Annotated in this window: 216 protein-coding genes, 10 tRNA genes, 1 other RNA gene and 2 pseudogenes (2 of these 229 only partly in view); 116 read left to right on the top strand and 113 right to left on the bottom strand. The window is 61.8% G+C overall.

Annotated elements, in window-relative coordinates; translation table 11 throughout:
- A protein-coding gene (gene ettA / locus ACZ5ZH_RS04600; protein ID WP_449472309.1) for an energy-dependent translational throttle protein EttA crosses the window boundary here: on the bottom strand, positions 1-1,511 show its 5' portion. It extends 175 nt beyond the left edge of the window; the window shows 1,511 of its 1,686 coding nt (coding positions 1-1,511); the start codon lies at positions 1,509-1,511; its stop codon lies off the left edge, out of view.
- 102 nt (positions 1,512-1,613) lie between these two features.
- On the opposite strand from ettA, the gene ACZ5ZH_RS04595 reads away from it, so the two are divergent.
- Positions 1,614-2,987: a M28 family peptidase gene (locus ACZ5ZH_RS04595; protein ID WP_460988063.1), complete on the top strand. Its 1,374-nt coding sequence runs from the start codon at positions 1,614-1,616 to the stop codon at positions 2,985-2,987.
- A 155-nt stretch (positions 2,988-3,142) separates the two neighbouring features.
- Entirely contained in the window at positions 3,143-3,355 is a 213-nt protein-coding gene (locus ACZ5ZH_RS04590; RefSeq protein ID WP_066523849.1) for a hypothetical protein, read from the top strand.
- 234 nt (positions 3,356-3,589) lie between these two features.
- Here the strand turns inward: ACZ5ZH_RS04590 and ACZ5ZH_RS04585 are convergent, their stop codons facing one another.
- The 6 genes from ACZ5ZH_RS04585 to ACZ5ZH_RS04560 all read right to left on the bottom strand — a co-directional run bounded on the left by ACZ5ZH_RS04585 (position 3,590) and on the right by ACZ5ZH_RS04560 (position 7,932).
- Positions 3,590-4,375, bottom strand: a complete 786-nt coding sequence (locus tag ACZ5ZH_RS04585; RefSeq protein WP_460988062.1) for a hypothetical protein — start codon at positions 4,373-4,375, stop codon at positions 3,590-3,592.
- Positions 4,376-4,688: 313 nt separating this feature from the next.
- Positions 4,689-4,765 (bottom strand) — tRNA-Pro (locus ACZ5ZH_RS04580).
- A 46-nt stretch (positions 4,766-4,811) separates the two neighbouring features.
- Positions 4,812-4,970, bottom strand: a complete 159-nt coding sequence (locus ACZ5ZH_RS04575; RefSeq protein ID WP_464772309.1) for a hypothetical protein — start codon at positions 4,968-4,970, stop codon at positions 4,812-4,814.
- 17 nt (positions 4,971-4,987) lie between these two features.
- Positions 4,988-5,063: transfer RNA gene (locus tag ACZ5ZH_RS04570), tRNA-Ile, on the bottom strand.
- 25 nt (positions 5,064-5,088) lie between these two features.
- Entirely contained in the window at positions 5,089-6,126 is a 1,038-nt protein-coding gene (locus ACZ5ZH_RS04565) for a polysaccharide deacetylase family protein (RefSeq protein WP_464772308.1), read from the bottom strand.
- 48 nt (positions 6,127-6,174) lie between these two features.
- Entirely contained in the window at positions 6,175-7,932 is a 1,758-nt protein-coding gene (locus ACZ5ZH_RS04560; protein ID WP_464772307.1) for a sensor histidine kinase, read from the bottom strand.
- Between the two features lie 200 nt (positions 7,933-8,132).
- Here ACZ5ZH_RS04560 and ACZ5ZH_RS04555 point away from each other — a divergent pair, with 200 nt between their 5' ends.
- Positions 8,133-8,606 carry an Lrp/AsnC family transcriptional regulator gene (locus ACZ5ZH_RS04555; protein ID WP_449472300.1) on the top strand — a complete coding sequence of 158 codons (474 nt, stop codon included), beginning with the start codon at positions 8,133-8,135 and terminating at the stop codon, positions 8,604-8,606.
- 80 nt (positions 8,607-8,686) lie between these two features.
- Here the strand turns inward: ACZ5ZH_RS04555 and ACZ5ZH_RS04550 are convergent, their stop codons facing one another.
- Both ACZ5ZH_RS04550 and ACZ5ZH_RS04545 read right to left on the bottom strand, forming a co-directional pair.
- Entirely contained in the window at positions 8,687-9,940 is a 1,254-nt protein-coding gene (locus tag ACZ5ZH_RS04550) for a hypothetical protein (RefSeq protein ID WP_464772595.1), read from the bottom strand.
- 127 nt (positions 9,941-10,067) lie between these two features.
- Complete coding sequence (locus tag ACZ5ZH_RS04545; protein WP_464772306.1) at positions 10,068-11,348, bottom strand: hypothetical protein; 1,281 nt, start codon at positions 11,346-11,348, stop codon at positions 10,068-10,070.
- 223 nt (positions 11,349-11,571) lie between these two features.
- Here ACZ5ZH_RS04545 and gyrA point away from each other — a divergent pair, with 223 nt between their 5' ends.
- Entirely contained in the window at positions 11,572-14,304 is a 2,733-nt protein-coding gene (gyrA, locus tag ACZ5ZH_RS04540; protein WP_449472295.1) for a DNA gyrase subunit A, read from the top strand.
- Positions 14,301-14,648, top strand: coding sequence for a DUF952 domain-containing protein (locus tag ACZ5ZH_RS04535; protein ID WP_460988056.1), 348 nt, complete (start codon positions 14,301-14,303; stop codon positions 14,646-14,648). Before gyrA ends, ACZ5ZH_RS04535 begins: the two co-directional genes overlap by 4 nt.
- A gap of 222 nt (positions 14,649-14,870) precedes the next feature.
- On the opposite strand, the gene ACZ5ZH_RS04530 is transcribed toward ACZ5ZH_RS04535, so the two are convergent.
- Together ACZ5ZH_RS04530 and ACZ5ZH_RS04525 are read right to left on the bottom strand one after the other, a co-directional pair.
- Entirely contained in the window at positions 14,871-15,272 is a 402-nt protein-coding gene (locus ACZ5ZH_RS04530) for a hypothetical protein (RefSeq protein ID WP_460988055.1), read from the bottom strand.
- Positions 15,273-15,427: 155 nt separating this feature from the next.
- The gene (locus ACZ5ZH_RS04525; protein ID WP_460988054.1) at positions 15,428-16,552 is read right to left on the bottom strand and encodes a glycosyltransferase; all 1,125 of its coding nucleotides are present in this window, start codon (positions 16,550-16,552) and stop codon (positions 15,428-15,430) included.
- Positions 16,553-16,605: 53 nt separating this feature from the next.
- Here ACZ5ZH_RS04525 and ACZ5ZH_RS04520 point away from each other — a divergent pair, with 53 nt between their 5' ends.
- From ACZ5ZH_RS04520 to ACZ5ZH_RS04490, 7 genes are all read left to right on the top strand, one after another.
- Positions 16,606-17,454, top strand: coding sequence for a lysophospholipid acyltransferase family protein (locus ACZ5ZH_RS04520; RefSeq protein ID WP_464772594.1), 849 nt, complete (start codon positions 16,606-16,608; stop codon positions 17,452-17,454).
- A gap of 50 nt (positions 17,455-17,504) precedes the next feature.
- Positions 17,505-18,149 (top strand): phosphoribosylanthranilate isomerase, encoded by a 645-nt coding sequence (locus ACZ5ZH_RS04515; RefSeq protein ID WP_464772305.1) that lies wholly within the window; start codon positions 17,505-17,507, stop codon positions 18,147-18,149.
- Positions 18,146-19,375 (top strand): tryptophan synthase subunit beta, encoded by a 1,230-nt coding sequence (trpB, locus tag ACZ5ZH_RS04510; RefSeq protein WP_460988052.1) that lies wholly within the window; start codon positions 18,146-18,148, stop codon positions 19,373-19,375. Before ACZ5ZH_RS04515 ends, trpB begins: the two co-directional genes overlap by 4 nt.
- 183 nt (positions 19,376-19,558) lie before the next feature.
- Entirely contained in the window at positions 19,559-20,386 is an 828-nt protein-coding gene (gene trpA, locus ACZ5ZH_RS04505; protein WP_464772304.1) for a tryptophan synthase subunit alpha, read from the top strand.
- Positions 20,383-21,234: an acetyl-CoA carboxylase, carboxyltransferase subunit beta gene (gene accD / locus ACZ5ZH_RS04500; RefSeq protein WP_449472282.1), complete on the top strand. Its 852-nt coding sequence runs from the start codon at positions 20,383-20,385 to the stop codon at positions 21,232-21,234. Before trpA ends, accD begins: the two co-directional genes overlap by 4 nt.
- A gap of 26 nt (positions 21,235-21,260) precedes the next feature.
- Positions 21,261-22,586 (top strand): bifunctional folylpolyglutamate synthase/dihydrofolate synthase, encoded by a 1,326-nt coding sequence (locus ACZ5ZH_RS04495; RefSeq protein ID WP_464772303.1) that lies wholly within the window; start codon positions 21,261-21,263, stop codon positions 22,584-22,586.
- Between the two features lie 71 nt (positions 22,587-22,657).
- Positions 22,658-23,098: a DUF6628 family protein gene (locus ACZ5ZH_RS04490; protein WP_460988049.1), complete on the top strand. Its 441-nt coding sequence runs from the start codon at positions 22,658-22,660 to the stop codon at positions 23,096-23,098.
- On the opposite strand, the gene ACZ5ZH_RS04485 is transcribed toward ACZ5ZH_RS04490, so the two are convergent.
- Together ACZ5ZH_RS04485 and ACZ5ZH_RS04480 are read right to left on the bottom strand one after the other, a co-directional pair.
- Positions 23,083-24,408, bottom strand: coding sequence for an AmpG family muropeptide MFS transporter (locus ACZ5ZH_RS04485; RefSeq protein WP_464772302.1), 1,326 nt, complete (start codon positions 24,406-24,408; stop codon positions 23,083-23,085). The two genes, ACZ5ZH_RS04490 and ACZ5ZH_RS04485, sit on opposite strands and share 16 nt — an antisense overlap.
- A gap of 113 nt (positions 24,409-24,521) precedes the next feature.
- Positions 24,522-25,256 carry an aspartate/glutamate racemase family protein gene (locus ACZ5ZH_RS04480; RefSeq protein ID WP_464772301.1) on the bottom strand — a complete coding sequence of 245 codons (735 nt, stop codon included), beginning with the start codon at positions 25,254-25,256 and terminating at the stop codon, positions 24,522-24,524.
- A gap of 50 nt (positions 25,257-25,306) precedes the next feature.
- Here ACZ5ZH_RS04480 and ACZ5ZH_RS04475 point away from each other — a divergent pair, with 50 nt between their 5' ends.
- The gene (locus ACZ5ZH_RS04475) at positions 25,307-26,104 is read left to right on the top strand and encodes an SDR family NAD(P)-dependent oxidoreductase (RefSeq protein WP_464772300.1); all 798 of its coding nucleotides are present in this window, start codon (positions 25,307-25,309) and stop codon (positions 26,102-26,104) included.
- A 201-nt stretch (positions 26,105-26,305) separates the two neighbouring features.
- Here ACZ5ZH_RS04475 and ACZ5ZH_RS04470 read toward each other — a convergent pair whose 3' ends face one another.
- A complete protein-coding gene (locus ACZ5ZH_RS04470) occupies positions 26,306-26,764 on the bottom strand; it encodes a response regulator (RefSeq protein ID WP_464772299.1) in 459 nt (152 codons plus the stop codon).
- Positions 26,765-26,925: 161 nt separating this feature from the next.
- On the opposite strand from ACZ5ZH_RS04470, the gene ACZ5ZH_RS04465 reads away from it, so the two are divergent.
- Positions 26,926-27,843: a pseudouridine synthase gene (locus ACZ5ZH_RS04465; RefSeq protein WP_464772298.1), complete on the top strand. Its 918-nt coding sequence runs from the start codon at positions 26,926-26,928 to the stop codon at positions 27,841-27,843.
- 59 nt (positions 27,844-27,902) lie between these two features.
- Positions 27,903-28,451 (top strand): 16S rRNA (guanine(966)-N(2))-methyltransferase RsmD, encoded by a 549-nt coding sequence (gene rsmD, locus ACZ5ZH_RS04460; RefSeq protein WP_464772297.1) that lies wholly within the window; start codon positions 27,903-27,905, stop codon positions 28,449-28,451.
- A 47-nt stretch (positions 28,452-28,498) separates the two neighbouring features.
- Here rsmD and ACZ5ZH_RS04455 read toward each other — a convergent pair whose 3' ends face one another.
- Positions 28,499-28,948, bottom strand: a complete 450-nt coding sequence (locus ACZ5ZH_RS04455) for a globin domain-containing protein (RefSeq protein ID WP_464772296.1) — start codon at positions 28,946-28,948, stop codon at positions 28,499-28,501.
- A 115-nt stretch (positions 28,949-29,063) separates the two neighbouring features.
- Between ACZ5ZH_RS04455 and ACZ5ZH_RS04450 the strand changes: the two genes are divergently transcribed.
- Positions 29,064-29,552: an Rrf2 family transcriptional regulator gene (locus tag ACZ5ZH_RS04450; RefSeq protein WP_464772295.1), complete on the top strand. Its 489-nt coding sequence runs from the start codon at positions 29,064-29,066 to the stop codon at positions 29,550-29,552.
- On the opposite strand, the gene ACZ5ZH_RS04445 is transcribed toward ACZ5ZH_RS04450, so the two are convergent.
- Positions 29,500-29,913 (bottom strand): Fe-S oxidoreductase, encoded by a 414-nt coding sequence (locus ACZ5ZH_RS04445; RefSeq protein ID WP_464772294.1) that lies wholly within the window; start codon positions 29,911-29,913, stop codon positions 29,500-29,502. The genes ACZ5ZH_RS04450 and ACZ5ZH_RS04445 overlap by 53 nt on opposite strands.
- A 346-nt stretch (positions 29,914-30,259) precedes the next feature.
- On the opposite strand from ACZ5ZH_RS04445, the gene ACZ5ZH_RS04440 reads away from it, so the two are divergent.
- Positions 30,260-32,536 carry an ATP-dependent helicase gene (locus ACZ5ZH_RS04440; RefSeq protein ID WP_464772293.1) on the top strand — a complete coding sequence of 759 codons (2,277 nt, stop codon included), beginning with the start codon at positions 30,260-30,262 and terminating at the stop codon, positions 32,534-32,536.
- A 387-nt stretch (positions 32,537-32,923) separates the two neighbouring features.
- On the opposite strand, the gene ACZ5ZH_RS04435 is transcribed toward ACZ5ZH_RS04440, so the two are convergent.
- From ACZ5ZH_RS04435 to ACZ5ZH_RS04425, 3 genes are all read right to left on the bottom strand, one after another.
- Positions 32,924-32,999, bottom strand: a tRNA-Ala gene (locus tag ACZ5ZH_RS04435).
- Positions 33,000-33,135: 136 nt separating this feature from the next.
- Positions 33,136-33,211 (bottom strand) — tRNA-Ala (locus ACZ5ZH_RS04430).
- Positions 33,212-33,299: 88 nt separating this feature from the next.
- On the bottom strand, positions 33,300-33,635 hold the full coding sequence (locus ACZ5ZH_RS04425) for a TIGR02300 family protein (protein WP_449472261.1): 336 nt from the start codon (positions 33,633-33,635) through the stop codon (positions 33,300-33,302).
- A gap of 149 nt (positions 33,636-33,784) precedes the next feature.
- On the opposite strand from ACZ5ZH_RS04425, the gene aroA reads away from it, so the two are divergent.
- The 7 genes from aroA (at position 33,785) to ACZ5ZH_RS04390 (ending at position 40,341) form a co-directional block, all read left to right on the top strand.
- A complete protein-coding gene (aroA, locus tag ACZ5ZH_RS04420) occupies positions 33,785-35,125 on the top strand; it encodes a 3-phosphoshikimate 1-carboxyvinyltransferase (protein WP_464775209.1) in 1,341 nt (446 codons plus the stop codon).
- Positions 35,122-35,373, top strand: a complete 252-nt coding sequence (locus ACZ5ZH_RS04415) for a CBU_0592 family membrane protein (protein ID WP_460988037.1) — start codon at positions 35,122-35,124, stop codon at positions 35,371-35,373. Before aroA ends, ACZ5ZH_RS04415 begins: the two co-directional genes overlap by 4 nt.
- On the top strand, positions 35,370-36,005 hold the full coding sequence (gene cmk, locus ACZ5ZH_RS04410) for a (d)CMP kinase (protein ID WP_464772291.1): 636 nt from the start codon (positions 35,370-35,372) through the stop codon (positions 36,003-36,005). The genes ACZ5ZH_RS04415 and cmk overlap by 4 nt, the downstream gene beginning before the upstream one ends.
- 171 nt (positions 36,006-36,176) lie before the next feature.
- Positions 36,177-37,889 (top strand): 30S ribosomal protein S1, encoded by a 1,713-nt coding sequence (rpsA, locus tag ACZ5ZH_RS04405; protein ID WP_460988199.1) that lies wholly within the window; start codon positions 36,177-36,179, stop codon positions 37,887-37,889.
- 161 nt (positions 37,890-38,050) lie between these two features.
- Positions 38,051-38,338 (top strand): integration host factor subunit beta, encoded by a 288-nt coding sequence (locus ACZ5ZH_RS04400; protein WP_449472252.1) that lies wholly within the window; start codon positions 38,051-38,053, stop codon positions 38,336-38,338.
- Positions 38,339-38,389: 51 nt separating this feature from the next.
- A tRNA-Leu gene (locus ACZ5ZH_RS04395) sits at positions 38,390-38,475 on the top strand.
- Between the two features lie 72 nt (positions 38,476-38,547).
- On the top strand, positions 38,548-40,341 hold the full coding sequence (locus ACZ5ZH_RS04390) for a cation:proton antiporter domain-containing protein (RefSeq protein WP_449472251.1): 1,794 nt from the start codon (positions 38,548-38,550) through the stop codon (positions 40,339-40,341).
- On the opposite strand, the gene ACZ5ZH_RS04385 is transcribed toward ACZ5ZH_RS04390, so the two are convergent.
- Entirely contained in the window at positions 40,328-41,323 is a 996-nt protein-coding gene (locus ACZ5ZH_RS04385; RefSeq protein WP_464772290.1) for a tetratricopeptide repeat protein, read from the bottom strand. The two genes, ACZ5ZH_RS04390 and ACZ5ZH_RS04385, sit on opposite strands and share 14 nt — an antisense overlap.
- A gap of 649 nt (positions 41,324-41,972) precedes the next feature.
- Positions 41,973-44,627 carry an alanine--tRNA ligase gene (gene alaS / locus ACZ5ZH_RS04380; RefSeq protein ID WP_464772289.1) on the bottom strand — a complete coding sequence of 885 codons (2,655 nt, stop codon included), beginning with the start codon at positions 44,625-44,627 and terminating at the stop codon, positions 41,973-41,975.
- Between the two features lie 152 nt (positions 44,628-44,779).
- Between alaS and ACZ5ZH_RS04375 the strand changes: the two genes are divergently transcribed.
- Positions 44,780-47,047: an NADP-dependent malic enzyme gene (locus ACZ5ZH_RS04375; RefSeq protein ID WP_464772288.1), complete on the top strand. Its 2,268-nt coding sequence runs from the start codon at positions 44,780-44,782 to the stop codon at positions 47,045-47,047.
- Between the two features lie 30 nt (positions 47,048-47,077).
- On the top strand, positions 47,078-47,755 hold the full coding sequence (locus ACZ5ZH_RS04370) for a L,D-transpeptidase family protein (RefSeq protein WP_460988031.1): 678 nt from the start codon (positions 47,078-47,080) through the stop codon (positions 47,753-47,755).
- Between the two features lie 6 nt (positions 47,756-47,761).
- On the opposite strand, the gene ACZ5ZH_RS04365 is transcribed toward ACZ5ZH_RS04370, so the two are convergent.
- The 12 genes and pseudogenes from ACZ5ZH_RS04365 to ACZ5ZH_RS04310 form a co-directional block, all read right to left on the bottom strand.
- Positions 47,762-48,292 (bottom strand): hypothetical protein, encoded by a 531-nt coding sequence (locus ACZ5ZH_RS04365; RefSeq protein WP_460988198.1) that lies wholly within the window; start codon positions 48,290-48,292, stop codon positions 47,762-47,764.
- On the bottom strand, positions 48,279-48,650 hold the full coding sequence (gene hisI, locus ACZ5ZH_RS04360) for a phosphoribosyl-AMP cyclohydrolase (RefSeq protein ID WP_464772593.1): 372 nt from the start codon (positions 48,648-48,650) through the stop codon (positions 48,279-48,281). Before hisI ends, ACZ5ZH_RS04365 begins: the two co-directional genes overlap by 14 nt.
- Before the next feature lie 63 nt (positions 48,651-48,713).
- Positions 48,714-48,790 (bottom strand) — tRNA-His (locus ACZ5ZH_RS04355).
- 258 nt (positions 48,791-49,048) lie between these two features.
- Entirely contained in the window at positions 49,049-49,321 is a 273-nt protein-coding gene (locus ACZ5ZH_RS04350; RefSeq protein WP_196226204.1) for an HU family DNA-binding protein, read from the bottom strand.
- 182 nt (positions 49,322-49,503) lie between these two features.
- Positions 49,504-51,900: an endopeptidase La gene (lon, locus tag ACZ5ZH_RS04345; protein WP_460988030.1), complete on the bottom strand. Its 2,397-nt coding sequence runs from the start codon at positions 51,898-51,900 to the stop codon at positions 49,504-49,506.
- Between the two features lie 121 nt (positions 51,901-52,021).
- A complete protein-coding gene (locus ACZ5ZH_RS04340; protein WP_196226206.1) occupies positions 52,022-52,345 on the bottom strand; it encodes a YbaB/EbfC family nucleoid-associated protein in 324 nt (107 codons plus the stop codon).
- Entirely contained in the window at positions 52,342-53,949 is a 1,608-nt protein-coding gene (locus tag ACZ5ZH_RS04335; protein WP_464772287.1) for a DNA polymerase III subunit gamma/tau, read from the bottom strand. The genes ACZ5ZH_RS04340 and ACZ5ZH_RS04335 overlap by 4 nt, the downstream gene beginning before the upstream one ends.
- A gap of 51 nt (positions 53,950-54,000) precedes the next feature.
- Positions 54,001-54,098, bottom strand: an RNA gene (ffs, locus tag ACZ5ZH_RS04330) — signal recognition particle sRNA small type.
- Between the two features lie 41 nt (positions 54,099-54,139).
- Positions 54,140-55,006, bottom strand: a pseudogene (blaSGM, locus tag ACZ5ZH_RS04325) (SGM family class A beta-lactamase); the annotation flags it as partial.
- A gap of 75 nt (positions 55,007-55,081) precedes the next feature.
- Positions 55,082-55,417, bottom strand: a complete 336-nt coding sequence (locus tag ACZ5ZH_RS04320; protein ID WP_460988028.1) for a 2Fe-2S iron-sulfur cluster-binding protein — start codon at positions 55,415-55,417, stop codon at positions 55,082-55,084.
- 17 nt (positions 55,418-55,434) lie between these two features.
- Complete coding sequence (locus tag ACZ5ZH_RS04315) at positions 55,435-56,526, bottom strand: cysteine desulfurase family protein (protein WP_464772592.1); 1,092 nt, start codon at positions 56,524-56,526, stop codon at positions 55,435-55,437.
- Positions 56,523-57,560 carry a cysteine desulfurase family protein gene (locus ACZ5ZH_RS04310; protein WP_464772286.1) on the bottom strand — a complete coding sequence of 346 codons (1,038 nt, stop codon included), beginning with the start codon at positions 57,558-57,560 and terminating at the stop codon, positions 56,523-56,525. The genes ACZ5ZH_RS04315 and ACZ5ZH_RS04310 overlap by 4 nt, the downstream gene beginning before the upstream one ends.
- A gap of 146 nt (positions 57,561-57,706) precedes the next feature.
- On the opposite strand from ACZ5ZH_RS04310, the gene ACZ5ZH_RS04305 reads away from it, so the two are divergent.
- Together ACZ5ZH_RS04305 and ACZ5ZH_RS04300 are read left to right on the top strand one after the other, a co-directional pair.
- Positions 57,707-58,363 carry an alpha/beta hydrolase gene (locus ACZ5ZH_RS04305; RefSeq protein ID WP_196226211.1) on the top strand — a complete coding sequence of 219 codons (657 nt, stop codon included), beginning with the start codon at positions 57,707-57,709 and terminating at the stop codon, positions 58,361-58,363.
- Between the two features lie 112 nt (positions 58,364-58,475).
- Entirely contained in the window at positions 58,476-59,567 is a 1,092-nt protein-coding gene (locus tag ACZ5ZH_RS04300) for an HPP family protein (RefSeq protein ID WP_460988025.1), read from the top strand.
- Between the two features lie 2 nt (positions 59,568-59,569).
- Here ACZ5ZH_RS04300 and ACZ5ZH_RS04295 read toward each other — a convergent pair whose 3' ends face one another.
- The gene (locus ACZ5ZH_RS04295; protein ID WP_460988024.1) at positions 59,570-59,767 is read right to left on the bottom strand and encodes a hypothetical protein; all 198 of its coding nucleotides are present in this window, start codon (positions 59,765-59,767) and stop codon (positions 59,570-59,572) included.
- A 103-nt stretch (positions 59,768-59,870) separates the two neighbouring features.
- Between ACZ5ZH_RS04295 and rpiB the strand changes: the two genes are divergently transcribed.
- From rpiB to ACZ5ZH_RS04275, 4 genes and pseudogenes are all read left to right on the top strand, one after another.
- Positions 59,871-60,308 (top strand): ribose 5-phosphate isomerase B, encoded by a 438-nt coding sequence (gene rpiB / locus ACZ5ZH_RS04290; RefSeq protein ID WP_449472229.1) that lies wholly within the window; start codon positions 59,871-59,873, stop codon positions 60,306-60,308.
- A gap of 12 nt (positions 60,309-60,320) precedes the next feature.
- Positions 60,321-61,640, top strand: coding sequence for a serine hydroxymethyltransferase (gene glyA / locus ACZ5ZH_RS04285; protein ID WP_460988023.1), 1,320 nt, complete (start codon positions 60,321-60,323; stop codon positions 61,638-61,640).
- A gap of 88 nt (positions 61,641-61,728) precedes the next feature.
- Positions 61,729-62,190 (top strand): transcriptional regulator NrdR, encoded by a 462-nt coding sequence (gene nrdR, locus ACZ5ZH_RS04280; protein ID WP_196226215.1) that lies wholly within the window; start codon positions 61,729-61,731, stop codon positions 62,188-62,190.
- A 31-nt stretch (positions 62,191-62,221) separates the two neighbouring features.
- A pseudogene (locus ACZ5ZH_RS04275) lies at positions 62,222-63,013 on the top strand (RNA methyltransferase); the annotation flags it as partial.
- Here ACZ5ZH_RS04275 and ACZ5ZH_RS04270 read toward each other — a convergent pair.
- On the bottom strand, positions 63,010-63,306 hold the full coding sequence (locus tag ACZ5ZH_RS04270; protein WP_464772591.1) for a chorismate mutase: 297 nt from the start codon (positions 63,304-63,306) through the stop codon (positions 63,010-63,012). The pseudogene ACZ5ZH_RS04275 and the gene ACZ5ZH_RS04270 overlap by 4 nt on opposite strands.
- Positions 63,307-63,538: 232 nt before the next feature.
- Here ACZ5ZH_RS04270 and rpsD point away from each other — a divergent pair, with 232 nt between their 5' ends.
- The 7 genes from rpsD (at position 63,539) to ACZ5ZH_RS04235 (ending at position 69,255) form a co-directional block, all read left to right on the top strand.
- Positions 63,539-64,153 carry a 30S ribosomal protein S4 gene (rpsD, locus tag ACZ5ZH_RS04265; protein WP_449472226.1) on the top strand — a complete coding sequence of 205 codons (615 nt, stop codon included), beginning with the start codon at positions 63,539-63,541 and terminating at the stop codon, positions 64,151-64,153.
- A 129-nt stretch (positions 64,154-64,282) separates the two neighbouring features.
- Complete coding sequence (locus ACZ5ZH_RS04260; protein ID WP_464775208.1) at positions 64,283-65,938, top strand: M28 family peptidase; 1,656 nt, start codon at positions 64,283-64,285, stop codon at positions 65,936-65,938.
- A 172-nt stretch (positions 65,939-66,110) separates the two neighbouring features.
- Positions 66,111-66,668 carry a PilZ domain-containing protein gene (locus tag ACZ5ZH_RS04255; protein ID WP_464772284.1) on the top strand — a complete coding sequence of 186 codons (558 nt, stop codon included), beginning with the start codon at positions 66,111-66,113 and terminating at the stop codon, positions 66,666-66,668.
- Between the two features lie 81 nt (positions 66,669-66,749).
- On the top strand, positions 66,750-67,733 hold the full coding sequence (locus ACZ5ZH_RS04250; RefSeq protein ID WP_464772283.1) for an agmatine deiminase family protein: 984 nt from the start codon (positions 66,750-66,752) through the stop codon (positions 67,731-67,733).
- Positions 67,730-68,086 carry a DUF3147 family protein gene (locus ACZ5ZH_RS04245; protein WP_464772282.1) on the top strand — a complete coding sequence of 119 codons (357 nt, stop codon included), beginning with the start codon at positions 67,730-67,732 and terminating at the stop codon, positions 68,084-68,086. Before ACZ5ZH_RS04250 ends, ACZ5ZH_RS04245 begins: the two co-directional genes overlap by 4 nt.
- 13 nt (positions 68,087-68,099) lie before the next feature.
- Positions 68,100-68,948 carry an N-carbamoylputrescine amidase gene (aguB, locus tag ACZ5ZH_RS04240; protein ID WP_464772281.1) on the top strand — a complete coding sequence of 283 codons (849 nt, stop codon included), beginning with the start codon at positions 68,100-68,102 and terminating at the stop codon, positions 68,946-68,948.
- A 16-nt stretch (positions 68,949-68,964) separates the two neighbouring features.
- A complete protein-coding gene (locus ACZ5ZH_RS04235) occupies positions 68,965-69,255 on the top strand; it encodes a putative quinol monooxygenase (protein WP_464772280.1) in 291 nt (96 codons plus the stop codon).
- A 10-nt stretch (positions 69,256-69,265) separates the two neighbouring features.
- Here ACZ5ZH_RS04235 and ACZ5ZH_RS04230 read toward each other — a convergent pair whose 3' ends face one another.
- Complete coding sequence (locus ACZ5ZH_RS04230) at positions 69,266-69,916, bottom strand: uracil-DNA glycosylase (protein ID WP_464772279.1); 651 nt, start codon at positions 69,914-69,916, stop codon at positions 69,266-69,268.
- A gap of 23 nt (positions 69,917-69,939) precedes the next feature.
- On the opposite strand from ACZ5ZH_RS04230, the gene folK reads away from it, so the two are divergent.
- Positions 69,940-70,452 carry a 2-amino-4-hydroxy-6-hydroxymethyldihydropteridine diphosphokinase gene (gene folK / locus ACZ5ZH_RS04225; RefSeq protein WP_464772278.1) on the top strand — a complete coding sequence of 171 codons (513 nt, stop codon included), beginning with the start codon at positions 69,940-69,942 and terminating at the stop codon, positions 70,450-70,452.
- Between the two features lie 44 nt (positions 70,453-70,496).
- A tRNA-Lys gene (locus ACZ5ZH_RS04220) sits at positions 70,497-70,572 on the top strand.
- Positions 70,573-70,616: 44 nt separating this feature from the next.
- Here the strand turns inward: ACZ5ZH_RS04220 and npdG are convergent.
- The 3 genes from npdG to ACZ5ZH_RS04205 form a co-directional block, all read right to left on the bottom strand.
- Positions 70,617-71,282, bottom strand: coding sequence for an NADPH-dependent F420 reductase (npdG, locus tag ACZ5ZH_RS04215; RefSeq protein ID WP_464772277.1), 666 nt, complete (start codon positions 71,280-71,282; stop codon positions 70,617-70,619).
- A gap of 158 nt (positions 71,283-71,440) precedes the next feature.
- Complete coding sequence (locus ACZ5ZH_RS04210) at positions 71,441-72,175, bottom strand: TetR/AcrR family transcriptional regulator (protein WP_464772276.1); 735 nt, start codon at positions 72,173-72,175, stop codon at positions 71,441-71,443.
- Positions 72,176-72,285: 110 nt separating this feature from the next.
- The gene (locus ACZ5ZH_RS04205; protein WP_464772275.1) at positions 72,286-73,485 is read right to left on the bottom strand and encodes a serine hydrolase domain-containing protein; all 1,200 of its coding nucleotides are present in this window, start codon (positions 73,483-73,485) and stop codon (positions 72,286-72,288) included.
- Positions 73,486-73,630: 145 nt separating this feature from the next.
- Between ACZ5ZH_RS04205 and ACZ5ZH_RS04200 the strand changes: the two genes are divergently transcribed.
- The 3 genes from ACZ5ZH_RS04200 to ACZ5ZH_RS04190 are packed head-to-tail and all read left to right on the top strand — an operon-like array spanning position 73,631 to position 77,538.
- Positions 73,631-74,143 (top strand): RNA polymerase sigma factor, encoded by a 513-nt coding sequence (locus ACZ5ZH_RS04200; protein ID WP_460988194.1) that lies wholly within the window; start codon positions 73,631-73,633, stop codon positions 74,141-74,143.
- Between the two features lie 55 nt (positions 74,144-74,198).
- Positions 74,199-75,125 (top strand): FecR family protein, encoded by a 927-nt coding sequence (locus ACZ5ZH_RS04195; RefSeq protein WP_464772590.1) that lies wholly within the window; start codon positions 74,199-74,201, stop codon positions 75,123-75,125.
- A complete protein-coding gene (locus ACZ5ZH_RS04190) occupies positions 75,109-77,538 on the top strand; it encodes a TonB-dependent receptor (RefSeq protein ID WP_460987995.1) in 2,430 nt (809 codons plus the stop codon). Before ACZ5ZH_RS04195 ends, ACZ5ZH_RS04190 begins: the two co-directional genes overlap by 17 nt.
- Before the next feature lie 161 nt (positions 77,539-77,699).
- Here the strand turns inward: ACZ5ZH_RS04190 and ACZ5ZH_RS04185 are convergent, their stop codons facing one another.
- From ACZ5ZH_RS04185 to gatC, 4 genes are all read right to left on the bottom strand, one after another.
- Positions 77,700-78,572, bottom strand: coding sequence for a hypothetical protein (locus ACZ5ZH_RS04185; RefSeq protein ID WP_464772274.1), 873 nt, complete (start codon positions 78,570-78,572; stop codon positions 77,700-77,702).
- 72 nt (positions 78,573-78,644) lie between these two features.
- Positions 78,645-80,147, bottom strand: a complete 1,503-nt coding sequence (gene gatB / locus ACZ5ZH_RS04180; RefSeq protein WP_460987993.1) for an Asp-tRNA(Asn)/Glu-tRNA(Gln) amidotransferase subunit GatB — start codon at positions 80,145-80,147, stop codon at positions 78,645-78,647.
- A 95-nt stretch (positions 80,148-80,242) separates the two neighbouring features.
- Positions 80,243-81,727 carry an Asp-tRNA(Asn)/Glu-tRNA(Gln) amidotransferase subunit GatA gene (gene gatA / locus ACZ5ZH_RS04175; RefSeq protein WP_464772273.1) on the bottom strand — a complete coding sequence of 495 codons (1,485 nt, stop codon included), beginning with the start codon at positions 81,725-81,727 and terminating at the stop codon, positions 80,243-80,245.
- Between the two features lie 98 nt (positions 81,728-81,825).
- Positions 81,826-82,113 (bottom strand): Asp-tRNA(Asn)/Glu-tRNA(Gln) amidotransferase subunit GatC, encoded by a 288-nt coding sequence (gene gatC / locus ACZ5ZH_RS04170; RefSeq protein WP_464772272.1) that lies wholly within the window; start codon positions 82,111-82,113, stop codon positions 81,826-81,828.
- A gap of 126 nt (positions 82,114-82,239) precedes the next feature.
- Between gatC and ACZ5ZH_RS04165 the strand changes: the two genes are divergently transcribed.
- Both ACZ5ZH_RS04165 and ruvX read left to right on the top strand, forming a co-directional pair.
- Positions 82,240-83,358: a DUF3089 domain-containing protein gene (locus ACZ5ZH_RS04165; protein ID WP_464772271.1), complete on the top strand. Its 1,119-nt coding sequence runs from the start codon at positions 82,240-82,242 to the stop codon at positions 83,356-83,358.
- The gene (gene ruvX, locus ACZ5ZH_RS04160; RefSeq protein ID WP_460987990.1) at positions 83,355-83,828 is read left to right on the top strand and encodes a Holliday junction resolvase RuvX; all 474 of its coding nucleotides are present in this window, start codon (positions 83,355-83,357) and stop codon (positions 83,826-83,828) included. Before ACZ5ZH_RS04165 ends, ruvX begins: the two co-directional genes overlap by 4 nt.
- A 19-nt stretch (positions 83,829-83,847) precedes the next feature.
- Here ruvX and ACZ5ZH_RS04155 read toward each other — a convergent pair whose 3' ends face one another.
- Positions 83,848-84,246, bottom strand: a complete 399-nt coding sequence (locus tag ACZ5ZH_RS04155) for a MerR family transcriptional regulator (RefSeq protein ID WP_449472196.1) — start codon at positions 84,244-84,246, stop codon at positions 83,848-83,850.
- Between the two features lie 66 nt (positions 84,247-84,312).
- Here ACZ5ZH_RS04155 and ACZ5ZH_RS04150 point away from each other — a divergent pair, with 66 nt between their 5' ends.
- Positions 84,313-85,077: a MauE/DoxX family redox-associated membrane protein gene (locus ACZ5ZH_RS04150; RefSeq protein ID WP_464772270.1), complete on the top strand. Its 765-nt coding sequence runs from the start codon at positions 84,313-84,315 to the stop codon at positions 85,075-85,077.
- 35 nt (positions 85,078-85,112) lie between these two features.
- Here the strand turns inward: ACZ5ZH_RS04150 and serB are convergent, their stop codons facing one another.
- Positions 85,113-85,991: a phosphoserine phosphatase SerB gene (gene serB, locus ACZ5ZH_RS04145; protein WP_464772269.1), complete on the bottom strand. Its 879-nt coding sequence runs from the start codon at positions 85,989-85,991 to the stop codon at positions 85,113-85,115.
- Here serB and miaA point away from each other — a divergent pair.
- The 6 genes from miaA (at position 85,990) to ACZ5ZH_RS04115 (ending at position 91,717) form a co-directional block, all read left to right on the top strand.
- Entirely contained in the window at positions 85,990-86,934 is a 945-nt protein-coding gene (gene miaA / locus ACZ5ZH_RS04140) for a tRNA (adenosine(37)-N6)-dimethylallyltransferase MiaA (protein WP_464772268.1), read from the top strand. The genes serB and miaA overlap by 2 nt on opposite strands.
- 99 nt (positions 86,935-87,033) lie before the next feature.
- Complete coding sequence (locus ACZ5ZH_RS04135) at positions 87,034-88,782, top strand: acetolactate synthase 3 large subunit (protein ID WP_460987986.1); 1,749 nt, start codon at positions 87,034-87,036, stop codon at positions 88,780-88,782.
- A 10-nt stretch (positions 88,783-88,792) separates the two neighbouring features.
- On the top strand, positions 88,793-89,143 hold the full coding sequence (locus ACZ5ZH_RS04130; protein ID WP_460987985.1) for an LSm family protein: 351 nt from the start codon (positions 88,793-88,795) through the stop codon (positions 89,141-89,143).
- Positions 89,143-89,658: an acetolactate synthase small subunit gene (gene ilvN / locus ACZ5ZH_RS04125; RefSeq protein ID WP_449472186.1), complete on the top strand. Its 516-nt coding sequence runs from the start codon at positions 89,143-89,145 to the stop codon at positions 89,656-89,658. Before ACZ5ZH_RS04130 ends, ilvN begins: the two co-directional genes overlap by 1 nt.
- Positions 89,659-89,863: 205 nt before the next feature.
- The gene (gene ilvC / locus ACZ5ZH_RS04120) at positions 89,864-90,883 is read left to right on the top strand and encodes a ketol-acid reductoisomerase (RefSeq protein WP_460987984.1); all 1,020 of its coding nucleotides are present in this window, start codon (positions 89,864-89,866) and stop codon (positions 90,881-90,883) included.
- Between the two features lie 210 nt (positions 90,884-91,093).
- A complete protein-coding gene (locus ACZ5ZH_RS04115; protein WP_460987983.1) occupies positions 91,094-91,717 on the top strand; it encodes a YceI family protein in 624 nt (207 codons plus the stop codon).
- 101 nt (positions 91,718-91,818) lie between these two features.
- Here ACZ5ZH_RS04115 and ACZ5ZH_RS04110 read toward each other — a convergent pair whose 3' ends face one another.
- A complete protein-coding gene (locus ACZ5ZH_RS04110; protein WP_460987982.1) occupies positions 91,819-92,385 on the bottom strand; it encodes a DUF1993 domain-containing protein in 567 nt (188 codons plus the stop codon).
- Between the two features lie 301 nt (positions 92,386-92,686).
- Between ACZ5ZH_RS04110 and leuA the strand changes: the two genes are divergently transcribed.
- Positions 92,687-94,357 (top strand): 2-isopropylmalate synthase, encoded by a 1,671-nt coding sequence (gene leuA / locus ACZ5ZH_RS04105; RefSeq protein ID WP_464772267.1) that lies wholly within the window; start codon positions 92,687-92,689, stop codon positions 94,355-94,357.
- A 52-nt stretch (positions 94,358-94,409) separates the two neighbouring features.
- Here leuA and ACZ5ZH_RS04100 read toward each other — a convergent pair whose 3' ends face one another.
- Positions 94,410-94,826, bottom strand: a complete 417-nt coding sequence (locus ACZ5ZH_RS04100; RefSeq protein ID WP_464772266.1) for a VOC family protein — start codon at positions 94,824-94,826, stop codon at positions 94,410-94,412.
- 62 nt (positions 94,827-94,888) lie between these two features.
- Here ACZ5ZH_RS04100 and trmFO point away from each other — a divergent pair, with 62 nt between their 5' ends.
- Positions 94,889-96,241 carry a methylenetetrahydrofolate--tRNA-(uracil(54)-C(5))-methyltransferase (FADH(2)-oxidizing) TrmFO gene (gene trmFO, locus ACZ5ZH_RS04095; RefSeq protein ID WP_464772265.1) on the top strand — a complete coding sequence of 451 codons (1,353 nt, stop codon included), beginning with the start codon at positions 94,889-94,891 and terminating at the stop codon, positions 96,239-96,241.
- A gap of 12 nt (positions 96,242-96,253) precedes the next feature.
- Here the strand turns inward: trmFO and ACZ5ZH_RS04090 are convergent, their stop codons facing one another.
- Positions 96,254-96,718 (bottom strand): EF-hand domain-containing protein, encoded by a 465-nt coding sequence (locus tag ACZ5ZH_RS04090; RefSeq protein WP_449472174.1) that lies wholly within the window; start codon positions 96,716-96,718, stop codon positions 96,254-96,256.
- An 11-nt stretch (positions 96,719-96,729) separates the two neighbouring features.
- Positions 96,730-97,254 carry a hypothetical protein gene (locus tag ACZ5ZH_RS04085; protein ID WP_464772264.1) on the bottom strand — a complete coding sequence of 175 codons (525 nt, stop codon included), beginning with the start codon at positions 97,252-97,254 and terminating at the stop codon, positions 96,730-96,732.
- Positions 97,255-97,496: 242 nt separating this feature from the next.
- Between ACZ5ZH_RS04085 and ACZ5ZH_RS04080 the strand changes: the two genes are divergently transcribed.
- The gene (locus ACZ5ZH_RS04080) at positions 97,497-97,643 is read left to right on the top strand and encodes a hypothetical protein (RefSeq protein WP_464772263.1); all 147 of its coding nucleotides are present in this window, start codon (positions 97,497-97,499) and stop codon (positions 97,641-97,643) included.
- Between the two features lie 99 nt (positions 97,644-97,742).
- Here ACZ5ZH_RS04080 and ACZ5ZH_RS04075 read toward each other — a convergent pair whose 3' ends face one another.
- From ACZ5ZH_RS04075 to eno, 4 genes are all read right to left on the bottom strand, one after another.
- Positions 97,743-99,122, bottom strand: coding sequence for a pyruvate dehydrogenase complex E1 component subunit beta (locus tag ACZ5ZH_RS04075; protein ID WP_464772262.1), 1,380 nt, complete (start codon positions 99,120-99,122; stop codon positions 97,743-97,745).
- The gene (gene pdhA / locus ACZ5ZH_RS04070; protein ID WP_460987975.1) at positions 99,122-100,195 is read right to left on the bottom strand and encodes a pyruvate dehydrogenase (acetyl-transferring) E1 component subunit alpha; all 1,074 of its coding nucleotides are present in this window, start codon (positions 100,193-100,195) and stop codon (positions 99,122-99,124) included. Before pdhA ends, ACZ5ZH_RS04075 begins: the two co-directional genes overlap by 1 nt.
- Positions 100,196-100,305: 110 nt before the next feature.
- Entirely contained in the window at positions 100,306-100,617 is a 312-nt protein-coding gene (locus ACZ5ZH_RS04065) for an FtsB family cell division protein (protein ID WP_449472169.1), read from the bottom strand.
- A 75-nt stretch (positions 100,618-100,692) separates the two neighbouring features.
- Positions 100,693-101,967 (bottom strand): phosphopyruvate hydratase, encoded by a 1,275-nt coding sequence (eno, locus tag ACZ5ZH_RS04060; protein ID WP_464772261.1) that lies wholly within the window; start codon positions 101,965-101,967, stop codon positions 100,693-100,695.
- Positions 101,968-102,177: 210 nt separating this feature from the next.
- Here eno and ACZ5ZH_RS04055 point away from each other — a divergent pair, with 210 nt between their 5' ends.
- From ACZ5ZH_RS04055 to ACZ5ZH_RS04035, 5 genes are all read left to right on the top strand, one after another.
- Positions 102,178-102,792, top strand: coding sequence for a hypothetical protein (locus ACZ5ZH_RS04055; protein WP_464772260.1), 615 nt, complete (start codon positions 102,178-102,180; stop codon positions 102,790-102,792).
- 53 nt (positions 102,793-102,845) lie between these two features.
- Positions 102,846-103,223, top strand: coding sequence for a phage holin family protein (locus tag ACZ5ZH_RS04050; protein WP_464772259.1), 378 nt, complete (start codon positions 102,846-102,848; stop codon positions 103,221-103,223).
- Positions 103,220-103,543 (top strand): hypothetical protein, encoded by a 324-nt coding sequence (locus tag ACZ5ZH_RS04045; RefSeq protein ID WP_464772258.1) that lies wholly within the window; start codon positions 103,220-103,222, stop codon positions 103,541-103,543. The genes ACZ5ZH_RS04050 and ACZ5ZH_RS04045 overlap by 4 nt, the downstream gene beginning before the upstream one ends.
- Positions 103,536-104,123, top strand: coding sequence for a hypothetical protein (locus ACZ5ZH_RS04040; protein ID WP_464772257.1), 588 nt, complete (start codon positions 103,536-103,538; stop codon positions 104,121-104,123). The genes ACZ5ZH_RS04045 and ACZ5ZH_RS04040 overlap by 8 nt, the downstream gene beginning before the upstream one ends.
- 102 nt (positions 104,124-104,225) lie before the next feature.
- Positions 104,226-104,447: a DUF4170 domain-containing protein gene (locus ACZ5ZH_RS04035; RefSeq protein ID WP_449472159.1), complete on the top strand. Its 222-nt coding sequence runs from the start codon at positions 104,226-104,228 to the stop codon at positions 104,445-104,447.
- 4 nt (positions 104,448-104,451) lie between these two features.
- Here ACZ5ZH_RS04035 and ACZ5ZH_RS04030 read toward each other — a convergent pair whose 3' ends face one another.
- From ACZ5ZH_RS04030 to carA, 6 genes are all read right to left on the bottom strand, one after another.
- Entirely contained in the window at positions 104,452-105,093 is a 642-nt protein-coding gene (locus tag ACZ5ZH_RS04030; RefSeq protein WP_464772256.1) for a rhomboid family intramembrane serine protease, read from the bottom strand.
- Positions 105,094-105,118: 25 nt separating this feature from the next.
- On the bottom strand, positions 105,119-105,595 hold the full coding sequence (gene greA / locus ACZ5ZH_RS04025) for a transcription elongation factor GreA (protein WP_449472156.1): 477 nt from the start codon (positions 105,593-105,595) through the stop codon (positions 105,119-105,121).
- Positions 105,596-105,675: 80 nt separating this feature from the next.
- On the bottom strand, positions 105,676-109,011 hold the full coding sequence (gene carB, locus ACZ5ZH_RS04020; RefSeq protein WP_464772255.1) for a carbamoyl-phosphate synthase large subunit: 3,336 nt from the start codon (positions 109,009-109,011) through the stop codon (positions 105,676-105,678).
- Positions 109,012-109,016: 5 nt separating this feature from the next.
- A complete protein-coding gene (locus ACZ5ZH_RS04015) occupies positions 109,017-109,604 on the bottom strand; it encodes a hypothetical protein (protein WP_464772254.1) in 588 nt (195 codons plus the stop codon).
- Positions 109,604-109,972, bottom strand: a complete 369-nt coding sequence (locus tag ACZ5ZH_RS04010; protein WP_449472150.1) for a ribonuclease E inhibitor RraB — start codon at positions 109,970-109,972, stop codon at positions 109,604-109,606. Before ACZ5ZH_RS04010 ends, ACZ5ZH_RS04015 begins: the two co-directional genes overlap by 1 nt.
- A complete protein-coding gene (gene carA / locus ACZ5ZH_RS04005) occupies positions 109,969-111,132 on the bottom strand; it encodes a glutamine-hydrolyzing carbamoyl-phosphate synthase small subunit (RefSeq protein WP_464772253.1) in 1,164 nt (387 codons plus the stop codon). The genes ACZ5ZH_RS04010 and carA overlap by 4 nt, the downstream gene beginning before the upstream one ends.
- Before the next feature lie 155 nt (positions 111,133-111,287).
- Between carA and ACZ5ZH_RS04000 the strand changes: the two genes are divergently transcribed.
- The 7 genes from ACZ5ZH_RS04000 to ACZ5ZH_RS03970 all read left to right on the top strand — a co-directional run bounded on the left by ACZ5ZH_RS04000 (position 111,288) and on the right by ACZ5ZH_RS03970 (position 119,047).
- Positions 111,288-111,740, top strand: coding sequence for a GatB/YqeY domain-containing protein (locus tag ACZ5ZH_RS04000; RefSeq protein ID WP_464772252.1), 453 nt, complete (start codon positions 111,288-111,290; stop codon positions 111,738-111,740).
- Between the two features lie 12 nt (positions 111,741-111,752).
- Positions 111,753-113,657: a DNA primase gene (gene dnaG, locus ACZ5ZH_RS03995; protein ID WP_464772251.1), complete on the top strand. Its 1,905-nt coding sequence runs from the start codon at positions 111,753-111,755 to the stop codon at positions 113,655-113,657.
- 41 nt (positions 113,658-113,698) lie between these two features.
- On the top strand, positions 113,699-115,747 hold the full coding sequence (gene rpoD / locus ACZ5ZH_RS03990; RefSeq protein WP_449472144.1) for an RNA polymerase sigma factor RpoD: 2,049 nt from the start codon (positions 113,699-113,701) through the stop codon (positions 115,745-115,747).
- 137 nt (positions 115,748-115,884) lie between these two features.
- The gene (locus tag ACZ5ZH_RS03985) at positions 115,885-116,565 is read left to right on the top strand and encodes a DUF6975 family protein (RefSeq protein WP_464772250.1); all 681 of its coding nucleotides are present in this window, start codon (positions 115,885-115,887) and stop codon (positions 116,563-116,565) included.
- A gap of 66 nt (positions 116,566-116,631) precedes the next feature.
- The gene (locus tag ACZ5ZH_RS03980) at positions 116,632-117,477 is read left to right on the top strand and encodes an AAA family ATPase (protein WP_464772249.1); all 846 of its coding nucleotides are present in this window, start codon (positions 116,632-116,634) and stop codon (positions 117,475-117,477) included.
- A gap of 41 nt (positions 117,478-117,518) precedes the next feature.
- Entirely contained in the window at positions 117,519-117,932 is a 414-nt protein-coding gene (locus tag ACZ5ZH_RS03975; protein WP_464772589.1) for a GFA family protein, read from the top strand.
- Positions 117,933-118,024: 92 nt separating this feature from the next.
- Positions 118,025-119,047: a hypothetical protein gene (locus ACZ5ZH_RS03970; protein ID WP_464772248.1), complete on the top strand. Its 1,023-nt coding sequence runs from the start codon at positions 118,025-118,027 to the stop codon at positions 119,045-119,047.
- A gap of 5 nt (positions 119,048-119,052) precedes the next feature.
- Here ACZ5ZH_RS03970 and ACZ5ZH_RS03965 read toward each other — a convergent pair whose 3' ends face one another.
- On the bottom strand, positions 119,053-120,432 hold the full coding sequence (locus ACZ5ZH_RS03965; RefSeq protein ID WP_464772247.1) for a methyl-accepting chemotaxis protein: 1,380 nt from the start codon (positions 120,430-120,432) through the stop codon (positions 119,053-119,055).
- Positions 120,433-120,560: 128 nt separating this feature from the next.
- Between ACZ5ZH_RS03965 and ACZ5ZH_RS03960 the strand changes: the two genes are divergently transcribed.
- On the top strand, positions 120,561-121,736 hold the full coding sequence (locus tag ACZ5ZH_RS03960) for a vWA domain-containing protein (protein WP_449472135.1): 1,176 nt from the start codon (positions 120,561-120,563) through the stop codon (positions 121,734-121,736).
- A gap of 6 nt (positions 121,737-121,742) precedes the next feature.
- Here the strand turns inward: ACZ5ZH_RS03960 and ACZ5ZH_RS03955 are convergent, their stop codons facing one another.
- Positions 121,743-122,831, bottom strand: coding sequence for an anhydro-N-acetylmuramic acid kinase (locus tag ACZ5ZH_RS03955; RefSeq protein ID WP_464772588.1), 1,089 nt, complete (start codon positions 122,829-122,831; stop codon positions 121,743-121,745).
- Positions 122,832-122,961: 130 nt separating this feature from the next.
- Here ACZ5ZH_RS03955 and tyrS point away from each other — a divergent pair, with 130 nt between their 5' ends.
- Both tyrS and ACZ5ZH_RS03945 read left to right on the top strand, forming a co-directional pair.
- Positions 122,962-124,179, top strand: a complete 1,218-nt coding sequence (tyrS, locus tag ACZ5ZH_RS03950; protein WP_464772246.1) for a tyrosine--tRNA ligase — start codon at positions 122,962-122,964, stop codon at positions 124,177-124,179.
- Between the two features lie 75 nt (positions 124,180-124,254).
- A complete protein-coding gene (locus tag ACZ5ZH_RS03945; protein WP_449472133.1) occupies positions 124,255-124,608 on the top strand; it encodes a PilZ domain-containing protein in 354 nt (117 codons plus the stop codon).
- Positions 124,609-124,698: 90 nt separating this feature from the next.
- Here ACZ5ZH_RS03945 and recG read toward each other — a convergent pair whose 3' ends face one another.
- The gene (recG, locus tag ACZ5ZH_RS03940; protein ID WP_464772245.1) at positions 124,699-126,762 is read right to left on the bottom strand and encodes an ATP-dependent DNA helicase RecG; all 2,064 of its coding nucleotides are present in this window, start codon (positions 126,760-126,762) and stop codon (positions 124,699-124,701) included.
- A gap of 85 nt (positions 126,763-126,847) precedes the next feature.
- On the opposite strand from recG, the gene ACZ5ZH_RS03935 reads away from it, so the two are divergent.
- From ACZ5ZH_RS03935 to ACZ5ZH_RS03920, 4 genes are all read left to right on the top strand, one after another.
- On the top strand, positions 126,848-127,117 hold the full coding sequence (locus tag ACZ5ZH_RS03935; protein ID WP_460987952.1) for an FAD assembly factor SdhE: 270 nt from the start codon (positions 126,848-126,850) through the stop codon (positions 127,115-127,117).
- Between the two features lie 147 nt (positions 127,118-127,264).
- Positions 127,265-130,726: a transcription-repair coupling factor gene (mfd, locus tag ACZ5ZH_RS03930; protein ID WP_464772244.1), complete on the top strand. Its 3,462-nt coding sequence runs from the start codon at positions 127,265-127,267 to the stop codon at positions 130,724-130,726.
- A gap of 126 nt (positions 130,727-130,852) precedes the next feature.
- A complete protein-coding gene (locus ACZ5ZH_RS03925) occupies positions 130,853-131,263 on the top strand; it encodes a hypothetical protein (RefSeq protein ID WP_464772243.1) in 411 nt (136 codons plus the stop codon).
- On the top strand, positions 131,250-131,978 hold the full coding sequence (locus ACZ5ZH_RS03920) for a TorF family putative porin (protein ID WP_464772242.1): 729 nt from the start codon (positions 131,250-131,252) through the stop codon (positions 131,976-131,978). Before ACZ5ZH_RS03925 ends, ACZ5ZH_RS03920 begins: the two co-directional genes overlap by 14 nt.
- 6 nt (positions 131,979-131,984) lie before the next feature.
- Here the strand turns inward: ACZ5ZH_RS03920 and ACZ5ZH_RS03915 are convergent, their stop codons facing one another.
- Positions 131,985-134,003: a putative bifunctional diguanylate cyclase/phosphodiesterase gene (locus tag ACZ5ZH_RS03915; RefSeq protein WP_464772241.1), complete on the bottom strand. Its 2,019-nt coding sequence runs from the start codon at positions 134,001-134,003 to the stop codon at positions 131,985-131,987.
- Positions 134,004-134,124: 121 nt separating this feature from the next.
- Here ACZ5ZH_RS03915 and moaA point away from each other — a divergent pair, with 121 nt between their 5' ends.
- From moaA to ACZ5ZH_RS03900, 3 genes are all read left to right on the top strand, one after another.
- On the top strand, positions 134,125-135,138 hold the full coding sequence (gene moaA / locus ACZ5ZH_RS03910) for a GTP 3',8-cyclase MoaA (protein WP_464772240.1): 1,014 nt from the start codon (positions 134,125-134,127) through the stop codon (positions 135,136-135,138).
- A complete protein-coding gene (locus ACZ5ZH_RS03905; protein ID WP_196226276.1) occupies positions 135,135-135,911 on the top strand; it encodes an NAD kinase in 777 nt (258 codons plus the stop codon). Before moaA ends, ACZ5ZH_RS03905 begins: the two co-directional genes overlap by 4 nt.
- A 79-nt stretch (positions 135,912-135,990) precedes the next feature.
- Positions 135,991-136,065 (top strand) — tRNA-Asn (locus tag ACZ5ZH_RS03900).
- Positions 136,066-136,303: 238 nt separating this feature from the next.
- On the opposite strand, the gene ACZ5ZH_RS03895 is transcribed toward ACZ5ZH_RS03900, so the two are convergent.
- From ACZ5ZH_RS03895 to ACZ5ZH_RS03885, 3 genes are read right to left on the bottom strand one after another with little or no spacing between them, the layout of a single operon-like run.
- Entirely contained in the window at positions 136,304-137,602 is a 1,299-nt protein-coding gene (locus ACZ5ZH_RS03895) for an SPOR domain-containing protein (protein ID WP_464772239.1), read from the bottom strand.
- A gap of 13 nt (positions 137,603-137,615) precedes the next feature.
- Positions 137,616-138,134, bottom strand: a complete 519-nt coding sequence (locus tag ACZ5ZH_RS03890) for a hypothetical protein (RefSeq protein WP_196226278.1) — start codon at positions 138,132-138,134, stop codon at positions 137,616-137,618.
- Positions 138,135-138,150: 16 nt separating this feature from the next.
- Positions 138,151-138,873, bottom strand: a complete 723-nt coding sequence (locus ACZ5ZH_RS03885; protein ID WP_449472118.1) for an AAA family ATPase — start codon at positions 138,871-138,873, stop codon at positions 138,151-138,153.
- Positions 138,874-139,053: 180 nt separating this feature from the next.
- Between ACZ5ZH_RS03885 and ACZ5ZH_RS03880 the strand changes: the two genes are divergently transcribed.
- From ACZ5ZH_RS03880 to purU, 3 genes are all read left to right on the top strand, one after another.
- Positions 139,054-140,100 (top strand): SPOR domain-containing protein, encoded by a 1,047-nt coding sequence (locus ACZ5ZH_RS03880; RefSeq protein WP_464772238.1) that lies wholly within the window; start codon positions 139,054-139,056, stop codon positions 140,098-140,100.
- Positions 140,101-140,173: 73 nt separating this feature from the next.
- Positions 140,174-141,193, top strand: coding sequence for a 2-oxoadipate dioxygenase/decarboxylase family protein (locus ACZ5ZH_RS03875; protein WP_464772237.1), 1,020 nt, complete (start codon positions 140,174-140,176; stop codon positions 141,191-141,193).
- A 71-nt stretch (positions 141,194-141,264) separates the two neighbouring features.
- On the top strand, positions 141,265-142,131 hold the full coding sequence (gene purU, locus ACZ5ZH_RS03870; RefSeq protein ID WP_464772236.1) for a formyltetrahydrofolate deformylase: 867 nt from the start codon (positions 141,265-141,267) through the stop codon (positions 142,129-142,131).
- Between the two features lie 544 nt (positions 142,132-142,675).
- On the opposite strand, the gene ACZ5ZH_RS03865 is transcribed toward purU, so the two are convergent.
- The 4 genes from ACZ5ZH_RS03865 to ACZ5ZH_RS03850 form a co-directional block, all read right to left on the bottom strand.
- Positions 142,676-142,888, bottom strand: a complete 213-nt coding sequence (locus ACZ5ZH_RS03865; protein WP_196226283.1) for a DUF2093 domain-containing protein — start codon at positions 142,886-142,888, stop codon at positions 142,676-142,678.
- Positions 142,888-144,291, bottom strand: coding sequence for an NAD(P)H-dependent flavin oxidoreductase (locus ACZ5ZH_RS03860; protein WP_460987942.1), 1,404 nt, complete (start codon positions 144,289-144,291; stop codon positions 142,888-142,890). The genes ACZ5ZH_RS03865 and ACZ5ZH_RS03860 overlap by 1 nt, the downstream gene beginning before the upstream one ends.
- A gap of 94 nt (positions 144,292-144,385) precedes the next feature.
- On the bottom strand, positions 144,386-145,525 hold the full coding sequence (locus tag ACZ5ZH_RS03855) for a glycosyltransferase family 4 protein (protein WP_464772235.1): 1,140 nt from the start codon (positions 145,523-145,525) through the stop codon (positions 144,386-144,388).
- Positions 145,518-146,387: an alpha/beta fold hydrolase gene (locus tag ACZ5ZH_RS03850; RefSeq protein ID WP_464772587.1), complete on the bottom strand. Its 870-nt coding sequence runs from the start codon at positions 146,385-146,387 to the stop codon at positions 145,518-145,520. The genes ACZ5ZH_RS03855 and ACZ5ZH_RS03850 overlap by 8 nt, the downstream gene beginning before the upstream one ends.
- A 67-nt stretch (positions 146,388-146,454) precedes the next feature.
- Between ACZ5ZH_RS03850 and ACZ5ZH_RS03845 the strand changes: the two genes are divergently transcribed.
- The gene (locus ACZ5ZH_RS03845; protein WP_464772234.1) at positions 146,455-147,849 is read left to right on the top strand and encodes a protein adenylyltransferase SelO; all 1,395 of its coding nucleotides are present in this window, start codon (positions 146,455-146,457) and stop codon (positions 147,847-147,849) included.
- Positions 147,850-147,994: 145 nt separating this feature from the next.
- A complete protein-coding gene (gene astD, locus ACZ5ZH_RS03840) occupies positions 147,995-149,428 on the top strand; it encodes a succinylglutamate-semialdehyde dehydrogenase (RefSeq protein ID WP_449472108.1) in 1,434 nt (477 codons plus the stop codon).
- A gap of 147 nt (positions 149,429-149,575) precedes the next feature.
- Here the strand turns inward: astD and ACZ5ZH_RS03835 are convergent, their stop codons facing one another.
- From ACZ5ZH_RS03835 to ACZ5ZH_RS03810, 6 genes are all read right to left on the bottom strand, one after another.
- Positions 149,576-150,367 carry a phosphoadenylyl-sulfate reductase gene (locus tag ACZ5ZH_RS03835; protein ID WP_464772233.1) on the bottom strand — a complete coding sequence of 264 codons (792 nt, stop codon included), beginning with the start codon at positions 150,365-150,367 and terminating at the stop codon, positions 149,576-149,578.
- Positions 150,360-150,800 (bottom strand): DUF934 domain-containing protein, encoded by a 441-nt coding sequence (locus ACZ5ZH_RS03830; RefSeq protein ID WP_464772232.1) that lies wholly within the window; start codon positions 150,798-150,800, stop codon positions 150,360-150,362. The genes ACZ5ZH_RS03835 and ACZ5ZH_RS03830 overlap by 8 nt, the downstream gene beginning before the upstream one ends.
- Positions 150,793-152,424 (bottom strand): nitrite/sulfite reductase, encoded by a 1,632-nt coding sequence (locus ACZ5ZH_RS03825; protein WP_464772231.1) that lies wholly within the window; start codon positions 152,422-152,424, stop codon positions 150,793-150,795. The genes ACZ5ZH_RS03830 and ACZ5ZH_RS03825 overlap by 8 nt, the downstream gene beginning before the upstream one ends.
- A gap of 2 nt (positions 152,425-152,426) precedes the next feature.
- Positions 152,427-152,723, bottom strand: coding sequence for a DUF2849 domain-containing protein (locus ACZ5ZH_RS03820; RefSeq protein WP_449472101.1), 297 nt, complete (start codon positions 152,721-152,723; stop codon positions 152,427-152,429).
- Positions 152,720-153,508 (bottom strand): uroporphyrinogen-III C-methyltransferase, encoded by a 789-nt coding sequence (gene cobA / locus ACZ5ZH_RS03815; RefSeq protein WP_464772230.1) that lies wholly within the window; start codon positions 153,506-153,508, stop codon positions 152,720-152,722. Before cobA ends, ACZ5ZH_RS03820 begins: the two co-directional genes overlap by 4 nt.
- Before the next feature lie 163 nt (positions 153,509-153,671).
- Complete coding sequence (locus ACZ5ZH_RS03810; protein WP_464772229.1) at positions 153,672-154,718, bottom strand: family 43 glycosylhydrolase; 1,047 nt, start codon at positions 154,716-154,718, stop codon at positions 153,672-153,674.
- 138 nt (positions 154,719-154,856) lie between these two features.
- Here ACZ5ZH_RS03810 and ACZ5ZH_RS03805 point away from each other — a divergent pair, with 138 nt between their 5' ends.
- Positions 154,857-155,252, top strand: coding sequence for an MAPEG family protein (locus ACZ5ZH_RS03805; protein ID WP_464772228.1), 396 nt, complete (start codon positions 154,857-154,859; stop codon positions 155,250-155,252).
- Positions 155,253-155,294: 42 nt separating this feature from the next.
- Here ACZ5ZH_RS03805 and ACZ5ZH_RS03800 read toward each other — a convergent pair whose 3' ends face one another.
- Complete coding sequence (locus ACZ5ZH_RS03800) at positions 155,295-156,779, bottom strand: replicative DNA helicase (protein WP_196226296.1); 1,485 nt, start codon at positions 156,777-156,779, stop codon at positions 155,295-155,297.
- A gap of 119 nt (positions 156,780-156,898) precedes the next feature.
- Here ACZ5ZH_RS03800 and ACZ5ZH_RS03795 point away from each other — a divergent pair, with 119 nt between their 5' ends.
- The 5 genes from ACZ5ZH_RS03795 to ACZ5ZH_RS03775 all read left to right on the top strand — a co-directional run bounded on the left by ACZ5ZH_RS03795 (position 156,899) and on the right by ACZ5ZH_RS03775 (position 159,887).
- Positions 156,899-157,381, top strand: coding sequence for a UPF0262 family protein (locus ACZ5ZH_RS03795; protein ID WP_196226297.1), 483 nt, complete (start codon positions 156,899-156,901; stop codon positions 157,379-157,381).
- Between the two features lie 72 nt (positions 157,382-157,453).
- The gene (locus ACZ5ZH_RS03790; RefSeq protein WP_464772227.1) at positions 157,454-158,080 is read left to right on the top strand and encodes a GH25 family lysozyme; all 627 of its coding nucleotides are present in this window, start codon (positions 157,454-157,456) and stop codon (positions 158,078-158,080) included.
- Positions 158,077-158,520, top strand: a complete 444-nt coding sequence (gene cdd, locus ACZ5ZH_RS03785) for a cytidine deaminase (protein WP_464772226.1) — start codon at positions 158,077-158,079, stop codon at positions 158,518-158,520. The genes ACZ5ZH_RS03790 and cdd overlap by 4 nt, the downstream gene beginning before the upstream one ends.
- A gap of 8 nt (positions 158,521-158,528) precedes the next feature.
- On the top strand, positions 158,529-159,083 hold the full coding sequence (dcd, locus tag ACZ5ZH_RS03780) for a dCTP deaminase (RefSeq protein WP_449472091.1): 555 nt from the start codon (positions 158,529-158,531) through the stop codon (positions 159,081-159,083).
- A gap of 45 nt (positions 159,084-159,128) precedes the next feature.
- The gene (locus tag ACZ5ZH_RS03775; RefSeq protein WP_464772225.1) at positions 159,129-159,887 is read left to right on the top strand and encodes a metallophosphoesterase family protein; all 759 of its coding nucleotides are present in this window, start codon (positions 159,129-159,131) and stop codon (positions 159,885-159,887) included.
- A gap of 24 nt (positions 159,888-159,911) precedes the next feature.
- On the opposite strand, the gene ACZ5ZH_RS03770 is transcribed toward ACZ5ZH_RS03775, so the two are convergent.
- On the bottom strand, positions 159,912-160,607 hold the full coding sequence (locus ACZ5ZH_RS03770; RefSeq protein ID WP_464772224.1) for an anti-sigma factor family protein: 696 nt from the start codon (positions 160,605-160,607) through the stop codon (positions 159,912-159,914).
- The gene (locus tag ACZ5ZH_RS03765; RefSeq protein ID WP_196226303.1) at positions 160,604-161,092 is read right to left on the bottom strand and encodes an RNA polymerase sigma factor; all 489 of its coding nucleotides are present in this window, start codon (positions 161,090-161,092) and stop codon (positions 160,604-160,606) included. The genes ACZ5ZH_RS03770 and ACZ5ZH_RS03765 overlap by 4 nt, the downstream gene beginning before the upstream one ends.
- 88 nt (positions 161,093-161,180) lie before the next feature.
- Between ACZ5ZH_RS03765 and ACZ5ZH_RS03760 the strand changes: the two genes are divergently transcribed.
- Both ACZ5ZH_RS03760 and ACZ5ZH_RS03755 read left to right on the top strand, forming a co-directional pair.
- The gene (locus ACZ5ZH_RS03760; protein ID WP_464772223.1) at positions 161,181-162,485 is read left to right on the top strand and encodes a S8 family serine peptidase; all 1,305 of its coding nucleotides are present in this window, start codon (positions 161,181-161,183) and stop codon (positions 162,483-162,485) included.
- A 100-nt stretch (positions 162,486-162,585) separates the two neighbouring features.
- On the top strand, positions 162,586-163,269 hold the full coding sequence (locus ACZ5ZH_RS03755; protein ID WP_464772222.1) for a hypothetical protein: 684 nt from the start codon (positions 162,586-162,588) through the stop codon (positions 163,267-163,269).
- Between the two features lie 200 nt (positions 163,270-163,469).
- Here the strand turns inward: ACZ5ZH_RS03755 and ctrA are convergent, their stop codons facing one another.
- Complete coding sequence (ctrA, locus tag ACZ5ZH_RS03750; protein ID WP_196226306.1) at positions 163,470-164,177, bottom strand: response regulator transcription factor CtrA; 708 nt, start codon at positions 164,175-164,177, stop codon at positions 163,470-163,472.
- A 209-nt stretch (positions 164,178-164,386) separates the two neighbouring features.
- Positions 164,387-165,280, bottom strand: a complete 894-nt coding sequence (locus tag ACZ5ZH_RS03745) for a LysR family transcriptional regulator (RefSeq protein WP_464772221.1) — start codon at positions 165,278-165,280, stop codon at positions 164,387-164,389.
- Positions 165,281-165,388: 108 nt separating this feature from the next.
- Between ACZ5ZH_RS03745 and ACZ5ZH_RS03740 the strand changes: the two genes are divergently transcribed.
- Both ACZ5ZH_RS03740 and wrbA read left to right on the top strand, forming a co-directional pair.
- Positions 165,389-166,108, top strand: coding sequence for a pirin family protein (locus ACZ5ZH_RS03740; protein ID WP_464772220.1), 720 nt, complete (start codon positions 165,389-165,391; stop codon positions 166,106-166,108).
- A gap of 113 nt (positions 166,109-166,221) precedes the next feature.
- Positions 166,222-166,821 carry an NAD(P)H:quinone oxidoreductase gene (gene wrbA, locus ACZ5ZH_RS03735; protein ID WP_464772219.1) on the top strand — a complete coding sequence of 200 codons (600 nt, stop codon included), beginning with the start codon at positions 166,222-166,224 and terminating at the stop codon, positions 166,819-166,821.
- 104 nt (positions 166,822-166,925) lie between these two features.
- On the opposite strand, the gene ACZ5ZH_RS03730 is transcribed toward wrbA, so the two are convergent.
- Positions 166,926-167,912: an acyltransferase family protein gene (locus ACZ5ZH_RS03730; RefSeq protein ID WP_460987923.1), complete on the bottom strand. Its 987-nt coding sequence runs from the start codon at positions 167,910-167,912 to the stop codon at positions 166,926-166,928.
- A gap of 64 nt (positions 167,913-167,976) precedes the next feature.
- Here ACZ5ZH_RS03730 and ACZ5ZH_RS03725 point away from each other — a divergent pair, with 64 nt between their 5' ends.
- The 5 genes from ACZ5ZH_RS03725 (at position 167,977) to ACZ5ZH_RS03705 (ending at position 170,951) form a co-directional block, all read left to right on the top strand.
- The gene (locus ACZ5ZH_RS03725) at positions 167,977-168,654 is read left to right on the top strand and encodes an RluA family pseudouridine synthase (RefSeq protein WP_460987922.1); all 678 of its coding nucleotides are present in this window, start codon (positions 167,977-167,979) and stop codon (positions 168,652-168,654) included.
- A complete protein-coding gene (gene arfB / locus ACZ5ZH_RS03720; protein ID WP_449472081.1) occupies positions 168,641-169,045 on the top strand; it encodes an alternative ribosome rescue aminoacyl-tRNA hydrolase ArfB in 405 nt (134 codons plus the stop codon). Before ACZ5ZH_RS03725 ends, arfB begins: the two co-directional genes overlap by 14 nt.
- 9 nt (positions 169,046-169,054) lie before the next feature.
- The gene (locus ACZ5ZH_RS03715; protein WP_460987921.1) at positions 169,055-169,543 is read left to right on the top strand and encodes a GAF domain-containing protein; all 489 of its coding nucleotides are present in this window, start codon (positions 169,055-169,057) and stop codon (positions 169,541-169,543) included.
- A gap of 124 nt (positions 169,544-169,667) precedes the next feature.
- A complete protein-coding gene (locus ACZ5ZH_RS03710) occupies positions 169,668-170,519 on the top strand; it encodes an RcnB family protein (protein ID WP_464772218.1) in 852 nt (283 codons plus the stop codon).
- Between the two features lie 54 nt (positions 170,520-170,573).
- Positions 170,574-170,951 carry a VOC family protein gene (locus tag ACZ5ZH_RS03705; protein ID WP_460987919.1) on the top strand — a complete coding sequence of 126 codons (378 nt, stop codon included), beginning with the start codon at positions 170,574-170,576 and terminating at the stop codon, positions 170,949-170,951.
- Between the two features lie 36 nt (positions 170,952-170,987).
- Here the strand turns inward: ACZ5ZH_RS03705 and ACZ5ZH_RS03700 are convergent, their stop codons facing one another.
- Entirely contained in the window at positions 170,988-171,806 is an 819-nt protein-coding gene (locus ACZ5ZH_RS03700; RefSeq protein WP_460987918.1) for an arginyltransferase, read from the bottom strand.
- A gap of 123 nt (positions 171,807-171,929) precedes the next feature.
- Complete coding sequence (locus ACZ5ZH_RS03695; protein WP_196226315.1) at positions 171,930-173,177, bottom strand: threonine ammonia-lyase; 1,248 nt, start codon at positions 173,175-173,177, stop codon at positions 171,930-171,932.
- A gap of 97 nt (positions 173,178-173,274) precedes the next feature.
- On the opposite strand from ACZ5ZH_RS03695, the gene ACZ5ZH_RS03690 reads away from it, so the two are divergent.
- Together ACZ5ZH_RS03690 and ACZ5ZH_RS03685 are read left to right on the top strand one after the other, a co-directional pair.
- The gene (locus tag ACZ5ZH_RS03690) at positions 173,275-174,144 is read left to right on the top strand and encodes an NAD(P)-dependent oxidoreductase (RefSeq protein ID WP_464772217.1); all 870 of its coding nucleotides are present in this window, start codon (positions 173,275-173,277) and stop codon (positions 174,142-174,144) included.
- On the top strand, positions 174,141-175,835 hold the full coding sequence (locus tag ACZ5ZH_RS03685; RefSeq protein ID WP_464772216.1) for an amidohydrolase: 1,695 nt from the start codon (positions 174,141-174,143) through the stop codon (positions 175,833-175,835). The genes ACZ5ZH_RS03690 and ACZ5ZH_RS03685 overlap by 4 nt, the downstream gene beginning before the upstream one ends.
- 1 nt (position 175,836) lies before the next feature.
- Here the strand turns inward: ACZ5ZH_RS03685 and ACZ5ZH_RS03680 are convergent, their stop codons facing one another.
- The 19 genes from ACZ5ZH_RS03680 to ACZ5ZH_RS03590 form a co-directional block, all read right to left on the bottom strand.
- Positions 175,837-177,579, bottom strand: a complete 1,743-nt coding sequence (locus ACZ5ZH_RS03680) for an MFS transporter (protein WP_464772215.1) — start codon at positions 177,577-177,579, stop codon at positions 175,837-175,839.
- Complete coding sequence (locus ACZ5ZH_RS03675; protein ID WP_464772214.1) at positions 177,580-178,332, bottom strand: FkbM family methyltransferase; 753 nt, start codon at positions 178,330-178,332, stop codon at positions 177,580-177,582.
- Entirely contained in the window at positions 178,329-179,474 is a 1,146-nt protein-coding gene (locus tag ACZ5ZH_RS03670; protein ID WP_464772213.1) for a glycosyltransferase family 4 protein, read from the bottom strand. The genes ACZ5ZH_RS03675 and ACZ5ZH_RS03670 overlap by 4 nt, the downstream gene beginning before the upstream one ends.
- The gene (locus tag ACZ5ZH_RS03665; protein ID WP_464772586.1) at positions 179,471-180,760 is read right to left on the bottom strand and encodes a hypothetical protein; all 1,290 of its coding nucleotides are present in this window, start codon (positions 180,758-180,760) and stop codon (positions 179,471-179,473) included. Before ACZ5ZH_RS03665 ends, ACZ5ZH_RS03670 begins: the two co-directional genes overlap by 4 nt.
- Before the next feature lie 29 nt (positions 180,761-180,789).
- Positions 180,790-181,542 carry a class I SAM-dependent methyltransferase gene (locus tag ACZ5ZH_RS03660; RefSeq protein WP_464772212.1) on the bottom strand — a complete coding sequence of 251 codons (753 nt, stop codon included), beginning with the start codon at positions 181,540-181,542 and terminating at the stop codon, positions 180,790-180,792.
- Between the two features lie 63 nt (positions 181,543-181,605).
- Positions 181,606-182,739 carry a glycosyltransferase gene (locus ACZ5ZH_RS03655; RefSeq protein WP_464772211.1) on the bottom strand — a complete coding sequence of 378 codons (1,134 nt, stop codon included), beginning with the start codon at positions 182,737-182,739 and terminating at the stop codon, positions 181,606-181,608.
- Entirely contained in the window at positions 182,739-184,088 is a 1,350-nt protein-coding gene (locus ACZ5ZH_RS03650; protein ID WP_464772210.1) for a sugar transferase, read from the bottom strand. The genes ACZ5ZH_RS03655 and ACZ5ZH_RS03650 overlap by 1 nt, the downstream gene beginning before the upstream one ends.
- Before the next feature lie 94 nt (positions 184,089-184,182).
- Positions 184,183-186,078 (bottom strand): XrtA/PEP-CTERM system amidotransferase, encoded by a 1,896-nt coding sequence (locus ACZ5ZH_RS03645; RefSeq protein ID WP_464772209.1) that lies wholly within the window; start codon positions 186,076-186,078, stop codon positions 184,183-184,185.
- Between the two features lie 11 nt (positions 186,079-186,089).
- Positions 186,090-187,625: an exosortase A gene (gene xrtA, locus ACZ5ZH_RS03640; RefSeq protein WP_464772208.1), complete on the bottom strand. Its 1,536-nt coding sequence runs from the start codon at positions 187,623-187,625 to the stop codon at positions 186,090-186,092.
- Positions 187,622-188,863 (bottom strand): TIGR03087 family PEP-CTERM/XrtA system glycosyltransferase, encoded by a 1,242-nt coding sequence (locus ACZ5ZH_RS03635; protein ID WP_464772207.1) that lies wholly within the window; start codon positions 188,861-188,863, stop codon positions 187,622-187,624. The genes xrtA and ACZ5ZH_RS03635 overlap by 4 nt, the downstream gene beginning before the upstream one ends.
- A complete protein-coding gene (locus tag ACZ5ZH_RS03630; protein ID WP_464772206.1) occupies positions 188,860-189,930 on the bottom strand; it encodes a FemAB family XrtA/PEP-CTERM system-associated protein in 1,071 nt (356 codons plus the stop codon). The genes ACZ5ZH_RS03635 and ACZ5ZH_RS03630 overlap by 4 nt, the downstream gene beginning before the upstream one ends.
- Positions 189,927-190,775, bottom strand: a complete 849-nt coding sequence (locus ACZ5ZH_RS03625; protein WP_464772205.1) for an XrtA system polysaccharide deacetylase — start codon at positions 190,773-190,775, stop codon at positions 189,927-189,929. The genes ACZ5ZH_RS03630 and ACZ5ZH_RS03625 overlap by 4 nt, the downstream gene beginning before the upstream one ends.
- A gap of 9 nt (positions 190,776-190,784) precedes the next feature.
- Positions 190,785-191,996, bottom strand: a complete 1,212-nt coding sequence (locus tag ACZ5ZH_RS03620) for an XrtA/PEP-CTERM system-associated ATPase (RefSeq protein WP_449472057.1) — start codon at positions 191,994-191,996, stop codon at positions 190,785-190,787.
- A 19-nt stretch (positions 191,997-192,015) separates the two neighbouring features.
- On the bottom strand, positions 192,016-193,599 hold the full coding sequence (locus ACZ5ZH_RS03615; protein ID WP_464772204.1) for a hypothetical protein: 1,584 nt from the start codon (positions 193,597-193,599) through the stop codon (positions 192,016-192,018).
- On the bottom strand, positions 193,596-194,513 hold the full coding sequence (locus ACZ5ZH_RS03610) for a P-loop NTPase (protein WP_464772203.1): 918 nt from the start codon (positions 194,511-194,513) through the stop codon (positions 193,596-193,598). Before ACZ5ZH_RS03610 ends, ACZ5ZH_RS03615 begins: the two co-directional genes overlap by 4 nt.
- 11 nt (positions 194,514-194,524) lie before the next feature.
- On the bottom strand, positions 194,525-196,045 hold the full coding sequence (locus ACZ5ZH_RS03605; RefSeq protein ID WP_464772202.1) for an XrtA system polysaccharide chain length determinant: 1,521 nt from the start codon (positions 196,043-196,045) through the stop codon (positions 194,525-194,527).
- 1 nt (position 196,046) lies between these two features.
- Complete coding sequence (locus ACZ5ZH_RS03600) at positions 196,047-196,691, bottom strand: XrtA/PEP-CTERM system exopolysaccharide export protein (RefSeq protein ID WP_464772201.1); 645 nt, start codon at positions 196,689-196,691, stop codon at positions 196,047-196,049.
- Between the two features lie 133 nt (positions 196,692-196,824).
- Entirely contained in the window at positions 196,825-198,057 is a 1,233-nt protein-coding gene (locus tag ACZ5ZH_RS03595; protein WP_464772200.1) for a pyridoxal-dependent decarboxylase, exosortase A system-associated, read from the bottom strand.
- On the bottom strand, positions 198,054-199,586 hold the full coding sequence (locus ACZ5ZH_RS03590; RefSeq protein ID WP_464772585.1) for an acyl-CoA ligase (AMP-forming), exosortase A system-associated: 1,533 nt from the start codon (positions 199,584-199,586) through the stop codon (positions 198,054-198,056). Before ACZ5ZH_RS03590 ends, ACZ5ZH_RS03595 begins: the two co-directional genes overlap by 4 nt.
- Before the next feature lie 50 nt (positions 199,587-199,636).
- Between ACZ5ZH_RS03590 and ACZ5ZH_RS03585 the strand changes: the two genes are divergently transcribed.
- Both ACZ5ZH_RS03585 and ACZ5ZH_RS03580 read left to right on the top strand, forming a co-directional pair.
- Positions 199,637-200,644, top strand: a complete 1,008-nt coding sequence (locus ACZ5ZH_RS03585) for a GNAT family N-acetyltransferase (RefSeq protein WP_464772199.1) — start codon at positions 199,637-199,639, stop codon at positions 200,642-200,644.
- A 29-nt stretch (positions 200,645-200,673) separates the two neighbouring features.
- Positions 200,674-200,964 carry a phosphopantetheine-binding protein gene (locus ACZ5ZH_RS03580; RefSeq protein WP_464772198.1) on the top strand — a complete coding sequence of 97 codons (291 nt, stop codon included), beginning with the start codon at positions 200,674-200,676 and terminating at the stop codon, positions 200,962-200,964.
- Between the two features lie 197 nt (positions 200,965-201,161).
- On the opposite strand, the gene trxB is transcribed toward ACZ5ZH_RS03580, so the two are convergent.
- From trxB to ACZ5ZH_RS03555, 5 genes are all read right to left on the bottom strand, one after another.
- A complete protein-coding gene (gene trxB / locus ACZ5ZH_RS03575) occupies positions 201,162-202,124 on the bottom strand; it encodes a thioredoxin-disulfide reductase (RefSeq protein WP_464772197.1) in 963 nt (320 codons plus the stop codon).
- Positions 202,125-202,253: 129 nt separating this feature from the next.
- Positions 202,254-202,991 (bottom strand): proteasome-type protease, encoded by a 738-nt coding sequence (locus tag ACZ5ZH_RS03570; RefSeq protein ID WP_464772196.1) that lies wholly within the window; start codon positions 202,989-202,991, stop codon positions 202,254-202,256.
- A 24-nt stretch (positions 202,992-203,015) separates the two neighbouring features.
- Positions 203,016-203,888: a transglutaminase family protein gene (locus ACZ5ZH_RS03565; RefSeq protein WP_464772195.1), complete on the bottom strand. Its 873-nt coding sequence runs from the start codon at positions 203,886-203,888 to the stop codon at positions 203,016-203,018.
- 16 nt (positions 203,889-203,904) lie between these two features.
- Positions 203,905-204,837, bottom strand: coding sequence for an alpha-E domain-containing protein (locus ACZ5ZH_RS03560; RefSeq protein WP_449472041.1), 933 nt, complete (start codon positions 204,835-204,837; stop codon positions 203,905-203,907).
- Positions 204,838-205,003: 166 nt separating this feature from the next.
- Positions 205,004-206,413 carry a circularly permuted type 2 ATP-grasp protein gene (locus ACZ5ZH_RS03555; protein ID WP_464772194.1) on the bottom strand — a complete coding sequence of 470 codons (1,410 nt, stop codon included), beginning with the start codon at positions 206,411-206,413 and terminating at the stop codon, positions 205,004-205,006.
- Positions 206,414-206,643: 230 nt separating this feature from the next.
- Here ACZ5ZH_RS03555 and ACZ5ZH_RS03550 point away from each other — a divergent pair.
- Positions 206,644-206,720: transfer RNA gene (locus ACZ5ZH_RS03550), tRNA-Met, on the top strand.
- A 160-nt stretch (positions 206,721-206,880) separates the two neighbouring features.
- Here ACZ5ZH_RS03550 and ACZ5ZH_RS03545 read toward each other — a convergent pair.
- Together ACZ5ZH_RS03545 and ACZ5ZH_RS03540 are read right to left on the bottom strand one after the other, a co-directional pair.
- Positions 206,881-207,180, bottom strand: a complete 300-nt coding sequence (locus tag ACZ5ZH_RS03545) for a HigA family addiction module antitoxin (protein ID WP_460987889.1) — start codon at positions 207,178-207,180, stop codon at positions 206,881-206,883.
- A complete protein-coding gene (locus tag ACZ5ZH_RS03540; RefSeq protein WP_449471955.1) occupies positions 207,180-207,467 on the bottom strand; it encodes a type II toxin-antitoxin system RelE/ParE family toxin in 288 nt (95 codons plus the stop codon). The genes ACZ5ZH_RS03545 and ACZ5ZH_RS03540 overlap by 1 nt, the downstream gene beginning before the upstream one ends.
- 242 nt (positions 207,468-207,709) lie before the next feature.
- On the opposite strand from ACZ5ZH_RS03540, the gene ACZ5ZH_RS03535 reads away from it, so the two are divergent.
- Positions 207,710-208,141, top strand: a complete 432-nt coding sequence (locus ACZ5ZH_RS03535) for a universal stress protein (RefSeq protein WP_449471953.1) — start codon at positions 207,710-207,712, stop codon at positions 208,139-208,141.
- A gap of 57 nt (positions 208,142-208,198) precedes the next feature.
- Here the strand turns inward: ACZ5ZH_RS03535 and ACZ5ZH_RS03530 are convergent, their stop codons facing one another.
- Complete coding sequence (locus tag ACZ5ZH_RS03530) at positions 208,199-210,097, bottom strand: potassium transporter Kup (protein WP_464772193.1); 1,899 nt, start codon at positions 210,095-210,097, stop codon at positions 208,199-208,201.
- 188 nt (positions 210,098-210,285) lie between these two features.
- Here ACZ5ZH_RS03530 and ACZ5ZH_RS03525 point away from each other — a divergent pair, with 188 nt between their 5' ends.
- From ACZ5ZH_RS03525 to ACZ5ZH_RS03510, 4 genes are all read left to right on the top strand, one after another.
- On the top strand, positions 210,286-211,512 hold the full coding sequence (locus ACZ5ZH_RS03525) for an NAD(P)/FAD-dependent oxidoreductase (RefSeq protein WP_464772192.1): 1,227 nt from the start codon (positions 210,286-210,288) through the stop codon (positions 211,510-211,512).
- A gap of 141 nt (positions 211,513-211,653) precedes the next feature.
- Positions 211,654-212,331, top strand: coding sequence for a head GIN domain-containing protein (locus tag ACZ5ZH_RS03520; protein WP_464772191.1), 678 nt, complete (start codon positions 211,654-211,656; stop codon positions 212,329-212,331).
- A gap of 324 nt (positions 212,332-212,655) precedes the next feature.
- Positions 212,656-213,930: an ammonium transporter gene (locus tag ACZ5ZH_RS03515; RefSeq protein ID WP_464772190.1), complete on the top strand. Its 1,275-nt coding sequence runs from the start codon at positions 212,656-212,658 to the stop codon at positions 213,928-213,930.
- Between the two features lie 4 nt (positions 213,931-213,934).
- Entirely contained in the window at positions 213,935-214,780 is an 846-nt protein-coding gene (locus tag ACZ5ZH_RS03510; RefSeq protein ID WP_464772584.1) for a glycosyltransferase family 2 protein, read from the top strand.
- Here the strand turns inward: ACZ5ZH_RS03510 and ACZ5ZH_RS03505 are convergent.
- Entirely contained in the window at positions 214,777-216,108 is a 1,332-nt protein-coding gene (locus ACZ5ZH_RS03505; protein ID WP_464772189.1) for an MFS transporter, read from the bottom strand. The two genes, ACZ5ZH_RS03510 and ACZ5ZH_RS03505, sit on opposite strands and share 4 nt — an antisense overlap.
- Positions 216,109-216,274: 166 nt before the next feature.
- Here ACZ5ZH_RS03505 and cyoA point away from each other — a divergent pair, with 166 nt between their 5' ends.
- The 7 genes from cyoA (at position 216,275) to ACZ5ZH_RS03470 (ending at position 223,243) form a co-directional block, all read left to right on the top strand.
- Complete coding sequence (gene cyoA / locus ACZ5ZH_RS03500) at positions 216,275-217,417, top strand: ubiquinol oxidase subunit II (protein ID WP_464772188.1); 1,143 nt, start codon at positions 216,275-216,277, stop codon at positions 217,415-217,417.
- 209 nt (positions 217,418-217,626) lie between these two features.
- On the top strand, positions 217,627-219,645 hold the full coding sequence (gene cyoB / locus ACZ5ZH_RS03495; RefSeq protein WP_464772187.1) for a cytochrome o ubiquinol oxidase subunit I: 2,019 nt from the start codon (positions 217,627-217,629) through the stop codon (positions 219,643-219,645).
- Positions 219,646-219,651: 6 nt separating this feature from the next.
- Positions 219,652-220,296 (top strand): cytochrome o ubiquinol oxidase subunit III, encoded by a 645-nt coding sequence (gene cyoC, locus ACZ5ZH_RS03490; RefSeq protein ID WP_460987880.1) that lies wholly within the window; start codon positions 219,652-219,654, stop codon positions 220,294-220,296.
- Positions 220,293-220,682 (top strand): cytochrome o ubiquinol oxidase subunit IV, encoded by a 390-nt coding sequence (gene cyoD, locus ACZ5ZH_RS03485; protein ID WP_460987879.1) that lies wholly within the window; start codon positions 220,293-220,295, stop codon positions 220,680-220,682. Before cyoC ends, cyoD begins: the two co-directional genes overlap by 4 nt.
- Before the next feature lie 50 nt (positions 220,683-220,732).
- Positions 220,733-221,395, top strand: coding sequence for an SURF1 family protein (locus tag ACZ5ZH_RS03480; protein WP_460988186.1), 663 nt, complete (start codon positions 220,733-220,735; stop codon positions 221,393-221,395).
- Entirely contained in the window at positions 221,392-222,720 is a 1,329-nt protein-coding gene (locus tag ACZ5ZH_RS03475) for an ATP-binding protein (protein WP_460987878.1), read from the top strand. Before ACZ5ZH_RS03480 ends, ACZ5ZH_RS03475 begins: the two co-directional genes overlap by 4 nt.
- Positions 222,710-223,243 (top strand): response regulator transcription factor, encoded by a 534-nt coding sequence (locus ACZ5ZH_RS03470; RefSeq protein ID WP_460987877.1) that lies wholly within the window; start codon positions 222,710-222,712, stop codon positions 223,241-223,243. The genes ACZ5ZH_RS03475 and ACZ5ZH_RS03470 overlap by 11 nt, the downstream gene beginning before the upstream one ends.
- An 8-nt stretch (positions 223,244-223,251) precedes the next feature.
- Here ACZ5ZH_RS03470 and ACZ5ZH_RS03465 read toward each other — a convergent pair.
- Positions 223,252-223,325, bottom strand: a tRNA-Gly gene (locus ACZ5ZH_RS03465).
- Positions 223,326-223,549: 224 nt separating this feature from the next.
- Between ACZ5ZH_RS03465 and ACZ5ZH_RS03460 the strand changes: the two genes are divergently transcribed.
- On the top strand, positions 223,550-224,826 hold the 5' portion of the coding sequence (locus ACZ5ZH_RS03460) for a hybrid sensor histidine kinase/response regulator (RefSeq protein WP_464772186.1). The gene runs 688 nt beyond the window's last position; only the first 1,277 of its 1,965 coding nucleotides appear in the window; the start codon lies at positions 223,550-223,552; its stop codon lies beyond the right edge, outside the window.

Genomic DNA, 224,826 nt, shown 5'->3' with positions numbered 1-224,826 from the left:
CTGATCACCACGGCGCAGCCCGCGAAGTTTTCAATCGCCTCTTCCAGCGCAGCCAGCGTTTCGACGTCAAGGTCGTTGGTCGGTTCGTCGAGCAGCAGCACGTTGCCGCCCTTCTTCAGCATCTTGGCCATATGCACGCGATTGCGTTCACCGCCAGACAGCTTGCCGACATTTTTCTGTTGGTCCTGCCCCTTGAAGTTGAAGGCGCCGACATAGGCCCGCGTCGACATGTCGTGGCCATTGACCTTCACATAATCGAGGCCGTCAGACACTTCTTCCCAGACGTTCTTTGACGGGTCCAGATGATCACGGCTTTGGTCGACATAGCCCAGACGGACGGTCGAACCGATGTCGACCTCACCCAAATCCGGCGTCTCCTGGCCAGTGAGGATGCGGAACAGCGTGGACTTACCCGCACCGTTCGGCCCGATCACGCCAACGATGCCGCCGGGCGGCAGAGTGAAGGACAGGTCCTCGAACAGCAGCTTGTCGCCATAGGCTTTCGAGATATTCTTCGCCTCGATGACCTTGCCACCCAGTCGTTCGGGCACCTGGATAACGATCTGCGCCTTGCCGGGGGTACGGCTTTCCTGGCTTGCGACCAGCTGTTCGAACTTGGCGATACGCGCTTTGGACTTGGTCTGGCGCCCCTTGGGACCCTGCCGGATCCACTCCAGCTCGTCCTTGATCGCCTTCTGGCGGCCCGATTCCTCGCGCGATTCCTGCTCCAGACGCTTCGACTTCTTTTCGAGATAGGTCGAATAATTGCCTTCGTACGGGAAGTATTTCCCGCGATCGAGCTCCAGAATCCAACCCACGACATTGTCGAGGAAGTAGCGATCGTGGGTGATCATCAGCACCGCACCCGCATATTCCTTGAGGTGGTTTTCCAGCCACTCCACGCTCTCCGCGTCGAGGTGGTTGGTCGGTTCGTCCAGCAGCAGGATATCCGGCTTCTGGATCAGCAGGCGGGTCAGCGCGATACGGCGCTTTTCACCGCCCGACAGGCTTTCCACCGACCAGTCCGACGGCGGGCAGCGCAGGGCCTCCATCGCAATCTCAAGCTGATTGTCGAGCGTCCAGCCATCGACTGCGTCGATCTGCTCCTGCAACTCGCCCATCTCGGCCATCAGAGCGTCGAAATCGGCGTCTTCCGGCGGATCGGCCATGATCATGCTGATCTCGTTGAACCGGTCGAGCTTGTCCGCGACTTCCCGCGCGCCGTCCTTCACATTCTCAAGCACATTCTTGGCGGGGTCGAGCTGCGGCTCCTGCGCCAGATACCCCACGGTGATGTTCTCACCCGGCCATGCCTCACCGCTATAATCCGTGTCGATGCCCGCCATGATCTTGATCAACGTCGATTTACCGACGCCGTTGGGACCGACGATGCCGATCTTGGCACCGCGATAAAATTGCAGGTTGATACCGTTCAGCACCGGCTTTGGCGCGCCGGGGAAGGTCTTGGTCATGTTCTTCATGACGAAGGCGTATTGTGAGGAGGCGGACATGGCTTGAAGACGCTCCGAAGGACGAATGAGGTAAAATCGCGCCGGAGTTAGCGAAGCCCGGCGCCATTGGCAAATGCGGGATGGCTGGCTAAGCCTTCACTCATGCAGAAAATCCGATCGGGCACCTTCGCCGCGCTCCTTCTCGGCAGCATCGCCTCCCCCCTTCTCCTCGCCGCCGCGCCTGCGGATACGACGGCGATTCGAGAGGCGGCGTTGCAGGACAACATAGCCTGGGACTTCATCGAAGGGCTGACGACGGAAGTCGGCCCCCGCCCAGCCGGAACGCCTCAGGAAGCACGCGCCCGCGAGTGGGCCGTGACGAAGCTAAAGGCGCTCGGCTTCTCCAATGTGCGATCCGAACCCTATAAAATGCCAGTCTGGGTCCGCGGCCATGACGATGCGCGCATCCTCTCCCCCTTCCCGCAGAATCTGGCGCTGGCGGCGCTGGGAAATAGCGCGTCCACGTCTGCCAATGGCATCGAAGGCGAAGTCATATATTTCCCCACCCTTTCAGCCCTGCAAGCAGCACCCGACGGCAGTCTGAAAGGCAAGATCGCCTTCGTCAGCCACGCCATGGCGGCAACGCAGGATGGCAGTTCCTACAGCCATTTCGGCACCACACGTCGGCAGGGGCCAAGCATTGCATCGAAAAAGGGTGCAGCTGCCATCCTGATACGGTCGATCGGCACGGACAGCCACCGCCTGCCCCACAGCGGCATTCAGATGTGGGCCGATGGCGTGAAGCCGATCCCCGCAGCCGCGCTCAGCACCGTGGACGCAGACCAACTGACGCGCATCCTCTCCAGAGGGCAGCCGGTTCGCCTGCGCCTCACCCTCACATCAAAAATGTTGAAGGACCAGCCGTCGGGCAATGTCATTGCCGAACTGCCGGGCACGGACCCGACGGCCGGGATCATCCTTGCCGCCTGTCATATCGACAGCTGGGATCAGGGCACCGGAGCGATAGACGACGCTTCTGGGTGCGGGATCATCACCGCCGCTGCGCTTCATGCCGCAAAGGCTGGCCCGCTCCGTCGAACCATCCGCATATTGATGGCGGGGGCAGAGGAAGTGGGCGGCGACGGCGGCCGCGCCTATTTCACGGCACATGGCGGAGAATGGCACGCCGTGGTCATGGAGTCGGACTTCGGCGCCGACCGGGTCTGGCGCGTCGATTTCAAACTACCCGCAGGACATGAAGCACTTTCGGATCGAATTGCCAGCGCCCTCTCCCCGCTCGGGGTCGCGCCCAGTCGTCTGGCGGCAGGCGGCGGATCGGACATCGAACCGCTGGTCAAGGCAGGTGTCCCCGTCATTGATTTGCAGCAGGACGGCACCCGCTATTTCGACATTCACCACACCGCCGACGACACGTTAGACAAGGTCAACCGCGCCCAATTGCAACAAAATGTCAGCGCTTGGGCCGTTACGCTTTTTGCAATCGCCGACGCGGCAGAATCACTAGCGGTTAAGTGAACTTCTGTAGTAGACAACACTCCGTCGCGTGATTCCGTCGCTTCACCGACGCAGAAAAGCATTGATTTGTGCAGCGCACACGTTAATGCGGGTCGCTCGCGTCGGGCGTGTTACGAATATGCCGACGCGGCAATATGCTATGGGAGCCGTACACAATGAAGAAGATCGCTGTTGTTTTCGCTTCGGCCGGCCTGATGGCCCTCGCCGCTTGCGGTGAGAAGCCGGCCAACGAGACCGCGAACGCTTCGAACGCTGTCGTCGAAAACGTTGTTGAGAACGCTGCTAACGCAGCCGACAACGCTGCGAATGCCGCTAACGCTGCTGACAACGCCGCGAACGCTGCTTCGAACGCTGCAAACGCCGAATAATCTTCGCGTCAGCAAGATTTTTAAGAGGGCGGGCCGTCTAACGGTCCGCCCTTTTTCTATGTGCGCTATTTGAGCGACGTATACTCGTCGCTGTCCCCTGGGTCCCAAATGGTGCCACTCGTGCGCGCAGGCGAAGCTTCGTAAGATGTTCGGGGTGAAACGCAAGAACGCCGATGAGCGGGCCGTTGTTCCTCGCGGTGTGACAAAGAGAAGTTGAGGGAACACCAAGGGAGGCTAGGGGAGTTTTCTAGGATTGCCAGAGGCTCCCGTATGCAGTTCGGCCAACCAACGCACATAGGTTGATCCCAAGCTCACGCTCAGGACGGCTGTGCTGAGTCCGGGGTTGTCTGGCTCTTCGACCGCCTGCCCATGGCGATATGGGTGCGCCCCGATAATCCATTGAATGAAATTCTCAGCTAGCCGAAGCGCCACCTCGCGCTCGGTCCCTCCCAGCCCTTCTTGAAGAAGCGGCTTTAGCTTTTTGGTGACCTCAGTGACGCCTAACTGGGCGACCGGAAACATCAGCTTGAAAACCGTTTCCACGCATTCAAATGTCTGGCGGATCGCTTCGCGAGTTTGAGGAGGTGTCTGATCTAGCGCTCGCTGCCCCGCCTCAAAATGTGCTCGCGCTGCTCCGTATTTCGGCCCCTGTAGCGCCGCAATTGCACACGCCTGATTATGGACGAACTCACCATCGATTGCGAAATGAACCCCACCCAGATCATCAACTCGGTATCGGACGTTCTCTTCCTGAAAGATCATACCAACTGCACCAACCCAGCTCTGTAATTTGGACTGAGAACGGCCCTTAGCCCCCCGCGCCACCACGGTTATGACATCCAGAAAATCTTTCAGCGCACATGATTGGAAAAATACTTCCCATTTCGCGCTCCCACTCGGCCATCGCGGCACAGCAACTCCCACCCCCAGCTCTATGAGGTCCGCTGTAACGACGTCGTCAAATTCTCCGACCGTGAACAAGCGGTTGATGCGCCTCCGCATCCGCTCACTGTCTTCCACAGGCTCGCCTCTGGAGCCGTAGTTGAGACTGAACCTAACTCCCTGTGGAATTGTCATTAGAAAGCCCCCTGCTAAGTACCATCTGTTGTGCGCTCGGGCTGGCCAGCGAACCCCTGCGAAATCGTGCGCCTCATAGATCGGTCTTGAAGTTCCCGTCCGGAGACTGAGTAGAGCTTGAAGAAGGGCAGAGTCGAGCGCTCCGCCCGAGGTGCAGTAAAATGCAAGCGCACCGCCATGCAAAACCGCCCGATAAACTTGGTCCTCAAGTGGCCAAGATACAGGCAATCCGTTGAAAATGTTCATTTCATGAAAATGGTCGGGGAGACAGGATTCGAACCTGCGACCCTCTGCTCCCAAAGCAGATGCGCTACCAGGCTGCGCTACTCCCCGACGTAAGGCGCCTTAGCGGCGAATAACGCGTCCCGTCAATCGGCCATCACCGGAACAGCAGCCACAATATGATGATTACCGGTATCGGAATGCCGATCAGCCACAGCAATATGCCCTTGCCCATGATCATTCGCCTCCATCCGTCTGCCCCAAGGCTGAAATGGATGAGTGGGTGCCGATGTTCCGGCCCCGTTCGGATCTGCATAGCGGGAAAGGAGATATTGGTGGGCCCGGCAGGACTCGAACCCGCAACCTAGCCGTTATGAGCGGCCAGCTCTAACCGTTGAGCTACAGGCCCCACCTGCCCGACCGGATAAGCAGCATCACGCCGCTTGGCAAGCCTGTCTCGGCACCGGCACTGCTGCCAATAATTGATCCAGCGACGCGGTCCCGATATTACGCCGCGCAAGGTGATCCAGAACCGTGTCCCACCACCTGTAAAAGGCCGCCTGATCTGCCGTATCGCGAACATAGGGCGTGTGGCCCGGCTCCAGTGTCGGCGAATGAAAACTGAAGCTCAGCACTGCCGCGCCTTCTTCGATCAGGGCGTCGATCGCCCTTATCGCGTCACGCACCGGCACGCCTTCCGGCGTCAAGGGAATGCGGCTGAACATCCCCGTTCTCGCCAATCCCGATGCCAGGGGGCTGACATTCCGCAAATTCTCATAAAGCCGCTCGCCCCCACGCCGCAGCAGCCCGGTGAAGGCGGTCGAAAGCGGCAGTTCCACAAGCGATCGTTCCGGCCCGGCCCAATAGGGATTGATCGGCAAGCCGCGAAAATCGGGACCATGCTGGCCGCTATAGTCAAACCGGCTTCGCACAGAGCTATCCAGACGAAATCCTGCCTGCTCCAACAATCGCGCGCTATTATGACCCACGCCATAACGCCCCGCGCGATAGGCGACAGGGCGTTTTCCGAAACGCTCGGCAATGCGCTGACACAGCGTTTCCAACTTGGCCCGTTCCAACGCTTCGGGAAGGAAACCGGCATAGCTGTTCGCTTCCGTCACCTCCTCCACATGCGGCGGATTGACCCAGGGATGCAGGTGAGCGCCCACATCGGCCGCCCCGTCCGCGACCCATTGCGCCATCATGCCCGCGGCAGCATCGCTATCGATCACCGGATAATCGGCGACGTAAATCGGCTTCACCCCGGCCGCCTGAAAATAGGCTTGGCCACGCGCCATCCCGGCCAGCGCGGTCACCGCATGACCGTCACGGCTGAATGGCGCGTTCCAGTCAAACTCCTCCTCGGTATCGACGAACAGCATGAACCGCGTTCCGAAATCGGGGGATAGCGTGATCATGTCGTCCGGCATCGGAGCGCGCAGCAGACAGCCGTCATGGGGCGAAGCGTTCATGCCCTTTCCCCTACCCCTCAATGGTTGCGATAGGGTTTCGCGCAGGGATCAGAGGCTCCCTGCCGCGTCCTCCGCCGATGTTATGGCGGGCATCGAAAGCAGGAATCGGTCAGCTTCTATCTGCAACGCGCCGCCGCATCCTGCCGCCAGGCTCCGGATCAGCCGCAGTGAAAAGCCAAGGCCCAGCAGCGGCCCGTCGGCCCAGTCGCCATCGGCGGTATAGCCCGGATCAAGCAGGCGCTCATCCTCCATCCCGTCCAGGCTCGCGGGTCTGTCGACCGCCAGCATCACGCAGCCATGCCCGCCATCCGGCTGGAACCAGCAGGCCCCGCTCAGTGCTTCGCCCGGCGCTGCGACGGAAACGACCGTCCGCATCAGATGCTGCACCATGCGTTCACCCTGCACCGGATCGATCCGCACCATCGGCAGTGCCCGTGCCAGATTGATGTCGATCTGCGCGCCATTGCCTTCGCCCTGCTCGCGGAACCGGGCGGAAACCTGCGCGATCAACAGCGCCGGATCGACGGCGCTCGGCGCCTCCGCCCCTTCGCCCCGCGATACGCGGGCGGCAAGATCAAGGTCATCGAACGCCGCCAGCAAATGCCGAGCATCCAGCGCGATCTTTCCCGCCATCTCGCGATATTCCGGCCCACTCGGCCCGAACAGTTCCTGCTCGATGATGTCGGCAAAGCCCAATATGGCGTTCAGTGGCGTGCGCAGTTCATGCACCAACTGGCGCAGCGAGTCCGCCGAAAGCCCTGCAACAGACACAGGCTCGGCCTGTGGCGGGGCGGCGACTTCATGCAGATAGGGGCGACGCGCCTGACCGCGATAGCCCTGAAATCGGCCTGATCTTGGATCAAAGAATGGCGTCGCGGACAGGCGCCATTCCCCCGCCATCGCGCCGCCCACGACGGTATAGCGCCCATTCTGAAACCCGCTGCGCCGGATGAAAGCGCCCGCGACGCTGCCGTCCGGCCCGCTCGCGCCAACAACAGCCACCTCACCCAGCGACAGCCCGATCAGCGCGGCGCGGGGCCCCTGATCGACCCAGATGATCATGCCCGTGGCGTCAGTCTCGAACGCAAAGGCGTTGACGACCTCCGCCTGCTCAGTGTCAGCCCGCGGAACGACCACGTCGGGCACCCGCCGCGCACTGGTAAAGCGTTCGATCCGGTCCACAAGGTTCCGGATCTGATCATCGCCCACCGGGACGTCATCCGCCGCTTCATCGGCAGGCTCCTCGACCGGCGCTTCCTCTACGTCCGCCGATGGAGGGAACTGCTCGGCAGGCGCCATCATCGCGGGCGTCAACAGCATGTCGTCCGGCTGCTCGCCGGGTTCCACCGTCAAGTCGCTCGTCAGTACAAGGTCGGCCGCGCCGAACGCTTCCAGCGCCTGCTGCGTCCCGGCGCCCAGATCGCGCCGCCCGCGCAGCACACCGCGCGCGGTCGGGGTAAGGCGAGGCAGCAGGGCGATCCACGCGTCATCCGGCAGCCGCGCGCGCGACATCGCCGCCGCCGCGATCGCCGGACGATCATTGGCGAAAAACTCCACCAGCGCGGGCGAACGAAGGCGGCCGCCCAGTTCGACCACCGTGGCGATCCGCTGCGTTTCCGACAATTGGGATTGTAGCGCCGCGAGCCGATCAAGCAGCGCGGCACGTTCCCCATCCGGCAAAGTGTCGCGATCCGCGCGATCATTCTGCGCGAGCAGGTCGACGCACTGACGCCACAGCGTCACCGCGCCCAGGCCGCTCCTATTCTCTGCGGCCAGAACCGTCTGCATCAGATCGTTGAAGCGCACTCTATTCCCCTTGAGGACTTCCGGCGATGTGCAGAACTTCATCGTGGAAGGAAATCATGCCGCAGGAATAAGCCTTCCCGCCGGTTAGGGAAAGGGGGCGGACGTGGCGATTTCGGATCGTCGCATAGTGGGACAATTGCATTGCCCTGAAATATTATTATGATGTTGGGCACGAAATGAGAAAGGAAATAATCAGGCGAATGGCTGGCCCGAATATCGACGACATCGATCTGCACATCCTGGGCGAGCTGCAACAGGACGGCCGGATGACCAATGTGGAACTGGCTCGAAAGGTCGGATTGACCGCGCCGCCCTGCCTGCGCCGCGTCCGCGCGCTTGAGGAAAGTGGCGCGATCAATTCCTATCACGCCGTCGTCAACCCGGCCATGCTGGGCTACACCATCACCGTCTTCGCGATGGTCAGCCTGAAGAGTCAGGCGGAAGCCGACCTGAAAGCCTTTGAGGATCATGTCGCGACCCTACCCGAGGTGCGCGAATGCTACATGCTCAATGGTGAGATCGATTTCATCCTGAAGGTCGTGGCGAAGGACCTCCAGAGCTTCCAGCAGTTTCTCACCTCAAAACTCACGCCCGCGCCAAATGTGGTGAGCGTCAAGACCTCGCTCACCATCCGCATGGCAAAGAACCTGCCGGGCGTCCCCCTGCCCCTTTGACCAGCAAAATGGCGGCGATCGCTCGCCGCCACTAGGCCAGCAGCGCTTCTGCGTCGCGCGCTGGCCCTTGGATCAATCATTTAGCTCGCAGGCGGAGCCGCCACCGGCTGAAACGCTGTCTTGCGGCTCTGCTGATCAACCCAAACGCTCCAGAATCCAGCGACGTTGGCCCAATTACCCGTCACCTGAGCAAGCGCCGCCTTGGCCCCCGCAAGATCGCCCGAACGCGCGAGAGCTATGCCGAGCCGCGCATTGGCCTTCCCCTGATCAACCCCACCCTTCGACAGGGCCAACCGGTACATCTCGACCGCTTGCGGGAACTGGCTGAGCGAGAAATAGCTGTCGGCCACCGCCAACGCCGCCGACCCATCCTTCGCGCCTGCGGCCTTCTTCGCCGCAGCGGGCAGCGCCGCGATTTCTTTGGCGGCCTTTGGCGTCACGCTCTTCATCAGGCTGGCGGTCGCGGCCTGTGCTTGCGTCAGCTTGCCCGCCGAACGCCCCGCTTCGATGATGGCTTTCGTTTCAGCATAATTGCCCGCCTTTTCAGCAAGCTGCGCATAGGCCTGATAGTCCCGTTCACTCGCCATCGCGCCGTTCGCCGCCTGCAAGCGATACAGGTCCAACTGCGGCTGCGCGTCGGTGCCCGGCGCCGTCAGATAGTTGGCAAGCGCCGACCGCCATTCCCCGGCCGAACCATAATGGGTCAGCCGCTCGCGATAGAGCGAACCAACCTCCGCCCAATCCCCGGCCGCATAGGCAAGCGAGATCGCCCGGTCATACCAGGCCGCAGGAATCGCCTGTCCTGACGCCCGCTGCCGGGCCAGTGCATCTTGCACGAAGGGGCGCGCTTCTTTGGCCTTGTTCTTGCGGAGGTAGATGTCGGCGCGCAGCATCGTCGCGTCGATCCCGTCATAACCCAGCGTCTTGGCATAATCGAGCTGCGCGAACGCATCGTCATAATTGCCAACCACATAGGACAGATAGCCCGCGACGTAGCGCAATCGCGGCGCATCCTTCTTGGGCACGGAATTAGTCTTGAACATGTCCGTCAACGCGATCCGTTGCGCCTGGAAATTCTGCTTGAGCACGGCCAGCTCGAACCGCAGCCCAGCCGCTGCATAGGCCTCATAATCGCTCGTCGGCATCAAGCCGCTGATCTGCGCCTGCGCCGTATTGACGTCGCCTGCCTTGATCGCGCTGTCGGCTGCTTGAGCCGCTGCACGAAACCCTTCGCTCATGACGATGACCGGCCCGCTGGCCGAAGCCTTTTTCGCAGCCGCAGGCATTGCAAAAGCCGCGACGGCGGTGATCGCAAGAAGCCCTGATTTCAGCATGGATTGTCGCAGCGCGATCATGTCGGCCGTCCCCTTTATATCATGCGCCATCTGGCGCAGGTCCCTGTTATGTCGATGATAGGAAAGAAGGTGCGCCCGTCACGTGACCGGCGCACCCTGTTTCAAATCAGGCCTTGGTGGCGAGATAGGCAAGCCAGAGATCAGCGATCTTCTTGCGCGTCCCGGCTTGAACCGACTGGAACGCCGCCTTGGCCGAAGCGACATCGCCGCCCAGTGCCTTGGCGATGCCCATGCGCGTATTCACTTCGTCCGCATCGACGCCGCCCTTCTGCTTAGCGAGGTCGAACATCGCAGCCGCCTTGGCATAATCGCCATAGCCGAGGTAGGCGTCCGCCGTGGCCGCCGCGATCTTGCCGGTGGCAGCCTTGCGGGCATCAGCTTCCGCGGAAGCCAGCGATGCCTTGTCGCCCGCAATCTTCGGCGTTGTGGTCTGGTACAGGTCCGCACCTGCAGTGCCCTTCAGCACGCCCTTGGCGCGGCCCTGATCGATCGCCGACTTTACCTCGCCATAGATGCCGGTCTTTGACGCCATTTCACCATATTCAAGGAAGTCGCCCGCGACCACCAGGCCGCCCGATGCAGCCATCAAGCGGAGAACATCCAGATTCTCGCGTGCCGTGATGTTGGGGTTGGATTGCTGGAACAGGCGGATGAGCGTGCGAAGATTCTCGCCGTTGGGGGCCGCCTGATAAGCCAATGTCGCCCATTCGGTCACTTCGGGCAGGCGCGATGCCGCCGCGCGGCTCACGCCGATCTGATACCATTGGGCTGGCACCTGACCGCCCGCCGCCTTGGTGGCGTCGGCGGCGGCCTTCAAGGCGGAAAGGCCCTTCTGATTGAGCCCGCGAGCAGGTTCAGCGGAAGGATTGGCCGTCCCTGCCTTCCCGAAATAGGCCTGCGCCAGCGTCGCGTTGACCGCTTCAGGCTTGTAGCCCGCCTGAGCCGCCGCCTGCGCCCGCTGGATCGCCAGATCATAATTCTTCGCCTGCATCGCCTGATCGGCGGCAACCGCGTTGAATTGTCCAACCTGGTCCGCCGGGGTGAGGCCGCTGTCCAGCATCTGCGTTAGCGCTTCGCTCTGCATCGCGCTGTCCTTGGCGGCGATGGACGCATTCAGCTTGACGGCACCAATCTGATATTTGTCATCGTTCGACTTGGCCTTGCTGTCCGCATCGGCCAGCGCCGCCTTGGCTGCGGCAAAGTCATTCTTCGCCGCCGCCGTCTGCGCCGCCTGCAGTGCCTTTATCACATCGGGAGAGACGTTGAGCTTGGGCGCGCCGCCCTTCTTCTCGTCCTTCTTCGCCGCCATCGCGGGCGCGGAAATGGCGCCTCCAGCCAGCGCGAGCGTCAGCGCGAGCGCCACGGGGGATACAAAACGCATGATCATCTTCTCCTCTGCGCCTTGGGGGAAGGCGCCCTTGATTAAGCGCCGATTAGGGGGCGGCGCGTGAATGACGTTTGAACATCGTATATGCAGCAGTTTTCCGCCTGTCAGCCCTTTCTTGCAGCTTGTTCTAACGCGAGCGCGTGCGCGCGCGAGGGGTGACAGAATTGTTTCGCTCCGCTAGTGCATGAGCAACGAAACAGTTCCATCCAAAAAGAGAATCGCATTGACCGACGAGACTGCCCTCGCCGACCCCTCGGACATCAGCCCCATCTCCATCGTCGATGAGATGAAGGCCAGCTATCTCGACTATGCCATGTCGGTCATCGTCGCTCGCGCCCTGCCGGATGTCCGCGACGGGTTGAAGCCGGTGCACCGTCGCATTCTCTTCTCGGCCCATGAATCGGGCTTTCAGCACAACAAGCCCTACCGCAAGTCGGCCCGCATCGTCGGTGACGTGATCGGTAAATATCACCCGCATGGCGACAGCGCGATCTATGACGCCTTGGCGCGCATGACGCAGGACTGGTCCATGCGCGTGCCGCTGATCGATGGTCAGGGAAACTTCGGTTCCATGGACCCCGATCCGCCAGCGGCCATGCGGTACACCGAAGCGCGCCTAGCCAAGGTCACGACCGCCCTGCTGGAGGATCTCGACAAGGACACCGTCGATTTTCAGCCCAACTACGACGCTTCGGAAAGCGAACCGCAGGTCCTGCCCGCCCGCTTCCCCAACCTGCTCGTCAACGGCGCGGGCGGCATCGCGGTCGGCATGGCGACCAACATTCCGCCGCATAATCTGGGCGAAGTGATCCGCGCCTGCCTCGCCTATATCGATAATCCGGCGATCACGATCGATGAACTGATCCAGATCGTTCCCGCTCCTGACTTCCCGACCGCCCCGCTGATCCTTGGCCAATCCGGCGCCCGCAACGCCTATCATACCGGCCGTGGCTCCATCATGATGCGCTCGCGCCATGTGATCGAGGAAGGGCGCGGCGACCGTCGCTCCATCGTTCTGACCGCCATTCCCTATCAGGTCGGCAAGAATGGCCTGGTCGAGAAGATCGCCGAAGCCGCCAAGGACAAGCGGATCGAAGGCATCAGCGATATTCGCGACGAATCGAACCGCCTGGGCGTTCGCATCGTCATGGACCTGAAGCGCGATGCCACGCCCGAAGTCGTGCTCAACCAGCTGTGGCGTAACACCCCCGCCCAGTCGAGCTTCCCGGCCAACATGCTCGCCATTCGCGGCGGCCGTCCGGAACTGCTCAACATCCGCGACATTATCGAGGCGTTCGTCCGCTTCCGCGAAGAGGTCATTACCCGCCGTACGAAGTATGAACTCAACAAGGCTCGCGATCGCGCGCATATCTTGCTGGGCCTCGTCATCGCGGTCACCAACCTCGACGAGGTCGTCCGCATCATCCGTGGATCGGCCAGCCCCGCAGAGGCGCGCGAAACCTTGCTTGCCCGCGACTGGCCGGTGGCGGAAATCGCGCCTTACCTAAAGCTGGTCGAAGCGATCGAAACTGAAGCGAGCGGCGAAACATACCGCCTGTCGGACATTCAGGTCCGCGCCATCCTCGACCTCCGCCTCCATCGCCTGACCGCGCTTGGCCGTGACGAGATCGGCAATGAACTGGCCGAACTGGCCGCAGCCATTGCCGAATATCTCGCAATTCTCGGCGATCGTCAGAAGCTTTACGCCGTCATGCGCGAAGAGTTTGAGGCGATCGAACGCGATTTCGCCACCCCGCGCATCTCGGAAATCACCGCTGCCGCCGACGGTATCGAGGACGAAGACCTGATCGAGCGCGAGGAGATGGTCGTCACCGTCACCGTGCAGGGCTATATCAAGCGCACCCCGCTTGAAAGCTTCCGCGCCCAGGCACGCGGGGGCAAGGGTCGCTCCGGCATGGCGACCAAGGATGAGGACGCCATCACCGAACTGTTCGTGACCTCCACGCATACGCCGGTTCTCTTCTTCTCGACGGCGGGCAAGGTCTATCGCATGAAGGTCTGGCGCCTGCCCGAAGGCGGCCCGGCAACACGCGGCCGCCCGATGGTGAACCTGCTGCCGCTTGGCCCCGGCGAAACGATCCAGACCGTCCTGCCGCTGCCCGAGGATGAGGACAGCTGGAAGGACCTGCACGTCATGTTCGCGACCGCGAACGGCACCGTCCGGCGCAATAGCATGGACGCCTTCGCCAACGTGCCGAGCAACGGCAAGATCGCAATGCGCTTCGATGAGGGCAGCGAAGACTGCCTGATCGGCGTGGCGCTGCTCAGCGAAGAGGATGACGTCCTGCTCGCCACCCGTCAGGGCAAGGCAATCCGCTTCAAGGCAACGGACGTGCGCGAATTCCAGAGCCGTACGTCAACCGGCGTGCGCGGCATGACCCTCAAGAAGGATGACGAGGTCATCTCGCTCTCCATCCTCCACCGCTCCGGCGCCAATCAGGAAGAGCGCGACGACTATCTCCGCTTCGCGCCCTGGAAGCCCGAAAAGGAAGGCTCGCCGCAGATGAGCGAGGAGCGTTTCGCCGATCTACAGGCGAAGGAACAGTTCATCCTCACCGTCTGCTCCAATGGCTACGGCAAGCTGTCCTCGGCCTACGACTATCGCCGCACCGGCCGTGGTGGTCAGGGCATCACCAACATCGACAATATCGGCCGCAACGGTCCGGTTGTCGCCAGCTTCCCCGCGCGCCACGGCGATCATCTGATGCTCGTCACCGATCAGGCAAAGCTGATCCGCATGGGCCTCGACACCCTGCGCGTCATCGGCCGCAACTCGGCCGGCGTGCGCCTCTTCAACGTGTCGGATGACGAACATGTCGTCAGCGCCGCGAAGATCGAGGAAAGCGACGAGGAAACCGAAGTCAGCACCCCCGCAGGCCTCGAAACCTCACCCGAAGTCAGCCCCGAATCCGACCCGGACCTCACCGAAGAGTGACCGACCTCTTCGCCTACAAGATCCTGACCAAGGATCAGTATGACCAGCTAAAGACCGACGGCGTGTTCAAAGGCGCGCCCGTCGATCTCGCCGACGGCTACATCCACATGTCCACCCGCGAACAGGCCGCCGAAACAGCGGCAAAGCACTTCGCGGGCCAGGACAATCTGGTAATGCTAATGATCGACCTCGCCCCCTTCGGCGACGCGCTCAAATGGGATGAGTCACGCGGCGGCGCGCTGTTCCCGCATCTTTATGGCAACCTGCCGCTCAGCGCAGTCGCCGGGAAGGTGGTGCTGCGGTTGGATGAGCACGGGAAGCACCTTTTCCCGGCGGGGTTCTAACCTCCGTTCGTTTCGAGCAAAGTCGAGAAACGATCAGCGAAGCGCATCACCTCTCCCCTCCCGTCATTCCAGCGAAGGCGGGAAGCCATCTCCCGACATGTCGCCGAGACCCTGCTTGTGGGAGATAGATTCCCGCCTTCGCGGGAATGACGAAGTGTGGGTGGATAACGGAATAGCGGCTTTGAACCGCAACACATAGCTAAGCAGACACCGACTTATAAATCAGGGCTGAACTTCTTGAACGAGTTTGGCCTCAAAAAGAGCCTCCAAAAACTCCTGCACAGCGAAGGCCCCATCGCCGGGAGTAAAGCGGATACTCAGTATGTCTTGCGTTGATTCGGAAAGGAACTCCCCGACCCAGCCGTTTGATTTGGCCACCTCAAGGGCCAATGGAGCTTGCGCTGGCGCGCAGCGAAACATGACTGGCCGCGCATCTATGTTGTCGATTGCAGCGAGCGCCCTATTTAATCGCCTTTTCCTAGCGGATCCAAATATCGTTCCCACAGTGAGAGTACCAAGGATCGCAACGATCGATATAAACAAAAACTGATCTGCTCCAAAAAAATGTGAGCTAGCGAGCGCAAGAGTGACCCAAAACAATGCTCCGCCGAAGGATACCATCATTCGGCTAATCATTCCCGTCACCCCCTCGCGTCAACCGGCATCGTAATCTTCCCCGACATCATCAACAGTTTGCTGTGATGCACAACAGTAAGGTGCTCCTGCTAGCGTCCGATTTTAGGTTTAACCCTATGCTGATTAATAGCGTCAGGTGGTCGCTAGCGGCACTTGCTCCTCTCCATCTTCACCACCCTCCCACTCTTCACCCAATAATCAAACCTGCCCCACCTGATCCGCCGCGAGCAAGCCGCCGCCAACTGCATGCCCCAATGCACCCAGCACACCGCAAACGGCGCCAGCACATCCCACCAAAGCGACCGCCGTGCCGTCCGAGCCTGCTCCGGGTCCACCACCCCCGCGATGATCCGTCGCCGCACCAGTGCTCGTCCCACCGCCGCTGCATAACCCACCGCCAGAGCGCTCCATCCGCCCCAACCCAACACCCACAACCAGCCCAAAGCCTGTACGCCCACGACGGCGGCAGCAATCCCCCACATCCCCGAACTATTCGTCCAGATATGCCGATACTGCCGCACCCCAAACGCAATCGCACCCCGCACCTCCATCGGCGAAGCCACCAGCAAATCCCGCACCGGCCGCAACCGCAGCTTCGCGCGCCACCCGGCCAGCCCGATCGCCATGTCATCCGACAACCGCCCCGCCAGCGCCGCATCCAGATCGAGCCGCTCCGCCACCTCCCGCGTCAGGGCCATAGCTCCACCCCAGGGCATGGTCGCGCCAGCAGCCCGAGGCAAAGTCGCCAACTGCATCTCCACCGCCCCCACCAGTGCCGCCACCGCACTCCGCCCGGGCAACAGCAGCCGATAGCCAGTCACAATATCCGCCTTCCCCCGCACCAGAGGAAAGAGCAACCGCCCCACCAACCGCACAGGCGGCTCAATATCCGCGTCCACGAACACCAGATAGCGATCATCCGGCCGCAAAGCCCGCAAAGCCGCCCGCAATTTATGAACCTTCTGCCCCTCGTCCACCGCGACACCCGCGCGGACGATCTGCACCCAATCCCCCTCGCGCGCCGCCAAAGCCTCCGCCGCCGCGCACCCGCCACTCGAAGCAATCAGCAACCGAAACCGCGCCGCCTGCGCCTTCAACCGGGCGATCAGTTCCGCCCCGCCATCCCAATCATCCCGCACCGACAACAGCACGACCACGCCATCAGGCGCCTCCTCCTGACGATCGACCGGCAGATGCCGCCAATAGTTCAGCACCCCCAGCAGCGTCAGCCCCTGCAACAGCACCCACGCCCAAAAGGCCCAACCCATCGTAAATCCAAGCCCTTTACCCTCTCGACTGCTGCTGTATGACGCTTGGCAAGATGCTCTCCAACCCTTTTCTCTTCACCCTTCTGCGCCTGCTCCCCGCATCCGCCGCCTCATGGCTGGGCGGCTGGTTGTCGGCGAACGTTGCACGCAGAACCATGAAGCTGCGGGACCAGCGCGCCCGCGCCAACCTCGCTATCCTACGTCCTGATCTGGACGAAACCACGCGCGAGGCCATGCTCACCCGCCGCTGGTTCAATCTCGGCCGCACCATGGCGGAACTCGCCAATATCGACCGGCTCGTGAACAACCGCCATGTCAGCATCACAAACGAACCGGCCTATCGGGAAGCGCTGGCCTTGCCCCGCCCCATGATCTTTCTGACCACCCATATCGGCAACTGGGATTTGCTCGCCGCCCATTTGAAAGCGTCAACGGATCGTCCCGGCCTCGGCGTCTACGACCCTCCCTCCGACCCTGCTCAGGCCAAGATGCTGAAGCGGGCACGGGAAAGCTATATGGGGGAAGCCATCACCGGCAGCGGTGCCGCCCGATCGATCCTGCGTCACCTTGCGGAAAAGGACAGGGCGATGCTCTACATCTTGGTGGACGAACGGAGGGATCGACAGGTCTGGTTCCCGCGCTTCGGCAGAAATGTGGAACCGTCGGGAAATCTTTCCATCGCGCTACGCCTCGCCCGGCGCAGCAACGCCCGCTTCCTGCCTTTCACCCTGGCAAGGACCCAGGGCGCTCATTTCCGCCTCGATTGGCACCCGCCGCTTGATCCGCTGGTCATGGACGAAACCGATCTGCTGGATCAGGTCGACGCCTTCCTGGGCAAAGCCTGCATCGACCATGCGGACCAATGGCTCGCCCTGCATGACATGGATTTGACGAGGCCTTGAGTAGCACGGAGCATATGGTTCTCGGTGACCTCACCCGCTAAAGCCCCCAAATGTCCCGACTCGCCATCAAGATCTGCGGCCTTTCCACACCCGACACAGTCGGCACAGCTATCCGCGCAGGCGCGACCCACCTCGGCTTCGTCCATTTCGCAAAAAGTCCCCGCCATGTCGAAGCGGACCAGCTGCGCGCCCTCGCCGCAACAGTCCCCGCCCATATCGAGCGCGTCGCCGTCCTGGTCGATCCCACCGACGAAACCCTCGCCGAACTCACCGCAACAAACGCCCTCACCGCCCTGCAACTCCACGGCAAGGAAAGCCCCGAGCGCACCGCCGCCATTGCTAAGCGCTTCAACCTCCCCGTCTGGAAAGCCATTTCCGTAAAAACCCGCGCCGACATCGAGGCTGCAAAATCCTATAGCGGCGCGGCCGATCTCCTCCTCTTCGACGCAAAGACACCGGATGGCGCCGCACTCCCGGGCGGCATGGGTCTGCGCTTCGACTGGACGCTCCTGCGCGGCGTCCCCATATCCATGCCCTGGGGTCTCTCCGGAGGTCTCGGCATCGACAATGTCGCCGAAGCGATCCGCATCACCGGCGCACCGATGATTGACGTTTCTTCCGGCGTGGAAAGCGCGCCGGGCATCAAGAGTGTGGACAAGATCATGGCCTTCTGCAAAGCGGCACAGCAATCATGACCATCAATAACTCCCTCCGCTCGCAACCCGATGCTTCGGGCCATTTCGGCTCCTTCGGCGGCCGCTATGTCGCGGAAACGCTGATGCCGCTCATCCTTGAGTTGGAGAAGGTCTATAAGGAAGCGAGGCAGGACCCCGCTTTCGAGGAAGAGTTTGAGGAACTGCTGCGCAACTATGTCGGCCGTCCCAACCCGCTTTACTATGCCAGCCGTCTGACCGAAGCGCTCCGCGCCGATGCGCCCGAGGGTAAAGGCGCGAAAATCTATCTGAAGCGCGAAGAACTCAACCACACCGGCGCGCACAAGATCAACAATTGCATCGGCCAGGCGCTGCTCGCCCGCCGCATGGGCAAGAAAAAGGTCATCGCCGAAACCGGCGCGGGCCAGCATGGCGTCGCCACCGCTACCGTCGCCGCCCTGTTCGGCATGGAATGCAAGATCTTCATGGGCGCCAAGGACGTGGAGCGGCAGAAGCCCAACGTCTTCCGCATGAAGCTATTGGGCGCGGAAGTCATCCCCGTCGTTTCCGGCTCGCAGACGCTCAAGGACGCGATGAACGATGCCCTGCGCCACTGGGTCTCGAACGTCCACGACACCTTCTATATCATCGGCACGGCGGCAGGCCCGCATCCCTATCCGGAACTGGTCCGCGACTTCCAGTCGGTGATCGGCCGCGAAGCGCGCGAGCAGATTCTCGAGATCGAAGGCCGCCTGCCTGACATGCTGATCGCTCCGGTCGGTGGCGGCTCGAACGCGATCGGCCTTTTCCATCCCTTCCTTGACGATGTTGAGGTCAAGATGATCGGCGTGGAAGCCGCAGGCGAGGGCCTCACCGGCAAACATGCCGCCTCCCTCGCAGGCGGCGCGTCCGGAATCCTGCACGGCAACCGCACCTATCTGCTTCAGGACGAAGACGGCCAGATCACCGAAGCGCACAGCATTTCGGCCGGCCTCGACTATCCCGGCATCGGCCCTGAACATAGCTGGCTGCACGAGATCGGCCGCGTCCAGTACATGCCGATCACCGATGACGAAGCGCTCGCCAGCTTCCAGAAGCTCGCTGCTCTCGAAGGCATCATTCCGGCCCTGGAGTCCGCCCACGCCATCGCCAGCGCGGAAAAGATCGCGCCGACCATGGACGCGGACCAGATCATCATCGTCAACCTCTCGGGCCGAGGCGACAAGGACATCTTCACCGTCGCCGACGCGCTGGGAGTGGAGATGTGAGCAGCCTCTCCCAACGAGCCATCTCCTCCTCCGTTCGCCCTGAGCTTGTCGAAGCCTGTCCTGAGCGCCTGCTGCAAGCAGGCAGTCGAAGGGGGCTCCACTTTTCTTCAAAGAAGGATTGGGCTTCGACATTCGAACGAGACAAGTGGCTCGTTCGGACAACCCGAACGGGTATTTTTGGAAATGACTGACCGCCTCGCCACCCGCTTCGCCACCTGCAAGGAAGCAGGCCGCGCCGCCCTCATCACCTTCGTGACCGCAGGCGACCCGACCGTTGCCGCCACCCCGGCAATCCTTGACGCGCTCGTCGCGGGCGGCGCGGACATCATCGAACTCGGCATGCCCTTCACCGATCCTATGGCAGACGGCCCCGCGATCGAACTCGCAAACCTGCGCAGCCTCGGGTCAGGCACGAAGACGAAGGATATCTTTCACCTCGCCACCACCTTCCGCGCCCGCCACCCGCATATACCGCTGATCCTCATGGGCTATGCCAATCCCATGCTGATCCGCGGCTCCGAATGGTTCGCAGATCAGTGCCGCGAAGCAGGCGTGGATGGCGTGATCTGTGTCGATGTCCCGCCTGAAGAGGACGCGGAGATCGGCCCAGCCCTACGCGCGGCAGGCGTTCACCTGATCCGCCTTGCAACGCCGACCACCGACGCTGCTCGCCTGCCCGCCGTGCTCGATGGCGCTAGCGGCTTCCTCTACCATATCGCCGTCGCAGGCGTGACCGGCAAGCAGCAGGCGGCCCAAACAGCCGTAGAGCAGGCCGTTGAGAAGCTGAAGGCCGCAACTGATCTGCCCATCGCAGTCGGTTTCGGCGTGCGCTCCGCCGAACAGGCCGCCGCCATCGGTCGCGTCGCTGACGGCGTCGTGGTCGGGTCAGCCATTGTCGATATAGTCGGATCGCATGGCGATGCCGCCGCCCCCTTCGTTCAGGAGTTCGTCGCCACATTGAGCGGCGCTCTCAAAGCCAACAGCCCCCATTTCCGGGAGACCGCCGCATGAGCTGGATCAACCGCGTCCGCAAGGCCGTTCCCTTCCTCGCAAAGAAGGAAACCACCGCCGAGACGCTGTGGCACAAATGCCCGTCCTGCACCGAGATGATCTTCATCAAGGAGTGGGAGGATAATCTGTCCGTCTGCCCGCGCTGCGACCATCACGGCCGCATCGGCCCGTCCGAGCGGTTCGAGCAAATCCTCGACGCAGGCTTCATCCTGCTGCCCACCCCGCCGGTGCAGGAAGACCCGCTCAAGTTCCGCGATTCCAAGCGCTATCCCGATCGCATAAAGGCTGCCCGCGCGCAGACCGGCGACCAGGACGCGCTCATCAACGCGCGCGGCGCGATCGACGACGTTCCGCTGGTCATGGGCGTCCAGAATTTCGCCTTCATGGGCGGCTCCATGGGCATGGGCGTCGGCGCGGCGTTCATCCAAGGGGTCAATGAAGCCATCGGCCACAAATGCCCCTATGTCATCTTCACGGCGGCAGGTGGCGCACGCATGCAGGAGGGCATCTTGTCCCTCATGCAGATGCCGCGCTCGACTGTCGCGATCCAGAAGCTGCACGCGGCGGGCCTGCCCTATATCGTCGTTCTGACCGACCCAACGACCGGCGGCGTCACCGCAAGCTACGCCATGCTGGGCGACGTCCAGATCGCCGAGCCCAATGCACTGATCGGCTTCGCGGGCCAGCGCGTCATCGAAAGCACGATCCGCGAAAAGCTGCCGGACGGCTTCCAGCGCGCCGAATATCTTCTGGAACATGGCATGCTCGACATGGTCGTGCATCGCAGCGAATTACGCGACACGCTGGCCCGAGTGATCGGCTATCTAGCCCCTCGCGCAGCCGCCTGACGCGATCGCGCGAGGAACATAGGGCCATGCCCGACCACGCCATTTCGGACGACCCGGCGGTCCAATCGCAGCTGGACCGCCTTGCCACGCTGTCGCCGGGCGCGGACATATTGGGTCTCGAACGCATCACCAGCCTGCTTGATAGGCTCGACAATCCGCACCGCGCGCTGCCGCCCATCTTCCATGTCGCAGGCACCAATGGCAAAGGATCGACCTGCGCCTTCTTACGCGCCGCCCTCGAAGCCGACGGCCGCAGCGTCCACGTCTTCACCTCCCCCCATCTCGTCCGTTTCAACGAACGCATCCGCATCAACGGCCAGCTGATCAGCGACGAAGCGCTCGCCCACTATCTCTCCCGCGTCCTTGACGTCGCCGAAGGCATCGGCGCCAGCTTCTTCGAAGTCACCACCGCCGCCGCCTTCCTCGCCTTCGCCGAGCATCCTGCAGACGCCTGCATCCTTGAAGTAGGACTAGGCGGCCGTCTCGACGCTACCAATATCATCGAAAACCCCGCCGTCTGCGGCATCGCCCAACTCGGGATCGACCATCAAGCCTTCCTCGGCAACACGCTGCGCGCCATAGCGGCGGAGAAGGCGGGCATCGCCAAACCCGGCGCCGCCCTGGTAACCCAGCGCTATCCCGAGTCACTCGCTCCCGCGATGCGCGAAGCCGCAGCCCGCGCCCGCACCGACTGGCTCCCCATGGGCCAAAGCTGGGACGCGGCCAGCTACCGCGACCGCCTCCATTATCGCGACGAACAAGGCCGCATCGAAACCCCGCTCCCCCGCCTTCCCGGCGCGCATCAGGTGCAGAATGCCGCCCTTGCCTTCGCCATGCTGCGCCATCAAACCGCCCTGCCCGTCAGCGAAGCCGCGCTCAAAGCCGCGCCCCTCTGGGCGCACTGGCCCGCCCGGCTCCAACACCTGGACCACGGCCCCCTGCTCGCCCCGCTCCCTCCCGAAAGCGAGGCCTGGCTCGACGGCGGCCACAATGCCGGAGCCGGAGAAGCCATCAGCGCCTTCTTCACCGCCGACAAGCTCGCCGGACGCAAGCTGCACCTCGTCATCGGCATGCTCGCCAACAAGGAAGTGGACGCCTATCTCGCCCCCTTCGCCGGGCGCATAGCCCACATCCACGCGCTGCCCGTCCCCGGCCACGAGCATCATCCCGCCAGCCGCTTCGCCACCATCGCGGAGCGCTGGGGCATCGACTGCACAGCACATGCAAATCCCACGGACGCCATCAACGCGGTCGCGGCGTCATGCAAAACCGAAGCCCCGCTCCTGCTCATCGCGGGGTCGCTCTACCTCGCAGGCGAAATTTTGCGCCTGAACGAGCAATATCCTGACTGAATCTACTTGCGATTGACTCGCAATAGCGTACCTTGCTCTCCGTAACGCAACGGATAAAAAGGTGCTCGCATATGCCCCATGGAGAGATCACCCCCCTCGACCTGCCCGGCGCAATGCCTCCCGGCTACGGCAACCGCCTGTTCCTCTATGCGATGCGCCGCATGGCCAGCGCCGGGGTCGATGACGCCCACGCAGCCAACGCCATGCTCGGCGCGTTCGGCCGCAGCTACCGCCGCCCCCTCGTCCTGATGCGCGCGATGATGCTGGAACTTGCCCGCTGCGCCACCCGCCGGATACTCGTCGCGCCTTGCTGCTGCGCCCGCATGACCGCCGACGAAGCGTCCCTCATGCACTCAATCAGCACAGCGCTACAGGACCCACCTGCATCCTATGAGCAACTCGCCTCGCTGCTCGGCACGGACGATGTCCTCGGCGCCCTGACCTGCCTGCAAGCCGTCTCTCAGGCCCATAGCGACCTAGGCCGCCCGCTGGACCTTTACGCCGGAGCCTGACCACCTTCATCCGTAGCGGCGCTGCCAACACTCGCATCCACGAGTCCGCTGCGCATCATCAGCCAGAACAGGATGATGCCCGGCAGCGCCAACACGGTCGTGAGCAGATAGAAATCGACATAGCCGAACCGCTCGATCAGCGCCCCCGCCGACGTCCCGGTCAGGAACCGCCCGACAATGCTCGCCGCCGCCGAAATCATCGCATATTGCGCAGCGGTGAAACGCAGGTCGCACAGCGCGGAGAAATAGGCGACCACGGCGACGCCACCGATCCCGCTAGCAAAATTCTCGAACCCGATGGCCCCCGCCATGCCCACATTGCTCTTGCCGGTCGCCGCCAGCAGGGCAAAGCTGAAGTTCGATACCGCCATCAGCACCAGGCTGATCAGCACCGACTTCTTCAACCCCAACCGCGCATACAGCACCCCGCCCACGAAAATCCCGGCCAGCAATGCCCAGAAACCCACGCCCACATCGTAGATCGCGATCTCCTCATTGCTGTACCCCAGATCGTTGAACAGCAGCCGGAATGTCAGGTTGGCCAGCGTATCGCCAATCTTGTGGACGATGATGAACAGCAGGACGAGCAACGCGCCCTTGCGCTTGAAGAAATCAACGAACGGCCCAATGATCGCCTGCACCAATTCCCCGCCCGTCTTCCGGGAAGCAATCTCCCGATGCCGTTCAGGCTCGCCAACGATCAGCGCCGCCAGCATGGCAGGCAGCGCGAACAGCGCGCAAACCAGATAGGCCAGCGTCCAGTCCCAATATTGCGCCACCACCAGTGCCAGGGCACCCGCCGCCGCCGCGCCGATGCGCCAGCCATATTGCGACATGCCCGCGCCAATGCCCAATTGCTCGGGCCGCAATATCTCGATGCGATACCCATCGATGATGATGTCGAACGTCGCCCCCGCAATCCCCAGCAGGATCGCCGCCCGCACCGTCCCCATCAGGTCATTCGCCGGATCGACAACGGCCAGATTGACGACCGCCGCCATCACCAGCAGCCCCGCCACCAGCATCCACGACACGCGCTGCCCCAACCGATGCAGCAGGGGCAACTTCACCCCCTCGATCACCCAGGCCCACAGCCATTTGAGATTATAGGCGAGCAACACCAGGCTGAACGCCGTAACGCTCTTCTTGTCGATCCCATCCTGCGCCAGCCGCGACGCCAGGTTCGCGCCGATCATCGCAAAGGGAAAGCCCGATGAAATCCCCAGGAACAGCGCAGCCAGCGGCGCCTTCTCCACATAGGGCTTCACCGCATCCAGCCAGCCTCGGGTGCCCACGGCAATGTCAGTCATGAAAAAGGCGCGCCCCCAAAATGCTTATCGCGCCACCATATGGCCAATCATCGGAGAAACAAGCAGAACTCGCCCCGGACATATGACCGCGCAGACTTCAAACTTTTCCCGACCTAGCGGGCCGATCCCTCAACCAGACGACGCATCTTGCGTGCCGCCATCTGCGGAGTGGTTAGGATCAGCTCCTTTCGCCGAGCCCTCACCATCGGCGCTGAGCGAGCCATCGAAAACTGACCGATGATGATCACATCGACTGCCGGAAGTGTCTCCGCTGCCGCCGCGCTCAATGCGTCATGAAGATCGCCGTTGCCGGCTTGCAATGCCTCGAGCGCGCCGATGGCCACGGCGGGCAAGATGGTCGGGCGCTCCTGCCCAATTGCGTCGGCCATGGCATGAATTTCGCCCTCCAGCGGAGCGACGGAACCCTGGAATGTAAGAAGCAGCCCGATGCGCCCACCTGCGTCCTTGCCTCGGCAGAGGGCCAGAGCCTCATCAAATGCGCCCTCGTTGGGCGTGATCACCGGGATAGCCAAGTCAGCCTTGACCCGTTCGATCGCCGGGCGAAAAGCGGAGCACGTGAACAGGATGCCTTGCGTAGACGTCGCGCCATCGCTGCTCGCGGCCGCGTAGCGACCCAGTGTCAGAAAACGCTCGTAGATCGCGGGCGTGATCTCGCCCAAGGCGGCATAGTCTCCCGCAAGCGAGTCATCGATTAGATTGTGCGAAACGGCTTGCGGCCACTCCTCCTGCATCGCAGCCATTGCAGGGCCGGGTGACTGGGCGAGCGCGCTGATCAGCATGATGCGCGGCGACGAGGGCATGGCGTTCTCCGCAATTGCGATTGTCATTCGGCCATGACACTGCCATCGCCCATTCGCAAGCTACACGGAGAGACGCGATGCTGAAGCTGGACGGTAAGGTCGCTATTGTCACCGGCTGCGGCTCGTTCGCGCCGGGCTGGGGCAACGGCAAGGCCATAGCCGTGCTGCTCGCCCGCCAGGGTGCCACGGTCCTGGGCGTTGACGTCGACATGGATGCGGCCGAAGCGACGCGTGAGATCGCCAAAAGCGAAGGTCATCCGATCGATGTGGCGGCATGCGATGTCACCAGCGGTGAGCAGGTGCAGGCGTTGATCGGGGACTGTGTCGCGCGTTATGGTCGGCTCGACATCCTCATCAACAATGTCGGCCGTTCCGAGCCCGGCAATCCGGAGACGATGGACGAGGACATGTGGCGCCGTCAGCTCGATCTAAATCTGACCAGTGTGTTCCTCACCTGCAAAGCAGCGTTGCCAATCATGGTTGATCAGGGCGCAGGCGCGATCGTCAACATCTCATCCATCGCGGGGCAGCGCTGGGTTGGCAAGGACCAGGTCGCCTATGCTACGGCAAAGGCGGGACTTGTTCAGTTCACCAAGGTGACGGCAGTGTCCTATGCGGCGAAGGGTGTGCGGCTCAATTGCGTCGTTCCGGGCCTGATGATGACGCCCCTCGTTCACAGGCTGGCGGAAAAATACAACGCCGGCGACTTCGAAGGCATGGTCGCCCGCCGTAACGCGCAAGTACCGATGGCGCGCATGGGCGACGCTTGGGATGTGGCCCATGCCACCCTGTTCCTCGCTTCGGAGGAGGCTCGCTACATCACTGGCACCGAGTTGGTGGTCGATGGAGGAATCACCGCCTTCACCGGTTCGTGAACCTGCTGCGCTCGTGCGCGGCACCCCCTGCCTTTCAGATCTTGCTTCCGGCCATGGGGCGCGCAGCAAAATAGCCAAACGAGAGGTTGGACTGAGCTGCGGCAATAGCGCTTCTGCCACTCCGTAAGCAAAAATCAGCGGGAAAAGTAGCGGCGCTCTACGCTATTCGGCGTGAGTTTACAGCGCCCCAACCACACCACCTCACCCAACCCGATCAAACAAATGCAACCCACGCGGCACCCGCGGCAGATCCGCACCACGCAGCACCGCCTCAATCACCCCGATCGAAGCCAGCAGATCACGCGGCAAATAAGGTTTCGCCAGACACCCTACCGCCATCTCATGCGCATCAATCGGACAGGCGCCGCTGACGAACAGCACCGCCAGCCCCTTCGCATAGGCATGACGCGCCACATCAATGCCCGTCTTGTCACCATGCAAGGTGATATCGGCGATCACCAGATCGACCTCATCCTGCTCAATGACGCTGATCGCATGGTCATAATCCTCGACCGTTGCGGCCACGCGGTAGCCAGCCTGTTCCAGCACATGCTCATTGTCAAAGGCGACCAAAGGCTCATCTTCCACCACCAGCACGCTGATGATGGCCTGTGCCTGCTGCCGTGGCTTCGAGTCCCCTTTGACTAGCCCGAAAAACATTTGCCGATCCGCCCCATATGCGCCATGCACCCGATCAAACGCGCGACCCCTTAAGGGAGTTGCGGCCGATCCTGCGCACTCGGCGACAGGACGGCACTATTCGTCATTTTCCCGGCATCTCCGATATGGGAATGCCGCCGCTTCGTTAAAAGGAACCGAGCGTGGAGCCGCCGAAAAAATCAGCACCGCCGCGCAGGGCAGGACCGGGCGGCCCCCGGCGCCCCACGGACGGCAAGCCCGCCGGTTCGTCGCGCCCTGCCCGCCCGCCCTTCAAGAAAAGAAACGCTGCTCCAGCCAAGCCCGCAAATCCCCATCCGGCGCGCATGGCCGCGGCCGCCAGCGGCACGAACGAACCGCAACGCATCGCCAAACTGCTTGCCCGCGCCGGAGTAGCCTCGCGCCGGGAAGTGGAACGGATGATCGAGGAAGGCCGGGTCACTCTCGATGGTCAACTGATCTCGACCCCGGCAACGCTGCTGACCTCGCTCAATGGCGTGTCGGTGGATGGCAACCCGGTGGCGCAACCCGCTCCCGCTCGCCTCTTCCTGTTTCACAAGCCTTCCGGCTATTTGACGACCGAGCGCGACCCGCGCGGCCGTCCGACCATCTACGACCGTTTGCCCGCCGATCTGCCCCGCCTCATGCCGATCGGTCGTCTGGACATGACCACGGAGGGGCTGCTGCTCCTTACCACCGATGGCGAATTCAAACGGCAGATGGAATTGCCCGCGACCGGCGTACCGCGCACCTATCGCGCCCGCGCCTTTGGCGAAATCAGCCAGGCCCAGCTTGAAGACCTGTTTATGGGCATAGAGATTGACGGCATTCGCTATGGCCAGATCGAGGCCAATTTGGAACGCCGCACCGGTCGTAACCAGTGGATCGAAATGACCCTGACGGAGGGCAAGAACCGCGAAGTGCGGCGCGTTCTGGAGCATCTGGGCCTACAGGTGAGCCGCCTCATCCGCACCAGCTATGGCCCCTTCCACCTCGGCGAACTCGCGTCGGGCGCGGTGGAGGAAGTGCGCCAGCACGACCTCATCGTCTTCCGCAAGAGCTTGAAGACGCCCAAAGCCTGAAGCTAAACTCGTTCGCCCTATGCTTGTCTTAGGGCTTTCCTTCTGCACGGACGCCAATCATGAGAATCATCGCAGGCCAATGGCGCGGCCGCCCGCTGGCAGCTCCCAAGGGCGACGCCACTCGTCCTACGGCCGACCGTACGCGCGAAACGCTCTTTTCCATGCTGGTAAGCCGCATCGGATCATTTGAAGGGCTGGCCGTCGGCGATTTCTTCGCAGGATCGGGCGCCTTGGGCTTTGAAGCCCTGTCCCGTGGCGCAGCTAGCTGCCTCTTCGTCGAACAGGATCAGGCGGCTCTGAATGTGATCCGCGCCAATGGCGACAAGCTCGGCATCCGGCCCGACATTCGGCAGAGTAGCGTGCTCTCACTGGGGCCAGCGCCGAAACCGTTGGACCTCATTTTCATGGACCCGCCTTATAATAGCGGCGCAGGCGTCGTCGCTCTCGACAAGTTAAGCCGTCTGGGCTGGACCGGCCCCGCGACCTGGATCAGCATCGAAACCGATCGCCGCGAAGATGTGGAGGTCAAGGGTTTTGTCGTGGACACAACCCGAGACGTGGGCAAGGCGCGCATTACTCTGTTAAGAGCGATTCCCTCTCCCCTTTAGGGGAGAGAGCTAGGGAGAGGGGAACGCCCCAAGCTGCCCCCCATCAATCAAGCCGCTTCAGCATCCTCATAAGCCTGCGCTTCCTTGCCAATCAGTATCTCGGCGAGGAACCAATAGGCCTTGCCCCAGGCTTCCAACACCGCGTCCGTGGCAACATCCGCGCCCAGAACATCGCGGATCGCGGGCAGCAACGCTTCGGCAACCTTGGGATAATGTTCAGCCTTCACTCCGGTTTCGATGTGCCGCTGCACCATGCGCTCGACCGCGCCAGTCAAAGCCTGCAACTTGTCGATATTCTCGGCATAACCCAGGATGGCCGCAGCCAGACGCTTGGGCTGTTCGCCGCTGTCCTGTGCCGCCTGATCGAACATGTCCTTGATCGAAGCATCCTGGAACAGGCGCGCATACATGGCGGTCGTGATCTCCACCCCATGGCTCCGCAGCGCGGGAGCGGTTGCCTTGACGATCGCGATGGTTTCAGCGCTGAGCTGGCTCATATATGCACCCCTTTTGAACTAAGACTCGGTAAAGACGCCTTTACGGTACATCTTTAAACATGTAAACCATCTACATGTTTGATCTGCAAACCCCGTTCAATTAACGCATTCCCTCATGCAATTGACCCGCCACACCGACTACGCCCTGCGCGTCCTCATCCATCTGGCCGTCACGCCAACAGGTCGCGCAACCATCCCTGAGGTCGCCGACGCCTACGCTCTTTCGCGCAATCATTTGATGAAAGTCGTCCACCACCTCGGCCAAGGCGGGTTCATCCTCACCCAGCGCGGCAGAGGCGGCGGCTTCACCCTTGCCCGCGCGCCTGAAGCAATCAGGCTGGGCGATGTCGTCCGTCACACCGAAACGGACATGAACCTGGCAGACTGCGCAAGCTGCGGCCTCCGCGCCGCTTGTGGCCTATCGGGCATTTTGAAGGCCGCAACTACGGCTTTTCTGGCCGTGCTCGACCAGCACAGCTTGGCGGACGCCGCCAAAGACAGAACCGGGCTGGCGGCGCTTATTGCCGCCCTGCCCGGCGCCGTCTCTCCGGTCAGCGATGCCTGCGCGCCATCTTCTTCGAACGCGGTGCCTCGCCGGGATTGATGCAGCTATCCTGTACCGTGCGACTGCATAGCGGATAGTCTTTACCGCCCGCAGGCGGAGGGGTCATGTTGCCGCCAACGGTCACCGGATTAGCCGAACTGCCCACAGGCGCGGCAGGGTCCTTGGGCATCCCCGGCGTTGCGGGCATCATGCCGGTGTCAGCTGGGACCTCTCCAGTCGGCTGACCAGCATTAGGATCTGCCGCTGTCGCAGGACTCGCAGGCGTAGCAGGATCCGTCGGCATGCTATCAGTGGCTGGGGGTTGGGCCGTATTGTCCGGCACACCCTGAGCGATCGCAATGCCAGTAGCGCCGGTGGAAAAAGCCAGCATGGCGGCACCCGCAAGCATGATCGATTTCATGGGTAATCCTTTCCTGTTCATCACCCCGTTCTGCCTCTTGGCGGGTAGAGAACCAGATCGGTGACGCACGCGTTCCGATATCGGCGACGAACTGTGGCTCTGCTGCTATCAGGCGAAGGACGGCTATCTATCAGCAGAACGTTCAAGCTTTGAATTGCATGCTTTCCATCGTTAGAGCCGCTTGGCCTCCTTGATCTAATGACACCACGAGAGGCCCCAGGGATATCGAAGGTAGAACACAGTGGCCTTCGCCCTTGCATGATTCCTCTTTTGTTCTCATAGATTGCCATCAATCGCACGCGACCAAGCCCTTGCTCCCTCTATCCCTGCGCCCTAGTTGTTGACCATGACCCTCCCTGCTCCCTCGCCTGATGATCCGCCCTATCTTCAGGGCCTCAATGAGCCCCAACGGGAAGCCGTCCTCACTGTCGAGGGTCCGGTTCTTGTTCTGGCGGGTGCCGGAACTGGCAAGACGGCTGCACTGACCGCACGACTGGCGCATCTCATAGCTACGCGTCGCGCTTATCCGTCGGAAATCCTGGCGGTCACCTTTACTAACAAGGCTGCGCGTGAAATGCGCGAGCGTGTCGGACGTATGATCGGTCCGGCAGTGGAAGGCATGCCATGGCTCGGCACATTTCACGCCATTGCAGCTAAAATACTTCGCAGACATGCCGAATTGGTCGGGCTGCAATCCAACTTCACCATTCTTGATACCGATGATCAGCTTCGGCTGATGAAGCAGCTGATCCAGGCTGAGGGGATTGATGAAAAGCGCTGGCCAGCGCGGCAGCTGGGTGGCTTGATTGATCAGTGGAAGAATAAGGGGCTGACGCCTGACGAAATCAGCGCGGGAGATAGGGAATCTTACGCAAACGGACGCGGGCAGAAATTATATTCTGCCTATCAGGCCCGCCTTCGCGATGTGAATGCCTGCGACTTCGGCGACTTGCTGCTCCATGTGCTCACCATATTGAAGCGCCACCGGGATGTGCTCGAAAGCTATCAACAGCGGTTCCGCTATATCATGGTGGACGAGTATCAGGACACCAACAGCAGCCAGTATCTCTGGCTCCGTCTGCTCGCTCAGCAGCGAAAGAATATTTGCTGCGTGGGTGATGACGACCAATCCATCTATTCGTGGCGGGGCGCGGAAGTCGCCAACATCCTCCGATTTGAAAAGGACTTCCCGGGCGCCAAGATTGTCCGCCTGGAGCAGAATTACCGATCCACGCCTCACATCCTGGGCGCCGCCTCCGGTGTGATCGCCGAAAACGGCAACAGGCTAGGCAAGACGCTGTGGACCGACATCGACATCGGTGAAAAAGTCCGCGTCATCGGCGTTTGGGACGGGCCAGAAGAGGCTCGCCGCGTCGGCGACGAAATCGAGGCGATCGAGCGCTCGGGTCGATCGTTGGAAGAGGTGGCCATCCTTGTCCGCGCGCAGCACCAGACCCGCGAATTTGAAGATCGATTCATTCAGATCGGCCTTGCATATAGGATCGTAGGCGGCTTCCGCTTCTATGAGCGGGCCGAAATACGCGACGCGCTTGCCTATCTTCGCCTCGTCAACCAACCGGCCGACGACCTGGCATTTGAGCGGATCGTTAATGTTCCCAAGCGCGGTTTAGGTGACAAGGCCGTGGAGAAGCTCCACCGCCTCGCTCGGGCCGAGGCCATACCCTTGGCGCTCGCGGCTGCACGAATTCTCGATACCGACGAAATGACTCCGCAAGCGCGCCGCAGCCTTGGCGCCTTCATCGGGGATTTGGCTCGCTGGCGCGACCGCGCGACCCAGCTTCCCCATGCCGAACTCGCGCGCCAAATACTGGATGAAAGCGGCTACACGGCCATGCTTCAGGCAGAACGCACAGCCGAAAGCGCAGGCCGCCTCGAAAACCTGAATGAACTTACTCGCGCGATGGAGGAATATGAAACGCTGGGCGCGTTCCTCGAACATGTGTCGCTAGTCATGGACAATGATGCGCAGGCCGAGGAACGGAAGGTCACGATCATGACCATCCATGCGGCAAAAGGGCTCGAATTCGACACCGTCTTCCTGGCGGGCTGGGAAGAAGGTATTTTTCCTTCGCAACGGGCGTTGGACGAAGGCGGTCTCAACAGTCTGGAGGAGGAACGTCGGCTCGCCTATGTGGCGATTACCCGCGCCAGGAAGCTTTGCGTCATCCTTCATGCGGCGAACCGGAGAATATATGGCCAGTGGACCAGTTCCATCCCGTCGAGGTTCGTAGGAGAGCTACCTGCTGAACATGTCGAGGAGGAAAGCAGCATGGCGGGCGGTGCGTCCCTATGGCGTGCCAACTGGTCCGAGCGCGCTGATCCCTTCTCCAACGTGCAACGAGGTAGCGGGCGTGGCCCAGGCTGGCAGCGGGCGCAACAAAGTGGCCAGTTCTCCCGCGAACCCGTACGGATCGTGGAAGCTCGCGCCTCGGCAGTATCCCTCGGCAACAAGGGTCGAGATGATATGCACCTGGGGTTGCGCGTATTTCACCAGAAATTTGGTTACGGCACGATTGCGGAGATCGAGGGCAACAAACTCGAGATCGATTTTGAAACGGCTGGCCGTAAGCGCGTGATGGATAGCTTCGTGCAGCCAGCTTGAACTTGACCAAGTCAGTTTCCGTGCGGGTCATGCGCGTCAACCATCCGCTTGGGCAGAGTTTTTAAAATATCTCGTCGTTTTGCAGGAGTAGCGCCACTACCCCTGCGCCCTCCGCCTCCACCACTGGTCGAAGCACGATGGTCGAGGGCTATATAGCATGATCATGAGAGCGGAGGAAACGCTCGCAGGCTTGGAGCAAACGTCGCCGATCTTCTGTCGCTCGCAATGATATGGGTCTCCTCCCCCATCACTTCCTCGCTGCCTAACGGAGATTGGCATATTGGAATGTGGTGTACGTCGATGCCGGAGAGCTATGCCAACTGGCGGGTCGTCGCGCGGAGAAGCATTTGCTGACGACTAACGGCAGTCTATCGCGACAAGGAAGATTGGTGGAGCCTAGCGGGATCGAACCGCTGACCTCCTGCATGCCATGCAGGCGCTCTCCCAGCTGAGCTAAGGCCCCATCGTTGCGCGGCATCATACCGCATCCCAATGGATTGGGCCATGTCCGGCATGGAGCCGTCGGCCGATATAGGATGCCAAGCACCCGCTTGATAGCTTCCGGGCTATACAGGTGAGGCTTGGACCGTCCAGAAAACTGGTGGAGCCTAGCGGGATCGAACCGCTGACCTCCTGCATGCCATGCAGGCGCTCTCCCAGCTGAGCTAAGGCCCCGTTACCAGTGTCAGCGCCGCTTGGGACCGGCGCTTCGGAGGTCGCTGCCATTAGGAGGCAGCAACTTCCTTGGCAAGCACAAAATTACTTAATTGTCGTCGTCGCCGTCGTCGGCGGCGGCATCCACGCCGAGGTCGTCGTCACCGCCGAGGTCAACGTCATTGTCCGGCGAATCACCATCATCATCGACGTCCAGATCAAGATCCAGATCGTCATCTGCCGTCTCCAGCTCCCCGTCGGCGGTTTCTATAACCTTCTTCGGCGCTTCCTCGTACGGCAGCGGCTGCTTCGACTTCAGGACCGGTTCGGGTTCCCAAGCGGTGTTGCAGTTGATGCAGGAGACCGGGTCGTCCTTGCCCAGGTCATAGAAGCGCGTGGCGCATTTCGGGCAGGTACGCTTCGTGCCCCATTCAGCCTTGACCATGTCCGGCCTTGTCCTTCTTACGAGTGCTTCAACGAATATCACGCGGCACGACCATGTCGCCCGCGAAGCGACGGGCGCCTTGCCATAGCGGAACCGCGCTGTCAAAAGCCGGGCGCAATTTTTCAGTTTCCTGACAAACGGATTGACCCGTGACCGCTTCTTCCGATCAGCCTGTTCCCATGACCTTCTCCAGTGCTCCTCCCCTTGCGGGCAGTGTAAGAGTGCCGGGTGACAAAAGCATTTCGCACCGTTCACTCATGCTCTCTGCACTGGCCGTTGGGGAAAGCCGCGTCGAAGGTCTGTTGGAGGGAGAGGATGTGCTGGCCACTGCCGCAGCAATGCGTGCGATGGGCACGCAGATCCAACGAGACGATGACGGCATCTGGCACATTCGGGGCGTGGGCGTGGGCGGATTGCTGCAACCCCAAACAGCTTTGGACATGGGCAATAGTGGCACGTCGACCCGCCTCCTCATGGGCCTGGTCGCAAGTCATGGCATCACTGCGACTTTCATTGGAGATGCATCGCTGAGCAAGCGCCCGATGCAGCGCGTCACCGAGCCGCTGTCCCATATGGGCGCCAGCTTCACCACCAGCCCCGGACACCGGCTGCCGCTCACCATGCGGGGCGCCTGCCCGGCTGTGGCGCTTGATTATCGCCTTCCGGTCGCATCAGCGCAGGTAAAGTCCGCGATCTTGCTGGCGGGTCTGAATACCCCCGGGGTCACGCGCGTCGTCGAGCCGGTTCCGACTCGCGATCACAGCGAGCGGATGCTCAAGGGTTTTGGTGCTGACCTGCACGTAGAAATCGCTGCTGATGGAACACGGATCATCACATTAAAAGGCGAGGCCGAACTTCATCCCCAAGCCATCACCGTTCCCGGCGACCCCTCGTCGGCAGCCTTCCCCATGGTCGCCGCGCTGCTTGTGCCCGGCTCGAAGATTACCATTGAAAATGTCGGCCTGAATACCACTCGGGCAGGACTGATCGATCTGCTGCGCGAGATGGGGGGCGACATCGTCATCGAGAACCCGCGCGAAGTCGGCGGGGAGCCAGTAGGAGACATCGTCGTCACTGCATCCCACCTGACGGGCGTCGAACCAGACCCCGCCCGCGCGCCCTCCATGATCGATGAATATCCGGTCGCCTTCATCGCGGCCGCCTTCGCCGAAGGGCGCAGCACCTTCCGAGGTCTTGAAGAATTGCGGGTCAAGGAATCTGATCGCATCACGACCATGGCGGCGGGCCTTCGCGCCATCGGCGTGAGGGTGGAGGAACTGGAAGACGGCATCGTCATTGAGGGAAGCGGAGGTACGCTCCTGCCCGGCGGCGGCCCCATCGCGACCAAGCTGGATCATCGTATCGCCATGAGTTTTGCGGTGGCCGGTCTGGTGTCCAAAAGCGGCGTCACCGTCGATGACATGCGCCCGGTCGCGACCAGCTTCCCCGGCTTTACCGCCCTCTTGCAAACGCTCGGCGCGATAGCGTGAATTTCGATTTCCCCAACGTGGTAGGCCTTGTTGGCAGCGGCCTCATGGTTATTGCTTACGCCTACAGCAATATGGCGAAGGTGCTGAACTTCACGCTATTCAACTTTCTCAACCTGATCGGTTCGTTGCTGCTAATCTACTCACTGACGGTTCATTTCAATGTCGCATCGATGGCGCTGGAGGTCGTCTGGGCCTTTATAGCGGTCATTGGCCTCGCCAAGACGTTGCGGAAAGGCAAAGCAGAATGATCATCGCCGTCGACGGTCCCGCGGCATCGGGCAAAGGTACGATTGCGAAGGCGCTCGGACGCCATTACGGGCTGCCTGTCCTGGACACCGGCCTGCTCTATCGTGCGGTTGGGCTTGCTGTGTTGAAAGCCGGGGGCGATCCGGACCACGAAGCCGATGCGGTTTCCGCTTGCGATTTTGATGATGCAGTCCTGTGCGACCCTGCGCTGCGGAGCGAGGCCGTCGGCTCACTCGCTTCCCGCGTTTCCATCCACCCGAGCGTTCGCCAGGCGCTCGTCCAGCGACAGCGCAATTTTGCGACCCGACCGAGTGGCGCAATACTTGACGGCCGCGATATCGGGACAGTGATCGCACCAGATGCGGATGCGAAGATCTTCGTCACCGCGAGCGTTCACGTGCGCGCCGAGCGACGCTATGATGACGCGCTTTCCCATGGTGGACACCCGGACATGGATAGCTTGATCGCGGATATTCAGGCACGCGACACTCGCGACATGAGCCGGGATCATGCGCCGCTGCGAATGGCTGATGGCGCAGACTTGCTCGACACCAGCAATTTGACTATAGACGCCGCCGTCCAGCAGGCGATTGCTCTGGTGGACGCCCAGTTGGAACGTCGGCAACAGGCCTGACGCGATGACGGCGCTTGGGATTCCCCGGCGCCCTTTTCGCTTATCCAAAGAGCGTCTCACCCGACATGGCCGAACGGATGTTCGCGCGGCAATCCGGCCGTGCGGACGGTTTGGCCTGAAAGACCACCGGATACAACCGGTAGGCCAGCAATGACGAGTGAAGGAACTACCATGGCCTCTACGGCATTCCCCTCGCGCGACGATTTCGCCGCGCTTCTCAATGATTCTCTCGGTGGCGAGGACGGCGGCTTCGAAGGCCGCGTCGTAAAGGGCACCGTTACCGGCATCGAAAACGACATGGCGCTGATCGACGTCGGCCTGAAGTCGGAAGGCCGCGTGCCGCTGCGCGAATTCGCTGCGCCGGGCCAGAAGGCTGATCTTAAGGTCGGTGACGAAGTCGAAGTCTATGTCGACCGCGTCGAAAACGCCCATGGCGAAGCCATGCTGTCACGCGACCGCGCTCGCCGCGAAGCCGCCTGGGACAAGCTGGAATCCGAATTCACCGAAAATGCCCGCGTCGAAGGCGTCATCTTCGGCCGCGTCAAGGGCGGCTTTACCGTCGACCTCGACGGCGCCGTGGCGTTCCTCCCCGGTTCGCAGGTCGACATTCGCCCCGTGCGCGATGTAACCCCGCTGATGGACATTCCGCAGCCTTTCCAGATCCTGAAGATGGATCGCCGCCGCGGCAACATCGTCGTGTCACGCCGTGCCATCCTGGAAGAAACCCGCGCCGAACAGCGCAGTGGCCTTATCCAGACGCTGGCCGAAGGTCAGATCATCGAAGGCGTCGTCAAGAACATCACCGATTATGGTGCGTTCGTTGACCTGGGCGGCATCGATGGCCTGCTGCACGTCACCGACCTCAGCTACAAGCGCATCAACCACCCCAACGAGATGATCAACATCGGCGATACCGTCCGCGTTCAGATCATCCGCATCAATCGCGACACCCAGCGCATCAGCCTTGGCATGAAGCAGTTGGAAAGCGATCCGTGGGAAGGCGCCGCTGCCAAGTATCCGATCGGCGCCAAGCTTTCGGGCCGCGTCACGAACATCACCGAATATGGTGCATTTGTCGAGCTGGAGCCGGGCATCGAAGGTCTGGTTCACGTTTCGGAAATGTCGTGGACCAAGAAGAACGTTCACCCCGGCAAGATCGTTTCGACCAGCCAGGAAGTCGAAGTTCTGGTTCTGGAAGTCGATCCCGAAAAGCGTCGTATCTCGCTCGGCCTCAAGCAGGCCCAGAACAACCCCTGGGACAGCTTTGCCGAACGTCACCCGATCGGTTCGACCGTCGAGGGCGAAGTCAAGAATGCGACCGAATTCGGCCTGTTCATCGGCCTGGACGGCGACGTGGACGGCATGGTTCACATGTCGGACATCGCATGGGGCATTTCGGGCGAAGACGCGCTGGCTCTGCACCGCAAGGGTGAGTCGGTTCAGGCCGTCGTTCTCGACATCGACGTCGAGAAGGAGCGCATCAGCCTTGGCATGAAGCAGCTTGAGCGTGGCGGCCCGGCCGCTGGCGGCACCACCGCCGCTGCAGCGGGCCTGAACAAGAACCAGACGATCACCGTCACGGTTCTGGAAGTTCGCGACGGCGGTCTGGAAGTCCAGGCTGGCGACGACGGCGCAACCGGCTTCATCAAGCGCAGCGACCTCGGCCGCGACCGCGACGAACAGCGTTCGGAGCGCTTCCAGATCGGTCAGAAGTTCGACGCACTGGTTACCGGCTTCGATCGGGCCAAGAAGCCGACCTTCTCGATCAAGGCTCTGCAGATTGCAGAAGAGAAGCAGGCAGTCGCTCAATATGGTTCGTCCGACAGCGGTGCATCGCTCGGCGACATCTTGGGCGAAGCGCTGAAGGCCAAGAACGAAGGCTAATCCCTTCGGATATAACTAAAGTAATAGGCCCGTCGGAACTTCTTCCGGCGGGCTTTTTATATCCCAAAATGAGAAAACAACTACCGACATTGGATAATTGTCATGTGGGTAGGGACTCACTATGACCAAACTGGGAACCAGAAGGGGGAGCTGGAGGACCAATGATACGCTCGGAATTAATTCAGACTCTGGCAGAGGAAAATCCAGACCTTGGCCTTCAAGAGGTCGAGAGGATTGTAGACCTCTTCTTCAAGGAGATTGTTGACCGCCTGTCGGGTGGTGGCCGGGTAGAATTGCGCGGTTTCGGCGCCTTTACCACTCGTGCGCGAGACGCGCGGACGGGGCGCAATCCGCGTACGGGGGAACAGGTCCCTGTCTCGGCCAAGCGGGTGCCCTACTTCAAGCCGGGCAAGGAAATGCGCGAACGGCTGAACAGCAAGACTCAGTGAACTCCAGCACATCTTGACCTACGCGTTCGGAAAGGTCAGTGGGAGCGCCACGCGGACGTGGCGAAATCGGTAGACGCAGCGGACTTAAAATCCGCCTCCCCCTGGGAATGCGGGTTCAAGTCCCGCCGTCCGCACCAGGGGTGTCACGCATCGGACGTGAATTTGCCGCAAGGCTGGATATTCTGCCGCGCTTACCGCAATGATGGCGTATGGCCGGTGCAATCAATCCACAAAGTTTCAGCGATTCCCTCGTCATCTTGGGGGCCGCCGGGCTGGTTATCCCCGCCTTTGCACGCTTGAGGATCAGTCCCGTCATTGGCTTCATCCTGGTCGGGCTAGCTGTCGGCCCATCGGGCCTTGGCGCGCTGGTCGCCGAATATCCGTGGCTTTATCATGTCACCATCTCAAACAGAGGAGCGATTGAACCATTCGCTGAGCTTGGTGTCATATTACTTCTCTTCTCGATCGGGCTTGAGCTCAGCTTTCGCCGCCTCTGGACAATGCGCGCCCAAGTGTTCGGGGTCGGTGCCGCCGAACTAATCGGGGGAGCGTCGCTGATTGCTTTGGGCCTCTACTTTCTGGGACAGCCAACCGCAGGGGCTGTCGGATTGGGTCTTGCCCTGGCCCTTTCCTCGACGGCCGTGGTGCTCCCTATGGTGGGCACCCAAAGCGCCGTGGGCCGGGCCGCCTTCGCGATGCTATTGTTCGAGGATCTGGCGCTGGTCCCAATAATATTCATGCTCGGCGCGCTCGCGCCGTCAGTAGCCTCCAGTCCTGACGGTGCCTGGAGCGAACTGGCCGATACGTTGCTAAAAGGCGGCATCACGATCGCGGTGATGCTCGTTCTTGGCCGCATTTTCCTGTCACATATCTTCAGCCAGGCCGCGCGGACCAAAAGCCCTGAAGTGTTTCTTGCAGCCAGTCTGCTAGTGGTCATCGTTTCGAGCATCGCGACTTCGCTCGCAGGCCTTTCGCCAATCGTCGGCGCACTGCTGGCAGGCCTACTTATCGCAGAGACCGAATATCATGGTGAGGTCGAAGTGATGACGGCGCCCTTCAAGGGGCTGGCGCTTGGTGTGTTCCTTATCACTGTGGGTATGAGCCTGGATGTCCGGGTGATCCTGGCGAACTGGCCTAGCCTTGTTCTTGCGGTTGTCGGGGTTGTCCTGGTCAAAACACTGGTCACCGCCGCGCTCCTCTATTTTTCGGGCGCGCGAAAGGGTGTGGCTCTGGAAGTTGGCGTGCTGATGGCCAGTCCTTCTGAAACGACCCTGATCGTGCTTTCGACAGCAGCAGCGGCCAAGCTCATCCTCCCGTCGACCGCCGCCTTTTGGCAGATCGTCACGGCCATCGGCCTGACGATCACGCCACTTCTCGCACGTATCGGTCATGACATCGCGCGCAGGCTGGAAATGGCGCTGGGCGAAGAAGCGCCAGACCTACAGCAAGAAAGCACCGAGGCGGCGGCTGTCGTAATCGGGTTCGGGCGCGTCGGGCGAATGGTGTGCGATCTGCTTCGCCTCCACAACCAGCGTTTCACCGTTGTCGAATCCGACCCCGACGTGGTGGCGGAGGGGCGTCGTGGCGGCTACCCGATCCTCTTCGGTGATGTGGCGCGCGTCGAAATGCTCGACAAGCTCCGTTTGGGCCATGCGCGAGCGTTGATCCTTACCATGGACGATCCCGTGCTTTCGGTGCGTGTCACGAAACGGGTGCGTGGATGGGTGCCGGATTTGCCGATCATCGCCCGTGCGCGCGATACTGATCATGCGGCACAGCTCTACCGGGCGGGCGCAAGCGATGCGGTTCCCGAGACACTCGAAAGCTCGCTGCAACTCGCAGAAACCGCGCTTATCGATCTGGGCGTGGCGATGGGGCCGGTTATTGCCTCGATCCATCAAACGCGTGAGGACTTGCGCATGGGCATTAAAGATGCGGCGCAGATGGATACCGCTCCAAAACTGAGGCGACTCCGCCCTGACGAGGTGCCTAAGGTCCAATAGCTACAGCATTGTCAGGCCCCGTGCCGGACATGCCGCTCCCATCCCAGTTCGGTTCCTTGTCCATCCGTTCCAATACTGTGCTTGCGGTCTCAGCAAGGTTGCCGCCATGGGGGTTATAGGCCACGGGCAGTAAATTGCGTCGCGCCTCCTTGCGATCACCGATACGCAATTGCTGCATCGCCAGAGTCATACGCAGGCCGAGATCAAAGGGCGCCAGTTCCGACGCGCGCTCCAGTCCTTGAAGCGCGAGCGAAGATGGCGTTTTCCCCTGCCGGGCGAAGCTGTCATAATAATAGAAGAGCGGCAGTGGATGGTCATTTTCTATGCGATTGAGCGCAATGAAAGTGGCGCGCGCTTGCTTATAGCCCTCGTCCTGATCCGGGGCATCTGGCGCCATGCGATAAAGGGACAGCCCCTTCTGGACATAGGCGTTGACCTGCTTCGGGTCGTTAGCCAGGACAGCATCTGCTGCGGCGATCGCTTCCTTATCGTTTCCAGCGTCGTGTTCGGCCTCCGCCAACGCGGATAGGACCGCTGGATCTTTCGGGAAGCGCGAAGCTATGGCGCGCGCGTCCGCCAGAACGGCCTTGGCCCCTTCATCGTCGACGCCGCGCCTGGAACGAATGATGACCGGCATCATTGCGTTTGCTCCCGCACTTAACCCTTGCACGACAACGGGGCCGGTTTGGATCATGCTGGCTGGCAGCTTGAGCATGGTCATGCGGGATTTGAGGAGGTAGCGGTCTAACTTGTGTTCGAGCTGGCCGAAATCTCCAAACGCTTCGATCGCAGCAGACCGTGGGTCCTTACCCTGGGACATAAGGGCGAGGTAGCGTGAAAGCTGGCCTTTCCTGTCAGGGCTGAAAGTCAGATAATGATAAAGCAGCCAGCTCTTGCCGTAGAACGCATCATACCCCTTGCCTCGGCGCTTTTCATAGGCGGCGGGATCAAGCAGATCGTTCGCGGTCACGTCGATCGCCATATAAAGCTCATAGGCGCGATGCTGCGCGGGCCGCCCGAGTTCGACCCCGCCATCATTGGGAAAAGCGGCTGACGAAAAGAACTCCGCCGCACCTTCCGACATCCAGCGCGGCATCGGGAAGTTGCTCGATCCGATCAGAAAATAATGTGCATATTCATGGAGCAGCGTGATCATCGACGTGTCGATTTGACCGTGCGTCGCTCTGACCCGCGGAACGATCGCGACCGATCCTCCAGCACGAGGTATGTAAAATCCGCCTATATATTGCGAATTGGCCCCATATAGCCTTCGGACCTGGGCTTCACTGCTCACCACATAGATAGTGAGGCGATTGGAGGGGCTAGGACGGAGGTTCGGCGTTCCCGTGACCGCCGCCATGGCCGCATGGTAGCTTTCAAGCTGCTGTGAGAAGAGACGAGCGTCCGTTGCCCGAGCTTCGGCATAAACAACGAAATGGTCGCTCGAAGCTTCCAGCCATTCAGCACGCGCCGTTGCCGGTGCCAGCAGTAAACAGATAGCAACAAGAAACCGCATGATCCCCCCGATCATTGTCTCTCATCAGATTAGCGGTGATGACCGCAGAAACAAGGTGGCGAAAGCGCAGCTTAAGCATCGCCTCCTTGTCGGCGGTCTCCGAAACCTGGAATTTTTATGCCGGGACGCTGGCCAGGGCCGCCTTGACCGCGTCAATCGCGGCCCCCGCCTTTTCTGCTTCCGGTCCACCGCCCTGAGCCATGTCCGGACGGCCGCCGCCGCCCTTCCCGCCTAGCGCTTCCACGCCCGCACGGACAAGATCGACGGCGCTGATCGTGCCGGTAAGATCATCCGTCACGCCAACCGCGATGCTGACGCGGCCGTCCACCACGGCGAGCACGGCGGACACCCCACTGCCCAGCGCGGCCTTGTTCTGGTCAACGATCCCGCGCAGTTCCTTGGGATCAAGCCCTTCGATCACCTGGCCGATGAAGTCGATCTGGCCGACCTTTTCAGGCCCCGCCACCTGAGCGCTGCTGCCCCCGCCGAGGGCCAGAGCCTTCTTCGCTTCGGCCAATTCACGTTCGAGCTTACGGCTCTGTTCCACCAGAGCGGCGATGCGCGCGGGCACTTCCTCTGGAGTCGTCTTGAGCGCAGCGGCAGACTGACGCAACCGATCTTCGCGGTCGGTCAACCACAGGCGGGCCGCTTCTCCAGTCAGTGCCTCAATGCGGCGGACTCCCGAAGATACCGCGCTTTCCGAAATGATCTTGAAAATCGCAATGTCACCCGTCGCGCGGACGTGGGTGCCACCACACAACTCAACCGAATAGCTGTTCGCGTCACCCTTACCCATGGAAAGAACGCGGACCTCGTCGCCATATTTTTCGCCGAACAGAGCCATAGCGCCCGCCGCGATAGCGTCATCGGGCGTCATGAGGCGCGTCGTGACGCTCTCATTGTGGCGGACCTGTTCGTTCACCAGGCTTTCAATCGAGGCGATCTGACCGTGGGTCAGCGCTTCGGGATGCGAGAAGTCGAAGCGGAGACGATCGGGCGCCACGAGGCTCCCCTTCTGCGTCACATGAGCGCCCAGAGTGTTCCGGAGCGCGGCATGGAGCAGGTGGGTAGCGCTATGATTCGCCCGGATGCGATCGCGGCGGTCGGTGTCGACGGTGAGATGCACCGTATCGCCAACCTTGATGCTGCCCGTCCCAATTTTCGCCCGATGCGCGTGCAGTCGACCAAGTGGCTTTGCGGTATCTTCTACATCAGCCACCAGACCGGACAGCGACGTAATCGTGCCAGCGTCGCCCATCTGGCCGCCGCTTTCGCCGTAGAATGGCGTCTGATTTGTGACGATCGTAACCGTATCACCGGCCGATGCGCTGTCGAAGTTCACACCGTCCTTGACGATCGCCAGCACCTCGCCCTCGCCCTCGGTCGAGCTGTAGCCGATGAACTCGGTATTGCCCGTTTTCTCGGCAATATCGAACCAGATTTCGTCAGACGCCTTTTCACCCGAGCCCTTCCACGCAGCGCGGGCGGCGGCCTTCTGCTCGGCCATCGCGGCGTCGAAGCCTTCACGATCAACGCCCAGGCCGCGTGAACGCAGCGCGTCTTCGGTCAGGTCATAGGGAAAGCCAAAGGTGTCGTAGAGCTTGAACGCGGTTTCGCCCGGCAACGTGCCGCCTTCGGAAAGATCGACCGTCGCTTCGTCGAGCAGCTTGAGACCCTTTTCCAACGTCTGGCGGAAGCGGGTTTCCTCACGCAGCAGCGTTTCCTCGATCAGCGGTTGGGCGCGGACCAGTTCCTGATACGCACCTCCCATTTCGGAGACAAGGCTAGGCACCAGACGGTGCATCAACGGTTCCTTCGCGCCGATGATGTGGGCATGGCGCATGGCGCGGCGCATGATGCGACGAAGGACATAGCCGCGGCCTTCGTTCGCGGGCAGCACGCCGTCCGCGATCAGGAAACTGGTGGAGCGAAGATGGTCCGCGATGACGCGGTGGCTGGCCTGATGCTCGCCATCGATGGCGGTCTTGGTCAGCGCGCCCGATTCCTCGATCAGCGCCTTGAACGTGTCGGTATCGTAATTGTTATGGACGCCTTGCAGCACAGCGGCGATGCGCTCCAGACCCATGCCGGTGTCTATGCTGGGCTTGGGCAATTCGCCGACGATCTCGTTCGCTTCCTGCTCATATTGCATGAAGACGAGGTTCCAAATCTCGACGAAGCGGTCGCCATCCTCTTCCGGCGATCCCGGAGGGCCGCCCCATATATGATCGCCATGGTCGTAGAAGATTTCCGAACAGGGACCGCAGGGACCACTGTCGCCCATGGCCCAGAAATTATCCTTGGTCGGAATGCGGATGATCTTATGCTCAGGAAGCCCGGCGATCTTCTTCCACAGGTCGAAGGCTTCGTCGTCGGTATGATAGACAGTCGCGGTCAGCTTTTCCGCCGGGATGCCCCATTCTTTGGTCAACAGGGTCCAGGCGTGAGTGATCGCCTGTTCCTTGAAATAATCGCCGAAGCTGAAATTGCCCAGCATTTCAAAGAAGGTATGGTGGCGCGCGGTATAGCCGACATTGTCGAGATCGTTGTGCTTACCGCCTGCACGAACTGACTTCTGGCTGCTGGTCGCGGTTTTGTAGGGCCGTGATTCCAGGCCCGTAAAGACATTCTTGAACGGCACCATGCCCGCGTTGACGAACATCAGCGTCGGGTCGTTATGCGGCACCAGAGGCGCTGAAGGAACGATGGTGTGGCCGTTCGCCCCGAAATAGTCGAGGAAAGAGCGGCGAATGTCGTTGGTCGATGTCATGCGCGCGATTTAGTGGGAAGCGCCCCGGCGCACAAGCGGGGCTTTTCATCGCAGCGGTCAAGTGGGGTCTCTTATCCGACAAGACACGCAAATCGGCCATTTACGGGCCTGTCGGCATTGCCCCTATCCCAAATCAATAATAAGGCCGCGTCATGGACGACAACACCCGCCGCGCAGCCCTGGATTATCATCGCTTTCCCCAGCCGGGGAAGCTACGGATAGAACCTACCAAGCGCATGGTGAACCAGCGCGACTTGGCGCTGGCCTATTCGCCCGGCGTGGCCGCCCCCTGCCTGGAAATCGCCGAAGATCCCGACAAAGCGATGGACTATACGGCGCGCGGCAATCTGGTCGCGGTGATCTCCAACGGCACGGCCGTGCTGGGGCTGGGCGCCATCGGTGCGCTTGCCTCCAAGCCGGTGATGGAGGGCAAGGCTGTCCTCTTCAAGAAATTCGCCGACATCGATGTGTTCGATATCGAGGTGGACACGACCGACCCCGAAAAGTTCATCGAGGCCGTGGCGCTGCTGGAGCCGACATTCGGCGGCATTAATCTGGAAGATATCAAGGCGCCGGAATGTTTCGCCATCGAGGCGGAGCTCAAGAAGCGGATGAAGATTCCGGTCTTCCACGACGACCAGCATGGGACGGCGATCGTCGTGGCGGCCGCCGTGCGAAACGCGCTGGTCTTGCAGGGCAAGACATTGTCAGAAGCGCGACTGGTTACATCCGGGGCGGGAGCCGCGGCGTTGGCCTGCGTCGATCTGCTGGTGTCGATGGGCCTTCGGCAAGAGCATGTGACGCTGACCGACAAGGATGGCGTCATCCATTCTGGTCGCGAGGGCATGTTGCCCAACATGGCCCGTTACGCGCGCGAGACCAATGCGCGGACTTTGCCTGAAGTGCTGCCGGGGGCCAATATTTTCCTGGGCCTGTCGGCGCCGGGGGTATTGAAGCCTGAATGGCTTCCCCTGCTCGCGCCCAATCCTCTAATCTTCGCGCTGGCGAATCCGGAGCCGGAGATCCGGCCCGAGGTTGCACGCGAGGCACGGCCCGACGCCATCGTTGCAACCGGGCGCTCCGACTATCCCAATCAGGTCAATAACGTCCTGTGCTTCCCCTATATGTTCCGAGGGGCGCTGGACGCGCGAGCGACCGAGATTAACGAGGCCATGAAGGCCGCAGCGGCGGAAGCGATCGCCGCGCTCGCCCGGTTGCCTGCGCATGACAGCGTTGCGCAGGCCTATGGGGGGCGGCGGCTGGCATTCGGGCCGGACTATATCATTCCGACGCCCTTCGACCCTCGCCTGATAGCTGAGATTGCGCCTGCGGTGGCCAAGGCAGCGATGGACAGCGGCGTGGCGAAACGCTCGCTCGACATCGAAGCCTATCGGCGGTCGCTGGCGCAACAGAACACGCGATCGGCTCAACTGATGCTGCCGGTGTTCGAGGCCGCGAGGGGCACTTGCCGCCGCATCGCCTATGGCGAAGGCGAGGATGAGCGCGTGCTGCGCGCGATACAGGACGGGCTGGACGAGGGGATCGTTCGTCCCGTCATCGTGGCCCGCCGACGGATATTGAAGGATAAGCTGCCCAGCCTTGGCCTGCGGTTCGAGCTGGATCGCGATGTGGAAGTGGTCGATCCGGAAACCGATCACGAACTGCTCGGGCAACTGGTGGATGCCTATCGCGCCATCGCCGCGCGCAAAGGCGTCCCAACCGCAGAACTGTTGCGCCACGTATATCGGCGGCCGACAGTAACGGCAGCGATGCTGCTGCGCACCGGGCGCGTCGATGCGGCACTGGTCGGCGGGAACAGCGAATATTGGGGTCAGGTGGAACATGTCCTGCGGATCATTGAGCGTCGGTCGGGACATAGTCGCGTCTATGCGCTGTCGGGGCTGATCCTGGACGCCGGTGCGCTGTTCATCACCGATACGCATATGGTCCCCGATCCGACACCCGAGCAGGTGGCTGAGATGGCTATAGCGGGCGCTACCGAGCTTCGGCACTTCGGCCTTGCGCCGCGCGTGGCGCTTCTTTCGCATTCGAACTTTGGAGCTTCGCACAGCCCCAGCGCGCGGAAGATGCGGACGGCGTTGCAACTGGTGCAGGCACAGGCGCCGGATCTGCTCGTCGATGGTGAAATGCATGCGGATGTGGCACTGAGCCAATCGCTGCGGGAACGGTTGGTGCCAGATACTCGCTTTGAGGGACCTGCCAATCTGCTGGTGATGCCGAACCTCGATTCGGCGAATATCACCCTCACCGCGCTATCCGCCTCGTCCAGCTCGCCGACCGTGGGGCCGATGCTGATGGGGTTGGCGCAACCCATTCATGTGTTGACGCCAGGTGTCACCGCTCGTGGCGTCCTGAACCTGACCGCAATCGCGGCGGCCGAGGTGGATCGGGAAGGCTGAGCTTAACCTTTTGCATGCAATAGAACGGGCATGGCGCGACTGATCCGGAATGTAGCGAAAGCAGCGGGACCGAAGCTGATCATAGGCGGCGTGCTTGGCGCTGCCGGTTTGCTGGTGAACATTTATATGGATCACGGGCGCGACCTTGAGGCATCGCCGCATAAGGCCGCCTCACCTGAAAGCGCCCCTGCCAAGGCACCGATCGAGCGAAGCCGGTCACAGCCGCTGCCCGTCGGTCCCCATGCGCTGGTGGTCAAAAGCGTGTTGCCGATCAAGGGGCCGTTCCGCCATGGCGACTATGTCTGGGATGACAGCCGGGCGCCTGCGACGGGACCGGTCATCATCACGGTGGACCTGAAAGCTCAGACGCTGTCAGCTTTTCGCGCTGGCCATGAAATCGGCGCGGCGGTGATCCTTTATGGCGCCGATGATAAGCCCAGCCCCCTGGGCGCCTTCCCCATTACGCAGAAGGACGCGGACCATGTGTCCAGCCTTTATGATGCGCCGATGCCCTACATGCTGCGACTGACGAATGATGGCGTGGCGATCCATGGCAGCGACGTCAAATGGGGCAGCGCCACCCACGGTTGCATCGGCGTACCGACCGCCTTCGCGCGCAAACTGTTTTACGCAGTGAAGGTGGGGGACCTCGTGATCATCACGCAGGGTAAGATGCTGGACACCAGTCAGGTTCGAGACGCGGGCTGAACCGCATCAATCCTGTTCACAAAGCGGATTGCCATTGCGCCCGGTGGCGCGCAGCGCAGCGCTGGCGTCGCTCGATGCGCGGGGGAAGCTGACGCCTTCGAGTGAGCCCCGTCCTTCGCAAAGATCAGCGCACTTCAGGTCGAGAACACCGGGGAAGGCGATCTGATCGCCATCATATTGGGCGACGATGATGCAGCCCTTGGCCCGATCGAAGCTAAGTATCAGCTTGTCTCCGGCTCGCTTTGCGGAACCCCGCCCTCGACAGCGTTGATCCTCGCCGAAAATGGCTTCGGCTCCGAAGCGAAAATCGCCGGATCGACCGGGGATGATGCACAGGCTGTCACTGCCCGCCTCATGACGCCGCTGGAAAAGTCCGACGGGAGACGATCTAGAGGTGTCCGCGATGACGCCGCTTTCGATGGCTGCGCGTTCGAGCCCGGACGTCGAGGCGGTATTGCCTGCCGAACTCGCGGAGCCCCCGCCGTCCCCCTGGCACCCGACCAGTAGCGGCAGAATGACGAGGCTATTCCACCGTATCGACAGCAGTCAGTCCTTCCGGGCCTAGGTGGCGAAAGAAGCAGGATCGCGCGCCTGTGTGGCATGTTGGACCTGCCGGAACCACCTTCACCCAAACCGCGTCCTGATCGCAATCGATCCGGATGTCGCGTACTTCCAGCATGTGGCCCGACGTCTCGCCCTTTTTCCAGAGCGACTGGCGGCTGCGCGACCAGAAATGCGCCAATCCGGTTTCCAAGGTCAGGGCAAGCGCTTCCGCATTCATATGGGCGACCATCAGCACATCGCCGTTCCCAGCGTCGGTCACGACTGCTGTGATCAGTCCGTCACGATCATATTTTGGATTGAGGGTCAGGCCCTTGTCACGCGCATCGTCCATAGTCGGGCTATAGTCCGGTGGAGGGCTCATGCGAAGCCCATCGCGTCAGAAAAAGGAGGAAAATGGGGCGATCGAGGGGATCCGAACCCCCGACCTCTGGTACCACAAACCAGCGCTCTAACCAACTGAGCTACGATCGCCACAGGGCCGTTCGGCCCAAGAGAGATGCGGCACATATGCGGCGATTGGATAGTCGTCAAGCTGGCAAATGCGTACGCACGATGGAAAAAGAAACGGGGCGCCGACCGATTGGTCCGCGCCCCTCTTCCCTCTGTTCAGTACATGATCGCAACGAGGCTTTCTCACCTTCGGCGACGCTACTCTCCTAAACCAATCAGGCCGCGATGCCCAACATCTTGGTTCTGGATCAGGCGCCCTGCAAGGCGCCATCCTGCTTGTTAGTTGACCGAGTCCTTCAGACCCTTGCCCGCCTTGAACTTGGGCTGGGCCGACGCCTTGATGGTCATCGTTTCGCCAGTACGCGGATTGCGGCCGGTGGACGCCTTGCGCTGCGAAACGGAAAAGGTGCCGAAGCCCACGAGCCGGACTTCGTCGCCCTTCTTAAGTGCAGACGAAATGGAATCGAATACGCCTTCAACCGCCTTGCTGGCGTCGCTTTTGCTAAGACCGCTGCTTTCGGCAACAGCACTGATCAAATCCTGCTTGTTCATACCTTGGGAACCCCCTTCTAACTGTGTGAATAGCTAAGGAATCGCGGCGTCGGCGGCGCAATAAGGCCCAGCTTTGATCGGCTGTCAAAGGGAAAGCGACAAAGCCACCACCTCCAATGAGATTTTCAACCATAGGCCTAAATCTCACTGAAAGTGGCGGCTAATTACCGTTGTGCTTGCAATCAGTGGCGAAGCGTCGCGTCGCCATCCCGCCCCGCAGCCGGACTCGGCTGTGCGGCTAGATCATCTTCTTCTGTCCAGGCTATCGCTTCAGGCACCGAAATCAACGCGCGGGCAAGCACCTCATCCACATGGGAAACGGGAACGATTTCCAGCCCTTCCCTAATATTTGCCGGAATTTCCGCCAGATCCTTTTCATTCTCCGCCGGGATCAGCACCGTCTTGATACCGCCCCGCAACGCTGCGAGGAGCTTTTCCTTGAGGCCGCCGATCGGAAGTACACGGCCACGCAGCGTCACCTCGCCCGTCATAGCCACATCCTTGTGAACAGGGATGCCGGTGAGCGTCGAAACGATGCTGGTCACCATGCCGATGCCTGCGGATGGTCCATCCTTTGGCACCGCACCTTCGGGAAGGTGGATGTGGATGTCCTTGCGGGTGAAGAGGCTGGGCTTGATACCATAACCCGGTGAGCGCGCCTTCACATAGGAAAAGGCCGCCTGCACGGATTCGGTCATCACTTCGCCAAGCTTGCCGGTCGTCCGGATCGCGCCTTTGCCCGGTACGGTGACAGCTTCGATGGTCAGCAGCTCGCCACCCACTTCGGTCCAGGCGAGACCAGTCACGGCACCGATCTGGTTCTCTTCCTCACCGACGCCGTGGCGGAATTTCCGCACCCCGGCATATTCGGCAAGATTTTCCGGCGTGATCGTAACCTTCTCGAAAACGCCTTCCAAAATCTTGCGGAGCGCCTTGCGGGCAATCCGTGCCACTTCACGTTCAAGCGTGCGGACGCCCGCCTCTCGCGTATAGTAGCGGATAAGATCGCGGATCGCGGCTTCGGTGACTTCCACCTCGCCTTCCTTGAGGCCGTGAGCGTCGATCTGCTTCTGCAGCAAGTGGCGCTGCGCAATCTCGACCTTCTCATCCTCGGTATAGCCTTCGAGCCGGATGATCTCCATGCGGTCCAGCAGCGGCTGCGGCAGGTTCAGCGAGTTGGCGGTCGTGACGAACATCACGTCCGACAGATCGACATCGATCTCCAGATAATGGTCCTGGAACTTGCTGTTCTGCTCCGGATCCAGAACCTCCAGCAGCGCCGAAGCCGGATCGCCCCGGAAATCCTGGCCCAGCTTGTCGATCTCATCCAGCAGGAAGAGCGGGTTCATCGTGCCCGCCTTCTTGAGGTTGGTCACGATCTTGCCCGGCAGAGACCCGATATAGGTGCGGCGATGGCCACGGATTTCGGCTTCGTCGCGCACGCCACCAAGCGACTGGCGCACGAACTCGCGGCCCGTCGCCTTGGCGATCGATCGGCCGAGCGAGGTCTTGCCGACGCCCGGAGGGCCGACGAGGCAAAGGATCGGCCCCTTGAGCTTGTTGGTCCGGGCCTGCACCGCGAGATATTCGATGATCCGGTCCTTGACCTTCTCCAGCGCGAAATGATCCTCGTCCAGGATCGCTTGCGCACGCTTCAGGTCGGTCTTGACCTTGCCCTTCTTGCCCCATGGCAGGCCCAGGAGCACGTCGAGATAATTACGCACGACCGTGGCTTCGGCGGACATGGGCTGCATGCCCTTGAGCTTCTTGAACTCCGCCGTCGCCTTTGCTCGCGCTTCCTTGCTGAGCTTTGTCTTGGCGATCTTCTCGGCCAGTTCGGCGAGTTCATCGCCCTCTTCGCCTTCGCCATTACCCAGCTCGCGCTGGATCGCCTTGAGCTGCTCGTTCAGATAATATTCGCGCTGGGTCTTTTCCATCTGTCGCTTCACGCGGCCGCGAATCTTCTTTTCGACCTGAAGAACGCCAAGCTCGCCTTCCATGAAGGCGAAGACCATTTCCAGACGCTTTACAGGATCAGCCTCGACCAGCAGCGATTGCTTGTCGGCGACCTTCACGTTGATGTTGGCGGCAACGGCGTCGGCCAGACGGCCTGCATCCTCGATCTCACGCAGCTGAACCGGCGTTTCGGCAGGCAGCTTCTTGTTGAGCTTCGCGTAGTTTTCGAATTGCTCAGCAACGGAGCGCATCAGCGCCTCGGCTTCAGGCCCTTCGGCTGCGACCTCGTCGACCGGATCGACTTCGGCGATCAGATGGTTGTCGGCCGAGCTGATCGACTGCAATTGCGCGCGATGCTTTCCTTCGACCAACACGCGGACGGTGCCGTCCGGCAGCTTCAGGAGCTGCAACACAATCGCGACGACCCCGGTGTCGTACAGCGAGTCACGGTTCGGATCATCCTCCGCAGGGTCAAGCTGCGACACGAGGAAGATTTCCTTATTTCCTTCCATCGCCGACTCAAGGGCAGAGACGCTCTTGTCGCGACCGACGAAGAGCGGGACGATCATCTGCGGGAAAACCACGATGTCGCGCAACGGAAGGAGGGGATATTGCGTAGTCATTCAATCTCCGGCGGGCCGCACGATTATTTGCTCTGCCATGCGGTTCATGGCTTTATGGGGACAATCAGGGCCTCATTCAATTGGTGCCGTCCTTTTGAACGGACTGTTATCCGAGTGCCGATCAGAAAGGCAGCTTGAACCCCGGCGGAAGCGGGAGGCCGCTCGTCATCTTCGACATTTCCGCAGAACTTACCTCGTCCGCTTTTTTGCGAGCGTCGTTGAAAGCTGCAGCCACAAGGTCTTCCAGCATCTGCTTTTCGCTAGGCGCGAGCAGGCTGTCGTCGATCGACACGCCCACGATCCGGCCCTTTGCCGAAGCGCGGACCTTTACCAGACCGCCGCCTGCGGCTCCCTCAACCTCGATCTTGTCGAGATTGTCCTGAGCGCGTTGCAGCTCTTCCTGCACGCGGCTGGCCATGCCCAATATTTCGTTCAAATCCTTCATCGCTCTGCGCTCCATGCTTCGGTCCGATCAAGATCGGCTTCGGGGAAAGCCGCAAGCACGGCCTTCACCACGGGGGTATCGAATATTTCGGCGCGCTCTTGCGCCTGACTTGCCTGTTGCTGCTCCAGCAATGACGGAGCGGCACCGCCTTCACTTCGCTTGATCTGCCACGGGGAACCCGTCGCCCTCTGCAATTCCATCGAGAGCGTACGGCAGAAATCACCGTCGGCCCACTCCTGCATTAGTTGTAATTCCAATTCAGGTGGATCGAACCGGACGATGCGCACGCAATCATGAAGGAAGTCAGCGAGCCGACCCTTCTTTTGTTCCCAAAGCAGATCGACGAGGGCCTTAGCATCCTGGGGCAGCGATGCGGTAGGAGCCGAGGCGGATGAGGCCGAAACCGAAGCCGTTTGCGCAGCCGGAACAGAGCCTTCGCGCAGGAGGCGCGCGATTTCGCCGGGGTCGGGCATGGTCGCGGCGTGCATGACGCGCAGCAGCGCCATCTCGCAGGATTCGATCGGGAATGCGGCGCCTGCAACCTCGTCATGGCCCTTTAGGAGCAACTGCCAGAGCCGATGAAGCGGCGCGAAGCCGATTTGCGAGGCCCAGGTTGAGAGCGCCTCCCGTTCCTCCGCGGACTGGCCGGGATTGGCGATGTCCCTCCCTGCCTTCGCCAGCGTCACGGCATGCACCAGTTCGAGCAGGCCCCGAACCAGCGACAGGGGCTCGACACCGAGCGCATATTGCTCGCGCACCGCAGCCAGTAGCGCGGCGGTATCGCCCTCCAGCAGCAGGCCGAGCAGGCGGCGAACAGCGCCACGATCCGACAGGCCAAGCATATCGCGGACCTGAGTGGCGGTGACGAGCGGGGCGCCCTCCCCCATTTCCGCATGGGCGATTGCCTGGTCGAGAATGGAAAGGCCGTCGCGGGCAGAACCTTCGGCCGCCTGAGCGATCAGCGCGAGAGCATCGTCTTCGGCGGCAACCTGTTCCGTCTCGACCACATGGGCAAAGTGGGCCGCGAGCAGTTCAGCGGGAATGCGGCGCAGGTCGAAGCGCTGGCAACGGGAAAGGACGGTGACGGGGACCTTGTTCACTTCGGTCGTGGCGAACAGGAATTTCACATGCGCGGGCGGCTCTTCGAGCGTCTTGAGAAGCGCGTTGAACGCGTTCTTCGAAAGCATATGGACTTCGTCGATGATGTAGATCTTGTAGCGCGCGGAGACTGCGGCATAGCGCACCGCCTCAATAATCTCGCGCACATCGTCGACACCGGTGTGGCTGGCAGCGTCCATTTCCACCACATCGATATGGCGGCCCTCGGCGATTGCCTGGCAAGGTTCGCACACGCCGCAGGGATCGATGGTGGGGCCACCCTGCCCGTCCGGTCCCACGCAGTTCAACGCCTTGGCGATCAGGCGCGCGGTCGATGTTTTCCCGACGCCTCGCACCCCGGTCATCAGGAATGCGTGGGCCAACCTGCCCCGACGGATGGCGTTACCCAGCGTCTGGACCATGGCATCCTGCCCGATCAGTTCGCGAAAGCTACGCGGCCGGTATTTGCGCGCAAGCACGCGATAGGGCTGAGATGAATCGGACATGGTAACAATCTAGCGGCTTGAGGAGCGGCTGTCGAAGCCGGAAAGCCGAATAAAGGTGGGAGCCGGAACGACCCGCGGCGAAATCGTTGTGGCTGCTTCCGTCAGGACCTGACCAGGTTGGCGACGACCACGTCCGCCCGACTCCCGGCGCGGCATATGGCGAAAGGCTGTGGCGATGGCAAGGGCCGGGTTATTCAAGCCCGGTTCGCTGCGCCTTCGCGACGAAATCAAGTGCGGCGCGGGCAGCTTCGGCGATGGCCGCTTCGGCCGCCTTGGCATCGGTGGTCGGTCGGTCGAGATAGATGGTCAGCACATATTCCTCACCCGACGGCGCCTTCACCAATGCTACGTCATTATAGGCGGTGCCGCAGCTTCCCGTCTTGCTGCCCGACGTCCAGCCTTTGGGAAGGCCCGCCTTGATCCGCTTATCGCCCGTTGTGCTGGCGTTGAGCCATGTTCTCAGGCGATCGGCGCTCTCGCTCTTCATGTCGCGGAAGATCAGGCGAGCCATGAGATTTGCCATGGCGGCCGGACTGGTGGTGTCACGGGGATCACCTTCTACATTTTCGTTGAGCGCCGGTTCGGTCCTGTCCATCCTCGTCACCGTATCGCCATGCGCGCGGGCGAAGGCCGTCAATCCTTCCGTGCCGCCGATCATCGGCAACAGCAGGTTTGCGGCACTGTTGTCGCTGACCTCCACTGCCGCCTCGGCCAGTTCCGCCATGGACAGGCGACCGCGTTTCCGGTTAGCCTTCACCACCGGCGCATAGTCGAGAATGTCCTCGTCAGTGAACGCCACCTGTCCTTCCAACCCGAACCGCCCTGCGTCGGCGCCCATCAACACCGCCGCTGCGAGAGGCGCCTTGAAGGTCGAGCACATGGCGAAGCGTTCGTCCCGGTTGAAGCCGAGGAGCAGTCCGCCCTTGTTGTCGACCAGTGCGACCCCGAGGCGGCCACCGGTCTCCTTTTCGATCTCGCGCGGGTTGCGAACGGACTTCATCGCCGATTCGCTAACCATGTAACGCGGCGCAGGCGGCAAGAGGGATTGGCGTGCGCCATCCTCTTGCGCCATGAGTGGGCCAGAGAGCGACAACATCATCCCCGCCGCGACACCGATGCAAAGGCGCATGAACTACATGCCCTGCATATTGTAGGATTCGCCGGGGATGCGGACGGTGAGACCGTCGAGCTTCTCTTCCAATATGATCTGGCAGGACAGGCGGCTGGTCCGGGTGGCTGCTGCGGCGAGGTCCAGCATGTCCTCCTCCGTCTCGCTGGCGGGCGGCAGTTTGGAAAAATCTTCTGCTTCAACAATCACATGGCAGGTGGAACAGGCCATCTGTCCCTCGCACGTTCCCTCCAGCGGCTGGCCTGCCGCCTGAGCTACCTCCAGAAGCACCGAGCCTGCGGCGGCATCGACCTCCTGACGATTTTCGCCATCCGCGCTGACGAACGTGACCCTGATCATGATTGCGACTCCCTTGGCTACGGCGCCGCTTGTACCGCTGCCGCGTCGTTCATTATCTTTGCGGCGCTCTCCAATTCGGCCAGTGTCGTGTAGCGGCCAAAGCCGATCCGCACCGATCCGCGCGCCTCTCGCTCCGACAATCCGATGGCGCGCAACACATGGCTTGGTCGCCCAGAGCCGCTCGCGCAAGCACTTCCCAGCGAAAATGCGACTTCACGGCATTCCGACAACAGCCGGGCGCCATCGATCCCGTCGCGGCGAAGATTGAGATTGCCGTGGTAGCGCGCGTCCACGCCGCCGTTGAGGGTCCATGTGTCAAACAGTTCGCGCGCCTGTTGCCATAGCGCCTCTACATGGGCGTGGTCCTGCTCCGCCCTCTCCCGCATCAGCCGGGCTGCGACGCCGAAACCGGCGCACAAGGCAGGCGATAGCGTGCCTGATCGCAGGCCCGCCTCTTGCCCGCCGCCGTACATGACGGGCTCCAACTTCACCTCGTCCCGTATCCAGAGGGCGCCCACGCCCTTGGGTCCGTGGATCTTGTGGGCGCTTATGGCGATCATGTCACAGCTGTCGGGGATCGGGACGCGGCCATAGCCTTGCACCGCATCACAGAGGAACAGCGCCCCTGCGCGGTGAGCAAAATCTGCGAGTTTGTCGATCGGCTGAATGACGCCGATTTCATTGTTCACCAGCATGGCAGCGACGAGCCCCACGCCGGGTTTGATCGCGGCTTCCGCTGCGTCCAGATCGACAAGGCCGTCGGTGCCGACTGGCAGGATCGTGACACGTCGCCCCCTGGTTCCGAGCGCGGACACCGTATCAAGAACGGCCGCATGTTCGGTCGCCAGCGTCACGATGTCACCATCGGGAGCGCCGAGAATCGCTAGATTCAGCGCTTCGGTCGCGCCCGAAGTGAAGATCAGCCGCCCTCCTTGTGGCAAGAGCCTGATGACTTCTTCGCGCGCCAGCTCGACTTGCGCCGCAGCGGCTCTCCCCAAACGATGAGCGCTGTGGGGGTTGGCGAACTGGTCACGCAGAAGTGGGACCATGACGTCAAAGGCCTCGGGCGCGAGCGGCGTCGTGGCCTGATAGTCCAGATAGATGGTCATGGCCGCCTGCTCGCCATCCTTGTCCATTGGTCCAGGAAGCGGTCGATGTCCGCATCGCTGGTCGATGGACAGAAGCTGACCCGTATGACTTCACTAGCCGCAGCCTCGTCCCAACCCATGGCGTGGAGGACGTGGCTGGTCTTGAGCGAGCCGGATGAGCAAGCGCTGCCCGCCGAAACGGAAATTCCGGCTAGATCAAACTGAATCAGCTGGGCGCGGGCTGAAACGCCTGGCATGCGGTAGCTGGCAATCGCGGGGCTGCGCGGCGCAGCGCGTGCAACGATTTCGCCGCCCGTTTTCTCGATGGCTTGGTCCAGTCGCTCCCGGAGCCGCGCAGCCACTGGCAGCCAGTTCGGGCGATCTTCCAGAGCAGCCGCCATGGCAAGAACGCCGGGGAGGTTTTCAGTCCCGGGCCGGTAGCCCTGCTCCTGACCACCGCTGGGTTGCAGGAGCGCCAAATCCTTTACGAGAAGAGCCCCCACTCCAGGCGGCCCTCCGAATTTATGGGCGCTGATTGCGATCATGTCCGCGTCAGGCAGGAGGAGCTTGCCCGCGCTTTGGGCGCAGTCGGCAAAGAGGATCGATCCTTGACGATCCAATGTTTCGAGCGGCTGGATGACGCCGGTTTCATTATTCACATGCTGGATGGCGACGAGCGTACCGAGGCCGAGCGCCGTTGAAGCGAGCGAAACAGTGCCTTCTTCCGTGACTTTCAGCCGTTCGGCCTCGGGCGTCACGCGTAGAACCGAATCATGTTCTACCGGAGATGTGAAAATATGGGCGGCCTTTGCTCGCGTCAGGCCGATGACGATCGCCTCGCTCGCGCCTGATGTGAACAGGACATGCCCCTTCCATCCCAAGGCAGTGGCGATACGCGATCGGGCATCCTCCAGCGCAGCACGGGCCGCCCGTCCCTCAGCATGCGGGCTGGATGGGTTTGCCCACAGGTCCATTGCCTCCCGCATGGCAGCTTTCGCCTGCGGCAGCATGGGGGTTGTCGCGGCGTGGTCCAGATAAAGGCGATCAAGGGCCACGAGGCGATGTTACTCATTGATTGCGAAAATGGCGGTGGCTTCTATATAGGCGGTCTGCCGCGCAACGCCAGCATTGGCTTTCGCGCGCCCGCATCCAACCGCCGGCCTCCTTTATCCGGGTGGCGGCCAGAACCATAACAGGTGCCATGCCCGACGTTATTTTCCCCGGACCCGAAGGCCGTCTCGAAGGCCGTTTCAGCCCTCCGCCTCGCCCCCGCGCGCCAGTCGCGATGATCCTGCATCCCCATCCGCAAGGCGGCGGCACGATGAACGACCGCATCACGCAGGCGCTCTACAAGACCTTTGTGAAGCGCGGCTTTGCCGTGTTGCGTTTCAACTTCCGGGGCGTGGGCCGCAGCCAGGGCACTTTCGACAATGGCATCGGCGAGCTAAGCGATGCCGCCGCGGCGTTGGACTGGGTACAGAGCTTCCACCCCGAGGCGCAGACCACCTGGATCGCAGGCTTCTCGTTCGGCGCATGGATCGGCATGCAGCTGCTGATGCGCCGTCCGGAAATACGCGGCTTCATCTCGGTCGCGCCGCCCGCAAACATGTATGACTTCTCCTTCCTCGCTCCCTGCCCTGCTTCCGGCATCATTGTGCAGGGAACAGCGGATGAGGTCGTGACGGCCAACGCGGTGCAGAAGCTGGTCGACAAGCTGCGCACCCAGAAGGGCATCACCATCCATCATGACGAAATCCGTGGCGCGAACCACTTTTTCGAACATGAGCTGGATCAGCTGATGAAGTCGGTCGACAATTATCTCGACATGCGCCTGTCGCCTGACTCGCCGATCCGCTGAGTTGCTGAAGAGGGGCCGCTCGCAACGCGGCCCTTCTTTGTTTCCGGCCAAATCAACCATCAAGAAAATATATCTTGGCCTGCGCGGTCGCCGCGACTAGCGGCAGCGGGCCATGAGTGACGAGAAGAACAACGACGTTCGCCTGATATGGAGCCGCTATTACAGCGCCTTCATACCTGCGCCGCCCGGGCCAGGTTTCTTCGACCGGCTGAAAGCGGCGAGCGGCGCCATCGGCGGCATCGCGATCACGGGATTGCTTTGCGGCCTGATGCTGGGGAACGGCATAGCACATCCGTTGCTGGTCGCCCCGATGGGCGCTTCGGCGGTACTGTTGTTCGCTGTGCCTGCAAGCCCGCTTGCGCAGCCATGGTCCGTCTTTGGCGGCAATGTCGTATCGGCGCTGGTCGGGATTACCGTCGCGCGACTAATCCCTGATCCTACGATAGCTGCTGCTCTGGCGGTAGGTTGCGCCATTGGGGGCATGTCCCTGCTGCGCTGCCTCCATCCACCGGGCGGCGCGGTTGCACTTTCGGCCGTGCTGGGCGCTGCCAACGGTGCGCCGAGCTATATGTTCGCTTTTATCCCGGTGGGGCTGAACACTGCGCTGCTGGTGGCGGTGGCAATCATCTTTCACCGGATCGCGGGGCACAGCTATCCTCATGTCGCGCCCAAATCTCCGAGCGCACATGGGACGAACGATCCGGCGCCCTTGCTGCGAACGCCGCCGTCCGAACAGGATGTCGAGGAAGCGTTGCAGGCCTATGGCGATGTCCTGGACGTTAACGCCGCCGATTTGCAGGTCGTGCTGCATGATGCGGAGGTACGCGCGGCCGAACGCAGCCATGCCACGCTGACGTGCGGCGAGATCATGTCGCGCGACATCCTGTCCATTCGTGAAAGCCAGTCCGTGGCCGAAGCGGCCGAACTGCTGCATGCCCGGCGTCTATTGTCGCTGCCGGTGCTGGATGACGCTGGGCGCGTTCAAGGTCTGGTCGGTCCGCTCGACCTTTCGCGGGCAGGTGAGACGGCCCGCGACATTGCGTCGGAACCGCTGCTCGTGTCGGAACATACGCCAGTCTCGCAGTTGCTAAGGCCGCTGACGAGCGGACTGACGCACGAAGCCATCGTCGTGGATGGCGCGGGACAGCTGCGTGGAATGGTGACGCAAACCGATCTTCTGGCGGCGATGGCGCTGCGCGCCTAGGATCAGTCGCGGTGGCGTTCCAGCATCGGTACATCGGGGCCGGGGATAGCGGAAATCGCTACATTGGCGAACATGACCAGTCCGGCTATGATCATCAGGACGCCACGCTTGCGATCGCCCTTTTTCACGATCGCGTAGATGCCGCCGCCCGTGAGAAACAGTCCCGCGAGCATGAGAATGGATAATATTGTCGATGCCATGAAGCAGGCCATAAGCGGCCAGCTGGACTGTGGCAATTGGCTGCCTCTGCCCCTAAGAGGCGCGGGATACGAATCACCCTTTGTGTGACAGGACAATTTCGCCGTGAAAATCGCCCTAGCTTCCGATCATGCCGCCGTTGATCTGAAAGCCGAGCTCGCCGATTGGCTGCGTGATGAAGGTCATGAGGTTAATGACCTCGGCCCAGCGACAGCCGACCGCGTCGATTACCCCGATTTTGGCTATAAGCTCGCCAGCGCCGTCGCATCCGGCGCGGCAGAGCGCGGTATAGCGCTGTGTGGCTCTGGCATCGGTATTTCCATCGCGGTCAACCGCAATCCGGCGTGCCGCTGTGCGCTGGTGTCGGAACCATTGTCGGCGGCGCTATCCCGCGAACATAATGACGCGAACGTCCTTGCCTTGGGTGCCCGCTTGACCGGCGTGGACATGGCCAAAGCCTGCGTCACCGCTTTCCTTTCCACCGAATTCGGCGGTGGCCGCCATTATGGCCGTGTCGAAAAACTCTCTCAGCCCGCGCTTTAAGGAGCCAGCCCTATGAGCACCGCCACCCTCGCCCAGCCCGACCTTTCCGATATCCGCGCGGAAGGCTATTTCACGCGCAGCCTGGCCGATGCCGATCCGGCAGTCTTCGCCGGCGTCACCAAGGAACTGAAGCGCGAGCAGAACCAGATCGAGCTGATCGCATCGGAGAATATCGTCTCGAAGGCGGTGCTGGAGGCGCAAGGGTCGGTCTTCACCAACAAATATGCCGAGGGCTATCCGGGCAAGCGTTATTATCAGGGCTGCGCCCCTTCGGATGAGGTCGAGCAGCTGGCTATCGACCGTGCCAAGCAGATCTTCAACTGCGGCTTCGTCAATGTGCAGCCCCATTCGGGCGCGCAGGCGAATGGCGCGGTGATGCTGGCGCTGACCAAGCCGGGCGATACGATCATGGGCCTGTCGCTCGACGCTGGCGGCCATCTGACGCATGGCGCAAAGCCTGCGCTTTCGGGCAAATGGTATAACGCCGTGCAGTACGGCGTGCGCGAGGATACGCACGTCATCGACTATGACGCCCTCGAAGCCCAGGCGATCGAAGCCAAGCCAACGCTCATCATCGCGGGAGGATCGGCTTATCCGCGTCACCTCGACTTCGCCCGGTTCCGTGCGATCGCGGATAAGGTGGGCGCGTTGCTGATGGTCGATATGGCGCACTTTGCAGGCCTCGTCGCCGGTGGCGCGCACCCGACGCCTTTCGGTTTCGCCGACGTCGTGACGACGACCACGCACAAGACCCTTCGCGGGCCACGGGGCGGCATGATCCTGACCAATGACGAAGCCATTGCGAAGAAGATCAATTCGGCAGTGTTTCCCGGCCTTCAGGGTGGCCCGCTGATGCATGTCATCGCCGCCAAGGCGGTCGCTTTCGGCGAAGCACTGCGGCCTGAGTTCAAGACCTATGCTCAAGCGATCGTGACCAATGCCAAGGCGCTCGCGGGCAAGCTGGAGCAGCGCGGCCTTGCCGTCGTTTCGGGCGGCACGGACACGCATCTGGCGCTGATCGACCTGCGTCCCTACGGCATTTCGGGCAAGGATGCTGACGAGGCGTTGGAGCGCAGCTTCATCACCTGCAACAAGAATGGCGTGCCGGGCGACCCGCTGCCCCCGACCAAGACCAGCGGCATTCGCGTGGGTTCGCCCGCCGGTACGACGCGCGGCTTTGGTGTGGCTGAGTTCGAGGCGATTGGCGACATGATCGCTGATGTTCTGGAAGGTTTGCGCGATCATGGCGAGCATGGCGACGCTGCGGTTGAAGCCAATGTTCGGGAACGCGTTTCGGCACTCTGCGCCCGCTTCCCGATCTACGAAGGCTGATCGCTTCGTTCTGTCAGGGGTGGTCGAGGCGCGGCGGCTGTGCCATCTCGTGTCTCGACTCATCCGAACGAACGGAGCTTATTACTGAATGCGTTGCCCCTTCTGTGCTCACGACGACAGTCAGGTAAAAGATAGCCGCCCCACCGAAGATGGCGCCGCCATTCGCCGCAGACGACAGTGCGAAGCCTGTGGCGCGCGCTTCACCACGTTCGAGCGCATCCAGTTGCGCGACATATGGGTGGTGAAGAGCGAGGGGCGCAAGGAAGCGTTCGACCGCGACAAGCTGGCGCGCTCCATCGACATCGCCTGTCGCAAGCGACAAATCGATCCGAGCAGGCTGGAAAAACTGATCTCCGGCATCCAACGGCAACTGGAAACCAGCGGTGACGGCGAAGTGCCTGCGCGCGCGATCGGCGAGATGGTGATGGAAGGCCTCAAACGGCTCGACAGCGTCGCCTATATTCGCTTCGCCAGCGTGTATAAGGACTTCACCGATGCTCAGGACTTCGAGGATTTCGCGGGCTCGGTGAAAGAGGTTGGGAGTGAGTGAGGGCGGCTACCCCAGCTGCCCATTCGTCACTTCGCAAAAAACCTTCGATAACGAGCTGCGATAAGCTCGGCCACTTTTCAGAGCAAACGGGATAATGTCAGAGCCTTCAGCCCCCCGCCCCGTCATCGTCCTCGTGCGCCCGCAACTCGGCGAGAATATTGGTAAGGCCGCGCGGGCCATGCTGAACTTCGGGCTTACCGAGATGCGACTGGTCAGCCCGCGTGATGGGTGGCCCAATCCTGATGCTGGCCCGTCGGCGGCGGGAGCCGATGTCGTGCTCGACAAGGCGGAGGTTTTTGAAAGCCTTGCCGACGCCGTCGCGGATTGCTCGCACGTTTATGCGACCACGGTGCGCAAGCGGGGCGTGACCAAGCCGGTGGTGACGCCGGAAGAAGCGGCACGCGAAATTCACGAGGCCATAGGAAGGGCGGCCTATGTTTTCGGGCCGGAGCGGTCAGGGCTTGAAACGGAGGATGTGGCGCTCGCGCGCAAGATCCTGACGGTGCCGATCAATCCTGAATTCGGATCATTGAACCTGGCGCAGGCGGTCATACTGTGCGCCTATGAATGGTCGAAACAGGCCCAGTTGGAACAGCCGACGGTCGTCGACCTTGGCGAACCGGCGCCACAGGTGGAACTGGAAGGGATGATAAACCAGTTCGAGACTTTGCTGGAAGGTGCGGGCTATTTCTTCCCGCCCGATCGGGCACCTGCGACCAAGCGGACGTTGCGGAACCTGCTGACGAAGCCCGGCTGGAACCATCTGGAGGTGCGGACGCTGCGCGGCGTACTTTCCGCCTTGAGCAATCCGCGATCACGCTAAGCCTTGAGGCGATCGAATTCCTTCATTTCATAGGCGATCGAAGCTTCCACCAACTGATCCCACAAAGCAGCGAGAATGTCGGCGGGGACGCCTAAACGAGCAGCTTCAGCGCGAACATTGTCGATGACCTCCGCCTTACGCGCTTCGTCGCGGACGGCGCTTCTTTCCGGCTTGATACGGGCGGCCGCGCGCATGTGGGCGAAGCGTCGAGCGAGCAGCGCAACGAGCTGACGGTCGATTTCATCCACGCCGGTCCGGACTTGCGCCATGCTGGTGTAGTTTTCGGGGTCCATGGCGATGCTGACTAGGCGCGCCGAGGGCAGCTGTCGAGGGTTGACATGCCACTTTGCCTTCTTCATAGGCGCGCCTTCGTGATTGGCCCCGCACCCCGGTGAAGCGGCGGCCCTGCCCCTTTATGGTAAGCAGGCGAGGACCGGGAATAACTTTCACCCTCCCCGAAAAGTGGGAACCGGTTTTCGGATCAGGAGGGTGAACAAACGTTGTTAGCGATTGTAAGGAATTATCATGTCGAAGCGTTCCAGCGCGAAGTACAAACTCGACCGCCGCATGGGCGAGAACATCTGGGGTCGCCCGAAGAGCCCGGTCAACAAGCGTGAATATGGTCCCGGCCAGCACGGTCAGCGCCGCAAGGGCAAGATGTCCGATTATGGCATCCAGCTGAAGGCGAAGCAGAAGCTGAAGGGCTATTACGGCGACATCACCGAAAAGCAGTTCAAGAAGAACTACACCGAAGCCGCCCGCATGAAGGGCGACACCGGCCAGAACCTGATCGGTCTGCTGGAGCGCCGCCTGGACGCAGTAGTTTATCGCGCCAAGTTCACGCCCACCATCTGGTCGGCGCGTCAGCTGGTTTCGCACGGTCACGTCTATGTGAACGGCGTGAAGTGCAACATCGCAAGCCGTCTGGTTAAGCCGGGCGACGAAATCACCCTGGGCAAGAAGGCGCAGGAAATGGCGCTGGTTCTGGAAGCACAGAGCCTGCCCGAGCGCGACATCCCTGACTATGTGTCGCCCGATGGCGCGGCCAAGGTCACCTATGTCCGCGTCCCGTCGCTGGACGAAGTGCCCTACCCGGTGAAGATGGAACCCAATCTGGTCGTCGAATTCTATTCGCGCTGATCAGCTAGGGTCATAATGTACGGAAAGGCGGTCCTTCGGGGCCGCCTTTTTTGTTTGTTCAACAAGCCTTGTACCGTGTGAGGGCTGCTGGCAGAAATGCTGCGTCCTTCCCTTTTCAAGGCTGTTGCGATGCGTTCGTTTATTTCAATTTCGCTGATGGCCCTAGTTGCTGGCAGTGCCGCGGCGGCTGCGCCGTCGGACATCAGTCCGTCGATCGAAACCATGAAAGAGGTGGTGAAAGAAATTTCGTCGGACGCCTATGAAGGGCGGGCGCCGGGGACTGCGGGTGAGGAGAAGACGCTTTCCTATTTGGTGCGGCGGTTCGAGGCGATCGGGCTGAAGCCGGGCAACAAGGGCAGCTGGTTCCAGGATGTCCCGCTGGTGGAGATCGCGGCGAAGAATGTTTCGCCGCTGCATTTCATTGGCGGCAAGGGGCCGGTTTCGGCCGATTATGGATCGCAGATGGTGATCGCCACCTACCGCACGGCTGCGCCGCACATCGAGGTCAAGGATAGCCCGGTCGTATTCGTCGGCTATGGCATCAAAGCGCCTGAAAAGAAGTGGAACGACTATGCCGGGGTGAACGTCCGGGGCAAGACGGTCATCATTCTGGTCAACGATCCGGATTATCAGAGCCCGAGCCTGAGCGGGCCGTTCAATGGCCGCGCCATGACCTATTATGGCCGTTGGACCTACAAATTCGAAGAGGCCGCGCGGCAGGGCGCAGCGGCTGCGATCATCGTCCATGACACTATGCCCGCCGCCTATGGCTGGAACGTCGTTCAATCGAGCTGGACAGGGGCGCAGCATGTCGCGGACAGCGCGGACGGCAATGCAAAACAATCGGCGGCTATCGGCTGGATGCAGAAGGACAAGGCTGCGGCGCTGATGGCGAGCGCAGGCCTTAATCTGAATAAATTGAGCGCGGCGGCGAAGAAGCGCGGGTTCAAGGCGGTGCCGTTGAAGGGCATCAAGGCGAGCGTGTCCTTTGACAATGCCATCCGCAAGCACATGTCCAAGAATCTCGTGGCTCTGCTGCCGGGCAAGACGCGACCTGATGAATATGTGCTCTATGCGGCGCATTGGGACCATCTGGGTCGCTGCGAGGCCGCGCCCGATGGCGACGACATCTGCAACGGCGCCATCGACAATGCGACCGGGACGGCAGCGCTGGTCGCGCTGGCGGAGGCGAATGTGAAAGCTGGGCCGAGCGCGCGTAGTCAGGTGTTCCTGGCGGTGACAGCCGAGGAGTCCGGGCTTCTGGGATCAGCCTATTACGGGAACCACCCCATCTTTCCGCTGAAGCAGACAGTGGGCGGCGTCAACATGGACGCACTCAGCATGGCAGGGCTGGCGAAAAACGTCGTGGTGATCGGCAAGGGCAAATCGCAGTTGGACGCCTATCTGGATCGTGCCCTGGCCGCCCAGAAGCGTGTAGCCAGCCTGGAGCCCACACCGGAAAAAGGATTCTACTATCGATCCGACCATTTCAGCTTTGCCAAACATGGCGTGCCCATGCTCTATTTCGAAGGGGGGCAAGACCTGGCGAAGGGCGGGATTGAAGCGGGCGCGGCAGCGGCGAAGGATTATGAAGAGCATCGTTACCACAGCCCAAAGGACGAATATGATCCAAAATGGGACTGGAGCGGCGTGAAGGCTGACCTCAAACTTTACTACGAGGTCGGCAGGGCACTGGCGAACACCACCGAGTGGCCGAACTGGATGGCAGGGGACGAATTCCGCGCGATCCGGGACAAAAGTCGAGTCAGCAATCAGCATCATTAAGCGCGACCGACACGCTATTTTTCACCCGATCCGATGCAGAACATCCAGCTGCGCGCTGCCCAATTATCCAACAAGGCCAGCCGGTTAATTATTTCCCTTACGGAAACTTGATCCCTATGACCACAATGTCCGAAGAATCGGACACGTAACGATAAAAAAATGGGGATGGGTCGTGGAAGTCAACAAGTCAGTCACAATCTTGCATGTCGGCAAGTTGGTGACGGCGCACAAGGAATGCCTGTGCGTCGTCCATTCGCTGTCACCGCGTGAAGCACTCGTGCGCACGAGCCTGCCGATGACGGCGGGCGAAAGCGTCACGCTGGGGCTGCGAAACGGTTTTTCCGTTTCGGCTGTCGTCGGCATGAACATGGGCGATCATGTGTCTTTGCTGTTCGAAGAGCATATCGCCATTTCGACCATCATCGCGGAACAGAGGCAGGGTCGCAGCGAACGGGAAGCCGTTCGGCTGAACATCGTCATGCCTATTACCGTATCCGCTATCACCGGCACGCATTCCTGTATGATGCAGGACATTTCGTTGTTCGGGATCAAGGTCCTCGACGAGGCGAATGAGCTTCGGGAAAACATGAAGGTGCAGGTCATCGTGGAAGGGCTGGGCAAGCGGGATGCCATGGTCCGTTGGCGTCAGGATATATATGCGGGATTGAGTTTCGAGGTAGCCCTTGGATTCAAGTTGCTCGACCAGTGGGCGGCGCAGATAATGGGCTGACGCCGTTGAATTTGGCGCTGTCACACTGACCGCAATCCTGTAGAGCGCAGGGGACAACGCCATCTCAGCAGGAGAAAGCCGATGACATTCCGTATGCCTGCCGAATGGGCGCCGCATAAATGGACCTGGATCGGCTTTCCCACTTATCCGGAGGAATGGCCGGACGCGTTTGAAGATGCGCGGGTGCAAATCGCTGCCTTTGCCAGGGCGCTTCATGCCGATGGCAGGGGTGAAGAGGTGCGGCTGGTCTGCGCCAATGAGGGCGACGCGGCAGTGGCGCGATCGCTGGCTGGACCGGATGTGACGATCGTCGTGCAGAAGCTGGGCGACGTATGGCTGCGGGACACGGCGCCGATCGCAGTGATGCGCGGAAGCGAGCGCGCCCTTGTCGATTTCGGCTTCAATGGGTGGGGCGGCAAATATCAGATGCCGGGCGATGAAGATATCGGTGCGCGTCTGGCCGCGACCACCGGATTGCCGACATCCTCGCAGCATTGGATATTCGAAGGTGGCGCCGTCGACACGGATGGCACCGGCCTGTTCGTGACGACCGAGCAATGCCTGCTCAATCCCAATCGCAATCCGGACCTGGATCGCGGCAAGATAGAAACGCTGCTGGCGGGATCGCTGGGGCTGTCCGACATGCTGTGGCTGGGCGACGGGTTGCTGAACGACCATACGGACGGCCATGTGGATAATCTGGCGCGCTTCGTTGCTCCGGGGGTGCTGGCATTGCCCGAAGCAAGCACGGATGATGATCCGAACGCCGCCATCTATGCCGACGCCCGCGCCCGCGCCAAGGCGTTCGGCGTCGAGGTGGCGTCCATCCCCTCCCCCGGCCGCGTGCTGGTGGATGGTGAAGTGATCCCCGCCAGTTACATGAATTTCTATATCGGCAACGCTGCCGTCATCGTGCCCGTCTATGGCAAGCCCAATGATCAGGCGGCGCTGGACGCGATCAAGCCGTTCTTCCCCGATCGCGAGATCATCGGGCTCCGCAGCGACGCCATCCTGTCGGGCGGCGGCAGTTTCCATTGTTGCAGCCAGCAGATGCCGTCGGCATGATGAGCGGAATGCTGGCGATACGCGCGCTACTGTCGGGCGTCATCATCGCCATCGTGTCTGTCGTGTCCCGGCGCTATCCGGCGCTGGGCGCGTTGATCGCGTCCCTGCCCCTGATTTCGGTTCTGGGGATGATATGGCTGTGGAATGACAAGCCCGATGCCGAGAATATGGCGCGGCATGCAGAGGCGACCTTTTACTATGTCCTGCCGTCCCTGCCCATGTTCCTGCTGATCCCCGCGCTGCTGCGGCGGGGCATTTCCTTTCCCCCAGCATTGATCGCCGGTTGCGCAATGACGATCCTTCTCTATCTCGCAACCGTCGCCATCACCGCCCGATTGGGCATTCGCCTCTAGGACCACCGAGGATATGACCAAAGTCACCGTTGCCGCCCTTCAGCTCGCCTTTTCAGAGGATCTGGATGACAATGTCGCCATGGTGTCGGACCATGTGGTGAAGGCAGCGGCACGGGGCGCGAAGATCGTCCTGCCGCCCGAGCTGTTCGAAGGGCATTATTTCTGCAAGGTCGAGGATGAGGCCCTGTTCGCCAATGCCAAGCCGATCGGCGAACATCCCGCCGTGGCCGAGATGCGCAAGGTGGCAAAGGCGGAGCGTGTCTATATTCCCACCAGCTTTTTCGAACGCGACGGCCAGCATCATTATAATTCTCTCGCGATGATCGATGATGAAGGCGAGATCATGGGCGTTTATCGTAAGAGCCACATTCCGGACGGGCCGGGTTATGAGGAAAAATATTATTTCCGTCCCGGCAATAGCGGATTCAAGGTGTGGGAGACGCGCTACGGCACGATCGGCGTCGGCATCTGCTGGGACCAATGGTATCCGGAGGCGGCGCGGGTCATGGCGCTGATGGGGGCCGAGCTGCTCTTCTACCCTACCGCGATCGGATCTGAACCCTATGATGCGGATCTGGACACGAGCCGCATGTGGCGCCGGGCGATGATCGGCCATGCCGTCAGCAATTGTATGCCGGTCATCGCGGCGAACCGGATTGGCGACGAGGAAGGCCAGAAATTCTACGGCCACAGCTTCATCAGCGATGAGTGGGGCGATTTCGCGGCGGAAGCCGACGCAAAGGACAGTGGCGCGCTGGTCGCCACGATCGATCTGGCCCAGGCGCGCAAGCATCGGGCAGGCATGGGGTTCTTCCGCGACCGGCGGCCAGAGCTCTATTCGCGGATCGCACAAGACATTTGATTGGGAGAATGACGCCATGACGGTAGCACGCCATTATGTGATGCACGCCCGAGAGGGATCGGACGCCGCGCTGGAAAGCGCCCTTCGCGCGCTTGCCGCCGCCGTCCGCCCGCTTCCGGGTTGCGAGGGTGTCGAGATGCTGCGCGACCAGGGGAATGAACGCCGCTTCATTTTTATCGAGCGCTGGGCTGATGTCAATGCGCACAAGGCGGCGGGGCCGATGCTGGACAAGGGGCTGTTCGGGCCAATGATGGACGCGATGGATGGGCCGCCGGAAGGTGCTTATCTCGACTATCTGATAAGCTGAGCAGCCCGCGTCAGAGCAGCGTCACTGCCCTTTCGAATACGGCCGCAAACATCTCATTCGTCAGGCGGCCGGTCATTATGTTTCTTTGGGAACAGTGATAGCTGTCGAGCACGATCTTGCCGCTTGGCATGCGATGTTCCGCCATATGGGCGAAGCGCGCCTTTGGGAGCTTGCCGCCCAGCACCTTCACGACCGATTGATGCGCGACTTCGCCAAGCGCGATGAATATCCGTGCGTTGGGCAGTGCTTCCACTGCGGACTTCAGGAATATGCGGCAATTATGCGCTTCCTGCGGTACGGGCTTATTCTGCGGCGGGAGGCATTTCACGGCATTGAGGATGATGGCGTCGTTCAGGACGAGCTGATCATCGGGCCGAGCCTCATAGGTGCCCTGGGCTAGGCCGACATTCAGCAGCGTCGCGAAGAGAAGATTGCCAGCGAAATCGCCAGTGAACGCCCGGCCGGTGCGATTGGCCCCCTGCTTGCCGGGAGCCAGGCCGACGATGACGATGCGGCCGAGCGGATCGCCGAAGGCAGGCACGGGAGCGTTCCACCAGTCTGGATGCTGGGTCCGGCATTCCTCGCGCAGAGCGACGAGGCGCGGGCAGAGCGGACAATCGAGCGGAGCTTCCGCATGAGCTATGGGGCTTTGCAGCGTCATGCGTAGCGGTTAGGCGCAGTGCGATGGTCAAGACAAGCACTCTTCATGTTTACGCGCTTGCACTAGGGTCGAACCGGCCGCTGTCGGGGAAGCGGACGCCCAAGATGCTGGTGCAGGAAGCTGCGGCCCGCTTGCAGCGGGTTGGCCGGGTGCTTGCGATGGCGCCGACATTGACGTCATCGCCGATCGGGCCTTCGTTGCGGGAGTATGCGAACAGCGCCTTGTTGATCGAGAGCCACTTGCCACCGCAGGCAATGTTGAGCGCTCTCAAGATGATTGAAGCGGGACTTGGCAGGCGCCGCCATCGCCGCTGGGGGGCGCGCAGCATCGATATCGATATCATCCTGTGGTCCGGCGGGCGCTGGGAGAGCAGGACGCTGGACATTCCGCACCCCGCATTTCGGGCGCGCGATTTCGTGCTGTCACCGCTTTGCGCGATCGCACCGGCTTGGCGAGATCCGGTTTCCGGCCTGTCCATCCGGCAGCTGCGGGCGAGGTTGCGAAAAGCACAAGTTTTGCTGCGCCCTAGAGGTTGACCAGTCGCATAACGGCCTCTAGTGCGTGCGGACCTCGCATGAGAGGGCCCTTAGCTCAGTCGGTAGAGCAACTGACTTTTAATCAGTAGGTCGCTGGTTCGAATCCAGCAGGGCTCACCATATTTCGCCATCGTCGGTTTGACATGGCGAGCCGCGCTTTCTCCTTAGACGCCCGTGATCCGGATACCCGAACCCGGGACCTTATATTTGCGATTCAGCGCGATGAGGACGGAGGTCAGGCCTTCCGCCACGACTGAGTTGCAGAGCGGCCCGGCGTTCCAGGCGCGTAGGCCGATTTCCTGCGCCAGTGCGACTACCTGATCAGCGGCGTCGGGGTCGTCAGCGCACACCAGGACGTCGCATTCCACATCTTCGTCCAGCTTAGTGAGGTGATGGGCGCTGATATTCTGGAAGGCGGACACGACGCGAACGCCCTCGCCCAGCATCTTCTGCACAGCCTCCACCGCCGATCCTCCATTGGGAAGCTGTACGCGGCTGACCCTGGGCGGCATCAGGGGTACGGTGACGTCGATGAGGATCTTGCCTGTCAGCGCCGTTGCGACCTCTTGCACGGTGGACTGCTGCGCGGCGTAGGGGACGGCTAGAACGACGATCTCACCCTGCGCGGCAGCCTCTGCATTGGGGGCGCCGGTGACCCGGTTGTCGCCAAGCACCTCGTTCATCTGCGCGGCGGCTTCCATTGCTCGTTCGGCCGTGCGACTGCCGATGATGACCCTGTGCCCCTTGTGCGCCCAGCGCAGCGCGAGCCCGCCGCCTTCCTTGCCTGTTCCGCCCAGCACGGCGATCGTCGCCAGTTGTTCATTTTGCATCAGACATACTCTCCAATATTCACGGCGCGGTTTTGGGCGCCATTTGATCTTTTTTGTCGCCCCATCCTTGGGCAAAGCTGGCAGTTCCACGGTCCAGTAGCGTGGGGAAGATTTGGCTGAAAGTCGTTGTCTCTGCCCCGTGAACCGGAAGCAGAAGTTTAAGCTGCTATCGCCTTTGCGCTATGGGGAACAGGGATCGCATCCACGCCGCGTTCAGCGATGTCCTTAAGAAGCGTCTCTACATCCTTGCGGGCGTTGCCTTTCAGCGCGCCCGAGAGGCAGCCCAGATAGCTGCTAACAAGCCGGACGATGACTTCATCGTCAGCGATGCGGCCCTGCGCCCATTCGTTGATCGTCGCGAATTCGAACCGCACCAGATCATCGACAAGCTTATCGACATCGACCCATGGCTGGAGCTGCTTTTTCGCATCAAGCGCTGCGATCCAGCTGCGATTATGATGGACGGCGGGCGCGTGGATGGCGGTCCAGATATCGTGATCGACATCGGAACTGAAATAGAGGGACATGACCGCCTTAACGTAATTCCGCAGCTTTGCGTTGCGTTGAAGGACCGAGATCATGCGCTCGATATTATGTTCCATCGTGCCAGGGGCGCTGACATAGGAGAGATTGCTCACATATTCGTCGAAATATTCCTGGATCGCCGCCGCGATCATCCGTTCTCGGGTCTGGAACGCATTATAGAGTGTTCGCTTGGCAACGCCCGCGCGGTGCCCAATCTCGTTCATGCTGAAGGCGGCGATGCCCTGTTCAGCGATTACTTTTCGCGTTTCTTGCAGAATGCGCTTGCGCCGTTCGATGATGGCGGGGCTGGAATAGGTTTGCGGACGATCACCTACATCCTTCAGCATCGGCTTACCCTTGACGGTCAATCTCGTGCCTCATTCTGTGCATTTCATCCCCCGCTCACCAGCATAGCGGCAATGCATGAAGGTGCAAATTTCGGTTTGAGCGAATGCGAGATGAAGCGGATCTCATCTGCTCAGGCCTTGCGGGTCGCAATCGCTGCCCGCACGCCATCGCGCAGTACCCGGCGGATCGGATAGTTGTTCGACGGCAGATGCTGCGTCATCAGCAACCCGATGATTTTTTCCATGGGGTCGATGAAGAAGAAGGTGGAGAACAGGCCTCCCCAAAAATATTCTCGGGTCGCAAGGTCAGTGGCCAAGCCCAGCCCGAAACCTACCCCCGCATAATCCGCCTCGCTGAACAGGGACAAGGAATGGCGGGCAAGATCGCCCCCGCCTGGAAGGTGATTTGCGTGCATGGCCGCAACGGTCTGCGGTTTGAGCAAGCGCGTCCCGTCCAGCTCACCGCCCCGCAACAGCATCCGGGCAAAGCGGTGATAGTCGTCCGCGGTCGATATGAGACCGCCTCCGCCGGAGCGCAGCTTCAAACTTCGCCGCCAACCGCTGCGCGCGCCACGATCGTAGAGCGACAGGCCGCCGTCGGGACGCAGCTGCCATGCGTCGGTCATCCGCTCTACCTTGTCGCCGGGCAGCTCGAAAAACGTGTCGGTCATCCCGAGTGGACGGAAAATGCGCTGAGTGAAGAAGCTGTCCAGATCAAGGCCGCTCAGCCGTTCGACCACCACGCCCAGAACGTCGGTCGCGACCGAGTAATTCCAGCGCTCACCGGGAGAAAATTCCAGAGGTAGCTGGGACAATGCCGCTATGAAGTCGTCGGAAGTGCGCTTCTGCTGAAACTCGTCGAGCCCCAATCTACGATATTCGGCGTCGATCATCGTCTGCCGCTGGAGGCCGTAGGTCAGCCCAGACGTATGGCGGAGCAGGTCGATCATTCGCATCGGTTGCTTTAAGGGCGTCCGATCCAGTCCCACGGAGAGATTTGCAAATTCCGGCAGGACATCCGTCACGGGATCGTCCAGCCCGACCAGCCCCTGTTCGACCAGCATCATGAAAGCGACCGATGTGACCGGCTTCGTCATCGACGCGATCCGGAACAGCGAGTCTTTCTCAAGCAGTTCCTGGCTGGCGCGTGCGACGCCACTGACATGCGACAGCAGAACGCGCTCGTCGCGCGAGACAAGCAGACGCAAATGAGGCAGCTTGCCGGTCGCTACATATTTTTCGTGCAGCGATGTGGCGAGCAGATCCAACTTCTCCGGATTCATGCCTGTCGCCGTCGCTGCCCTTACGTCAGCCTGCGTGGTCGCCTGCATCCTGCCTCCGGTCACTCACCCGATTTGCGCTAGAGCAGTGGCGCTTTGAGAACAATCCCGGCGGTGGCTATTCGCTTGTCCATTGCCAAAGACCTGTGGAGCCATCTATTTCGGGCGGCCTCACCTGCACTGGACCCACAACGGCATGGCCAGCGGCCTATCTGCGATATTTCTGGCGAACCGGGGCGCGCTGCTGCGCTTCCTGCGCGCGCGTGGCGCGGGGGACGATGCAGAGGATCTGATGCAGGACATGTGGATGAAGCTGGAAGCGAGGGATGTTGGTCCAGTCGCTGACCCCCTGCCCTATCTGTATCGCGCGGCCAACAATCTGATGCTGGACCGTTATCGTTCCAGCACGCGCCGGGGAAAGCGGGAGCAGGATTGGGCGGAGAGCGCTGGCGGCCTCATGGCCGATCCGGGCGAGGACATGGCCGTTGATGAACGGTTGATCCTGGCCGAGATCGTGGAGAATGCGCAGGAGGTGCTGCGCGAGCTAGGGCCACGCGTTGAACTGGTGTTTCGTCGATTTCGGATCGAAGGCGTCGGACAGCGGGGGATCGCCGAGGAACTGGGGGTCAGCCTGACGACTGTGGAGAAGGACTTGCAGAAGGCCTATCGCGCGCTGACCGTCCTCAAGCAGAGGCTGGATACGGAATGATCGGCGTGGCGGCGTCTCGCCCGGTAAGGGGCAATATATGACCGGGGCGAATGCCATGCTTCACGAGGAGGCGCTCGGATGGGTTATCCGAACGCGCGATCCCGATTTTGTCGAATGGGACGCCTTCACCGTCTGGCTGGAGGCTGATCCGGCGCATGCAGCAGCCTATGATGCCGTGGTAGCGGTTGATGCCAGACTCGATGTCATCATGGCGACCCCCGAAGCCACGCGTGCCGCCGCTAATGATCCGGGGACGCCCAGATCGCACCCCGGACGCTGGATTGCAGCAGGTGCGATAGCCGCTGCAATCGTGGCGGCCGTCTCCATCGGCAACTGGACGAGGAGCGACATCTATACCGTAACCACCCGTCCGGGTGAGGTGCGCAACATCGTCCTGGACGACGGCACGCGCATAGACCTGAACGGTGGTTCGACGTTGCGCCTCGATCATGAGAATGATCGCTTCGCCGCGCTCGATGGCGGCGAGGCCGCCTTTACCGTCCATCATGACAGCAGTGATCCGTTCCGGGTAACCGTGGGCAAAGCCGTGTTCGAGGATGCGGGCACCATCTTCAACATCGTCCATAGCGGCAATGCGACACGGATCGGCGTTGCGGAGGGCAAGGTGATCTTCGATCCGCAAGGGCAGGCGATCGCCCTGCCCGCAGGCCGAGGGTTGTCCAGCGACGCAACCGGCGTCCGCCTTATGACCATCGCGCCCGATAGCGTGGCAAGCTGGCGCGAAGGGCGGCTGAGTTACGATAATATGCCGGTGGCGCAGATCAGCGCGGACATCGCACGATCGCTGGGAGTGAAGCTGGATACGACGCCTGCGGCAGGCGGCACGCGGTTTACGGGCACGATCCGGCTGGACCGGAACTTGCCGCGCTTTTTCGCAGCCGCCGCTCCGCTCATGGGTCTTTCGGCCGTGCGACAAGGTGACGGATGGCTGCTGAAGGAAGAGGATGGCTCGCTCCGCTGACGTCCTTATCGTCACTGCCTTAGCCGTTGCAGCCACATCCCCGGCGAACGCTGCGGACAGGCAGATGATCAGCATCGCCCCGTCCCGGCTGGGCGAAGCTGTCGTCGTGCTTGGCCGTCAGACGGGCGCCTCTATCGGCATGTCGGACCAGTCGCTCGCAGGGCTTGCCACGCCCGCGATCGAAGGCCGTTTGTCGGTTGAGACGGCCCTGCGCCGACTCCTGCGCGGGACCAATGCTCGTGCCGAGCGGATAAACGCCAGCACATGGCGCATCGTCCGCGCGCCTGTGACGCCTGCGCCGGCCGTTGCCGCCCGCGCCAGGTCAGCAATTCCCGAGCCGCCGCCGTCCGCCGAGATCGTCGTCACAGCCTCCAAGCGCGACGTCCCGTTGCCCCGCTATCCCGGCGTCGTGGAAGCCCTGGACTATGCCCCGCTCACCAGCGCGGAAGCGGCGGCTGGCACCGCAACTCTGCTGAGCCGGGTCGCCAGCCTGAGTTCCACCCATGCGGGTCCGGGCCGTAACAAGCTGTTCCTGCGCGCGATCGCCGATTCTGCCATCGCTGGTCCGACGCAGGCGACCACAGGGCAATATCTTGGCGACATGCGCCTCAACTATGCGGCGCCTGATCCTGACCTGCGCCTCTATGACATGCAGGGCGTCGAAGTATTGGAAGGGCCGCAGGGCACGCTGTACGGTGCGGGGTCGCTGGGCGGGATAATCCGTCTGGTGCCCAATCCGCCGAATCTGGCACGGATCGGCGGGCAGCTGTCCACCGGACTAAGCTTCACTCAGCATGGCGATCCGGGAGGTGATGTTTCCGCGACGTTGAACGTCCCGATCGTCCCGGAACGGCTGGCGCTGCGCGTTGTCGGCTACGGCGTCCGGGAGGGCGGCTATATCGATGACCTCCAGCGCCGACGCAATGACGTCAACCGAACGGATATATATGGTGGCCGCGCCGCCCTGCGCTTTGCGCCCAATGAGGATTGGGTGATCGACCTCACGGGGCTCTACCAGCGGATCAACGGGGATGATGCGCAATATGCCGATCGGACGGCGGGTCCCCTCGACCGGAGGTCCAGTTTGGCGCAACCCTCGTCCTCTGACTATGCGCTGGGCAATGTGCGTATCGAGAGGCAATGGGATGATCTGCGCTTCGTGTCGTCGACCGGCTATGTCCGTAACAGTCTGACCGAAAGCTATGACGCGACGCAGCCCTCCACGCCGCCTGCGCTGTTCACCCAGCATAATCGGGTTTCCATCTTTTCGACGGAAAACCGCCTGACGCGGGACAGGGAAAATGGCCTCGGCTGGGTCGTCGGCCTCTCCTATCTGGAAAGCGTATCGCGATTGAGCCGGTCGCTGGCTTCCTTCGGCCCTGGCTTCGTGGAGGATGAGATCATTCCGGGCGTCCCGCTATACGGCAGCGGCACTCCGGCAGTCGCCACCGGAGTTCGCAATCGCATCCGGGAAGCGACGATATTTGGCGAGACGTCCTTTGAACCCGTGGCAGGGCTGGTCGCCACCTTGGGCGGTCGGTTGACGAACAGCAGCCTGTCAGGCGAGGCAGTCGATCCGGTCGCTCTGCTGGCCAGTGCCGATATCGCGCGAGCAGAAGCAGAGGCGAAGCGGCATGAGACGATCTTCCTGCCGTCCCTTTCCCTGCTGAGCGATGCGATTCCGGGCCTGACCCTCTACGCCCGTTATCAGCAAGGGTTTCGGCCGGGCGGGCTGGCGGTGGATGACCAGCATGTGAGGCGGTTCAGCAACGACCGGGCATCGACGCTGGAGTTCGGATTTCGCAAGGGCGTTTCCGGCGGCGAACTGGTCGCGATCAGCGGGAATTTCGCCTATACGGACTGGCGCGATATTCAGGCGGATGTGATCGACAGGATCGGCCTGCCAGCCACGGCCAATATTGGTGACGGGCGCATATTTACCGTCGAAGGCCGCATCATTGTACGGCCGCTCCCGACGCTGAGCATCGATGGCAGTTTTATTTATAACGACAGTCGGCTCAAAAGGGCCACGCCCTATGTGCAGGCGCTGGTGGCCGCAGACAAGTCGATGACTTTGCCCAATGTCGCCAACCTCGGCGCCCGGATCGCGATTGATTATCGAGCCCGGTTGAGCGGCGATATGACCCTGCACCTGAACGGGTCCGCCAGATATGTCGGCAAGTCGCGGCTGGGCGTTGGTCCTATCCTTGGGCGCGACCAAGGTGATTATGTCGATACGGCAATCAGCGCGAGCGTTTCGCGTGGGCCGCTGCAACTGTCGCTATCGCTCAGCAATCTGCTGGACAGCCACGGCAACCGCTTTTCGCTGGGCACGCCGTTTAATCTGCGCGGCGACTATGTGACGCCGATGCGCCCACGGACGATAAGGGTTGGAATGGACATCGCTTTTTGACGCGAGCGGTTACGGGAAAGTTCCTGTGGTGCCGTCATGCCAGTGAACGCTGGCGGGCGCGCCCCCTCCTTGCTCGCCAGACCAGCCATGAGGCCGTCTTGCCCCCCGGGACAGCCTTATGGACGGGACGCCGCTTGCTCCTCAGGCGGCGTCCCATTCATTCACGGGTGGACGGCGAAATCGAAAATCCGTGCCGAGCCCGTGCCGTTGCCCCACATGCCCGGGCCAGCGCCCGCGCTTACCGAATAGAGGAAGCCATATTCGCCCGTGGGCAGGTCCGATGAGGGCGTCACCTTGAACACTCCGGGTGTCACCTGTTCATAGTCGAAGGGGATCCGGTCCTTGTCCATCACCCCTGCCTTGGCCCCTGCCAGATTCATGCTGCCCACGCGTGTTTCGCGACGATCCTTCTTCACCTCGAACCGGATGAGGCTGAATTCATTGGGGGAGGTGATGGCGCTTGCCGGACCCGACAGCCACAATGAGCCGCCGCCTGACTGGGAAAGGCCGCGCGTCGCCTCATCGAAGTAGAAATAGAATGTCGGGCGCGATCGACCGGTGCGGACCCGCGCGGTAACGTTCGGGATGACCGCCTTGATGCTGAGTGAAGCGATGCCGCCGGTAAAGGCGTAGCCCAATATACCACCGGTCTTACTTTGGTTCGACGTCGTGGGATCGATCCGCGCCATGCGCGCGTCGGTTGCCAAATACACGCCGGATGGGTGCGGAACCAGTGGGTCAGGCGAGTCGACGGAGAAAACGGCCTTGGACGAAACCGCGCCTTCAGCGCCGGATTGGATCATGGCGGCAATGACCGGGCCGGGCACGCCGCGCTTTTTCAGAGCGATCAGATCGTCTGTCGACAGAGCGTAATGACCGGCCGAAGCCCTGATCTTGGCGATCACGGCGTCATCGCCCAACCCCGCCTGAACGAGCGACACGACCATGTCGTTGGTCAGCGTTTCGGCCTGCACACTCAGCGGCGCGCAGGCCGCCAACAGCGCAAGTCCCGCGATCAGCCCGCGTAGCTTCATGTCTTACCCCCTGTGGACGGAAGCGCCCCCGCTTCCGCTTTCCATTCAGGGGTTTAGACAGCGGGCTTCGATTTACGCAAGCGCCTTGCGGACGAGGTCATTGACGACCTGGGGATTGGCCTTGCCCTGCATGGCTTTCATCGTCTGGCCCACGAAGAAACCGAACAGAGCTTCCTTGCCCGCCTTATATTGTTCAACCTTGTCGCCATTGTCGGCAAGGACCTTGGCCACGGCAGCTTCGATCGCGCCCGTGTCGCTGGTCTGCTTCAGGCCCTTTTCCTCAACGATCTTTGGCGCGCGATCGCCGGTTTCGAGCATGATCTCGAATACCTGCTTGGCGATGGTGCCGCTGATCGTGCCATCGGCGACCAGTGCGAGCAATTCCGCGCCCTCTTCGGGGCCGACCGGACTGTCCTCAAGGCTCTTCCCGAGGCGGTTGAGCGCGCCATATAGCTCGGACAGCAGCCAGTTGGCCGAAGCCTTGGCGACCTCGCCCTCGCTCTTCTTCTGGATGCGCGCGGCTTCGGCCAGCAAGGCTTCGAACCAGCGCGCCGTGTCGGCGTCAGCGGTCAGCGTGGCGGCATTGTAAGCCGAAAGACCCAGTTGCTCCTCATAGCGGCTGCGTTTTGCATCCGGCAGTTCGGGCAAGGACTGGCGGCATTCCTCCAGGAAGGCGTCTTCCAGTTCCAGCGGCAGAAGGTCCGGGTCCGGGAAGTAGCGATAGTCATGCGCATCTTCCTTGGACCGCATGGACCGCGTTTCATTCTTGTCCGGATCGTAGAGGCGCGTTTCCTGAACGACCTTGCCGCCGGCTTCCAGCACATCGACCTGACGGCTGGCCTCATATTCCACCACCGCCATGACGAAGCGGACGGAGTTGACGTTCTTCGTTTCGGTTCGCGTGCCGAACTCATGGCCGGGCTTGCGCACCGACACGTTGACGTCGGCGCGCATCGAACCCTGATCCATATTGCCATCGCACGAGCCAACATAACGAAGGATCGTGCGGAGCTTCGACAGATAGGCGCCAGCCTCGGCCGGTGAGCGCATGTCGGGCTTCGACACGATCTCCATCAGCGCGACGCCCGAGCGGTTGAGGTCGACATAGGAGCGCGTCGGGTGCTGGTCGTGCATCAGCTTACCCGCATCCTGCTCGACATGGATGCGTTCGATGCCGATCCGCTTGGTCGCGGCGTCGGGGTTCTTCTCGTCGAGATTAATCTCGATCTCGCCTTCCCCGACCAGCGGGTGGTAGAGCTGGCTGATCTGATAACCCTGCGGCAAATCGGCGTAGAAGTAATTCTTGCGATCGAAGCGTGACCATTTGTTGATCTTCGCGTTGATCGCCATGCCGGTGCGCACCGCCTGACGGATGCATTCACGGTTGGGCACGGGCAGCATGCCGGGCATCGCCGCGTCAACCAGCGACACCTGCGTGTTGGGTTCCGCGCCGAATGCCGTCGCCGCGCCGGAAAAGAGCTTCGCCTGGCTCGTCACCTGCGCATGGACTTCCAGGCCGATCACGACCTCCCACTCGCCGGTTGCGCCCTGAATGCGGTATGCTGTCTCGGTCATCTTCTACACCGTCATCCCCGCGGAAGCTGGGATCTTTCTCGTATGTTGTTCAACCTCGCCTGAGATGCCAGTTTTCACTGGCATGACGGGACTGTTTACCACCACTTCTCCGGCCGGGCCGTGAAGCCCGCGCGCTCTTCGATCGCCAAGCCTGCGTTCAGCACGGTCTGCTCGTCCAGCGCCTTGCCGATGATCTGGAGTCCCAGCGGCAAGCCCTGCGAGTCCAGTCCGCCCGGCACCGCCATCGCGGGCAAGCCCGCCAGCGAGGCAGGCACGGTGAAGACGTCGTTCAAATACATGGCGAGCGGATCGGCCTGCTTCTCCCCCAGCGCGAAAGAGGCGCTCGGCGCGGTCGGCGTCAGCAGCAGGTCGCACTTCTCAAACGCCTGCTCAAAATCGCGCGCGATCAGCGCCCGCACCTTCTGCGCTTGCGTATAATAGGCGTCGTAGAAACCCGCCGACAGCACGTAGGTGCCGATCATGATGCGTCGCTTGACCTCCGGCCCGAAGCCCAAGGCGCGCGTGGCGGCATACATGTCCTGCAGACCCGCCCCATCGGGAAGGTCGCGCTGCCCGTAACGTACGCCATCATAGCGGGCGAGGTTCGAGGAAGCCTCGGCAGGTGCGATGATATAATAGGTTGGCAGCGCATATTTGGTGTGGGGAAGCGATACCTCTACGACCTCGGCGCCTGCATCCTTCAGCCATTCGATGCCCCGATCCCACATGGCCGAGATTTCCGCGTTCAGGCCATCGGGGCGATATTCCTTGGGGACGCCGACCTTCTTGCCCTTGAGGCTGCTCGTCAGGTTGGCTTCCCACTGCGGCACGGCCAGATCGAGCGAAGTCGAATCCTTGGGATCGAAGCCCGCCATCGTTTCCAGCAGGATCGCATTGTCGCGCACCGTCCGCGCCATCGGCCCGGCCTGATCCAGTGAGGAGGCAAAGGCCACGATGCCCCAGCGCGAACAGCGGCCATAGGTCGGCTTGATACCACTGATGCCTGTGAAGGCGGCAGGCTGACGGATGGAACCGCCGGTATCGGTGCCGGTCGCCGCCGGACACAGCCGGGCGGAGATCGCCGCCGAAGAACCGCCCGAGGAACCACCCGGCGCCAGCGCGGCATTATCGCCACCGCCCCGCCGCCAAGGCGAGATCACATTGCCGAAATAGCTGGTCTCGTTGGATGAGCCCATGGCGAACTGGTCGAGGTTGAGCTTACCCAACATCCCGGCGCCCGCATCCCACAGCTTTTGGGAGACGGTGGATTCATAGGTCGGCTTGAACCCTTCCAGCATGTGGCTGGCGGCGGTCGTCTGCACGCCTTCGGTGCAGAACAGGTCCTTCATGCCGATCGGCACGCCCGACAGCGGCTTGAGCGCTTCGCCCGCAGCCTTTGCCTTGTCGGCGGCATCGGCGGATGCCAGCGCCTTTTCCGGCGTTTCCACGATGAAGGCATTTAGTGCCTTGGCCGCAGCGACATTGGCGTTGAACGCCTCGGCCACTTCGCGCGCGGAGAAGTCGCCGACGCGGAAACCGTCGCGGATTTCGGCTACTGTAAGATCGGTAAGATCAGTCAAACTCTTTCCCCGGTCGGGCTGAGCCTTTCGAAGCCCAGTCCTTTCTTGAAGAGAAGTAGAGCCCTTCGACAAGCGCAGGGCGAACGGAATAACAGATGTTATTCAATGACTTTTGGCACAGCGAAGAAGCCATGTTCGGCTTGAGGGGCATTCGCCAGCACCTTGTCGCGAACATTGCCGTCGGTCACGGCATCCTCACGCAGGCGCAGATGGTTGGGGATGACGGCGGTCATCGGCTCTACGCCGGTCACATCCACCTCGCCCAATTGCTCCACCCAGCCAAGGATGTTGTTGAGTTCAGGCACCATCGCTTCGGCTTCGGCTTCGGTCACCGAAATGCGCGAAAGGCTGGCAATCTTCTTTACGGTCTGAAGGTCTATCGACATGGGCCGCCGCTACCACCCGCTCACGTCCGCTTCAAGTCCGCACTTGCGCATGAGGGGTGCCTGCGCCAGACAGGCGCCGTTCGACGCAGGCCATGGGGGTCCTGGCGATCGGCGGAGAGCAAAGCATTGGCCCGCAAGTTCCTCTATGTCGTCGCCAGCCTTATCGTGCTGGTCCTTGCGGCATTGCTGGTTTACCGCATCTGGGGGATGCAGCTGATCCGCGCGGTCATGGTGCCGCGAGAAGCCTTCACCCCGATCGCGCCGCTTCCGGCCAATGCCTATGATGATCCCAAGATGTGGATCGCTAGGCCAGACATCGCGCAAGGCAATCCGGCTTTGTGGAAACCCACCGGACAGAAGGATGAAGCGGTCACCCAGAAGGCGGCTGTGTTCTTCATCCATCCGACTTCCTACATCACCGCTTTCGGCGGCGCGCATTGGAACATGCGACTGGACGACAAGGATGCGCTGACAACTGCGCGGCGTTTCGTGCAGGGGCAGGCGAGCGCTTTCAATGCGGTCGGCGATGTCTGGGTGCCGCGCTATCGGCAGGCTAATTATGGCGCATTCCTCACCGACAAGCCTGCTGGCGAACAGGCATTGGCGGCGGCCTATCGCGATGTGCGCCTGGGCTTTGCGACGTTTCTGAAGGCGAACCCGACAGGTCCGCTGATCCTTGCAGGGCACAGCCAAGGGTCGCGCCACCTGCTCCAGTTGCTGCGCGATCAGGTTGCGGGGACGCCTGTCGCTTCCCGCATTGTGGCCGTTTATGCCGTTGGCTGGCCGGTATCCGTGGAGGCGGATTTGCCCGCCCTCGGCCTGCCCGCCTGCGCCCGGCGCGATCAGGCTCAGTGCATTGTCAGCTGGCAAAGCTATGCCGAGCCTGCTGATCCGGCTCCGATGGTGGAAAGTTTCGAGCGCTTGCGCGGTTTTACGGGCCGCCCTCGCAAGGGCACGCATATGCTTTGTACCAATCCCATCACCGGCACCTTCAACGGGGCCGCTCCGGCAAGCGCCAATCTGGGTACGATCGATGGCCGGGATGAAGGCAAAGCGCCGCGGCTGCTGAAGGGCGTAGTTCCAGCCCGTTGTGATAGCAGTGGCATATTGATGATCGGGGAGCCGGTGGACATGGGGCCGTTCACGCTGCCGGGCAATAATTATCACGTCTATGACTATGGCCTGTTCTGGGGTGACGTTCGGGAAGATGCGCGCCAGCGGGCGGCGAGTTTCCTAAAGAAATGAGCACGCTGCTCACCACCGACCGCGCGGCCTTCCGCGAGGCGCTGCCGTACGGCGGCCGCCTGCTCGGCATGGATGTTGGCACGAAAACGATCGGGCTTGCCTTGTGCGACGCGGGTTGGTCCATCGCGAGTCCGGCGCACACGGTAGCACGTGGGAAGTTCAGCAAGGACAAGGTCGCGCTCGCCGCTTTCATGGAGCAGCAGCAGGTGAAGGGCGTCGTCATCGGCCTCCCACTCAATCTCGATGGCAGCGAGAGTCCACGCAGCCAGGCGAGCCGTGCCTTCGGCCGCAACATTGCGGATCTTGGCCTGCCGATCCTGTTGTGGGACGAACGCTGGTCGACGCAGGCGGTTACGCGCACCTTGCTGGAAGCAGATGCGAGCCGTGCGCGGCGGGGCGAGTTGGTCGACAAGCTGGCCGCGAGCTACATTCTGCAAGGGGCGATCGACGGGTTGATGGCCGGGTTCTGACAGCCGTTCCGGTGAAGAACTATCCCTCGAAAGCCGAGATGATGGGACAAGGCCCCTCATCGGATGCGTGACATGCACTGGCGAGCCGCCTTAGCGAATCGCGCGCCGCCTGGAGTTCGGCGATCTTCACGTCCAGTGCAGCTAATTGCCCCGCCGCCAGTTCCCTGGCACGCGCCCTGTCTTGTCCGGCATCCAGTCGCAGAAGCTCGCCAATCTGGTCCAGCGTGAACCCCGCCGCCTGCGCCGAGCGTATGAACTTCAAACGTCGCACATCCTGATCATCATAACGACGGACGCCGCGCGTCAGTCCGCTGCCGTCCCGATCCGGCGTCTCCAGTAATCCGCGCCGCTGATAGAAGCGCACGGTCTCCACGCCCACGCCACCAGCGCGCGCCAGACCAGAAATTGTCATCGCCATGCTTGACTCCGGACCATGGTACGGAACCCATATGGGGCGCAGAATGATAGTGTCCAAGAGAAAGCGATGATGACGAGCGCAACAGCAACGACCGCCTTGCCGCGAACGGCTGTCCTCTATCGGATGGTGATGCCCGGCCATGTTTGCCCCTATGGCCTCAAGGCGCGCTCGTTATTGCGGCACAGGGGTTACGACGTGGAGGATCGCTGGCTCACGAGCCGCGAGGAAACGGAGGCGTTCAAACAGGCGCATGACGTCAAGACGACGCCGCAAATCTTCATCGATGGCGAACGGGTCGGTGGCCATGACGATCTGCGCCGGTTCTTTGGCTTGGCCGTCGCTGATCCGTCAGCCCCCAGCTATGTCCCGGTCCTCGCTGTCTTTGGGGTCGGCGCGCTGTTGGCGCTCGCGATCAGTTGGCTGACCGCGATGCCGCTGATCAGTGTCATGACCGTCGAAAGTTTCATTGCTGTCACGATGATGCTGCTCGCGATGCTGAAGCTTCAGGATGTGGACCGGTTCGCCACCATGTTCCTGAACTACGACCTGCTTGCCCGCCAATATATGCCTTATGGGAAGGCTTATCCGTTTCTGGAGCTTGGCGCAGGCGTGCTGATGTTGACCGGCATTCTGCCTTGGCTTTCCATCCCCGTCGCGCTGTTCATTGGCGGCATCGGCGCGGTATCAGTGTTCAAGGCTGTCTATATCGACAAGCGGGAACTGAAATGCGCGTGCGTCGGCGGCGGCAGCAACGTACCGTTGGGGTTCGTCTCCCTGACAGAAAACATCATGATGGTTGCGATGGCGCTGTGGATGCTTGTTCGTATCTGACCTCAGATGCCATCCCAACCGCTGTCGGAGAGCGACTACGCCTGGACCCATTCTGCCGAAGAGATGCCCTGCGCATACAGAAGTACTGAGAGATCGCCATGGACGATCTCCGCAGCGGCTGCTTCCCGCGTTTTGGGCTTGGCATGATAGGCAACGCCAAGCCCCGCGCCCTGGATCATAGGTATGTCGTTGGCGCCGTCACCCACCGCGAGCGTCAATGCCCGATCAATGCCTGCTTCGATCGCGGCTTCCAGTTCCGCACGCTTGCGCGAGGCATCGACGATCGGCAGCGTTACCGTGCCAACCAGCGCTCCATCAGCAATCTCCAGAACATTCGCCACCGCACGATCAAACCCGATTTCCTCGGCCACGGGTCCGGTGAAGCGGGTGAAACCGCCGGACACGAGGAGGGTTTCAGCCCCCCTCGCCTTCATTGTACGGACAAGTGCTCCCGCGCCCGGCATGATCCTCACGCGCTCTGTCCGGCATCGGTCGATCGCTTCATCGGCGAGGCCCTTGAGCAAGGCGACGCGCTCATGCAGCGCGCCTGCGAAGTCGAGCTCGCCGCGCATCGCCCGCTCGGTGATATCGGCGATCTGCGGCTTGATGCCCGCATAGTCGGCGAGTTCGTCGATGCACTCCACCGTGATCATCGTTGAGTCCATGTCCGCGATCAGCAGCTTCTTCTCGCGACCCTCGGCAAGCTGAACGATGACATCGATCCTGTCGCCGATCCCGGTTAGCGCCGCCCGGGCCAACATAGGATCACCGCCGAAGAAAATATCGGCAGCCTTGCCCTCATCCAGCCACTTGCTATCCACCGGCGCGCAGCCAGCCGTCGCCAGCCGAGCCACGGCATCTTCAATATCCCGCTGACTCAAGGCCGCACTTGCCACTAAGGTTGCGACGAACATGGACACTCCTGAAACATCTGTGGGCGAATCCCGCCCCCGCGTCGCGCTTATTGCCGGGCCTACCGCCAGCGGCAAGAGCGCGCTGGCACTCCGGCTGGCTCAAGCGGCCAATGGCGTCGTCATCAATGCCGACGCCAGCCAGGTATATGTCGATCTCCAGATACTTTCCGCCCGCCCAAGCCAGGCGGAGATGGGTGACATCCCGCATCGCCTTTTCGGCCATATCGACGGGGCGGAGGCCTGTACGGCTGCGCGCTGGGCGACGGAAGCACGCGAGGAGATCGGCAAGGCGCATGCGGAAGGACGCCTGCCCATCCTGGTCGGTGGCACGGGGCTTTACCTGCGCACATTGCTTGATGGTATCGCTCCGGTGCCGGACATCGATCCCACCATTCGTTCCGCTGTCCGCGCCATGCCCGTTGCGGACGCCCATGCCGCATTGTCAATCGAGGACCCGGCAGCTGCCGCGCGGCTGGCGCCTACCGATAGCACAAGGGTAGCCCGTGCACTGGAGGTGATGCGCTCGACAAGCCAGCCGCTCGCCTATTGGCAGCAACGAAAGGTCGGAGGCATCGGCGAACAGATCCGCCTTTCACCACTCATTCTGCTGCCCCCGCGCGATTGGTTGATCGCACGTTGCGACCAACGCTTCGAGCAGATGGTAGAGGGTGGCGCCGTAGCCGAAGTAGAGGCCCTGCTCGCACGCAACCTCTCGCCCGATCTTCCTGTCATGCGCGCTATCGGTGTGCCTGAAATTGCGAGCTGGCTTGCCGGTGATATGGACCGCGAGATGATGCTGGAGCGCGGCCGGATTGCGACCCGGCAATATGCCAAACGCCAATATACCTGGTTTTCGCGGCAGCCCCCAGCCAGTTGGCTAAGGGAAACACGCCCTGTTGATGACAATTCAGCATCTAAAATCGTAATTAAATTACGTGAATAGATATTGACTAGCCATTTTATGTCTAATAGAGGCACCCACCTTGCCTTCGCTCCTCATCTGGAGCAGAGGGCGCAACCTGCATAGCGGAAGGATTTCATCGTGGCCGAAAAGAGCGGCGCGGACATTTTGGTTGAGTGCCTGATCGACCTGGGGGTCGAGGTCGTGTTCGGTTATCCGGGCGGCGCGGTGCTACCCATTTATGACGCACTTTTCGATCATCCGAAGATCCGCCACGTCCTTGTCCGCCACGAACAGGGCGCGACCCATATGGCGGAGGGCTATGCACGTTCGACCGGTAAGCCCGGCGTCGTTCTCGTCACCTCCGGCCCCGGCGCGACCAATGCGGTCACCGGCATCACCGATGCGCTGATGGATTCCATCCCGATGGTCGTCATCACCGGGCAGGTCGGCACGCCGCTGATAGGCACTGACGCCTTCCAGGAAGCTGACACGGTCGGCATCACGCGCCATTGTTCAAAGCATAATTATCTGGTGAAGAAGCCCGCCAAGCTGGCGAGCGTCATCCACGAAGCCTTTCATATCGCCACCACGGGCCGCCCCGGCCCGGTTGTCGTCGATATTCCCAAGGACGTGCAGGTCGCCACCGCGCCCTATTCCCGTCCGCTTGGCTTTGAGCATGCCAGTTACAAGCCGCAAACCAAGGCGGATGCGTCTGCAATCGCTCAGGCCGTCGAAATGCTGGCCAAGGCAGAACGGCCGGTCTTCTACACTGGCGGCGGGGTCATCAATTCGGGTCCCAAGGCATCGATCCTGCTGCGTGAGCTGGCGGAGCTGACTGGTGCACCTGTTACCTCGACCTTGATGGGTCTCGGCGCCTTCCCCGCTTCCTCGCCGCAATGGCTGGGCATGCTGGGCATGCACGGCACTTATGAAGCCAATTGGGCGATGAACAAGGCGGACCTGATCGTCTGCATCGGTGCGCGATTTGACGATCGCGTCACCGGCCGTCTCGATGCCTTTTCGCCGAACAGCAAGAAGATCCACATCGACATCGACCGCAGCTCGATCAACAAGACGGTCGAGATCGATCTTCCGGTTATTGCTGACGTCGGCAACGCGCTGACGGACATGATCGCTGCGTGGAAAACCCATGGTCACAAGGCTGTGGACCTCAGCGAGTGGTGGGCCAGGATCGAAGGCTGGCGCGCGCGCAACAGCCTGGCCTATCCGGAGAGCCGCGAAGAGATCATGCCGCAGGAGGCGATCGCGGAGCTCTACCGGGCTTCCAAGTCGGCCGATGACGTCATCATCACCACCGAAGTCGGCCAGCACCAGATGTGGGCTGCGCAGCATTTCGGTTTTGAAGAACCGAACAAGTGGCTGACCTCAGGCGGTCTCGGCACCATGGGCTATGGCTTCCCTGCCGCGATCGGCGCGCAGGTCGGCAATCCCGACAGCCTGGTCGTCTGCGTCGCGGGTGATGCCTCGATCCAGATGAACATTCAGGAGATGGGAACCGCGAGCCAATATCGGCTGCCCGTCAAGGTGCTGATCCTCAATAACGAATATATGGGCATGGTTCGCCAGTGGCAGGAACTGACCTATGAAAGCCGTTATTCCAACAGCTATTCGGACAGCCTGCCGGACTTCGTGAAGCTGGCCGAAGCTTATGGTTGGACCGGCATCCGCATCGAAGAGCCGCAGGAGCTGGCGGCAGGCATTCGTCAGATGATCGACACACCCGGCCCTGTCATCGTGGACTGCCGCGTGGCGAAGCTTTCCAACTGCTTCCCGATGATCCCGTCGGGCGCGGCGCATACCGACATGCTGCTCGACCCCAGCCAGGTCGCTGGTATCATGTCGGACGAGGCAAAGGCTTTGGTGTGAGGGTTATGGCGTGACTGGGCATCTGAAGCTCCGCATCCATGTGAGCGAACCCTTTGACTTCGAACGGATAAGCGGCACGGCCGAGCTGAAAGGCTGGACCGTGGATCATAGCGATCCGGAGAATGAAGATTGGGAAGTTCACCTGGATGAGGGCTTCGATTTTCACGAACGCCGGATAGGCCGCCTGCTGATCAGCCCGCGCTATGTGGGCGAACATCTGAGCCGCATGTTCGATGCGATTGCCGGATTTCCGGTTCGCATGGCTCATCGCGACGATGGCAGCTGGCACTACGCCTTTACGGGCATGATTTCCGAGCGCCATGAGCGCGAAAAAGAACCGGACAACGGGACAAGCATCTGATGCACATTCAGGAAGAATATAGCGAGCGGCACGTCCTGTCGCTGACGGTCACCAACGAGGCGGGTATCCTTGCTCGCATCGCGGGGCTTTTCACCGCGCGCGGATATAATATCGACAGCTTGACGGTGGCGGACATCACGCATGATCATGCGATCAGCCGCATCACCATCGTCACCAATGGCCCACCCAAGGTGATCGACCAGATTATCGCCCAGCTGGATCGGTTGGTGCCGGTGCACAAGGTGACGGACCTGACCGCCAACGGCCCCTTCGTCGAGCGTGAACTGGCGCTGGTGAAGGTCACCGGCACCGGCGAAGACCGGATCGAGGCGCTGCGCCTTGCCGACGTGTTCCGAGCCAAGGTGGTGGATACGACGATCGAAAGCTTCATCTTCGAGATCACGGGCACGACTGACAAGATCGACAATTTCGTGGGCCTGATGCGTCAGATCGGCCTGGTCGAAGTCGGCCGCACCGGCGTCGTCGGCCTGATCCGCGGCAAGGAGCCGAACTGAACTGAATATCCTCTCTCCTTCAGGGGAGAGGAAGCGAGACTTGGCGGCTTTGCCGCCTAGTCGCAGCTGGAGAGGGGGCAGCGCCCTCACTGTGGCGAAAAGCCCCTCTCCAACTTCATCTAGGTCCGGCTTCCGCCGAACCGAGATTTCGTATCCTCTCCCCTGAAAGGGCGAGGAAAAGGCACGGTCTGAAGGAAGAACGGACATGAAGGTTTATTACGATCGCGACGCCGACATCGGCCTCATCAAGGGCAAGAAGGTCGCCATCCTCGGCTACGGCTCGCAGGGTCACGCCCACGCCCAGAACCTGCGCGACAGCGGCGTTGCCGAAGTCGCCATTGCGCTCCGCCCCGGCTCGGCGAGCGCCAAGAAGGCAGAAGGTGCAGGCTTTAAGGTCCTGCCGAACGCCGAGGCCGCCGCATGGGCCGACGTCCTCATGATCCTCGCCCCTGACGAGCATCAGGCCGCCATCTATGCCGACGACATTCACTCGAACCTGAAGCCCGGCGCGGCGCTCGCCTTCGCGCATGGCCTCAATGTTCACTTCGGCCTGATCGAACCGCGCAAGGACGTGGACGTCATCATGATCGCGCCGAAAGGTCCCGGTCACACCGTCCGCAGCGAATATCAGCGCGGCGGCGGCGTGCCCTGCCTGATCGCCATCGCGCAGGACGCGACCGGCAACGCCCATGACATCGCCCTGTCCTACGCCAGCGGCGTCGGCGGCGGCCGTTCGGGCATCATCGAAACCAACTTCCGCGAAGAGTGCGAAACCGACCTGTTCGGCGAGCAGGCCGTGCTGTGCGGCGGCGCAACCGCGCTGGTTCAGGCTGGCTTCGAAACCCTGGTGGAAGCTGGTTACGCGCCGGAAATGGCCTATTTCGAATGCCTCCACGAACTGAAGCTGATCGTCGACCTGATGTATGAAGGCGGCATCGCCAACATGCGCTATTCGATCTCGAACACCGCCGAATATGGCGATATCAAGACCGGCCCGCGCATCATCACCGAAGAAACGAAGAAGGAAATGAAGCGCGTCCTGGCCGACATTCAGTCGGGCCGCTTCGTCAAGGACTTCGTGCTCGACAACCGCGCCGGCCAGCCGGAACTGAAGGCCAGCCGCCTCGCCGCCCAGCGTCACCCGATCGAGGAAACCGGCGCCAAGCTGCGCGCCATGATGCCCTGGATCGGCGCAAACAAGCTGGTGGACAAGGAAAAGAACTGAAGCTCCAGCTTCGTCACCCCAGCGAAAGCTGGGGTCTCGGGCCTCGTTGCGCACCTTCTGCTGAGATCCCAGCTTGCGCTGGGATGACGGAACAGGCGCGAAGCCCGGAATTTCAATCCGGTAACTCTCCGTTTCCGGTTACGCCTCTGGAACAATCAAGGGACGCCGCTATGGTAGCGCGTCCCTTGACTGCTTCTGGAGAACCCATCCATGCGTAAATTCCTGATTTCCGCTGCGGCCCTTGCGGCCCTGACCGGCGGCGCCGTCATCGCCCAGCAGATGCCCGCCGCGCCCGGCGCAAAGGACCCGGCCCGCGTAACCGGCGGCACTTATCAGGTTGATCCGGGTCACACCCAGGTGGCCTTCGCCTATGACCATATGGGATTCTCCAACAATTTCGGCATCGTCTCTGGCCCGGTCGGCACATTGACGCTGGACCCCAAAAATGTGGCCGCTGCAAAGGTCTCCATCGAAGTCCCCATCGCCAATGTCCGCACCGGCATCACCGCGCTGGACGAACATCTGATGAAGGCAGACTTTTTCGATGCCGCCAAATTTCCAAAGGCGACATTTGTCTCCACGAGCGTGAAGCCCGATGGCGCGACCAGCGCAGAGATCACCGGAAATCTTACGATCAAGGGTGTCACCAAGCCGGTGACGCTCGATGCTGACTTCTACGGCGCGGGCAAGGCTCCGGCCATGGCAGGCGGCAAGGAAAATATAGGGTTTGTCGCGACCACAACGGTCAAGCGGAGCGACTTCAATATGGGTTACGGCGTCCCGATGGTCGGCGATAATGTGGAACTGAAGATCGTCGCCGCTTTTCAGAAGTAAGCTGTCAGGTCCGGGTGATGAGCCGTCATCACCCGGACCGTTCCCGGAATAAATCCTATCCGACTTGGGACCGGCGTAGCCGCCCCGCGTGACTATGGGCTTTAGCCGGTCGGCATTGTTCCCGGCCGTATATATGGGAACATATGCGCGATATAATCCGCCTTGCCCAACTCCACCCCCTGGTTGCGCAAGATCGCATAGGCGGTCATGACGTGGAAGTAGAATTGGGGCAACGTCCAGTCGCGAGCATATTGCTCGGCCGTGAAGTCGAAAATGATGCCCATCGGCAATGCATGCTCGATCGGGCTTTGCGGGTCGGTATCAAGCGCATCGGGAGCGAGATCGTCCAACAGGGCGAGCGTTTCTTCAATTCTGGCCTTTGCGCTAGCAATCGAGCCGGGATTTTCCTCCGCGTTCCGGCCCTCGTCCAGAAGAGCCTGAATCGATATGGGAAACTCCTCTCCCTTTAGCCGAAACACGCCTTCCCAAGCCTGCACACAAGCGAACCGGATCTGGGTGGACAGCGGAAACATATCGGGAGCAAGTCGCGCGGACAGAAGCGCGTTGGCCGCATCGCCCCCCATTTGCCCTTCAGCCTTGTCGAGCCAGCCAGAGAGAGCTTTCAGCATCTGGCTGTAGGTCGGTATAAGCAGGTTGGTCAGGGACATGAGGGCCTCGCGATGGGATGGATCATTGGGATGGCGAGGTAAATGAACCTTCTTCCAAACGCCTTCCACAACAAAAGCTGGACGCGGAGCCACGAAAACGGTTAAGGCAGGTACATCATGCAGCGCGCGCTTCTTCCCCTGCTACGACTTACACGCCCTTAGGCGTGGCTTTTCTGCTGCTCTTCGCTTGAATGACGCAGCAATCCGCCTAAGGGCATATCCAAGCAGATAGTCGTTCCACCGGGCAGGCCGCGCCTTTGTTTCAAATAGGGGCCGCCCGTTTGCAAAGAAGTAGCTTCCCATGATGCTGACCGACCCTTCGCAGAAATACCGTCCCTTCCCGCAAGTGGACCTGCCCAACCGCCAATGGCCGAGCGCCGTCATCACCTCGCCGCCGCGCTGGCTCTCGACCGACATGCGCGACGGCAATCAGTCGCTGATCGACCCGATGAACGCGGAAAAGAAGCGCCGCTTCTTCGACTTGCTGGTCCGGGTCGGCGTCAAGGAGATCGAGGTCGGCTTTCCCTCGGCGGGCGCGACCGAGTTCGACTTCATCTCCGGCCTGGTCCGTGACGGCGCGATCCCCGATGACGTGTTCCCGCAGGTGCTGACGCAGGCCCGCGATGACCTGATCGCCACGACCTTCGAATCCCTGCGCGGTGCGAAGCAGGCCATCGTCCATGTCTATAACGCCGTGTCCCCCGCCTGGCGCAACATCGTGTTCCAGATGGACCGGCCGCAGATCAAGGATATCGCGATCAACGCCGCGAAGCTGCTGCGCGACAATGCGGCGAAGCAGCCGAACACCGACTGGCATTTCGAATATTCGCCGGAAACCTTCTCCACCGCCGAACTGGATTTCAGCCTGGAATGCTGTGAAGCCGTGATGGAAATTCTGCAGCCGACCCCCGAGCGACCGCTGATCCTGAACCTGCCCGCCACGGTCGAGGCTGCGACGCCCAACATCTATGCCGACCAGATTGAATGGATCTGCCGCAACATTTCGAAGCGCGATAGCGTGGTGATCTCGCTGCACACCCATAATGACCGTGGCACCGGCGTCGCAGCGGCCGAGCTGGGCCTGATGGCGGGCGCGGATCGTGTCGAAGGCTGTCTGTTCGGCAATGGCGAGCGGACCGGCAACTGCGACCTCGTGACCGTCGCGCTCAACATGTACACGCAGGGCGTCAATCCGGGGCTGGATTTCTCCGACATCGACGAAGTCATTCAGACCGTCGAATATTGCAATCAGCTGCCGGTTCATCCGCGTCATCCCTATGCGGGCGAGCTAGTCTTCACCGCCTTCTCCGGTTCGCATCAGGACGCGATCAAAAAGGGTTTCGCTGTTCAGGAAACGCGCAACGACCGGATTTGGGACGTCCCCTATCTGCCGATCGATCCCAAGGATCTGGGCCGCGACTATGAAGCCGTGATCCGCGTCAACTCGCAGTCCGGCAAGGGCGGCGTCGCCTGGGTGCTCCAGCAGGACAAGGGGCTGAAGCTGCCCAAGCGGATGCAGGCCGACTTCTCCAAGGTTGTGCAGGCGCTGGCCGACCAGTCGAGCCGCGAACTGAACGCCGCCGACATCTGGACCGCCTTCGAGGATCATTACCGCCTCTCCGGCGACCAGCCCTACACGCTGATCGACTATGATGAGACCGGCCATGCGGGCGACCGCATCTTCACCGGCAAGATCGCGCACAAGGGCGGCGAACGCTCTATTTCCGGGCGCGGCAACGGCCTCATCTCCTCGGTACTGGCCGCGCTGCGCGATGACCTCGGCGTCGATCTGGAGGTCGCCGACTATAGCGAACATGCGATCGGGGCTGGGACCGACGTCGCCGCCGCCGCCTACGTCGAATGCCGCACGCCCAATGGCCGCACGGTCTTCGGCATCGGCACCGATACGGACATCGCGACCGCCTCGGTTCAGGCTGTATTGTCGGCCGCGAACAGTGTTGCAGCGGGCTGATCGATAGAATGCAGGCAGCGGCTCGCCGCCGCGAGCGCTGCCTGCGACAAGTTTAAGAGATATTCTCTGCCGCGCTCAAATCGACCGCCGCGTGACAAACTGCTTCCACGTTGATGCCGTCAGGGTCCAGGATGAAGGCGGCATAGTAGTTTAGCCCGTAATGCGGCCTGAGGCCCGGCGCGCCATGGTCCCGCCCACCGGCACGCAGGCCCGCTGCGTGAAAGGCATGAACCTGCGCGCGGTTTTCGACGCGAAAAGCGACGTGAGTGCCCTCACCCACCCTTTCATTGTCGCCGATCCAGAAGAAGGCGTCATCGTCCCGGCCATAGCCGTGCGTCTCACCGCCGCTCTCATTATCCGCCGGGGGGATGGTCACCAAACGCCGCAGCCCAATCGCGCCCAGCAGTTCGTCGTAAAAGTCGCGCGACCGTCCCGCGTCACTCACGGCGATGCCGATATGGTCGATCATTTTGCGCTCTCCTTTTGCCGCCAATTGACCTAAACGCCAGCCACCAACGCATGGACGGACAAATGGACGAAGTCAGAGATTACCAGGTGCATATTATCGGCGGCGGACTCGCCGGGTCGGAAGCGGCTTGGCAACTGGCGCAGGCTGGTGTGAAGGTGCGCCTGTCGGAAATGCGGGGTGGCGGCGACATGACTCCAGCCCACCAGACGGACGGCCTTGCCGAACTCGTCTGCTCCAACAGTTTCCGGTCGGACGATGCGGACAAAAATGCCGTTGGCCTGCTGCATCAGGAAATGCGACGGCTGGGCTCGCTTATCATGGCACAGGCTGAACCCGCTAAGGTCCCCGCCGGATCGGCTCTGGCCGTCGACCGGAATGTGTTTTCCGATGGCGTCACCCGCGCCCTGTCCGATCATCCCAATGTCGAGATCGTGCGGGAGCGCATCGATCAGTTGCCGCGCGAAGGGATGACCATCGTCGCCACCGGGCCGCTGACCGCACCAGCGCTCGCGGAGAGCATCGGTGTCGCGGCGGGCATGGATCACCTCGCCTTTTTCGACGCCATCGCGCCCGTCGTGCATTTCGACAGCATCGACATGGACAAATGCTGGATGGCCAATCGCTGGGACAAAATCGGCCCCGGCGGTGGCGAGGGCAAGGATTATATCAACTGCCCGATGACGAAGGACGAATATCAGGCATTTGTGCAGGGACTGATCGACGGCGAGAAGACCGAATTCAAAGAGTGGGAAACGAACACGCCTTATTTCGAAGGCTGCATGCCGATCGAGGTGATGGCGTCCCGAGGCCCCGAAACATTGCGGCACGGCCCGATGAAGCCAATGGGGCTAGACGATCCGCGCACCGGCCGCTGGCCCTATGCCGTCGTCCAACTGAGGCAGGACAATGCGTCGGGTACGCTGTGGAACATGGTTGGGTTCCAGACAAAGCTCAAACATGGCGCGCAGGTTGACCTGTTCCGCACCATTCCCGGCCTAGAGAAGGCCGAGTTTGCGCGACTGGGCGGGCTACACCGCAACACCTTCATCCAGAGCCCCAAACTGCTGGACGCAACCCTGCGCCTGAAAAACGCGCCGCACATCCGCTTCGCTGGTCAGATGACCGGGTGCGAAGGATATGTGGAAAGTGCGGCCATAGGCCTGCTGGCCGGCCGTTTCGCCGCTGCCGAACTGCTTGGCCAGCACATGCCCCCGCCGCCTGGGGATACGGCCCTTGGGGCATTGCTGGGTCACGTCACGGGCAATATCGCGACGGCGGACTATCAGCCGATGAACGTGAATTTCGGGCTTTTCCCGACTCTGGACGATGTGAAGAAGAAACAGCGCAAGGAGGCTTATACTGCTCGCGCCCGCGCTTCCTTGGCGCAGTGGTTTAGTCAGTTTGAAATGAACTAAGCGCCCTCTTGTTCAGCAACGGCATTTCGGTTTCGCCGTTCGCTTGGGCGCGGTCGTTGCAAATTCAGCAGGGGTCAGCTTCCCGTCCGCATTAGCGTCAGCGCTGGCAAACCGATCCGATGTGGCGACTGCCCATTCCTCGAAGGAAAGGAGGTTGTCCTTGTCCTTGTCGAGCGCCTTGAACGCTTTGACCCGGCTGCCCAGCATCTCGATCCGGGTGATAAAGCCGTCACGGTTCCGATCATAGCGGCCGAAGCGCTTTTGCTCGCGGCTTTGCGGACTAGCCTCTCCGGGTGAGGGAGGTGCCTTGCCAACGGCGTCGGGATTTCCCTCTGGCAATGCGTCTATCGCAGGCGGCGGCGGTGGAGCGATTATGGCCTCCGGCGCAGCGCTGCTGGCCGCGCGCCCTTGCCACCAGAAAAGCCCTGCCGCCACAAGAAGCAGCGCAGCCCCGGCGCCAGCCATGATACGTCCCACGAAATTCCCCCTCAACGCGCACTAAACGCGACGCGCAATAGCCGAAGATATAGGCCGGGAGTCAACCGGTTAGGAGCGGCCTTACCCCGCCTGATATCCCCTTGCGCCAAGCCATAGGCAATCCGCATTGGCCGCCATGATGCAGGCCAGACCGGATCGCATGAAAAAAGCTTGTGCCGGGCAAGATCGATCGCCTTGGCGGCGAGATTAGGGCTGCTGACATGGCCTGAAAAATCCCAAAGCGCCCATGCGGCCCCTGCCTGGATCAGCCAATCCGGGACTTCTGCTTCACCCGTGAGCGATTGGAACAACCCTCCCCCTCTTCCGATCGCATAAGCATCCAGATCATCGTCGGCGATGAGCGCTTCCCAGCCATCAAGCCATGCTGTCAAGCCTGCCGGTGGAGCTTCGCCAGCCGCGCGCAACGCATCGACCAGCGGATCACCCCTGCCCTTCATGCCCACTGGATCGGTCAACGCTTCCTGCCACCATGCAAGCCGCAACTGACCGATCATCGCTTCTGTCGTGGTAGCCACGACACGACCAAGACGTGCGTCCAAAGCCCATAGCAAGCGGTGGCGCGGGTTGTCGCGCCCCGCATAGGAGCTAAGTAATGCAGCTAATACCGAGGGCCGATCTTCTGCCTGGTCATTCATGAAGCATATACCGGCCGCTAGAGTTTATCGGCATTTTAATCAGTTCTCGAATATGGATACTTCATCATTTCAAGCAGCACGTCACCCGGTCGGGTGGGCCGATGAGCATGGGGGGAGGTAATATGAGGGACAGGATTAAGCGCACGCTGTTTATTTTAATGCGGCTCTATCACAACCAGGCAGGGAACGCGCTGCCGATTGTGGCTGCTGCAACGATACCGTTTGCGGCGATCACCGGCGTGCTGTTGATCTCAGCCGGGGGTATCTAAGCAATCATGTGCGACTGACTATCGGCCTAATCAATATTCGTAAGGGATCGATTTTCTGTAGAAGGGAGAGGAGCGGCCCGATGCCGCTCCTCTCGCCCTTCATCGATAACATACCTTCTTAAGAGCAGCGACCACCCGAGCCGTGTCGATGAGCGCGGCCTTTTCGAGGTTCGCGGCGTAAGGCAGCGGCACGTCTTCGTTCGTCACGCGCAGCACCGGAGCGTCCAGATCGTCGAAGCCCTGTTCCATCACGACCGCCGCGATTTCGGAGGCGATGGAGCAGACAGGCCAGCCTTCCTCGACCACCACGATGCGGTTGGTCTTTTTCAGGCTTTCCAGCACCGTTGCCGTATCGAGCGGGCGCAGGGTGCGCAGGTCGATGACTTCGGCATCGACACCTTCTGCAGCCAGTTGTTCGGCAGCTTCCAGCGCGATGCCCACGCCGATCGAGTAGCTGACCAACGTCACATCCTTGCCAGCGCGCATGATGCGGGCCTTGCCGATCGGCAAAACATAATCATCGACCTTGGGCACATCGAAGCTGCGGCCGTAGACAAGCTCGTTTTCAAGGAAGACGACCGGATCTTCTGATCGGATCGCTGCTTTCAACAAGCCCTTGGCGTCGGCAGCGTCATAGGGAGCGATGACGATCAGGCCAGGGACAGCCGCATACCAGGGACCATAATTCTGGCTGTGCTGGGCGCCCACACGGCTCGCGGCACCATTGGGGCCACGGAACACGATCGGACAGCGCATCTGCCCACCGGACATGTAATTGGTTTTGGCCGCCGAGTTGATGATGTGGTCGATCGCCTGCATGGCGAAGTTGAACGTCATGAACTCGACCACGGGGCGCAGACCGCCCATTGCTGCGCCAGCACCAATGCCTGCAAAGCCATATTCGGTGATCGGGGTATCGATAACCCGTCGGTCGCCAAATTCGCCAAGAAGGCCCTGCGTGACCTTGTAGGCACCCTGATATTCGGCGACTTCTTCACCCATCACGAATACGCGCTCATCGCGGCGCATTTCCTCCGCCATGGCGTCGCGGAGAGCTTCGCGAACCGTGGTTTTCACATATTCGGTGCCTTCCGGAAGAGCGGGGTCGGCAACGCTGGCCTTCGCTTCCGAGGCAAGCTTGGCTGTACCGCTTTCCGCCTTCTTCGGTGCTTCGGGAGCAGCTTCGGCCTTTGCCGGGGGCGTACTCGCCTCAGCCTTGGGAGCAGCAACTTCACCGCCCTCGCCCGCCATCGTGGCGATGACAGTGCCCACCTTCACCCCTTCGGTGCCTTCAGGAATGACGATCGCGCCGATCTTTCCTTCATCGACCGCTTCAAATTCCATGGTCGCCTTGTCCGTTTCGATTTCGGCAAGAATGTCGCCAGAACGGACTTCGTCGCCTTCTTTCACAAGCCACTTGGCCAGCGTGCCTTCCTCCATCGTGGGAGAGAGCGCCGGCATCTTGATTTCGATACCCATTAATATTGCTCCACCAGCACGTCGGTATAGAGTTCGGACATATCCGGTTCGGGCGACGTTTCGGCGAAGTCCGCCGCGTCGCTCACGACCTTGCGAATGTCCTGATCGATCTTCTTGAGTTCGTCTTCACTCACCCCGGCGTCGGTCAGATATTTCTTTGCGCCCTCGATCGGGTCAGATTTGTCCCGCATCGCCTGCACTTCCTCGCGCGAGCGATATTTGGCAGGATCGGACATGGAGTGGCCGCGATAGCGATAGGTCTTCATTTCCAGCAGGATCGGGCCATTGCCCCCCTGCACCCATTTAAGGGCTTCTTCCGTGGCACCGCGCACAGCGAGCACATCCATGCCGTTGACCTGGATACCCGGAATGCGGAAGCTTTCGCCGCGGCGATAGAGTTGATCTTCCGCCGAGGAGCGATTGACGCTCGTGCCCATGGCGTACTGGTTGTTCTCGATCACGAAGATGATCGGCAGCTTCCACAGCTCGGCCATGTTGAAGCTCTCGTAGACCTGCCCCTGGTTGGCAGCACCGTCGCCGAAATAGGCCACGCAGACGCCGCCATCACCATTATATTTGTGCGCAAATCCGAGGCCCGCGCCCAGCGAGACCTGAGCGCCAACGATGCCATGTCCGCCGAAAAATTTATGCTCGACGCTGAACATGTGCATCGAACCGCCCTTGCCGCGCGAAATGCCGGCTTCACGGCCGGTCAGTTCAGCCATGATGACATTGGGATCAATCCCATAGGCGAGCATATGGCCGTGGTCGCGATAACCGGTGATAACGCTGTCTTTGCCAGGCTTGAGCGCGGATTGGATGCCGACGGCTACAGCTTCCTGGCCAATATAGAGGTGACAAAAGCCGCCGATCAGGCCCAGGCCGTAAAGCTGGCCCGCCTTTTCCTCGAAGCGGCGGATGAGGACCATCTGCCGATAGAATTCCAGCAACTCTTCCTTCGTGGCCTTGTAATCCGAAGGAGTTTCGGGGCGAGGCCGGTTGTGATCCGCGCTGGCAGGGCTTTGTGCCTTTGCCTTTGCACGCGAAGGACGCGGCGTCGTTGGTTTCGCCAAGGCTCTTATCCTTTTGCCTGGTGATGGATGGAAGGAAGCCCGATATAGCGGCAGACCGGCCCGGATTGCAACGCCACAGCCCGCCTAATAACGCCATGCGACGTTGTGGCTCAGTTGAGCGGGACGATTACTTCGTCGTGGTGGATCACGCCAAGTTGGCGACGGATCAATTCGTCACTCAGGTCTGGGTCGACGCGGCGCGGGTTGAGCAGGTCAACGCGGTTGTGAAGCTCGTTCCGCTGCGCCTCAACCGACTTAAGCTCGGCCTGCGAACGGTGTAACTGGCGGGTATAATCGCCCCACGCAAGAACGCCATTTGAACCAAGCACGACATATCCGGCAAAGAACAGCAACAGCAGCACCGCAATAGCAGGCCCGAAAGCCGAAAATAACAACATGCGGAGCTTAGCGATGTGCGCCATGGAACAGTTGAATCACAGGCCGGAGCCGGCCGCAAGCAAAAACTGGTTAACTTGCGGCCGGTTGTTGAAATGAATTTAGCGGAAGATGGATCGGCCGGCGTAGACTGCGACGTCGCCCAGTTCCTCTTCAATGCGGATCAGCTGATTATATTTGGCAAGCCGATCCGACCGGGCCAGCGATCCTGTCTTGATCTGACCGCAATTGGTGGCCACCGCGAGGTCGGCGATGGTCGCGTCCTCGGTTTCGCCGGAGCGGTGCGACATGACAGCGGTGTAGCGCGCGCGGTGGGCCATATCGACTGCCGCCAACGTTTCAGTGAGCGAACCGATCTGGTTCACCTTCACCAGCAGCGAGTTGGCAAGCCCCTTGCCGATTCCCATCTCCAGACGCTTGGGATTGGTAACGAACAAATCGTCACCAACCAGCTGCACCTTGCCGCCGATCTTGTCGGTCAGCGCCTTCCAACCTTCGAAATCATCCTCGCTCATGCCGTCTTCGATCGACTTGATCGGATAGTCCGCACAGAGCGCAGCCAGATAATCGGCCATTTCGACCGGGTTCAGCGACAAACCCTCGCCGGAGATTTCATATTTGCCGTTCTTGAAGAACTCCGTTGCGGCGCAGTCCAGCGCCAGCATCACGTCATCGCCGGGCTTGTACCCTGCCTTTTCAACAGAAAGCATGATGAAGTCGAGCGCGTCACGCGTGGAGGCGATGTTAGGTGCAAAGCCGCCTTCGTCGCCCACCGAAGTCGCGAGACCCTTGTCATGAAGCCCCTTCTTCAGCGTGTGGAATATCTCCGCACCAATGCGAACTGCATCGGCGATGCTTTCCGCGCCGACGGGCATGATCATGAATTCCTGGAAGTCGATCGGGTTGTCGGCATGTTCGCCGCCGTTGATGATGTTCATCATCGGCACCGGGAGGACATGAGCCGAAACGCCGCCAACATAACGGTAGAGCGGCAGGCCCCGAGCATCAGCGGCGGCCTTCGCTGTGGCCAAGCTGACACCCAGAATGGCGTTCGCGCCCAGACGACCCTTATTTTCAGTACCGTCGAGCGCGATCATCGCCGCATCGACCTCTGCCTGGTCTTCCGCATCGAGGCCGATCAGTTGTTCGGCAATCTCATCATTAACGGCGGCCACCGCTGCCAGCACGCCCTTGCCAAGATATTTGCTCTTGTCGCCGTCCCGCTTTTCGACCGCTTCATAAGCGCCCGTCGAAGCGCCAGAGGGAACCGCCGCGCGGCCAAAGCTGCCATCTTCCAGCATGACATCGACTTCGACAGTGGGATTGCCCCGGCTATCGAGAATCTGACGAGCGTGGATATCGAGAATGGCGGTCATGGTCGCTCCCTGAATGCTGAAATGCGCCTTGAAATCGCGCCCCGCTTAGACAGCGCCTTCAGGATTAGCAATGCAGGGCTTGCATGGACTCGAAAAATGCCGATGCTCAAATTAGTAACGGCAACGGAACTGTGGCCCGCCGCGAGCATTGAGGACGGATATCCATTCGCCCGCATCGCGACCCCACAAAATCTGAGGAGACATAGGACGATGGCCGACACCCCGGAAACCCCGCCCATCAAGCGCGCGAAGAAGGCTACTCCGGCGAAGCCCGCCAAGGGAAAGCCCGTTGCGACCCGCGAAGCGACACCCACCGCGCCCGCTCCGGTCAAGACGGCGGCGACGCGGCCCGCACCGACCGCCAAGCCCGGTAACGGCGCTGCTTCGCATGGTTGGGCAGCACAGATCGCACCGTTGAAGGCGCAGGCGGAAAAAGCCGCCCGGACGGCAGCTGACAAGTTCAACACTGTTGACTGGAAGACGCATATCGACCCGTTGAAGGATCAGGCAACGAAGACCGCCATGTCCGCAGCGGTCGTCGCTAAAGACAAGACTGGCACCGCGATGCAGAGCCTTGCCAAGCTGATCACGGACACGGCCGGAACTGTCGATGCGAAGCTGGGTCCGCAATATGGCGACTATGCACGGCAGGCGGCCGAAGCAGTAGCCGGTGCGGCCGACACATTGGACAGCAAGGACGTCGATCAACTGATGACCGAAGCGCGCGATTTCGTGCGCAAAAGCCCTGCTGTCGCAATCGGCGCGGCAGCGGTGGTCGGCTTCGTCCTGATGCGGTTGGCCAAGGGTTCAGACGACAAGGCTTGAACCCGACGTACCATCAATCACGCAAAAGCCCCGAAGCTGGGGCGGAGGGGTTTTTGACCGACGAACCTAGTCTGATCGCAGAGCCCCCCGAAGCCGGGCATGAGCAGGAGGACGGCGTTCGCGCGACGTTCGCCAAGCTGTACACGGACGGTCGAGCCTATGCCGATGCGGAGATAGAGCGGCAGAAGCTGCGCGTCGGCATAGCTGGTGCTGGTGTTCGAGATGCTGCGATTTTCGCAATTGTTGGCTTCCTGCTCAGCTTCGCGGGCCTGATCGCATTTCTGGTGGGGCTCGTAATGGCGCTTAGCCCCCATCTGGGAGCAGGCTGGTCGGCGCTGGCGGTGTTCGGCGTGGCGTTGCTCATCGCTGCCATATTGCTGGTACTCGCAAAGGCCAGAATCTCGCGCATGCGGAGGGCCATCAAGGCATGAATGGAACCGAAAAATATCGGCAAGCCGCGATCGATGCGGAGCAGCGGAAGGCTCGGTTTCTGTCCAGTCTGTCGGCAGCGAAGGATCGCATAGCGCCGGGACGGCTGAAGCATGACCTCAAGGAGAAGGCGGCAAGAGGGATCACCAATGGTCGCACCTATGTATCGACCAAGGTTCAAGAGCAGCCGATTGCCGTTGGAGCGACAGGGGCGGCTCTGCTGATCTATCTTTTCCGCAATCCGATTTCGGCACTTTTCAAACGGACATACGTTCGGATTACTAACCGTAACCCGGAAAGAGCGGAGACCGACCATGGCTGATATTCATGCCCAGATCACTCGCGTGCGCGACGCAGCGAACGACATTGCCGGAACTGCCACAGGCAAATTCCGGGATTCTACAGAGAAGGCTCGGGAAAATGCCGCTGAGCTGATCCAGACCGGCCGCGAACGCGCCGGTGGCGCCTATAGCGATGTGCGCGATCGCACTCAGCGGGTTGCAGCTCGAGCCAATGAGATTGTTCAGGAGCATCCTGTTGCCGCCGTCGCTGGCGCAGTGGCTGCTGGAGCCCTCGTCGCCTGGCTGTTCCCCAAGAGCCGCAGGGCGATGAAGGCTCTTCCCGCTATTGCCATGACTGCGGGGAGCCGTGTCGTGGAAGCGGCCATGGCAGCGAGCGCGGCCGCCGCCCAAGGCGCGGAGAATATCAAGGCCGGTGCAACTGACGCCCTCCACAATGCTCAAGATAGCGCCGCCAAGACCGCCGCTTCCGCTCGCGATGCCGCTGCCTCCGCCGATATCGCCGGAACTGCCTCGCGCATGGCTGATGACCTTGTGTCACTCGTCGCCAGCAAAATCGACACTGTCAGCGAGGCGCTCAAAGCCCGATTACCGAAACGCTGACCGCCGAAACGTTCGAAAGCGGTAGCTTTTGCGACGAAGCCTTGGACAGGAGTGGAGCCGTTGCTAAGGTGACCACTCCTTCCAAGGGAGACAGATTACATTATGAGCAAACTCCACCTCGTTATGGGCGGACGCGTCAAGGATCCTCAGACGCTGGAATTTGAAGATTTGAACTCAATTGATGTGGTGGGCGTCTTTCCTGACTATGCATCCGCTGAGAATGCGTGGCGAGGTGCGGCACAGCGAACCGTTGATGACGCCGAAATGCGTTATGTGATCGTGCACCTGCATCGCCTGCTGGAACCGGATTTGCCGCCAGCCTGAACCATCACACGATTGGCCGAGGTCCTTTGCGAAATCGCCAGAGCAGCAAGGGACGGGTCAGCACCAAGCCTACAAGGAAGCCTCCGATGTGAGCGGCTATGGCGATTTGACCAAGATCGCCAAAGCCGCCACGCGACGACGCGACGCCGATCATAAGTTGAAGGATGATCCAGCCAGCGGCCAGCCAGATCACGCGCAGAAAATTGGCAGAAAATGGGCCGATCCGCCGTACCGCACGCTGGCCATAAAGTAGAGCATAGGTCGCAAGAACGGCCGATATGGCGCCGCTAGCACCAACCATGGGGCTAGGCGAAGCGGGTCCTGCCGCCCATTGCAATAAAGCCGCGCCATAGGCACCGGCGATATAGAGGATCAGGACCGCACGCATTTGCAGCACCTGCTCGACCTGCCGCCCGCAAAAGACCAGCATCAACAGGTTGAAACCAATGTGCAGCCAACCCGCATGGATCAGCGTGCAACTGAGGGGCGTCAGCCACACAGGTACAGCAACTACGCCTGCAAAAAGCTGAGGATCGTCAATCCTGGCCGGGATAAAGCCACCGAGGATGGCGGCGGTGTCCACCTGGCCAGTCAGAGACAATATTAGAAAGGCGGCGAAAGTGATCACCGCGATCCCATTTGTCATACGGCCCGATGGCAATTTCACCGGCTTAGATGAATTCGATCTTGTCGATCAGGTAGAATTTGTCGCCTGCCGGAACCGACACCTCAATTTCCTCCCCGACCTGACGGCTGATGAGGGCACGTCCCAGCGGGCTGTTGTAGCTGATCATGCCAAGCTTCGCGTCGGCTTCCGCCTGCCCCACGATCTGGTAGCGAACCGGCTTTTCATCCTCATCCAGCAAGGTAACGGTCGCACCGAACACGACCTTGTCACCCGACAGTGATTTGGGATCGATGATCTGGGCGCGCGACAGCTTGTCCTCGAGATCGGCGATGGTGGCTTCAACCTGCCCCTGCCGTTCCTTAGCCGCGTGATATTCCGCATTTTCGGACAAGTCACCGTGGGCACGAGCTTCCTCGATGGCGTCCACGATCAAAGGCCGTTCGGCCTTCAATTCGCGGAGCTGCGTATTGAGCTTGTCATAGCCCATTTGCAGCATCGGCATCTTTTCGACGGTCGCCATTATTGCAAATCCTTCGTCAAAACTTCCCTTTGGCGGCTCCAACTCGGAGCCACCCGCAGCGTGCTTCCTTGTGCAGGGGATCAGGCTTGCGACACGGGATAATAGGACTGGAGCGACCGCACTTCAAGGGCATGGCCTCGAAGAGCCTCGATCGCATCGGCCGCAGCGACTGATGCTGCCGCCGTGGTGAAGCTGGCCACCTTGGCACGCAGCGCGCTGGTGCGGATCGCCTTGCTGTCCTTTAGCGACTGCCAGCCTTCGGTGGTGTTGAAGATCAGATCGATGTCGCCATCGGTGATCTTGTCCACGATGTGCGGACGGCCTTCGGCGACCTTGTTCACCGACTGGACCGCGATGCCCTGTTCTTCCAGATAGCGCGCAGTTCCGCCAGTGGCGACGATGGTGAAGCCCAGCCCTGCCAGCTTCTGCACCGCAGGCAGGACCACCGGCTTGTCGCTGTCCTTGACGGACACGAAGGCCGTGCCGCTCTTTGGCAGGACGGTGCCAGCGCCCAGCTGCGCTTTGGCGAAGGCGGTGGCGAAATTGCTGTCGATGCCCATGACTTCGCCGGTGCTTTTCATTTCTGGGGAAAGGACCGGATCGACGCCGGGGAAACGGGCGAAGGGGAAGACGGCTTCCTTAACTGCAATATGAGTTATAGAATTGCGGTCGATTTTGGGGAGGTCGCGAAGCATCTCTCCGGCCATGACCCGGCTGGCGATCTTGGCGATCGGGGTGCCGATTGCCTTGGCGACGAAGGGGACGGTGCGGCTGGCGCGGGGGTTTACCTCGATTAGGTAAACAATGTTGTCCTTTACCGCGAACTGGATGTTCATGAGACCGCGGACCGACAAGGCGCGTGCGAGAACGTCGGTTTGGCGCTCAATTTCGGCGATTACTTCAGCGGAAAGGCTGTAGGGCGGCAAGGAACAGGCGGAATCGCCGGAGTGGACGCCTGCTTCCTCGATATGCTGGAGGACGCCTGCCACAACGACGTCTTCGCCGTCACAGAGCGCGTCGACGTCCACCTCGGTAGCGTCGCGCAGATATTGGTCGATCAGCACCGGGGAGTCGCCTGACACCTGAACGGCGGTGGCGATATATTCCTCGAGCTGCGCCTGGCCGTCGACGATCTCCATGGCGCGGCCGCCCAGAACATAGGACGGGCGCATGAGGACCGGGTAGCCGATGCGGTTGGCGACGGCGATGGCCTCCTCGCGGCTGCGGGCGATGCCGTTGGCGGGCTGCTTAAGCTTCAGCTTGTCGATGAGGGCGGCGAAACGCTCGCGGTCTTCGGCTAGGTCGATCGCGTCGGGCGATGTGCCGAGGATGGGTACGCCCGCATCCTCCAGCGCCTGGGCGAGCTTCAGCGGGGTCTGGCCGCCGAATTGGACGATGACGCCCGCCAGCGTACCGTTCGACATTTCGACGCTCAGGATTTCGAGCACGTCCTCAGCGGTCAGCGGCTCGAAATAGAGGCGGTCGGACGTGTCATAATCGGTCGAAACCGTTTCCGGGTTGCAGTTGATCATGATCGTCTCATAGCCCGCATCCGACAGCGCGAAGCAGGCGTGGACGCAGCAATAGTCGAACTCGATCCCCTGCCCGATCCGGTTGGGACCGCCGCCAAGGATCACGACCTTCTTACGGTTGCTGGGCTGCGCCTCATTCTCCGCCTCGCCGAAGAGCGGGGCTTCGTAGGTGGAATACATGTAAGGCGTCTTCGCCTCGAACTCGGCAGCGCAAGTGTCGATGCGCTTGAAGACCGGGCGCACGCCTAGCTTGTGACGCAGGCTGCGCACTTCGCCTTCGGTGACGCCGCCGGTCATAGCTTTGACCGCTTCGTGGATCAGGCCCGAACCGCGTGCGATGCCGCGTTCCATGCCGCGCAGATTGGCGGATTTGAGCGCCAGATGGGCAAGGCGCTGGTCGGAAAAGCCCATGGACTTAAGGCGGCGCATGCCGTCCGCGTCCTGCGGCAGGCCATTTGCCAGCACTTCAGCTTCCGCGTCGATGATTTCCTTGATCCGCTCCAGGAACCAGGGATCGAACTTGGCGATGTTGTGGATCTCGGAGACGGTCAGCCCTTCGCGCAGGGCCTGGGCAGCGACCAGCAGGCGGTCAGGCGTCGGTGAGGCAAGCGCGGCGACGATGTCATCCTTGGGCGCGCCCACCAGATGCGCGACCTCGTCGAAGCCGCAGAGGCCGGTTTCCAGGCCGCGCAGCGCCTTCTGCATCGATTCATGGATGTTGCGGCCGATCGCCATCACCTCACCCACCGACTTCATGGCGGTGCCGAGCAGCGGCTCGCTCCCCTTGAACTTTTCGAAGGCGAAACGGGGGATCTTGGTCACGACATAGTCGATGGTTGGCTCGAACGAGGCCGGGGTCGCGCCGGTGATGTCATTCTCGATCTCGTCCAGCGTGTACCCGACGGCGAGCTTCGCCGCGACCTTGGCGATCGGGAAGCCGGTCGCCTTCGACGCGAGCGCCGATGAGCGCGAGACGCGCGGGTTCATTTCGATAACGATCAGGCGGCCGTCCTTCGGATTGACCGCGAACTGTACGTTGGAACCGCCTGTTTCTACGCCAATTTCACGCAGCGTCGCGATGCTCGCGTTGCGCATGATCTGATATTCCTTGTCGGTCAGCGTCAGCGCAGGCGCGACGGTGATGGAGTCGCCGGTATGGACGCCCATCGGATCGACATTTTCGATCGAGCAGATGATGATGGCGTTATCGTTGCGATCCCGCACGACCTCCATCTCATATTCTTTCCAGCCCAGGAGCGACTCTTCGATGAGCACTTCGGTGGTCGGCGACGCGTCGAGACCGCCGCGCACGATATTCACGAACTCTTCGCGATTATAGGCGATGCCGCCGCCGGTGCCGCCCATGGTGAAGCTGGGACGGATGATCGAGGGCAGCCCGGTGAACTCCAGCGCCTCCAGCGCCTCTTCCATCGTGTGGGCTATGCGCGAGCGGGCGGATTCGAGCCCGATCTTGTCCATGGCGTCGCGGAACTTGATCCGATCCTCCGCCTTGTCGATGGCTTCTGCATCCGCGCCGATCATCTGGACGCCGAACTTTTCCAGCGTGCCGTCATTGAACAGGGCCAGCGCGGTGTTGAGCGCGGTCTGGCCGCCCATAGTCGGCAACACCGCGTCGGGGCGTTCCTTCTCAATGATCTTCGCCACGATTTCGGGCGTGATCGGCTCGACATAGGTCGCGTCGGCAAATTCCGGGTCGGTCATGATGGTGGCCGGGTTGGAATTCACCAGGATGATGCGATAGCCCTCTTCCTTGAGCGCCTTCACCGCCTGCGTGCCCGAATAGTCGAACTCGCAAGCCTGGCCGATGATGATCGGGCCAGCGCCGATGATGAGGATGGAGGAGATGTCGGTTCTTTTAGGCATCTTGTTTACTTACGTCCCCACTTAGCTTCACCGCGCTCGACAATTTCTGAGCGAGACATTCCGATCGCCAAGTTGGCGTCTCCATAGTCCCCTCGGTACATACGATAATAAATGGATTGGATTTTCCGGTCGGACAGACCGGAAGGCTCTGAAAATCGAAAAACCGCTTCAGAACCGTTTCCTGCAAACTTGTTGAAATTTAGGCCAAGCGAAATCGCATCTTTCTTAAGCTTTTCGACGCTATTGCCGCGCACCTCAAAGAAAATAGCTTTGGGAAGGGTTGCCCCAAGCGTTGATATCCAAGACGGCAGTTCGCATCTTAGACCTTGAGGTTTAGCCTGCGACACCGTCGTGTAGCCACCTAGAGAGCGCACCACATACGGCACCTCGTTAATTAACGAAAACGGCTCAGGCACATCTGTTCGTTGAGTGACAAAAATGGTAAATCGTCCCACATCGCCTGGCTCGATTTCAGCAGCGGATGCTTGCCATTTTTTCGCCTTAGCTAGCTTCACTAACTCAGGAATTTTTGAAGCCGGTGCGAACACCTCGAGTGCCTGTGGGCAAGTCTGGGCAGTTGCAGCCGCGTCCATCAATGCACGCCCCCCGTCCGAGCTTCGCAACCCCAGCCGTCATATTCGACGCCGCAGAGGATCTCGATCTGGAGGCACTTCTTGGTCAGCGCCCGGATCGACTGCTCATCGACCGGCTGCTCGCATTCGAGGAAGAGGAACAGGTCGCCATCCTCATCTTCCTCGCGGTCCAGTTCGACGAAGCCGAACTGGCTGGCGATGGTGAGGACGCGCTCGAAATCCTTTTCGCTGCCCTTGAAGCTGACGTCGACCGGACGCGCCAGACGCGCCACGTCGCCATTGGCGGCGAGGTTGGCGAGGACTTCCTTGTCCGCCTCCCACTCCTGCGCAAGGCGGGCTTCGTCAACCGGGGGCAGGTTGAGGCTCACTTAAGCCCCTCAACGAAGCGCTGAAACAGGTAGAAGCTGTCCTGCGGGCCGGGCGAGGCTTCGGGATGATACTGGACCGAGAAGGCCTGTTTGTCCGTCAGTTCGATGCCGCAATTGCTGCCGTCGAACAGCGACACATGGGTCGGCTTCACATTGGCGGGCAGCGTACCGCTGTCCACCGCGAAGCCGTGGTTCATCGAGGTAATCTCTACCAGACCATCCGACAGGCGCTTGACCGGGTGATTGGCGCCGCGATGGCCCTGATGCATCTTGATCGTCTTGGCACCGGCGGCGAGCGCCAGCATCTGATGGCCGAGGCAGATGCCGAAGACGGGCTTGTTGGCTTCCAGCACCTTGCGGATCACGGGGACGGCATATTCGCCGGTCGCGGCCGGATCGCCGGGGCCGTTGGAGAGGAAGACGCCGTCGGGCTTCTGCTCCATCACCTGATCGAAGGTGGCGGTGGCGGGCAGGACGGTGACGCGGGCGCCTGCCTTCACAAGGTTGCGGAAGATGTTGTTCTTCGCGCCATAGTCGATGGCGACGACATGGGGGCGTTCCTGCCCCGCTTCATCCTTGCCGTAGCCGTGGCCGAGCTTCCACACGCCGTCTTTCCAGAGGCGGCTTTCCTTGCCCGTGACTTCGATGGCGAGGTCCATGCCTTCGAGGCCGGGCCAGTTCGCGGCTTTTTGCGCGAGGGCGGCGAGGTCGAAATTGCCTTCCGGATCATGGGCGATGACGACGTTGGGCGCACCCTTCAGGCGGATCATGCGGGTGAGCGCGCGGGTATCGACGCCGGACAAGCCAATGCGGCCATTTTCCTTCATCCACTGGTCGAAGGGCTCGACGTTGCGGAAGTTGCTGGGCTCCGTCACGTCCTGCCGCACGACGCAGCCGAGGGCGAAGGGATTGTCCGCTTCGACGTCATCCAGGTTCGTGCCGACATTGCCGATGTGCGGGAAGGTGAAGGTGACGATCTGCCCGGCATAGCTGGGGTCGGTCATCACTTCCTGATAGCCGGTCATGGCGGTGTTGAAGCAGAGCTCGCCCACTGCTTCGCCCACTGCACCAAAGCCACGTCCGAACACCGCGCTGCCATCGGCGAAAACCAATACCCCTGTCGCTCCTTTGGGCACGGTGAGGGTCTTGGCATCAGCCATGGTCGTAGCGTCCTTTATGCTTTTTGCGGGAACCCGTCTGCAGCGGGTTAAACGGCCGGTCACCTATGCTTGTGAGGCCCCGCGGTCAACCACTGTAAAAAATCTCTTTTGGCGTTATATCTGGTCTTTTCCGGCAGAACAGGATTCGTATCGCCATGATTCGCGAGCAGGTTAAGAGCGCCCAGGTCGAAGCCATGAAGGCGGGGGACAAGGAACGCCTGGCCGCGGTGCGTTTGATCATGGCGAAGCTGAAGGATCGGGATATCGAATTGCGCACGGCTTCGAACGTGCCGGATGACGATACGGTCGTTGTCGAGGTGCTGCAGAAGATGGTGAAGCAGCGGCGCGAATCGATCGAGATGTTCCGGAATGGCGGGCGCGAGGAGCTGGCGACTAAGGAAGAGGCCGAGCTGGGCGTGATCGAGAGCTTTCTGCCGCAGCAGATGAGCGAGGATGAGACGCGCGCTGCGATCGAGGGGATCAAGGCGGAAGTTGGCGCGGCCAGCGTCAAGGATATGGGGAAGGTCATGGCTGTGCTGAAGGAACGGCATGGGTCGGTGATTGATATGAGCAAGGCCAGTGGGCTGGTGAAGGCGGCTTTGGGCTGACATGAAGAGGCTATGAGCCTCTCCCCCGCCTTTCTTGATGAACTGCGCATGCGGACTTCGCTGTCGACGCTGATCGGGCGGACGGTGAAGGTGCAGAAGGCTGGGCGCGAGTATAAGGCGTGTTGCCCTTTTCATAATGAGAAGACGCCCAGCTTCACCATCAATGACGAAAAGGGCTTCTACCACTGCTTTGGCTGTGGGGCGCATGGGGACGCGATCCGGTGGATGACGGACCAGCGTGGGCTACCCTTCATGGAGGCGGTGAAGGAGTTGGCGGCGACGGCGGGCATGGACGTGCCCGCGCCCGATCCGCGTGCGGCGAAGCGGGCGGAGCAGGCGAAGGGTCTGCATGACGTCATGGCGGCGGCTCAGGCTTTGTTCGAGGCGCAGCTTGGCGGGATCGAGGGTGCGGAGGCGCGGGATTATCTTGTCCGGCGTGGGATCAGTGAGGCTACGCGGCGGGCTTTTGGTTTTGGCTATTCGGCGGATTCCAAGGGCAAGCTGAAAGGCGCGCTGGCGGAATTTGGTGATCCGATGCTGATCGAGGCTGGTTTGCTGATCGATCCGGATGGCGCCGAGCCGGACGGCGGAAAAAGTAAGAAACGCGAGAGCTATGATCGCTTCCGGGGGCGGCTAATGCTGCCGATCCGGGATATTCGCGGGCGGGTGATCGCTTTTGGTGGGCGGATTCTTGGCACTGGCGAGCCTAAATATCTGAACTCGCCGGACACGCCGCTCTTCGACAAGGGGCGGACGCTTTACAATATCGATCGCGCCTCCCCTGCCAGCCGCCAGAGCGGGCGGGTGATCGTGGTCGAAGGCTATATGGACGTGATCGCGCTGGCGCAGGCGGGCTTTGGCGAGGCGGTGGCGCCGCTGGGGACCGCGTTGACGGAGCATCAGATCGAGCGGCTGTGGAAGATGGTGGATGTGCCGGTGCTGTGCTTCGATGGCGACGCGGCGGGGCAGAAGGCGGCGATACGGGCGGCTGTGCGGGCGCTGCCGCTGCTGCGGCCGGGGATGAGTTTGGCCTTTGCGACGCTGCCTGCGGGGCAGGATCCGGACGATCTGATCCGGGCGGAGGGGCCGGGAGCGATGGAGCGGGTGCTGGATGCAGCCGAACCGCTGGTGGAGCGGTTGTGGGCGTATGAGCAGAAGGCGGCGCCATTGGATACGCCCGAGCAGCGGGCGGCGCTGAAGCAGCGGCTGCGTACGATTACCGACGCCATCGCGCATCCCGATGTGCGGGCGCATTATGTGCAGATTTTCCGTGAGCGTTATGATGCGCTGTTCTTTGCGCGGCAGACGCAGGCGAGCGCACCCCGGCATCAGCGTGGGACGGGCGCGCGGCAAGGGTGGCAGCGCGACCGGCGCGGGAACTGGAAGCCTCCCCTGCCCCCGGTCGGTCACGAGGCGCGGGCGATTGGCGTCAGCGGCATGGAGCAGCGGCTGCTGCGCGCGGTTCTGGCGAGTTTGTTGCGGCATCCCGAGCAGATAATGATGCACCGGGAGATGCTTTCGGCGCTGCATATCGGCGATTCGGCACTGGCCGAACTGATGCAGGCGATGATTGCCGCATCGTTCCGACAAGAAACAGTTGAAACAGAGGGCCTCCTTACCATATTGGGCCAAGGTGAAGTGTATAATATGGCGAAGGGGATGCTCCGGGCCGACACGTTCACATTCACCCCCAGCAGGATGAAGACCGATCCCGGTCGCGTTCAGCGCGATCTGGAAGAGGCTATCCGGGTGATGGCGCAGGGACCGGAGTTGGAGACGGCGCTGGCGGAGGCGACGAGGCGGGCAAGGGAAGACCTTAACGAGGAAACCTTTGCCGAGCAGCAGCGGATCCAGCGGTTAAAAATGGATCATGACCAGCGCCTGGCGGAACTGGCGCAGTCCGAAGATATTGTTTGATAGATCGTCCCCCGGCGGGATGATGGAGCTAAGGCGAATAAATGGCGAGCAAGGCGACAGGCAAGGGTGCGGGCGAGGATGTGGATAGCGGCGATGCACCGCTGCTCGATCTGAATGAGGCTTCGGTCAAGAAGCTGATCGCGCGCGCCAAGAAGCGCGGCTACATCACCTATGACGAGTTGAACGACGCCCTGCCGCAGGACCAGATGTCCTCCGAGCAGATCGAAGATATCATGGCCGCGCTTAACGAAATGGGCGTGAACATCGTCGAGAATGAGGAAGCCAGCGAGGACGGCGACGAGCAGCGCGAACGGGAAGATGCCGAGGACGCCGAAGATGATTCGGGCGATGAAGAAGGCGCGCCCAAGCTCGTCACCGAAAAGAAGAAGGAAACGGTCGACCGCACCGATGACCCGGTGCGCATGTATCTGCGCGAAATGGGCGCGGTGGAACTGCTCAGCCGCGAGGGCGAAATCGCCATCGCCAAGCGCATTGAGGCCGGCCGCGACACGATGATCCTGGGGCTGTGCGAAAGCCCGACGACCTTCAACGCGATCATCGAATGGTCGACCGCCCTCAACAATGGCGAGATGCAGCTGCGCGAGATCCTGGACCTCGACGCGATGCTTTCCAAGGACCCCGCGCCCGAGAATCTGGAGGAAGGCGCCGAGGACGATGACGGCGAGATCAGCGAGAAAACCGCTGGCCCCAGCTTCAAGGAAGAGGAGGAGCCCGAGGAAGAGGCAGCCGATTCCGACGAGGATGAGGACGGCCTGACCGAACGCCGTGCCCGGCGCGTGGAAGAGGAAGAAGAGGAAGACAACACTCTTTCCCTCGCCCAGATGGAAGAAACGCTCAAGCCGATGGCGCTTGAGAAGTTCGCGACCATCACGGAGATTTTCCGCGCCTTCTCGCGTGCGCAGGAATCGCGCATGGCCGCGATGGCCAATGGCGAGACGCTGAGCCAGAAGGCCGAGGACGATTATCAGGAGCTGCGCGAGCGGCTGACCGCCGAGGTCGAAAGCGTCCAGTTCCACCAGCAGAAGATCGAATATCTGGTCGATCAGCTCTATGCCTATAACCGTCGTCTGACGGCGCTGGGCGGGCAGATGCTGCGTTTGGCGGAACGGCACAAGGTCAGCCGCAAGGACTTCCTCGACCGCTATGTGAACCATGAACTGGACGACGCCTGGCTGGACAAGGTTCAGGGCCTCGACAAGAAATGGGCGGCTTTTGCGGCAGCCGAAGCACGCGCCGTCGAGCGCATCCGTACCGAGGTCAGTGAAATCGCGCAGGCGACCGGCATGTCGCTGGGTGAGTTCCGCCGTATCGTCAACATGGTGCAGAAGGGCGAACGCGAAGCGCGGATCGCGAAGAAGGAAATGGTCGAGGCAAACCTGCGCCTCGTCATCTCCATCGCTAAAAAATATACGAACCGTGGCCTGCAATTCCTTGATCTTATTCAGGAAGGCAATATCGGCCTCATGAAGGCCGTCGATAAGTTCGAATATCGCCGCGGCTACAAGTTCAGCACCTATGCGACCTGGTGGATCAGGCAGGCGATCACCCGGTCGATCGCGGATCAGGCGCGGACCATCCGTATTCCGGTCCACATGATCGAGACGATCAACAAGCTGGTGCGCACGTCCCGCCAATTCCTGCATGAGCAGGGCCGCGAACCGACGCCGGAGGAAATGGCCGAGCGCCTTTCCATGCCGCTGGAGAAGGTACGCAAGGTGATGAAGATCGCCAAGGAGCCGATCTCCCTCGAAACGCCGATCGGCGACGAGGAGGATTCGCATCTGGGCGATTTCATCGAGGACAAGAATGCGGTCATCCCGGTGGATGCGGCAATTCAGGCGAACCTGAAAGAAACGGTCACCCGCGTTCTGGCTTCACTGACGCCGCGTGAGGAACGCGTGCTGCGCATGCGTTTCGGCATCGGCATGAACACCGATCACACGCTGGAGGAAGTGGGCCAGCAGTTCAGCGTGACCCGCGAACGTATTCGCCAGATCGAGGCGAAGGCGCTCCGTAAGCTGAAGCATCCGAGCCGCAGCCGGAAAATGCGGAGCTTCCTCGACCAATAGGGTCTGAGACACGGTGAATTGATCCGAAAGGGCGGCTTCAGGGCCGCCCTTTTTTTCGTCTCATAAACCGCTCTTTTACCTCAACTTCCTATGGTCGTGGCAACAGACACACTGGCGCGGCGGCCGCAGGGGTTATCATGAACGAAGCAGCTACACGCTTGGCGACAGGCGACATATCTCAGGTGATCGAGGCGCTGGTGGCGGCTGATGGAACGGCCGCTCATGCTCATGCGAGCAGCGCAAGGACCATCATGAGCCGTGATGCTGTCCTGACGTTGCCGGACCTCGCCGATGCCGCGCATTATCTATGCCTGCTGCACGGGCGTCACCCAGGTGTCATCGATCACGCAGCGAACCGATCGGCAGACAGCGCGGCTCGGAGCTGGCTAGTCCAGGCGGGGCAGGCGTTTGCGCGGGAGCGGGCCTATCTGACTCAAGTTGCGGTGGCGCTAGGCCCGATACCCAGCACGGCGGGGCAGAGCGACTGTGAGACGATCGTCAGCCAGCAACGTCATGCGCTGGATATGCTGGCTCAATCGGACAGGCGCGGATGCGCCATGGGGGCAGCCATGGCGCTGGTGCTGGATTGGCAAGCTGTACGCGACGTGCTCGACATGGCGGCGATTCGCGTGGGGCTTGAACCCTCTCCATCCGATCTTCCCGACCGGGCGCAGACCTTTGCCGTAGCGCGAGCGATCGGCAGCGACGGAGCGGCCGATCGGGCCATACAATTTGGCGCGCGGCAACTGCTCAGCCAGCAGCGTGGCCTTTGGGACCTGCTGAAAGCGCGTGCCGAGGTTCGGCGGCAGAGGCCGTAGGAATAACCGATTGCGGCGCTGGACCGCTTTCCCTACTCGGGTGGCAGTAGAGGAAAGCGAAGATTCATGCGGTTTGAAGGTACGGAAGATTATGTCGCAACCGACGACCTGAAGGTCGCGGTGAACGCTGCGGTGCTGCTGCGCCGCCCCCTTCTGGTGAAGGGTGAGCCCGGTACTGGCAAGACGGTGCTGGCGCAGGAAATCGCCAACGCGCTCGACGCGCCGCTGATCGAATGGAACGTCAAATCGACGACCAAGGCGCATCAGGGCCTGTACGAATATGATGCGGTGGCACGGCTGCGCGATGGCCAGCTAGGCGACCCGCGCGTTCATGACATCAGCAACTATATCCGCAAGGGCAAGCTGTGGGAGGCTTTCACCTCCCCTACCCTGCCCGTGCTGCTGATCGACGAGATCGACAAGGCTGACATCGAGTTTCCCAACGACCTGTTGCAGGAACTCGATCGCATGGCGTTCCACGTCTATGAAACCGGCGAGACGGTCGCGGCGCAGGAACGGCCGGTGGTGGTCATCACCTCCAACAATGAGAAGGAGCTGCCTGACGCTTTCCTGCGGCGCTGCTTCTTCCACTATATCAAGTTCCCCGACCGGGAGACGATGCAGGCCATTGTCGATGTCCATTTCCCGGGCATCCAGAAGATTTTGGTCAGCCGCGCGCTCGACCTCTTCTACGAGATACGCGATGTGCCGGGCCTGAAGAAGAAGCCGTCCACCAGCGAGTTGCTCGATTGGCTGAAGCTGCTACTCAATGAAGACATGCCGCTGGAGGTGTTGCAGGATCGCGATCCGACCAAGGCCATTCCGCCGCTTCATGGCGCCCTGCTGAAGAATGAGCAGGATATCATGATGTTCGAACGTCTGGCATTCATGGCGCGACGGCAGGGGCGGTAAAGGCTGGGATTGCCCTGCCCGGCGCAATGACGGAGGCGCGCATGGCGCATGAAGCGGGATGTCTGTGCGGAGCGGTGCGCATCAAGATCGATGCGGAACCTATGGCGGCGCGCATGTGCTGGTGCAGGCTGTGCCAATATCTCGGCGGGGGATCAGGCACGGTCAATGTCTGCTTTCCGACGGAGAAGGTGCAAAGCGAGGGCGAGGTTCGTTGGCATGAGAGAATCGCCGACAGCGGCAACAGGATGCGCCGTGGTTTTTGCCCCGAATGCGGAACACCCCTGTTCAGCATTGCCGAGTCGCGGCCGCACCTGACTTTCATCAGGGCTGGCGCGCTGGATGATCCGGGCCTGTTGGCACCGCAGGCGGTGATCTGGACGGAGGCGGCCCCGCACTGGGCGCATCTGGACCCGGAACTGCCGCATTATCCGGCGCAGATTCCGCCGGTCGCATAAAAGGCCGCTTGCCTTAGCCTTGCGGTTTCGCTCAACCTTCCCCGATAAATTTCAGAGCCGCGACAAGACGGCGTGAAATGGGAAGGATGCCTATGCCGAAACTCTCCTTGTCGCTGTTGCCGATCCTCTTGGCTTTGCCGGTGCCCGCACTGGCGCAGGGTGCCGATGTGCAGGAAGCGTGGGTAGCGAGCGATGGGAGCCTTCGCGCCCGCGCCTCGGGGATCAGTCTGCCCCAGACGATCGCCGGGCTTTCCCTGTCCAAAAGTGGAGAGGTCACGAACGGCGGCAAGGGCATCGACAATTATGCCCAGTATCTGTCGGAGGACGGGGCGGTGCAGGCGACTTTGTACGTCTATCTGCCCAGCTATGCTGACGCGTCGATCGCCGCTTACATGACCGACCGCGCGGTGACGGATCGTTTTGGACCGAAGACACGCCGCACTGCTTTTGAAGGCGTTCCGTTGCAGGGCAAAGGTGGCCGCGCGATCCGTGCGGTTTATGATGATGCAGCCGACGGGGCGCTGACCACGGCAGCAGCTTTTGCCCAGGCTGGGCGCTGGCTCGTGAAACTGCGCGTCACGGGGCCTAGCGAACGGCGCAAGGAGGTATTGGCGGGGCTGGATGGCATGCTCGGCAGCTTGCATTTCGATGATGCGGCTGCGGTACGGCCAGTCTCTCCGGTGCGGTTCGCGGACTGCCCGGCGAGTGATGACGGGGATGCGCAACTTACCGCTTTTCTTCCTGTCGCAGCGGTTGATGTCCGCGCCGTTCGCGAGGTGGCCGGGTCCTTCTGCATCCGGGGACAGGTGCAGACCAGCGAAGGCAGCTATGATGTTCTGGCGCAGCAAGGTGCGTCTGGCGGATCGGTCATCGTACCGATCGATGATGCGGGCACGGTGCTTGCCTTCGATCCAGCGGTTGACGGCAAGGGCTATCAGCTATCGATACATTCGGTCGGCGAGACGAAGCTTTACGGCGTTTATGACCACGTACCGAGTTCTCGGCAGATCGCGAAGATTCTCGATGGCAAGGACCCTCAGACGGCGCACGCGCGGACGACTGCCGCCTATGCCGCCAATGGGGAGGTCATAGTGCGCGAGGGCGCGGCGAACTGACGGGATCAGATGAGGTAACCGACCTCATAGAGGCCCCAGCGGCGGCCTTCGAAGATTAGCGGAACGAACACGCTGCGAAGCGCGCGATAGCGGCCCTCGCCAAGGTCCTGACGATAGGTGAAAAGGAAAAAGTCTCCCTCACCATCGAGCGCGCGGCGGGTCTGGCTGTCCATGAAAATCTGCCGGTTACGGGCATATTCCATGTTCCATTCCGGCATGCCCGGCCGCTGAGGCTGGCTTCGCGACGTGATGTGCGTCGGCAGATAGCCGTTCATGTCGATCAGGCAGCAGCCGACGATGGCATTATCCTGCCCGGTCTGGCGATCCAGAATCGGGCGGAGGACGCGGTCGGCAAAGACCATGAAGCCATTTTCATATTGCGGCGGGTGGGAGCCTTGGATCGGGCGATAATTGCTGTCGAATAGCGCCGATGGCGTCAGTTCACCCGCAGCCAGAGCGTCATTGATCAGGCGCGACACTTCTGCCGCGCCATCTTCGGCATAGGCAATGTAGCGACTGTTGCGCGTCTGATGCCCGCCATGAGCGGCGGTGTTGAGCATGTCGTTCGCCATGCCCTCAAGCTGCTCAAGCTGGGCCTTGGCCATTTCGACGCGCTGGGTGCTTTCGGCGGCGGAGTCGCTGAAGTTCGTGAGGCCAGCACGTAGCGCGCCTACGTCGGCGTCGGCTTCATCGGTGCAGGTGACGATGGCGTGGGAACGCTCGCCAAATTGGGTCACGAGCGAGGCGATTTCTGCCATGGTGACGCTCAACGTGTCGATATGGGCGCTGACGTCCCGGCCGCGTCCGATATTGGCTTCCACGCCGCTGATCAGATGGCGCGCGTCGCGATCGAGCTGGCCGAGCTTGTCACCGACCGATGCCGCGGACTCGCCCGCTTGCCCGGCGAGGCGGCGGATTTCGTCGGCCACGACAGCAAAGCCCTGCGTCGCCTCCCCACCGCGCGCCGCTTCGATCGCGGCGTTGACGCCCAGCAGCCGCGTTTGGCGTGCGATCGCGCCGAGTTGATCGGATATGCCGCCGACGGCTTCGATGACCCCGAGAAACTGACGAAGCCTTCCCTCCAGCCCCGTGACATGGTCGACCAGCCCTGCAACCTGGGCGAGGGACTGGGTAATCGCTTCATGCCCTTCGGCAATGATGCGGGCAGCACGCCGGGACGTGAGACTGAGTTCCTGAGCCGCCACCACGCTTTCATTCTGGCTGACGGCCAGCGCCTCCATATTGGTTTGCAACTGTGAGAGGCGGAGCGAGTCGGATTGGATGCGCCGAGTAAGTTCCCCGAGGAAACCCGCCGTCTCGCTGCATTGCAGCGCAACGTCGCCGGAACGCTCACCCAGATCCGTCAATAAATGCTCATTTTCCAAGGAGTGCCACCCCAAACCGCCCGCTTGTGAATAGTGCCTTATTAACGATGCGATGCAACACTTAACATTTGATCAACCATGCGCAGCCCCTTGCATCCATGGCAGGGCTGTCAGACAAGGCGGTCATCATGATGCTGAACTTTCTCGACGCGCTCAGGGCCGCTGGCATTCCCGCTGGCATCAAGGAGCATCTGCTTTTGTTGGAGGCGCTGGACCGTGACGTGATCGGTCAACGGCCCGAAGAATTCTATTATCTCGCGCGGGCGACCTATGTGAAGGATGAAGGGCTGATCGACCGGTTCGATCAGGTCTTCGCCAAGGTCTTCAAGGGCGTGCTGGATGCGAGCGGGGTCGAGGCCGAGATTCCCGAGGAGTGGCTGCGCCTCGTCGCGGAGAAATATCTGAGCGCCGAGGAGATGGAGAAGATCAAGTCTCTAGGCAGCTGGGACGAGATCATGGAGACGCTGAAGAAGCGTCTGGAGGAGCAGAAGGGGCGCCATCAAGGCGGGAACAAGTGGATCGGCACGGGCGGGACTTCGCCCTTCGGCAATGGCGGTTATAATCCCGAAGGCGTGCGGATCGGCGGCGAGAGCAGGCACAAGCGCGCCATCAAGGTGTGGGAGAAACGCGAGTTCCAGAACCTCGACAGCAGCAAGGAACTGGGCACGCGCAACATCAAGGTCGCGTTGCGGCGGCTGCGGCGCTTTGCGCGCGAGGGGGCAGCGGATGAGCTGGACCTGGAAGGGACTATCCGGGGCACAGCTCGGCAAGGTTGGCTCGATATACGGATGCGGCCAGAACGGCATAATGCGGTCAAGCTATTGCTCTTCCTGGACGTTGGCGGATCGATGGACCCGTTCATCCGGCTTTGCGAGGAGCTGTTTTCCGCCGCGACGACCGAGTTCAAGAACATGGAGTTCTTCTATTTCCACAACTGCCTCTACGAAGGCGTGTGGAAGGACAATCGGCGCCGCTTTTCAGAGCGTATTCCGACATGGGATATCCTGCATAAATATGGGCATGACTATAAGGTCATCTTCGTTGGCGATGCGGCGATGAGCCCTTATGAGATCAGCTATCCCGGCGGTTCCGTCGAACATATGAACGAGGAACCCGGCGCGGTGTGGATGAGCCGGTTGCTGCATACCTATCCGGCCGCCGTGTGGCTGAACCCGACCCCGCGCGACCATTGGGACTATAGCCAATCGACGCGAATGATCCGGGAGATCATGAGCCAGCGCATGTATCCGCTGACCCTTGAGGGCATCGATGACGGGATGCGGGAACTGACGCGAAAGCGGTAAGCTGCGTCAGGCAGGATCGAATAGGACGCCGCCCGTCATTGGGGCGGGAACGCCGGTGGTGCCGGGAAAGCTGATCGGCAAGGATTTGAGGTGGCGGACCGCCATATAGGCGAAGCCCTGCGCCTCAAGGGCGTCGCCATCCCAGCCGAGATCATCGACCGGGCGTACCTCTGCGCTGGTGAAAGCGGCCAGCATCCCCATCAGGGTCGCGTTGTGGCGGCCACCTCCGCCTACATAGATGGAGGACGGCCGGGACGGGAGATGGTCAAGCGCGCGGGCAACCGCCCTGGCGGTGAACGCGGTCAACGTCGCTGCACCATCCTCAAGCGACAAGCCATGCATCGCATCGAGGGTGAAGGCTTCACGGTCGATGCTCTTGGGAGGCAGCGTGTCGAACCAGGGGTCTGCCATCAAACTGTCGAGCCGCGCTTCATCGATTTGGCCGCGAGCAGCAGTGGCGCCATTTTCGTCGAAGGGTCGATCGCTATGCGTCTGCATCCAATTGTCGATCAGACCGCTCGCCATGCCGGTGTCGAAGGCAAGGAGTTCGCCATCATTTCCGATGGCGGTGATGTTGGCCACGCCGCCCAGGTTCAAGATAGCCGTCGGTTTGCGCAAATCGTTCGCCAAGGCCCGGTGATAGATAGGCATTAGCGGCGCGCCCTGCCCCCCTGCGGCAACATCCGCGCTGCGCAGGTCGCCGACCACGGGAATTCCGAACGCCCCCGCCAATGCGACACCATCGCCGATCTGCCATGTCCAGCGCCATTCCGGCCGATGCGCAACCGTGTGACCGTGGAAACCGATAACGGCGATATCCTGCGCTATATGCCCGCTGCGCGCGAGGAGATCGGTGACGGCTTCGACATGAAGCTCGGTAAGTTCGGCTTCCACGGACTGAATGAGAGGCTCAAAGTCCGGCTTGTCCATCGCCATGGCGCGCTGGCACGCTTCGGCCAGGCGAATGCGAAAGCCCTCCCGATAGGGCATGGCATGGAAGGTGACGGGATTGCTGACGCCCTCTCCGTCGGTTTCGATGAGCGCGGCGTCGATGCCGTCACGCGAGGTGCCCGACATGAGGCCGATCGCCAGCATGGGTTGGCTGTGTGTCACCGCTTCGATCCTTTTGCTCTCCTCCATTCTGTGTAGCGGAATGGATCGAGACACAAGTTCAGGATGACGGGGAGTGACGTTGTTGTGTCGTGATGCTAGAGGGCGCCGCATTATGACCAGCTACTCGTCCGATCTGCTCCGCCTCTTGGAGGCACGTGGCTACATTCATCAACTGACCGATGCAGAGGGGCTCGATGGTCTTGCCGCCAAGCAGATCGTGCCGGGCTATATCGGCTTTGATCCGACGGCTCCGTCTTTGCATGTCGGGCACCTCGTTTCGATCATGATGCTGCGGCAGTTGCAGAAGGCGGGGCATAGGCCGATCGTCCTGATGGGCGGCGGCACGGGGAAGATCGGCGATCCAAGCTTCAAGGACGAGGCGCGCAAGCTGCTCACCACCGAGACGATCGCGGAGAATGTCGCGAGCATCAAGCGCGTGTTCGAACGGTTCCTGACCTTCGGCGACGGGCCGACCGACGCGATCATGCTCGACAATGCCGAATGGCTCGACCGGCTGGAATATATCCCGTTCCTGCGGGAAATCGGTCAGCATTTCTCGATCAACCGCATGTTGAGCTTTGATTCGGTGAAGCTGCGGCTGGATCGCGAGCAGTCGCTGTCCTTCCTCGAATTCAACTATATGATCCTTCAGGCCTATGACTTTCTGGAGCTGTCGCGGCGGTCGAGCTGCCGGTTGCAGATGGGCGGATCAGACCAGTGGGGGAATATCGTCAACGGCGTCGAACTGGCGCGCCGGGCGGATGGAACGCAGGTGTTCGGGCTGACCACGCCGCTACTCACCAATGCCGATGGCACGAAGATGGGCAAGACGGTGGGTGGTGCGGTCTGGCTGAACGAAGATCAGCTTTCCACCTATGATTATTGGCAGTTCTGGCGGAACACGGCAGACGCGGACGTCGCCAACCGGCTGCGGCTGTTCACCGACCTGCCGATGGACGAGGTCGCACGGTTGGCTGCGCTTCAGGGCGCTGAGATCAATGAGGCGAAGAAGGTTCTGGCCAATGAGGCGACGGCGCTGTGCCGGGGAACCGATGCTGCGCTTGCTGCCGCAGAAACGTCGCGCAAGACCTTTGAAGAGGGCGCTTCGGACGCCAATCTGCCGACGATCAGTGTGGGGGCCGAAGGGCTGACCATAGTTCAGGGCACCTCAGCACTTGGCTTTGCCGCTTCCAACAAAGAGGTCAGACGCAAGCTGGCCGAAGGCGCCATTCGCGTGAACGGCGAGGTCGTGAGCGACCCCATGCTGGCGCTGAAGCCCGGAGACAAGGTGAGCTTCGGCGCTAAGAAACATGGGCTGGTAACTGCTTGAAACTTTAGAGAGTTAAAGGCGAATTAAGTAAAGCTGGTAAGGAAGGCGCCACCTTCCTCACCTTAAGCTCCGATCATGTCTTCGGTGCTCGCCAGCCTCGCCCAGGTCGCCCGTTCACGGGACCCTTCCATCAATCAGCGCCGCACGCCCCGCGTGCTGGTGGATATGGTCAGCCATATCTCTGCCCGAGGCCGAACCCATGGCGTCCGGGTCATCAACATCTCTGAACTCGGCTTGATGTGCCGAACCGATGCAGAGATCACGATTGGCGAACGGGTCGCCATCTGGCTGCCCGTCGTCAAGGACGTTCAGGCCGACGTTCGATGGTCAGAGGATGGCCGGGTCGGGGTGGAGTTTTGCCAGCCCATTGATCCGCAAGTTTATGAGGCCATGCTGTCGCTCATCCCGCCACGGCAGACCGCCTGGTAAGGAGCTGTTCGAAGCCCTGATCGGCTTCGATCCGTTGACGTGACCGGACAAGCGCCTCCGGCATTTCGCGCGCTGAGCAGGCCGCGCGAATTAGCCGCTTCGGAGCAATCCCACCGCGGCATCTCGTTCGAACAGGTAAAGGCAGGTTCTGGCCGCCTGGCCGCGCGCTTCGTTCAGCCCACCGTCCCGGTCAATCAGGAGATGAGCGTCATCGCGTGCGCTGTCGAGCAGGGCGGACAGATGTTCCGGCGTCGCGATCTTCAGCTGCGCTTCGCCTGATTGCCGCGTACCGAGGATTTCGCCTGCGCCACGGAGGCGGAGGTCTTCTTCGGCTATGCGGAAGCCGTCATTGGTTTCGCGCATCAGGGCAAGGCGTGCGCGGCTGGTCTCACTCAGGGCGCCACCGCGCAGGAGGATGCAGACGCTGTGGTTCTGGCCGCGCCCTACCCGGCCGCGCAGCTGGTGGAGCTGCGCGAGGCCGAAGCGGTCGGCGCCTTCGATGATGATGAGATTGGAATTGGGGACATCGACGCCGACTTCGATGACGGTGGTGGCGACGAGGATTTTTGTGCGGGCGGTGGAAAAAGCCTCCATCGCGGCGTCCTTTTCCGGGCCTTTCATGCGGCCGTGGACAAGGCCGACGAGATCGCCAAAGCGCATTTTCAGCATTTCGGCGCGGGCTTCGGCGGCGGCCTGATCGCTGGTTTCGCTTTCCTCGACCAAGGGGCAGACCCAATAGGCTTGGCCGCCGGTTTCGATGTGGCGGGCGAGCGCTTCGACCACTTCATCGAGACGGTTGGCGGACATGACCACGGTCTGGATTGGCTGACGACCCGGCGGCATCTCGTCGAGGCGGGAGACGTCCATTTCGCCATAGTAAGTCAGCGTCAGGGTGCGCGGGATCGGGGTGGCGGTCATCACCAGCAGGTGCGGCGTGCGCTCGGCCTTGGCGGCGAGCATCATGCGCTGGGCGACGCCGAAGCGGTGCTGCTCATCGATCACCGCAAGGGCGAGGTTTTTGTAACGGACGGCTTCCTGAAAGATGGCGTGGGTGCCAACGAGGATGTCGATGCTGCCATCGGCGAGGCCCATCAGGCTGGATTCGCGCACCCTCCCCTTTTCGCGGCCGGTGAGGATGGCGATGGTGACGGGGAGGCCCGACGCCATCTTGCGCAGCGTTTCATAATGTTGGCGCGCGAGGATTTCCGTCGGGGCAAGGAGTGCGCCTTGAGCGCCTGCCTCAACCGTGTTGAGGAGGGCCATGAGCGCGACGAGAGTCTTACCCGAACCGACGTCGCCTTGCAGGAGGCGGAGCATGGGGACAGGCTGGGCCATGTCGCCTTCAATCTCTCCGAAGGCGCGGCGTTGCGCGCCGGTCGGGGCGAAGGGGAGTTCGAGCATGGCGCGCAGACGGCCATCTCCCTCGATGGGGATGCCCCGGCGCTTGCGGGAGGATTGGCGGACCAGCATGAGCGCGAGTTGGCCTGCGAAAATTTCATCATAGGCGAGGCGCTCGCGGGCCTTGGCATCGCTGGGGTCGGCGTGGATGCGGGTGAGCGCCTCGTGCCATGTCGGCCAGCCCTTTTGGGCGAGCAGGCTGGGTTCGATCCATTCGGGGAGATCTGGGGCGCGGCTCAGTGATTGCCCTACGAGGTCGCGCAGGCGGTTATTGGTGAGGCCTTCGGAAAGGCCGTAGACTGGCTCTCGCGCCGGGATGGTGGAGGCTTCCTCCGGCGGAAGGACATAGTCGGGGTGGACGATCTGGAGATTTTCGCCATAGGCCTCCAGCTTGCCGGAGATGAATTTGGGTTCGTTCAAGGGCAGCAGCTTGCGGGGCCAGGCGCTGTTGCGGCCGAAATAGACGAGCGCGACCGTATTGCCGTGCCTGTCCTGCGCTATGACACGGAACGGCGCGCGGGCGCTGCCGGAGGCGCGGTAGTCGGTAGGCGTGAGCTCTATGCCGATGACCCGGCCTGAGTCGGACAGGATCAACTCGTCCACCATGCGGCGATCGACAAAGCTGACCGGCAGGTGGAATAGGACATCGACGGCGCGGGCCAGCCCCAAGCGCTCCAGCGGCTTGGCAAGCGCGGGGCCGACGCCCTTCAGGGCTTCGATTTCGGTGAAGAGTGGGTTGAGGATATCGGGTCGCATGGCTATCTGACGCCATCTAGCCCAGCCGGGACGATGCGCAAACATCTGATCGGTGTATTCGGCATGTCCGCGCAAGGAACAAATTGTGAACGAAGATCCCCGCATCCGCCGCCTGCAATTCCGTGCCTGGCATCGCGGCATCAAGGAAGCGGACCTGGCGGTGGGTGGATTTTTTGATCGCTACCATGCCGAGTGGGGCGCGGAGGAGATCGACTGGTTCGAGCGGTTTATCGAGGAACAGGATGCCGACATCATGGCTTGGGCCTTGGGGACGTTGCCGTTGCCCGAGCAATGGCGCGGACCAATGTGGGACAAGTTTGTGAAGATGGATTTTGTCGAGATTGGGAGGAAGTGACTTCTTCTCCCCTCCCGCAAGCGGGAGGGGCAGTGAGACTTGCCGGGCCGCAGGTTCGGCTAGTCGCAGCGGGGTGGGCCTGCGCCGCCTCTGCTGGATTGCCCACCCCTAGCCCCTCCCGCTTGCGGGAGGGGGACTGAGATGTAGATGACCGACCTTCTGAAAATCCTCAAAGCCTCCTCCCCCATCACCCTTTCCGGGGTTCCGGCGGGATTCCAGCCATGGTTGCTCGCGGACATCGCTCGGGCAGCGCCTTCGCGCGCCTTGTTCGTCGCGCCGGATGAGCAACTCATGCGAGCGGTGGCAGATACGGCGCATTATTTCGCGCCGGAGATCGAGATTGTCGAAATCCCGGCTTGGGACTGCCTTCCCTATGACCGGGCCAGTCCTTCGCTGCGGACGGCTTCGGCGCGTCTGGCGGGGCTTTATGCGTTGCAGGAGAAGCCCAAGTGGCCGCAGCTTGTCCTGACAACGCTCAATGCGTTGACGCAGCGGACGCTGACGCCTTTCCGCGTGCGGCAGTTGGTGGCGAAGCTCGCGCCCAAGGAGCGGATAGCGATTTCGCGGCTCGCAGAGATGTTGCAGGCCAATGGCTACGTCCGCACCGATACTGTGCATGACCGGGGCGAGTTCGCCATTCGCGGGGGCATAGTCGATCTGTTTCCCGGTGGTGAGGAACAGCCCCTGCGACTTGATTTCTTCGGAGACGAGATCGAGACGGTGCGGCGTTTTGATCCCGCCGATCAGCGGACCAGCGGGAGTGTCGAAGGCTTCACCCTCCTCCCCGCGTCCGAAGCTTTGCTGGATGAAGAGACGATCAAGCGGTTTCGCGGCCGTTACCGCGAGACGTTCGGGGCGACGGCGACCGGCGATCCGCTCTATCAGGCGGTGAGCGACGGGCGGCGCTTGGCAGGGATGGAGCATTGGCTGCCGCTGTTCGAGGAACGGCTGGTGCCGATGACCGAGCATCTGGGCGACGATACCGTGGTCGTGCTGGATCATGGCGTGGCGGGCGCGGCGGAGGCTCGGTTCGAGGCGATCCGGGACTATCACGCCAATCGGGTGCAGGCGAAGTCGTCCGATCCGGGGGCTTATCGGCCGCTGGAGCCCAAGGCGCTGTATCTGGAGCAGCAAGAATGGGACGGCATCGTGCGCGAATGGCCGATGCATGCGACCACGCCGTTTCATGAACCGGAAAGCGCCTCCGTCATCGATTTCGCCGTCGATGGGCCTCGCGATTTCGCGCCGGAGCGGGCGCAGAACGCCAATGTCTATGAGGCGGTGGGGAAGCATATCGATTCCCTCCAGCGGGCGAAGAAGAAAGTCGTCATCGCCAGCTACTCCGGGGGCGCGCGGGAGCGGCTTTCGGGGCTGCTGGTCGATCATGGGCTGAAACGGGTCGCGGCGGCGGATAGCTGGCAAGAGGCGCTGGGGATCGCTGCGGGGGGCAGCACGGTGCTGACCGTCCTGCCGCTGGACCATGGCTTTGCCGCGCCCGATGTGGCCGTGCTGACCGAGCAGGACATGCTGGGCGACCGGCTGGTGCGGCGGGCCAAGCGGAAGAAGAATGCCGACGCCTTTTTGCAGGAATTGGCGACGCTCTCGCCGGGCGATCTGGTGGTGCATATGGACCATGGGATCGGGCGCTATGAGGGGCTGACGCAGATTCCGGTCGCCAAGGCGGCGCATGACTGCGTGGCGCTGGAATATGCGGGCGGCGACAAGCTGTATGTGCCGGTCGAGAACCTGGAGGTTCTCTCCCGCTACGGCTCCGACAGCGAGGGGGTGAGCCTCGACAGGCTGGGCGGCGAGGCGTGGCAGCGGCGCAAAGCGAAGATGAAGGAGCGCATCCGCGAGATTGCGGGTGAGTTACTCAAGACGGCGGCCGAGCGCGCGCTCCGGGCGGCGACGGTGGCGGAGCCGGATAGCGCGGGCTATCCGGCCTTTGTCGATCGCTTCCCCTATCAGGAGACCGAAGATCAGGACCGCGCCATCATGGACGTGGTCGAGGATCTGGGCGCGGGGCGGCCGATGGACCGGCTGGTGTGCGGCGATGTGGGCTTCGGCAAAACCGAGGTGGCTTTGCGCGCCGCTTTCGTGGCGGCGATGGCGGGGATGCAGGTTGTGGTGATCTGCCCGACCACCCTGCTCGCCCGGCAGCATCATATGAATTTCGAGGAGCGGTTCAGAGGCTTTCCAGTCAATATCGGGCGGCTGTCGCGGCTGGTGCCGGACAAGGAAGCGAAGGCGGTCAAGGCCGGGCTGGCCGATGGGACGATCGATATTGTCGTCGGCACCCATGCGCTGTTGGCGAAGGGGCTGGAGTTCAAACGGCTGGGCCTCGTCATCGTGGACGAGGAACAGCGGTTTGGCGTCACGCACAAGGAGCGGTTGAAGGGCCTGAAGACCGATGTTCATGTGCTGACGCTGACGGCAACGCCGATCCCCCGGACATTGCAAATGGCGATGTCGGGCTTGCGGGAACTGTCCGTGATCCAGACACCGCCGGTCGATCGTCTGGCGGTGCGGACGTACATCATGCCCTGGGACGGGGTTGTCATCCGCGAGGCCTTGCTGCGCGAACATTATCGCGGGGGGCAGAGCTTCTTCGTCGTGCCGCGCATTGCCGACCTGACCGAGGTGGAGGAGTTCCTGCGAACAGAAGTGCCGGAGGTGAAGCCGATCGTCGCCCATGGGCAGATGAGCGCTACCGAGGTTGAGGAGCGCATGTCGGCCTTCTACGACAAGCGTTATGACGTGCTGCTGTCGACGACGATCGTTGAGAGCGGCCTTGATATTCCCTCGGCCAATACGCTCATCATCCATCGCGCGGATCGGTTTGGGCTGGCGCAGCTGTACCAGCTTCGCGGGCGCGTGGGGCGGTCGAAGACGCGGGCCTATGCCTATTTCACGACGCCCACGAACAAGGTGATCACCGAAACGGCGGAAAAGCGGCTGAAGGTGCTGTCCGACCTCGATACGCTGGGCGCCGGGTTCCAGCTGGCGAGCCACGACCTCGACATTCGCGGCGCGGGCAATCTGGTGGGTGACGAGCAATCGGGCCATATCAAGGAAGTCGGGTTCGAACTCTACCAGTCGATGCTAGAGGACGCGATCCTTGAGGCCAAGGCAGGCGGCGCCGGGATTGAGAAGCGGGACAGCTTCTCGCCGCAGATCAGCGTCGATGCGCCGATCCTCATACCGGAGGATTATGTGCCCGATCTTGACCTGCGCATGGGACTGTATCGCCGCCTGAACGAGGTGGAGGATCGGCAGGGGCTGGAGGCTTTTGCGGCGGAGTTGATCGACCGCTTCGGCAAGCTGCCGACGCCGACGCAGAATCTGTTCAAGATCATCGAGATCAAGCAGAATTGCGTGACGGCCAATATCTCGAAGATCGATGTGGGGCCAAAGGGCGCGCTCGTCAGCTTCTTCGAAGATCGCTTCCCCAAGCCGGAGGGACTGGTTGCCTATATCCAGCGGCTTAATGGCGTGGCGCGGTTGCGGCCGGATAGCAAGGTCGTGGTCAATCGCGCCTGGGCTGACCCGGCGGCGCGGTTGAACGGAGCGCTGCAATTGTCAAAGGGTTTGGCGAAGTCGGCTGCATGAGACAGCCTGTCTCAGCCTCCTTCAGCACCGCTTTGTCGTGCGTCAGCAAAGTAGCAGCAACATCGGCTATCTAAATGCTGCGTCGATGACTGGACAGCAAAGTCCGGCATCGAGCAGGAGATTGACATGATTTCGACCTTCGTAGCGATGGCGGCGGTTGCCGCCACGCACAGCGTGCAGATCGACCATCGCGGAACGCCGGTGCAAGCCAATTATTCGGCTCGCGTAGAGTTCACGACCAAGACGGTCGGTGCGAAAACGCCCAACCGCATGGATATGCAACGGTGCCATTGGACCGCGACGGTCATAGTGGACCGCGCACTCAATCATAGTCCGGCGCTGGCCCGCACGGTTTCCCATGACAAGCGTTTTTCCGGCAGCGAGCATGGGGCATGTACCCCCGGCCGCAAATCGGGTGAACGCAATATGGCAGAGCATGACGCGGCGATCCGCGAACATCTGGTAGCGGTGGCCGAGAAGGATCTCGCGCCGTTGATCGCTGAACTTGATGCGGTTCGCAATCTTGCCTCAAACTGACGCACGCTTGATGGTGGCGGCGGCAATGATGCTGGCCGTCACCCCTTCACCAGCCTTGGCGCAATATGCTGACCGGTTTTCGGCAACCGCCGAGGTGGCAAGTGATGAACGCAGGCGGGGGTTGAGCTGGAGCGATGGCGACCCGGTCGTGCGGGGAACAATCGCCGTACAGGCGACGGAGGGATTGAGCTTCGATGCCACGGCGACGTCCTTATGGAACAGCAGCCGTCACCGTGGCGCCGATGCCGTGCTGGACTTTGGCACATCTTATGCCCGGCAGATGGGCGCATGGCGGCTTTCTGCGAGAGGGGTATATCACCTGTTTTCGGGTGCGTCGGGACAGGGATATGGCGAGGTTGGAGCTGGTGCGGGCTTTCTGATCGGCCCGGCAAATATCGACGTCAACGCCAGCTATGCACCACCGCAAAGCTCGATTGGCGGAGATAATCTTTACCTCTCGGCGTCGGCGTCGGCTGGCATCCCCGGCACGCCGTTCACCGTTTCGGCGCATATCGGTCGTTCGAGCGGCCGGACCCGCGATGTGGGCGATGCAGCCCGCTTGCGGCCTGATGGCACATATTGGGACCATGGGGTCAGCATCGATTATCTGAAGCGGCAATGGTTTGCGGGCGTGCGTTATGCGAACAGCAGCATCGATGGCGAGGCGCACCATTCAGGAGCAACCCTGATCGGCCGGGCGGGAATCGCCTTTTAGGGTGCCTCAGCCCTTAAGCGCCATCGCGGCCAGTTCAGCGGAGGATATCCCGGCGGATCGCAGAAAGCCCTGATAATAGTCACAACCCTCGCGCGCCAGCAAATCGAGCTGCTGCTGTGTCTCCACTCCCTCCGCAATGACGCTCATGCCGAGGGACTTGGCCATGTGAATGACCCCCCGCACCACGATCCGGTCGCGGGCAGTGCCCGCGATGTCCTGGGCCAGGCCGCTATCGATCTTGAGATAGTCGAGGGGGAGGCTCTTCAGATAGGCAAGGCTGGAATAACCGGTGCCGAAATCATCGACCGCCACCGCCAGACCCTCCGCGCGAAGAGCGGTGAGGAGCGCGGTGGCCGCAGCGATATTTTCGATGAGGCCGCTTTCGGTGATCTCAACCGTCAGGCGTGAGCGGGGAAAGCCGCTTTCGTCAACGAGGTTGAGGAACTGTGACATGAAGCCGGGCTGCGCGATGTCGGCGGCGGTCACGTTGATCGACAGACGAAGATGCGAGAGCGTCCGGGGCCAAGCCGCCGCCTGACGCAGCGCTTCGGCCTGGATGTGGGCCGAAAGTGGAAGCATATAGTCGGATCGTTCGGCTGTCGCGAAAAGCATGCCCGCGCCGAGGGGGCCATATTGAGGATGGTTCCAGCGGGCCAGCGCCTCCACCCCCGTCATATGATCGCCCCCTACCGGATATTGCGGCTGGAAGACGATGCCGATTTCGCCCCGGTGCAGCGCGAGGCGCAGATCGGTTTCCAATTGATCGGCATCGACCTGTCGGCTGCGCTTTTCGGCCGAGAAGATGCGAATGCCCTCGCCGCCTCCTGCCCGCGCGTCCGCGAGAGCGGTTCCCGCGCGGCGGAGCAGCCGGGTAGCATCATCGTCAGTTCGCGATTGGGCGATGCCGCAGCGGGCCGTCAGGCGGATTAGGTGATCGCCTGCGCTAAAGGGCCGGACGATGACGCCGATTAACTGGCGCGCGAGGAAGGTTGCGCGATCACTGGCGGCTGCCTCGCCCGTGAGGCCGACGAGAAATTCGGTCCCGGCGATGCGGGCCACGATCGCGCCGGGCGCGGCGTCTGCCGCCATTCGCTCGATCCGCCTCGCAATCCGGCCGAGCAGGGCGTCGCCGACCACCTGACCATAGGCGGCGTTCATGCGGTCGAACTGACTGATCGAGAGCAGGAGGATCGTGGTGGCAAGACCGGAACGCTTTTCCAACCACTCAAGCGCCGCCTGCCGCGAGCGAAGGCCGGTCAGGTCGTCCCGGCCGGTCGCATCGTCCCCATGCGTGTCGGACAACCACTCAACATCGGCAGCCACGACGCCGTCGATCAAGCGGAGATGATGAACGAGCCGGTCGCCCGGTCTCCCCGGCGCGGCATGGGCAAAGGATTCTGGCCGACCCGATCGCATCATGCCGCGCAGGCCCGCAATAACCGACCGCCGTTCTGCGCGGGGCAGGCAGCGAGCAAACTGCGCAGGGCTGATCATCTGGCGATCCAGGTTGAGGTGCCGGGCGAGATTGTCGCTGAGACGCAGGGATCGCCCTCCCCGCTCCAATTCCCAGAATAGCGCGTCGCCACGGCGTATACGTTGGGCGCGCTGGCTAGGCATTGTGCCGCCGCCGAGACGGTCCACAAGACGCTGGGCCGAAGCGAGCGTCGCCCGCAACTGATCGGTTGAAAATGGAGCGGCGAGAAAATGGGTCGCTCCCGCTTCCAGCAGCGCCGTGACAGATCCCAGCGCCTGCGCGTCGATCAGGGCGATGAGCGCTCCACCGCCCGCCTCTACGGCCGGGGAAAAGGCATCGATGAGGCCGCTGGCTCCGTCCGTCGCATCGCGCATGTCGACAAGGGCGATCTGAGCATCGCTATGCAGGAACCGTTGCGGCGCATCCTTCGTGCGCCGGGCCGCGATGGCACGCCAGCCAGCCAGACCAGCCGCGCGCGACAAGCCATCCCTGTCACCGGGCGACAGAATGAAAAGGCTGCGCTGTCCATGCAGTGCGGATTCACCGCTCACATCAAAACTCCCGGGGTACAGCGCATGGCGGGCATATAGCAGACAGGCGTTAGCGACCCGTTCACGCTCCTGCAACCGGCAGTGCTTGCACCGGACTTTGCCATGGCCTAGCTAGTCGAGCATGAACAAGCCCGATCTTGGGCGCACGGCCATGACCGATGCGTTGGGCCGCCGGATCAGCTATTTGCGGATTTCGGTCACGGATCGGTGTGACTTGCGTTGCCGCTATTGCATGGCGGAGCGCATGACCTTCCTGCCCAAGGATCAGGTGCTGACGCTGGAGGAGATCGCGCTGCTCGCCGACCTTTTCATCGCTCGTGGCGTTCGCAAGATCCGGCTGACTGGCGGCGAACCGCTGGTCAGGCGGGACATTGTCGACCTGGTGCGGCGCATCGGACGCCATTTGGGCGAAGAGCTCGACGAACTGACATTGACTACCAACGGCACGCGGCTGGCCCAGCATGCCGAGGCACTTTTCGACGCGGGCGTACGGCGGATCAATGTCAGCCTCGACAGCCGGGATCCCCAGCGGTTCGCCCATGTCACGCGCAATGGGGACATCCGGCCGGTTCTTGAGGGGCTGGCGGCGGCGAAGGCAGCGGGTCTCGCGGTCAAGATCAACATGGTGGCGCTGAAGGGCGTCAATGATGATGAAATCCTGCCCATGCTCCAATGGTGCGATCAGCAGGGATTCGACCTGACTTTGATCGAGACGATGCCGCTGGGCGAGACTGGCGAGGATCGCACTGATCATTATCTGCCGCTGACGGAAGTAGTGGAACAACTGCGGCAGCAGCATGAACTGCGACCGATCGCGCATCGCACGGGCGGGCCTTCACGCTATCATGCGGTTGACGGAATGCGTGTGAAATTGGGGCTTATCACGCCCCTGACCAACAATTTCTGTGCAGATTGCAACCGTATGCGCATGACCTGCGAAGGGAAGATATTCATGTGCCTGGGACATGAGGATCATGTCGACCTTAAGACCGCCTTCCGTGAAGGTGGCATCGGGGCGGTCGAACCACTGATCGATCGTGCGCTGCGTTTGAAGCCAGCCAAGCATGATTTTCGCATCGGCGGCGATGCGCCGACCGCAGCGGTTAGCCGCCACATGAGTGTAACGGGCGGATGACCGAGGAACCACGGCGCGCCCTTCTGGCGTCCCCCACCCAAGCTGCGAAGGCCGCCGAAGAACGGCTTCGCGCCGCCTATGAGTTCGTCCCTGTGGAACAGGCGAACATGATCATCGCGCTGGGTGGCGACGGGTTCATGCTGCAAACGCTGCATTCCATGCTGGAGAACCGCCGGATCATGCCTGTGTTCGGAATGAACCTTGGCACGGTCGGCTTCCTGATGAACGAATGGCGGCTGGAACGGCTGGAACAGCGGATCGAGGCGGCCAAGCTTTTCAAGGTCAATCCGTTGCGCATGACGGTCGATACCGTCGATGGCGAACGCTTTTCGATTCCCGCCATCAATGAAGTGTCGCTGCTGCGTGAGACGCGCCAGACGGCGAAGCTGGAAGTCCATGTAAATGGCCGAACAGCGCTCACTGAACTGGTATGCGACGGCGTGCTGGTCGCAACGCCTGCTGGCTCTACGGCCTATAATCTGTCCGCGCATGGCCCTATCCTGCCGCTGGGGTCGGGCCTGGTAGCGTTGACGCCGATCAGCCCCTTTCGTCCCCGCCGCTGGCGTGGGGCGATCCTGCCTGAAAGCACGGCGATCCGTTTCACCGTGCTTGATCCGGTGAAGCGCCCCGTTAGCGCGGTCGCGGATCAGCGCGAAGTCCGTGACGTCGCCGAGGTCGAGGTGCAGATCGATCGAGGGACGCCTCTCACCCTCCTTTTCGACCCCGAACATACGTTGGATGACCGGATCGCAGCGGAACAATTCATCGCCTGAAAAAATTCGCAATTCTGTCCTTGCCATCCGAAGAATCTCGCTGCTATAGGCGCGGCCTGCCCAGCGAGAGCCGGGCTGCTCCCCGATAGCTCAGCGGTAGAGCATTCGACTGTTAATCGAATGGCCGTAGGTTCGAATCCTACTCGGGGAGCCACTTTCGCCCACTTGGGCAGCTCCAGAAATTTGCGGAATATAGCGGAATTCGTCCGATCGGACGGACAAGCGCGCCCATATTCGCTTGCCGGAATATCGCTGCGTCGCTTCGTATGTTGAGACTGTAGAGATGAACTGCTCGCCACCGAAGCGACGCCCTTTGCTGTCTCGAAAGAGCGTAAACACGACAAACCCCATCCCCATGAGGGGATGAGGTCATCGATCTGAAAGACGTTAGGTCAGCGCGAAGCGAACTGGCGCGGCTTGGATGCCAGCGCCCACCGCTGCGGCGCCGCGCCGGGGGCTTTTTCCCGAACGAAGCATTGGCCACGGCGAGCGCGGATTGCGCGGCATAGCGCCGCCGCTTCCACACGATCGTCAAAGCCGCTGACCGCAAGGCGGGCATAGCTGACGCCGTTCACGGTAATCTGGCTGGTGAGGACCGGCAACGCGGCTATCGCGCTGTTCCGGCGGGCGATGTCGTACCATTTCTCCTTGGCGATCGCAGCGTTTGAATAGGCGCCAAGTTGAACGACCCACGGGCTGTTCCCATTGCCATCGAAACGAAGTGCTGGGCGAGCCGCGAGCGGAGCGCGAGCGACTGCCTGCTGGCGGAGCCCTGCGGCCTTTGCCGGAGCATGGGATATTTTCATGGGCATCGCCGGAGCGACATAAGGCGTGAAGGCGACCGCCTGCTGAACTGGTTCCTGCTGCGTCGCTTCGGGGGCCACCTCCTCGGCAACGGAAGCGGTCGGCGTTTCGGCCGCACTTGCCTCTGCCATCTGGACCGGCGCGGCTTCGGTGGCGAGGGCGAGCGCGACGGGCTGACCCGCGTCGCTGCCATCAACGGCTATGCCCATCAGACCGGCAATGCGCTGCTGCGCGAAATCGGGAGCAGCGGTCTGCGCCCACTGAGCGATGCGCTGATTGGCGGCGAGCGGTTCGAGGTCGAGGCCCGCCATCACGCGCGCATCCTTCCACCGTCCCGCCAGCGCATAGGCATAGGCGAGATTTTGGCGCGTGCGCGCGGTGGCCGAGGGATCGTGAATGGCTTCGGACAGGATGCGAACACCCTCTGCCGCGTCGCCAGCCATTGCCATGGCGAGTCCATAGTCGCTCGCGGGAACGACGTCTGAATTGGTCGCGAGCAACTCGCGCGCAGCATCATTCTTCCCAAGCGCTACCTTCACCAGGGCGAGGCTGACGATCGTGCGGGAATCGCGATTGCCAAGGGTCATTGCGTCGGTGAGCGCGGTTTCGGCGGAAATGAGACGGCCACTCGCGATATAGGCGCGGCCCAGCAACTGCCGATAATTTGCGTCTTGTGGAGCAGCTTTGACCGCCGCCTCTGCCGCCGCGACTGCGCGAACGCCATCCCGGCTGATCAACGCCTTGTCGATGGCTGCCGTCGCACGGCTGGGATCCTCCTTGGCCGCTGCGATCGCAGACGGACGGAATGCCGCGCCGGTGCAGCCGACCATCGTGGTTCCAACGATCAGCGACGAAAGTGCCGCCTTGGAAAGAGCGCTGCGCTTCATGGCTTGATCCTTCTTACTCTGCTTCGTCGCGCGGCAGTTGCTGCGCGAGCCGGTCGATTTCCGGCAGGCTGGCGAGGAAAATATCGAGTGCTTCGGTCACCATCTGTTGGGCAGAACGGCCCGCGACGGCGCTCGCAAGGCGAAGCTTCAGATGCCGATCCGCGTCCAGCCGCAGCGTGAAGGCGGCCTTGCGGCCTTTGGTTCCGGTGCGGATGGCGGGAGCGATCGTCTTGACCGCTTCTTCCATGCGCTCGGCCAATTCCTCTCGCTCGACAACGACGGAAGGGATGGGCGCGGCTACCGGCGGCAGCGTCATCGGGGTAAGTCCGACAACGGCGCGAGGTTCAGCAGGGACCGGTTCAGGCTCGGTCACATCGAAGCCCATGTCGTTCCAGCCCAGATCATCCTGGAGCAGCGCTGCCGTTGCCTGATGGCCAAAGCCCATTATCGGGCGGCGCATGGCGGGCTGGGCAGCGCCCTTGCGGGCGAGAAGTCCGGAGGTCAGCGAAGCGAGTGGCTTGGGTTCGGCCATGATGTCTTCCCTCCCTTTACTGACCTACGACGCGGCGGCCGAAGCCACCCGTCGCTGGACGAACCGCACCGCTGGTGCCCGCCGTGCCGTTGGGCACCGAGAAGACCGTGCGACGGAAATTCTTTTCCAGACGGTCGGAGACATAGGTCCACAATTGCGTGACCTCGCCCGCCGAACGGCCGTTGGGATCAACCTCCATCACCGTGCGGCCGTCGATCATCGATGCGGCGAAATCGGTGCGGTGATGCAGTGTTACCGGCGCAACTGTGCCATGCTGGGAAAGCGCTACCGCAGCTTCCGATGTGATGCGCGCCTTAGGCGTCGCGGCGTTGACCACGAAGATCAGCGGCTTGCCTGCCCGTTCGCACAGGTCCACCGTCGCACCAACAGCGCGCAGGTCATGAGGGCTGGGACGGGTCGGCACCACGATCAGTTCGGCGACGGAGATGACGCTTTGAATGGCCATGGTGATCGCCGGGGGCGTATCGATCACGGCAAGTTTGAAGCCCTGCTGACGCAGAATTTCAAGATCGGCCGCGAGACGCGCGACCGTCGTCTGGGCGAAGGCGGGAAATTCGGCCTCACGTTCATTCCACCAGTCGGCAAGGGACCCCTGGGGATCGATGTCGATCAGGACGACCGGGCCAGCGCCTGCCCTTTGCGCCTGAACGGCCAAGTGACCAGACAAGGTGGTCTTCCCCGATCCGCCTTTTTGCGATGCCAATGCGAGTATGCGCACGCGCGTTTCCCCCAGAAAATCCAATTGCCTATTGGACTGCCACGGCGGCACCTAAAAATTGGTTAACTTCGGCGCATCCTTCAAAAGGAAGCATGGTATGAAGAATGCGCCTTCTAATGCTAAGCGAGCGTTAACCTTGTTCGCTCATAGGCTGGGGCTACGCTGTTCTTTCAGGAGCACATGCACATGAAGTACATCTGGGGCATCTTGGCCGCCGCAACGATGCTGAGTCTGGCGCCGCCTGCCCTTGCCGATGTAAAAGCCGGGGTCGATGCCTGGCAGCAGGGTGATTATGAAAAAGCCGTCAGCGTCTGGCGGCCGCTTGCGCAGGCTGGCGATCCTGATGCGCAATTCAACATGGGCCAGGCGAACAAGCTTGGACGCGGTTTCAAAGCCGACATGGCCGTCGCGCTCGATTGGTATCGGAAGGCCGCCGCGCAGGGGCACGTTCGGGCCGAGGACAATCTCGGCCTGCTGATGTTTCAGCAAGGGGAGCGTGCGAGCGCCCTTCCCTATCTGCAGCGATCCGCGGCGCGGGGCGAACCGCGCGCCCAATATATCGTCGGCACGGCCCTTTTTAACGGAGATCTGACGACCAAGAACTGGCCCCGCGCCTATGCCCTGATGAGCCGGGCGGCGGCGGCGGGCCTGGCGCAGGCAACGGCCAGCCTGAAGCAGATGGATAAATATATCCCTGATGATCAACGTCAGCAGGGGCTCGCGCTGGCGCGGGAGATGGGCCAGAACGAGGTAGCGGCGCTGGCGGAAGCCAATGGCCGCCTGTCCGCCATGCCCATTCTGCGCGAAGAAGCGCCGTCGATGGCGAGCGCCGATCTGCGACCTGCGCGCACTCCGGAAAAGCCTGCGCCCGTCAAGCCATTGCCGAAGCCGAAATCTGATGCGCCCAAGGCCGCCGTGGCCGCCGCCCAAACGCCGAAGCCAGTCGTTGAAAAGGCTAAGGCCAGCAAGACGCCAGAGCCCAAGGTAGCTGCCAGCGGACCCTGGCGCGTACAGCTGGGAGCATTTAGCGAAGAAGCCCGCGCGCGAGCGCTTTGGACCAGTCTGCGCGGCAAAGTGGCTGGCCTGTCGGCCTATCAGCTTTTTCTGGTGAAAGGCGGAGCAATGACCAGGTTGCAGGCTGGGCCGTTGGCAAACAACGCGGAAGCGTCTCGGCTATGCAGTGCCATCAAGGCTGCCGGTGCCGATTGCATGCCCCGGAAAATGTGACGAGACATAATACTGGCTCTTGGAAGTCGGGGATCGGCGCGCGATAACGGTCATATCCGATATGGAGCGCGCCATGGCCGTCGATAGCGATCAGGGAAATGTAACAGCGCTGGTCAGGGCCACGCTGGGCGATAGTGCTGCGGAGCAAGTGCTTGCGGCGCTTACGATCGCACCGACTTTGCTGGCGGAAACCGGCCCTTATGTCTCTCGGGCAGCGCTTGCCATGGCCTTGAACGTCATTCTGTTTCACGGCCTACTGCAACGGGTTCCGAGCGGCGCTGCTTATGTGGCGGACAGGTTGGCCAGCGGTGGCAAAGTGGTGTTCGATCATGGAGCACTAAGAACGATCCGCCTGCCCCAAGGCCCCACGGGAGCTTTGCCCGCCGGGGAAGACGCTTTCACGCGTATCCTAAAGCCATTGGGCTACACGCTGGCTGGGGTTTATCCTCTGGACCGGCTGAAAATGACCGGGCGCGCCTATGCGCATGCCGACGCGCCTCAAGACATTCCTCAATTCTTCGTTTCGGAACTGCATGTCGATCGGTTTGATGCCGAGTTTGCTACAATCGCGGCGCGCGTGTTTGGCACGTCGCGCGATCCGCTCGATCCGGAAACGCTGGCAGTATTGCGCGCCTATGACGCTGGACAGCTTGTCCCATTCCAGCATGCGCGGACGGCTTTGCCGGTCCTGGTGTCTGCCTTCGATCGGCAGCATGATCCTGCCACGTTGGAAGACTATGAACTGTTGCTATCGCGGTCACCTGAAGCCGCGTGGATCGCGACGGAGGGTAACGCCTTCAACCATGCCACCGACCGGGTAGCGGATGTCGCGGCCTTGGCCGAATGGCTGAAAGCTGAAGGATGGCCGATCAAGGATGAGGTTGAAATTTCCCGCAATGGCCGCGTGAAGCAGACCGCCCTTCGCGCGGACCCGGTCGAACGGCTATTTGCCGGAAACAAGGTGCGGCAAGTACCCGGTTCTTTCTACGAATTCATCAGCCGGGATGTCGATCCCGCAAACGGGTTGCTGGACCTGTCATTCGACTCGGGGAATGCCACCGGAATTTTCGCGATGACGAGCGCCAATGGTTGAAGTCCTTTAACGGCTTGATCATGGGGGCGGCATAAGGCAACGGCTTTCCCGATCATTCGCGGAGTCTCCCTTTGAACAATCCGGTTATCCCATCATGGGTGCTGACGCTTGTCTGCTCCGACCGTGTGGGAATCGTTGCAGCGGTTAGCCAGTTCCTGGCGGAACGCGGATGCTTCATCACGGACAGCCAGCAATATGCCGACAGGGAAGCGGGGCGCTTCTTCATGCGGGTGGCTTTTGAGGCAACCGATGGCCGGATCACGGATACCGAGCAACTGCAAGGCGAGTTCGATGCCGTAGGCGCGCGCTTCGGCATGGACTGGCGTATCACCGCCGCACAGGAAAAGCCGCGGATGCTGCTCGCCGTTTCCAAGGGCTCGCACTGTCTGGCCGACCTCCTGCACCGTTGGCAGACAGGGACGTTGGCCATCGACATCATGGGGGTCGTGTCGAACCATCCCGACATGCGCCGGATTACCGAATGGCATGGCATCCCCTATCATGAGCTTCCGGCGAACGGAGATAAGGCAACGCAGGAAGCCGCTTTGCTGGACGTCTTCAGCCGATCACGATCGGATTATCTGATCCTCGCACGCTACATGCAGGTATTGTCCGAAAAGCTTGTGGAACAGATCGAAGGACGTTGCGTCAATATCCATCACAGCTTCCTGCCGGGATTCAAGGGTGCGCGGCCCTACCACCGGGCGCATGAGCGCGGCGTCAAACTGATCGGCGCGACGGCGCATTTCGTGACCGCCGACCTCGATGAAGGGCCGATCATCGAACAAGCCGTGGAGCGCGTCGACCATCGTGCCACGGCCGAAGACATGATCCGCATCGGCCGCGACATCGAGGCGCAGGTTCTGGCGCGAGCGGTCGGCTGGATCGCTGACCGCCGGGTGCTCCTGAATGGTCGAAAGACCGTCGTTTTCCGCTGATCAGATGCCGAGTTTGGCCCAAAAGTCTTCGGGCGCAATCACGGCATCAGCCGTAGCTCTGGGCTTCCGCGACCAGGATGAGTGTGGAATGTAGATGTCGCGCCCTGTGTCGCCAGGGCGTTTGCGGCGTGCAAGAATGGGTCGAGGGCTCATCGTCTTCTCCTTATGCGGAGGAACACGAAACCTTGCGTGGTCGCATGGGGGCCGTGCGCTTTAGCCGTTGTTGACGCGGAGCAAGCTGTCATCCTTCAAAAGCCGCGGAGCCTTAAGCTCGACGCCTTTCTACAATGCCGCTTTTGAAAGGAAACATAGCTTTGCTTTAACGGCAGTCACTTACGCTTGCCGCTGTTGCCGAGGTTCGATCAAAATAGAATGTCGTAAATAAACCAGCCCACAATGAGGAAGCTGGTGACGACACATATCCGATCGCCATAGATATCAATTCGCGACATCGCCGACATCCTTCCGCACGCGGCGATCTTTGTCGCCTGCGTGGACAGGATAACGCATCAAACCAGGAAAGGGAACAAAAAGTGCGGGCCGGTCAGGCCGTCACTAAGCCGCGATGACGCAGGAAGGACTGGGTCGCCTCAACGGGACCCCGATAAGCCTCCTGAAACTCGGCGCTCCAATATTTAAGGTCGTCAAGATCGATACGTGCGCCCGAAACCGCACAAAGGACGAACTGGCCCGGGCGCACTATGTCGAAATGTGGCGTGTGATATTCCAGCACCGCCAATCCCTGAATTTCAGCCATCAGTCGCCCGTCAAAATACGGTCTACGAGCTGCTTCACCGTCGGCACGAAACCGTTGGAATAGAAAGGATCCTGCTTGAACTTGTAAGCGCCATGTCCGGCGAACAGGAGGTTCTTGTCCAGGTCCCCGCCATGCACCGCCTCTTGCAAGGATTTCTGGATGCAGAAGCTCCTGGGATCGGCAAGACGGCCGGTGGAGTTCGTTTCACTGTCCATCCAGCTAGAGAATGCGCACTGGCTGAGACAGCCCATGCAGTCGGTCTGATCCTTGCGGATCTCCGCGCGTTCCTCTTCGGTGACGAATACCAGCGTGTTGTCCGGCGTCTTGAGAGCGGAGGTGAGGCCCTGCCCCACCCACTCGCGCGCCCGCAACAGGTCGCCGCGCGTTACCCAGAAATTCTTGCCCTTCACGCCTGCATCAAGCTGATGCGTGTGATCGCCCGCCTGTTCCGTGCTGAACGGGATCTGGCGTTCCGACCGCGCCTCAAGCTGGCGCAGGAAAGGGTTGCGGATGGCCGAGCTGTAGAAGCCGGTCGGCGAGAAGCGATGCAGCAGCACGTCGCCCGGTTCCAGCTGGGTCAGGCGTTCCTTCCAAAGCTGGGGGATAGGGCTTTCCTGCGTCAGCAGCGGACGTGTGCCGAACTGGAACGCGATGGTGCCCAGTTCCGGATTGTCGATCCAGTCGTTCCAATCTTTGAGGTGCCAGACCCCGCCTGCCATGACGATTGGCACTTCGTCGGATATGCCGCCTTCGCGCATGGTTTCCCGAAGCGCCTTGACGCGCGGATAAGGATCCTGAGGCTCCCGCGGATCCTCGGCATTGGAAAGGCCGTTATGACCGCCCGCCAGCCACGGGTCCTCATACACCACGGCCGCCAGCCATTCAGACGCCTTCGAATAGGCGCGCTTCCACAAGGCGCGAAAGGCACGGCCCGAACTGACGATAGGGAGGTAGCTCACGCCATAAGAGGCCGCGATTTCGCTGAGCTTGTAGGGCATGCCCGCGCCGCAAGTGACGCCCGCCACCATGCCTCTGGTCTTTTCCAGAACGCCGTGCAGCACGCGCTGCGCGCCGCCCATTTCCCAGAGGACGTTGATGTTGATCGCGCCTTTACCGCCAGCGATTTCGAAGGCGCGCTTCACCTGCTCCACCGCGCCATCGACGGCATAGGCGATCAGTTCTTCATGACGATCGCGACGAGTACGACCGTGGTAAATCTGGGGAATGACATTGCCCATGCTATCATAGCTGTCGGCATTGACCGCCGACACAGTGCCGATGCCGCCCGCAGCGGCCCATGCACCGGAACTGGCGTGATTGGAGACGGCCACGCCTTTCCCGCCCTCGACCAGCGGCCATACTTCACGACCACCATAGATGATGGGCTTCAAACCCTTGAACAACCTAATCTCCCGCGCAACAGCTGCTGGGTCACCCGCCGACTATGGGCCGCTCTATAGCAGCTTTCACGACCGATGACGAATTTACGGCCGCGCCCTACCGCAAAATATGGGGGCTGGATAGTACCTGTCCATAAAGCGTCGCATAAGCGTCCACCATCGCAGCCTCTTCGAAATCGCGTTGCGCCCGGTGCAGGTTCGCGTCACCCAGACGGTTGCGAAGATCGGAACTTGCGGCCAGCCGTCCTAGCGCGTCGGACAGCGCCGCCTCATCAGAGGCGATGAATGGCTGGTTTTCCGGCGCGACCATTTGAGCGACATCTCCCACGTCCGTTGACGCCACCGGCAGGCGCGCGGCCATCGCTTCCACCAGGGAGATGGGGAATTGTTCACTGTCGGAGGAAAGGGCGAAGATGTCGAGCAAACCCATGAAACGCGAAGGATTGGGCAGGAAACCGGGCATGCAGATGTCGTCAAGCCCGTGCCGCGCCGCTTCCGCCATGATCGCGTCGCGCTCAGGCCCTTCTCCGATGACGACCAGTTGCAGTTTATCACGATGCGGCGCGACGGCGCGGACCAACCGGGGGATATTCTTCACCGGGCGCAAACCGGCCAGCGTGCCGACAAGCAGCTTGCCCGGTGAGCGCACCAACCCTGGAATGGCTCCGGGAACGGGTTGGAGATATTGCGCGACGTCGATCCCGTTGCGGATCAGATGAACTTTCCGCGCAGGCTGATGCCACATCGCGCGGGCAATCTGGTTTAGCCGGATGGACGGCACGACGACGGCCTGGGCGCGCTGGAGCGCCAGCCGACGGTAGAGGTTGCGCCCTGTCTTGAGGCGCTCAGCCTCCTCGATGTTGAAGCCGTCCTCATGATGGATGAGCGGGGGCATCGGGAAAAAGGATGAGCAGAAACGATGGGCCATGACAGCATCCATCGCGCCCCAATTATAGGTGAGAACGAGGTCAAAACTGGACATGAACCGTCCTAAAGCCCGGAAGCGGCCTGGGCCGGGACGGCCGGTGAGCCGTGGAGGATCGGGGAAGCTGACATCTATTCCCGGCGCGATCGCCGATCGGGCGCCCATTGCTTCGGGCGCTGCGCTGACAATCGTATGGCTGGCGCGGTTGCCCCACAGGTTCATCAGGCGGACGGCGCGCGCTTCCTTGCCGCCAAGCGAGAAGCTGCCGTGAACATGAAGAAGGCGGGGCGGCCGCTGATGAGCGTCAGCCATACAGGACTCGAGCGAGTAGGCGGTCGATGGCGGCGGCAGCTTCCGGCTCGTCCAGGATCGGCGCGTGGCCGACGTCGGGAACGGTCACGAGTTCAGCGCTCGAGCCCATATCTGACAGCATGCGTTCGGCTGTTGAGGCGCTGATAACATCGGAGTGTTCGCCGCGCAGAATCAATGAAGGAATGCCCTGGAAGGAAGACATTACGGGCCACAGGTCGACCCCGGCCTCACCTCCGGCCAAGCGGAGGGGTTCGGCTATCCGCATGTCATAGTCCAGCACTACGCGGCCTCCGCTGTTGAGGCGGTACAGGCGCTTGGCCATGGCTAGCCATTGTTCGAGGCCATAGCGCGGGTAGATATCTCGGTTCGCCTCTTCGAGGGCGCGGGCGGCCTGAACCCAGCTTTGGTGCGATTGGCCAACGCCCACATAGGTACGGATGCGGTCTAGGCCCGCCTGTTCGAGCTTTGGCCCGACATCGTTCAAAAGCGCGCCTGCCAGCCACTCGCGGTGAGTCGCGGCGATCAACATGGTGATGAGGCCGCCGAGCGAAGTGCCGATCGCGACGAAGCGGGTGATGGCAAGGTCGGCGAGAAGGCGGCTGATGTCCTGCAAATAGGTCAGCGGGACGTAGGTCATCGGGTCCTTGGCCTGAGCGCTTTCGGCCCGGCCGCGCATGTCGGGGCAGATGAGGCGCCAATCGCCCGCCAGACGATCGGCCAAGGGTTCAAAATCGCGGGCGTTGCGGGTCAGGCCCGGCAGGCACAGTAGCGGCGGGCGACCGTCTTCGCCCCCGCCATAATCGCGATAATGGAGCCTGAGGCCGTCGGGAGACCACCAATAGCCGTCGGTGAAGCTGGTCAACGGTCGTGCGCCCTCAAATAAATGTCCAGCGGTTGCAACTTCCTGCCCCGCTCCCCCATATCGCCGCATGGACAAATCCTCGCAAGCAAACAGATACAATCCGGCAAAGGAAATCTTCGGATTACAGCCGGATTTCGCAGATGAGGTCGCCCCGGCAGACTTCCCACAGACGATTTTACGATACCGTAACGACCGGGCCGCAGCCAGTGTAGGGTTGGAAACGCTAAGCGATGACGAGTGGATTCGTCATTTCGGGCGATTCGCCCCCCTGCCTGGCAACCTGCCCCAGCCCTTGGCCCTGCGTTATCATGGACATCAGTTCCGGGCCTACAATCCCGACATAGGCGACGGGCGCGGCTTCCTGTTCGCGCAGTTGCGGGATGGTGCGGGACGGCTTTTGGACCTGGGCACCAAGGGATCGGGGCAGACGCCCTATAGCCGCTTCGGCGATGGCCGCCTGACGCTGAAAGGCGGGGTTCGCGAGATATTGGCGACCGAAATGCTGGAGGCTCTGGGCGTCAACACATCAAAGACCTTCTCGCTGATCGAGACTGGCGAGGCGCTGGAGCGCAATGACGAACCCTCCCCCACCCGCGCGGCGGTGATGGTGCGGCTTAGCCATTCGCACATCCGTATTGGATCGTTCCAGCGCGCCGCCTATTTCGACGACAAACCGCTGCTGGAGCGGCTGACCGAGTATGCGCTGCGGACGCTCTATGACGAGAAGCCGGGGAATAACGCGCCCGCACAGTTGCTGGGCCGTGTGGTCGAACGGACGGCCGATCTGGCGGCGAGCTACATGGTCGCGGGGTTCGTGCATGGCGTGCTAAACAGCGACAATATCAATGTGACTGGCGAGAGCTTCGATTATGGGCCGTGGCGCTTCACGCCGCTGTGGGAGCCGGGCTTTACGGCGGCCTATTTCGATCATGCCGGACTTTATGCCTTTGGGCGACAAGCAGAGGCGATCCATTGGGACGTGGCGCAACTGGCTGTTTCCTTGCGCCCATTGGTCGAGGCCGAGCCGTTGATCGAGCAGTTGGAGCGGTTTCCCGAGCTGTTCGGGCAAGCGATGGTTCGGCGCTTTTGCTGGCGGATGGGCGTCGTGCCTTCAGGAGAGGCGAACGCCATGATCCAGGCGGCCGTCAATGGCATGGCCGCGAGCGCAACGCCGATCGACCTTTTTTTCCATGACTGGCGCGGTGGAGAGCCGCGTGACGGGGCGGACTATTCGGGTGAGGCGTGGGCTCCGTTCCGTGAGGCTGTTGCGGGGATGGAGGCGAGTGGCAACAGGGGGCATGGCTATTGGAGCGATGCGACGCCCTGTTCGATGCATATCGACGAGGTTGAGGCGATCTGGAGCGCCATTGTCGAGGGGGATGACTGGTCGCTGTTGCAGGAGAAGGTGGCCGCCGTTCGGCGGATGGGTGAGGCTATGGGGGATCGTCCGGACGTGCCTTGAGGCGGTGGGCTTGCTCGCTGCGCTCGCCCCCCTCTCCCCCGCCTCGATGAGAGTCACGCGCCTCTCATCGACCCCGGAAGGGGAGAGGAGTTTTAGTTGTTTTGCGCCGCTTCCCTAATGGGCTGTTATCCGCCATATCGGCTGTATGTCCGCGACGCTGACTTCGATTGAACCCGCCACTGGCGCACTGTTGTGGCAGGGGACTGCTAGCGATGTAGAGGCCGAGGTCGCACGGGTCAGGGCGGCGTGGCCCTCCTGGGCTGCACAACCGATTTCCTATCGCATCGAGACGCTGCGTCGCTTCGTCAATGTCGTGCGCGCCAATGAAGAGGTGTTGACCGACCTGATCGCGCGGGAGACGGGAAAACCGCTTTGGGACGCGCGAACCGAAGTCACGGCCGTGATGAACAAGGTCGACATTTCGGTGGCCGCCTATTCGGAGCGGACAGGGCAGCGGCGGCTGGAATCGGCGATGGGCGCCCGCCAGTCGGTGCGGCACAAACCGCATGGCGTCATGGCGGTGCTAGGCCCCTATAATTTCCCCGCTCATCTGCCCAATGGCCATATCATTCCTGCCCTGCTGGCCGGGAACGGCGTGCTGTTCAAACCGTCCGAAAAGACGCCAGCGGTGGGCGAAATGCTGGTGCGCTTCTACCATGAGGCGGGCGTGCCGCAGGATGTGGTTCGTCTGGTGCTGGGCGGGCCGGATGAGGGCAAGGCGCTTGCGGCCCATGCCGACGTGAACGGCATTCTATTTACCGGGTCGGCATCGACGGGCCTGGCGATCAATCGGCAGTTCGCCAGCAATCCGGGCAAGATATTGGCGCTGGAAATGGGCGGGAATAATCCGATCGTCGTCTGGGACACCGGCGATATCGCCAGCGCCGCCGTCCTGGTGGTGCAGTCGGCTTTCCTGTCCAGCGGCCAGCGTTGCACGGCGGCGAGCCGGTTGATCGTCAAGGAAGAGCTGGCCGACATGCTGATCGGCGAGGTCAAGAAGATCGCCGACCGGCTGATCGTCGATCATCCGCATGCCGACCCTGCCCCCTTCATGGGACCGGTCATCGACAATCATGCGGCGGACCAGCTAACCGAAAGCTTCCTTTATCTGATGAGCCATGGCGGGCGGCCGATAAAGCATCTCGTGCGCCTGTCGGAAGACAGGCCGTTGTTGAGCCCAGCTATTATCGACGTGACCGCGATGACGGAACGGCCCGACGTAGAGCTGTTCGGGCCGTTGCTACAGGTAATCCGCGTTCCCGATTTCCCAGCGGCGATCGCGGAGGCGAACAATAGCCGTTATGGCCTGTCGGCTTCCCTGATCGGCGGGTCGCCCGAGCAATATAATCAGTTTTGGGCGAATATCCGGGCAGGCATTGTCAACTGGAACCGGCCGACCAACGGCGCTTCGTCCTCCGCGCCGTTCGGAGGCCTAGGCATTTCCGGCAATCATCGGCCGAGCGCTTTTTATGCGGCCGATTATTGCGCCTATCCGGTTTCATCGGCGGAAATCGAGCAGCCACGGGCATCGATCGGGATTGGGCTGAAGGAAGTGGATGTCAGTGGGATGGGGGATTGAGCGGAGTTCTCCCGGCGTCATGCCAGCGAAAGCCGTAAGCTTACATCCTCAGCCGCACGGGATCGGCCGAGCATCGCGTCATCCCAACTTCCTCTGGGACGACGCGATGCCGCTGTTCATTTCGCCAATCGAAGTCGGCTCATTTTATCAGAACACAGGCTGATTAGCCGGGTCTTCCGGATCAACCACGGGCGCCGGGACAGGCGTCACAGGCGAGTGAATGCCGCATTCCACCTTGTCCCAACCGCGCCAGCGCCCGGCGCGGGGGTCTTCGCCCGGCAACACCTTCGAGGTGCACGGTTCGCAGCCTACCGACAGATAACCCTGCGCCTCCAGAGGATGGCGCGGCAGATCATAGTCGGTGAAATAGGCTTCCAGATCGTCCTTCGTCCAATCGCCGAGCGGGTTGATCTTCAGGCGGCCATCTTCCACCTCGAAACGCGGCATATTCTGGCGCGTGGTAGACTGAAACGCCTTGCGCCCAGAAATCCACGCATCGAGACCATCCTTGGCGCGCTGCATCGGCTCGACCTTGCGGATGTCGCAGCATCCATCAGGATCATAGGACCAGCGCAGGCCCGTCTCGTCCTTCTTCGCCAGCACTTCCGCATTGGGCGTGACCGACCGGCTGTCGGAAAAACCCATCCGGCTGATGAGGGTATCGCGATAGTTCAGCGTTTCCGTGAACATCTTGAGCGTATCGACGAAGATCACCGGCACGCTCTTATCCGCCCGCGCCACCAGATCCAGCAGCACGGCGCTTTCCGTGCCGAAGGAAGACACAACCGCCACCTTGCCTGCCAGACCTTCGGCAAAGACGGTCTTGAGCATCGTTAATGCATCTACGCCTTCGAAACGCGCGTTCAGCGCGTCCGCGTCAGCCTGTGTGAAGGCAGGCCGGGCGTCGATTACGTCAAGCTGGCGGGCAGGTTCAGCCATCTATACTCTCCGGGTGCCGCTTCGCCCAAACCGGGCTGCGGCCATCGACGGTCTTTTGATAGACGTCGGCATAACGATTAAGGGCGCGATCGACGGCGGCATCGTCCAGCGCCTTGTCGGGGCGGAAGCTGTCGAAACCGCAGCGGCGCATGGCGTTGATCTGATCGACCAGCACATCGCCCACCGCGCGCAGTTCACCCGAATATCCAGCCTCGCGCAGGATACGCGCCGCCGAATAGCCGCGCCCGTCGCCATAGGCTGGGAAGTTCACCTCAACCAGCGACAGCCGGTCGAGATAGGGCAGCAACTCGCGCGCATCCTCACCCGCCTCGATCCGCACGGCGGTCGAATTGGACTGGCCGGTGAAGGATTCGACCGTAACGGCCGGTTCCTGCGCCGCTTCACCGTCGCGGAAAGTCAGGAACTCAACCATAGATCGCCTCCTTGAAGGGCTTCATGCCAAGACGGCGATAGGTGTCGAGAAAGCGCTCACCTTCCTGACGCTGAGCGAGATAGAGGTCGGTGACCTTTTCAATGGCATCCACAACGCCGTCCTCCGAGAAGCCCGGCCCCGTGATCTGGCCGACGGCAGCATCCTGCGCGCCCGATCCGCCGAGCGAGAGCTGGAAATTCTCCACGCCCTTACGATCCACGCCCAGCACGCCGATATGCCCGGCATGATGATGCCCGCATGCGTTGATGCAGCCGGAGATCTTGACCTTCAGCTCGCCCAGCTCCTTCTGACGGCCTACGTCCGCGAACCGTTCCGAAAGCTTCTGAGCCAGCGGGATCGACCGCGCATTGGCAAGGCTGCAATAATCCAGGCCCGGGCAGGCGATGATGTCGCCGATCAGGTCCAGATTGGCTTCCGCCAGCCCGGCCTCGTCCAGCTCCTGCCAGATGGCATAAAGGTCCGCCTTTTTCACATGCGGCAGGACAAGGTTCTGCGCATGGGTCACGCGCAGTTCGTCCAGCGAATGGCGTTCGGCGAGGTCCGCCACCAACTCGATCTGCTCGGCCGAAGCATCGCCCGGAATGCCGCCGCGCGGCTTCAGGCTGATGTTGACGATCGCATAGCCGGGCTGCTTGTGTGCCGCGACCTGCCGGTCCACCCACAGGGCGAAGGCGGGGTCGCTACGGTCGATCTCGTCGCTCAGACCCTGATCATAAGTCGGATTGGCGAAGAAGGGCCGGATGCGGTCCAGTTCCTCACGTGGCGGGTTGAGGCCCAGCTCCCGCATATGCGCAAACTCTTCCTCGACCTGACGCTTATATTCCTCGACGCCCAGCTCATGGACCAGGATCTTGATCCGGGCCTTGTACTTGTTGTCGCGGCGGCCGTAGCGATTGTAGACGCGCAGGCACGCTTCCAAGTAAGGTACGATCTCATCTTCGGCCACGAAGTCCTTGATAAGAGGGGCGACCATCGGCGTGCGGCCCATGCCGCCACCGGCATAAACTTCCGCGCCGATCTGCCCATCGCGCGACACCAGCTTCAGGCCGATGTCGTGCAGCCGCATCGCCGCGCGATCCTCTTCACTGGCGATCACCGCGATCTTGAACTTGCGCGGCAGATAGGTGAATTCTGGATGGAAGGTCGACCACTGACGCAGCAGCTCGGCCCAAGGGCGCGGGTCCGTCACCTCATCGGCGGCGACGCCAGCATATTGGTCGGACGAGATATTGCGGATGCAATTACCGCTGGTCTGGATGGCGTGCATCTCGACCGTCGCCAGTTCGGCGAGGATGTCGGGCGCATCGGCCAGTTTGATCCAATTATATTGCAGGTTCGTGCGCGTGGTGAAGTGGCCATAGCCCTTGTCATATTTGCGCGCGATCTCGCCCAGCTTGCGCATTTGCGGCGCGTTCAACGTGCCATAGGGGATGGCGACGCGCAGCATATAGGCGTGCAGCTGGAGATAGAGGCCGTTCATCAAGCGCAGCGGCTTGAACTGATCCTCGGTCAGTTGCCCGGCCAGGCGGCGTTGCACCTGATCGCGAAATTCCTCGACGCGGGCGTCCACGATGGACTGGTCATAGCTGTCATAACGATACATGGTCAGATCACCCAGTTGCCGGCATCGGCGTCATTCGGTTTAAGCGTCAGGTCGGGGCGCACCGTCGGCCCCAGGGCACGGATGCGATCCTTGATATGGGCCGGGCGCACGCCTTCGTCGGTCAGGGTGGCGTCGATCACATAAGGAGCGACCACCCGCAGCGCGGCTTCCTCGGCACGGGCAAGCTCGTCGCCCTTGTCGCCTACATCGACGGATTCGCCGACCTGCCGCGACCAGCCGTCGCCCGCCCACCAGATCACGTCCCCGGTGCCAAGGTCATTGCCAGTCAAAATCTTCACGAATGCATCTCCGCCCCATTGTTCGCCTGTGTGGCCCAGCCAGCCAGCACGTCCTGCGCCAGCGCATAGGCCGCCACTTCACCGACCACAATCAGGGCCGGACTTTTTACTTTTTCACGCGCCACCATGTCGCCCAGATCGGCGAGCAGGGTGCGCAGCGTGCGCATATCGGAACGCGTGCCATTTTCCAGCACCGCAACCGGAATGGCAGGCGACACGCCATCGGCGATAAGCTTGTCGGCGATATCCGCCGCCGTCGCCACGCCCATATAGATCACCAGCGTGCGGCCATGGCCAGCAAGCCCGGACCAGTCCTGATCCGTCAGCCCCTTGCACTGGCCCGCGACGAAGGTCACCGCGCTCGCCGCATCGCGATGGGTGAGAGGAAGCTGCGCCTGCGCCGCGCAGCCGATCGCCGCGCTGATCCCCGGCACGATCTCGACCGGCACGCCAGCAGCGCGGCATGCTTCCATTTCCTCGCCGCCGCGACCGAAGACGAAAGGATCGCCGCCCTTCAGCCGCACGACGCTACGTCCCGCAAGCGCCAGTTCCACGAGCAAGGCGTTGATGCCCTCTTGCGGCATCGAATGGCGGCTGCGCTGCTTGGCGACGGAAATCAATTCAGCATCGACCCAAGCCATGGCCAATATCTCGGCCGACACCAATCCGTCATGCACGATGACATCCGCCTGCGCGATCAGGCGCGCAGCGCGCAACGTCAGCAGTTCCGGATCACCCGGACCCGCGCCGACGAGAAAGACGGTAGCAGGGAGTTGTTCGGCCATGCTGGCCAGATGGCGGAAGCGCTCAACCGTTTCAATTCAGAATGCTTTGCCCATGGCGAAGGAAAATTTGGGGGATGGGGTCTCCAGGTCCGACACCCGCCCCCTTCACCCCCGCAAAATCAGTCGCATTCGGCCCGGAGGAACTCGGCCGCTTCACCTAGAGCTAACGTGGGGAAATGACACCTTTCGCCGTCAGCTTGAGTGGCGCGATGCGGCCGTCGCGCAGATAGTGGACGTCGAAAATCACGCTCTGGCGGAACAGCGGTGTCGTGCCTTCCTGCGATTGGTCGTTGCAGGCGAAAAACCAGCGACCGCGCCATTTGAAGAAGGAGCCATGGCGGTCGAAGTTCAGCCAGTTCTTCGGCTTAAAACCGGGGGGTGGCGCATAGCGACCGCGCATAGAGCTGTCGTTGAGGAAAGACGGCTCCACATTTTCGGGCAGCAGCAAGGGGCCTTTGCACTGGAAGGGGCCATAGGGCGACGTGCCGATCCCGTAATAGGTCCCCCATGACAGATAATAATATTTGCCTCGGCGGTGCAGGAATGGTTTGTCGTCCGTCTTGCCCGGACCGTAAGGCCCTTCGGGATCGGCAATCGTGATCTTGCGCGGCGTTTCGGCGAGCGAGATCATATCGTCGGACAGGCGCGCGATATAATAATCGAAGGTGCCGAACACGATGTAGCTGGTGCCATCGGCTTCCTGAAAGATACCGGGATCGCGGGTTTCCGTAGTAACCTGCCCCTTGGCGATAAGCGCCTTGCCCAGCGGATCGCGCCACGGACCTGCGGGCGCGTCGCTGACGACAACGCCGATATCCTCAGGACCCATGGAGAAATAAAGATAATATTTGCCATTGCGGCGGATCGCGTCAGTGGCCCAGCATCGGCTGCTCGGCTTACCGAAATAGGTCTGTTCAGGGAGTAGCGTGCCCTCATGGGACCAGTGCACAAGATTGTCGCTCCGCCAGATCTGCCAATCCTTCATCGTGAAGGTGCGGCTCGTCGGGCTGGCGTCATGGGTGGCATAGAGCCAGGCGACGTCATCGAAAATACGGATCTGCGGATCGCATACGCCCATCGGCAGGCGCAGGGGATTGCCCGTATATTGCAGCCTTGAGCCTTTGCCGAGTTCGCGTGCGACGGCGGAAGCCGCAGACCAGGCGCTGGCGAGAAGCGGCAGGGTCAGGGCACGGCGCCGGGAGATGATCACGTCGTTATCCTCGCTCAGATCAGTTGTCAGTATTGGCCAATCATAATCGAACGGTATCGTTCTGTCGAGCAAGCCTCATGGCGCGAGCGCAGGAATGGCGATAACGTAGCCCTCTTACCTGTGGAAAGGGGATACCGCATGGCGATCGAGCTCAAGATACTGGCGTGGAGCTGTGTGCTCCTGTTGGTGCATATTTTTGCGGCGGCGCATTTCAAGACGAAGCAATATGGACCGAAGTGGAATATGGGCGCGCGGGATGAGACCTTGCCGCCGCTGGAGCCTGTCGCAGGACGGCTGGTGCGCGCGCAGGCTAATTTCCTTGAGACCTATCCGATCGCGATCGTCGCGCTGCTCGGCGTGGTGGTTGCGGGACGAACGAGTGACCTGACGGCGATCGGCGCATGGCTGTGGTTGGGCGCGCGGATCGTCTATCTTCCGCTTTACGCGATGGGCGTGCCGGTGGTGCGGACGCTGATCTATATGGTTGGGCTGATTGGTCTGATATCGGTGTTGCAGGCGCTCATTACCGGTTGAGCGCCGTAGCCCCTTAGTTCGAGCTGACCCGAACTCGGTCAATCACTCATAATCGCCCATATATCCGCCGTCCGCGAGGTCGGAGAAGCGGGTGATCTTCGCGTCGAACTTCATACGGATACGGCCGGTCGAACCGTGACGCTGCTTGGCGACGATCAGTTCGGCAAGGCCGTAGATCCGCTCCATTTCCTGCGCCCATTCAAGATGCTCGCTACTCTCCTTGTTACCCGGCTCCTTCGCGGCGACATAATAATCCTCGCGAAAGACGAACCAGACCATGTCGGCGTCCTGCTCGATCGAGCCGGATTCACGCAGATCGGATAGCTGCGGGCGCTTGTCCTCGCGCTGCTCGACCGCGCGGCTAAGCTGGGAAAGGGCCAGAACCGGAACATTAAGTTCCTTCGCCAAGGTCTTGAGACCGCGCGAAATTTCTGAAATTTCCTGCACGCGATTATCGCTGCCCCGGCCGCTGCCCTGAAGCAGTTGGAGGTAATCGACGATGACGAGGCCAATGTCATGACGACGCTTCAGCCGCCGCGCACGCGTACGCAGCGCCGCGATGGTCAGACCTGGCGTATCGTCGATGAAAAGCGGCAGTTCCTGAAGGTCGCGCGCGGCGCGAGACAGGTTCTGGAAATCGGCGCGGCTGATCTTACCCATGCGCAGCGCCTCCCCACTGATGCCCGACTGTTCGGCAAGCACGCGGGTCGCCAGCTGATCGGCGGACATTTCGAGGGAGAAGAAGGCCGTTTTCGCGCCCATATTCTTTTCTGGCGGGATGCCATCGACATGGTCGCGCATCCAGCGGGACGCGGCATTATAGGCGATGTTGGTGGCAAGCGAGGTCTTGCCCATACCTGGACGCCCCGCGAGGATCATGAGATCCGAATTGTGAAGGCCACCGATCTTTTCATTCAGGCTGTTGAGGCCAGTGGTGATGCCCGAAACGTGACCGCCACTGTTCAGCGCGCGTTCGGCCACCTGCACGGCCATGGTGGTGGCGGTGGCGAAGCTTTTGACGGAGCCTGTTTCACCCTCGCCCTCGGATACTTTATAGAGCGCGACTTCGGCCATCTCTATCTGTTCGCGCGGATTAACATCCTCACTGGTATCGAGAGCATTTTCAACCAGTTCTCGCCCTACATTCACAAGTTGACGCAGAAGTGCGAGGTCATAAATCTGGCTGGCGAAATCGCGCGCGCCGAGCAGCGCGGCACCGTTCCCCGTGAGCTGCGCGAGGTAGCCGACACCGCCCAATTCCTTGAGCGCCGGGTCCTGCTCCAGCATCGGCTTGAGCGTGACCGGATTGGCGACCATGTCGCGCTCAACCAGCTTCATCACGGCTTCGTAGATGCGGCCATGTAGGGGCTCGAAGAAATGCTCCGCCTTGAGCTTGAGCTGAACATCCTCGGCAATGCGGTTGTCGATCATCAGCGCGCCCAGCAGCGCGGCTTCCGCCTCCACGTTGCGCGGGAGTTCGGGGATGCCTGCTTCTGCGGCGGGATTAATCTGCACCAGTTCGACCATGCGCCTCTCATCGCGCTCGCCGGGGTTCTGCGCAAGGGGCAAGCTATGTCCCGACAGGCAAAGCTGTGGAGAACTCCCCCTTGCTTTTCGCCGTCGGCAGCAGCAGGGACTATGGACCCATGACCGACCCGCGCATCATCGACATCACGCTTGACGAGCGGACGATCCTTTGGCGCAACGCCGATGTGGAGCAGGAGCGGCGGATCGCCATATTCGACCTGCTGGAAGATAATTATTTCGCGCCCCAGCGCACCCATGCCGATGATTATGCAGGCCCCTACCGCGTGCTGCTGCGCGTCGAGGATGGGCGGCTGGTGATCGAGATCAAGCGGGAGGATGGCGAGCCGCTGGAGGCGATCATCCTCGGCCTGGGCCGGTTCCGGCGCCCGATCCGGGAATATTTCGCGATCTGCGACAGCTATTATCAGGCAATCAGCAATGCCTCCCCGCAACAGATTGAAACGGTGGACATGGCGCGCAGGGCCATCCACAATGACGCGGCGGAAATGCTGATCGAGCGGCTGGATGGAAAGATCAAGGTCGATTTCGACACGGCGCGACGCCTGTTCACGCTCATCTGCGTGCTGCATATCAAGGGGTAAGGGGACATTCGCCAGCATTCTTCCGGCCGGTTTCTGGTCCGCATCCTTGCGGGCGCGCTGGTCATTGGCCTGTTGGCATTGGGGGCGTGGAGCTATGCCTGCCGCTGGGCGCCGGGGCGCGACGTCTACCCGGTTCAGGGGGTGGCCGTTTCCGCCGACGGAGGCGCGATCGATTGGGGCACGCTGGCGGCCAATGGCGTCGATTTCGCCTATATAAGAGCGGCCAAGGGCACAGAGGGCCGCGATCCCGCCTTTGCGCGGAACTGGTCTGCGGCGCGGTCATCGGGACTGCGTTACGGCGCTGTGCTGGATTTTAGCCTGTGCGGCCGCGGGGCCGGTCAGGCGACACGCTTCGTCACGACAGTGCCACGGGACAATGCCGCCCTGCCCCCAGTGATCCGGCTCGACTTTGATCCTGGCTGCACTGCGCGGCCGGGGCGGGACGCGGTGCTGTCTGAACTCAATACGCTGGTGAACCTGGTTGAGAGCAATGCAGGCAAGCCGGTACTCCTCAACATTTCAAAGGCTTTCGAGGAAGAATATGACATTGCGTCGGGCATAAACCGGACGCTCTGGCTGGATGGAAACTTCTTCCCGCCTGATTATGCTACCCGCCGATGGGTCATGTGGACGGCGAATGACATGCGTCATATCGATGGCATCGATGGCCCGGTGAGATGGGGCGTGGTTGCGCCATGAACACGAGTGAAGACGTCAGAACGCTGGTCGAGGCAGCGCGCGCGGCGAGGGCAAATGCCTATGCCCCGTACAGCCGCTTTGCGGTCGGAGCGGCCGTGCGGTTGTCCGATGGTGAGGTGGTAGTCGGCGCGAATTTCGAAAATGCGAGCTTTGGCCTGTCGCTTTGCGCTGAGACGGTGGCACTGGCGGCAACCAATGCGCAGGGGAGGCTTTGCGATGTTCAGGCCATTGCGGTCGTCGGCGGTAGTGCCGATCCGATAACGCCTTGCGGACGATGCCGCCAGATACTGAACGAAGCAGAGCAGGTGGCGGGACGGCCCATCGCTATTTATTGTGCGGCGGGCGATGGCGACTCCGTGGTCCAGCATAGCGTCGCCGAACTTTTGCCTTTCTCTTTTGGACCCAATGATTTGGGTCATGATCCTTCCAGGAAGAGTTAAGAACAATCATGTCGATTTTGTCGGATAAGTGGATTCGCGAGCAGGCCATTTCCCAAGGGATGATCGAGCCATTCGTGGAAAATCAGCGGCGGGACGGCTGCATCAGTTATGGCCTGTCCTCCTATGGCTATGACGCGCGCGTGGCAGACGAGTTCAAGATCTTCACCAATGTCGACAGCGCGGTGGTGGACCCGAAGGATTTCGCGGCGAACAGCTTTGTCGATCGCAAGACCGACTGCTGCATCATTCCGCCCAACAGCTTTGCGCTCGCCCGGACGGTCGAATATTTCCGGGTGCCTCGCGATGTGCTGGTGATCTGCCTTGGCAAATCCACCTATGCACGGTGCGGCATCATCGTGAATGTGACGCCGCTGGAGCCGGGCTGGGAAGGCCATGTGACGCTGGAGTTTTCCAACACCACGCCCCTCCCCGCCAAGATCTACGCCAATGAGGGGGCCTGCCAGTTCCTTTTCCTCAAGGGTAATGAGCCGTGCGAGGTCAGCTACGCCGACCGGGCGGGGAAATATATGGGGCAGCAAGGCGTCACATTGCCTCGACTCTAGGGGACGTGCGACAAGGGCGAGGATGAATATCGATCGGCGCCAGTCATGCTGAAGTTTTTCCGCCGCGGCTCATCGCCAGCGCCATCGTTCGTGCCCGATATAGGCAGCGATCGGCGAGTCTATGCCATCGGGGACATCCACGGGCGGCTCGACCTGTTCGAACAACTGCTGCGGTTGATCGATGAGGATGACTCGGCACGCGCTCCCCTACCCTGTCATCTCATCCTGTTGGGCGACCTGATGGATCGCGGGCCACAATCCGCCGCCGTCATAGAGCATGCAATATCCTTGTGGCGGGCATCCCCGAATTTTCACCTGATCAAAGGCAATCATGAGGAGGTCTTTGTCGGCGCCGCGAAGGGCGATGCGCAATATGCGGGCTATTGCCGCCGCATTGGGGGCCTGGCCGCGCTTGAAAGCTATGGGCTGGAATCCGGCGTCGGCACAGCGATGACGGACAAGGACATCGCGTCATGGATGCTGGAAAATGTGCCCCGTGAGCATGTCGATTTCCTGAACGGCTTTGCGGATAGTCTTGTGATGGGCGACTATCTGTTCGTTCATGCCGGGATCAGGCCCGGTCTACCGCTGGAGAAGCAGGATGCAGCCGACCTGCGCTGGATCAGGGGTGAGTTCCTGCATGACCGGCAAGCCCATCCCTATATGGTGGTCCATGGACACAGCATCACCGGCGAAGTCGATGAGCAGGCCAACCGGATCGGCATAGACACGGGCGCCTGGAACAGCGGCAAACTGACGGCGATCGGCCTCGAGGGCACGGAGCGCTGGTATTTGCAGACTTAGCCAGAACGGGAAGACGTCCGAAGTTCAACGCCAGCCCTTCTCTTTTGCGGCTGCCTCCTGGGTCGCGTCAGCGGGGGAGCCTTCCATCAGGGCACCGACCGTAGCCATGATGCGAGCATCGGCGGAGGATGCCTGGCGGTAATCCGTTGACTGCGGGGCGCCGGGAATCAGTTGCTGAACCTGCCAGCCTTCCCCTTCCCGGCAAGCCACTCCCGACAGGGCACTGCCTTCGAAGCTGCGACACCAGCCTCCGCCCTCGCGTTGAAAACTCAGGCCGATGCGGATTGATGCTTCCTGCTGTGCCGAAGCCAGTTGCGTCTCCAGAGCGGAGGCGAGTTCACCCCTCGCCACCATGACGCCATCCTTGACCGCAATTGGTCCAGCGGGGCCGCTCGACAAACGGCCGATGCCGAGACCCAGGACAAGGCTGGCAGCGATCGCGCCGCTGATGCCCCAGCTGCGCCATTTGGGGGCTGCGGCACGGGTGATGGGCGTGACCTTCGCCCGTTCCTCCAGCAGCGCACGCATAGCCTGTGGCACAGGTTCAGCTTCAACCGGCGCATAGTGACCGGAAAGACGCTGCCGCAAATGCCGGTGCATTTCCAGGCGCTGGGCCAAAGCAGGATCGTCCGCAACGGCGCGATCGACGCGGCGGCGAGTGATTTCGTCCAGCTCGCCATCGACCCAGGCGATCAGCATGGCTTCATCAATGTCGGTCATGCTGCTTCTCCCAGCAATTCGATAAGGGCGCCGCGTCCACGAACCAAGCGCGAGGTCAACGTACCCATGGGCACGCCCAGAATTTCGGCTGCTTCCTTGTAGGATAGCCCCTCCACGAGAACGAGCGCGATGGCTTCCCGCTGCTCGTCCGGCAAAGCCTGCATCGCGCGATCGACGTCGGAGAGCATGACGTGCGCCTCCACATGCTGATCGCCAGCATAGCCGACATGCTCGCCTGCCTCTTCGGGTGCGAAAGTCCGCACGGCGCGCTGCCGCGAACGGCCTTCATCGATCCAGAGGTTGCGCATGATACGATACATCCAGCTGTCCAACCTAGTCCCCGGCTGCCATTGTTCGCGCGCCCGCAGCCCTCGCTCCAGCGCTGCCTGGCAAAGGTCGTCCGCATCGGCCCGATCCCTCGACAGGCTGACGGCAAAGCGGCGCAGCCGGGGGAGGATCGCCAACAGATCGTTTTCGAACGACATCCGGTCTCCATCACTTGTTCAAGGATGAAACGGCTGTGCCCATTCGTTTCATCCCCGAAGACGTATATCTACCGGAAATAAATTCGCGATGACTCATTATGGATGCGAAAGGAGCGGAAAATTCGCCTCCGCGCCAGTCGAGGATGAAGAGACAGAGATGAAGGCCCTACGTTCCTGGATCGTTGCGGGACTGCTGCTGACAGGTCCGGCGGCACAAGCACAATTGTTGCCGTCCCCCAATGGGGCCTTGGGGCAGGTAGGAGGGATGGTTCCGGACTTGCTCAACGACGCGGAAGGCGCGCTGAATCGGGTTCCTCCCACCCGCTTGGCAGAACGCCTCGTGGCGGCGAGAGCGGCACGGATTGGTGATCTGCTGCGACGGCATGGCGACAGCGTGGAACTGGACGATCGGAAAGAGGCCGCGCGGCGTGGCGTCATCCTGCTGACGGGTGCCAAGCAGACCAGCATCGAAGCGTTGCGTCGCGCGGGCTATGCGGTGGCAAGCGAGGCCATTGAGGGGATCGACCTGCCCCTAACGCGCCTCGCGGTGCCGCCCGGCCGGAGCCTCTCCCGCGCGTTGAAGCAGGTGCGCTCGATCGCACCAGAGGCGGAGGTGAGCGCGGATAATCTCTATTTCCCCGGCGGTGCGGCGCCCAAGTCGGGGAGTGCAGCCTTGGCGGGGACAGGGCCTGTCCGATCTCGAGCGGCGGGAATGATCGATGGTGGCGTCGCCCGTCACGCGTCACTCACTGGCGCGGTCGAGCAGCGCGGCTTCGTTCGCGGCGCGCCTCGTGCCAGTTCGCACGGCACGGCGGTGGCGTCCTTGATCAGTGGAACCGGGTCCATTCGGGGCGCGGCGCCGGGTACGCCGCTGCTGGTCGCAGATGTTTATGGTGATGATCCAGCGGGCGGCAGTGCCTTCGCGATCGTGCGAGCGCTGGGATGGATGGCGGCGCGCGGGGTCAACGTCGTCACCTTAAGCCTGGTCGGACCCGATAATCCTCTGCTGGCAGGAGCCATCCGGCTGGCGCGTGAAAAGGGCGTTACGGTGGTAGCGGCGGTCGGCAATGACGGTCCGGCTGCGCCACCCGCCTATCCCGCATCCTATCCTGATGTCGTGGCGGTGACGGGCGTAGATGGCCGCGGGCGCTTGCTTCCCGAAGCGGGGCGCGCCCGGCATGTGGATTTCGCGGCGCCCGGCGCGGACATGAATGCCGCGCGCACCGATGGCGGCAAGGGCAGCGTGCGAGGCACCTCTTTCGCCGCGCCGCTTGTCGCGGGGCGGCTGTTTGTGAACGGTAGCCTGACGGGGCTGATCGAGGAGGCCAAGCCGGAAAGCAGCAAGGCATTCGGGCATGGTATTATCTGCGGCAATTGCAGAAATATGGATTGAATATCAGAATCTTGTCAAAAATATTTCGGCGCCAGGAATTAAATCGCATCGCCATCCCGTTGTCCTTGCATCGGATCGAAAACGAACAAGGAGACGATCGATGAAGAAGACAATCATTCTTGCCACTGCTTGCCTTGCCGCCCTGACTGCGGTTCCTGCGTCTGCCCAGCTTCTGGGTGGCGGTGGCGGTCTGGGCGGTGGCCTGGGTGGCGCTCTGGGCGGCGCTGGTGGATCGCTCGGCGGCGCATTGAGCGGCTCGGGCAGCATCGGCCTCGACCGCAGCATCGATCTGGACAATGGGCGGGTTGCGGCGAAGGGTTCTGGTTCTGGCCGGGCTGACGGCGCCGCCACTGGTTCTGTAACCCACAAGGGAAAGAGCCACGGCGCAAACGCCTCGGCCAGCGGATCGGCGAGCGGTGGCCTGACCGCCGACACGCTGGGCACCAATGATGTCGCCAATGCAGTGGGCGGCGTGCGGGATCAGGCCAGCCAGACGGCGGGCGCAGCGCGAGATCGCGCGGTCACGGCAGGTGCAGCGGCGCAAGGGCAAGCCAGTGCTACCGCACAAGCGGCACGCAACCGGGCCGGTGGCGCACTGAGCGGTGCTGGATCGGCGGCCGGTAACGCGTCTGGCGCGGCTCAGTCCGGCGCGGCAAACTCAGCCGGTAGCGCCAGCAACGCTCTCAATGGAGGCGCGGCGCTTAATGCAACCGGCACGCTATCGGGAAGCGGCCACGCATCAGGCTCCAGCGACAGCACGTCGTCCAGTCAGGCGGACAATTGACCCCACTCGGGCGGATTCCCCACTTCGGGCTTTAAGCCCGCCCCCTTTCCGCCCCTCCGCCTGACAAGACAGGGCCGGTGATCCAAGTGGTCACCGGCCCTTTTCCATATCAGGAGAGATTGATCGCGGCCCGATCAACGACAAAGGCCGATGATCCCATGGGATCACCGGCCTTTTAACACCCGCGCAAGGTTGCAGGGTCAGGCGACCTTGGTCGCGACCTCTTCCGCTTCATCAGGATCGCGCAGCACATAGCCACGCCCCCAGACGGTTTCGATATAATTGTCGCCACTGCACGCCAAAGCCAGTTTCTTGCGCAGCTTGCAAATGAAGACGTCGATGATCTTCAATTCGGGCTCGTCCATGCCGCCATAGAGATGGTTAAGGAACATCTCCTTGGTCAGGGTCGTGCCCTTGCGGAGCGAGAGCAGCTCCAGCATTGCATATTCCTTGCCGGTCAGGTGGACGCGGTTGCCGTCCACTTCCACGGTCTTGGCGTCCAGATTGACGGCCAGCTTACCCGTGCGGATGACAGACTGCGAATGGCCCTTAGACCGGCGAACCACGGCGTGAATGCGCGCGATCAGCTCTTCGCGATGGAAAGGCTTGGTCACATAATCATCGGCGCCAAAGCCGAAGGAGCGAACCTTGCTGTCCATCTCCGCAATGCCAGAAAGGATAAGCACCGGCGTCTGCACCTTGGCGGCGCGGAGCTTCTTCAGCACGTCATAGCCGTGCATGTCCGGCAGGTTCAAATCCAGACAGATGATGTCGTAGTCATACAACTTACCCAGGTCGAGCCCTTCCTCGCCAAGGTCCGTAGTGTAGACGTTGAAGCCTTCGGTCGTGAGCATAAGCTCGATCGCCTTAGCCGTTGTCGGTTCATCTTCTATTAGCAGAACGCGCATATTGAAGCCCCTGTCCTTGCAGATCCCGTCAACCCCTAAGAACGGCGTCTGCTCCAATTCATTAACCAAAAAACTTCTGAAGGACAAAGGTTAATTTTTCGCTAACCCGCAGAAATGCGCGAGTCGCCGGAATTTGAATCTGTTTGAAAAGATTTATTGTCGAAGTGATTCATTTTGAGTCAAGATAGATTCACCTGCGCAACGAAGCTTCAGCAACCGTGGTTGCGAGCGATGAAGTCGAGCAGCGCCTCGACCCGCGCAGGCCGCAAGCGCGAGGGCGGCGTGACCAAATGCAAGCCAAGTGGCGGCGGCCTCCAGTCGATCAGGACCTCCTCCAGTTCACCTGAAGCGAGCGCTTCGCCCACTATGAAATCGGGCAGCCGAGCAACGCCTATGCCTGCCCGGAGCGCGGGCAGCATCGCTTCACCACTATTGACGGTTAGGCGCGCCCTTACCTGTATCACGACATTCTGCTGCCCCGGCCCCGAGAAGCGCCATACGTCAGGCGTCGGCGCATTGGCATAGCAAAGACAGTCGTGGGCACCGAGGTCGGACGGATGCTTGGGCCTGCCCCGCTCCTCCAAATAGGCGGGAGAAGCGGTGACATGCATCTTGACGTCACCCAACCGCCTCGCGCGGAGCGAGCTGTCGGGCATGTCGGCAATGCGGAGGGTGGCGTCGAGCCCCATCTCGATCATGTCTATCCGCGCGTCAGAGAGATGAAGATTGATGTCGACGGCGGGATGAAGCTTGGCGAACTGCGCGACCAGCGGCGCGATGCGGAGTAATCCGAACGTCATCGGCGCGCCTAGCCGAATGGTTCCGGACAGTTCGTCGGTATCCTGGCGAGCAGCTTCCTCCGCCGCCTGCCCTTCCTCGAAAATCCGGGCGGCGTGACTGGCGAGACGCTTGCCGCTTTCGGTCAGGGCAAGGCGGCGACTGGTGCGGTTGAACAGGCTGGTTTCAAGATGCTGCTCAAGGCGTGTGACGGCCTTTGAAACCGTCGCTTTCGATACACTGAGCGCCTTAGCGGCATCGGTGAAGCTGCGATGCTCCACGACGGCGGCGAACATCGCCCAGGCTTCAAGGTCAGGAAGACGCATAAAGGAAACAATCCGTTTCAATGCTGCTGGTTTAAGAAACGATCCTGATCGCTAAATCAGTTGCAAGCAAGCGGGAACGCTTTTCCCGCCGCAACGAAAGGCACAAATATGATCACCGCCGCAGGAAACCGCATCGAGCGTCGCCCCTTCGAGACGCTTGGTCATGCCGACCATGGCTGGCTCAACGCCCGCCATCATTTCTCCTTCGCCGATTATCATGACCCTGACCGCATGGGTTGGGGCGCGATCCGCGTGTGGAATGACGATGAGATCGCGGCGAACACCGGATTTCCTCCGCACCCCCACCGCGACATGGAAATCGTCACTTATGTTCGCAAGGGCGCGATCACGCATCAGGATAGCCTGGGCAACAAGGGTCGGACAGAAGCTGGCGACGTTCAGGTGATGAGCGCAGGCACCGGCATCCGCCACTCCGAATATAATCTCGAGGATGAGACGAGCACGCTGTTTCAGATCTGGATCATTCCCAAGGCTCAGGGCGACGCGCCAAGCTGGGGCGCCAAGCCCTTTCCGAAGGGCGATCGTGCCGGACGGCTGGTCGTGCTGGCCAGCGGCCATGCTGAGGATGAGGAGGCGCTACGCATCCGCGCCGACGCGCGGTTGCTGGGCGGCACCATAAAGGCTGGCACCAGCGTCACCTATGAAAGCGCGGAGGGACGGCACCTGTATCTCGTGCCCGCCACAGGGCGGGTCGAGATCAACGACCAGACCTTTGAAGCGCGCGACGGCGCTGCGATCCTGGGCGGCCAGCCCATCACGATCACCGCGATCGAGGATAGCGAAATCGTCCTCGTCGATAGCGAATAGGCCCGGAAGGTCTATCGGCCGCTCGCTCACCTTGCCCCCCTGAGGGGGCGAGCGGTCGCATTATTCAAGAAACCTTTTTCCGATCAATGCATTACCAAGACTGGAGACACTTCATGGCTAAGGTGCTGGTTCTCTATTATTCGTCCTACGGCCACATCGAAACGATGGCGAAGGCTGTTGCGGAGGGCGCGACCGCCGCTGGCGCTCAGGTCGAGATCAAGCGAGTGCCCGAAACCGCGCCCTTGGAGGTCGCCCGAAATGCGGGCTTCAAGCTGGAGCAGGATGCGCCGCTCGCGACCGTGGCGGAACTTGCCGACTATGATGCAATCATCATCGGTACCGGCACCCGCTTCGGCCGCATGTCGAGCCAGATGGCAGCTTTCCTTGATCAGGCAGGCGGCCTTTGGGCGCGGGGCGCGCTTAACGGAAAAGTGGGCGGCGCCTTCACATCTACTGCCAGCCAGCATGGCGGGCAGGAAACGACTTTATTCTCGATCATCACCAATCTGCTGCATTTCGGCATGGTGATCGTGGGGCTGGACTATGGCCACGCCGGGCAGATGGGCGTCGACAAGGTGCGTGGCGGCGCACCCTATGGCGCCACGACTATCGCGCATAGCGACGGCAGCCGTCAGCCTGACGAGGATGAACTGGAAGGCGCCCGGTATCAGGGACGGCGGATCGCGGAGACGGCAATCAAGCTGCACGGGTAGAAATTTGGCTGCACTCTTCCCCTCTCGGTGCAGCGGTTGAGCCTTGGGTCGCAAGGCACAACGATAGGGGCCGGTGCATAGGATGGATGCACCGGCCTCTTTTTTCAGAGGAACAGGCGACCGCCGACCGGGCTGGCGCGCAAAAGATAATAGACGGCGATGGGCAACAGCAGCGCATGGAGCAGCAACCAAGGCTTGTCCAAATGGGGTGACAGGTAATGGATGACCGCGACGTGCAGATACATGATGACAAGTGAGGCCCTGCCCACTGCCGCCAACCATCCGCCAAAAGGCGCGACATGGACAGAAATGCGGAAGATCAGCAACGACGTCGCTACAGCCGAAGCGAGCGACAGGATCGGCAACCCGTAATCGGCAGCCTTCATGTTAAGCGTGGGAAGCAGACCGGATAGCCCCGCCAGAGCCAGCGCGCCCAATGGGAGCCACATCCAATGCCTCCACGGCACCTGCTGCCACACGGCTCCGATCCAGAGCAGCACAAGAGCCATGGGCACGGACAGCAACCCCAACACGGACGTCTGGGTAACCTCCCCTGCTACATAGGCTACAACAGAGACAGCTATGATCGCGATAAGCCAGCGCCGGTCGAGAGGATCGGGCCAACGGGACAGCAGCGCATTGAACAGGATGCGCGCGGCCATCAGGCAGGGCACGAACCAGAATATGGTATAGGGACCGCGCAGCCATGATCCGCCAAGAAGGATCGGCAATATGTCGTCCGGCCATTGGTTGAAGATAGGCCGCTGCCCCTTCATCGGCTCAATAATCTGATCCGCAATGATCAGTAATGCCAGGAAGGCCGCATAGGGACGCATCTGCGACGCCAATTGCCGCAGGGCGAATCCTTTGGGCGGCTGAGGACGCGAAAGCAGGCCCGACAGCAGGAAGAACAACGGCATGTGGAAGCTGTAGAGCGCATCTCGGAGAGGGCCGCTTCTCCACACATGTCCGGCCACCACGGCGATGATACCAATGCCGCGCGCCACATCGATCCATTCCAGCCGCCCGCCACCCTGCACCCGTTCCGATGGCGCCGACTTGTGCTGGACCTCGTTCCCCCTGTTCTCCATGGCTTCCTCGCCCTATAGGACAGCGCGCGCCCGTCAATCTTTCCAACTGGTTCGGAATCACCCCTTGTCCCTATTGCATGACCGAGTTCTCTTCATCGATGGTGAAGCCATCATTCTCGACAAGCCCGCCGGCTTGCCGGTCGATGCGCCGCGCGACGGTTCGCTGAGCCTGGAGAACCACCTTTCGTCACTGACCTTCGGCTTTCAGCGCTGGCCTCTGCCGGTGCACCGGCTGGACCGGGACACCAGCGGCTGCCTGCTGTTGGCGCGCAATCCCAAGGCGCACAAGCGCTATGCCGCCGAGTTTGAGGCGGGAACGGTCAGCAAGCGCTATGTCGCGGTCGTGGACGGTGTACCGGAAGCCGAAAGCGGCACGATCGAACTGTCGCTGAAGAAAGTCAGCAGCGCGGCCAAGGGCTGGCGCATCATCGCGGCCAAAGAGGGGAAGTCCGCTGTGACCGAATGGCGAAAGCTGGCGGTGAAGGACGGCCGCTCGCTGATGGTCTTCACACCGCGCACCGGACGAACCCATCAGATTCGCGCTCACACATTATATGGCTTGGGCTTCGCCATCGCTGGCGACCCGGTATATGGCACCGGCGAGGGACCAATGCTGCTACACAGCCGTTTCCTCAGCGTCCCGCGCGGGAGCAAGGCTCCAGCAGAGGCGACAGCTCCCCTGCCCGCGACCTTTACGGCAGCGGGCTTCGGGCCGGAGTATCTGGACGATGCCGGACTTTGACATTCCGGAAGATGCGCTGGAGGAGCGTTTCATCACCGCTGGCGGTCCCGGCGGGCAGAATGTCAACAAGGTCGCCACTGCGGTTCAGCTAAGGGTGGCCCTCTATCGGCTGGGATTGCCGGTCCATGCCTTCCGCAAAATAAAGGAACTGGCGGGATCACGCCTGACCTCTGGCGGGGAGATAGTGATCCAGGCGTCCCGCTTCCGCACGCAGGAGGCCAATCGCCAGGATGCCCGCGACCGGCTGGCCGAGATGATCGTCGAGGCCTACAAACGCGATCCCCGGCGCATCGCCACGAAGCCGGGCAAGGCGGCAAAGGCACGCCGCGTAGACGCCAAGAAGGCGCGCAGTTCAGTGAAGCAGGGGCGTGGCAAGGTGCGGATGGATTGAGGACTGCCGATGTTTGATTTCAAGACACCAACTGATGGCGACAAGTCCACGCTCTATGCGGACCTCCTGTCGGCCGTCGATGCAGTGACGGACGGCGAGCCGGATGCTGTCGCCAACATGGCCAATGCCGCGGCGCTAATTTGGCAATTTCTTCCGGACCTTAACTGGGCAGGCTTCTATCGCATGGTAGAAGGTGAACTGGTGCTTGGCCCATTTCAGGGAAAGCCAGCCTGTATCCGCATACCTTTAGGCCGAGGCGTCTGCGGCACGGCGGCGGCCACGGGAAAGACGCAGCTGGTCGAGGATGTCCACTCTTTCCCCGGCCACATCGCCTGTGATGCGGCCAGCGCGTCGGAGATCGTCGTGCCCGTGACGGTCGATGGCCGCGTCGTTGCTGTGCTTGACCTCGATAGCCCTGCCCCGGCGCGTTTCGATATCGCCGACCAGAATGGGCTTGAGATGCTGATCGAACGGATCGGCACTCGGCTCGCCTCATAACCCTGCTCCGTTTCGGAACAGGCGGGGCGTTCCCCCCGCGTGGATCGAGGCGGATCATCATGCTAAACCAGACGTTAACGTCACGGCCATGCTCAAGGCAGCCATGAACAACGGGGAGTTTTGCATGCGGATCTGGAGCATCATGCTGGCGGGCACGGGCCTTGCCCTCGGCCTCGCTACACCGGCTTTAGCGGGCGATGCAGCCGGAACGGGCGCGACGCTCCCTGTCCTGGGCAAGAGTTTTTCCGGCATGCGGCCGGTTCATGCCGGAATGCACCGCGGAACGATGGTCCACCGCTGGGGACCGCGCGTTCAGGGTCGCTGGTTCGCGGGCTGGTATGCGCCGGGCGGTTGGGGCGCTTACCGGCGGCCGGTCATGGGCTATGTCCTGCCATCCTATTGGGTGAGCCCCACCTACCGGATCGGCAATTATGGACGCTACGGCCTGCCCGCGCCCGTCGATGGCTATGGTTGGTCCCGCTATTATGACGACGCCGTGATGGTCGATCGGCACGGCCGCGTCCGGGATCATCGCAGCGACGTCGATTGGGATGCGCCCGATCATGAACCGGACCGGCCCGGCGTCCCCTATGATGATGATGTGATCGCGCATGACGGGCCTCCGCCCCCACCCCATGAATATGAAGGGCGCTGGACCGGCACCTGGCGTGACGAAAACGGCCGCACGGTGAGCGGCGAATATGAAGGCCGTTTCGAAGGCGAGGCGCGCAGTAACTATGGAGTGGATTATGACGCTCCGCCCTATGGCGCACCACCGCCGATCGTTCGGCATGATGGCCCCGGCGCCCCGGTGGTGACGACGACGCAGGCCCCCGGCTACATCGCGGGCGGCTATTATTATCCGGGTGCCACGACAACGACAGTGGTCATCACGCCGACGGTCACTACCACCAGCTACGTGACCGAAACGACGACGCGTCGCCATGGCGTCAAACGCAGGTGCAACTGCAAATAGGATCAGGGGTTTAGCCTGTCTGAAGACCCAGTGGGCAAGGACAGGAGAGACGGCATGATCCATCATGTGTCGGTTGGGACAAATGACGTCGAACGCGCGCGCGCGTTTTACAACCCGCTGATGACGCTGCTCGGCTATCGCAACATACGCGATTATCCGCATTCACTGGATTATGGCGTGACGGACGTGGCGTTCAGCGTCGAAACGCCCGTGAATGGGGATCGAGCGTCGCCCGGCAACGGCATTCATATCTGTTTCGAAGCGGCCGATCGCGAAGCCGTCCGCGAGTTCTATCGACTGGCGCTGGAACTTGGCGGAACGGACGAGGGCACGCCGGGCGTTCGCCCCAATTACGACGCCCATTATTACGGGGCGTTCGTGCGCGATCCGGATGGAAACAAGATCGAGGCTGTGACCTTTGCCGCGAGATAGACGCATGCAGCCTTGTGGCGGTCGAGGCCGAGGAGGCTATTTCCGGAAGATACCCGCCAGTTCGATCGGCAACGGCGGTTCGTCGCGAGGAACTACGCCCCGGATGGCCTGCGCCTGCTCCTGCGGGTCGAAACGAACCCAACCGCTGCGGCTCAGCTTTTCCAACGGGCGGTAGCGGACCTTATACTGCATCCGCTGCGACCCTTCGACCCAATAGCCCAGATAGACATAGGGCAGGCCCGCCTTCGCGGCGCGCAGGATGTGATCCATGATGATGAAATTGCCCAGGCCCTTGCGGTGCTCCAACTCCGTGTCGAAGAAGCTGTAGATCATCGACAGGCCATCGCCCTGCCGGTCGGTCAGGCATGCACCGATCAACTTGCCGGGGCGGCCATTCTTGCCGGGCTCGCGATATTCGACGACATGGCTTTCGACCGGGGTCTGCTCGACCATGTCGGCGAAATCCATCTCGTCCATCTCGGTCATGCCGCCGCCCGGATGACGCGCCTTGAGATAGCGCTGGAGCAGTTCGAATTGCTCCTCGGTGGACCATGGCTTGCATGCCGTGACGATCAAATCGCTGTTGCGGCGAATGAGCTTGCGTTGCGTGGCGTTGGCCGTGAACTCTCCTGCCACCACGCGAACCGACACGCAGGCGGAGCAGTCGGCGCAACTTGGCCGGTAGGCGACATTCTGGCTGCGGCGAAAGCCGATGCGGCCGAGCGCATCGTTAAGTTCCGCCGCATTGTCGCCGTTAAGTTCGGTAAAGACCTTCCGCTCGCTCCGGCCCGGGATATAAGGGCACGGGCTGGGGTTCGTCACAAAGAAGCGCGGAAAACGAAATGGTGCGCTCACCCCACGGTCTCCGTCAAAACGCTGCGCGAAACTTGAGTCATGGACAGACTATGACGCCCGCAGCCTTCCGTGAAAAGGTCATTTACCACGAAAAAAAACGTACTCCCTACGCCGGGAGGCCGATCAGGCAACCTCGATCGGCGCTACCTCATATCCGGCGGCGCGCAGGGCTGTGATCAAGCGATCAAGATGCTCCCCGTCGCGGGTTTCGCATTCGACGTCGAGGCTAAGGCCCTTGGCGGGAAGATTGGTGAAGATGCGCTGATGCGACAACTCCAGAATGTTGACCGCTTCCTGATCGAAGATGCGGGCGACATGGAACAGCGCGCCGGGGCGATCCTGCAAGATGATGCGCAGGCGCGCCAGACGACCCGACCGCGCAAGATCGCGCAGCAGCACGTTCGCCAGCAGGCGCGTGTCGATATTGCCCCCCGTCAGGACGAGCCCAACATTGCGGCCCGCAAACATGTCCTTGTGCATCAACAGCGCGGCAAGCCCAGCCGCGCCCGCGCCCTCGACCACCGTCTTTTCGATCTGGAGCAGCAGGCTCAACGCCTCCTCCAGATGCCGTTCATCGACCAGCAGGACGTCGTCGGCCAGGCGCTCGACAAAGCGGCGCGTCAGCTCACCCGGCTCCTTCACCGCGATGCCTTCGGCCAGCGTATCGCCATCGCAGGCCAGGTTCGCCTGCTTGATATGGCTGTACATCGACGGATAAAGTTCCGCCTGCACGCCATAGATGCGGATGTCGGGCTTCATCGCCTTGGCCGCAGTGGCCATGCCGGAAAACAAGCCGCCACCGCCGATCGGGATGACCAGCGTGTCGATCTCGGGCGCGTCCTCCAGCATTTCCAGCGCGACAGTGCCCTGCCCGGCCATGATGTCGGGTTCGTCGAACGGGTGGACGAAGGTCAGGCCATTTTCCTTGGCCAGTTGGCGTGCATAGGTGCTGGCGTCGTCGAACTTCTCGCCATGCAGCACGACCGTCGCGCCATGCCCTTGCGTCTGCGTCACCTTAACCGTCGGCGTGGTCACGGGCATGACGATGGTCACGGGCACGCCCAAACGGCGGCCGTGATAGGCAAGCCCCTGCGCGTGATTGCCAGCGGAAGCGGCGATCACGCCCTTTTCCTTTGACGCCGCGTCCAGCTGAAGCAGGCGATTGAGCGCACCGCGCTCCTTGTAGGCAGCGGTAAACTGGAGATTTTCGAACTTCAGGTAGACCTTACAGCCGAGCATGTCGGACAAAGTCTGGCTGATCAGCGTTGGCGTATGCACGACCGCGCCCGAAATCCGCACGCGCGCCGCCAATATGTCATCGACGGTAACGGGCAGCGGCATCGCGCTTTCGATCTTGCTCAACGTGTTCATGCGCTCGCCCCTAGCGGAAATTTACCTCGGAAGGAACTGGCCCTTGGCGAAATCTCGTCCTATGGCGAAAGGCCACGCGGCTAACTGTACGAGGCATATGGCTAATATCGCGTTTATCGGTCTGGGCGTCATGGGCGGCCCGATCGCCGGGCATCTGGCGAAGGCCGGACACGAATTGACCGTCTACAACCGCTCCATCGGAAAGGCGAAGAAGTGGGCCGAGGCTTATGGCGGCGCCGTGGCGGTCACCCCGGCCAAGGCGGCGGAAGATGCCGAAATCGTCATCAGCTGCGTTGGCACCGACGATGACCTTTCGCAGGTCACCGTCGGCAAGGAAGGCGCGTTCCGGACGATGAAGCCGGGCAGCCTGTTCATCGACCATACGACGGTATCGGCGCGGATCGCGCGGCAACTGTTCGTCGAAGGGGAAAGCCGCGGACTTCATTGCGTCGATGCCCCCGTATCGGGCGGTCAGGCAGGCGCGGAAAACGGCCGCCTGTCGATCATGTGCGGCGGCACGGGACCAGCGGTCGAGGCCGCGCGGATCGTCATGCAAAGCTATGCCGCCCGTATCGTGCATGTCGGCAGCGCGGGAGCCGGGCAAACGACCAAGATGGTGAACCAGATTTGCATCGCCGGCGTTCTGCAAGGACTTTCCGAAGCGCTACGCTTTGCGCAAGCCGCCGAACTGGATCTGGACAAGGTGTTCGAAGCCGTGTCCGGCGGCGCCGCGCAAAGCTGGCAGATGGATAACCGCTGGAAGACTATGGCACAGGACAGTTTCGATTTCGGCTTCGCCATCGATTGGATGCGCAAGGATCTTGGCCTTGCCCTCGAAGAGGCGCGCGCCAACGGTGCGACCCTTCCGGTGACCGCACTGGTCGATCAATTCTATGCCGATGTGCAGGCGATGGGCGGCAGCCGACAGGATACGAGCGCGCTGGTGAGGCGGATCACCAAGGCATGAAGCCCGCCCTTTTGGCGGCTATCACCGCGCTCGCCCTGCCCTTTCCCGCTTTGGCGTCGGGGGTCATCGACAATGTGAACGGCATCGCGCTCGACGCCAATGGGCGTACCGTGCGCTTCCGCGCTCTGCTGATCGACGACGAGGGCAAGGTCGAAAAGCTGCTGCCCGGACGCTATGAAGCGCCACCCCGCAAGAAGAAGCTGAAAAAGGGTGGGAGCTGGCCGAAGGGTCTGGACTTCCAACTGGACGGCGGGGGCAAGACATTGATCCCCGGCCTGATCGACGCGCATGGCCATGTCATGGCGTTGGGCCTGACCCAGATCACGCTAGACCTGTCCGGCACCCGCTCGCTGGCTGACGCGCAGGGCGAGATACGGGAATATGTCGCCGCCAATCCCGGACGGAAATGGATCATCGGCCGGGGGTGGAATGCCGAGCTTTGGGGCCTTAATCGGGCGCCGACCGCTGCCGATCTCGACTTTGCCTCCGCCGATGTCCCAATATGGCTGGAAAGCGCCGACGGCCAAGCGGGCTGGGCCAATTCAGCGGCAATGAAAGCCGCCAACATCAGCACCACAAGCAAGGCGCCTGCCGGTGGCCGGATCGAGATGACCGGGGGCAAGCCATCCGGCGTGTTCGTCGGTAAGGCGATGGACCTTATCCAGCGGGTCGCCCCCCCTCCCGCCCCCAAGGACCGGGACATCGCGCTGGAAAGGGCGCAGCAATTGTTGCTGGCGAACGGCGTCACCGGCATTGCCGACATGGGCACCACGATCGAGGATTGGCAGGCATTTCGCCGCTCGGCCGATCGCGGCGCGCTGCGCCTGCGGATCATCTCCTATGCGCAGGGCCTCGACAATATGGTGCTGATTGCAGGACCTGAGCCGACGCCGTGGCTCTATGATGACCGACTGCGCATGGGCGGGCTGAAACTGGCGTTGGACGGATCGCTCTCGTCGCGCGGAGCATGGCTCAAGGCCGATTATGCCGACGCACCGGGGCAGCGTGGATATTCGCTGATCCCATCCACGCAGCTGCGCAACATGATGAGCCGCGCGGCGATGGACAATTTCCAGATCGCCGTCGATGCCTCCGGAGACGCGGCCAACAGCGAACTGCTGGATGCGATCACGGAACTGGGCCAAACCTACAAGGGCGACAGGCGCTGGCGGGTTGAAAAGGCGGAGGTTGTCGATCCAGCTGACCTGCCCCGCTTCGGGCAAAATGGCGTCATAGCGTCAATGCAGCCCGCGCTTCAGGCCGCAAACTGGCGCATGGCGGTCGCGCGCATGGGTGAGAACCGGTTGAAGGGCGGCTATGCGTGGAAAGCGATGCTCGACAATCGCGCACCATTGGCGTTCGGCTCCGGCGCGCCTGTGACGAACCCCAATCCCTTTGTCGGCATGGCCGTCGCCATGAGCCGCGAGGATGCGACCGGCGAACCGGCAGGCGGATGGATGCCGGAACAGCGGGTGAGCTTTGAGGCAGCGCTTGACGGCTATACGCGGCAGGCGGCCTTTGCGGGTTTCGCGGATAAGCGTTTTGGCAGCCTGATCCCCGGACAGAGGGCGGATTTCATCCTCATCGACCGGGACATCTCCGTCGCTCGGCCCACCGACATACGGACGACGCAGGTTCTGGAAACATGGATCGGCGGCAAGCGGGTCTTCATGAAGGGGGCCAAGCCCTAGATTATAGCACGTCGCCCGACGCGTTCATCGCATCCTCAATGGTTTCAGGCAGCGGCGGCAACACCGGTTTGTCGCATCCGGCAGCCTTCATATGCGCGCGGAGCGCGTCCATGCGCCCGAGATTCCAGCGAGCAAGCGGTATGCCCAACGGGCGGAACTCGGCGCGGTCGAACAACTCCACGACATAATGCTGGCAAAGCTCGTCCACCTGCCCCAGCGTCAACATGCCAAGGTTCATCACCATGGGCCGCCCCGGCACACCGTCCCGGCCGCGCACGAGATCGGTGACATATAATCCGCCACGTGGATCGACCAGCACGACATCCGCCTTCGACGCATCGATCATGCGATGGCTAGCTGCGTAAGGCGCGACGAACACATGCGTGCGCCAGACCAGAAAGGCGCTCATCGCCAACGTTATCGCAACGGCCAAGTAAATGGGCCGCATCGCCGCCGGACGGAAACGCGCCCAGCCAAGCCCCGCAAGCAGGCAGAACGGCCCGATGAAGCCATGGGCATAGCGAAAGCCCCAGCCATAGCCCTGCGCCAGTGCCAGCGCGCAACCGGCAAAGCAGCCCAGCGCCAGCGGCAATGCGATTTCCTGCCCCCGCAACGCCTTGCGCCATTGCATCGCCATCACGCCCAGCGCCGCCAGCGGCACCATCAATATGTTGTTCCATGCGGCAAAGCGGCTGAGGTTGACCAGCGGTTGCCAGCGATCCCCCAAGCGTTCGAACAGGCTGCCGACCTTGTCCGCCACCCCTGCGGAAGGTCGGACATCGGCGGCAGGTCCTAACGACTGCAAAAGGAATCCGGGCCAAAGCTTTGCCCACACGACAACGATAGCGATCAGGATCAGGACGTGAAATGCGGCCACGGCCCAGCGGCGCGACAGGAGCATCCATAGGATGAAGGGCGCGATGAAGATGGGCGGGAAATGCCATTGGTGCAGACCAGCCGCCACCAGCGCCACCGCGCCAGCACTGACATGACCGATTACGCCGCCCCGGAGGACAAGCGCGAGCCAGACCATGTTGAGCGCGAAATGGCCCGTCATCGCATAAGGGGTCATCGCCGTGACCCAGAGCTGCGTGGACGACAACCCAAGCAGCATCGTCACCCAAACGGCATCGTCCCGCGTCGGGAACAGATGCAGCGCCACGCGCCACAGGGCAAAGAGCCCGGCGATCAACAGTGCGGGACCCGCCAGGTTCGGGTCTCCCAATTGCCAGAACAGAGCCTGAATCGCGCTGTTCACCGGCAGATAGGCAGCGGTCCAATAGTCGGCAGCGCCGAAGGGAGAGAAGAATTCCGGCATGATCGCGCGCCGATAGGCTTCCCATTCGGCGGGGATCGGCCGGGCGAACAATCCTTCTCGCATATAAGCGGCGGCAAAGCGCGCGACTTCCTCGTCTCGCGAAATCGAATAGTTCTGGAACAGCCAGTAATGGCCCGCCCAGGCGACGAGGCCAAAGACGACGATCAGCGGCACGATCACCCGCCCGCGGGGCTTTGGCAGGCGGAACCCCATCCCCTCGGCAAAAAGCGCCGCCAGCGTCAGCAGTAACAGCCCGCCCAGCAGCGCGGGGAAATCCTGATCCAGAAACAGGATGACGGCCAGGCTGACACCTTGCCGGTACGTCACATGCCACAGGAAAGTGGCGCCCAGCCAAAGGGTCAGGCCGATGGCACCCGCCAGGAAAAGGCGGCGGGCATCGATAGGCCGGGCGGGCGGAACGTACATTCAGCTTTCCTGCGGCAGCAGCGTCCGGTTGACGAAAATGCCATCCATTTCGACGAGCAGCGGAAAATGTCCCTTGTTGTTGGCGAAAAAGGCCGAGGGGATAAAATCGCGCTGCTCCAGCCAATCGATCATCGCCTGATAGCTGGTGCCGTTTTCGTAGATGGGCCGCACGCCAAGTTCGGTCTGCACGCCCGCCATGGCGGCGATCGCGGCCCCCGCGCCTTCGCAGACGGAAAGGTCATGACCCTGCGTGTCCATCTTCAGGAACGGACGGGAGAATCCATGCTCCGCCCGCAATTCCGGCAGAAGCGTGTCGATCCGCCTGCATTGCATCTCGACCGTCCGGGTGACCTTGTTGCGCTCGGCAAAGATAGCATCCTGCCGATCGGACGGCTTCTTGAGCGAGCTGAATTGATCGGCCGCCATGATGTTGAAACTGGCGGTTCCTTGAAAGTCGGACAAGGCGAGGTTGAACACATGCCATTTGAGATCGGAGGCCGCCCGGTGGGATAGCTCGGCAAAAATATCGGGATTGGGTTCAAAGGACAGAATCGTGCCGGAAAAGCCGACGTCCTTGCGCAACATCACCGCATATTGCCCCCGGTTGGCGCCGACATCGAACACGCAATCGACCGCAAAGGCTGAAAGAAACCGACGAAGCGCCTGGATCTCCGGATATTGATGCACCCGCCCGGCGATGGCGAGGCGGATCGCCAGCGCGCGGTCGGCCAGTTCGCGGACATATCGGCTCATGCGCGCGAGGCCATAACGGAGCGGTAGATGCCGATCGTTGCCAAGGCCATGTCCTTCCAACTGCCCATAGTCTCACCATAGGCGCGTGCCGCCGCGCCAGCCGTCTGCCTGATGGCGGGGCTTTGGATTAGCCGCAAGAGGGCTTGAGCAAGATCGTCCGGATTTCCGGCCGCTGTGCGGATCGCCACTCCCTCGGGCAAGGCGGCGAACATACCCACATCCGATGTTACCATCGCCTTGCCATGGTGCAGGGCAGACAGGAATGCGCCGCTGGAATCGATGTGCCGATAGGGGAAGATGATGGCGTCGGCCTTTGCCATATGCGCGTCGAGCCGCCCTTCGGTGAGGAAGCCAAGGTCGGCAATCAGCCGGTCGGCAAAGCCCTCAGCCCGGACTCTTTCCAGCAATGGCGTTACATCCATGAAGGGCTTACCCGCCACCACCAGTTCGAAAGCATGACCCGCCCGCCAGAGCGACATGCAAGCCTCGATCAATATATCGACGCCCTTATAGGGCCTGATCGTGCCGAAGAAGAGCAGGCGCGGAACCGAGGGATCGGGAATAGCGGCCAGATCGGCCGAGGTTGCCGGTGCCAGACGCATCGGGGGGTGGGGCTTCACATGAACGCGGGTAGGTGCGATCCCCTGCGCATCCAAAGCCTGCCGCGTCGTATCGCCATGCACGATCAGCGCATCGAACAGGTCGAGCAAAGCGCGATATCCCCTGCCCTGCACGCCTGCATCGGCATGATAGGCATCCGCATTGTGGACCGTATGGACCAGTGGAACCCGCCCCTTCAATCGGCGCAACAGCAGGCGGTCGGCGGGCGCGAGTGGCAGCCATTGGAAATGCGCAACGTCCGCTGCTGTCAACGCACTGACCCGGCCAAGCGCGCAGGCAGCACCATATTCGGCAGCCTTGATCAGACGAAAGGCCTTGCCCTCCCCCAATCGCGCTCGCAGCGCTTCACTTCGGCGGAAGAAGCGCGGTTCGTATCGATAATATTCCGGCGCGATGGCGTCAGTGGATCGCATCGGGCGGCCGAACAAAGTGACATCCGCGCCCAGTCCAGCAAGACCGCTGCACAGGCTGTCATCATATCGCCCGGTGAAAAGCGACGGATCGACCATTGCAATCTTCATCGCGCGGCCGAACCTTGCAGCAGACGTCGCAACGACAGGGCGTGAAGCGCCGCAACCACGATCATCGTCAGCGCATAAATCGCGAGGAAGCCTCGATCGAACCAATCACCCAGCATCATGGCCAGCGGCACGCTCAGCAACGATCCGGCGAGGAAGGGAAGAGAACGCTTGAGCAGGTGGGAAAAGCGCCCGAGCGCCGCCTGGACATAGACCGACACGCAGATCAGCGTCAGCGCTAGCAAAGCGCCATCAATCAGCAGCAGATCGGTCATACCAATGGCGGCTCGTCCAGCGAACAGCTTTGCGAAGACCCACTGCCCAAGCATCAGCAACGCAGCCGACGCGGCAAAGGCGAAGATAAACCCAGCCGCCAGTGCGCGTGTCAGCAACTGGCGCAGGCGGGTCCGGTCTCCCCCATGAAAAGCAAGGGTGATGCGAGGAAGCGCGGCCTCCACCATGGCGCGGATGGCCATGGAAAGCGCCCGCGACATCTTAAACAGGAAATCGAAAAGCAGCATCGGCCGCGCGTCCTGCGTGGCGAACGCTATGGTGAAATAGGGCGCATTATAGGCCACGATCTCCGACACGGTGAACAGCGCCGACGCACTTATATCCCGCAAATAATGGGTGCGCACATATGCCCCGCCCCGGCGAAAGGCCAGCCAGTGCCGCGTCGTCATCCCCAACCGACCATGCACCAACTTGATGGCATATCCGATCACAGCCATGCTGATGACCAGTTGCAGCGCCACCGAAAGACGCGCGTCCAATCCTTTGAGGATGAGCAGCAGCAGCGCGATGGTCATCATCCGCCGCACGCAATCCAGCATCTCCCAAACGAAATTCCCATCGACCGCCGCCAGCGCCCGTTTCGCGAGCAACGCCGGAAGGTTGATGCAGGCGGACAGGAAGAAAAGAATGAAGAGAAGCGGCATCGTCGTGTCGATCCCGCCCGCCACCAGCGCGACGAGGAGGATCACCACCCCGCCAAGGATCAGCATGCCCAGAAACAGGAAAAGGACGCCCATTTCTTCCAGACGGAAGCCGTCCCCGCTGTCTCCGTCATGGCCAAGCCAATGACGCCGCAGCCGGGCATAGATAATGCTGGTCAGGCCGAACTCGGCCGAAATGGTGAAGTTGCCGAAGGCGACCAGCAGCAGGAACGCCTGAAACTCGCGCAGCGGCAGGACGCGCACGAAAACATAAGTTACAGCAAAACCCCAGATCAGCGTCAGCCCGACATTGGCGAGCTTGATGAGGGCGATGAAGCGGGCAGACCCTTCCATCCTGGCGATGGTCCTGCCGACCAGCGCGCTCACCGGGCGGCGCTTCCTACTGGCTTGCGGGCGCGAAACAGACGGTCATCCAGCGCAAAGAAATGGCGCGTATCGGCATCGATCCCGCTCGCGTCGATCTCCTCCAACTGGAAACCCGCGGCGCGAATACGATCGGCGAAATCCAGACCATATTGGCGCACATGGTCCCACTGGCCAAATCGCCGTTCCCGCTCGCGGGGCGGAATGTCGAAGCTGCCATCCTCGGTAGGCTTGTCCCACAGCGGCACGATCAGCCAGGCTTCGCCGCCGGGCTTCAAAGCGCGATAGATATTGCGCAGGACGGCATGATCGTCGGGCACATGCTCCATGACATGACTGGCGTAGAACAGGTCATATTGTTCAGCCTCCTCCAACGCCATCAGGTCCACGCGGCGCATGCCGGGCACCGAATAGCGCGCCGGATCAAGATCGGCGGGCACATAATCGGCGGCGGAAGAAAAGCGACGGACAAGGCTGACTTCGTTAGGCGCCATGTGCAGGATGGACCCATGCTCCGGAACTATAAGGGCCTTTTCCGCGATCAAATGGTTCATCAGCCGTTCGCGCGGCGAGGCTCCGCAACTAGGGCACCCCCATTCCACATTCTCGCCATAGCGGAAGAAGCCGACGACCGACTGCCCACATGCGGGGCACGCCCGGTTTGCGCGCGCACCCGTCGCCTTGCGCAGAGCAAGCATGGTCCGGGTCAGGTGCTTGCCGACAGCTTTCGCCACCCGCTGGAAAGTAATCACGCCTTGGCTCCGATCAGCATTGGGGAGGGCCTATACATGATGCCCCGCCTTTGGCGAGAGGGATCAGCGTGACTTTGCGGGATTCCAGACGGTGACCGTGCGGCCCGACATGGCTTTCATGACCCCCTGAAGCGTCGCAGCATAGGCGATGAGAATGTCGGTCACCGCCGCCAAAGGCCCCGACTTCGCCCGCAAGCCCATCGTCAGCAAAAGTAACGCGAACACCATCCCACCAAGAGCCAGCAAAGGCGAGATGCGGAGTGCCAGCAACAGGGCCGCAATCCCCCCGGTCAGGATGGAGACTCCCCCAAACCACCTGATGATCTTGCGGGACGTATATTTGAAACGGTCGAGCGCCTTCATACGCCGAAGCTGAGGCCGAAGGTGCAGATGCGTGTGCCAAGCTCGCGCGGCAATTCGAACCTTTCGCCGATATTCATCGCCCCTGCCCGCAACCAGTCTTTCCCTGGCGATGACGTCCTTCGCCTTGACCAGCCGCGATCCCGCGAACACCACCGCCATCGACACCGTCAGGTCGTCAAGCACACTGTCAGGAAACACAGGATAGAGCGCGCGACGGATGGAAAAGATCGAACCGTCCGCCCCCAACACATTGCCAGTGCGAGACTCCTCGTCCTTCAGACGCTCCTCCATCCGCCAGTAGAGCGAACCCACCGACGCCGTCGCGCTTTCTCCCTCGCCCATATAATGCAGCGAACCCAGAACGCCTCCCACCTGCGGATCCGCATAGCGAGCAAGCAGATGGCCGATCGCGTCCTCGTCCAGCATCACATTGGCGTCGGTGAAGATCAGCACGTCGCCGACAGCACGCGCCGCAAGCTGCTTCATGCCATGCGCCTTACCGCTGCGCCCCGGACCCTGGATCAGCGTCACCAGATCGCTCCGCGCGGCTATCAGCGACGCGGTCTCATCGGAAGAGCCGTCATCAAAGGCCAGAATCTCAAGGCCGGGATGGCGGCGCTTCAGCATCGCCAGATTGGCCAGCTTCTCCGGCATCGCCGTCGCCTCGTTATAAGCGCAGAAGAGCAGCGAAGCCGAAGGCACCTCACCCGCGCGCGCCGCCTCCGGCTTCGTCGGCAATGCGCGCAGGATCAGCGGGTAAAAGAGGAACGGCCACAGCAACGCCACGACCGACGCAACAAGAACGAGCAAAAGGATAAGGTCCACACCGTGCATCAATAGGCCTTGTGATGCACCAGCACCCCGATGGTCGCCATGATGATACGCAGGTCGCGCCAGATCGACCATTTCGTCACATATTCAAGGTCCGACTGGAGCCGGTCGATCAAGTCCTGATGATGGTCGGTCGATCCGCGATGACCGCGAACCTGCGCAAGGCCGGTCATGCCCGGCTTGATGCAATGCCGCTCCCAATAACGCTCATCGACTTCCCAATAGAGGCTGTCGCCCGCCTTGGCCGCTGCCGCATGGGGACGCGGCCCAACGATGCTCATGTCGCCGCGCAGCACGTTGAAAAGCTGCGGCAGTTCATCGATGCTCGTCCGGCGCAAAAAGCGTCCGACCGGCGTCACCCGATCATCATCCCGCGCCGTTAGCTTGTCCGCCTTGTGGTCAGCCGCGTCGATCCGCATCGACCGGAACTTGTAGATATTGAAGGGCCGCGCATCGCGCCCGATCCGGGGCTGCTTGAAGATGACAGGTCCGGGGCTGGTCAGCTTCACCGCCAGCGCGGCGGCTATCAACACCGGCGAAATGGCGATGGTCGCGGCGGTCGCTACGATGATGTCGAAAATCCGCTTGATGATGCGGTCGCGGAACTGGAACGGGCCGCCCGCCACGATGATGGTCGGTTGCCCATCGAACTCATCGACGCGCGCTGGCGCGAAGCGCAGCAATTCGGGCACCACGATCTCACCGCGCGCGGACAGGGATTTGAGCGCCACCGACCAGTCGCTCATCCGCTCCATCGGGCAGGCGACGATCACTCGCTCGGCCATGCCGACCGCCGCCGCCAGCCGTGCCGCCATGTCGGCATCGTGGCTGGCAGGCCGCAAGTTCGCGGCGGCCGCGTCGATCACTTCCATATGCGGGCCGGTCTCTATCTCCACGCCATCCATGATGACGGCGGTAAGGTGCGGCACCTCGCCCAGCAAGCGAGCGCCAAGCCGGGCAATCGCCAGCCGTACCAGCGCGACGCTGATCGCCGAAAAGCCAAGGCCGACGACAAAGGTCAAACGCGAAAGCTGTTCGGCGATCTTGCCCAAATAGACCACCAGGAGCATCAGCAAGGCCGCCTGCGCCAGCGCCAGCAGCCCACGGAAGATGCCCCGCCGGATGTCGTCCAGCATGTGAATGCCGTAAGCCCCGCCCTGCACCGCCAGCAATATATAAAGCGGCGCGACCATGGCGAACATCACGAGGCCATGCGGCTTCCCGGGCTCGCCCAGCAGCGCGCCCAGCACAAACCAGTTCGCCAGCAAAAATGACAGGAACAACCCTGCCAGGTCTCCAAGGAGGCACAGCAGATATAGTCGCGCTCGAACTATTTCCTTCGAAACTGTCACTTGCGTCCTGCTTGTCCTTAACCCGCCCGCTCCGTTGGCACCGGCGGGACTGCCATGCAAGGCTTTGCGTGAAAGCGCCTTCTTTGCCAGCCGGTCAAAGGCCGAACAAGCGGGTCAACGACTTGTCCAGCATCAGCAGTTGCCAAAGCAAGCGGCCATGATCGGCCATACCGGACTTGTGATCGGCCGCGATGCGCCCCAGCGCCTTGGCGTCGAACCAGCCGGTTCGGGCAAGCGCCGAGCCACCCGCAATGGCGCTCGCCTCCCCCGCGAGCGGCCCGCGAAACCAGTTGCTGATCGGCGTGACAAAGCCCATTTTCTGACGATAGAGAATATCGTGGGGCAAATATGGCTCCATCGCCTTCTTCATCAGATATTTGCCGCTATTCCCCCGGATACGCTGGGCAACTGGCAAGCGGGCGGCGAACTCCACCAGCCGGTGGTCCAGCAAAGGCTCGCGCGCCTCCAAACCCACAGCCATGCTCATCCTGTCGGTCTTGGTCAGGATGTCGCCGGGCAACCAGATATGAATGTCGGCATATTGCGCCCGGTCGAGAGGATCGCGCGCGGGCGCTTCCGCCATGGCACGGATATAGCGATCCTCCGCCCGATAGGCGCCCAGCCGACTGCGCATATCCTGGCTGAACAGCCTTTGTCGCAGGGCATGAGGTGTCACGCTGACGGATGCCGCATAAGCCTCGCTCCCCTCACCCGCCAACTCGAGGAAGGTCGACTTTGCCCGCAGCGCTTGGGGCGCCCAATCGGCTTTGGGATACCAGCGGCCCAAGGCGCCGAACAGCGGCTCGCGCACCGATGCGGGGATGAGGCTGCGCACCCGCTCCCCCTGCATCTGGAAGCGATGGCGGCGATATCCGGCGAAGGCTTCGTCGGCACCATCACCCGACAAGGCGACAGTGACCTTCTCCCGCGCCAGTTCGCACACCCGATAGGTGGGCAACGCGGAGGCATCGGCGAAGGGCTCGTCAAAATGATAGGCGAGCGTATCGATCAACCCATAATCATCGGGCGATACGATCCGCATGCGGTGGTCGGTAGCAAAGCGCCGGGCGATCCGGTCGGCATAGGCGCTTTCGTCCAGGCTCGCGACATCGAAGCCGATGGTACAGGTTTTGACCGCCTGATTAGACGCCTCCGCCATCAGGGCGACGACGCTGGAACTATCCACCCCGCCGGACAGAAATGCTCCCAGCGGCACGTCGGAAACCATGCGCGACCGCACCGCCTGCCGCATCAGAGCGACCAGTTCCTCTTCCAGCGCCTCCGGCTTAGCCCTGCTGCGTTCGGCAAAGCTCACATCCCAATAGCGCTGCGGCTGAGGCACGGGCCGCCCACGCACCAGCCGCAGCGTATGACCCGCCGCCAACTTGCGCACGCCTGCTACGATGCAGGCATCGTCGGGAACATAGCCATAGGCCATGAAATCCTCCACCGCCGCCAGATCGGGCGCGCGGCGCAGCAGCGGATGGGCAAGCAGGCTCTTCAATTCCGACCCAAAGATCAAACTGCCGTCCGAAAGCTGCGCATAATAAAGCGGCTTCACCCCCAGCCGGTCGCGCACCAGCCACAGCGACTGCGCCCGCGCGTCGAACAGGGCAAAGGCGAACATGCCATGGAACCGCTCGACACAGGCCTCGCCCCACTGGCGGTAACCGTGGAGGATGACCTCCGTATCACTGTCCGTGCGAAACACATGGCCCTTGGCTTCCAGCTCCGCGCGAACTTCGGCGAAATTATAAATCTCGCCATTGAAGGTGACGGCTAGGCTCTCATCCTCGGTCAGCATGGGCTGCGCCCCGCCGCCAAGGTCGATGATGGAAAGGCGCACATGGCCCAGCCCGACGCCCGGCGCCGTCCACATGCCACTGCCATCGGGTCCGCGATGCGGCATCACGTCCAGCATAGCGCGAACCCGCGCCGGATCGACCGGCTTGGCCGTTTCAAGGTGGAAGATGCCCGCTATCCCGCACATGCGAACGGGCTTTAGCGGATGCCGAGGCTGCGGTCAGCCAAATCCTTCACATCGCCAATATCTTGCAGGAACAGCGCGATGGCGGCGTCGGCGGGCTTGCCCTGCCTCTCTTCGGCCGAGACGATAATCGCAGCGGCGCGCTGGTCGCGGCCGAGCAACCGAGCGAGCATCGTGTCGATCTTCACGCGCGGTGCGCTGCCAGTGACGGGGCCGTCTCCCACCTTGTAGAAGCTGACGGCATGACGGACCACCGGGCCGGGGGCGGTCATCTGCTCGCCCAGCCCGTACGCAGGAGCGGGCGCAGGGGATGACCATGACCAACGCTGGTCGGGATTGGCAGCGCCCTGGGCGAATCCGACCAGCTCGCGCCCCTCGTCCTGCCGATCGAAACTGGCGATGGCGAGGTCGACCACATAGCCCGTCGCATTTCGGTAGCGCCCGAGGACCAGATAATCCGCGCCATCGAATCGCGGCCTCCAGGGGTAGCGGGGCTGCGCGGAAGTCGGTGCCCAGCCCTTGACCGCCGGGAGAGTCGGCGCACCGGGCAGCGGCTTGCTCACCGCCGCGCTCACGATCAGCCAGACGGGCGCGGTAAGCACCAACAGGCTCGCTGCACCAACTGCGATGATAAGCGGCAGACGGGCACGACCGGCACTTCCAAGCTTGGCGGGATCGAACCATGAATCACCCGGCCGTCGGTCGAAAAAGGGCCACGCCGCTGCCATCACCACCGCCATGATGATAGCAAAAAAGACCCATCCATACATGACATGGTCAAAGCCGACCGCAGCCTCGATATTGGTCAGATGCGCGATCCATATGGTCCCGAATGCGCGCAAGCCGTTGGCCAGCACCGCCAATAGCAGTGCACCGGCCATGAAGAGGATGCGGCGCGGCCAGCTGGAAAAACAAACATTGCAGACCAGCGCGCCATAGGCCGTCATCGCAATCACGAACTTCGCGCCCGAGCACGCCTCCGCGACCCGAAAATAGCCGGTGGGCGTAGTTATGAAGATGCCGTCCAGATGCGCAGGAACCCCCGCAATATCGAGAAAAACCATGCACAGCCGCGCCGTGATCAATTGCAGCGGCGCGACCAGCTCCTCCCCCACCGGCACCATGAAGAAGGCGTAGAAGAGCGGGAACAGCAGCGCCCTCGCCACGGCAGGCCCAAGCAGGGTGACGACGCTACCCTGCAACATCAGGATGATCGCGGCGTGGCGAAACACCGCGACACCCGCCGCCGCTCCCAACAGCCAGGCGAATGCGCCCAGCGCCATCCAGAGCAGCCCAGGCGCCCATGCGACAGGCTCAAGCTGGCGCAAACCGGGAAGTCTCTGCTGCACCAGCCAGGCGATCAGGAACGGGATGAAGAGGCAGTGGCCAAAAGTGGACGCGTTCCACCATATCGACACCATGCCCGCCGCATCGCGATGGAACAACGTCAGGATCAGGAACGCCAGAACGCCAAGCGCAGCGAGATGCCCGCGCCAGCCTTCCACACCAACGCTGCGCGCTCGAGACAAAGGCAGCGTTTTTTCAGTCATGCGGCTCGGCTGCCTAGATCGCTGCCTAGATCGGGGACAGGACCGAACAGCATTTCCGACAAGCCCTTGAGCGTTTCCGACCAGCGATAGCGTTGCTCCACCCGCGAGCGGGCAGCCTCGCCCAGACGCCGTGCTCGCTCAGGATCGGCCAGCAGTGCGCATATCGCCTCGACCTCTTCGACAGGATCAGCCGCGATGAGGAAATGCGCACCATCCTGCGCATCGATGCCTTCGGCCGCTTGCGGCGACGCGACTATGGGCCGCGCCATGGCCATCGCCTCCAGCACCTTATTCTGTATGCCTCGAGCGATCCGAAGCGGCGCAACCACAATATCCGCCGCCGCCAGCCAGCCGCGAACATCAGGCACCGCGCCCGTCACGATAACGCCGGGCAACTGCGACAGCACACTAACCTGCGGCGAAGGATTGCGCCCGACGATGGCAAAACATGCCTCGGGATGTCTGGCTCGCAAGGCTGGCAAGCTATCGCGCGCAAAGCTTTCCACCGCCTCGACATTAGGCCGATAGTCCATCTGCCCGGTGAATACGACGAGCGGACCCGCCGGTCGCGCAACCCCATCAAATTCGGCCGCCGGATCGAAATAATCCAGCGCCACGCCATTATCCATGCCGATGACCCGCGCGGCGTTCAGGCCCGCAGCCTCCCGGAACAGCGCGGCCTCGGCCTCACTAACGAAAGCGCTGACGTCGGCGCGCTCGGCGGTGGCACGCTCAAAATCGAGCAGAACCCGCCCTTCGCGCCGGTTGATCCACCCCATAGGACCGCCGCCTGCCGCCCCATAGCTCGCATATTTGGCCGAATCAAAATCGACGAAATCCATCACGAAGCGAACGCCATCGGGAAGATCTGGCACGAAATGCGCCATTTGCACCGAATAGCCCATCACGGCCGCGATCGGCCGTTCCGCCAAAGTCTTCCGCACCCATTGATGCATGCGCGGATCTTCGAAGAGGGACACCAGCATCGGCTGCCGCTTCGCCAGCCCAGCGAGACCCGCCACCACATGCGAACGGTTGCGCTTCAGCACACACTGGCTCGCCGTCATCTCCGCCATGGCCGATGCGAAGCTCAGATCGCGATCATCATCCGCAAAGCAGCCGACATGCACGGGCGCTATCTCCGCCAGCCGCTTCAATATGTGATAGGAACGAATCTTGTCGCCCCGATCGGGTGGAAAGGGGATGCGGTGGCAGAGGAAAGCTATCTCGCCCGTCATCCCAGCCCCCGCGAAATCAGCGGCCCGATCAGGTTGGCGATCGGCAGCGGCAGCTTCTTCCACATCTCCACACGCCGCTGATATTGCGCGCTGTTGGGATTGATGTCGCGCCGCTCACCCGTCGCCGACCAGCTATGATAGGCGAGTGGCACCGGATCGAAGCCAAAGCTCTTCTTCCACGCGGCCTGCCCGCTCCCCGTCTTGGACCGCCCGAAATCGAACAACCGCATGCCGCGCGTCCGCCCATGGCCCATCAGCCGGTAATACATGAGTTCGTTGGAACGCAGCCGCCGCGCATCGGCGACACCCCCGCCCCAAAAAGGCATGGCCCGCCCCTGATGGTAGAGCGTCAGCACCCCCGAAACCGGCCGGTCGCCCTCATAGACAATCAATATGTCGGCATCCTCGCCGAACGCCGCCAGCACTTCGCGAAACAGGCGCCTCGGAAAAACCGGCGTCCCCAGATTGCGCACGCTCTGCGCATAAACATCATAATGCGCGCGCAGGAACCGCTCGTCCCGCCCAACCTCCACCCTTAGCGCGGGATTGGCGAGCGCCTTCCGCAGTTCGGCCCGGTGCTTGCGCGGGACCGCGAGCAACTCCGCCTCATCATCCGCCGCAATCGGCCGGACAAAGCCAAGATGGCTGTCCTGATGAAGCGTCCAGCCCTCACCCGGCAGCTCGCCACCTCTCAGTTCGACAGAAGACACGCCGATATCCCCAGCAACCCGCTGCGCTGCACCGGCAAGAGCCGCGATAACGGCATGGTCATTAGCCAGTATCCCGCCATCGACGGCAAAGCCGGACGAAACCAAGGCCTGACCAAATAATCGGCTCTTCATGTGGGTAAGCGGCAAAATGCCTGCAATCTGCCCCGACGAAGCGACAGCAGCCAGCATATGCGCGCGATTGCCAGTGCCACGCTCAATCGCTTTGATCCAGGCAGGCCGATGGAAAGGCGTTCCGTCCACGCTGCTCTTCACAAAAGCATCTGCCGCAGCCACCTGCGCCGGATCATCCAGGTCGAGCGTGACCACGCCGACACCTGCTCCGCAATCGGGCCTCATGCCGCCAACTCCGCCTCACGAGCGACCAGCGCATCCACGCGCGTCCAGGAAAAATCAGCGGTCAGCCGCCGCAGCTTGTCCGCCATGACGGACAGGTTGCTGTAATGGCGCAGGCGCGATCGCAGCGGCGCTCCCGCCACCCGTGGCTGATCCGGATCAATCTCCCAGGGATGGAAATAGATGATGGCGGGCTGTTTCTCCCGCCCATTCACTTGCCGTATAGCCCAGCGGGAAAAGCCATAGGGCAGCAAGCGGAAAAACCCTCCGCCCCCAGCCGCCAACCTCCGCCCGCCAAACTCGGCCGTCGTCACCGGCAACTCCAGCAAATCACTCCCCGCCACCGGCCGCCAGGCAAAGCGCGGCGATTCAGGCCAGCCATAATGATCATGCCGGATCGGCGCGACGCTGCTGGAATAGCGATAGCCCTCCTCCGCCAATATGGCATGAGCCCAAGGCGTCCGATGATCGATGGAAAAACTCGGGGCGCGATAGCCAATGACGCGCTGCCCGCTGGAATCCTCCAGCAAGGCACGCGCCCGCCGCAAATCCGTGCGAAACGCCTCCGGGCTCAGCGTGAATACGCGCGCATGGTCATAGCCATGGCTCGCCACCTCATGCCCTGCCTCGGCTATCCGCCGCATGAGCGCAGGATAACGCTCCGCAACCCACCCAAGCGTGAAGAATGTCGCGCTGACCCCCGCCTCGGCAAACAGGGCCAGCACCGCATCCGTATTGCGCTCCACCCGATGCGTCAGTCCATCCCAAGAGGATCGGCTGATCGTGCGCTCAAAGGCGCCGACATGAAACCAATCCTCCACATCGACCGATAGGGCATTCAGCACCATGATGAAGCGTCAGGCAGCAGCGCTGTGCGGCGCGTCGCCCATCCGCTGTTCACGCTCCACCCAGTCCACCAGCAATGTCAGCACGCGGCGCAGCGCCGTATCCTGCTCGCCCACGCGAAACTCCAGCGAGGAAAGCCGCTCCTCGATCAGGGTGAAACAGTCCTTCAGCGCCTCGGGATCCACTGCCTGGATGGCGACCTGTTCGATCCGCAGCGAGTCGACCTCCGCGCGCAGCGTGGCAATCTCGTCCATCAGCGCGGGCGATGGCTCGGGCTGACGTGACCGCAGCGCATTAAGTTCAGCGCGCAACGTCTCGCGCGCAGGTTCCGCCTGCGCCGCAACCGGAGCCGCAGCAGGCGCTTCCTCCGCGCGATCCAACACGGATGACGGCATCGGCTGCACGGCAACATCGCTGTCCGCGCCCATATCCTCGATCACCGCTTGCACAGCAGCCGCATCGATTTCCGACAACTGATCCAGCGCGCCCAGCAGCAGCACACGGCTGGCAAGCACATTGACCCGGCGCGGCACGCCCCCGGTCGCGGCATAGATGGCGGCGAAGGCATCCGGTGTGAATTGCGGATCGCCATTCCAACCGACGATCGACAGGCGATGCAGGATATAGGGTTCGATCTCTTCGGGCTGCATCGGATCGAGATGATGGGTCGCGATCACGCGCTGCCGCAACTGCTCTAGTTGCGCCGACTTCAGCAGGTCGCGAAATTCCGGCTGGCCCAGCAGGAATATCTGCAACAGCGACTGCCCGCCCAACTGGAAGTTGGAAAGCATGCGCAACTCTTCGATCGCCGAAACAGACAGGTTCTGCGCCTCATCCACGATCAGCAGCGACCGCCGCCCCGCCCGCGCCTGGCCATGCAGAAACGCCTCGATCTGCCGCAAAATCTGGGCCTTGGGCATGTCGTCGGTCGGCAGGCCAAAGCTCTGCGCGGTCAGCCGCAGCATGTCGTCGCCACCAACCTGCGTCGATACGATCTTTACGGCGGTCAGCCGTGCCGGATCGATCGTCGCCATCAAGTGCCCGACCAGCGTCGTCTTGCCCGCGCCGATGTCACCGGTGATAACGATGAAGCCCTCGCCCTGCGCCAGCCCATAGCCCAGATAGGACAACGCCTTCCTGTGGGTTGCACTTTCGAAGTAGAAATGCGGATCGGGGGTCAGCTGGAACGGGCGGCCCTCAAATCCGTAGAACTGGTCGTACATCTCTCGTCTCCGGACGCGATTAGAAGCTGTACCGCAGGCCGACTTGGCCCATGGCGTTGATGACGGCATCCAGATCGTCCGCCTTGGCACTGTCGAGCCCAAGCGAAGCGGATGCCTGAAGATTGCGGTTGATAAGGCGGTTGTAGCTGGTGAACGCGCCCAGATTCAGCACGTCGAGGCGCGCGCCGCTTGCATCGAAATAATTGGCGTAGACGGCGCTATCCAAACTGGACCGACTGTCGATCACATAGCTAAGCGACACCGTGCCATACCAATTCTGGTCCCGAGTGCCCCGCACGAACACCGTCTGGCCCGAAGGCGTCACGAATTTGCGCTGCGAATAGCCAAGGCCGACCCCAAGGCCCCATGGACCCCGCTGCGCCGCATATTGGGCGGCAACGCCCCGGTAGCGGAAGTTCGCATCCGTAACCCCGGTCAACGCGTCGTTGAAGCACTGCCCCCCGCCGCTTTGCGAGAAGGCGCAACCGGTGAAATCGCCCGTGAATGGGTTGCGCACGACATTCAGGCTGCTGCCCGAAACCGCCGCGACGTTGGACGTAATGATCCGCCCGAAGCTATCGATACCGTCGAACACCACCAGCGCGAAGGACTGGCCGCGACCCTGCCACACGAAGCTTCCCGTGTAAGTCATGCCGCCATAACGTTCGCCGACCCGCGCCTCCAGCGAGGTGCGGCGGTTGGGACGCCAGAGCACGCCAACGTCCCAGATGATGTCATCGAAATCATAGATCAGCGCACGCGGCGAACTGTCGTCGGTGACATAGCGGCCATTGCGGATGACCGGCACGCCGCTCCCGTCAAGCTCAGGCGAACGCTGGCTGATCTTGATCCGTTCATAGCCTACACCGCCGGCAAGGGCGACAGTCGGCGACACCGGCAGCGTCGCATCCACGCGGCCCCACGCATCCTCGAACCGCTGATCAAGCTCGCTCGCATCTTCCCGGTCATAGCCAGCGCTCGCCACGATGCCGAGCGGCAGCCAGACACCCGGCGCCACGCCGACCGAACCGGCCAGGCTATGCGAAACGGAATCGGCGAATGAGCCGACATTAGGCGCTCCGGCAAAATCAGCATTCACATCCTCATCCACCCGCGCATAGCCGAGCCGATAAGAGGCAGTGACGTCGATGTCGCCGAAGGATGAGGCATAGGACGGACCCACATAACCCGCATAAACCTGGCTCGTCTGGCTATCGTTCAGCGTCGCCGCGCCCGACAGCCCGTCGGTGCGTATGCGCGTCGCAAGCGCCCCGGCGTTGAGCGTCAGCCCATGCGACACCAGATACTGGCCCGACACGATACCGCTGATCACATCCTGATCGCTGGCCTCACGCCCCCAGCCGAAGCTGTGATTATATTGAACGTCAGCGACCGCCTCGACACGGCGCGTCTGCAACTGCGCCGTCAGCCCCGCCGTCACATTGGTATAGGTCAGGACATCGCCACCACCTTTCAGCGGCACGAGCACAGTCTGATCGACGCCCAGATAGGGCGTAACTTCGACCTTTCGCTCCTGCGCCATGGCAGGCGAAGCGGCGAGCGCCAACGCGCCCAGCAACCCCAGGGAAGTACGCAGCATCATGCGTCGTCGCTCCCCTTGCCATAATAGCTGCCAAAGCGGCGGCCGCTGGCCGAGAAGGTGACGCCGTTCAGCAACAACTGCACTTGCCCAGCCGCCTTCAGCATCCCCGCCGCGTCACGCAGTGCGCTTTCGCTGGTCTGGTCGGCACGCACCACCAGCAACGCGATGGCGGCATGGCTCGCCAGCACGGCACCCGCCGACGCCGCAAGCAGAGGTGGCGAATCGAACAGGATGACCCGGTCCGGCCGCCCCTCGGTCAGGCGGCGCAACAGCGTCTCGGTCCGCGCCGAAGCCAGATATTCCGTGTCATTGTTACTGCGCTGCCCCGCAGGCAGGACCGCAAAGGACGGAATGTCCGTACGGATCACACAATCCTCGATAGCTATCGACGGATCGGCGATGGCGTCCATCAGCCCCGGCCCGCTTGTCAGCCCCAGCGCCTCGGGAATGCCCGGCTTGCCGAAGTCAGCATCGACCAGCAATATCTCCCGATCCTTCTCCGCCGCGAGGCTAAGCGCCAGGTTGATCGCGCAAAAGCTCTTGCCCTCCCCGCTATGGGCCGAGCAGACAAGCACGCTATTGCCACGCGGATCATCGCCAAGCTGCGCGAGCAAATCGCGCTTCAGCAGCCGAAACTCCTCGCTGATCGCAGTCGCCGGACTATCGGGCGACAGCCAGCCATTCTCGGCCAGAGCAATCCGATCGATACTCTGCACCGGCCCATGCCAGTCAGGCGCGCGATATCCCGCCTCCCCCGCCACCGGCCGAGCAATCTCCACCACCGGAGGCAACGCCTCGCCAGCAGGCACCTCGACCGCAGGAGCGGCACGCCCCTGCAAGGCCGCGCTGAAATCATAGATTTCCGTCGCCCGCTCAATCAGCGAACCTTTGGAAAGGGAGCTATGCTTGTTCATCTTGCCGCTCCTCAGGCCATGCCACGCTGGATGAATTCGACGAGGATCAGCAGCACGCACAGCGCCGCCAGCCCCCCGCTCGCACCGGCGAACCATTTCAACCGCTGCTTCTCGACCGCCCTCTGCGCGGCGCTAACCGTCTGCGTAATGGAACCGATGACCGGCAATCCAACCGCCCGCTCCAGCCGTGCCGCCGTCGGGAAGCTGCCCTTGAGCTGCCCCATGGCAAAGGCGCTACCCACGCCCGCGCCGATCCCGACGATCAGCACGCCCAGCAGCAACAACGGCCGATTGGGCGCGGACGGCGCGGTGGGCGCACTCGGCGGATTGATCACGCGGAACTGGACGGAGCCCGTCTCGGTCTTCACATCACCGCGCAGGCGCACATCCTCGCGATCAGCGAGCAGCTTGTCATATTGCGTCTTCAGCACCTCATAGTCGCGGTCGAGCTTCTCCTGCTCGGCGGCGAGGCCCGGCTCGTCAGTCTGGCGCGATGACATGGCGTTCAAGTCAGCCTGAAGCTGCGCCTTGCGCGTCTGTAGCGCCTGAACTGTGGCCGCCCGTTCCGCCTGCATCGACTTGATCGACAGGTAAGCCGGATTGGGCGAACCGCCCGCCCCGCCACCACCGCCGCCGCCCTGACGGCGCAGCGCATCGACCTGCCGCTGGGCTGCAATCACATCGGGATGGTCAGCAGTCCAGCCGCGCGCGCGCATTCCGGCAAGGTCCGCCTGCGCCTGCGCCAGTGCGGAAGGACCACCCGACGCGCCAACACCCGGCAACACCTGCGGTGTTCCGGCGAGCTGGCCGTTCATGGCGCTAAGCGAGCTCGACGCCTGCACCAGCTGCGATTCGATATTGTTAATCTCCATCCGCGCCGCGTCCATGCGCTGGCCGATGGAACCCGCGCCCGGCAGCATACCGGCATAGCGCTGCTCGAACTCGACACGACGTTGCTCTGCGGCGGCCAATTGACGTCCGCGCTGCGCGATCTGCTGATCAAGGAAGGCAAGGCTCTGCTTCGTCTCGACGCGATCAGAGGACAGGTTCGTTTCCTGGAAAATCTCGATCAGCTTCTGCACCGCCTGCTGCGCGATTCGCGCATTGGCGCCGTCCGAAAGGCTGGAGTCCGCCGACTTGGCGCTGATGTCGATCATGCTGGGATCAGCCTGCGCCATCACGGTGATGCCTTCACGCAGCGCCGTGATCCTGGCCGCCATGTCGCGCGGGCCGCTGATCGTCTGGTTAAGGTCGGTTTCCTTGACCACCCGCTCCAGATTGGCGGTGCTGGCCAGCGTCTGGCGCACGCGGTCCAAATCCTGTTGCGATTGGACCTGCGTAATGCCGACCTTGTCCTGCAACAGCGACTGCGTGTTCACATAAACGCGCGCCTTGCTCTCATAGCTGTTGGGCACCAGGGCCACGCCCAGCCACCCCAGCATGCACACGCCCCACGCTACGGCCAGCGCCAGCCAGCGCCGGGTCCATATGCCGTGAAGGGCAATCAGCAGTTCGTCGTAAAGACCCGCCATATCAGAACATGCTTTCCGGAATGATGATGACGTCGCCGGGCGCCAGCATGACATTCGCCTTGCTGTCGCCGCGCTTCAGCAGGTCGCCGATACGGACGTTGAATTCTTGCTGCTTGCCCTGTTCCTTGTTGAAGCGAACGAGCCGCGCCCGATTGCCCGCCGCATATTCGCTAAGCCCCCCGACGGAGATCATGGCATCAAGCAGCGTCATGTTCGCACGATAAGGAATGGAGGCAGGCTTTTCGGTCGCGCCGACAATCCGCACCTGCTGGCTGAAAGTGCCCGAGAAGTTGTTGACGATCACCGACACCAGCGGATTTTCAATATATTTGGTGAGCGCGACCTTCATGTCGTCAGCCAGTTGCTTGGGCGTCTTGCCCACGGCTGGCATGTCGGCGATCAGCGGCGTGGTAATCCGCCCGTCCGGCCGCACCTGAACCTTCGCACCCAATTCCGGGTTGCGCCATACGAATACGGTCAGGTCATCGAGCGGCCCGATCACATATTCCTCGCCCGGCCCTTCCTGCTGCGCCACAAAGGACGCAGAGGGCAACTGGGGGCCACCGCCTCCCGAAGCGCAGCCCGACAGCGCCAAAGCAGGCAACGATGCGCCGATCAGAGCCCGGGAAACCGACAGGAAACGCATATCTTCACCTCATCATGCGGCCGCACGCCAGCACGGCCGCCAGACAGGTGAAGCGGCCGCAAAGCGATGGGCTTTGGGCCTCTTCTTGCCGCTAAAGGGTAAAGATACGGTTAGGCGTCAAACTATTGGTATATCAGCCAAGTAATAGTTCGAGCGCGGGCGGGTGCCCCAAAAAGGCGGCGGGACTAGCCGAAGCGCCATAGGCCCCCGCCGCGAAGATCGCGATCAGGTCCCCTTCCACCACCGGCGGCAAAGCAACCTTGTCGCCCAGCTTGTCGATCGGCGTGCAAAGACACCCCACGACCGTGACGGCCTCCTCCGCAGGCGGCGCGCCATAACGGTTCGCCACCGCCATCGGATAGTTACGCCGCACCACCGTGCCGAAATTCCCGCTCGCCGCCAATTGATGATGCAAGCCGCCATCGACAACCACGAACGTCTCGCCCTGGCTCTGCTTCACATCGACCACACGGGTCAGGTAGACGCCAGCCTCCCCCACCAGCCAGCGGCCAAGCTCCATCGCAAACTCGCTCTCCGCCAATATGTCAGGACGCGCATGGAGCGTCTGGCCCAGCGCTTCCCCGATCGGCGCAATTTCCAACCGCTGATCGCCAGGAAAATAGGGAATACCAAATCCCCCACCCAGATTGACGAGCGGCGGTGTGGCTCCCACGGCGTCAGAAAGCCGCGCCGCCAATCCCACTGTTGCCGCCTGCGTGTCGATCAGCGCCTCCGCATCCAGCGCCTGCGATCCGGCAAAGATATGCCAGCCGCGCCAATCGGCTCCCGCATCGATCAACGATCGGGCAAGCCCCGCCGCCCGATCCGCATCGACGCCAAAGGGTTTGGCCCCGCCGCCCATGCGCATGCCCGACCCTTTCAGGTCAAAATCCGGATTGACCCGCACCGCCAGCCGGGGCGTCCGCCCCCGCTTCTGGGCAATGGCAAGCGCACGCCGCGCTTCACCCTCCGACTCAAGGTTCAGCGTCACGCCAGCGTCGATCGCGGCGGCAAGTTCATCGTCGCGCTTGCCCGGCCCAGCAAAGCTCACATGCGCGGCGTCCATCCCGGCTTCCAGCGCTCGCGCCATTTCCCCGCCCGAAGCCACGTCAAAGCCGTCAACCAACCGCGCCATACGTTCCAGCAGCGCCGGATAAGGGTTCGCCTTCACCGCATAATGGATCGACAGCTGCGGCGGCATGGCCTCCCGCAAATCGCGCATCTGCCGCTCGACGACGCCCATGTCATAAACGAACAGCGGCGTATCCCCCGCTTCGTCCACCAGACTGGCCGCACCGCAGCCGCCGATCAGCAGCATGCCTTCCTCGCCCTCGAAAAAGGGCGGAACAGGTCCCATCGGCTTCATCTGTCATATTCCTTGGCCAGTGCCACTCGGTCGATCTTGCCATTAGGCGTCCGGGGAAAATCCGCCAGCCTGATGATCGTCCGGGGCTGCATGAAGTTCGGCAATTCGGTCTTCAATCTCGCCTCGACCATCGCCTCGGCATCAACGTCGCCAGACCGGATAAGCAGCAGCACTGCCTGCCCCAATCGTTCATCCTTGATACCCAGCGCGACGGCCTCCGCCACCCCAGGCACCGCTACCGCCGCTTCTTCAATCTCGGTCGGACTGATGCGATTGCCCGAGGATTTGATCATCGCGTCATCGCGCCCAACGAAATAGAGCAGCCCCTGCCCATCCCGCCTGACGCTATCCCCTGACCAGACCGCCATGCCGCCATAGCGAGAGGACGGCGGCGCAGGCTTGAACCGCTCTGCCGTACGTACCTCATCCCGCCAATAGCCTTGCGCTACAAGCGGCCCGCAATGAACCAGCTCACCCGCTTCATCATCGTCCGTCAGGCTGCCGTCGGGCTGCACAACCAATATCTCCGCATGCGGTATCGCCGACCCCATCGAGTCTGGATAGCTGTCCACCAAGGCTGGCGGCAGATAGGTCGACCGAAAAGCCTCGGTCAGCCCATACATGGGATAAAGGTCAGCCTTGGAAAAAAGGCCGCGCAATTTCGCCACCAACGGCCGGGTGAGCGCGCCACCACTATTGGTCAGGCGCTTCAGCTTCCCCGCCACTTCCGGCTTCCACTCAAGCTCGGTCAACTGCACCCAAAGCGGCGGCACCCCGGCCAATGTCGTGATGTCACGCTTGTCCACCGACTTCATGACGTCACGCGCCGTCAGATAGTCGAGCGGATAGACGCACCCGCCCGCATACCAAGTCGAAAACAACTGATTCTGCCCATAATCGAAACTGAAGGGCAGCACGCACAAGGTCCTGTCCTCGGCATTGAGGCCCAGATAACGAGCCACACTCGCCGCGCCGAGCCATAGATTGGCGTGGCTTAACATCACCCCCTTGGGCCGTCCAGTCGACCCACTGGTATAAAGGATCGCCGCCAGATCATACGGCCCGGCTTCGGAGGGCGGCATTCCATCCCCACCGCTCATGGCCGCCGCAGCATCCTCCTCCCGCAACAAACGGCAGTCGCCCGGCACATCATCGGACTTCAAAGTATCGAGCCGCGCCGGAGTACCGACCAGCAACCGCGCGCCGCTGTCGGCAAGGATATGCGCAACCTGCGCATGCTTCAGCAGCGGATTGACCGGCACATGCACCAAGCCCGCGCGCGGGGCCGCCAATGGCATCAGCGCGGCAACCGGCCCCTTGGCAATCCAACTTGCAACCCGCGCACCTTTTTCCAGCCCGAACCCCGCCAGCCACCCCGCCAGCCGACCCAGCGTCGTTTCAAGCTCGGCATAATCCTGCGATCCCGACCGGCCATCCAGCGCCGGACGCGCCGACTCACCCCGCAACAGCAGGTGGTCGATCGGGCGAACTTCCTCGCCATCAATCAGGGCGGTTCGGCTTAACTCCATTTCCAGACTTTTCACCTAAGGCATGGGGACAGTGCCGGGGAGATAATGATTTGCTGGTCACAAGGGAATACAGCACGATCGCAGATGCCCGGCAGGCGCTGGGCGGACGGATGGATCGCGCCGCGACGGCTTCCTTGTTCGACCGCATCGACTGGTTCGAATCGCTACACGAACATTGCTTCAACAACCAGAAAGTCCGCGTCCTTCAAGCGATCGAGGGACAGGTCGAGGCATGGCTATTCCTGCTGTCGCCCTCTCCCGAACGGCAGAGCGCGCTTGCCAACTGGTACAGCTTCGCCTGGTCGCCGATATATCTCGGAGATCCTGACGAACCGATGCGCCGCCGTCTGGCAGAGATACTCGCCGCCGAACTGTTCAGGACCGGCCGTCACATCGACTTCTACCCGGTAGGCGATACGGCGGAAATGCTCCTCGATGCCTTTCGGCGCAGCGGATGGTTCGGCGTCCGCCGACCCATGGGTGGACGCCATATGCTCGCCCTGCACGGCCGTGACTTCGCCGCTTATTGGGCGGATCGGCCAAGCCGCCTGCGCAATCAGGTCCAGCGCAAGGCCCGATCCAGCCGTTTCACCATCGAGATTCGCGATCAGGTCGATGACGCGCTGTGGCACGACTATGTGACGGTACATGCGAGCAGTTGGAAGCAGCCCGAGCCCGGCCTCTCCTTCCTGCGCGCCCTGGCCGAACGTGAGGGTGCCGCCGGAACCCTACGGCTCGGCTTTGCGCGCCTCAACGGCCAGCCAGTGGCGACCCAGCTTTGGACCATCGAAAATGACGTCGCCCTCATCCACAAGCTGGCGCATGATCGCGCCTTCGACGGCGCTTCTCCGGGCACATTGCTCAGCCACGCGATGTTCGCCCACGCCATAGATACCGACATGGTCAGCGTGATCGACTATGGCACCGGCGACAATCCCTACAAGGCGGAATGGATGGAACAGCGCCAGACGCTCTACCGTCTCGACTTCTTCAATCCGCGATTTGCCTCGACATGGATTCCCGCCGCGCGAACCGCGATTTCCGCCCTTGTGGGCTGAAGGCGGAACGATTAGGTAAGCCCCCCATCATGCGGGCGAAAACCTCTATGCCGGTCGACCGGACAAGCGACATGTCAAACGCGATGCGCGATCTGCTTCGCGATGTGCTGGCCCTGTCGCAGGAACGCGTCGATGCCTTCGACGCCGACACGCCCCTGTTCGGCGCTCTGCCTGAACTGGACTCCATGGCCGTCGCCACGCTGCTGACGGAGATGGAGGACCGCCTCGACATCCTGATCGAGGATGACGACATCGACGGCGAAACCTTCGAAACCTTCGGCACACTGGTCGCCTTTGCGCGGACGAAGATAGAGGCCTGAGCGCTTCCCCAGTCTATCAGACACCTAATCCCCGTTCGGGCTGAGCCTGTCGAAGCCCTTCACTTCACTTAAAAGAAAGAAAAGCCGTTGGCTTCGCCGGCCTTCGGCTCGACAAGCTCAGGGCGAACGGAGGGTAGCGAAGCTCCCCCTCACCCAGCAAAGCAAGGCACGCAACGCGCACCCCGCTCCACGCTTTCTCACTCAGCCGCCATCGCCTCAAAATCCGCTTCGGCCAGAAACTTCTCCACGTCCAGCGCCGCCATGCAGCCCATGCCCGCCGCCGTCACCGCCTGCCGATAAATCTTGTCGCTGACATCACCCGCCGCGAACACGCCAGGAATGGAGGTCCGCGTCGTACCCGGCTCCACGATCAAATAGCCCTCATCCATCGGCAGCTTGTCCACGAACAGCTCGGTCGCGGGCTGATGCCCGATCGCGACGAACGCCCCGTCCGTCTCGATATGCGAAGCCTTGCCCGTCACCGTATCGACCAGATCGACCCCGACCAACCCTTCTGGATTGCCGCCACCCACAAACCGCTCGATCTTCTGGTTCCACAGCACCTTGATGTTCGGATGCGCGAACAGCCGCTGCTGCAAGATCTTCTCCGCCCGCAGCGAATCGCGGCGATGGATCAGTGTCACGTCATGGCTATGGTTGGTGAGGTACAGCGCTTCCTCGACAGCGGTGTTACCCCCGCCGATCACCACCACCTTCTTCCCGCGATAGAAAAAGCCATCGCAAGTCGCGCAGGCGCTGACGCCCTTGCCCTGCAACAGCTGCTCGCCCTCGGTGCCGAGCCACTTCGCCTGCGCGCCCGTCGCGATCACCAGAGAGTCGGCAAAATAGCGCGTCCCGCTATCGCCCGTCAGGCGAAAGGGCCGCTCCGACAAATCAATATCGACGATCTGATCATACATCATCTGCGCGCCGACATGCTCGGCCTGCGCCTGCATCTGCTCCATCAACCACGGCCCCTGGATCACGTCGCGAAAGCCAGGATAATTCTCGACGTCGGTTGTGATGGTCAGCTGTCCACCCGGCTGCATGCCCTGCACCACGATCGGCGCCAGCCCCGCGCGCGCCCCATAAATGGCGGCCGAAAGCCCGGCCGGCCCCGAACCGAGGATCAGCATGCGAGTGGAATGGGTAGCGGTCATCAAATTCCCCAGCTCTTTGGATTCGTTTGTCGGGATGAAATAGGCAGCAGCGCCGGGCGCGCAAGCCTGACTATCGCATGGAATTGCTTGGGCGCGGGCAAGCTCCGCCTCCCCCTGCCACTCCAACCGTCAGTCAATGACGTTGGGCAGGTCCTCAAATCCCTTGCGCAACGCCGCCGACCAACTGAGCGAAAGCAGCTGAAATTCCTCGTTATCGGCCTCGATACGGGTGCGGACACGGAAATCGAACTGGCCGCGCTCGATCACGGTCAGGTCCAGCGGCATGCCGACCGACAGGTTCGATCGCAACGTCGAATCCATCGACACCAGCACCGCCTTTGTCGCGTCCTCCAGACTCGTCTCGCGCTTGATGATCCGGTCCAGGATCGGCTTGCCATATTTATGCTCGCCAATCTGGAAGAAGGGCGTGTCCTCCGTCGCCTCGATGAAGTTGCCCGCCGAATAGATAAGGTAAAGGCGCGGCTTCCCCCCGCGCCGTTCCCCCGCGAGCAGGATCGACGCGTCCGCACCCGATCCCTGCATTTCGATGGTGCTGCGATAATGTTGCTGCATCTCGCACATCGCATCGCCCACCAGTTGCGCCGCGCGGTGCATGGTCGCGCAGTTCAGGATGCTTTCAACGTCCGGATCGACCTGCGAATCCTTGATCGCGCGGCCCAGCATCGTCTTGACGCCCTGCGTGATGGACAGGTTGCCCGAACACATAAGCACCAGCGCCCGCTCGCCCGGCACGCTGTAGGTAAAGCTTTTCCGAAAGCGCGCGATATTGTCCATGCCCGCATTGGTGCGAGTGTCCGACAGCATGACCAGTCCCTGGTCCACGCGCACCGCCACACAATAGGTCATCGCCCATCGGGCTCCTATATCCGTTCAATCCTGCGGGATGGCAGGCTGAAGGCTTTGTTGTTGCTGCCGTTGCAGCTGCCTTTCTTCCACCCCTTCCTCCGCCTGCGCGATCCGAACGTCCGCGTCAATCCAGATATCGCCCACTGCCGTCACGGACCCCCGGATGGGCGCCGCCGCATTGGCGTCCAGGCCCGACGCCAGCCGCAGATAACGTTCCGTAACACAGACCCGGTTCGACGGATCAAACCCGACCCAGCCCAGATCCGGTACACACGCCTCAACCCAGGCGTGGGTTTCATGCAGGGCAACGCCACCCTCCGCCAGCAGATATCCCGTCACATATCGCGCCGGAATGCCCAGAGCGCGCGCCCCCGCGATGAATATCTGCGCATGGTCCTGACAAACCCCCGCCCCCAGCGCAAAAGCTTCCGCCGCCGTGGTATCCGAAGACGTCACGCCCCCCCGATAGGCCACAGCGTCGCTAACCGCCGCCGACAAGGCATGCAGCCGCACCAGCGTACCCTCACCATCCGGCAGGGAAAGCGCCATGTCCCGAATGGCATCGGAAGTTTGAGTCAGCTGCGTTTCCCGCAGGAAATAGACCGAAGGCACCCGGCCCTCACCATGGCCCAGAACGCCGCTCGTCTCGCCCGTCTCCGCCAACCCTTCGGCAACGATCACCGCATTGTCCAGCCGGTCATGCCGTATCCAGACAGCCTCCATCTCGCCAAAGCTGTTGCGGCGGAACCATTCGACCGGCTCGCCATTCACGCTGACCTGCCATTCGAGTATCTTCTGCGACGCCGTATCGATCGGCATCAGCTTCAACCGCATCGCCACCCGGCCTGCCGTCGCGGCATAACGATAAGTCGTCTGATGGCGGACCAGCAGTTTCAAGGCGTGCGACGCTCCCTCATCCGAAATGATAAGTCTGGGCGATCTCCGCGCCCAATTGGTTGGTCATCTTCAATCCGCCCAGCACGGTTTCATGCAGACCGACGCGGAAAATCTCGCCACTGTCGAGCTGTTCCAGATCGTTTACCATCTGCCGCACCGTCTCATGACACGTGCCCCGCCCATTATGCCAGCCCGCCAGCCGATTGAGCCGATAGGCAAGCTGTTCATAGCAATAGGCCACACTGCGCGGGAAAAGCCGGTTCAGCATCAGGAAATCGGTGATCTGCCAGGGCGTATAAGTGCCGCCATAGACATGGTGATAGGCCCGCGCTCCAGACAGAGCGTAGAGCACCGACGTCCACTGATAATGATCGCGATTGCCCCCGATCACCTCGGTTTCTGGCAGCAGCACATAATATTTGACGTCCAGCAGCCGCAACGTCATCTGCGCCCGCTCTAGCGCCGACCCGGCACGCAGGAAGTCATGCCCTTCATTGCGCAACTGCCCGGAATGTGCCGCGCCCCGGAACGTCATGACCCGCGTCTTCACCCAATCGATCAGCGCCGGAAGCTGCTGCCGCGCTTCACCCACATCATAGCTGTCCAGCTTGCGCCACCCTTCGTTCAGCGCCTCCCACATGTCCTGGGTCAGCATGGTGCGCGCCGACTTGGCATTGGCGCGCGCCTTCAGCAGGCAGGACCGGATGGAACTGGAATTATCAAGGTCCAGCATCAGATAGGATATGGCGTCCCTCTCGGCCACCTGTATGCCTTCAGGAAATAGGCCATCGACCCCAGCTGCCCGCACGACCGACCGCCACTCATCGCGATGATGCGCCCCCGGCAGGATCGCCATGCGCTGTCCCATGGTAAGCAAACGAGCCGTAGCCTCCGCCCGCTCCATATAACGCGCCATCCAGTAAAGATTCTCGGCAGTCCGGCTCAGCATGGGCGCACCCACCTCCTCCCCGTCATCCCGCCTCTCGTTGTCACCCCGCCTCTCACCGTCATCCCAGCGAAAGCTGGGATCTCAGGCGAAAGGGCACGACGCAGCCTCGAGAGATCCCAGCTTCCGCTGGGATGACGCTGGCTGCGAAAGATGATGGCACCCACCGTCAATCCTGCAACACCCATGTATCCTTCACCCCACCCCCCTGACTGGAGTTCACCACTAACGACCCTTCCGTCAGCGCAACCCGCGTCAGCCCGCCGGGCACCAGCCTGATCTGCTTGCCCACCAGGCAATAGGGCCGGAAATCCGCATGCCGACCCACCACCGAAGCCGGGCCAAGCGTAGGCACGGTCGAAAGGTCCAGCGTCGGCTGCGCGATGAACTCGCCCGGATTGGCCCTAATCCGTTCCGCATAAGCGGCGATTTCCGCACTGGTCGACTTGGGGCCGATCAGCATCCCATAGCCGCCCGACCCATGAACCTCCTTCGCCACCAGTTCGTGCAGATGTTCCAGCACATAGGCGCATTCGTCCGGCTTCCCGCACTGCCACGTCTGGATATTGTCCAGGATCGGCTGCTCACCCAGGTAAAATCGGATCATCTCCGGAACGTAGATATAGACCGCCTTGTCATCCGCGATCCCCGCGCCCGGCGCCGAAGCCAGCGTCACCCCGCCATTGCGATACACGTTGAAGATGCCGGGAATGCCCAGCAGGCTATCGGGCCGGAACACCAGCGGATCAAGATATTCGTCATCGATCCGGCGGTAGATGACATCGACCTGCCTGGGGCCAAGCGTCGTCTTCATCCACACCCGATCCTCATCGACGAACAGGTCGGCAGGCTCCACCAGCTCCACGCCCATCAGATCGGCCAGGAAGCTATGTTCATAATAGGCGCTGTTGAGCGATCCCGGGGTCAGCAGCACGACCACCGGATCGCCCTTGCACGAGGGCGGCGCGACTTCCTTCAGGCTCTTGAGCAACTCGGCAGGATAATCATCGACCGGCGCCACCAGCCCCTGCGCGAACAGTTCGGGGAACATGCGCGTCATGATCTCGCGATTTTCCAGCATGTAGGACACGCCCGACGGCGTGCGGCAATTATCCTCCAGCACCTCAAATCGCGCAGGCCCGGTGCGGACAATGTCGATCCCGACGATATGGCTGTAAACCTTCCCCGGCGGGGTAAAGTCCGCCATCTCGGCAAGATAGGCGCTGTTTTGGTAGATGATGTCGGCGGGCATGATCCCCGCCTTCACAATCTCTCCCCGATGATAGACATCATGCAGAAACGCGTTCAACGCCCGCGCCCGCTGCCTGATGCCCCGGTCCAGCACGCGCCATTCCTGCGCGGTGAAGATACGCGGCAACAGGTCGAACGGGATCAATCGCTCCGGATCGCCGCCCTCGCCATAGACCGCAAAGGTAATGCCGATACGTCTGAAGATCGCTTCCGCTTCATCCAACCTGCGGTTGAGCCCGGCGATGCCCGTCCGATCCACCCAATTCTGCACTTCGGCATAGCAAGGCCGTATCGAACCATCCGGCTCAAACATTTCGTGGAAGGGCAAAGCGTCGATCCTCCCTCGGGCATAGCCCGGTTGTGCATTGCAACATTAGTGCAACGTGACGGAACGATTGCAAGCGCAAAAAGGGCGCCGACCAAGATTTCCCCGCGCACGACGTCCGGCAACCTCCCCTGAAGAGAATTTGCACAGCCGTCGCCAAACCCCGTTGACCCCACAAGTCCCTCTGCCTATAGCGCGCGCACCGCAGGGCGACTGCCCGGCGCAGCCCATGGGGCGGAGTAGCTCAGCTGGTTAGAGCAGCGGAATCATAATCCGCGTGTCGGGGGTTCAAGTCCCTCCTCCGCTACCATCGGAAAGCCTGGATATCCTTGATTTTTGCCTTCGGGCCGGCCGTAAGCACGGCCTTTTTTGATGTTCACAACGTCCCGTGAAATCCGCAGAATTTCGTCAAATTCGTTAGGTTACGGCGCCTTCATGCAGCATGGATGCAACATGACGCGGACGCTATTTCACGCAGCGATCAGGCTCCGCACGGCCAGATCGGCTTCATGCTCGCGCGCCTTGCCCAACTCGTAGCGCGCCTGCATCCGCATCAGCGTCTCCGCCTTCACACCAAAGGCATGCTCGAAGCGGATCGCCATATCAGCCGAAAGGGCCGCCCGCCCGTTCAGAAGCGAACTGATCGACTGCCGACTGACGCCGAACGCCTCGGCCAGATCGTTGATCGAAACGCCATGCGCCTCGACAATCTCGGTCTTGAGCCATTCGCCCGCATGGACCGCGAACGACGGATGAATCTTGATAGCCATCAGTGATAATCCTCCAGGTCCAGATCTACGACGGCGCCCTGCTCATCAAGCGAAAAGGTCAGGCGCCAGTTTCTAGTCACGGTCATCGCCCATGTCCCGGCACGGTCGCCGGTCAAGGGGTGAAGCCCGTAATTTGGAGGTGTTGAAAGTTCGTCCAGCGTGTCGGCATCAATGATGAAGTTGACCATCTTGAACAGCCGATCGACCAGATCGCCAGGTAGTCCTTTGGCTTTGCCTGTCTCAACAAACCGCCGCAGAGCTTTGTGGCTTATGCTCTCGATCTCCATAGATGGAAAGTAGCGCTTTACGCACTCGTGTCAAGTGTGGCTTTACATTTTGCGGTTAGCAAAAGAGGGACCTAACTCCGGCAATCCTTCAGATTCGTACCAATCGCGCCATCCTCACGCTCTTTTGCGTCCGGCGCCGGGACATCTGCGCGCTGTCATCTCGGCTGAAACTCTTTGTTACAGACGCTACACCTTTCGGCTCGCCCCTCCTGATAGAAGTCAAGGTCAAGAGAGGAGAGACCATGGCTTTTTCATCTATATTGGTCGCTATCGACATCCATGATCCTGATCACGCAAAGTCCGCGCTGGAAGCAGCAGCAGCGCTTTCCGCAGGCGGCGCGAAAGTGCATATCCTTTATGTGCGATACTTTCTGCCAGTGAATTATGAAGGCGCGATCACCGTCGACTTCGACACGCAGGAGATCACAGAGGCTCAGCGACAAGTCGACGAATGGAAAGCCGAGTTCGGCCTGACCAATGCCACTTTCGCATCCCATCGCGGCCGAGTGCGTGATGAAGTTCTGGATGAAGCGCAGCGGGTGGGCGCCGACCTCATCATCATCGGCTCTCATCAGCCGTCGCTCTCATCCCGCGTGCTGGGCTCCAACGCCGCCGCGATCGTCCGCAATTCGCCGATCAGCGTGCTCATCGCTCGTCAGAAAGAGATCGGCTAACTGATGCCCCGCCAGCCGATGGCTTGCCCGCCATCGGCAATCGGCGTGATCGCTAGATCAGATTTCCAGCTGCGACCCCAGTTCGACCACCCGATTGGTCGGCAGCTTGAAAAACGCCATCGGGCTTTCCGCATTGCGCACCATCCAGGCGAACAGCCGCTCGCGCCATATGGCCATGCCGGGGCGGGATGACGGCACCAACGTCTCGCGGCTGAGGAAATAGCTGGTGTCGGCCACGCCGATCGGCCCGCCACAGTCGCGCACCGCCTTCATCGCGGCGGGCACATCGACATTTTCCATGAAGCCGTGGCGCAGCATCAGGCGATAGAAACCCGCGCCATGATCTTCGACGCTGGTACGGCCTTCATAGGGCAAATGCGGGACTTCCTCCGCGCGCACGGTCAGGATGATGTTGCGCTCATGCAGGATGCGGTTGTGCTTGACGTTGTGGAGCAGGGCCGGCGGAACACCCTCCGTCGTTGAGGACAAGAAGATCGCCGTGCCCGGCACCCGCTTCAGTGACGCTCCGGCAGACTTGATGAACAAATCCAGGTCCATTGCATCTTCGCGTAGACGGTTGCGCATGATCCGTCGCCCAGAAGCCCAGGTCGTCAGCACCAGGAAAGCTATGGCCGCGACCAGCAGCGGGAACCATCCGCCATCCGGAATTTTCGTCGCGTTCGACAGGAAATATGCGCCATCAATGATCAGGAACAGGCCCGTCACCATGCCCGCGACGAACGGGTTCCAGCGCCAGACGCTGAACATCAATGCCCCCATCATGCAGGTGGTGATGACCATCGTGCCAGTGACCGCAATGCCATAGGCCGCCGCCAAATTGCTCGAACTGCCAAAGCCCAGCACCAGCATGATGACCAGCACCAGCAGCGTCCAGTTGATCAGCGGCATATATATCTGCCCCGCCGCCGATGCGCTGGTATGCAGGATGCGCAGGCGCGGGAGGAAGCCCAGCTGCACCGCTTGCCGCGTCACGGAAAAGGCGCCGGATATGACCGCCTGGCTAGCAATCACCGTCGCCATCGTCGCCAGGATCACCAGCGGAAGCCTCGCCCATTCGGGGGCAAGCAGGAAGAACGGATTTTGCGCCGCCGCTGGCTCATCCAGCAGCAACGCCCCCTGCCCCAGATAATTGAGCATCAGGCACGGCAGCGCCGCGTAAAGCCACGCGATGCTGATCGCCTTGCGCCCGAAATGCCCCATATCGGCATAAAGCGCCTCCGCCCCCGTCACCGCCAGCACCACCGATCCCAAAGCCAGAAACGCCAGTTTAGGGTCGATCAGGAAGAAGCGCAGCGCCCACCAAGGATTGACGATGGCGAAGATCTCCGGGTGCCGCCATATATTGGTGACGCCCAGAATTGCGAGCGCCAGGAAATAGACCACCATGATCGGGCCGAACAGCGCACCGACTCGCGCCGTGCCGATGCTCTGGATCACGAACAGGGCGATCAGGATCACGATCGCGATCGGCAGCACCAACGGCGTCAGCCCCGCCTGCACCACCGTCAGCCCCTCTACCGCCGAGAGGACAGAGACCGCCGGCGTGATGATCGCATCGCCATAAAAGAGCGCGGTGGCAAGCACGCCCAGCGCCGCAACCGTCGGTGTCCAGCGCGTTTCGCCCATCCGCCGCCCGATCAGCGCCAGCAGCGCCATGCTGCCGCCCTCGCCATTATTGTCGGCTCGCAGGATGATGAACACATATTTGACCGTTACGACCATGGTCATGGTCCAGAAGATCAACGACAGCACGCCATAGATATGGGCCGGGTCAACCGTCAGCGGATGGTGGCCGACAAAGCTTTCCTTCAGCGCATAGAGTGGAGAGGTCCCGATGTCCCCAAACACCACCCCCAACGCGCCGAGCGCGAGGCCGTGTAGCGGACCATGCGCTGCATGGCTCCCCCCGCTAACCGGCAAATCCTTGTCAGCCATAAGGCAGAAAACCCCCAACTTTGGCGAGCGCCTATGCCACAGTCAGGGATGGCAGCGCCATGGGGGACAGGCGGCCATCCGCTATTTTATATTTTGCCCCGCTAACTTCAAAAGTCCCCCTACCCCTTGTCAGTCCGGGGAAAGCGCGCCAAGGACGGCAGCAACTTGGACTGAGGGGATGCTGGCCGATGAGCCATTATGACGTTCTGATCGTAGGCGCGGGCCATGCAGGCGCGCAGGCGGCCATTTCGCTTCGTCAACTCGGCTTTGAAGGGTCCGTCGCCATGATCGGTGACGAAAAATACCCGCCCTATGAACGCCCGCCGCTGTCGAAGGAATATTTCGCGGGCGACAAGAGCTTCGATCGCATCCTCATCCGCCCCGCCGCCTTTTGGGAAGAGCGCAAGATCGACATGCTGCTCGGCCACCGGGTGAAGGCTGTCGATCCGGAAAGCCAGACCGTCACCGTCGGCAACGAGCATATCTCCTACGGCAAGCTCATCTGGTGCACGGGCGGCAGCCCGCGCATGCTGACCTGCGACGGCGCCGACGCGCCAAACGTCCATGCCGTCCGCCGCCGCGACGATGTCGACGCCATGATGGCGAAGATGGACCAGATCAATCATGTCGTCGTGATCGGCGGCGGTTATATCGGGCTGGAAGCAGCCGCCGTGCTGACGAAGTTCGGCAAGAAAGTCGTGCTGCTCGAAGCGCTCGACCGCGTCCTCGCCCGCGTCGCCGGTGAAGAACTCTCCCGCTTCTACGAAGCTGAACATCGCGCCCATGGCGTCGATCTGCGCACCGGCGCCGCGATGGACTGCATCGAGGTGCAGGACGGCAAGGCGACCGCCGTGCTGATGCAGAATGGCGAGCGGATCGAAACCGACATGGTGATCGTCGGCATCGGCATCATCCCCGAAACCGGCCCGCTGATCGCAGCGGGCGCTGTTGGCGGCAATGGCGTCGATGTCGATGAATATTGCCGCACCAGCCTGCCCAACATCTATGCTGTCGGCGACTGCGCATCCCACGCCAACCGCTTCGCGCGCGGCGCCCAGCTGCGCCTTGAGTCAGTGCAGAACGCCAATGATCAGGCAAAAACGGCCATCGCCCACATCATGGGCAAGGAAGAAGCCTATGACGCCGTGCCCTGGTTCTGGTCCAACCAATATGATCTGAAGCTCCAGACCGTGGGCCTTTCGATCGGACATGACCACACCATCCTGCGCGGCGATCCGGCAACCCGCAGCTTCTCAGTCCTATATCTGAAGGCCGGAAAGCTCATCGCGCTCGATTGCGTCAATGCAGTGAAGGACTATGTGCAGGGCCGCGCCCACGTCCTTTCCGGCGCACTGCTTGATCAGGCGCAGCTGGCCGATTCCTCGGTCCCGCTGAAGGAAGTCGGCCTCGCCTGACGAAGCCCCTCTTTGCGGCGTCTGATCAACTTGATCGCGTGGGAATTTGCCGCCTCAAGGCACGACGCTATCAACTTTGTCGAAAGCGTTTTGCGGTAGGGCGGCATCATGACAGGTCGATCGCGAAAGCCCCTCCACCTCATGATAGTAGCCGCTTCGCTGCTACCGTTACCGGCCATGGCTGCAACGCGCGGCTATACCATCACCAGCTTCGACGCCATCCGGGTCGATGCGCCGGTGGAGGTGATCATCACCACCGGCGCTGGCGCTTCCGCCAAAGTCGATGGCGACCAATCGCTGATCGAACGGCTGCACATCGATGTATCGGGGCGTCTGCTGACAATCAGGATGGACCGCGCCCAACCCGGCGAGAAAAGCGGCGGTCGCGCCACCGTCCGACTCTCGACCGGCACGCTTGAAAGGCTGGTGCTGACCGGCGGCGGCTCCATCTCGGTCAGCCGTATGAAGGGCTTGCGCGGAGAGATCCTGCTCGGCGGCAATGGCGATGTCAGCGTCGCGGCGGTTGACCTCGATCAGCTCAGCCTCGGCCTCGCCGGCGCAGGCCGCGCAACGCTGGCCGGGCGAGCCGCAATAGCGACAGTGCGCGTAAATGGTCCGGGCGCCGTAGCTGCCGATGGCCTGCGCGTCCGCCAGGCAACGGTCAGCAATGACGGCCCCGGCAATGTCGCCCTGACCGCAGACGTAACCGCCAAGATATCGGCATCAGGCTCGGGTGACGTCACTATAGTCGGCAAGGCCGCCTGCCAGGTCGAAAATCGCGGCACGGGCCGCATCTCCTGCGGTGGCGAAGCCTATTAGAGCTTGATCGTCTTACACGGAAGAATCGGCATTAAGGCTGATTTTCCGTCACCCCGGGCTCGACCCGGGGTCCCGCTGCCTCGGCGGCGTCAGAAAAGAAGCGGGACCCCGGATCAAGTCCGGGGTGACGATCACTCACATATGAGCATGCTCTAGCGCGCCGGGGCTTTCGTCGCGATCACGCAACCCCGTTCGGGCTGAGCTTGTCGAAGCCCCTTCTCTTTCTTGAAAACCCCGCCCCACAACCCCGCCGACCACTAACCTTATCAAAGTGTTTACCGCCACCCCATAGACCATAGGACACCAGACATATCGGATCGTCCCATGTTCGCTCGCGCTCTTCTCCTCTTCCTCTTCATGGCATCGCCCCAAACGGCAGAAGCACAGGTAGCGGTGGCCGTCCCGGACAGCGGAGACACGGCCTGGATGATCCTCTGCGCGCTACTCGTCCTACTTGCCGGGATTCCCGGTCTGCTCCTGCGCCACGCGGGCCTCGTCAATGTGCGAAGCGCGCTGTCGGCAAGCACCCAGCTTATCGTCGTAGCGGCGGGCGCATCGCTCGCCTGGGCCATCGCCGGATACAGCCTCAGCTTCTCTCCGGGCAGCGCATGGCTGGGCGGCGGAGCGAACCTCCTACTCGCCAACCTCGGCTCCCTGAAGGCTGGGCTGACCGTTCCCGAATCCGCCTTCGTCCTGTTCCAGATGGCCTTGGCACTCTTTGCCGTATGCCTCCTCCCCGGCGCCACGGCGGGACGCGCGCGCTTCGGCTGGATGGCGGCCCTTGCCCCGCTCTGGCTGCTGATCGTCTATGCCCCGCTGGTTCATGGCATCTGGGGCGGCGGCTGGCTTGCGGGGCTTGGCGTGATCGACTTTTCCGGCGGCCTCGTCATGCACATGAGCGCAGGCTTTTCCGCGCTCGCACTCTCCCTGATCCTCGGTCGCCGTCCCCGACAAGCCGGCGCAAGCCACGCACCTGTACTCAGCCTCGCGGGTGGCGCATTGATCTGGATAGGCTGGGCGGGCATTTCCGGCGGCTGGGCTCTTGGCGCCACGGACAATGCCGCCACCGCCATCCTCAACACGCATTTCGCTGCCTGCACAGGCGCCCTCGCATGGGCGCTCTCGGATCGCGCCGCGACCGGCCGCATAAGCGCCACCGGCATCATGTCGGGCGCGGTCGCTGGCTTGGCCGCCATGTCCGCCTCCGCCGCCCTCTCGGGTCCCGGAGGGGCGATGCTCATCGGCCTTGTCGCCGCGCTTCTCTGCCGCATCGCAAAGGCAACCTTCGGGCGCGGCGTCGATGATCCAGCGTCGGTGTTTCTGCTGCATGGGCTCGGCGGCCTGATCGGCGCTCTGCTGTTGCCCCTCTTCGTTCAGCCTTTCCTTGGCGGCGTCGGTTTCGAAGGCGACATCAGCCTCACAGGGGCGATGCTGAGCCAATTGGCCGGTGTCATCGCCGTCGCCCTCTGGTCAATGGCGGGAACCTCTATCGTCGCGCTGCTGCTATCGGTCGTACTGCCCATGCGTCTAACGGCAGAGGAAGCGGCAGAGGGCCTTGATCAGGTCGACCATGGCCAACAAGGCTGGGACTTCCGCTAACATCATGGGCATCGCCGTCGGCATCTTCGCCCATCAGGAGGAGCGGCGGATCGGCACCTGCCTCACCTCGCTCCCGCTGGACCGGGCTGACACCGTCTATCATGTCCTCGTCAACGGCTCGACCGACGCCACCGCCGCCCGCGCCCGCGACATCGCAGCCGGGCGAGCCAATGTCCGGGTGCACGACATCGCCCAAGGCGGCAAATCGCGAACGTGGAACCATCTGATCCATGATCTGCTGGACGGAACCGACGAAGCCGTCATCCTCCTCGATGGCGACGCTCAGATCGCACCCGGCTCCATCGACGCGCTGGTGGCAGCGGTAGAACGCAACGGAATCAATGCAGCGGCGGGCATGCCGCTCAACGGGCGCATGGCCGCGCATTACCGCCACCTGCTGTCAACAGACGGCGGCCTCTTCGGCGATCTTTACGCCCTGTCCGGCCATTTCGTGAACCGCATCCGCGCGCGGCGCCTGTATTTGCCCGATGATCTGATCGGCGACGATGGCCTCGTCGCGGCCTGGGCTCATACCGATCTGCAAACCGACGCCGCATGGCAGCGTGAGCGTGTCATCGCTTGCGAAGAAGCAGGCTTCCTCTGCGAACCCGTCCGCCTCACCAACCCTGCAAGCTGGCGCATGCAATATCGCCGGATGACCAACTATTCGCTGCGCTTCTTCCAGAACCGCATCGTGTCCGACATCATGGGTGGGCAAGGACCTGACGGCCTGCCGCGCGAACTGCGCAGCCTCTACGCCGCATGGCTTCCCCGCCTCACCCCACGCTCCGGTCCCACAGGCTGGTTCGACCGAAAAGCGCTCGCCCGGATGCGGCAGGCAGCCGCTTAGCGGTCCTTGCCCGCCAGTTCCTTGTTGATGAACAGCGCTAGCCCCGTCACGACCGCGCCCGAAAACAGATAAGCGCCCGAAGCCGCCAACCCAAATGTGACCGACAGCGCCAGCGCCACCAGCGGCGCGAACCCAGCGCCCACCAGCCAGGCAAGGTCCGACGTCAGCGCAGACCCCGTATAGCGCGTCGCCGTCGAGAAATTCGACGCCACCACGCCCGAAGACTGCCCAAAGCTCAACCCCAGCAGCATGAACCCCAGGATCATGAACGCGATCTCGGCCAGCTCGCCACCATTGAGCAACAGCGGTGCGGCAATGCTGAATATCCCGATCCCCAGCGCTGACCAGGCGAGCAGCTTACGCCGCCCCACCATGTCCGCGACAAATCCGGACACGACGATCGCCAGCACGCCCACGCTCGCCCCGATCGCCTCAATCACCAGAAAACGTTCCAGCGGCTGCTTCGTATAAAGCGCGATCCACGACAGCGGGAACACCGACACCATGTGGAACAGCGCGAAACTCGCCAGCGGAGCGAACGCGCCAATAACGATATTCCGCCCCTCCATCCGCACCGTCTCGATAACCGGCGAAGGCTGCAACTCACGCGCCTCGAACAGCCGTTCAAACTCATGCGTCACCACGATCCGCAACCGCGCGAACAGCGCCACCACATTGATCGCGAACGCCACGAAGAAGGGATAGCGCCAGCCCCAATCAAGGAAGTCGGCCCGCGACAGATTGAACAGGAAGAATGCGAACAACCCGCTGGCCACCACCAGCGCCAGCGGCGCGCCCAGCTGCGGCATCATCGCATACCAGCCGCGCTTGTTCTGCGGCGCGTTCAGCGACAGCAACGACGCAAGCCCGTCCCACGTCCCGCCCAGCGCAATCCCCTGCCCCGCCCGCAACACCGCGAGCAGCACCGCCGACCAGATGCCCACCGTCTCATATCCCGGCAGGAAGGCGATAAACGCCGTCGATCCCCCCAGCAGGAACAACGCGATGGTCAGCTTCACCCCCCGCCCATAGGCCCGGTCCACAGCCATAAAGATGAACGACCCGATCGGCCGCGTCACAAACGCCAGCGCGAAGATGGCAAAGGACCAAAGCGTCCCCGCCAGCGGACTCAAAAAGGGAAAGACATGCGCCGGAAACACGATGCACGACGCGATCGCATAGACGAAGAAGTCGAAAAATTCCGACGTCCGCCCGATGATCACACCGATCGCGATCTCGCCCGGCGCAACCTTGTGGTCGCGCGCCGTCACAAGGCGTGCATCGCGCTCCATCTGCGTGGAGGATGGCGTGGTGGTCACGGCGTTCATCGGTCTGGACTGGCCTTCATGCTGCGGGAACGATCCATGCCAAACATCGTTGCAGCATAGCGAATCGCCCCGGTGGTCGAAAGGCCATTGCCCCATTTTGCGCCTGCGAGGGGATAGGACAAAAGGTCCAATGTCGATCGCGACGCCACCCCCTTATGCGGGCCTCATGACCGCACGCCCTCGCCCCTTTTCCAGAGCTTTTCTGAGCCGACTCGCGCCCTTGCTGCTGCTGCCGCTCGGCGCATGCAACTGGGTGGTCATGTCCCCCGCTGGCGATGTCGCGGTGCAGCAGCGTGACCTGATCGTCATTTCGACCCTGCTCATGCTGCTCATCATCCTGCCCGTCATGGCCACGACCATCCGGTTCGCCTGGCGCTACCGGGAAAAGGCGCAGGCGAAGGATTATGATCCCGATTGGGACCATTCGACCAGCCTTGAGCTGCTGATCTGGTCCGCCCCACTGTTGATCATCATCGCATTGGGCGCCATCACCTGGACCAGCACCCACCTGCTCGATCCCTATCGCCCGATCGAGCGCATCGACGCCGCGCGCAAGGTCGAGCCCGCCACCAAGCGCCTTCAGGTCGAAGTCGTCGCGCTCGACTGGAAATGGCTGTTCATCTACCCTGAACTTGGCATCGCCACGGTCAATGAACTCGCCGCGCCCATCGATCAGCCGATCGAGTTCAAGATCACCTCCGCGACGCTCATGAACAGCTTCTTCGTGCCCGCGCTTGCAGGCCAGATCTACGCCATGCCCGGCATGCAGACGGTCCTTCACGCCGTCGCCAACAAGCCCGGCAATTTCGAAGGCTTCTCGGCGAACTATTCCGGCGCAGGCTTTTCCCACATGCGCTTCCGCTTCAAGGCGATGGATCAGGCCGGTTTCGACCGCTGGGTTGCACAGGTGAAGGCGAGCAACGCAAAGCTCGACCGCGCCACCTATGTGAAGCTGGAGCAGCCGAGCGAAAAAGTCCCGCCCATGTATTTCGCAGGCGTCGAGCCAAAGCTCTTCCACGCCGCGCTCAACATGTGCGCCCAGCCCGGCAAGCGCTGCATGGATGAGGTGATGATGACCGACATGACGGGCGGCGGCGGCAAGGAATCGGCGCGTGATACCGAAGGCCTGCGCCATGACGGCACTATCGACGTCGGCGGCTTCCACCCTGTCGAGCCGGGCAAGAAGGGCGAGATCGCGCAGCCTTCCGGCATGACCCCAGCCGCTGAACGCGCGCCTGCTGCGCAAGGTCATGAGGCTCCGGGGCAGAAGGATGCCGACGGGCATGCAGGCGGTCATCATGGGCATTGAACTGATCACTAATTCACCCCTCCCCTTCAGGTCGAACGGAGGCACGCGACTCCGTTCGAGGGCCGGGGGTGGGGGAGCGCCCCAAGCGCCGCACCATCCGGCCCGACCCCACCCCAACCCTTCAAACGAGTCACGTGCCTCGTTTGAACCTGAAGGGGAGGGGCTAAACCCAGCTTCCCCCTCCCCCTCCCTCCCAAGGCCCTGACCCCATGTCCCCTCATCCCGCATCCGAAAACAGCGGCATCTGGAAACTGATCTTCGGCCGCCTCGACTGGAGCGCCGTCCCGATCCACGAGCCGATCGTCATGGGCACCTTCGTCGCCGTCGTCATCGGCGGCATCGCGGTCCTTGGCCTCGTCACCAAATATCGCCTCTGGGGCATGCTGTGGCGCGACTGGTTCACCACCGTGGACCACAAGCGCATCGGCATCATGTACATGATCCTCGGCCTCATCATGTTCCTGCGCGGTTTCGCCGATGCGCTCATGATGCGCCTGCAACAGGCATGGGCCTTCAACGGCTCGGAAGGCTATCTGAACGCGCATCACTATGATCAGATTTTCACCGCGCACGGCGTCATCATGATCTTCTTCGTGGCGATGCCGATGATCACCGGGATCATGAACTATATGGTCCCGCTGCAAATCGGCGCGCGCGACGTCAGCTTCCCCTTCCTCAATAATTTCAGCTTCTGGATGACGACCGCAGGCGCCGTCATCACCATGATGTCGCTGTTCGTGGGTGAGTTCGCCCGCACCGGCTGGCTCGCCTACCCACCGCTGTCAGGCATCGCCTACAGCCCCGGGGTCGGCGTCGATTATTATATCTGGGGCCTTCAGATAGCAGGCATCGGCACGCTATTATCCGGCGTCAACCTGATCGCGACCATCGTAAAGATGCGCGCGCCCGGCATGTCGATGATGAAGCTCCCAATCTTCGTCTGGACGTCGCTCTGCTCGAACATCCTGATCGTCGCGGCCTTCCCGGTCCTGACCGCCGTTCTCGCGCTGCTCAGCCTCGACCGCTATGTCGGCACGGCCTTCTTCACCAACGACATGGGCGGCAACCCCATGATGTACGTGAACCTCATCTGGATCTGGGGCCATCCGGAGGTTTACATCCTCATCCTGCCGCTGTTCGGCGTGTTCAGTGAAGTCACCTCGACCTTCTCGTCAAAGCGCCTCTTCGGCTATTCCTCGATGGTCTATGCGACGGTCGTCATCGCGATCCTCAGCTACCTGGTCTGGCTGCACCATTTCTTCACCATGGGCTCGGGCGCCAGCGTCAACAGCTTCTTCGGCATCACGACGATGGTCATCTCGATCCCGACCGGGGCCAAGCTCTTCAACTGGCTCTTCACCATGTATCGCGGCCGCATCCGCTTTGAGCTGCCGATGATGTGGACGGTCGCCTTCATGCTGACCTTCACGGTCGGCGGCATGACCGGCGTGCTGCTTGCGGTGCCGCCCGCCGACTTCGTCCTCCACAACTCGCTGTTCCTGATCGCGCATTTCCATAACGTGATCATCGGCGGCGTGTTGTTCGGCCTGTTCGCGGCGATCAACTACTGGTGGCCCAAGGCATTCGGCTTCAAGCTCGACCGGACATGGGGCGTGCGCAGCTTCTGGCTGTGGGTCGTCGGCTTCTGGGTCGCCTTTATGCCGCTCTATATCCTCGGCCTGATGGGCGTCACCCGCCGCATGCGCGTGTTCGATGATCCAAGCCTGCAAATCTGGTTCCAGATCGCGGCCCTCGGCGCCCTCATGATCGCGGCAGGCATCGCCTGCATGCTCATCCAGTTCGCCGTCAGCATCATCAACCGCGACAAGCTGCGCGACACGACCGGCGACCCATGGGACGGCCGCACCCTCGAATGGGCGACCAGCTCGCCGCCGCCCGACTATAATTTCGCCTTCACACCCGTCATCCATGATGGCGACGCATGGGCGGACATGAAGAAGCGCGGCTATCAGCGGCCTCTCTCGGGCTATGAAGCCATCCACATGCCCAGCAACACCGGCACCGGCGTGATCATCGCAGGCCTGTCGGTGGCCTTCGGCGTCGGCATGATCTGGTACATGTGGTGGCTCGCAGGCCTCAGCTTCATCGGCATCCTCGCCGTCGCGATCGGCCACACCTTCAACTACAAGCGCGACTTCTACATCCCCAAGGATGTGGTCGAGCGCACAGAGGGCGAGCGCACGCGCAGCCTCGCGATGCAGGGCTGAACCATCATGGCAAGCGCACCCACCGTAGACGCCGCTTTCCTCGACAAGGACGGCAACCCGCTCTTCCATCTGGAACATGAGCCCCACCATCCGGAAGGGTCCAGCACCATGCTGGGCTTCTGGATCTACCTGATGAGCGATTGCCTCATCTTCGCCTGCCTGTTCGCCACCTATGCGGTGCTGGGCGGCAGCTATGCGGCGGGGCCGAGCCCGAAGGACCTGTTCGACCTGCCGCTCGTCGCGCTCAACACCGCGATGCTGCTCTTCTCCTCCATCACCTATGGCTTTGCCATGCTGGCGATGGAAAAGAACAAGGTGGCCGCGACACAGGGCTGGCTGGCTATCACGGGCCTATTCGGCCTCGCCTTCCTGTCGATCGAGATGTACGAGTTCGCGCACCTCATCCATGAAGGCGCGACCCCGATGCGTTCGGGCTTCCTGTCGGCCTTCTTCACGCTGGTGGGCACGCACGGACTGCACGTCACCTTCGGCACGATCTGGCTGGTGACGCTAATGGTGCAGGTCGCCAAAAAGGGCCTGATCCCCGCCAACCAGCGCCGCCTCATGTGCCTGTCGATGTTCTGGCACTTCCTCGACGTCGTCTGGATCGGCGTCTTCACCTTCGTCTATCTCATGGGGATGCTGCGATGAGCGCGCACGACCACAGCCATCACGACGATCATCATGGGCACGCCCCTGCCCATGGCACCTTCAGCAGCTACATGATCGGCTTCGGCCTGTCAGTGATCCTGACGGCCATCCCCTTCTGGCTCGTCATGACGGGAGTGTTGGGCGATCCGCAACTGACCGCCTTCACCATCATGGGCTTCGCGGTCGTGCAGATATTGGTCCACATGATCTACTTCCTGCACATGAACACCCGCTCGGAAGGCGGCTGGACGATGCTGGCGCTGATCTTCACGATCGTGCTGGTCGTCATCACGCTCGCCGGGTCCATCTGGGTCATGTATCATCTCAACCACAATATGATGCCGCAAATGGATATGAGCGTGCATGACATGAGCCAGATGCCGTGACAGACCCCCGACCCCGCCGTCGCTCGGCGGGGTTCCTGATCATCTTCTCGATGGCCGCCGCCCTGGCGGTCGCGGGGCTGGTCAGTCTTGGCGTCTGGCAAATCCATCGCCTCGCCTGGAAGCGCGACCTGATCGAAAAGGTCGAAAGCCGCGTCCACGCCGCCCCCGTCCCCGTACCCGCGTCGGCCAGTGCCGACGACGCCTATCGCCGGGTCTTCGCTACCGGCCATTTCCTGCACGACCGCGCGACTTTGGTGCAGGCTTCGACGGTTCGGGGGGCGGGCTTCTGGGTGCTTACTCCGCTCATGACCGATCGCGGCTTCACCCTGCTCGTCAACCGCGGCTTCATCCCGCCTGATGCGCGGAACAGCTATTCACGGCCAGAAGGGAGCGTCCAGATAACCGGCCTCATGCGCCTCAACGAACCGGGCGGCGGCTTCCTCCGCAGCAATGATCCCGCCGCGAACCGCTGGTACTCACGCGACATCGGCGCCATCGCCGCAGCGCGCCAGCTTCGCGAGCCGGTCGCCAACTATTTCATCGATGCCGAACGCGACGCCCCGCCAGCATCCTTGCCCATTGGCGGCCTGACCGTCCTGACCTTCCCCAACAGCCATCTTTCCTACGCTCTCACATGGTTCGCGCTGGCGGCGATGGCGGCTGGCGCTTACATCTTCGTCATGCGCCATGAATGGAAGGAAAGACGGTCTTGAAGCGGTGGCTTTCCACCGGCGCCCGCCTGCTGCCCAGCCAATGGCCAGCGGACGCGGCCGGGCGCAAGAATATGGCGCTGCTCGCCCAGCTTCGCTGGATCGCGATCGCCGGACAGGTCGCGACGATCCTCTTCGTGCATTGGGGCATGGGGATCAGCTTGCCCGTCGCCGCCATGCTGCTGGTCGCGTCGATCGGCGCAGCGGTGAATGTCGCCACCTTCGCAACGCTGCGCCGCCGTACCGACGTTGCGCATATCGAGCTGTTTCTGGCGCTCGTCTTTGACGTGCTCTTGCTGACAACCCAACTGTATCTCAGCGGCGGCGCGACCAATCCCTTCATCGCGCTCTACCTGCTTCAAGTGGCGCTGGGCGCGGTGCTGCTCGACCGTTGGAGCATCTGGGGCATCGTCCTTCTGTCGCTGCTCTGCGCCGCGATACTGTCCGTCGTCTATCGGCCACTGGAGCTTACCGACGCACTGGAGGGGCACCTCTTCGACCTCCACATCCTCGGCACCTGGATTTGCCTTGCCATGATCGCGGTGCTGCTCGTCCTCTTCATGAGCCGGGTGACCCGAAACCTCCAGGCCCGCGAAGCCTATCTCGCCCAGCTACGCCAGCAGGCGGCGGAGGAAGAACATATCGTCCGCATGGGCCTCCTCGCCTCAGGTGCGGCCCATGAACTCGGCACCCCCCTCTCCCAACTCGCGGTCGTGCTAGGCGACTGGCGCCACATGCCCGAAATCACTGCGCACCCCTCGCTTCTCGAGGAGGTCGGCGAGATGCAGGCAGCCGTCCAACGCTGTAAACAGATATTGACAGGCATTCTCATTTCCTCCGGCGAAGCCCGAGGCGAAGCTCCAAAAGTCACGCCAATTCGCGATTTCATTCTTGAAATCGCCCAAAGCTGGCGCTCCACCAATCCCACAATCCCCCTCCGCTGCGATTTCGGCCCCCACGATTACCCCCGCATCATCGCCGATCCCGTTATCCGCCAAGCCATCACAAACCTCCTCGACAACGCCCGCGAAGCAGGTGCCACCTACATCGACCTACTCGTCGGTCGCGATAGCAACTCACTCAACATCGCCGTCCGCGACAATGGCAAGGGCTTCAGCGAACAGATGCTCGCCGATTTCGGCAAACCCTACCGCTCCAGCAAAGGCAAGCAAGGCAGCGGCCTCGGCCTCTTCCTGGTCGTAAACGTGGTCCGAAAACTCGGCGGCAACGTCTCCGCCAGCAACGGCGCGGACGGCGGCGCACTCATCCTGCTCCGCCTTCCGCTCAGCACAGTCGCCTTCGAAGAGGAGTTGCCCAATGGAGGATGACCGGCTGCTGGTCCTTGTCGAGGATGACGAAGCCTTCGCCAAAACGCTCAAGCGCTCTTTTGAACGGCGCGGCTATCAGGTCCTGACCGCTGACAACCATGCCACCCTTCTCGCCCTGCTCGAGAAACACCGTCCCCACTATGCAGTAGTCGATCTCAAGCTCGCATCTGAGTCCGGCCTGGTTTGCGTCCAGACGCTTCATGCCCATGATCCTGACATGCTGATCGTCGTCCTGACCGGCTTCGCAAGCATCGCGACCGCTGTCGAGGCGATCAAACTCGGCGCCTCGCATTATCTCGCCAAGCCTTCAAACACGGATGACATCGAAGCAGCATTCGCCCGGTCGACCGGCGACCCATCGACGCCCCTCGCCCCACGTCCGACATCGATCAAGACGCTCGAGTGGGAACATATTCATGAGGTGTTGAAGGACAGCGACTTCAACATATCCGAAGCAGCGCGCCGCCTCGGCATGCATCGCAGGACGTTGGCAAGAAAGCTCGCCAAGCGGCAGGTCGGCTGATGCAAGAGTGGAGCGGGTGAAGGGAATCGAACCCTCGTCACTTGCTTGGGAAGCAAAAGCTCTACCATTGAGCTACACCCGCGACGCCGCCGGGATTAGCGGCTGATCCGGGGAAGGTCAACGACCTCCCTCAGCCCCGCTGAAAAGCTCCCCGCGTGGACTCTTTTCCTCAAACCCCTCAAAAATATGCTTTAGTTAATAGAGCGATATAGGCTGGGTGGTAGATTGACAGCTCACCAACGGAACGATGAACCGTTCGGGGTGTTTGTCCGTTTTGATAAGATACAATAACTTAATGGGGAACTTATGAACACGGCGGCGCCGGAGGACTCTGGAAACCGCTTCGAATTGCTTGTCCAGAGCGTTACTGATTACGCGATCTACATGCTCTCAACCAATGGCACGATCGTTAGTTGGAACGCAGGAGCGCGCCGGTTCAAGGGATATGAGGCCGAAGAGATTGTCGGCCAACATTTCTCCCGCTTCTACACCCCGGAAGATCAGGCGGCGGGCATCCCTGCCCTTGCGCTCGAAACAGCGGAACACGAAGGGCGGTTCGAAGCCGAAGGATGGCGCGTGCGCAAGGATGGCGGGCGCTTCTGGGCAAGCGTCGTCATCGACCCCATCCGCGACCCCGCAGGCAAGTTGATTGGCTTTGCCAAGGTGACGCGCGACCTGACGGAACGGCGGGTGGCCGATGAAGCGCTACGGGCAAGCGAAGAGCGCTTCCGCCTGCTGGTGGAAAGCGTCACCGACTATGCGATTTATATGCTCGACCCCGTGGGCACCATCACAAGCTGGAACGCGGGCGCAGAGCGATTCAAGGGATACACCGCAGACGAGATACTGGGCCAGAATTTCTCCCGCTTCTATTCGGAAGAAGACCGCATGGCCGGGATACCATCCCGCGCTCTTGAAACAGCAACCCGAGAAGGGCGTTTTGAAGCGGAAGGATGGCGCATTCGCAAGGACGGGTCGCGCTTTTCGGCCAACGTCGTCATCGACGCCATTCGCAATCCCATGGGCCACCTCATAGGTTTTGCCAAGATCACGCGTGATCTAACCGAGCGACGGGAATCTCAACTGGCACTGGAAGAAGCGCGTGAAGCCATTTTCCAATCGCAGAAGATGGATGCGATCGGCAAGCTGACGGGCGGCGTCGCTCATGATTTCAACAACCTGCTCGCCGTCATCATGGGAAGCCTGGACCTTGCAAGGCAGCGGCTACAAACCGGAGCCGACATTTCGCGCTATATCGACAATGCGATGACCGCGGCCGATCGCGGGGCCATCTTGACCCAGCGCATGCTAGCCTTTGCCCGGCGCCAGGAGTTGAAATTGGCCAGCATCGATTGCATCGCCCTGGTGCGAAACATGGCCGGGTTGCTGAAATCGACCTTGGGCTCCACTGTGACAATAGAGACTCGTTTCCCCCTGTCCCTCAGCGCCGCGCATGCGGACCCAGCGCAGCTGGAACTGGCGCTGCTCAACCTTGCCGTGAACGCTCGCGATGCGATGCCGGACGGAGGCCGGATCATTGTCGAAGGTGCCGAGGCTCATCTTACGGCCGAACAACGGCCTGA

The organism is Sphingobium sp. TomMM7A, from assembly GCF_055397305.1.
The sequence above is the reverse complement of the archived record's forward strand: the minus strand, read 5'-3'. Positions and strand labels throughout refer to the sequence as shown.

Excerpts from the sequence above, each read along its gene's own strand:
- trpA (WP_464772304.1), top strand. The coding sequence starts at position 19,559 with ATGACTGACCGCCTCGCCACCCGCTTCGCCACCTGCAAGGAAGCAGGC.
- ACZ5ZH_RS03590 (WP_464772585.1), bottom strand. The coding sequence starts at position 199,586 with ATGGAGTTAAGCCGAACCGCCCTGATTGATGGCGAGGAAGTTCGCCCG.
- ACZ5ZH_RS03895 (WP_464772239.1), bottom strand. The coding sequence starts at position 137,602 with ATGAAGCGCAGCGCTCTTTCCAAGGCGGCACTTTCGTCGCTGATCGTT.
- ACZ5ZH_RS04260 (WP_464775208.1), top strand. The coding sequence starts at position 64,283 with ATGCGTTCGTTTATTTCAATTTCGCTGATGGCCCTAGTTGCTGGCAGT.
- ACZ5ZH_RS03975 (WP_464772589.1), top strand. The coding sequence starts at position 117,519 with ATGGCGCATGAAGCGGGATGTCTGTGCGGAGCGGTGCGCATCAAGATC.
- ACZ5ZH_RS03985 (WP_464772250.1), top strand. The coding sequence starts at position 115,885 with ATGAACGAAGCAGCTACACGCTTGGCGACAGGCGACATATCTCAGGTG.
- ACZ5ZH_RS04515 (WP_464772305.1), top strand. The coding sequence starts at position 17,505 with ATGTCCCGACTCGCCATCAAGATCTGCGGCCTTTCCACACCCGACACA.
- ACZ5ZH_RS04525 (WP_460988054.1), bottom strand. The coding sequence starts at position 16,552 with ATGGGTTGGGCCTTTTGGGCGTGGGTGCTGTTGCAGGGGCTGACGCTG.
- ACZ5ZH_RS04340 (WP_196226206.1), bottom strand. The coding sequence starts at position 52,345 with ATGAAGGATTTGAACGAAATATTGGGCATGGCCAGCCGCGTGCAGGAA.
- ACZ5ZH_RS04195 (WP_464772590.1), top strand. The coding sequence starts at position 74,199 with ATGCTTCACGAGGAGGCGCTCGGATGGGTTATCCGAACGCGCGATCCC.
- ACZ5ZH_RS03755 (WP_464772222.1), top strand. The coding sequence starts at position 162,586 with ATGAAGAAGACAATCATTCTTGCCACTGCTTGCCTTGCCGCCCTGACT.
- ACZ5ZH_RS04205 (WP_464772275.1), bottom strand. The coding sequence starts at position 73,485 with ATGCAGGCGACCACGCAGGCTGACGTAAGGGCAGCGACGGCGACAGGC.
- ACZ5ZH_RS04100 (WP_464772266.1), bottom strand. The coding sequence starts at position 94,826 with ATGATCGACCATATCGGCATCGCCGTGAGTGACGCGGGACGGTCGCGC.
- trxB (WP_464772197.1), bottom strand. The coding sequence starts at position 202,124 with ATGACCGCTACCCATTCCACTCGCATGCTGATCCTCGGTTCGGGGCCG.
- ACZ5ZH_RS04485 (WP_464772302.1), bottom strand. The coding sequence starts at position 24,408 with ATGACTGACATTGCCGTGGGCACCCGAGGCTGGCTGGATGCGGTGAAG.
- ACZ5ZH_RS04470 (WP_464772299.1), bottom strand. The coding sequence starts at position 26,764 with ATGTTTTTCGGGCTAGTCAAAGGGGACTCGAAGCCACGGCAGCAGGCA.
- nrdR (WP_196226215.1), top strand. The coding sequence starts at position 61,729 with ATGCGTTGCCCCTTCTGTGCTCACGACGACAGTCAGGTAAAAGATAGC.
- ACZ5ZH_RS03505 (WP_464772189.1), bottom strand. The coding sequence starts at position 216,108 with ATGAACGCCGTGACCACCACGCCATCCTCCACGCAGATGGAGCGCGAT.
- ACZ5ZH_RS03510 (WP_464772584.1), top strand. The coding sequence starts at position 213,935 with ATGGGCATCGCCGTCGGCATCTTCGCCCATCAGGAGGAGCGGCGGATC.
- ACZ5ZH_RS04370 (WP_460988031.1), top strand. The coding sequence starts at position 47,078 with ATGGCGCGACTGATCCGGAATGTAGCGAAAGCAGCGGGACCGAAGCTG.
- ACZ5ZH_RS03830 (WP_464772232.1), bottom strand. The coding sequence starts at position 150,800 with ATGGTTGAGTTCCTGACTTTCCGCGACGGTGAAGCGGCGCAGGAACCG.
- carA (WP_464772253.1), bottom strand. The coding sequence starts at position 111,132 with ATGGCTGATGCCAAGACCCTCACCGTGCCCAAAGGAGCGACAGGGGTA.
- ACZ5ZH_RS04495 (WP_464772303.1), top strand. The coding sequence starts at position 21,261 with ATGCCCGACCACGCCATTTCGGACGACCCGGCGGTCCAATCGCAGCTG.
- ACZ5ZH_RS03760 (WP_464772223.1), top strand. The coding sequence starts at position 161,181 with ATGACTCATTATGGATGCGAAAGGAGCGGAAAATTCGCCTCCGCGCCA.
- cyoC (WP_460987880.1), top strand. The coding sequence starts at position 219,652 with ATGGCAAGCGCACCCACCGTAGACGCCGCTTTCCTCGACAAGGACGGC.
- cyoB (WP_464772187.1), top strand. The coding sequence starts at position 217,627 with ATGTCCCCTCATCCCGCATCCGAAAACAGCGGCATCTGGAAACTGATC.
- ACZ5ZH_RS03630 (WP_464772206.1), bottom strand. The coding sequence starts at position 189,930 with ATGAGGCCCGATTGCGGAGCAGGTGTCGGCGTGGTCACGCTCGACCTG.
- ACZ5ZH_RS04270 (WP_464772591.1), bottom strand. The coding sequence starts at position 63,306 with ATGGACCCCGAAAACTACACCAGCATGGCGCAAGTCCGGACCGGCGTG.
- ACZ5ZH_RS04115 (WP_460987983.1), top strand. The coding sequence starts at position 91,094 with ATGCGTAAATTCCTGATTTCCGCTGCGGCCCTTGCGGCCCTGACCGGC.
- ACZ5ZH_RS03875 (WP_464772237.1), top strand. The coding sequence starts at position 140,174 with ATGGCCGTCGATAGCGATCAGGGAAATGTAACAGCGCTGGTCAGGGCC.
- glyA (WP_460988023.1), top strand. The coding sequence starts at position 60,321 with ATGAGCACCGCCACCCTCGCCCAGCCCGACCTTTCCGATATCCGCGCG.
- ACZ5ZH_RS04245 (WP_464772282.1), top strand. The coding sequence starts at position 67,730 with ATGATGAGCGGAATGCTGGCGATACGCGCGCTACTGTCGGGCGTCATC.
- ACZ5ZH_RS03645 (WP_464772209.1), bottom strand. The coding sequence starts at position 186,078 with ATGTGCGGGATAGCGGGCATCTTCCACCTTGAAACGGCCAAGCCGGTC.
- ACZ5ZH_RS04315 (WP_464772592.1), bottom strand. The coding sequence starts at position 56,526 with ATGACCATCTATCTGGACTATCAGGCCACGACGCCGCTCGCGCCCGAG.
- ACZ5ZH_RS03595 (WP_464772200.1), bottom strand. The coding sequence starts at position 198,057 with ATGAAGCCGATGGGACCTGTTCCGCCCTTTTTCGAGGGCGAGGAAGGC.
- ACZ5ZH_RS03670 (WP_464772213.1), bottom strand. The coding sequence starts at position 179,474 with ATGAAGATTGCAATGGTCGATCCGTCGCTTTTCACCGGGCGATATGAT.
- ACZ5ZH_RS04000 (WP_464772252.1), top strand. The coding sequence starts at position 111,288 with ATGATTCGCGAGCAGGTTAAGAGCGCCCAGGTCGAAGCCATGAAGGCG.
- ACZ5ZH_RS03865 (WP_196226283.1), bottom strand. The coding sequence starts at position 142,888 with ATGGCTGAAATTCAGGGATTGGCGGTGCTGGAATATCACACGCCACAT.
- ACZ5ZH_RS04530 (WP_460988055.1), bottom strand. The coding sequence starts at position 15,272 with ATGATGGTATCCTTCGGCGGAGCATTGTTTTGGGTCACTCTTGCGCTC.
- carB (WP_464772255.1), bottom strand. The coding sequence starts at position 109,011 with ATGCCTAAAAGAACCGACATCTCCTCCATCCTCATCATCGGCGCTGGC.
- ACZ5ZH_RS03530 (WP_464772193.1), bottom strand. The coding sequence starts at position 210,097 with ATGGCTGACAAGGATTTGCCGGTTAGCGGGGGGAGCCATGCAGCGCAT.
- ACZ5ZH_RS03955 (WP_464772588.1), bottom strand. The coding sequence starts at position 122,831 with ATGCTGGCGATCGGCCTCATGTCGGGCACCTCGCGTGACGGCATCGAC.
- ACZ5ZH_RS03745 (WP_464772221.1), bottom strand. The coding sequence starts at position 165,280 with ATGCGTCTTCCTGACCTTGAAGCCTGGGCGATGTTCGCCGCCGTCGTG.
- ACZ5ZH_RS04350 (WP_196226204.1), bottom strand. The coding sequence starts at position 49,321 with ATGAACAAGCAGGATTTGATCAGTGCTGTTGCCGAAAGCAGCGGTCTT.
- ACZ5ZH_RS04300 (WP_460988025.1), top strand. The coding sequence starts at position 58,476 with ATGAGTGACGAGAAGAACAACGACGTTCGCCTGATATGGAGCCGCTAT.
- ACZ5ZH_RS03925 (WP_464772243.1), top strand. The coding sequence starts at position 130,853 with ATGATTTCGACCTTCGTAGCGATGGCGGCGGTTGCCGCCACGCACAGC.
- ACZ5ZH_RS04425 (WP_449472261.1), bottom strand. The coding sequence starts at position 33,635 with ATGGTCAAGGCTGAATGGGGCACGAAGCGTACCTGCCCGAAATGCGCC.
- ACZ5ZH_RS04055 (WP_464772260.1), top strand. The coding sequence starts at position 102,178 with ATGGCCGACACCCCGGAAACCCCGCCCATCAAGCGCGCGAAGAAGGCT.
- arfB (WP_449472081.1), top strand. The coding sequence starts at position 168,641 with ATGCCGGACTTTGACATTCCGGAAGATGCGCTGGAGGAGCGTTTCATC.
- ACZ5ZH_RS04185 (WP_464772274.1), bottom strand. The coding sequence starts at position 78,572 with ATGAAGCTACGCGGGCTGATCGCGGGACTTGCGCTGTTGGCGGCCTGC.
- serB (WP_464772269.1), bottom strand. The coding sequence starts at position 85,991 with ATGTTCGTCGCAACCTTAGTGGCAAGTGCGGCCTTGAGTCAGCGGGAT.
- ACZ5ZH_RS03795 (WP_196226297.1), top strand. The coding sequence starts at position 156,899 with ATGACCGACCCGCGCATCATCGACATCACGCTTGACGAGCGGACGATC.
- ACZ5ZH_RS04445 (WP_464772294.1), bottom strand. The coding sequence starts at position 29,913 with ATGAAATCGATCATGCTTGCGGGTGCCGCCATGCTGGCTTTTTCCACC.
- rpsD (WP_449472226.1), top strand. The coding sequence starts at position 63,539 with ATGTCGAAGCGTTCCAGCGCGAAGTACAAACTCGACCGCCGCATGGGC.
- ACZ5ZH_RS03710 (WP_464772218.1), top strand. The coding sequence starts at position 169,668 with ATGCGGATCTGGAGCATCATGCTGGCGGGCACGGGCCTTGCCCTCGGC.
- ctrA (WP_196226306.1), bottom strand. The coding sequence starts at position 164,177 with ATGCGCGTTCTGCTAATAGAAGATGAACCGACAACGGCTAAGGCGATC.
- ACZ5ZH_RS04040 (WP_464772257.1), top strand. The coding sequence starts at position 103,536 with ATGGCTGATATTCATGCCCAGATCACTCGCGTGCGCGACGCAGCGAAC.
- ACZ5ZH_RS03805 (WP_464772228.1), top strand. The coding sequence starts at position 154,857 with ATGGCGATCGAGCTCAAGATACTGGCGTGGAGCTGTGTGCTCCTGTTG.
- ACZ5ZH_RS03470 (WP_460987877.1), top strand. The coding sequence starts at position 222,710 with ATGGAGGATGACCGGCTGCTGGTCCTTGTCGAGGATGACGAAGCCTTC.
- ACZ5ZH_RS03705 (WP_460987919.1), top strand. The coding sequence starts at position 170,574 with ATGATCCATCATGTGTCGGTTGGGACAAATGACGTCGAACGCGCGCGC.
- ACZ5ZH_RS03525 (WP_464772192.1), top strand. The coding sequence starts at position 210,286 with ATGAGCCATTATGACGTTCTGATCGTAGGCGCGGGCCATGCAGGCGCG.
- ACZ5ZH_RS03480 (WP_460988186.1), top strand. The coding sequence starts at position 220,733 with ATGGCCGCCGCCCTGGCGGTCGCGGGGCTGGTCAGTCTTGGCGTCTGG.
- aguB (WP_464772281.1), top strand. The coding sequence starts at position 68,100 with ATGACCAAAGTCACCGTTGCCGCCCTTCAGCTCGCCTTTTCAGAGGAT.
- ACZ5ZH_RS03570 (WP_464772196.1), bottom strand. The coding sequence starts at position 202,991 with ATGACCTATTGTGTGGCGGTGCGCGTGGACCAGGGACTGGTCATGCTG.
- ACZ5ZH_RS04030 (WP_464772256.1), bottom strand. The coding sequence starts at position 105,093 with ATGACAAATGGGATCGCGGTGATCACTTTCGCCGCCTTTCTAATATTG.
- ACZ5ZH_RS03675 (WP_464772214.1), bottom strand. The coding sequence starts at position 178,332 with ATGAGCCGATATGTCCGCGAACTGGCCGACCGCGCGCTGGCGATCCGC.
- ACZ5ZH_RS03740 (WP_464772220.1), top strand. The coding sequence starts at position 165,389 with ATGATCACCGCCGCAGGAAACCGCATCGAGCGTCGCCCCTTCGAGACG.
- ACZ5ZH_RS04550 (WP_464772595.1), bottom strand. The coding sequence starts at position 9,940 with ATGCTGAAATCAGGGCTTCTTGCGATCACCGCCGTCGCGGCTTTTGCA.
- dnaG (WP_464772251.1), top strand. The coding sequence starts at position 111,753 with ATGAGCCTCTCCCCCGCCTTTCTTGATGAACTGCGCATGCGGACTTCG.
- ACZ5ZH_RS04230 (WP_464772279.1), bottom strand. The coding sequence starts at position 69,916 with ATGACGCTGCAAAGCCCCATAGCTCATGCGGAAGCTCCGCTCGATTGT.
- ACZ5ZH_RS03540 (WP_449471955.1), bottom strand. The coding sequence starts at position 207,467 with ATGGAGATCGAGAGCATAAGCCACAAAGCTCTGCGGCGGTTTGTTGAG.
- ACZ5ZH_RS04335 (WP_464772287.1), bottom strand. The coding sequence starts at position 53,949 with ATGTCCGATTCATCTCAGCCCTATCGCGTGCTTGCGCGCAAATACCGG.
- ACZ5ZH_RS03615 (WP_464772204.1), bottom strand. The coding sequence starts at position 193,599 with ATGATGCTGCGTACTTCCCTGGGGTTGCTGGGCGCGTTGGCGCTCGCC.
- ACZ5ZH_RS03845 (WP_464772234.1), top strand. The coding sequence starts at position 146,455 with ATGGACAAATCCTCGCAAGCAAACAGATACAATCCGGCAAAGGAAATC.
- ACZ5ZH_RS03655 (WP_464772211.1), bottom strand. The coding sequence starts at position 182,739 with ATGCACGGTGTGGACCTTATCCTTTTGCTCGTTCTTGTTGCGTCGGTC.
- ACZ5ZH_RS03685 (WP_464772216.1), top strand. The coding sequence starts at position 174,141 with ATGAAGCCCGCCCTTTTGGCGGCTATCACCGCGCTCGCCCTGCCCTTT.
- mfd (WP_464772244.1), top strand. The coding sequence starts at position 127,265 with ATGACCGACCTTCTGAAAATCCTCAAAGCCTCCTCCCCCATCACCCTT.
- cyoD (WP_460987879.1), top strand. The coding sequence starts at position 220,293 with ATGAGCGCGCACGACCACAGCCATCACGACGATCATCATGGGCACGCC.
- ACZ5ZH_RS04200 (WP_460988194.1), top strand. The coding sequence starts at position 73,631 with ATGGCCAGCGGCCTATCTGCGATATTTCTGGCGAACCGGGGCGCGCTG.
- miaA (WP_464772268.1), top strand. The coding sequence starts at position 85,990 with ATGGACACTCCTGAAACATCTGTGGGCGAATCCCGCCCCCGCGTCGCG.
- ACZ5ZH_RS04155 (WP_449472196.1), bottom strand. The coding sequence starts at position 84,246 with ATGGCGATGACAATTTCTGGTCTGGCGCGCGCTGGTGGCGTGGGCGTG.
- ACZ5ZH_RS03620 (WP_449472057.1), bottom strand. The coding sequence starts at position 191,996 with ATGTACGACCAGTTCTACGGATTTGAGGGCCGCCCGTTCCAGCTGACC.
- ACZ5ZH_RS03880 (WP_464772238.1), top strand. The coding sequence starts at position 139,054 with ATGCACATGAAGTACATCTGGGGCATCTTGGCCGCCGCAACGATGCTG.
- ACZ5ZH_RS03905 (WP_196226276.1), top strand. The coding sequence starts at position 135,135 with ATGACCGAGGAACCACGGCGCGCCCTTCTGGCGTCCCCCACCCAAGCT.
- ACZ5ZH_RS04320 (WP_460988028.1), bottom strand. The coding sequence starts at position 55,417 with ATGATCAGGGTCACGTTCGTCAGCGCGGATGGCGAAAATCGTCAGGAG.
- ACZ5ZH_RS03775 (WP_464772225.1), top strand. The coding sequence starts at position 159,129 with ATGCTGAAGTTTTTCCGCCGCGGCTCATCGCCAGCGCCATCGTTCGTG.
- folK (WP_464772278.1), top strand. The coding sequence starts at position 69,940 with ATGGTCAAGACAAGCACTCTTCATGTTTACGCGCTTGCACTAGGGTCG.
- ACZ5ZH_RS04565 (WP_464772308.1), bottom strand. The coding sequence starts at position 6,126 with ATGAACGCTTCGCCCCATGACGGCTGTCTGCTGCGCGCTCCGATGCCG.
- alaS (WP_464772289.1), bottom strand. The coding sequence starts at position 44,627 with ATGACATCGACCAACGACATTCGCCGCTCTTTCCTCGACTATTTCGGG.
- ACZ5ZH_RS04045 (WP_464772258.1), top strand. The coding sequence starts at position 103,220 with ATGAATGGAACCGAAAAATATCGGCAAGCCGCGATCGATGCGGAGCAG.
- ACZ5ZH_RS03520 (WP_464772191.1), top strand. The coding sequence starts at position 211,654 with ATGATAGTAGCCGCTTCGCTGCTACCGTTACCGGCCATGGCTGCAACG.
- ACZ5ZH_RS04190 (WP_460987995.1), top strand. The coding sequence starts at position 75,109 with ATGGCTCGCTCCGCTGACGTCCTTATCGTCACTGCCTTAGCCGTTGCA.
- ACZ5ZH_RS03980 (WP_464772249.1), top strand. The coding sequence starts at position 116,632 with ATGCGGTTTGAAGGTACGGAAGATTATGTCGCAACCGACGACCTGAAG.
- ACZ5ZH_RS04385 (WP_464772290.1), bottom strand. The coding sequence starts at position 41,323 with ATGGCGATCGACGTGACCGCGAACGATCTGCTTGATCCCGCCGCCTAT.
- tyrS (WP_464772246.1), top strand. The coding sequence starts at position 122,962 with ATGACCAGCTACTCGTCCGATCTGCTCCGCCTCTTGGAGGCACGTGGC.
- accD (WP_449472282.1), top strand. The coding sequence starts at position 20,383 with ATGAGCTGGATCAACCGCGTCCGCAAGGCCGTTCCCTTCCTCGCAAAG.
- moaA (WP_464772240.1), top strand. The coding sequence starts at position 134,125 with ATGAACAAGCCCGATCTTGGGCGCACGGCCATGACCGATGCGTTGGGC.
- ACZ5ZH_RS04595 (WP_460988063.1), top strand. The coding sequence starts at position 1,614 with ATGCAGAAAATCCGATCGGGCACCTTCGCCGCGCTCCTTCTCGGCAGC.
- ruvX (WP_460987990.1), top strand. The coding sequence starts at position 83,355 with ATGAGCACGCTGCTCACCACCGACCGCGCGGCCTTCCGCGAGGCGCTG.
- astD (WP_449472108.1), top strand. The coding sequence starts at position 147,995 with ATGTCCGCGACGCTGACTTCGATTGAACCCGCCACTGGCGCACTGTTG.
- ACZ5ZH_RS04015 (WP_464772254.1), bottom strand. The coding sequence starts at position 109,604 with ATGGACGCGGCTGCAACTGCCCAGACTTGCCCACAGGCACTCGAGGTG.
- ACZ5ZH_RS03945 (WP_449472133.1), top strand. The coding sequence starts at position 124,255 with ATGTCTTCGGTGCTCGCCAGCCTCGCCCAGGTCGCCCGTTCACGGGAC.
- ACZ5ZH_RS03535 (WP_449471953.1), top strand. The coding sequence starts at position 207,710 with ATGGCTTTTTCATCTATATTGGTCGCTATCGACATCCATGATCCTGAT.
- greA (WP_449472156.1), bottom strand. The coding sequence starts at position 105,595 with ATGGCGACCGTCGAAAAGATGCCGATGCTGCAAATGGGCTATGACAAG.
- ACZ5ZH_RS04295 (WP_460988024.1), bottom strand. The coding sequence starts at position 59,767 with ATGGCATCGACAATATTATCCATTCTCATGCTCGCGGGACTGTTTCTC.
- ilvN (WP_449472186.1), top strand. The coding sequence starts at position 89,143 with ATGCACATTCAGGAAGAATATAGCGAGCGGCACGTCCTGTCGCTGACG.
- wrbA (WP_464772219.1), top strand. The coding sequence starts at position 166,222 with ATGGCTAAGGTGCTGGTTCTCTATTATTCGTCCTACGGCCACATCGAA.
- trpB (WP_460988052.1), top strand. The coding sequence starts at position 18,146 with ATGACCATCAATAACTCCCTCCGCTCGCAACCCGATGCTTCGGGCCAT.
- ACZ5ZH_RS03890 (WP_196226278.1), bottom strand. The coding sequence starts at position 138,134 with ATGGCCGAACCCAAGCCACTCGCTTCGCTGACCTCCGGACTTCTCGCC.
- cobA (WP_464772230.1), bottom strand. The coding sequence starts at position 153,508 with ATGGCCGAACAACTCCCTGCTACCGTCTTTCTCGTCGGCGCGGGTCCG.
- ACZ5ZH_RS03605 (WP_464772202.1), bottom strand. The coding sequence starts at position 196,045 with ATGGCGGGTCTTTACGACGAACTGCTGATTGCCCTTCACGGCATATGG.
- ACZ5ZH_RS03730 (WP_460987923.1), bottom strand. The coding sequence starts at position 167,912 with ATGGAGAACAGGGGGAACGAGGTCCAGCACAAGTCGGCGCCATCGGAA.
- ACZ5ZH_RS04305 (WP_196226211.1), top strand. The coding sequence starts at position 57,707 with ATGCCCGACGTTATTTTCCCCGGACCCGAAGGCCGTCTCGAAGGCCGT.
- ilvC (WP_460987984.1), top strand. The coding sequence starts at position 89,864 with ATGAAGGTTTATTACGATCGCGACGCCGACATCGGCCTCATCAAGGGC.
- cdd (WP_464772226.1), top strand. The coding sequence starts at position 158,077 with ATGAACACGAGTGAAGACGTCAGAACGCTGGTCGAGGCAGCGCGCGCG.
- gatB (WP_460987993.1), bottom strand. The coding sequence starts at position 80,147 with ATGACCGAGACAGCATACCGCATTCAGGGCGCAACCGGCGAGTGGGAG.
- ACZ5ZH_RS04065 (WP_449472169.1), bottom strand. The coding sequence starts at position 100,617 with ATGGCGCACATCGCTAAGCTCCGCATGTTGTTATTTTCGGCTTTCGGG.
- ACZ5ZH_RS04520 (WP_464772594.1), top strand. The coding sequence starts at position 16,606 with ATGCTCTCCAACCCTTTTCTCTTCACCCTTCTGCGCCTGCTCCCCGCA.
- ACZ5ZH_RS03960 (WP_449472135.1), top strand. The coding sequence starts at position 120,561 with ATGATGCTGAACTTTCTCGACGCGCTCAGGGCCGCTGGCATTCCCGCT.
- ACZ5ZH_RS04480 (WP_464772301.1), bottom strand. The coding sequence starts at position 25,256 with ATGACAATCGCAATTGCGGAGAACGCCATGCCCTCGTCGCCGCGCATC.
- ACZ5ZH_RS03560 (WP_449472041.1), bottom strand. The coding sequence starts at position 204,837 with ATGCTGAGCCGGACTGCCGAGAATCTTTACTGGATGGCGCGTTATATG.
- ACZ5ZH_RS04390 (WP_449472251.1), top strand. The coding sequence starts at position 38,548 with ATGGCCGGTGCAATCAATCCACAAAGTTTCAGCGATTCCCTCGTCATC.
- ACZ5ZH_RS03715 (WP_460987921.1), top strand. The coding sequence starts at position 169,055 with ATGTTTGATTTCAAGACACCAACTGATGGCGACAAGTCCACGCTCTAT.
- rpoD (WP_449472144.1), top strand. The coding sequence starts at position 113,699 with ATGGCGAGCAAGGCGACAGGCAAGGGTGCGGGCGAGGATGTGGATAGC.
- dcd (WP_449472091.1), top strand. The coding sequence starts at position 158,529 with ATGTCGATTTTGTCGGATAAGTGGATTCGCGAGCAGGCCATTTCCCAA.
- ACZ5ZH_RS03600 (WP_464772201.1), bottom strand. The coding sequence starts at position 196,691 with ATGCGTTTCCTGTCGGTTTCCCGGGCTCTGATCGGCGCATCGTTGCCT.
- rpsA (WP_460988199.1), top strand. The coding sequence starts at position 36,177 with ATGGCCTCTACGGCATTCCCCTCGCGCGACGATTTCGCCGCGCTTCTC.
- ACZ5ZH_RS03610 (WP_464772203.1), bottom strand. The coding sequence starts at position 194,513 with ATGAACAAGCATAGCTCCCTTTCCAAAGGTTCGCTGATTGAGCGGGCG.
- ACZ5ZH_RS03855 (WP_464772235.1), bottom strand. The coding sequence starts at position 145,525 with ATGGCTGACGCTCATCAGCGGCCGCCCCGCCTTCTTCATGTTCACGGC.
- ACZ5ZH_RS03690 (WP_464772217.1), top strand. The coding sequence starts at position 173,275 with ATGGCTAATATCGCGTTTATCGGTCTGGGCGTCATGGGCGGCCCGATC.
- ACZ5ZH_RS03580 (WP_464772198.1), top strand. The coding sequence starts at position 200,674 with ATGCGGGCGAAAACCTCTATGCCGGTCGACCGGACAAGCGACATGTCA.
- ACZ5ZH_RS03765 (WP_196226303.1), bottom strand. The coding sequence starts at position 161,092 with ATGTCGTTCGAAAACGATCTGTTGGCGATCCTCCCCCGGCTGCGCCGC.
- ACZ5ZH_RS03970 (WP_464772248.1), top strand. The coding sequence starts at position 118,025 with ATGCCGAAACTCTCCTTGTCGCTGTTGCCGATCCTCTTGGCTTTGCCG.
- ACZ5ZH_RS03695 (WP_196226315.1), bottom strand. The coding sequence starts at position 173,177 with ATGAACACGTTGAGCAAGATCGAAAGCGCGATGCCGCTGCCCGTTACC.
- ACZ5ZH_RS04590 (WP_066523849.1), top strand. The coding sequence starts at position 3,143 with ATGAAGAAGATCGCTGTTGTTTTCGCTTCGGCCGGCCTGATGGCCCTC.
- ACZ5ZH_RS04440 (WP_464772293.1), top strand. The coding sequence starts at position 30,260 with ATGACCCTCCCTGCTCCCTCGCCTGATGATCCGCCCTATCTTCAGGGC.
- ACZ5ZH_RS04450 (WP_464772295.1), top strand. The coding sequence starts at position 29,064 with ATGCAATTGACCCGCCACACCGACTACGCCCTGCGCGTCCTCATCCAT.
- recG (WP_464772245.1), bottom strand. The coding sequence starts at position 126,762 with ATGCGACCCGATATCCTCAACCCACTCTTCACCGAAATCGAAGCCCTG.
- ACZ5ZH_RS03515 (WP_464772190.1), top strand. The coding sequence starts at position 212,656 with ATGTTCGCTCGCGCTCTTCTCCTCTTCCTCTTCATGGCATCGCCCCAA.
- ACZ5ZH_RS04035 (WP_449472159.1), top strand. The coding sequence starts at position 104,226 with ATGAGCAAACTCCACCTCGTTATGGGCGGACGCGTCAAGGATCCTCAG.
- ACZ5ZH_RS04235 (WP_464772280.1), top strand. The coding sequence starts at position 68,965 with ATGACGGTAGCACGCCATTATGTGATGCACGCCCGAGAGGGATCGGAC.
- ACZ5ZH_RS03635 (WP_464772207.1), bottom strand. The coding sequence starts at position 188,863 with ATGACGGGCGAGATAGCTTTCCTCTGCCACCGCATCCCCTTTCCACCC.
- ACZ5ZH_RS04075 (WP_464772262.1), bottom strand. The coding sequence starts at position 99,122 with ATGGGTATCGAAATCAAGATGCCGGCGCTCTCTCCCACGATGGAGGAA.
- ACZ5ZH_RS04375 (WP_464772288.1), top strand. The coding sequence starts at position 44,780 with ATGGACGACAACACCCGCCGCGCAGCCCTGGATTATCATCGCTTTCCC.
- hisI (WP_464772593.1), bottom strand. The coding sequence starts at position 48,650 with ATGGACGATGCGCGTGACAAGGGCCTGACCCTCAATCCAAAATATGAT.
- ACZ5ZH_RS04455 (WP_464772296.1), bottom strand. The coding sequence starts at position 28,948 with ATGAGCCAGCTCAGCGCTGAAACCATCGCGATCGTCAAGGCAACCGCT.
- ACZ5ZH_RS04400 (WP_449472252.1), top strand. The coding sequence starts at position 38,051 with ATGATACGCTCGGAATTAATTCAGACTCTGGCAGAGGAAAATCCAGAC.
- ACZ5ZH_RS04150 (WP_464772270.1), top strand. The coding sequence starts at position 84,313 with ATGATGACGAGCGCAACAGCAACGACCGCCTTGCCGCGAACGGCTGTC.
- cmk (WP_464772291.1), top strand. The coding sequence starts at position 35,370 with ATGATCATCGCCGTCGACGGTCCCGCGGCATCGGGCAAAGGTACGATT.
- ACZ5ZH_RS04545 (WP_464772306.1), bottom strand. The coding sequence starts at position 11,348 with ATGATCATGCGTTTTGTATCCCCCGTGGCGCTCGCGCTGACGCTCGCG.
- npdG (WP_464772277.1), bottom strand. The coding sequence starts at position 71,282 with ATGCAAAATGAACAACTGGCGACGATCGCCGTGCTGGGCGGAACAGGC.
- ACZ5ZH_RS04250 (WP_464772283.1), top strand. The coding sequence starts at position 66,750 with ATGACATTCCGTATGCCTGCCGAATGGGCGCCGCATAAATGGACCTGG.
- ACZ5ZH_RS04475 (WP_464772300.1), top strand. The coding sequence starts at position 25,307 with ATGCTGAAGCTGGACGGTAAGGTCGCTATTGTCACCGGCTGCGGCTCG.
- ACZ5ZH_RS04080 (WP_464772263.1), top strand. The coding sequence starts at position 97,497 with ATGAGGGACAGGATTAAGCGCACGCTGTTTATTTTAATGCGGCTCTAT.
- gatC (WP_464772272.1), bottom strand. The coding sequence starts at position 82,113 with ATGTCGATAGACCTTCAGACCGTAAAGAAGATTGCCAGCCTTTCGCGC.
- ACZ5ZH_RS03770 (WP_464772224.1), bottom strand. The coding sequence starts at position 160,607 with ATGACCGACATTGATGAAGCCATGCTGATCGCCTGGGTCGATGGCGAG.
- ACZ5ZH_RS03545 (WP_460987889.1), bottom strand. The coding sequence starts at position 207,180 with ATGGCTATCAAGATTCATCCGTCGTTCGCGGTCCATGCGGGCGAATGG.
- ACZ5ZH_RS03825 (WP_464772231.1), bottom strand. The coding sequence starts at position 152,424 with ATGTATCGTTATGACAGCTATGACCAGTCCATCGTGGACGCCCGCGTC.
- cyoA (WP_464772188.1), top strand. The coding sequence starts at position 216,275 with ATGACCGCACGCCCTCGCCCCTTTTCCAGAGCTTTTCTGAGCCGACTC.
- ACZ5ZH_RS04490 (WP_460988049.1), top strand. The coding sequence starts at position 22,658 with ATGCCCCATGGAGAGATCACCCCCCTCGACCTGCCCGGCGCAATGCCT.
- ACZ5ZH_RS04110 (WP_460987982.1), bottom strand. The coding sequence starts at position 92,385 with ATGTCCCTGACCAACCTGCTTATACCGACCTACAGCCAGATGCTGAAA.
- ACZ5ZH_RS03800 (WP_196226296.1), bottom strand. The coding sequence starts at position 156,779 with ATGGTCGAACTGGTGCAGATTAATCCCGCCGCAGAAGCAGGCATCCCC.
- ACZ5ZH_RS04555 (WP_449472300.1), top strand. The coding sequence starts at position 8,133 with ATGGCTGGCCCGAATATCGACGACATCGATCTGCACATCCTGGGCGAG.
- trmFO (WP_464772265.1), top strand. The coding sequence starts at position 94,889 with ATGGACGAAGTCAGAGATTACCAGGTGCATATTATCGGCGGCGGACTC.
- ACZ5ZH_RS03680 (WP_464772215.1), bottom strand. The coding sequence starts at position 177,579 with ATGTACGTTCCGCCCGCCCGGCCTATCGATGCCCGCCGCCTTTTCCTG.
- ACZ5ZH_RS03665 (WP_464772586.1), bottom strand. The coding sequence starts at position 180,760 with ATGGAAGGGTCTGCCCGCTTCATCGCCCTCATCAAGCTCGCCAATGTC.
- ACZ5ZH_RS03835 (WP_464772233.1), bottom strand. The coding sequence starts at position 150,367 with ATGGCTGAACCTGCCCGCCAGCTTGACGTAATCGACGCCCGGCCTGCC.
- ACZ5ZH_RS04575 (WP_464772309.1), bottom strand. The coding sequence starts at position 4,970 with ATGCAGATCCGAACGGGGCCGGAACATCGGCACCCACTCATCCATTTC.
- ACZ5ZH_RS03625 (WP_464772205.1), bottom strand. The coding sequence starts at position 190,775 with ATGGTGCTGAATGCCCTATCGGTCGATGTGGAGGATTGGTTTCATGTC.
- lon (WP_460988030.1), bottom strand. The coding sequence starts at position 51,900 with ATGACTACGCAATATCCCCTCCTTCCGTTGCGCGACATCGTGGTTTTC.
- leuA (WP_464772267.1), top strand. The coding sequence starts at position 92,687 with ATGATGCTGACCGACCCTTCGCAGAAATACCGTCCCTTCCCGCAAGTG.
- xrtA (WP_464772208.1), bottom strand. The coding sequence starts at position 187,625 with ATGACTGAAAAAACGCTGCCTTTGTCTCGAGCGCGCAGCGTTGGTGTG.
- rsmD (WP_464772297.1), top strand. The coding sequence starts at position 27,903 with ATGAGAATCATCGCAGGCCAATGGCGCGGCCGCCCGCTGGCAGCTCCC.
- eno (WP_464772261.1), bottom strand. The coding sequence starts at position 101,967 with ATGACCGCCATTCTCGATATCCACGCTCGTCAGATTCTCGATAGCCGG.